Source organism: Flavobacterium facile (genome assembly GCF_036321945.1).
In the GTDB taxonomy this organism is placed as follows: domain Bacteria; phylum Bacteroidota; class Bacteroidia; order Flavobacteriales; family Flavobacteriaceae; genus Flavobacterium; species Flavobacterium facile.
Genome location: NZ_JAZAYT010000035.1, coordinates 57,672 through 288,357 on the forward strand (window position 1 = coordinate 57,672; position 230,686 = coordinate 288,357).

A 230,686-nucleotide genomic window follows, 5' to 3' on the forward strand; every position below is an offset into this window, starting at 1 on the left:
GAACCACATTCTATGTTTCTCTAAATTGTTGGCATTTCTATTATTAGCAACAGATTTATAAAATTGATTATTATTATGAGTAATATTTCTAAGAGAATTATTAAAAATTAAATTTTCAGTAGTAGCTGATGATGCGTGTAGCATCGAAACAAAAAATCCTTGTCCACCAGCAATTCTACCATTAAATGAACCTGATCCAGGACCAGTTGACGGACCTACAGCATTAAATGTTAAATAATCTGTAGGTGTATAATTATAGGCGTAGTTATTATAAAATGGGTCACCAACTGCATTTGAAGGCAAAGCACCATGTGTCCAAATATTTACAAAACCGGCAATGTTTGTATTTAAAGTTAAGAAATCAATAGCATCAATTGCTGATGGATATGGGTTTCCAACTAAATTCCAGTTATCATCATCTTTAGTTCCTGGAGTTGTTGAAACCATAGTGTTATAATTTACACCATCGTAACTTCCTCTGCTAATTGGAATTGTTACGACTCCATTATTTGGCACACCAATAAAAGTGGCTGTATAATTTGTTAGTGCAGAAAGAGAGAAAGAATCCGGACCTCTTAAACAGTAACCTTTACCTAAAACCATTGTTTCGTTGGCAAATGCCCAATTTCCAAAATTATTTAATCCTGCAGTTGTAGGCAACCATTTATATTGATATCCTAAATTGGTTCCAGGAGAAACAGCACTATTAGCAAAACCAACAACTGGAGAAGACCAGTATACATAATCTTGTCTTCTGATATTAGCCGTTCTATTGTATCTGATATTTCCTGTATTTACGCCAGCATCACTAATTTGCACCAAAGAACCATCACTTAAAACATCTAAAGTTCCATTTGTTGTAATGCTATTTTGCACTTCTACATAACCTCCAGAAGAGATGGTTAAAGTTTTTGTTGCGTTAACAGTTAAACTACAACAGCTAAAGTTACCGTTTGTAGCGGTTACATATGTTCCGTTAATTATTGCAGCTTTGGTTAAAGTTGGTGTACCACCAATCCAAGTTGTTCCGTTCCAAGTTGAAGCGTTTGTATCTGTAATTTTTATTGCGTTTGTAGCCGAATAACATGTAGCAGTATTTTCTCTAATTTGGCAATAATATTGATAATTAATAACAGTAGTTGTATTAGATATAGATAAAGAAGCAGTTGTTGCACCACTATAAATTCCACCATCTGTTACAGTTGTCCAAGTTGCACTTCCTGGCGCTGCAAAATACCATTGATAAGCTAAAGTATTTCCACCAGCAAAACCTTCGGTTCCAGCTGTGTTTAAAACTGCTGAAGTGGAACCACATGAAGGTGAATATGAAGGTTGAGTAGTAACTACAGGCGCTACTGCTGTTCCACTTGGAAGAACTAAACCAGCACTCGGATAACAAACACCAGAACCTAATGGTATAGTACTCCAGTCTGCAGCAACATAAGAAGTTCTTGCGCTTAATGCTCCTGTATTTCTTACCATGTAATAACCAGCCCCAGGAATGTAGGTATGAACATCATCAATAATTACAACACCAGCTGCATCTCTCAATTGAATACCATCATTTTGATTAAATCCACCATTTATGGTACCATTTGTTGAAGCAGGACCACAACTACCAACAGAAACTTTTAATATTCCTAAAGTTCCAGGAGCAATTGAACCCGTTAAATTCGCATAATTAATATAATTAGTATCACCGTAGTTAGATGTTCTATAAAGTGAATAATTTACCAAATTAACTGTTGCTGCAGTTCCATTGTATAGTGTGATAAATCCACCATCAAAGTCTTTTTCATCATGAATATCATAAATAATTAAATCCGTAGTAGAAGCAGCTCCTTCACATGAAGTATTATTGTTTGTGATAATTGTATAAATAGTATCAACAGTACAAGGTTGACTATCTTTTACAGACATCATTCCTGTAGTTGCGCCAGCTGGTATTACAACTACCATTTGAGTTCCTGTATTAGAAACAATTGTAGCATTAATACCTGAAAAAGTTACAGTTGTTCCAATTAAACCTGTTCCGTTAATAGTAACTTCTGTTCCTACTGGTCCAGATGTTGGTGTAAAGGTTGTAACTGTATGAGTTGGCACACAAGCATTTACAACTTGAACCGTATAATCTTCCGTTGAACCATAAGCAAAAGTTCCACAAGGATTTAACATAGCCAATGTGGCAGATTCTGTTTGAACAATTCTCATTCTATAATTTCCAATTGGTTGACCTAAAGGAACGTTAATGGTGAAGTTTTGTATCACATTTCCTGTAGAAACAGCCACTAAAGCCGTACCAATAGTTTCATTCGCATCAAGAAAATCGCCATCATTATTCCAATCAATCCAAACACCACCTGCGCCATCATATTGAGCTCCTCCATTACAGTCTCCAAATTCAACTGAAACCGTATAAGTTCCGGCAACTTGTAGATCAGCACTCAAAGCGGTATAATTGTTTACACCTGTAGTACAAGTATTTGCGGTATTATTTGAAATAGTTGTAGAATATCCTACTAACGTTACATTTTCAATTTCCGAATCAATAGCATTAGTGGCTCCAGAAGCACAATATACTAAATTTGGAATTTGACATACTGAAACACCATCACTCCATTCTGTTCCTCTTCTAACAAAAACTTTATAACAATAATTTGTTCCGTTTGTTAATCCAGTAACTGTTATTCCTGTTCCAGTACCTTTGTAAACTACTTGATTTGAAGTTGAGTATACTACATTTGCTGAATAGGCTGTTCCGTCTCCAGAAGGTGTAAACACCACTGGACCTTGATTAGCAACTATTAAATATTCATAATTACATACTGAAGGATTTGTAACATTAGCCCAAGTTAATGCTGATTGACCACTAGCAACAGAAGCCGCTAAAGCAGTAACTTCAGGCATGTCAATTGTAATATTTGTTGTAGGTGTACCCCAAGTTCCAGTTGGCGTTGCAGTAATTCCTGATGACCAAGCTGTACCTGTTGTACCTCTATAAGCAACAACTTTAAACGAATAATTAGATAAATTAGCTAAACCTGTAACTGTAAAAGATGTACCTGTTCCTTTATATAAACATTTTCCTAAAGACGGTGTAACAGTTGCTGCCAGAGAAAAATCTGAATTAGCCGTATATAAACTTGAATTTCCTGCAGCAGCTGAAGTAGAAGCAGGAGCTGTACTACCTGCTAATGCAAAAACCATATAACCATCCGGTGCTGGTGTTGCTCCGGTTGAAGATGCTGTCCAAGTCAAACCAAGGGTGTTATTTCCATAACAAGGCATTATATTTGTTGGATTATTTGGCGCCGTTAATGTCACCGTTAAACTTCCTGAATTTGAAGTAACAGGTCCACATGGAGCCGCGCCACTTACAACACATCGGTATAAATAACCATTCATTGTAATAGGAGCTGCCGTGATATTTAAAGTAGCTGTTGTAACTGTAGAATAAGGTGCGCCATTTGTTAAATCAACAAAACTTGTGCCTGTTCCTGTTGTATCTACTTGCCATTGGTAAGATGGTGTTGTTCCTGTTGCTGTTACTGTGAAAGTTGTATTACCTCCATCTGTAATGTTCTTATTTAATGGTGGTTGAGCTGTTATAGCAACAGTTGCAACTACTGTAAAAGTTACTGATATTGCTGGCGACCAACATGAACCAATTAATTCTCTAACATATACTGTATAAGTACCAGCTGTTGCTGATGAAAGATAATTTGTCGTTGTAGGACTTCCTGTTAAAACACCATTAGCAATAGTTTGCCAATAAATATTTGTACTTGGTGCTGAATAACTTAAAGTGGCTATTCCACAAGATGGATTAGCAGATACATTTATGGTTCCTGCTGGAGCACTTGGCACACTAGTTACATTAACGGCACCCGAAACATTACTTGTTACCGCTGAACCACAAGCTGCAGTAACCACACAATAATAATATAAAGTTCCTACAGCTGCAGTTGAAGGTGTATAACTCGCGCTAGTTGCACCAGATATTAGTGTTCCTCCAGAATTTGAATTTGATACATTGCTATACCATTGATAAGTTACTGTTGTACCCGTTGCAGTTACAGACAAAGCTGTAGCAGACCCGCTTTGACAAATATTTTGTACTGTTGTAGAAGGCTGAGCAGTAATTGCTGCCGAATTTTGCACTATTAAATTAATAGTGTTATCAATTCCTGTAACCACAGGATTATTTGCAACCACACGAATTCTATATCCTACTCCTGCTGCAGTTCCTGCTGGAATAGTTGCTGAAATTATATCTGTATTTAAAGTACTTGTTACGGTACCTATAGAAACAGGCGATGCAAAACTACCTGCTGCATTTGACAATTGTGCTGTATACACATTCCCAGCATTAAAAGTACCAACGCTAGTAAATGGAACAGAAACAGCTGCTCCTGTTGAAGATGTTACACAAAATGGACTACCAACTAAAGCTGTGTTTGTGGTGATAGTGTTTGTAGAGACGAATGAAATGTTTACACCATCAATACCAACATTTCCAGTGGCTTTAGTTGTATATATAAACTTAACATATCGTGTTGTAGCTAATAAAGAAGAAGTCCAAGAAGTTCCAGGAGCAGCAATTATTTGATTAGATAAACTTGTATGTGAACGAACAGTTGTATATGATACACCATCAGCAGATTCAAGCACATCAAATATATAACTGCCGCTTAGAGAATTTCCTCCCAAATAATAAGATAATGTGTTTGCTGTTCCTGTAAAGTTAATAACTAAAACATCTCCCGTATTATCCATCTTACCAGCATTACCACCAATAGCATCATAATTACTTCCATAGTCTGCGCCAAAACCTGTTTGACTCCAACCAGCAGGTAAACCAGTATTCCATAATGAACCAGAGAAAGAAGTCGGCAATGTTGCCTGCCCCCAACTTAAAACGGAGCACAATAAAGTAAAAACCAGTAAGGTTAATTTCGTAACGTAATTATTTTTCATCATTTGAGGGGTTTTTTATTACTTTTGCATAGTATTTTATGAAACACTTTAATGCAAATTATTTATATTTCTGTATTCTTGCCAATCCTTAGTTTTTTTTTAACAAAGGGGGACAAATTTAATACAAAATTATAACAATAAACATAGTTTTATAGATTATTTATATGAATAAATTGTTAACAAATTGGAAAACCCTAAAAACACTGAACTTTCTATAAATGAGGTAATTAATAAAATGGAATTTTATTGTTCCTACCAAGACCGTTGTCATAAAGAAGTGGAACAAAAATTACGTAACTTTACCTTAATACCTGAATTAAAAGAGAAAGTTATCGTTCATCTTATCGAAAATAAATATATTGATGAAGAACGTTTTGCAAAAAGTTTCGCTCGAGGCAAGCACAATTATAAAGGTTGGGGTAAAAACCGAATCGTACAAGAATTAAAATTCAGAGAAATTTCTAAAAGAAATATCGATTTAGCATTACTTGAACTTCCCAACGAAATATATCTAGAAAACTTTCATACGCTTGCCGAAAAAAACTGGAATGCTATCCAAGAACGAAAAGGCCAAAAGAAAAATAAAAAATTCGTCGATTTCTTACTTCGAAAAGGATACGAAACCAATTTGATTTTTGAAAAATTAAAAGAATTAGATAAATAAAAAAGGCTGGAAAACCCAACCTTTTCTCTAATTTTCACTTAAATTATAACGACAAACTACTAGAAACGTTTTTTTTTAAATGAAATTGGCAAGTATCCCAAATTACACAACTACTTTGACACACTTTATAAATTACACACTCAAATACTTAACAAACAAACATCAAACAAACCAATAATAAAAAGAACACCCCTAATTGTAATTGAAAAAATATCATCCACCAAAAGCATGTTTTATCTTCCCTTAATTCTATATTCATTTCTAAATGTTTTATATTTTACAGGTACAAAATTAGAGTATCAATATTATATGAAACCGGAATTAGTGTTATATAAAAGTTAACCTAAACAAAATCATATTAAGAAAATATTCGTTTTTTTGTTGCACCTAAAAGCTATAACTTTGCAAAAAAGAAAACTACATGTTAGAAAATAAAGATCAAAAAAGAACCAGCATTGCTAGTTTAGGTGAATTCGGATTAATTGAACATTTAACCAAACATTTCAAAATTAATCAAAAAAGCACGCTTAAAGGTATTGGTGACGATGCAGCTGTTTTAGATTTTGCAGATAAAAAAGTGGTTGTTTCTACGGATTTATTAGTCGAAGGCGTACATTTCGATTTAAGTTATATGCCATTGAAACATTTAGGATACAAAGCCATTGTTTCAAATATTTCTGATATTTGTGCGATGAACGCGGTGCCAACTCAGGTTACTGTTTCGGTTGCCGTTTCTAATCGTTTTCCTTTAGAAGCAATGGAAGAACTTTTTGCCGGAATCACTTTAGCCGCTAACACCTATAATGTAGATGTGATTGGTGGCGACACCACTTCTTCTCAAAAAGGATTAATCATCAGTATTACCGCAATTGGCGAAGCTAATTTAGAGGAAATCGCATACAGAAGTGGCGCACAACAAACTGATTTATTAGTGGTTTCTGGTGACTTAGGCGCAGCATATATGGGCTTACAAGTGTTAGAAAGAGAAAAACAGGTCTTTCAAGTGAACCCAAATAACCAACCTGTTTTAGACGATTATACGTATTTAATAGAACGTCAATTGAAGCCTGAAGCTAGAAATGATGTAAAAGAATTATTAGAAAAATTAGAAGTTCAACCGACTTCAATGATTGATATTTCGGATGGTTTATCGTCTGAAGTGATGCACATTTGCAAACAAAGTAAATTAGGTTGTAATTTATACGAAGAAAAAATTCCGGTTGATCCACAATTAATTAATGTGTGTGAAGAATTTAATGTAGATATTACCACAATAGCTTTAAACGGTGGTGAAGATTACGAATTGCTTTTCACCATTAAAATGGAAGATTTCGAAAAAATAAAACACAATCCAAACTTCACAATTATCGGACACATGGTTGCCGAAAGTGAAGGCATGCATTTAGTCACTCGTGCCAACACCAAAATTGAACTAAAAGCCAGAGGTTGGAATAGTTTAATGGAAGAACAAGAATAGAATTTTACAAGTGTCACACTGAGCGTAGTCGAAGTGTATATTATAAATAATTTTTTTCTTACTATATAAAAGTCTTCGACTCCGCTCAGACTGACAAACTAATACCTGATAATTTTAAAAAATCATCAGGTATTTTTTATATATACAATTAAATACTCCATAGATAAAGCATAGATAAAGCATAGATAGTGTATGAATAGTGTATGCAAGAGACATCTAAAATTATATCAACTTTTGTTCTTCCGTTTCGTAAAAAGTATCCACATTCAAGTTTTTCTGTTGCGAAGCCATAACGGCTAATTCATCGCAACGTTCATTTTGTGGATGACTGTTATGTCCTTTTACCCACATGAATTTTACGTTATGTTGTCGGTAAATTTTTAAAAATCGCATCCATAAATCGGGGTTTTTTCGGTCTTTAAAAGATTTTTTCTCCCAACCAAAAACCCAACCTTTCTCTACAGAATCCACCACATATTTAGAATCAGAAACGACTAGAACTGATGTTTTCGGTGCTTTTAATTTCTCTAAACCTACAATTACGCCTAATAATTCCATTCGGTTATTTGTGGTATGACGGAATCCTTCAAAAAACTCCTTTTTATAAGGTGAACCCACCATTTCCATCACCACACCATAACCACCTGGACCGGGATTTCCTTTGGCAGCGCCATCTGTATATATGTGAACTTGGTATGACATGAATTTAAATATATTTTTTGTCATGCTGAACTTGTTTCAGCATCTTATTTAATTAAACTTTCAATCACCTTTGGAAAATGCTCCATTTCTAATTCGTGAATTTTTTGTGCAATTTCTTCCGCAGAAGTACAATTTTCGATAGTTACGTTGGTTTGAAAAATAAATTCGCCTTCATCAAAATGTTCGTTTACATAATGAACGGTAATTCCAGTTTCTTTTTCTTTATTTTCCAGAATAGCATTGTGAACGTTCATTCCGTACATTCCTTTTCCGCCATAATTTGGCAACAAAGCTGGATGAATATTTATGACTTTATTCGGAAAGGCATTTATAATATGAACAGGGAATTTCAATAAGAAACCTGCTAAAACAATTAAATCGGGTTGTACTTCTTTTAAATGATTTAAAACGGTATCGTCTGAAAGCTCGATTTTATTGAACACATACGTTGGAACATGAAACTTTTTAGCTTTTTCAATCACTTTGGCATGTGAATTGTTTGTGAACACACCGACTACAGTTCCTTGACCCGATTTCTCGAAATGTGCCATTATGTTTTCTGCATTAGAACCATTGCCAGAAGCAAAAAGTACAATCTTTTTCATGATAAATCTCTTTTTTTTCAACTTATTACAACAATAAATCGTCTAAATTTCACACAAAAGTATAAATTCCTTTAGGTTTAGACACTAAAAACAGAAGAAATAAAAATATTTTTTAAAGTAAAAGCATAGAGAATTAGGCCATTGAAAGTTTTTTTTATAAATTCGTAGTTATATTTACTAACAAAAATGTTGTTTTAAAATAAAGTTTTTTATTTTTGCCAACAAATAAATTAAAAATTAAAAATTATGTCAGACATTGCATCAAGAGTAAAAGCGATTATCGTGGACAAATTAGGTGTTGACGAAAACGAAGTAGTAACAGAAGCAAGCTTCACTAACGATTTAGGTGCTGATTCATTGGACACTGTAGAGCTTATTATGGAATTCGAAAAAGAATTTGATATCCAAATTCCAGACGACCAAGCTGAAAACATTGCTACTGTAGGTCAAGCAATTTCTTACATCGAAGAAGCTAAGAAATAATAACCATTCATCCGTGTAAATTTATTTTTATACGGATGTTGTTATTTTTGTTTCTGTTTTTAAAAATCTTTGTTTAGATTTGTAAAAACATTGATTGTATTACAATCATTCAACATAAGACATTTATGTAATACCCAATGTTTATATTTATAATATGATACATTGGGTTTTTCTATATAACTAAAAAAAAATTTATGCAATTAAAACGTGTAGTAGTTACAGGACTTGGAGCTTTAACTCCAATTGGAAACAACATTCAAGAATATTGGGATGCCTTAATTAGCGGAAAAAGCGGTGCGGCACCAATTACTTATTATGACACTGAAAAACATAAAACAAAATTTGCTTGTGAAGTAAAAAACTTCAATATCGAAGAGTTTATCGATAGAAAAGAAGCAAGACGTATGGACAAATTTGCTCAATACGCTATTGTAGCTGGTGAGCAAGCTATTGCAGATGCTGGAATTTTAGATTCAAATGTAGATAAAAAAAGAGTAGGTGTAATTTGGGGTGCTGGAATTGGAGGTTTAGAAACCTTCCAAGAAGAAGTACTAAGTTATGCTAAAGGTGACGGAACGCCTCGTTTCAATCCTTTCTTTATCCCAAAAATGATTGCCGATATTGCTCCAGCTCATATTTCTATGAGAAATGGCTTTATGGGTCCAAACTATACAACAGTTTCTGCTTGTGCTTCTTCAGCAAACGCTATGATTGACGCTTTCAACTACATTCGTTTAGGAGTGTGTGATGTAATTGTTTCTGGTGGTTCTGAAGCTGCTGTAACCATTGCAGGAATGGGTGGATTTAACTCTATGCAAGCTTTATCAACAAGAAACGATTCACCTGAAACGGCTTCAAGACCATTTGACGCGAACAGAGATGGATTTGTTTTAGGAGAAGGTGCTGGTGCTTTAGTTTTTGAAGAATACGAACACGCCAAAGCACGTGGTGCAAAAATATATTGTGAAGTTGGTGGTGGTGGAATGTCATCTGATGCGTATCACTTAACCGCTCCACATCCAGAAGGAATTGGAGTAATTGCTGTAATGGAAAACACCTTACGCGATGCTGGTATGAAACCTGAAGATGTAGATCATATCAACACACACGGAACGTCAACACCATTAGGTGATGTTGCCGAATTAAAAGCAATCAGTCACGTTTTTGGAACTCACGCTAAAAACATTAATATCAATTCTACAAAATCAATGACAGGTCACTTGTTAGGTGCTGCTGGTGCTATTGAAGCTATTGCTTCTATCTTAGCGATGAAATACAGTATTGTTCCTCCAACAATTAACCATACAACGGTTGATGAAAATATCGATCCGTCATTAAATTTAACTTTAAATGTTCCTCAAAAAAGAGAGATTAAAGTAGCTATGAGTAACACTTTTGGATTTGGTGGACACAATGCTTGTGTACTTTTCAAAAAAATAGAAGAATAATTCATGCGCAGAATTTTAAAAAAAATATTGAAAAAATCCCCCTCTTCTAATCAAGACGGGGTTTTTTTTGGTAAAATAACCAAAATCTTAGGTTTCAAGCCAAACTCGGAAATCTTTTACAAACACGCATTTACACATCGTTCCTCTAATAAAACAGATGAAAATGGTTATCCCATTAGTTATGAGCGTTTAGAATTTTTAGGCGATGCGATGTTAGGCAGCGTAATTGCCGCACATTTATACAAAAAAGTTCCAACTGGTGATGAAGGGTATTTAACAAAAATGCGTTCAAAAATTGTGAGTCGAGAACATTTGAATGAATTGGGTCGCGATTTCAATTTGGTGCAATTCATTGAAAGTAAAGTAAATCCTTCTCATTTTGGAGATAATATTCACGGGAATTTATGCGAAGCATTCATCGGAGCGATTTATTTAGATAAAGGTTTTCCGTATTGTGAAAAATTCATTCACGAAAAAATCATCAAACCTTATGTGGATATCGCACGTTTAGAAGGCAAAGTAATCAGCTACAAAAGTTTAATCATCGAATGGTGTCAGAAAGAAAAAATCAATTTTAAATTTGAGGTTTTTGAAGATGACGGCAAAGAAGGCGTAAAACATTTTGGCGTAAAATTATTAATGGACAATGAAGTAATTAGCAAAGCTAGAGCAACTTCTAAGAAAAAAGCAGAAGAAACGGCTGCTAAAAGAGCGTTTTTTGCTTTGCAAGATAAAATCGAAAACAAATCATAATTTTTTTTATCAACTACAACGTTTGAAATAAAAATTTAACCGTTTAGAAACCTTATTTGCATCCATTTAATACTTTTTAAACCTATCTTTGCAATTATTTAAAATTTTAATGGCAAATCTGAAACTTACATTAGACGATTTTGAATCAAATGATTTTGAGTTACTTGCGATTCACACAAATTTAAAAGATTTTAAATTAAGCTTTTTAATCAATTTAAAATTGAACGTTTTGTTAGCTAAAAATGATAACGAAATAACCATTAAATCGAATGACGGAACTGGAAAATTTTCAAGGTTTAGTTATGACGATTTAAAACAAGACATCACTTGGGAACTGATAAAAAATCAAACCAATTTTAATTCGAACAAAAACAATGTAGGTTTTTTTGAAGAAGACAGCATCACTATGAATTTGATTCCCGAATTAAAAACCGCCGATTATTTATTAAAAATAGATAACGTGGAGCCCAATTTCAAAAGTGAAGAAATTATACAAAACATAAGTACCATACCAAATGTTTCTACGGTTTATAAAGTAGATACAGATAATTTAAAATCGATAAACAATTTAATTTTTTAAAAATGCTTACAAATAAAAAAACAAAAATTGTTGCCACATTAGGGCCAGCTTGTAGTACAAAGGAAGTAATTAAACAAATGATTGACGCTGGAGTTAATGTTTTCAGAATTAACTTTTCACACGCAGATTATACAGATGTCAAAGAAAAAATAGACATCATTAGAGAATTAAATAAAGAGTTTGGATACACCACTTCCATTTTAGCCGATTTACAAGGCCCGAAATTACGTGTGGGTGTGATGAAAGAAGATGTTGTGGTAAATCCTGGTGATATTATTACGTTTCAAACTTCAGAAGATGTTCCTGGAACAGCGGAAAGAGTGTACATGAACTATAAAGAATTTCCAAAAGATGTCAATCCGGGTGAAAGAATTTTATTAGACGATGGAAAACTAATGTTCGAAGCGCTTGAAACAAACAGAATTGATGAAGTAGTTTGTAAAGTCATTCAAGGTGGACCTTTAAAATCTAAAAAAGGAGTCAACTTACCAAATACAAAAGTTTCGTTACCAGCTTTAACGGTAAAAGATATTAAAGATGCGATTTTCGCTTGTGAAAACAAAGTAGATTGGATGGCACTTTCATTTGTTAGAACCAAAGAAGACATTAAAGATTTACAAGATTTAATCGCGAAACATTCCGAACATAAAATTCCAATTGTAGCCAAAATTGAAAAACCAGAAGCGGTTGAAAATATTGACGAAATTGTAATTGCATGCGATGGATTAATGGTAGCTCGTGGTGATTTAGGAGTGGAAGTTCCTGCACAAGAAGTACCGTTAATTCAGAAAAAACTAATTTTGAAAGCGAAATTAGCACGTATTCCAGTCATTGTTGCCACTCAAATGATGGAAACGATGATTACAAGTTTAACGCCAACCAGAGCGGAAGTAAATGACGTGGCCAACTCGGTTATGGATGGTGCGGATGCGGTAATGCTTTCTGGAGAAACTTCAGTAGGAAATTATCCGGTTCAGGTGATTGAAACGATGACAAGCATTATTGAAAGTGTAGAAGATTCTCCACTGATTAATGTGCCTCATATTGCACCAACCAAAAAGAACGACAGATATATTACAAAATCGATTTGTTACCATGCGGCTTCCATAGCAGATAGTATCAATGCGAAAGCAGTTACGACTTTAACAAATAGTGGTTATACGGCTTTTCAAATTTCGGCTTGGCGACCACACGCTCATATTTTAGTATTTACATCCAACGAAAGAATTTTAACGCAACTGAATTTACTTTGGGGTGTTAGAGCGTTCTTTTACGATAAATTTACGAGCACAGATGACACGATTGATGACATCAACAAAATTTGTAAAGAAAAGAAATACGTTCAAAAAGGAGATATGGTGATTAACTTAGCGTCTATGCCAATTGCCAATAAAGGAATGGTAAACACGTTGAGAATTTCTGATATAGAATAAGTTTAAAAACTATTTAAAATATAAAAACCAGTCTAATGTTTAGGCTGGTTTTTTTTGCTTTTATTTTACCACGCGAAAGGATTCGCGCGGCAGCGGAGGAACATGAATAATGTTACCATTACTTTAACTTTTTAAGGCATTTGAAATCATTGTAACCCCTAGAAATATAAATAATGTGCCTCCAACAAACCCTTTGAATCTCATTTGATAATTCCAAGCAGTATCATTCCTTTTGTATTTACCTCTAATTGAAAAATAAATAATAATCATTCCAAAAATGATAGCTAAAGCTCCTAATAATATTACTGTCATTTTATTCATTTTGTTTTTTTGTATTTCTTCTAATCCTTTTCTGAATAGTTTAATTGTAATCCGATGGCGCGGATTTGCAATCCGTGCTTACAAACAAATCTAATAAATTACTTCTAAACCATTCTCTAAACTTTCCTATTTATATTTAAAAATTCAATTAAATAAACTGTGACAAATTTTACTGCCTTAAATTATTTGTCACTAAAACGTGACAAAATAATATTTTTGTTTTAAATTGTCACAAAATAAAAACTATGAAAAAACGAGAGAACATAAGAGATGTATTTGGAATTCCGCAAGAAGACTTGGCTATATTGTTAAAAGTAACTCGAAGTCAATTAGCCATGTTTGAAACAGGTAAGCGTGAGTTACCTCCTACTGCAATGTCTCAATTATTAGAAATGTTACGCTTTGCACAAGAAGACAACTCAAAGCTAGCTAACACTATTTCTTTAATGAATACGCAAGCCTTACAAAAGAAAAAAGCATTAGAGAATTTGGTAAAAGAAAACCATTACAAACAATTTGCATTGGAGAAAAAACTATATGTGCTTGAAAAAAAATATAAGGCTAATTTAATGGCGTTTCAATTTATAAATTATTTTGAACAACAGAATACTGAAAATTATGAATTAGGAAAGGAAATGGCAAAAATTATAGAAAAAAAAGCCAGCGCTGAATTAAATAAAAACGGTTTAGCGATGATCACAAAATATAAAATTGAAAAAGAAGTCCTTCAAGCTGAAGAAAAGATTATTTTACAATTTATGAAAAAAGAAAAATAGTGTATTTCTAGATTTAGAAATTAATTGCTTTTTTAATTGTCTATTTAACTGAAATGTAGTAAATTAGAGTACTTAAAAATCCCCAGTAATATTTTTTTGAAAAATTACCATGAACAACGCGTTTAGTACAAACTAAAAATATCGGTATTTATACAGTGATTTTATATGTTTAATGATGAAAAAAAAACTTTTATCACATGCTTATGAATGAGAAAAAAACGAATACTACAAAATATCCAAGTGTATACTTTCTATTTAGTGTTATCTTTTTCTCGTGCGCTTCACTAATTTTTTTAAATTATTCTACTATACGAATTTTGTCCGCTAATAGGGCGTATGTGACTGGTGAATCCCAATATTCCAAAGCTCAAAAAGATGCTGTATACTATCTTACAACCTACTTACATACTAACAACACCAAGTATTGGGAGTACTATTTAAAAGAAATTAAAGTAATTGAAGGCGACAAATTGGCTCTAAATACACTTAATAGGAATCCCGATGATGAATTAGTTAAAGTTGGACTTAGAGCTGGTAGAAATAAAGAAGAAGATCTTGATGATATCATATGGCTGTTTAAAAAATTTAAAAACGTGTCTTTATTTTCCAATGCTTTTGAGATATGGGGAAAAGCCAACGTACTTACTGATACGTTAACACAAGTTGGAAATGAAGTTCATAAAAAAGTTGTTTCTTCTACATTAACAGAGGCAGAGAAAAATATTTTAGTACTAAAAATTGAAAGTATAAGTGAAAAATTCACCATCATTGAAAGAAATTTTACAGATGCGATAGTAAATGGTTCATGGAAAATGAAAAGTTATCTGATTTTTGCTAATGTTTTTTTTATTATGATAATCATCAGTTGTGTCGGCATATACTTTTCAATTATGATGAAAAAATTACTGCAATCAACGAAAGAAATAGAATTGAAAAACGAGAATCTTTTACACGCTAATAAAGAATTAGATAGATTTGTTTACAGTGCTTCCCATGATTTACGTTCCCCATTAACTTCTCTAAAAGGACTCGTACAAATTGCAAAAGAAGAAGAAGATTTAGAACAAATTAAATATTATTTTGAACTAATGGATCAAACCATTTCCAAACAAGATCAGTTTATTATAGATATTATCGATTACTCGCGTAATAAAAGAACAGGAAAAACTTTAGAATCGGTAAACTTAAACCAATTGATTGACGATATTGTACAGCAATATGGTTATAATGAGAACACAAAAACAATCCAAATAGAGAAAAATTTAGAAATTGACCAAATATATAGCGATGCTTTACGATTAAAAATAATTTTCAACAATCTGATTTCAAATGCTATCAAATATGGTGATCCCGAAAAGGAAAAGAAAAAAATTGAAATTAAAGTTTTTAAAGAAAATGATGTCTATAAAATTATGGTGAAAGACAATGGGATGGGCATTGAAGAAGAAGTTTTACCCCAAATTTTCGAAATGTTTTTTGGCACGAATAACAATATTGGTTCTGGTCTAGGGCTTTACATTACTAAGGAAGCCGTTCAAGTTCTTGGCGGAACTATTTCTGCAAGTTCTCAAATTAAAGAAGGAACAATTTTAACTATCACTTTACCTATTTATAATGAAAAATAATGCTGCCTTTTTGCTGATTGAAGACAATTTAATTGACCAACTTATTACTACAAAATTGCTAAAAAATATATTTGATGATTTTCAATTTAATATAGTTGGTGATGGAAAAGAAGGGATTGAATGGCTGCTTCAATTTAACTATAATAACAATCCGTTAATCATTTTACTAGATATAAAAATGCCCCAAATGGATGGTTTTGAGTTTCTTTTACATTATGATAAACTTCCTGAGGAATTAAAAAACAAAACACAAATTTTTATGCTATCCTCATCTTTAGATCCTAACGACTTAAAAAGGGCTAATGAAAATTGTTATGTAAAAAAGTTATTTAATAAACCACTGTCTTTAAACGATTTTAAGGAAATGATAAACACGTAGATTAAATTACTTATTTATAAAAAATAGTGCAGATTATACTCGAGGCTTTAGCCAAGCTGTAGAAGAAATATCAACTATCATATTACATTATTAAAATAAAAAATCCCAAATTCAATAATTGAATTTGGGATTTTCTTTGTTATCTTTTCAAGGTAAAATGCGATTTAAAAATACCTTTTTCGTTGTTCTGTTTGGTGAACTCTACAGAGAACCAATAATCAGTAGACGGTAAATCTTTTCCGTTATATTTTCCATCCCAACCTATTCCTGATGGAGAGATTTGTTTTAATAGTTTTCCGTATCTATCAAAAATAGAAATGATACTATTTGGTTGTTGTGCTAAATCTGTAATGTTCCAAGTTTCGTGAATGCCATCACCGTTTGGTGTGAAATAATTTGGATAATTTACAATGTAAATTGGGCCTACTCTAGTTGGCGAACAATTTCCTAGTGTATCATAAATATTCACAAAATATTCACCAGATTCTAAATTAGTAAACACATTACTCGATTGAAAAGCACTTGTTGAGCCGTCTGGATATTCTAATTGGAATAAATAATTTCCTAAACTTCCAGCAGAAATAGTAACCGTAATAAAAGTATTATCTGTGTCAAATTCTGAACTTACAGTAAAACTGGCTGCTGCTGGACTCGATTGAATGATAGTAACTGTTGTGTCTCTGTAATTACAATCTGTTCCGATATCTGGTGTTAATTTTATAAACTCTACATCATAAATTCCAGCTTCCAAAGCGGTATAATTTACACCTGTTCCCATTAATGTTCCATTTAAGTACCAATTCACATTAAATAATGTAGGATTTAAACCCGTTTGAATTGTATACGATTGTAGTAAAACATTCGTTATTGGATCTACACAGATAATTCCACCTTGTATCGTCAAATCTAACAAAGGATGAATTGTGAACGTAAATGCTTGTTCATCTTTACAATTTATATTATTTGTTGCTGTAGCATAGATGTAATACGTAAATGTTTGAGAAGTTGTTCCTGTATTTATGATATTCAAATTTGTAATTGGTCCCACTCCATTTGGTTGTGAAAAATAACCAATCGTATAACCAACCGTTGGTAAGGTTGGCAGCACATAAGTACCACATCTTTCAGTAGGAAAAACAATATTTGGTATCACAGGTGTATCAGAAACAGTAATGGTAATGGTATCTTCAGAAATACAATCCGAAAATCTTCCGTCATTTACTGCATAAACAAATATCGTATCAGGTGTATTAGATGAATTAAATACATGTCCATTCGGAACTTGATTTACACCATTAGCATCAAAATAATAACCTATTGTATAATTAGTAGATGGTTCTGGCGGGGTATGAGTTAGTATAGGTAACCTATAAGAATCACACTCATTTACATCTATATAATTTGGCAAATTAATACCATCGTAAGTCCATAAAAAAGGAATATCTACTACACAACCTGTTGCTGGATCTTCGTAATAACCATAAAACTGTTGATCTGAATTGAAAAGCAAACTTGGAGTTACTAAAATCCCTGTTCCATTTGGTCCATTTGGTGCCGTATATACTTGACCTAAAGACAAAACAGGTCCAGCAAAAGGCGCACATTTAGGCTGATTTGTTGGAACTATTATATTCGGTAATTGTAAAATTGTTACGTTAAATGGACTTTCAACAAAGCAAACATTTGTTGTACCATTTGGATTAATATATGTAGTTTCATTATACATATAATAAGTTGTAATTGGCAATTGATTTAAATTATATCCTATTTCCTGACCTGCTATAAGTTGTGTTTGTCCAGCTACTAATGGTCCTCCAGATAAAGTATAATACGCTCCATTAGTTAAAACTGGTAACGTAAATTTATCGCATTGCGGTGTTGTGGGAATTAAATTAATATCTACAATTGGGGCTTGATTTATAACAATATTATAATTCAAATTATCTGTACAATTAGGTAATAATGTAGTATTTGTATAATAATAAACCGTTTGCGATGTTGTTATAGGTATAGATGGGTCAATTTGAGTACCAGCACCGCTCGGAGCGGTATAATATCCACCAAAAGAAATTGGAGGTAAAGTAAATCCAACATTTGCACAACTATAAACGGTTGTAAATAATGATGTATCAACTAAATTTACCACAAATGGGTCAACTAATGAACAAGCACCTGCTAATCCATCAGAATTAGTATGAGCTATAGCATTAAAAACATAGTAGGTTCCAGGGAAATTTGGTCCATTTACACTGATAACATCTCCAGCATTTAAAGTTATTCCTGTTCCGTCAGAAGAAGTATTATAAGTACCATTCACTAAAGGTGTTAATGTATATGAGTTACAAAAAGTTACATCATCTCGTAAGTCTAATAAAGGATTTCCGTGTATGTTAATATCAAATCGTTCATCTCTACAAAATACATTGTTGACTTCAGCATAATAAAAAATAGTTTGAATAATAGTTGCTTGAGTAGTATTCGTATAAATTGTACCTTGAGGTATTAAAGTTCCTGTTCCTGTTGGGCCTCCAGCTGCTGTGTAAAATGCACCAATACCATAAGGTGTTGCTGGAACAATAAACTCACCACAATTATCTAAAACAGGTATATATTCATCAATAAAAGTTACGAGAAATGAAGACTCATTAAAACATCCATTGGCATCTGGTCCGTTATAAATATAATATGTTCCACCTAAATTAATGGTGTTTCCTGCAAATAATGGAGTTCCCGTACCATTTGGACCTGTAAAATAATTTCCATTAGTTAAAACGGGTAAAACATAACTGCTACATTCTACAACATCAGCAACTTCATCAACAAGTGGTAAAGGATTGGTAGTAATTGTTATACTTGTAATATCAAAACATGAAGAATTTGTACTGTCTTGCATTCTTATCCATACTACTTGAGTTCCAGGAGTCGCTAAAGGAGAAACACTTGTTATTACAGCGCCATTTCCTGCATTTGCATCTGCTTGAAAAGTATAATATAAAACAGTATAACCTGTTTGACCATTTAAAACTTGAGGATTTAGAGTTGTCAAATCAAAAGATGCATCATTTAAACAAAGTGATTCATTAGTAGGTTGAGTAGCATTAACCGTAGCATTAATTAATAAATCAAATTGATATACTGCATCACAAAACTGATTGGTAACTGTATTAAAAATTTTCATATAAATAGTTTGCCCAGCAGGTATAGAAAAACTTGATGGTGAACCAATTGAAATATTTGCTGTAGCATTAGCCGGTGAGGTGTAATAAAACACATTATAAATTGCATCATCAATTCCTAATTGTATTTCATTATTTCTGGTTAGATCAAAAACATAACTTGCTGCTCCAGTATTACACGTTGATAAATTGATTGGTGTTGTAACAGATAAAGTATTAAAAACCACAACATCGGTTAATGTACAACCTCCATTAGTAACTTCAACCGCATAAGTTCCTGGGCCGTTTACGGTACTTGTGGAAGTATTTCCACCAACTGGATTTCCATCTTGAAACCATTGATGCGTATAAGTTGTAGCGTCTAATAATGTGTTTAAAACGAAAGTGTCTCCTGAACAAATAGTTTGGTCTAACCCTAAATCTAATTCATTTGTAAAACTTCCACCTGAAATAAATACTGCCGAATCAAAATTCGTATCCCCCCAATCGGCAACAACTAATTTTAAACGGTATTCTGTACCAGGAGTGACTAAAGAAGAAGCGTTTAAAACAACTGTATGACCTCTCATGTTTATAGTGGATAAGGCTGAATTTCCCACATTATATACGCTAAATAAATTTGGATTAGCCGATAAACAAAAGTTGTTGTAAAGTTGATTTCTAATATTTTTTACTGTAACTGGATTGGATGTAGAAGGAATAACGCCTAAATTAGTTGTAACTCCTGTTGCAATATTTGTTAACTCAAATGCAAAAATATCATTAGAATCACATTGTTCATCTCCATATTCGTTAGATGCGAATAAAAAATCGAAACTAAATGCTGAAGACACTGGCGTAAAATCAAATTGTAAAAATGCTAAATCTTGCAATGGTACTGCTGACACACTACTAATATTACTTAAATTTTGCAAAACAGTATCTGTTCCACCACCAGTTGTAGTTGAACTAATATTTGAACCGTTATATTGACCTTGCGTGTCTAAAATATTCCCACTTCTAATTATTATACCTTGATTTACAGGAAAAGCAGAACCGTTTCTATTAAAACTCCCTACAGAAAGACTGGAAGAAACTTGTATATCATTAACATCAATACACGATCCACCAATAAGCAAATTTACTAAATCAGTCGGTGTTGGTGTATTATCTACAGTTATAGTTTGAGAAAATGATACTGCCGAAAAAAGGAGTAATAGGCGTAAAATTCTTTTCATATTGATATCATTAAGGCGAATTAGATAGTCAGTATATAAATATAACAAAAAAAGCCTTGAAACTAAAAAAACTTATTAAAAAATACAATTTCTTAATAAGTTTTTAAAGTTTATGTTAATATATTACTTAATCGTTAAGTTTTAACACCGCCATAAAGGCTTCTTGCGGAATTTCTACATTCCCTACTAATCGCATACGTTTTTTACCTTTTTTCTGTTTTTCCAAAAGTTTACGTTTACGAGAAATATCTCCTCCATAACATTTAGCCGTTACATCTTTACGAAGGGCTTTAATGGTTTCACGCGCAATGATTTTAGCACCAATGGCTGCCTGAATAGGAATATCAAATTGCTGACGTGGGATTAACTCACGTAGTTTTTCACACATTTTTTTACCAATATGAAACGCATTATCCTCATGAATTAAAGCTGAAAGCGCATCAACAGAAGCTGCATTTAACAACACATCTAATTTTACTAATTTAGATTGTCTCATTCCTATTGGATGATAATCAAAAGAAGCATATCCTTTTGAAACGGTTTTTAATCTGTCGTAAAAATCAAATACAATTTCTGCCAAAGGCATGTCGAAATTTAATTCCACACGTTCTGTAGTTAAATAAGTTTGATTGGTAATTTGTCCACGTTTTTCAATACATAAACTCATTACATTTCCAACATAATCGGCTTTTGTAATGATAGTTGCTTTAATAAACGGTTCTTCTACTCTATCTAATTTACTTGGTTCTGGCAAATCTGATGGGTTGTTGATTACGAAACTAACATCTGGTTCTTTTTTCGTGTAAGCCAAGTACGAAACGTTAGGAACAGTTGTAATAACTGTCATATCGAACTCACGCTCCAAACGTTCTTGGATAATTTCCATGTGTAACATTCCTAAGAAACCACATCGGAAACCAAAACCTAATGCCGCAGAACTCTCTGGTAAAAACACTAACGACGCATCGTTTAATTGTAATTTTTCCATTGAAGAACGCAAATCTTCATAATCATCAGTATCAACAGGATAAATTCCAGCAAATACCATTGGTTTTACGTCTTCGAAACCGGTAATCATATTTGTAGTCGGCGTTTTAGCGTCTGTAACGGTATCACCAACTTTTACTTCTTTTGCTTCTTTAATTCCAGAAATTAAATACCCAACATCACCTGTTGAAATAACGTCTTTCGGAACTTGGTTTAATTTTAACGTCCCAACCTCATCGGCAAAATATTCTTTACCAGTGGCCATAAATTTAATTTTCTGACCTTTTCTAATTTCTCCATTTTTTACACGGAAAATTACTTCAATTCCTCTGAAAGGATTGTAGTGTGAGTCGAAAATCAAAGCTTGCAAAGGTTCGTCTTTTATTCCTTTTGGTGGTGGGATTTTTTCGATAATGGCTGCTAAAATATTTTCTACACCAAAACCTGTTTTACCAGAAGCGTGAATAATATCTTCTAATTTACATCCTAATAAATCGATAATATCGTCTGAAACTTCTTCCGGATTGGCAGAAGGTAAATCTACTTTATTTAAAACGGGAATAATTTCCAAGTCGTTATCTAAAGCTAAATATAAATTGGAAATCGTTTGTGCTTGAATACTTTGCGCGGCATCCACAATTAGTAAAGCACCTTCACAAGCGGCAATACTACGAGACACTTCATAAGAAAAATCTACGTGTCCAGGAGTGTCAATTAAATTTAAGATATATTCCTGACCTTGGTACGTATATTCCATTTGAATCGCGTGACTTTTAATGGTAATTCCACGTTCACGTTCCAAATCCATATTATCCAATAGTTGTGCTTTTTCTTCTCTAGCCGTTACGGTTTGAGTAGCGCCTAAAAGTCTATCGGCTAATGTGCTTTTTCCGTGATCAATATGTGCAATAATGCAAAAATTTCTAATGTGTTTCATGTATCCTTTTTCAAAATTCAAAATTCAAAATTCAAAATTCGTTCTTCAACAAACTTAGTTTTTCAAATTTAAAATGTTCTTTTACTTACTTTATAATCTGCAAATATAGCGTAATTATGCGGTTTTGAAAAAGAATAATTTAGGAATAACCATCTAAAACTCAAACTTCAATTGATACACTACAAATTTTTTCTGATGGGTGTTTAAATTGTTTAAAGAAATCCCTAGTAATCTAACAGAATTCTTCAATTTTTCTTGATACAATAATTCTTTAGCAGTTTCAAAAATCAAGCCTTTATCGGAAATAAAATATTGCAGAGTTTTGCTTCTAGTTTGTTGTGAGAAATCGGAATATTTGATTTTTAACGTAATGGTTTTACCTGCAATTTTATATTTTTTGATGCGACGTTCAATTTCTTCTGCAATATTTTTTAAACGTTCTTCCATATAAATTTCGGAAGACAAATTTTTATTAAACGTGCGTTCTGCACCAACGGATTTCATTTCTCGATTGGGTTTGACTTGACTAAAACTAATCCCTCGAGATAAATTATAGTACGATTTTCCGCTGTTCCCAAAATGTTTTTCTAGATAGTCTAACGATTTGGTTTTTAAATCGGTTCCCGTATAAATGCCTAATTGATACATTTTTTCCGCCGTGACTTTTCCAATTCCGTAGAATTTTTTCACATCTAACACCTCAATAAACGCTTCCACTTCATCCGGATTTACTGTTTTTTGCCCATTTGGTTTGTTGAAATCACTCGCGATTTTCGCTACAAACTTATTGACAGAAATTCCTGCAGAAGCAGTTAAACCTGTCACTTCAAATATTTTTTGTCGGATTTCTTGGGCGATTAATGTCGCACTTGGATTTCCTTTTTTGTTTTCTGTCACATCTAAATACGCTTCATCTAAGGAAAGTGGTTCCACTAAATCAGTATACTCATGAAATATTTTTCTAATTTGTTGAGAAACTTCTTTATACCGTTCAAAATTGGTTTTCACAAATATTAATTCCGGACATAAGCGAGCGGCTTGCGCACCACTCATCGCACTTCGTACACCAAATTTTCTTGCTTCATAACTAGCCGCACTAACCACACCACGAATTTCATTTCCACCCACAGCAATGGGCTTTCCTTTTAAATCAGGATTGTCCAATTGCTCTACAGATGCGTAAAAGGCATCCATATCAATGTGAATTATTTTTCGTTGAAGGGTTTCCATAAGTAATACAAATTACAGAAATATTTTTATACTAAAATAATTTGATAGATAAGTATTTTATTTTGCCACGAATTCACAAATTATTATTTTTAGGTTTGTGTTAATTCGAATTTTCGACAAAGTCGAACGAATTGCTTAAGATGAATTTTAAATTCGTTAATTCGTGGCTAATCTGATTTAATTCAATCAAAACAATTATTTATCAGATTTTCAGAAATTTCAATAACATTGGCTTCGAGAACCTCAGCCAACCTGAAACTTGAAACTTGAAACAAAAAGAACGACAAAACTTATATGACTTATATGTTTAAATATTGTAATTTTGATTCTTAATATTTTGAAAATTATGCAAGAAATAGAACGCAAATTTTTAGTCCAATCGTTAGATTTTATCGCGGAAGCAAGCCAAGCTCAAAAAATTGCTCAAGGCTATTTGAATTCAGCTCCAGAACGAACGGTCAGAATTAGAATTAAAGATAACAAAGGATATATTACCATCAAAGGTAAAGGTGACGCAACCGGAACGACACGTTTTGAATGGGAAAAAGAAATTAATTTGTACGAAGCAGAAGCTTTATTAAATTTATGCGAAACTGGTGTAATTGATAAAACGAGATATTTAATCAAAAAAGGAAACCACACGTTTGAAGTCGATATTTTTGAAGGCGAAAACAAAGGTTTGATTGTAGCTGAAATTGAACTTTCAGATGCGAATGAAACATTTGAAAAACCAAATTGGTTAGCTGATGAAGTTACGGGTGATGAAAAGTATTATAATGCGTTTTTGAGTAAAAAGCCGTTTTTGAGTTGGTAATAAAAATTAAACACAAATTTACTTCGTCAGTTCGCCTAAAGGGCTCGGGTCACAGATTCACACTAATTAATTCGTGGTAATCTGTGAAAATTTGTATTAAAAATATTTGTTTTTTATTTCTTCACTACTTCGATATCTACTTCAATATGTCCGCCGAAAGATGCCGGTTTAACTTTATCAAAAGCGGCTTTTGTTAAGTCAATATGTCGGTTTTTATGAAAAGGACCACGATCTGTTACCGTAACATAAACCACTTTTTTGGTTCGTACACCTGTAACTTTTAATTTGGTTCCGAAAGGTAATTTTCGGTGTGCGCAAGTCATGTCATTATTATTAAATCTAATGCCGCTTGCGGTTCTTCTGCCGTTAAATTTATTTGCATAATAAGAAGCGTGTGCAGATTTATGATACATTTCCAATTTTTCAATTGGTTTTGCAATACTATCTTTTTTCTTGATCGTATCCGTAACTTTTGATTTTGGCTTTTCTTGCGAAGGCGTCATTTTTAAATTCTCCTTCTGAAAAAACAAAACCACCAAAAGCGGAAAAATGTATATAAATTTCTTCATCTTCATGTAATATAAGATTAAAAAAGAAGCAAATTTCCACTTACTTCTTTTTATGTTTTTATTGCTTAGACAAAAATTATGCCATCCAATTCGACCAAGGAATTCTTGATAAGATTAATAGTAAACCGAAAACGTAAAAAATTCCAATTTTCTTGAATTTTCCATTACTACTTTCTTCTTTTTTATGTTTGCTCCAACCAATTGTAATTAGTACAATGGCAATAATATTTACAAGTGGATGTTCTACTGCGGTTAATCGCATAGCCGCATTACTCATTTGACTCATAGCGTCTTTTCCTAGTGGAGAAGTTGCCCATAAAACCAAACCAACTAGTAATTGAATATGACTTAAAATTAATGCAACTAAAGACAGACTTCTGTCGTTTTTTGTGAAATTTCTTTTAGACGAAAGTCCTAAAAAAGCATTTATTACAGCAATTAATACTACTGCTAAAACAGCATAAGCTAACGTAGAATGAATAGATTGAATCATAGTTTAGATTTTTTGTTAGAATTTCAAATGTAAGAAAATATATGGAATCCTACCTTAATTTAACATTAAAAATTGTAAACTTTTGTTGGAGTAATGCATAAATCTAACTGAATATCAGTGTTTAATACATCTGAAATCACGTTTTCTGATTCGAAAAAAGACACCCCGATTTTTAAGATTTCTGGCTTACACGTGGCTAAAAATTTGTCGTAAAAACCTTTTCCGTAACCTACTCGATTTCCATTTTCATCAAAAGCTAAAAGCGGTACAAAGACCACATCGATTTTGGAAACAGGTACTTCTAAACCATCAATCGGTTCCGGAATATCGTATGCGTTTTTTTTAATTGTAGTGTTATCGGTTAATAAAAAATGTGTCATTTCTCTTGTGGGAAAATCACTTTTGGAAAGCACAATGTTTTTATCTTTTCCGGCTAAAACTTGAAGAATATATTCGGTATTGACTTCTTTCTGACTTTCAATAGGTAAAAAAAGATGATAGAAGCTATGTTGCCAAATATCTAAACGAATGAGTTGATTGGCAATTTGTAAAGACCATTCTTCAATTTCATTTTCAGATAATTGTTTACGCAATTCTTTATACTTCTGTCGTAATTCTTTTTTCAACATTTTTAGACGCTTTCATTTCGTCTATAAAGTTAGTTAAATGTTCGACTTCTACGTGATCCATCAAAACAATTTTATACCATTTGTTGTTTTCATTGTGCTGTTGTGGTACTAAACCGAATTTATTTGCGATTTTTTCAGGAACGAATTCAGCTTTAATCGTCACAATATTCATAAACGGACAATTGTAATAGGCAATTCCTAATCCGTCTAATTCTTTGGTCAGAAATTGTGTTCGCATCATTAAAATACTGATTTTTTCGTACCAAGCATATGGACCGTACGTAAATAGAATCATCCAAACTGCCACAGCATTCGCGCCAGAACGACTTCCGCATAAAGTCAAATCCATGCCTTCTACATATTCGGCTTCTTTGGTTAATACGTTTTCAATTAATCCTTTTCGACAAATAAAAACGCCGGTTCCATAAGGTGCTTGCAACATTTTATGCGCGTCAATTGTAATGGAACTAATTTTTGGATTGTTGAAATTGATGTCCGATTTTTCATTGCTAAACGGATAGACAAAACCACCGTAAGCGCCATCAATATGCAACTTATATTCTAAATTATGTTTTTCTAAAACTTCGATATAATCTGTTGGATTATCTACAGAACCAAACATGGTTGTTCCCATATTAGAAACCGCGATAAAATATTTTACGCCTTTATTTTTCGCTTCCACAATTAAAGCTTCCAATTTCTCTTTTTGAATGGCTCTCGAATTGAAATCAACTGGAATTGAAATCCAATCAATTTGTAATAAATTAGAGGCTTTTGGTATAGAATAATGCGTGTCTTCACTAGCTAAAATGGCAATTTCGTTCAGTTTTGCATTGAAATTATGAAAGAAATAATTTCGAAATACCCAAATGGCTTGAATGTTAGCTTCGGTTCCACCTGGAGAAATGTAGCCGTCATATTCATTGGGTTGACATTTAAAAACATCAACAGCTAAGACGTTTAAAACTTCTCTTTCGATTTCTTGAGTGCCATAAAATGCATTTTCTGAAGTTCCGAAAGTATGACAACCAATATTATTTGGATTGGCAACATACGCTCTAATTGTAGGTGCATCTCGTAAAAAAGGCGCTTCTTCGTAAAACACTTTACTGTCTAAACGAGAAGCGGGAAAACCTAATGAAGTATCTGTAGCAAAATTCACGTTTTGAACTAAGGCTTCATCAATTCTATCTTGTCTTTGTTGCGGAGTCAATTTCTTCCAGTACTGCATACCTAAATTTTTTTGACAAATCTAAGTGACAACTTTCAGATAAAACATGATAATTGTTAGGTTTGAGTTTTGAAGATTATGCTTCTAAATTTGTTGAAATATGAAAAACCGCATCACCTTTATAAACCACTGGTGCATCGTTAACATTTATTAAATAACCAGCATGTGGAGCTTTTAATTTATGACTTACTTTTCCAAACGGATCGGAAATTGTGGCCAGCAATTCGCCTTTTACTACATAACAACCAATTTGTTTTAATCCATGAAACATACCAGAATGATTGGCTCTAATCCAATCTGATTTTTCAATATAAATAGTTTTATTTGCGGAAGAAATTTGATGTTTAGGTTTTAGCATTTTCAAATGTTGCAAAAATCTTTTAGCGCCTTCAACACCTTCTTTGGTAACCTCGTTATTAATATCAACCGATTTTCCTCCTTCAAATAACAACAATTGAACGTTCATTTTATCGCATGAATTTCTAAAAGAACCGGCAATATTATTAGAATACAACGTAAAAGGCGCTCCAAAAACATCTGATAATACTTTTAATTCTTTATTATTAGGTACAATACGAATTTGTGGAGCGTTAAATCTTCTGGCGCCACCTGCGTGAAAATCGATAGCATAATCTATATGTGGTATAATTTCATTTACAATATGATAAGCAAACTGACTCGCTAATGAACCTGTTTTACTTCCTGGGAAAACTCTGTTTAAATCTCTTCCATCAGGAAATTCTCGAGTTTGATTTACAAAACCAAAAATATTAATTACTGGAATACAAATAATTGTACCACATTTAGGTTTGTTAATTTTCTGAACAATAATTTCTCGTACAATTTCTGTCCCATTAATTTCATCACCATGTAAACCAGCGCTAAATAAAACAACTGGTCCGTCTTTTTTACTTCTTTTTACAATTATAGGAATATGCAAATCCGTCATCGTGTGCAATTTTCCAATTTGCATGTTGATAGTTTTACTTTCGCCTGGTAAAATAGTTTCGTTAAAAATGGTAATGGACTTATGCATAACGTGTTTGACTTTTTGGCTAATGTAATAAAAAATTACTTCATGTTAAATCAATAGTTTTTTGTTATTTTTGTGATAGAATTTCCATCGCAACAAAAAATACAGCCTTCGCTCACAAAAAATGACGCCACTCGAACTACAAATCCAAACTTTACCTGATAATCCTGGTGTCTATCAGTATTACGACAAAGACAACAAGATTTTGTATGTTGGAAAAGCGAAAAATTTAAAAAAACGCGTACAATCGTATTTTACTAAAAACCACGATAATTATAAAACTTCGGTACTTGTAAAAAAAATCGTGACCATCAAACACATTGTCGTTCCAACAGAAACCGATGCGTTATTATTGGAAAACAATCTGATTAAAACCTTACAACCTAGATATAATGTTTTGCTTCGTGATGATAAAACCTATCCGTGGATTTGTATCAAAAAAGAAGCTTTCCCAAGAGTTTTCCCAACGAGAAAAATGATAAAAGACGGTTCGGAATATTTTGGTCCTTATACCAGTTTCAAAACCGTAAACACGTTATTGGAATTAATCAAAGAATTGTATCCGTTACGCACTTGTAATTTCGATTTATCGTTAACCAATATTCGTGCTGAAAAATACAAAGTGTGTTTAGAATATCATATTGGAAACTGCAAAGGCGGTTGCGAAGGCTATGAAACACAAGAACATTATCAAACTCAAATTACAGCGATTCGTGAGATTTTAAAAGGAAATTTCAAAGAAAGTTTAAAAGATTTCAAAAATCACATGCAGGTTTTAGCTTCAGAAATGAAGTTTGAAGAAGCGCAAAAAATAAAAGATAAAATTGAAGTTTTAGAAAATTATCAAGCGAAATCGACGATTCTAAATCCGAAGATTACCAATATTGATGTGTTTTCGATTATTTCTGATGAAACGATGGCGTATGTGAATTTTTTACAAATTTCTCACGGTGCGATTATTCGTTCGCATACTTTAGAATTAAAGAAAAAATTAGACGAAACTGATCAAGAATTATTAGAATTAGCCGTTGTTGAAATTCGAGAACGTTTCTTTTTAACTTCTCGAGAAATTATCGTACCTTTTGAAATAGATTTAGGTGAAACTATAAAAGTAACTGTTCCTAAATTAGGCGATAAAAAAGAAATCTTAAATTTATCGGAACGCAATGCCAAATACTATCGTTTAGACCAACTGAAACAAATAAAAATTGTAGATCCTGAACGTCATACGACCCGAATTATGGCGCAAATGCAAAAAGATTTACGACTTTCTGTAGAACCGCGACATATTGAATGTTTTGATAATTCGAACATACAAGGAACCAATCCAGTTTCGGCTTGTGTGGTTTTTAGAGATGGAAAAGCAAGTAAAAAAGACTATCGCCATTTTAATATCAAAACCGTTGAAGGTCCGAATGATTTTGCTTCGATGGAAGAAGTCGTTTACAGAAGATACAAACGCATGCTTGACGAAAACCAATCGCTACCACAGTTAATTATTATTGATGGTGGAAAAGGACAATTGTCATCAGCATTAAAAAGTTTGGAAGATTTAGGTTTACGCGGAAAAATTGCCATTATAGGAATTGCGAAACGTTTGGAAGAACTCTTTTATCCTGATGATCCAATTCCTTTATATTTAGATAAGAAAAGTGAAACACTGAAAATTATTCAGCAATTAAGAAATGAAGCCCACCGATTTGGTATCACGCATCACAGAGATAAAAGAAGTAAAGCATCGTTAGTTTCTTCAATTGATAACATACCAGGAATTGGTGAAAAAACGATGGTAAGTTTAATTTCTCACTTCAAAAGTGTTAAAAGATTAAAAGAAGCATCAGAAAAAGAAATTTCTGACATAATTGGACTTTCAAAAGCGAAAAAAATTACCGACTTTTACAAAAAAGAATAACACATGATAAAGAGCCAAGTAAAAAGTAAAAAGAACCAAGTGAATCACTTTCGTGGTAAATTTTCTTGTGTCATACTTTTTACTTGGCTCTTTTTACTTGCTTCTTTTTCTACAAACGGGCAAGAAACTTCAAAAAAACCAAAAATTGGATTGGTGCTTTCTGGTGGTGGTGCGAAAGGATTGGCACATATTGGTGTGTTGAAAGTTATCGATTCCTTAGGAATAAAAATAGATTACATCGGCGGAACCAGTATGGGTGCCATTATTGGTGGAATGTACGCTTCTGGTTATACGGGAAAACAATTGGATTCTATTTTCAAAACGTTAACTATTGATGATTTAGTTCAAGACAATATTCCAAGAAAATCAAAAATTCTTATCAATAAAAGAAATGACGATATTTATGCTTTAGTACTTCCTTTCAAAAACCTAAAACTAGAAACACCTAATGCACTTTCAAAAGGATTATATAATTTTAATTTCTTATCGAAAATCAGTTATCACGTAAGAAATACAAGAGATTTTAAAAAACTTCCTATTCCGTTTTTCTGCATGGCAACTGATATTGAAACAGGCCAAGATGTAGTTTTAGATAAAGGAATTTTTCCACAAGCTTTAGTAGCAAGTAGCTCCATTCCAACAATATTTTATCCAATAGAAATTGAAGGAAGGTTACTTGTAGATGGTGGTGTAACCAATAATTATCCTGTTGAAAAGCTAAGAGAATTAGGTGCCGATTTTATTATTGGTGTAGATGTGCAAGAAGAATTAAAAAATCGTAAAGATTTACAAGGAATTACAACTATTTTTGGACAAATTTCGAACTTCAACACACAAGGACAAATGGAAAGTAAGCGAAAACTTACCGACATTTATATTAAACCCGACATTAAAGGTTTCAATGTTTTATCTTTTGAGAATGGAAAAAAAATAATTGAAAATGGAGAAAATGAAGCTAGAAAATATTTAACAGAACTTACTGTTTTTCAAAATATCGACTATAAAAAACCAGAATTAACCACAGTAAAAGATTCTATCTTTATAGGAAATATTGGCTTTACCGAACTAAAGAATTACACTAGAGCTTATGTTTTAGGTAAATTACGATTTAAACCTAACACAAAAATTAGTTTTCAAGATTTTCAAAATGGAATTCAAAATTTAAATAATACGCAAAACTTTAGCTCAGTAAAATATCAATTTAATGAAAAAGATGTTTTTATCAGTTTAAGAGAAAACAGAATCAATACTTTTTTGAAATTTGCATTACATTATGACGAATTATACAAAAGTGGCGCTTTAGTAAACATCACTCATAAAAAATTATTATCTAAAAATGATATGGTTTCTTTCGATATCATTTTGGGAGATAATTTCAGATATGATTTTAACTACTTAATTGATAATGGATATTACTTTAGTTTTGGTATATCTTCTGTATTAAATAAGTTTAATAAAAATGTAAATAAAGCCTTTGGAATTCAAAACTATTTAAGCAACAATTTCGAAAAAATAAATTTAGATTATTCAAGTTTAAACAACAGAATTTTTCTTCAAACAGTTTTTTTAAGAAAATACAATATTGGTGGTGGATTAGAGTTTCAAAATCTGTTTTTAAAATCTGAAAATTTGCCTCAAGCTAACAAAACTATTGAAAACAGTAATTATCTATCTTTTTTCGGATATTTAAATCACGATACCTTTGACAATAAGTTTTTTCCAAAAAAAGGATGGTATTTTAAAAGTAATTTTAATTATTACTTTGATTCGTCAGATTACACCAATCAGTTTACAAAATTTTCAATAGCAAAAGCCGACATGGCCATTGCCTTTGAACCCTTAAAAAAAGTTTCCGTGGTAATCCAAAACGAAGGTGGTTTTAAAGTAGGTTATTCCTCTTTACCTTATTTCGATTTTGTTTTAGGTGGATACGGATTTAAAGACACGAACAATATTCGCTCATTTTATGGTTACGATTTTTTAAGCGTAAGTGGAAATTCGTATGTAAAAGCGAGTGGAACTATTGATTATGAATTTTATAAAAAAAATCACTTAAACTTTACTTACAACGCCTCTATTGTTGGAAGTTTTATTTTTAATTCGACTAAAACTTGGTTAAACAAACCATCTTATACAGGGTTTGGAGTAGGATATGGATTAGAAACGCTAATTGGTCCAGTTGAAATAAAATACACTTGGTCTCCAGAAACACATTTCTCTGGTTTTTGGTTTAATTTAGGCTTCGTTTTTTAATTAAATATTTTGATTTGGTTATTTAATTGAAAAAATCATATATTTGACGCAACAAAAAATTATTACTTTATGTCTATTTGGAGAGTTAAACCAGTATCTGCTTTTGAAGCGGATATGAAAAAAAGTGAATTAAAGCGCGTTTTAGGTAAATGGAGCTTAACAGCTATTGGAATTGGAGCCATTATTGGTGGAGGAATTTTTGTACTTACCGGAACTGGAGCTTACTATCACGCCGGACCAGCATTAGCTATTTCATTTATTATTGCAGGTATTGCTTGTGTATTTGCTGCTTTATGTTATTCTGAATTTGCCTCAATTTTACCTGTAGAAGGTTCTGCATACGCATATGCTTACGGAACAATTGGTGAAGTTTTCGCTTGGATTATAGGTTGGGGATTAATATTAGAATACGCGATGGGATCGATGACGGTCGCCGTTTCATGGTCTGGATATTTCAATAAAATGCTCAAAATGTTTGGCATAAAACTCCCCGAATGGCTAACAACAGATCCAGCAAGTTATACGGGAGAAGGGTTTTCAATGAACTTACCGGCGTTTTTAATTGTATTATTTGTCATTTCAATCCTAATTAAAGGAACTAAAAGTGCCGCTAATGCTAATAACTTCATCGTTATTTTAAAAGTTTCTGCCGTTATTTTCGTAATTGTTGCTGGTGCATTCTTTATTAATATGGATAACTGGACACCTTTTATTCCTGAAGTAACTCAAATCGTTGACAAAGCTGGAACACACCAAGCATATGGTGTTGGTGGTATTGTTTCTGGAGCTGCTGCAATTTTCTTCGCATATGTAGGTTTCGATGCCGTTTCAACTCAAGCAGGTGAAGCTATCAATCCTAAAAAAGATGTTCCTTTCGCAATTATTGTATCATTATTAGTTTGTACAGTACTTTATATTTTAGTTTCTTTAGTATTAACTGGAATGATGAGTTACCAAGACTTCAATCCACTTGGAAAATATCCTGAAGCTATTAAAGCTCCTGTAGCTTATGCTTTTGATATCGCTGGACAAGCTTGGGCTGGTTACATTATTACTATCGCAGCAACTATTGGTTTAATTTCTGTATTAATGGTAATGATTATGGGACAATCTAGAATTTTCTTAGGAATGTCTAAAGATGGATTAATTCCTTCAGTTTTCTCAAAAATCAATCCTTTATCTGGTACACCAAAAAATAACTTAATGATCTTAGGGGGATTTATTGCTATTGTTGCAGCCTTCACTCCTATTAACAAATTAGCAGACATGACAAGTTTTGGTACTTTATTTGCCTTTACTATGGTTTGTATTGCGGTTTGGATTTTAAGAGTAAAACAACCTGGATTAGAGCGTACTTTTAAAGTTCCTGCTTTACCAGTAATTGCCGTTTGTGGTATTTTAATTAATACGTACTTAATGATTAACTTAAGTCATGATGCACAATTACTATCTTTAGGTTGGTTAGCGATTGGAATTTTAGTGTATTTCTTATACGGTAAACGAAATTCAAAACTAAATAACAAACAAGAATAATATTAAAAACGACTTCAAATTGAAGTCGTTTTTTTTTATAATATATTTTTACGATATTTGTGTATTGAAATCGTTCAACAATAAAACTTTGCGATAGCAAAACACTTAAAATAGCGATTCCTTTTTTGACCGCTAAAAAATAAGTTTTTATAAATATGAAAAATTGGGACGGATTATTAGCCTATTTAAAATTCCTCATCAAGAGAAATCCTGAATGAGTATACTTCTTTTTTTAAAATTTATGATTTTAATCTTTTAAAATCATAAACAGTATCAATTTTTAAACAAAAAAAGAAAATGCCAATATATCATAAATTAGGAGAATTCCCTCAAAAGCGCCATATACAGTTTGAAAAACCTGATGGTGGATTATATTACGAACAACTTTTTGGTACAGAAGGATTCAATGGACATTCTTCATTATTATATCATGTTCACAGACCAACACAAGTAAAAGAAATTACCAAATCTTATTCTGTTGAACCAAAAATTGCAATCGGTAAAAACATCAAATCTTTATTACTAAAAGGTTTTGAATTAAAACCAGCTGACGATTTTTTAGAAAGTCGTAAAGACATGTTAGTCAATAGAGATTGTATTATCGGATTGGCTGCTCCAAGAAAATCATTACGTAGTTATTTTTATAAAAATGCCGATGCAGACGAAATGATATTTATCCATAAAGGTTCTGGGAAACTAAGAACAATGATGGGAAATATTGATTTCGAATATGGCGATTATCTTATTATTCCTCGTGGAATGATTTATCAAATCGATTTCAATACCGAAGAAAATCGTTTGTTTTATGTAGAATCTTATGCGCCATTTTATACGCCAAAAAGGTATAAAAACGAATCAGGTCAACATTTAGAACATTCACCATTCTGTGAAAGAGATTTTAAATTACCTACTGAAATAGAAACCTATGACGAAAAAGGTGATTTTTTAATCAAAATCAAAAAAGAAGGAATGATGCATGAAGTAGTTTACGCTACACATCCATTTGATGTTATCGGTTGGGACGGTTACAATTTCCCGTATGCGTTTTCAATTCATAATTTTGAACCAATAACGGGTCGTGTGCATTTACCGCCTCCAATTCATCAAACTTTTGAAACGTCAACTTTTGTAGTGTGTTCATTCGTACCAAGATTATACGACTATCATCCAAAATCAATTCCAGCACCATACAACCACAGTAATATCGATTCTGATGAAGTATTGTATTATGTTGATGGTGATTTCATGAGTAGAAATAACATTGAACAAGGTCATATCACTTTACATCCAAAAGGAATTCCTCACGGACCAGCACCTGGAGCCATGGAAAGAAGTATTGGTCATACCGAAACAAAAGAATTAGCGGTTATGGTTGACACGTTCCGCCCATTAATGGTAACAGAAGAAGCCATGGGATTAGATGATGGTCAGTACTATAAATCTTGGGTAGAATAATTAAACAAACACAACTTTAGGTAATTTTCAAATTACCATTAAAATATAAATTATGAGTAACGAATTAAAATCAGTCGAATACGGCTTAGAAAAAATATTTGAAGGCGCACAAGATTTCTTGCCTTTATTAGGAACAGACTACGTAGAATTTTACGTTGGAAATGCAAAACAAGCGGCTCATTTTTACAAAACAGCTTTCGGATTTCAATCATTAGCTTATGCTGGATTAGAAACAGGCGTAAAAGACAGAGCGTCTTATGTATTAAAACAAGATAAAATTCGTTTAGTCTTAACAACCGCTTTAAATAGTAATTCACCAATTGGAGAACATGTGAAAAAACATGGTGATGGTGTTAAAGTTATTGCGCTTTGGGTAGAAGACGCTCGCAAATCTTTTGAAGAAACTACAAAACGTGGTGCAAAATCTTATTTTGAACCAGTTGTTGAAAGTGATGAAAACGGTGAAGTAGTTCGCGCAGGTATCTATGGTGCTTACGGAGAAACGGTATTTGTTTTTGTGGAACGTAAAAATTACAACGGAATCTTTTTACCTGGATACAGTGAATGGAAATCGGATTATAATCCAGAACCAGTTGGATTAAAATTCATTGACCATATGGTTGGAAATACAGGATGGAACAGAATGGATGAAGCTGTAAAATGGTTTGAAGATGTGATGGGATTTGTGAATTTCCTTTCTTTTGACGACAAACAAATTACTACGGAATACTCTGCTTTAATGTCTAAAGTAATGAGTAACGGAAACGGAAGAATTAAATTCCCTATCAACGAACCAGCTAATGGAAAAAAACGTTCTCAAATTGAAGAATATTTAGATTTCTATGAAGGCGAAGGTGTACAACATATTGCAGTTGCAACTGATGATATTATTACAACTGTTGCGGATATGCGTTCTCGTGGAATCGAATTTTTAAGTACGCCACCACAAGCGTATTATGATGCTATTCCTGAAAGATTGAAAGATCATATGTCTAAATTTAAAGAAGATATTAATGAACTTCAAAAATTAGGTATCATGATTGATGCTGATGAAGAAGGTTATTTGTTACAAATTTTCACCAAACCAATTGAAGACAGACCAACTCTTTTCTTCGAAGTTATTCAAAGAATGGGTGCAAAAGGTTTTGGAGCAGGAAATTTCAAAGCACTTTTTGAATCTATTGAAAGAGAACAAGCCAAAAGAGGTACACTATAAAAAACTAAAGCAGCCGTAAAAAGCTGCTTTTTTTATAAAACACTTTTATTTTAAAGCGTTTTAGGAAGAATTCGTATAAAAAACGATAAATTTTATCATTTTTAAACAATTAAAAACCAATTAGTTAAATATCTGCATTGTCAAATAATCAATAAAAAGTTATTATTTTTTTATTTTGTTAAATTTTAACCGCTTTTTTTACATATTATTCTGTTAAAAGTGTTAAAGTTGATTTTTCTTTAAATAAAACACAAAACCTTAACATATCTTTGCAGGGCAATTGAGAGGTAGTAGACTCATATTGTATATAAGTTTTCATAATTTATAGTTTTTTGGTTGGTTAAAACATAAAAACTCAGTCATATCTTTTGACTGGGTTTTTTGTTTTTTGTAACTTTGGAACAATAATTGCATTCTTCTAAGAAAAACTTATAAAATGAAAAAGATAATTTTACTTTTTACTGTGTTTATACTATCAAACTCATTTGATACAGCTCAAGTTGATTCTTATACTGTTGGAGAATTTGTTAAACTAAGAATACATTACGGACTTATCAATGCTGGCTATGCTACTTTAGAAGTTAAAGACGCAGAACTTAACGGTAAAAAAATGCACCATGTTGTAGGCAAAGGCTATACAAGCGGTATGACTAAAATGATGTTTAAAGTGGTAGACAACTACGAAAGCTACTTTAACAAAGAAACAAACAAACCATATGTTTTTATTAGAAATATCAACGAAGGTGGTTATACCAAAAACCAACAAGGTTACTTCAATCAAAACAACAATACTGTTCTAGTAAAAGACTACAAAAACAAAACGGAAAAAACATTTAGTGTACCAGAGAACGTACAAGATATTGTTTCGTCTTTTTATTATTTGAGAAATCATCCTAAGATTGATAAACTAACGGTTGGCGAATCAATCACAATTGACATGTTTTTTGATGATGAAACTACAAAATTTAAGCTAAAATTTGTTGGTAGAGAAAATATAAACTCTAAATTTGGAAAAATAAACTGCATGATCTTTAAACCTTTAGTACAAGCAGGTCGTGTATTTAAGGAAGAAGAAAGTTTAACTGTTTGGATTTCAGACGATAGCAACAAAATTCCAATCAGAGTAAAAGCGAGTTTAGCAGTTGGATCTATCAAAGCCGACATCGATCAATATAAAGGATTAAAACATCCCATAAATTTTAAAAATTAACTGTTTTGCAAGATACTATTAAAGAAAAAATCGAACAATTAAACGAAAAGTTTGATAAGATAAATCAAAATACAGAAACTCATTTAGAAGGATTGCTTTGGGCTAAACCAATAACTTATTGGGATTACATTCAAACCGATGCGCTTTTAAACTTGCAAATTCAACGTACCACTTTACCAGACGAAATGGTGTTTATCATGTACCACCAAGTTAATGAGTTGTTGTTCAAAATGATTCTTTGGGAAATGCAGCAAGTTTGTTATAATGCAACTCCAAATACAGATTTTTTCACAGAAAGATTAAATAGAATTACAAGATACTTCGACATGCTAACCACTTCTTTCGATATTATGAAAGACGGAATGGAGCCAGAACAATATTTAAAATTTAGAAACACTTTAACGCCAGCTAGTGGTTTTCAAAGTGCACAATACCGCATGATTGAATTTGCTTCAACAGATTTAATTAATTTAATTGATATTAGATTTAGAGCAACAATTGACAGAAATACTTCTTATACTCACGCTTTAGAACATTTATATTGGCAAGCAGCAGGAAAAGATTATCATACTGGTGAAAAGTCCTACTTATTAGCAGAATTTGAACGCAAATACAAAAAAGAATTTTTATCTTTTATGGAAGAATATAACACCATAAACCTTTGGCAAAAATTCAAACAATTACCAGAAAATGATCAAAAAAATCCAGATTTAGTTGCAGCTATGCGTCATTACGACAAAACGGTGAATATCACTTGGGTTATGGGACATTTTAATGCCGCTAAAAAATATATTGAAAGCGTTCCAGGAAATCATGAAGCAACAGGTGGAAGCGATTGGAAAAAATACATGTTACCAAAATACCAAAGAAGAATTTTCTTCCCAGAACTTTGGAGTGAAGAAGAATTAAAAAATTGGGGAGAATAACACAAAAAATTACAGTTTGAAATATTTACTATACGCACTACTACTACTAACATTTTCTTGTCAAGATAAAGGAAATACCAAAAAAATTGCAGCAAATAAAATTAAAAAAGAAGCTATAATAAAAAAATACGGCTTCACTTTTAATGATTTTTCTGTGGTGGAAGACACCTTGCAATCTGGTGATACATTTAGTACCATTTTAGAAGCCTATACCTTACCTGATAGTTTAAAAACCTTTGATGTTACAGAAAAAATAAAAGATTCCTTCGATATAAAAAACATTCGAGCAGGAAAACCTTTCATCACTTTATCGGACAAAAAAAATAAAAAAAACATAAAAGCTTTAGTTTATGTTCAGGATAAAACGAGTTATTTAGTTGTCGATTTAAGAGATTCGATAAAAGTTGAAATTAAAAAACGTCCAACTGTAATTAAAAGAAGAACTATAGCTGCAGAATTAGACGGTTCACTATCTGAAACTTTATCAAGAAATGGCGTAAGCGCTTCCTTAGCAAACGAATTGGCTCAGATTTACAAATACTCTATCGACTTTTTCAAACTTAAAAAAGGCGATAAATTTGCTGTAACCATCAAAGAAAAATATTTTGAAAATGGTGAATATTTAGGTGTAGATGAAGTAGAAGCATCATATTTCGAATATAAAGGGAAAAAAATCTACGCTTTCCCTTATAAAATAAATCCCGACCAAAAAAAGGTAGAATATTACGATGAAAAAGCATCTGGAGCAAAAAGTATGTTCCTAAAAGCCCCACTATCTTTCTTTAAATTAACTTCAAAATTCACCACTCGTAGATTTCATCCGGTACAATTTACTTGGAAAGCTCATAACGGAACAGATTATGCTGCGCCACACGGCACACCAATTAAAACAACTGCTTCTGGCGTTGTGGAAGCAACAGGTTATACTTCTGGAAACGGAAATTTCGTAAAAGTAAAACACAACGGAAAATACGCCACACAATACCTTCACATGTCGAAAATTTTGGTTCGCAGAGGACAATCTGTAACACAAGGTCAAGTGATTGGAAAAGTGGGAAGCACAGGTTTAGCAACTGGTCCGCACGTATGTTATCGTTTTTGGAAGAATGGAGTTCAAGTAGATCCATTGCGAATGAAATTACCTACTTCTGAACCGATGACCAAGAAACAAAAAGAAAAATATTTAGCCACAATTGCTCCGCTAAAAAAAGAATTAGAAGACGTAACTGCCAAAACGTTTAAAGAATAAAGTATTTACAAATGAAACTACAAAATATCAATCCAACCGAAACAAATGCTTGGCAAAAATTAAGGACTCATTTTTCAGAAATTGAATTTCAATCGATTCAAGATTTATTTGAAAATGATGCAAAAAGAGCAGAAGATTTCAACATCGAATGGAATGATTTTTATGTAGATTTTTCAAAAAATAATTGGACAAAAGAAACCTTAAATTTACTAATTGAATTAGCGGATGAAGTAGGTTTACAAGAAGCAATTTTCAGCTATTTTTCTGGTGAAAAAATTAACAAAACCGAAGACAGAGCTGTTCTTCACACCGCTTTACGCGCGAATGAAAACGACACTGTTTTATTTGAAGGAAAAAATGTAATTCCTGAAATTTTCACTACTAAAAATAAAATCAAAGACTTTACAAATCATATTGTTTCAGGACAAGCGAAAGGCTATTCTGGAAAACCCTTTACGGATGTGGTAAACATTGGAATTGGTGGTTCAGATTTAGGTCCGGCCATGGTTGTAGAAGCGCTTCAGTTTTATAAAAATAATTTAACAACACATTTTATTTCTAATGTAGATGGAGATCACGTTCAAGAAATATTAAAAAAAATAAATACAGAAACCACTTTGTTCGTCATTGTTTCTAAAACATTTACCACACAAGAAACGTTGACCAATTCGGAAACCGTTAAAAAATGGTTTTTACAATCAGCAACTGAAAAAGACATTGCTAAACATTTCGTGGCGGTTTCTACCAACTTACAAAACGTAACTAATTTCGGAATTGCGCCTGAAAACATTTTCCCAATGTGGGATTGGGTTGGTGGACGCTTTTCATTATGGAGTGCTGTGGGATTAACTATCAGTTTAGCCATTGGATACAATAATTTTAATCAGTTATTAAAAGGTGCGAATAAAATGGATACGCATTTTAAAACAACACCTTTTGAAAAAAACATTCCTGTTGTTTTAGCTTTATTAAGTATTTGGCACAACAATTTCTTTGGTGCAGAAACGGAAGCCTTAATTCCATACACCCAATATTTACAAAAACTAGCTCCCTATTTACAACAAGGAATTATGGAAAGTAACGGAAAATCTATCGGTAGAAACGGCTTTCCAGTAAATTACCAAACAGGAACTATAGTTTGGGGTGAACCTGGAACCAACTCACAACATGCTTTTTTCCAATTAATTCACCAAGGAACCAAATTGATTCCAACGGATTTTATTGGTTTTATTCAACCGCTTTACGGAGAAAAAGACCATCATAATAAATTAATGTCGAACTTTTTTGCACAAACAGAAGCGTTGTTAATGGGTAAAACCAAAGAACAAGTTACTTCAGAATTTGTTACACAAGGAAAAACAGAAGAAGAAGTTTCAAATCTAATTCCATTTAAAGTTTTCGAAGGAAACAAACCAACCAACACTATATTAATTGACAAATTAACTCCTGAAAGTTTAGGTGCCTTAGTAGCCATGTACGAACACAAAATTTTTGTGCAAGGAATAATTTGGAATATTTACAGTTTCGACCAATGGGGAGTTGAATTAGGAAAAGAATTAGCCAATTCTATTTTAAGCGAAATTGAAAGTGGTACAGTCAAAAATCATGATAGCTCTACTAATCAGTTAATTAACAAATTCATTACTGGGTAAATTTAATTTAAGATAATTTTTTGTTAATATTATCTTAACGTAAGCCGCTTCTTTGTTTTCTAATTTTGTCGAAAATTTATAAATAAACAAAATGAAAAAGTGTGTTTTTTGGTTTTTTCTATTACTTTCTGGTGTCGGATTTTCACAGGTAACAAAATCAGCTATTGCTGGTACTGTAAAATCAACATCTGGAGAAGCGCTTCCAGCGGCTTTGGTAGAAATTAAACACGTTCCTACAGGAACAAAATACTTTTCGACGACAGACGAAAAGGGAAATTACTCAGCAAATTCTGTAAGACCAGGTGGTCCTTACACTATTAAAGTAAATTATACGGGTTATAATCCGTATATCATTGAAGAAGTTTTTGCTCCTTTAGGAAATTCAATTGTAATTAATTTACAGTTACAAAGTGCCATTAATGCAATTGAAGAAGTAAAAATTGTAACCGTTAACGCTAAAGACGCCTACAATAAAGGTAAAACAGGTGCGGGTCAACAGTTTTCTACAAGAGAAATAAACAGTATTCCAATTATTGGCTCAAGAAGTATTAACAGTATTACAAAATACAATGCAAATGCTGGTAGTAATGGAACTTTTGGTGGGCAAGATTCTCGTTTAAACAATTTTACAATTGATGGTTCTGTTTTTAATAACGGATTTGGATTAGGATCTGATACTCAAGCAGGAGGAAGAACAGGCTCAACAGCTATTTCTTTAGATGCAATTGAACAACTTCAAGTAAATATTGCTCCTTTTGACGTAAGACAATCAGGTTTTACAGGTTCTGGAATCAATGCAGTAACTAGAAGTGGAACAAATGAAATTGAAAGTTCTGTTTATCATTCTTTCAGAAATAATAAAAAAGAATTTTTAGGAGAAAGAGCTGGAAATGTAAAAATTACACCTTCTCAATTTCAAGAAAAAATTTGGGGAGCACGTATTGGAGCACCTATTATCAAAGATAAATTGTTTTTCTTTGGGAACTTTGAAACAATTGACAACACGAGTCCAGCAACAACTTGGACTTCTTCAGGTTCACCAATTGGAGGTGCACAAGTATCTGAAACAGCTTATACAGATTTGGTAAATTTATCTAATTTATTAAAAAACTCATTTGGCTACGAAACAGGTCCATTTGAAAATTTTGACGCAGTTAAAGAATCAAAGAAGTTTTTAGCAAGAATTGACTGGAACATTAATGACAATCATAAATTAACAGCTCGTTATGTACACCATGATTCTGGTTCAGATGAATTAATTTCAAATTCAAACTCTGCCGGTTTTGGTAACAGAAGAACGAATGTTTTCTCTATGTCATACAAAAATAGTGGGTATGTTATTGAAGACAATACAAGATCTGCTGTTTTAGAATGGGATTGGAAAATTTCAGAAAAATGGTCAAATAATTTTATTGCTGGTTACGACAAACAACTTGAAAATAGAAGTTTACAAGGTGGTGGACTTTTTCCAACTATTGATATTAAAAAAGGTGCAAATAACTATATTTCTGCTGGTTTAGATCCATTTACGCCATCAAATTTATTAGATTACTCAACCCTTCACTTTACCAATAACATTACTGGAAACTTCGGTAAACATACTTTATTATTTGGTGCTAATTATGAAAGATTTGTTTCTAACAATAATTTCTTCCCAGCATCAAATGGAGTATATGTTTTTGACGATCTTACTACTTTTAATAATGCAGTTGCAGAAACTGTTGCTAATGGTGGAGCGCCGTCATCTACTTTTTTACCATCAAGATTTCAATACAGATATTCTGCTTTACCAGGTGGTGTAGAACCAATGCAAGTTTTAAAATCTAATAAAATTGATGTTTATGCTCAAGATGAATACAAAGTTTCAAACAGTTTAAAATTAACCTATGGTCTTCGAGCTACTGCGGTTAGTTTTGAAAACACGGCAATAGAAAACACGGCAGTAACTGCAATGACATTTGCAAATGGAGAGAAACTTAATACTGGTAAAATGCCAGATACTCAATATTTATTTGAACCAAGATTAGGATTCAATTTAGATGTAAATAAAAACGCAAAAACTGTATTAAGAGGTGGAACGGGAGTTTTCACTGGAAGACCACCATTGGTTTTCTTATCTAACGCTATTGGAAATAATGGAGTTTTAACAGGGTTTATTGACGTAAGTGGTGCAGATTTAGTAAGTGGAGGGTATGGTTTTACAGCTAATCCTGGACAATATTTTACACCAAGCACACCACAATTGCCTTCAACTTTTGATTTAGCTTTTACAGATAATGATTTTAAATTCCCACAATCTTGGAAAACAAATATTGCAATAGATCAAAAATTACCATTTGGTTTTATTGGGTCTATTGAAGCTATTTATAGTAAAAATATTAACGAAGTATTTTATTATAATGCCAACTTAGCTGATCCTGTTGGAAACATAAGCAACGGTGGTGATACAAGACCTTTCTATTCTGGAACTGATGCTGGAGCAAGAGTAAACAATAATGTTTCAAATGCTATTGTTTTATCTAATTCAAATAAAGGTTATTTTTATTCTACAACATTTAAATTAGAATATCCTTACAAAAAAGGATTTTGGGGTTCTGTAGCTTACACGTATTCTAACGCACAAGATTTATTATCAGCTGGTTCTATTGCTTCTGGTTCTTGGACCGGTGCAAGATCTGTTTTAGGAAACAATAATTTAGATGTATCTAACTCTAACAACAACACACCTCACAGAATTGTTGGTTTATTAGGTTATAAATTAAATTACGGTAAAAACTATGGTGGATCAACATCATTTAATATTGGATATATTGGAGAGCAAGCTGGTTCATTTACGTACACGTATGGAAGTGATATTAATGGTGACCGTGTAAATGGTAACGATTTATTATACGTCCCAAATAATGTGTCAGAACTTAGATTTGTAGATATTACACAAAACGTTGGTGGAGTAAATCAAGTTTTATATACAGCAGCACAACAAGCTGAAGCTTTTGATAAATATATTGAACAAGATTCTTATTTAAAAGGAAAAAGAGGACAATATGTTGACAGAAACGCTAACGAGTTACCAATGTTACACCGTTTAGATCTTTCGGTTACTCAAGATTTCTTCTTGAAAATTAAAGGTAAAAAACAATCTTTTCAATTTAGAGCAGATATCTTAAACTTTACCAACTTATTAAATAACGATTGGGGAGTTTCAAAAAGAGTAACAAACTCACAAATTCTTTCTGTTAGAGAAGCACCAAGTGCTGCAAACAACTACACTCCAGGTTTACAAATGGCGGTACAAACAGACGATACAGGAAAAAGATTTTTAACAAAAGATACTTTCTCTAACAACTCATCTGCTTTTGATGTTTGGCAAGCACAATTTACATTAAGATATACTTTCGGAAAATAATATTATAAAATAAACTATTTAGATATGAAACTAATAAATAAAATATCAAAAGCCATTGCAGTAGTTACTGTAGCTTTATTATCATTCTCTTGCGAAAATGACACAGAAAACGTAATTGAAAAATATCCAACAATTGCAGAAACTTTAGAAAAAAACACAACAAATGACTATACTGTTTTGGTAAAAGCATTAAAAGCAACACAATTATATGCTTTAACAACAAATCCAGGTTCATATACTTTATTTGCTCCAAATAACGCTTCATTTGCAACTTATGCAACTACGACTATTCCTGCAGGAACATTGGTTGAAGCTACAGATTTTACAACATTAACTGCTGCACAATTAGCGGAACTAAAAAGAGTATTAATGAATCATTTTGTAGTAACTGGAACTTTAGCTTCAGATTTACCTACTGATGGATATATTAAAACATATTCTCCTTATTTAGTTTCTACATCTATTGGGTTAAGTGCGTATGTAACTAAAACTAGTGGAATTGTAATTAACGGAGGAACAACAAATGGAGGAACAAAAGTAACTACAGGTGATATTAATGCAAGTAACGGAGTTATTCATTATGTAGAGTCAGTTATGAAATTACCTACACTTGTTAGTACAGTAATTGCAAATCCAAATTTATCAACATTATTAACTGTTGTTACGGATCCTGCACAAGCTGCTGTGTTAGCTCAATTAACAACACCTGCGAGTAATACACAAATATTTGCACCAACCAATGCAGCTTTTACAACTGCACTTGCTACAGGTGGTTATTTAAATGGTAAATCTGCCGCTGATATTACAAAAATATTGCGTTATCATTTAGCTACCGCTGGCTCTTTTACACAAACTGCGGTTATTGGAACTTCTACTGGTAACATTAACAATGGCGCGTCATCTGCAACATCATTTTTACCAACTACTGCAACAACAGATGCAACAGTTACAACAAGAGTAAATTTAGGAACTTCAACTACTGTTTTTCAAACTTTTAGAATTGAAAAAAATTCAGCAAAATTATTTGAAAACCCAACTATTACAGTACCCGCATCAAACATTAAAACCGTTAACATTCATACTTCAAACGGAATAATTCATGTTATCGATAGAGTTTTACAACCTGTACTTTAATTTAAATAAAAATTTTAGAGACCGTCTTGATTAATTTCAAGGCGGTTTTTTTTTATCTTATAAAATCTTACATTTACAAAAAAAACAAGATGGTATTAAGTAGGTTTTGGTTAGCGATTTTTATTTCGTCAATTGCATTTGTAATTATTGGATTATTTGCTGGAAATAGTTATTCTATTGATTTTGTTTTAAACGGTAAAAAAGATGATCCGATTTTAATTTCGGAAAAATACTTAAAAGAAATTCCAAAGTTTATTCAAGATAGTATTCAAAAATCTGACGAAAAAACGTTTACTATAAATCGAGACACTTTAAATGCCGATACCACTTACGTTTACAAAAGTCAAACCGTAAAAATATTTAGTGGCGTTCAAAAATCAGATGGTTTATTGCCAACATGTAAATTCAGTTTGTTCGAAATCATTTTACCTTTAATTGCCTATTTAGCCTTTTTCTGTGGCTTAATGGAATTGCTAATTATTTCTGGAGCTTCGGAAAAATTAGCCAAAAAACTAAGTCCCGTTTTTGAAAAAGTATTCCCTTCGATTCCAAAAAATCACGAATCGATTTCATACATGACTTTAAATTTTGCAGCCAATTTTCTTGGATTAGATTCAGCCGCAACGCCTTTCGGATTAAAAGCCATGCAAAGTCTACAAGAATTAAATCCTGATAAAGACAAAGCCAGCGATGCACAAATTATGTTTATGTGTTTGCACGCTGCTGGTTTAACTTTAATTCCAACTTCAATTATTGGATATCGTGCAGCAGAACATGCGGCCAATCCAGCAGATGTGATGTTACCTTGTATTATCACATCATTCATCGGTACAATTGCCGCGTTTTTATTGGTCGGAATTAGACAAAAACTAAACTTCAAAAGCTTTACATTATTAGGAGCCCTTGGAATTATAGTTGGTGCAATAGCAGGTTTAATGTGGTATATCAATGGTTTAGATATAATTGGTAAAAATTATTTTACAGGAAATTTATCCGGTTTAATGTTAATTGGAATCATAGGTTTTACTTTAATATTTTCATTCATTCACGAGAAAAAATTCGTCGAAAAAGAAACTACCATTTTCGATACTTTCGTAGAAGGTGCGAAAAACGGAATGACAACTGGAGTGAAAATTTTCCCTTATGTGATGGGAATGTTGGTAGCCATTTCATTTTTTAGAAACAGTGGTTTGTTCGAAATTATTAGTAACGGACTTTCATTCGCTTTTTCAAACATAGGAGTTTCCAAACAAATAACCGATTCCTTACCAGTTGCCATGTTACGACCATTTAGTTCTGGCGGATCACGTGGCTTTATGATCGATTCGATGAAAACTTTTGGCGTAGATTCGCTAACTGGAAGATTAAGTTGTATTTTCCAATGTAGTGCTGAAACGACATTTTATGTAATTGCCGTTTATTTTGGAAGTATTAACATCAAAAATACACGCTACACTTTAGGAATGATGCTTTTAGTTGATTTAATTTGCGTAATTTCTGCAATTATTGTGGCTAGTTGGTTTTTTGTGAAGTAATGAAATTTTTATTAATCTTATTTTTTCCAGTGTTTGTTTTTTCGCAAATTAGTTTTGAAAAAATTAATGAAAAAACTAAAAAACTTGCTATAAAATATCTTGACAAAGAAGAGATTCCTGCAATGTCTATTAGTATTTCATATAACGATACAATAATTTTTTCAGAAGGTTTTGGTTATGCAGATTTAGAGAATAAAACAACCGTTATTCCGTCAAAAACAAAATTTGAAATAGCAAGTATTACTAAAATGATTACCGCTTCTGTTTTAGGTAAAATGTCTGAAGATGGTATAATTAATTTAAATAATAGTCCATATTTTTATCTTGATAGCTTGTCAAAAAAACAATACAATTTCACTATAAAACAACTTGCAGGCCACATCGCTGGATTGAAAAGAGATGTAAGTGAAGAAAATTGGGAAATAAAAAACACTTATTCAAAAAAAGATTTTTATAGCGTTTTTAAGAAAGATTCTATGCTTTGTAAACCAACAACAAAATTTTCATATAGCAATTATGGCTTTAAAGTTTTGGGATTTGTAATTGAGAAAATAAAAAATAAAAAAATATTTGAAGTTCAAAAAGAATATATTTATACTCCATTAAAAATGGGCAATACTAGAATAAATAATGGCATTTATGATGAAAACACCGTTTCTTTTTATAAACATTCAGAAGGAAAATTAAAAAAATTTACTGATTATATTTGTAACAATTCTTGTTATGCTGAAGGTTGTAATCTTTCAACTTCAGAAGATTTAATAAAACTAGGTAATAGTTTTTTATTTGTTAATAGGTTATTGAAACCTGAAACTTTAAAAGAATTAATTATATCTCAAAAATTAATTGATGGAACTAAAACTAATTATGGTATTGGTGTAATATCAGGAAAAGATATACTTGGAAATTATTATTTTGGTCATGGTGGCAATTCGATTTCAGCTAGAAGTGAATTAAAAATTTATCCTAATTCAAAATTAGTCATTGTAATGTTAGCAAATAAATCAAAAAATGAAGAAGATGATTTAGTAGAAAAAATAGCAAGTAATTACATAGAATTTTTAAAAAATTAAAAACAATCGATTATTTAAAACCTTGCAGGTTAGAAAAATAATATTTCTTAACTTTACATTTCAAAACACATACAAATGGACTTTATATATCAAGAACCGTATCCTATTTTAAAAGACGATACAACCTACAAAAAATTAACTTCAGATTTTGTAAAAGTGGAGCAATTAGGCGACAGAGAAATCTTAGTCGTTGATCCAAAAGGATTAGAATTATTAGCGCAAGAAGCAATGGACGACGTTTCATTTATGTTACGTTCGGCACATTTACAAAAATTACGAAACATTATTGAAGACCCAGAAGCCACAGACAACGACCGTTTTGTAGCGTATAATTTATTACAAAATGCTGCCGTAGCTGTTGGAGGAGAATTACCTTCTTGCCAAGATACAGGAACTGCAATTGTGGTGGCTAAGAAAGGTGAAAACGTTTACACAGGTGTGGAAGATGGGGAATGGTTGTCGAAAGGAATTTTCAATACGTACCAAAATAAAAATCTTAGATATTCGCAAATTGTACCGATTTCGATGTTTGAAGAAAAAAATTCAGGTTCTAACTTACCAGCTCAAATTGATATTTATGCGAAAAAAGGAAATTCGTATGAATTCTTGTTTTTAACAAAAGGTGGTGGTTCGGCTAACAAAACCTTCTTATATCAAAAAACAAAATCGCTATTAAACGACAAATCTTTAGAAGAATTTGTTCGTGAGCGCATTATGGATTTAGGAACTGCGGCTTGTCCACCTTACCATTTAGCTTTAGTAATCGGTGGAACTTCAGCGGAAGCGAATTTAGCCACAGTGAAAAAAGCATCAGCGGGTTATTACGACAATTTACCAACTTCTGGAAACATGTCAGGTCAAGCTTTCCGCGATTTAGAATGGGAAAAAAGAGTACAACAAATTTGTCAAGAAAGTCAAATTGGCGCACAATTTGGTGGAAAATATTTAACGCATGATGTGCGAGTAATTCGTTTACCACGTCACGCCGCTTCTTGTCCGGTTGGAATGGGAGTTTCTTGTTCTGCAGATAGAAATATCAAAGGAAAAATCAATAAAGATGGGATTTTCTTAGAGCAATTAGAAACGAATCCTGGTCAGTTTTTACCAGCAACAGCGCCACATTTAGAACCAGCTGTTGATGTGGATTTGAACAAACCAATGGCAGAAATTTTAGCGGAATTATCGAAATATCCAATCAAAACTCGTTTAAAATTAAACGGAACATTGATTGTGGCTCGAGATATCGCTCACGCAAAAATTAAAGAATTATTAGACGCTGGACAACCAATGCCAGAGTATTTCAAAAATCACCCAGTATATTATGCTGGTCCAGCTAAAACACCAGACGGCATGCCATCAGGAAGTTTCGGACCAACAACAGCAGGAAGAATGGACGTTTATGTTGATGAATTCCAAGCAGCTGGTGGAAGTATGATTATGTTAGCGAAAGGAAACAGAAGCAAAGATGTAATGAATGCTTGTCATAAATATGGTGGTTTTTATTTAGGTTCGATTGGTGGACCTGCTGCGATTTTAGCGAAAGAAAACATCTTATCTGTAGAAGTGGTAGATTTTGAAGAATTAGGAATGGAAGCTGTTCGTAAAATTACGGTGAAAGATTTCCCAGCTTTTATTATTACAGATGATAAAGGAAATGATTTCTTTGCGAATCTATAAAGAATTAAGATAAAAGAATTAAGTATAAAGAAGAAAACCTGCAAGTTAAGTACTTGCAGGTTTTTTTATTTGAAATAAGATTCTAATTTCGTTATTGATTTTTTAACTTTATTATCGAATGTAAATTTCAGAATTAAGATAAAAACAATCAAGAAAGGAAAAAATAACAATATTTGTTTCATTTGAATTTGATAATACATAAACAACACAAAAATAGGTTCAATTAAAATAATAAACCACAATATTTTTTTCATTATTGAACTTAAATCAAAAACTAAATCAATTTGATTGCCATGAATTTTTCCTGAAATCTCTGGTCGAAATTGATTTCTTGGTCCGTAATCAAATGTAGGTTTAATATTAATTTCTCCATTTGAATTTATCTTACCTTCAAAATCAAAATTAGAATTATCTCTATTGAAATTTTCTACTTTACTTTGAAGAATTTCTATTATTTCTTCTTTTGAAAGTTTGGATTTTATAATATGTGATTTTTTAAACATAATTCGCTATTCCACAAACAACACCAATCCTTTTAAATAATGTCCTTCTGGATGGTAAATGTTGGTGGGATGATCTGGACCTTGTCCTAATTTGTGTAACACTCTAATGTTTCTTCCTGATTCGATCGCAGCTGCGGCAACGGTGTTATAAAATAATACATCATCGATAACTTGCGAACAAGAAAAGGTGAATAAAATTCCGTTTGGCGCTAAGGCTTTTAAACCTGCTATATTTAAACGTTTGTAGGCTTGGGTTGCCGTATGTTTACTTTTGATGCTTTTCGCGAAAGCAGGTGGGTCTAAAACAATTACATCGTAGTGTTGCGTGTGTTCTCTCATGAAATTAAACACATCATCTGCTACGGCTGTATGATTTGCTTTTGGAAAATTTAATTCCATATTACTTGCGGCTAAATCTACTGCTTTTTGAGAAATATCTACTGAAGTTACTAATTCTGCTCCTGCGTTCATCGCATAAATAGAAAAACCACCGGTGTAACAAAACGTATTTAATACTTTTTTACCTTTTGAGAATTCACCTAATAATTTTCTGTTTTCACGTTGGTCTAAGAAGAAACCTGTTTTTTGACCTTCTACCCAATTTACTGAAAATAGAATGTTGTTTTCTTTCGCAACAGTATCGGCTTTAGTTCCGAATAAGAAATAATCGGTTCCTGTATTTGGAAGTGTTCCTGCACTTTTACAATAAATCGTATCGCAATGGTTTGAGAAATTTGATTGAATCGCTTCAGCAATTTCTTTCATTTGAAGAAAAACACCAGTTGAATGCGCTTGAATCACCCAGTTTTTATCGTAATAATCGATGATTAAACCTGAAATTCCGTCTCCTTCTCCATGAATCACACGGAAAGCATTCGTAACTTCAAAATCTAATAATTGTGTACGTAAATACCACGCCGATTGCAATTTGTCTTTCCAAAAAGTTTCAGAAAAAACTTCGGTTCCAAAAGTTAAAATTCGAACCACAATACTACCTTTATCACTAAAATATCCTGTTCCTAAATGGTTGTGATCTGAATCGACTACATCTACCATTTCCCCATCATTCAATTCTTGTGTAACGGCATAAACTGCTCCACTAAAAACCCAAGGATGGCGACGTTGAATAGATTTTTCTTTACCTTTTTTTAAAATTACTTTTGGAAAACTCATTGCTTATCTTTTTTGCAAAATTACTTTAACTTAATGGAATAAAAAAACGCCTCGAAATTCGAGACGTTTTAATTTAATATTTATTTAAAATTTATTCTTTAATGAATTTTTTAGTGATTGATTTTTGTCCGTCATTTATTTGTAAAATATAAACTCCAGCATTTAAATTAGAAACATTTATAGAATTTGAATCTATCTTTCCTGACTGTACAATTTGTCCTAAATAATTAACAACTGCATAGTCTAATTTAGTTGAACGATTGGTTTCAATGTTTAAAATATCTCTTGTTGGATTTGGATATAAAGACACTATAGTTAATGCATCATTAGAATTGTTTTCTGTAAGAGTTGAAATCGCTGCAGCAGCCACAATATTTACTGAATAATCTTCTACTTGTCCGTAAGATAAGGTTTCACAAGAAGTTGGAATTCCGTTATATTTCATAGAAACTCTCATTCTTGTTGTGCCTACTGTAGCCGTCGTAGGAATAGTAAATGAACCTGTTGCTGGAGTTGCAGTAGATGTAGCTTTTGAATATACTAATTCTCCAGCATCTGTAAACAATCCATTTTTGTTATAATCAATCCATACGGCATATCCTTCACTATAAACAGTTGAAGTCCATGATGGTGTAATTGTAATTGTATTGGCAGTTCCTTTAGTTAAGTTTGTTGATAAAGCAGTGAAGTTTTCATAACCTGCAGTTCCAGTAGAAGTGTTATTAATAGTTCCTAAAACAACTTTACCAATTTTCTCATCAGCTGTACTGCTGCTTGTTGAAGCACAATAAGTAACTGTTGTGCTTCCTGCTAAAGTAGTTACATTTACTACATTACTTGAAGCAGATAAATTGTTAGCCGCATCTTTTGCTTTTACAGAAAATGTATAAGCTGTTGAAGCTGTTAATCCTGAAGCTACATAATTTGTAGTTGTTACAGTTGCTAATAAAGTTGTTCCACTATATACGTTATAACCTGTAACTGCCACATTATCTGTAGAAGCTGTCCAAGTTAAATTTGTAGAAGATGCTGTTGTTCCTGATGCCGCTAAACTTGCTGGTGTTGACGGCGCTGTAGTATCAGTTGAACCTGCATAAGCCGCTCCCACTCCAACAGCATACCATGCGTTTGTTGTTGCAATTACTTCTGGAGTTCCAGCTCCATATAAATCTATTGCAGATTGGATAGAACCTGTTCTAGCGTTTGCAAAAGTGGAGTTAGCAGATAAATAATTGGCTTCTGTACGATAAGCGATTTTTGCCGCTTTATCAATAGTAATTCCTGTTACGTTAAATGCATTTCCAATGTCATTTGTTCCTGATTTTCCTATCGATAAAACATAAAACCAGTGGTTCATAACACCAGAATTAGTATGTACACCACAATAATCATTGGTTTGAGTTGGAGTACAATTAGGATTTATCCAATACGTTCCACCATAAGTATCAGGCTGACCTTCTGCATTTGGATTACTCATAGAACGAAGTGCTGCATGTCCAGATCTCATTTCAATATCTTCACCAATTAACCAAGGTTGTTTGGTTGGAGCTGCGAAATACTCCACACAAGCTGCCCAGATATCTGAAAAACCTTCGTTCATCGCACCTGATTCTTTTTGATAGGCTAAATTCGCTGTACTAGAACAAACAGCATGTCCGATTTCATGTGCCGCAACATCTAAAGATGTTAATGCGTTAAAACCACCTGTCCCGCTTCCATCTCCATAAGTCATTCTTGAGCCATCCCAATATGCATTATTATAATTTGTGCTATAATGTACATAACTATTAATTTTTGCTCCTGCATTGTTATAACTATTTCTTGCATGTTTAATACTAAAATAATCATACGTCATTTCCGCACCCCAATGTGCGTCTAAAGCCGCATTGTCTTTGTTGGTATTATTAAATTCTGTAGCTGTCCAATTATTATCAACATCAGTAAAATTTACCGCAGTAGAATAATTAGTTCCCTTTTTCATATTATAAGTTTGTGCACCTCCACCTCTTGTATTATCAGATAAGATATATGATGCCCCACTTAATAACGTTTGAATTTGTTGTGTTCCACTATAACGAGTAGCTGCATTTGCTGCCACAACAAGAGACGTGTTTTTAAACAAGTCAAAACTTTGAGGTTTTTCTATGTTCTTAGTAAATGCTGTTTTTGTAGTTTTTGCACCATGCGCGTGTTCCCCTAAATGTTTAATAGTTGCGTTATAAAATAAAATTTCACCTGTATTAGCATCAATATACAAATCACCTCTACTAACTGGATTAGTGGCATAAATGTCAAACTTATAAGCCAATTTTACAGTATCAAAATCTTGTTTTTTTACTCCAGCATCGATTATTGGTAAAAAAACCAATTCACCAACTGGCATTTGGTATTTAATACTTTCTGCTTCAACAGTGTTTTCCCACATGTAACTTTTAGCGCCAGTGTAATTTTTTGCCATGGTGAAAGCATCTTGAGCAGAAATTTGTGGTGCATTTGAAACATCCGGAATGTTGTAAAATTCTCCACTCATTGACGTGACTTTTCCTTGTTTAGAATGAATAGAATACGTGGCGAATTCTACTTTAACACCTTTGTGAAATAATTGAAATTTCTCGTGATTAAATCCTAATTCGTCAATTTCAGTTGAAATAGAATTTAGAGATTGTTGTGCTTTAAGACCTAATTGATCTTTGAAAATTTGAGTAGAATTAGAGTTTTTAATATTCGAATTCTCTTTAAAAGTAATTAGATTTGGAATTCCATTACTGTTTACTTCTTTTTGTTTTACATGTTTGTCTGTCTCTTGGGCAAAAGCAACAAACGAAAACAATGTTAATGTGGCCAAGCCTACATTTCTAAAATTTTGTTTCATAATTAATGTTTTTTGGTTAGTTAGTCAATTCAGTAGTAGCTGAATGTTGAATCAAAACTATTTAATATTATTATAAAAACAAATTTTTTTGTATATTTTTATTGAATTATTAGTTTTTTTATGTTTTTAATAAATTTACCTCAATTTTAAATAAATAAAAAAGCGACTAAAAAAGTCGCTTTTAAATAATAAAATTAAAAATTTCTTATTCGATATTCATTTCTGGAATTTCTCCTTCAATTATTAAATCAGCTTCTGTTGCTTTTATAATATCTTCCACTGAAACACCTGGTGCTCTTTCTAAAAGGTTGAAACCTTTTGGTGTGATTTCTAAAACCGCTAATTCTGTCACGACTTTTTTCACGCAACCCACACCTGTTAATGGAAGGGAACATTTTTTAAGAATTTTCGATTCACCAGCTTTATTAACGTGCATCATAGCGACGATAATATTTTCTGCAGAAGCTACTAAATCCATAGCGCCACCCATTCCTTTAACCATTTTTCCTGGAATTTTCCAGTTGGCGATATCTCCATTTTCAGAAACTTCCATCGCACCTAAAATAGTTAAATCTACTTTTTGTGCACGAATCATTCCGAAACTAAACGCTGAATCAAAGAAACTTGCTCCTGGTAAAGTGGTAATTGTTTGTTTTCCTGCGTTGATAATGTCAGCATCTTCTTCTCCTTCAAAAGGAAAAGGTCCCATTCCTAAAACACCGTTTTCTGATTGAAATTCTACTGAAATATCGGTACGAACATAATTCGCCACTAAAGTTGGGATACCGATTCCTAAATTTACATAGTAACCATCTTTCACTTCTTGTGCGATTCTTTTTGCGATTTGATTTTTATCTAATGCCATGATTAACTTCTTTGTCTAACAGTTCTTTGCTCTATTCTTTTTTCAAATTTCTCACCTTGGAAAATACGGTTGACCATAATTCCAGGAATGTGAATTTCGTTTGGATTTAAAGTTCCTGCTGGCACTAATTCTTCCACCTCAGCAATTGTGATTTTTGCAGCACCTGCCATACAAGCGTTAAAATTACGAGCCGTTCCTTTGAAAATTAAGTTTCCTGCTTCGTCACCTTTCCAAGCTTTTACGATTGAAAAATCTGCTTGATACGCTAATTCCATAACGTGCATTTTTCCGTTGAATTCGCGAGTTTCTTTACCTTCTGCGACTTCTGTACCGAAACCAGCTGGTGTGAAAAACGCAGGAATTCCGGCTTGAGCGGCACGACATTTTTCTGCTAAAGTTCCTTGTGGTGTTAATTCTACATCTAATTCGCCTGAAAGCATTTGACGTTCGAATTCGGCATTTTCACCTACATAAGAAGAAATCATTTTCTTAATTTGACGTTTTTGCAATAGTAATCCTAAACCAAAATCATCTACACCTGCATTGTTTGAAATGCAAGTTAAATCAGTTACATTTTTTTGCACTAATGCTGCAATACTGTTTTCTGGAATACCACAAAGTCCGAAACCTCCTAGCATAATAGTTTGTCCGTCTTGAATTCCTTCAAGCGCTTCTTGTACGTTGTTTACTTTTCTTGAAATCATAATATAATTTATAGTCCGTCTATTCCTTCTGTATCGGGTTGTGCATCAATTGGAACGGCTGTAGAATCCGTTGCTGTTGAATCAGCTACTGCTCTACTTGGTTCCGGCGCACAATCTACTTTAATAGACATGTTTGCTGGTCTTTTAAATGGTTGTTGTGAGATATTTAGAGATGTATCTGCTAAACATTTTCTCATAAATATTCCATAAATTGGCAAGGCCGTTGTAGCACCTTGTCCCATACTTGTGTTTTCAAAATGCGCGGAACGATCTTCATTTCCTACCCAAACTCCTGCAGCTAAATTGGGAACCATTCCGATAAACCATCCATCTGAATTGTTTTGAGAAGTTCCTGTTTTTCCAGCAACTGGTCCTTTAATATTATAAGGAACACCTGTTAAAAAATTCGATGGAGCCGAAGCTGCCCAACGTAAACGAGAACCCGTACCTGATTCGGTCACACCTTCCATTAATTTAATAATAGAATACGCCACATCTTTATTTACAACATCATGAGATTCTTCTACACCTTGGTAAATTACTACTCCATTTTTATCTTCAATTCTGGTAATTAATTGTGGTTTGATATAAACACCTTCATTTGCGAATGTACTAAAAGCAGCCACCATTTCTTCCACAGTAATTTCTACTGCTCCTAATGCAATTGCTGGACGATTCGGAATGTCTGAGGAAACTCCTAAATTTTTGGCCATTTCCACAACAGCAGGCGCGCCTACTTCGTCAATTAAACGAGCTGAAACGGTGTTGATGGAATTCGCTAATGCTTTTTTCATAGAAACCAAGCCACGGAATTTTCCATCCGAATTGTTTGGTGACCAATCTTTATCGTTATTATCTCCTTTTAAAATAGTAAATGGTGCATCCATTATCATATCACAAGGTGATTTTCCTAATCTGTCAATGGCTGTTGCATATACAAAAGGTTTAAAAGTAGAACCTACTTGTCGAGCGCCTTGACCTACGTGATCGTATTGGAAATATTTGTAATTAATTCCACCCACCCAAGCTTTCACATGACCGGTTTGTGGTTCCATTGCCATCATTCCAGTTTGTAAAAAATGCTTGTAATAAAGGATAGAATCTTTAGGTTTCATGATAGTATCTCTTTCCCCTTTCCAAGTGAAGATTTTCATTTTGGCAGGAACTTCAAAAGATTGTTTAATTTCTGCATCCGATTTTCCGTTGATGCTCATAATACGCCATCTCTCTGAATTTTTCATGGCTGAGTTCATGATTTTCTGAGTTTCTTCAGGTGTAATATCTAAAAACGGAGCGGTTGGATTGTCTTTTTGACGGCGATTAAATTCTGGTTGTAAATTCGACAAATGTTCTTCAACAGCTTCTTCAGCATATTGTTGCATACGAGAATCGACAGTAGTATAAATTTTCAAACCTGCTGTGTACAAATCAATTTCTTCTCCTTTTTCTTCTTCAATCGCTTTGATAATTGGTTTTAAACTTTCACGTAAGTATTCTCTGAAATACGTTGCTGTTCCTTCTGCGTGACTTTCAGGTTTGAAGTTGATTTTTAATGGAAGTTTCTTTAATTGTGCTGCTTTTGCTTCTGACAAATACTTGTTTTTCACCATTTGGTCTAAAACTGTATTTCTTCTATTGAATACTAATTCTTTTCTTTTTTCTTTTGTTGGATTGAAATAAGACGGGTTTTTTAACATTCCCACAAACAAAGCACTTTCTTCTAAAGTTAAGTCTTTAGGTTCTTTACCCATATAAATTTTTGAAGCCGAACGAATTCCGACCGCACTATTTACAAAATCAACTTTGTTTAAATATAAAGCTATAATTTCTTGTTTGGTATATTGTCTTTCTAGCTTCGTAGCGATAATCCATTCTTTACATTTTTGAATGATACGAAAAGGTAAAAAACGGGAACCTTCACCATGAAATAAGTTTTTGGCTAACTGTTGTGTAATCGTACTCGCTCCACCGCTTCTTCCTAAACTAGAAATAGCTCTTAATGTTCCTCTTGCATCTACACCAGAATGTTCGTAAAAACGTTCATCTTCAGTAGCGACTAAAGCATCCACTAAATGTTTTGGTAAATCTTGGTATTTTACAGGTGTTCTGTTTTCTTTATAAAATTTACCTAAAGTTACACCGTCAGAAGAAATAATTTCTGTAGCGATATTCGTATCTGGATTTTCTAATTCATCAAACGAAGGCATTTTTCCGAAAAATCCCCACGATGCTAAAAGAAAAAATAATAAAACGCCACCAAACGTGTAGCAAAATAATTTCCAAAATTTTCTTACGTAATCTGAATAGTTGACTTGGGTGTTGGTAGTTGCCATATTCTATTTATTTTCTTTTTTCAATTCTTAATCCTAAATCTGTAATCCCTACTAAATCTTGTACGCCTTGTACTTTTCCGGTTTGTCTTACCGCGTGTTCCACTTCTAACGTATATTTTCCGGCTTTTTCAAAACTGTAATTTTCTTTATACCACAGTTTGCTTTCTTTAATATCTGAAAAACCAGTTCCCATTAAAGTACCGTCATCATAAGCCATTTTATACTCTAAAGTATCTACTAAAACCTTTCCATCGGGTTGGTTTAAAGACACAATTAAAAATAAATTTTCATACGGATACTCGTTATTGTTTCTTACATTTAAAAACATATTATACACAGCTGTCGTGTCTTTTTGTTCGAAAGTGAAAGTGGCTTTCTTGTTCTTTTTCCAAGTGCCGTCAAACTCTTTGTATTCGTCGAAAACTTGCTTTTTATCGCAAGAAATTACGGTAAAAAGCAAGGCAAAAGTTAGTATTTTAAAAAAATTATTGTTCATTTTTCTTAAACGGTTTCTTTTTTCTTTTATTATTATTGTTCGATTTTTTCTTAGGTTGATCAAAACGAGTTAAACTATCTTGACCGACTACATTTTCGAATTTTTTCTCAATATTGACAGTAGAAACTTCTACTACATAATCTTCTAATTGTGCAATTTTTTTACCTTGTTTGTTTATGGCTACAATTTCTTTTGCTTTATCTGCTTTGATAGTATGCCAATGAGCTGGCGCATTCGCATATGAAAACCACATTAGATTTTTGAAAATATCTATTTTTTGGCAATACGCATCTCCTTTATCTGTAAGCAGTTTGGTATCCATATCTGGTAAACCTTTAAGTGCATCTAAATACGTGTCTAACTCGTAATTTAAACAACATTTTAGTTTCCCACATTGTCCTGCTAATTTTTGAGGATTTAAGGATAATTGTTGGTAACGCGCTGCTGAAGTATTAACACTTCTAAAATCGGTTAACCAAGAAGAACAACATAATTCGCGTCCGCAAGAACCAATTCCGCCTAAACGTGCAGCTTCCTGACGGAAACCAACTTGTTTCATTTCTACACGGATTTTAAATTCACCCGCATATTCTTTAATCAATTGACGAAAATCGACACGATCATTTGCTGTGTAATAAAACGTTGCTTTTGAACCATCACCTTGAAATTCGATATCAGAAATTTTCATTTCTAATTTTATGGCAATCGCAATTTCACGAGCTCGAACCTGAATAGCGTCTTCTTTATTTCTTACGCCATGCCAAATATCGATGTCTTTTTGCGTTGCTTTTCTGTAAATTTTAGGAACTTCCGCGTTGTCTTTAACGTGTTTTTTGTTCATTTGAACACGAACTAATTCACCCGTTAAAGAAACCAAACCTACATCGTGACCAGAAGAAGCTTCAGTTGCTACTACATCGCCAATGCTTAAAGTTAGTTTTTCGGTATTTCTAAAAAATTCTTTTCTTCCGTTTTTAAATCTTACTTCAACACAATCGAAAGGCGCTTGTCCTCCTGGTAAAGTCATATTTGCCAACCAATCGAAAACCGTTAATTTGTTGCAGCTATCGGTGCCGCAAGTCCCATTATTTTTACACCCCTTTGGTGCACCACCATCGGAAGTTGAACAACTTGTACATGCCATAATTATATATATTGATCGTCCCTTATGTGGAACTACTTTTCAAATGTTGATATTATTGTTTTTCAAATGTCATCCCGAATTATCGGGACAAGTTATAGTATCGCATTCTTTTATTTGAACTTGTTTACAACAAGACTTTTTGAGTTGCGATTTCAAAATTTGTTTTGAGGGTAAAGATAGCATTTTTTACCTTAATTTATAATTTTGCTTTTTGAAGTTTTTATAAACAAAAAAACCTGCTACATTATACTAACGCAACAGGTTTGGTTTTCTTGTGGAATTGGGATTAAATTTTATATGTAAGCGACAACATTGCTACTCTAGGTAAAATATACGTTTTGTTTTCTGAAATTACAAAATCTGAAATGCTAATATTATTTTTTGTTTTTGTATCAAAAATATTATTTACAAAAATTTCAAACGTTAATGGACTGTTTTTTTTGTTGTATCTTAAAGATGAATTGGCAATTTCAAAATAGGTTTTGTCATTATTGCTGTTTTTTGTTTTATAATTCTCATAATTAATTTCAAAAACAAATCCTTTTAGTAATCTAAAATTTAATGAGGTTTCAAAAGTATCATTAAAATTTTTAGAAGAAGTTAAACCGTTTAAACTTCCAAATCCTTTCGTATAGCCAACAGAAAAATCTGGCCATTTTTTATTTTGTGTTCTTGCTTTAAGGGTGAAATTTTGGTTCGTTCTTTCATATTTAGAGAGCAAATTGTTTACGTTTTGTAAATATGTATTCCAACTAACTGAAGAATTAAAACTCATATTAAATTTGTATATTTTTTTGGAAATGTTTCCATTTAATCGCCAATTGTTTTCAGGATTCTGTGTTAAAACTGGTTTAGAAAACTGATTAATTCCATCAAAAACTAATTGATTTCTTATCGAAGTCGTTTTTTTATTATAAGTAAAATTTGCAAACCAATTAAAACTAGTGAAAGAGGTTCGGTTACTATAATTTAAAGTATAATTATGAAATTTCTCGTTTTCTAAAAGAGCGTTCCCTTTAAAAACGGTATTATAACTTTGTAGTACAAAATTTTCTGCATAATTAGTAGCTTCTGCAAATGAATTGACTAATTTATACTTAAAACTTATTTTTTCTCGATCACTACACTCATAATCGGCATGAAATTGGGGTTGTAACAATACTTTAGAAATCGTGTTTTCAGACTTTTGATTGATGTTTACATGATAATTATGTAAATATAAAATAGGTTTTATTACTAGTTTTTTTATTTTGAACTTGTATTCTAAACCTATAAACATGTTGGTTAAATTATAGTTTAAATTGTTTCCAAAACCATTGGAATTAAAATTATTACTCGCTCCATTCGTTAAAATTTGATTTTCAGCAGTTGTTAGGTGGGTTTTCCAATTACTAACTCCAATATTCGTATATAAATGATTGGCGGTATTCAAAATCCAATAATGTTTGAATAAAAGATCAATCGTATTGTTTTTAATTTCTTTAGTTTGACGGATCAAATATTCGGTATCTGGCTGAATTGGAATAAAGTTGGTTAAAAATGTTTGATTGGTTTTCCAGTTTTTCTCTGGTGTACTATTTTCTAGTTGGTGATTGATTACAAAAGTAGTAGTATGTTTTTTAGTTAATTTTTTATGCCATTCTGCATATTGTTTGAACGAATGGTTTTTAGATTGAATGAGATTTTCGAAATAAATAGTTGAGTTTGTGGTAACGGTGTTTAAATCCGTATTGTTATTGTTTTTAGAAAATTGAAACTGTGCAATATACAACCATTTTTCTTTTTTATTTGGCTCGTAATCCAGTTGAATATTTGTAATATTCATTACGTTTCTTGCAAAAGACGTATCACTTTTGTCTTCAAAAAAAGTTGCTGAATTTTGTAGGTATTGGTTTTTAGTTTCAGAAAAACGGGTTATAAATGTTTTAGAAAATATATTGTAACACGTAAGGCTAATTTTGTTTATTTGTGTATCAAAATTTATGGCACTAAACTGCGATTTGTGATGAACCACATCTGTATTATCATCGGCCAAAGCATTTAAATTAGTTAACTGTTTTCTTTCGTTTAAAAAACTACTATAACCACCGCTAAAACGGATAACATCCTCGAAGGTAAAAGTACTTTTTCCAATAGTGTTAATATCTCCAATGTAACCGATATTTATTTTTGGTGCATAATAAAACAAACCGGCATGAGCTAAATTAAAATTATTGTCGTTAGCTATTTCTGCAGCGCCTTGTATGTCGCCAAAAACAAACTTCATTTTGTCTTTTTTTAGCTTCACATTCATAGCTAATTGGTCGCTATCGGAAACGTCTTTTAATACACCGTTTGTTGTAAAATTGTCGATAAATTCAATTTTATCTAAGGCATCAGCAGGAATATTTTCCACGGCTAATTTAGATCCGCCACCAAAAAAAGAACGTCCTTGCACCATGGTTTGTGTTACTTTTTTACCTTGAAAAGTAACACCACCTTTTTTGTCAACCTCAACACCAGGCATTTTTTCCAACGCTTCTTTTAGTTTGCGCTCGTTTCCGTTAGTAAAGGATTTTACATTAAAAGTAACCGTATCTTTTTTTATTTCTATGGGTTGGTATTCGTATTTTATTACAATTTCTTCAATTTTATTGTCTTTGGGGTGTAAAATAAAATTGTGAGTTTTGTTTTTGAAATTGGTTTCAATAATTAGACTTTCTTCGAAATAACCTAAATAGGAAACTGTTATTTCGTAGGTAGTATTTTCTTCTAATATTAATAAATAATCTCCATTACTATTTGCAGTAGTATATTTTAATTGTTTTTCTTTTTGAATAGGTAATGCAATTATGTTTGCTTTACTTAAAGTTTTATTATCTTGGTCGAGTGTTTTTCCAGTAATTTTAGATTGCGAAAATCCAAAATGTGTAAATAACATCCAAAATAAAAAATAATATTTCAACACTTTTTATTGTTTTTCTTTATTTTTAATTTCGTTACTTAAACCATTATGGCTTTCATTTATTTTTTCATTTAATTTTTCCGAGGTAATTTTATTTTTTGATAAAATTAATTCTCTACAATCAAAAAAATGATTTGCTTCTTTTAAAGAAGTCAATCCAATTATTGTGTTTTCATCTTGTAGTTCAATTATTAAACCAGGAAGTCCACCATAACCTTTAGGCCCAAAATTATATTGAATTTCAGGACAGTACCATGCAACAATTGTCTTGGTTATTTCTTTTGTTCTGGTTTTGTACTTGTTTTTTTGAGTTGCTTTAAAAACTTTAAAATTTTCAATAATCTTCGATTCATTTGTAGTTATCCAATTTGATTTTAATGAATCTTCAATAACATATTGATTCTCATTTATCCCGATAATATTGTAATTGGGATTATATTTTAAATTAATTCTTTTTTCGTTAAATGTGTAAATAGGTTTAGAACATTCGCAAAATACTGCAACTGCAATTTTAGAATCTATTACGTTTTCTTCTAAGAAATACTCGCTTATAGTGTCATTAAAATAAAGTGTTGGTTTTAAGTTTTCGGCTATACTATTTTCACTATAATATATTTCCTTTAAATGTTTAGGCATATCTTTTAAAGCTTCATTTTCAATTATTTTTATTGAATATGTTGCCTTCATAGTCTTCACTTGTGAAAAAGAAAAGAAAAACGAAAAGAAAAAAAAAATTAGTGATTTCATAAATGTTTGTTTTAATTGATACCGCCTTTGAATATAAAAAGGCGGTATGTTAATTAATCTTTTAATGGTATTGTATGTGCTTCAATAGTTTTACATAAATTATATGCGCTGTTAGCAATGTGCTCCGCAACTGAATTTGGAAGGTACTGACTATATTCATAATAGGTTGAATGATATTGATCAACACAATCCATTCTTTTTACTACAATAGTTTTAGTTTCTTTAGCATCTTTTTTTTCATCTTTTTTTCCTTCAGCAGCCATACTTGTTGCGGTAAAAGCAACTAGTGCAATAGCACTAAATAACATTTTTTTCATAAATTTGAATTTTTAAATTAATACTTGCAGTCGTGTTACAAGGCCAATTGTAATAAGCACGGCTGCTTTTTTTGTTGAATTTTTGTACAAAACAGCACAAACCTAAAAAAAAAAAACCGAATTTACAAAATTATTGTAAATAAATATTTACATAATAGAAAAACCTGCTACACTATACCAACATAATAGATTGGATTTTCTTCTAAAATTCTGACTTTTTAAACTTTCCAATACTCACTATAAAAGTTATTTGTTTCCATTAATTGTTCATGATTTCCATAATGGGATATTGTTTTGTTTTTATATGAAATCAAACAACTATAAATTTGGAGTTGAAAATTTTATAACTGTTTAAAAATTGAATGTTTGTTTACTTGCAGAACAAATTATTTATTCCTCTATTTGCATCAAAAAATTTAATTAAATACCCATAAAAATTTCAAAAAAATAAATTAAACCATTTAAAATTATCTTATTTTAAAACAATGAATAAATTTTTACTTTTTACTTTAATCATATTAATAGGCTGTAAATCTAATATTTATAAACCTGTTGTGTATAATCATGAATTAAAAAAAATAAAAATTAACGAATTGAAAAATTGGCAAAATTTAGACATACAAAAAGATAGTATTCCAGGTATTAGTTTGGATAGATGGTATAAGGAACAATCTACAAAAAAACGTTTAAAACCAACTGTTGTTGCTGTAATTGATAGCTATTTAGATATCAACCATGAAGATTTAAAAAACCAAATATGGGTTAACAAAAATGAAATTTCTAACAACAATATTGACGACGACAATAACGGCTATATTGATGATAGTAATGGTTGGAATTTTTTAGGCAACAACAAAGGTGAAAGCACATTTAGTTTAAATTATGACGCGACGAGAAGATTAAGAAAATTACTGCATAAAAATATTGATACCACAAATTTTAAAGGAAACAAAGCAGATTCATTAGAATACTTAAAGATAAAAGCATCTTTGGCAAATTCTAAAAAGAAAAATGTTTCCAAGCATGAAGAAGCTAAATATTATCAAGAAACCTATGTTTCATCTTTTAATAGATTGAATAAAATTTTTAATAATAAAAAATATACATTAGTTCAAGTAGATAGTGTGTTTAAGGCTAGAGAATTTGATGCCGATGATGATTTATATTATGATTTATATTTTGCAAGAGATTTTTTAAAAGCAAACAACAACAAAGCTTGGATAGATTTATTTAAAGAAAGAACAGAAGTTGAACTAACTACTTCATTGAGCCCGTTTTTTAATGAAAACAACATAATACAAGATAGAGAAACAGATATTTCGGATAGAAATTATGGTAATAATCAGATATCAAAATACGCTAATAAAACTTGGCATAATACAATGATGTCTGGTATGATTGTAGCAGACAGAGAAAATAAAATTGGAATAAAAGGTTTTGGTAACCATATTAAAGTAATGCCATTAGTTGTTTCTTCTGTTTCGGGTAATAATAGAGATAAAGATATTGCATTAGCCATTGAATATGCTGTTAATAATGGCGCAAAAGTGATAAATATGAGTTTTGGTAAATCTGATCCTATTTATCAAGAATGGATTCAAAATGCTTTAAAATATGCTGAAGAAAAAGATGTTTTAGTTGTTGTTTCTGCCGGAAATAGTAATGAAAATTTAGATACCGTATTTTCATATCCAAATGATTATTATAATGTTGGAGATGATAATGAGTATGTTGAAAATTTAATAATTGTAGGGGGTATTGATCATATCGTAAATGAAAAATTTATGTGTCAATATTCAAGTTTTGGTAAAAAAAATGTTGATATTATGGCTCCTGCTACAGATATTTGGTGTTTAGATCCTCTGCGTAAATATACTATGAATGATGGAACTTCTTTTTCTGCTGCTCTAACATCTGGTGCCGCAACTTTAATTAGATCACGTTACCCTAAACTAACTGCCAAACAAGTAAAAGATATTATTTTAGAATCTAGTATAAAATACGATATTGAAGTTATTGTACCTGGAACTACTGATAAAAAAGTAAAATTTTCAGAATTATCTAAGTCTGGTGGCGTATTAAATGTATATAATGCCATGTTATTAGCTGAAAAAGTAAGCCAACAAAAACAATAATAAAATTAAAACATATGAGTAAATTATTTGTTTTTCTGTTGAAAACTAAATATTTATAAAAAAACCTGCTGCATAATACTAACGCAACAGGTTTCATTTTCTTGTGGAATTGGGTTTATATTGAAAACTTTAAAAAAGTATTTTACATAATCGTTACTTAAACTAATTAGCTCATGACAAAAATGAAATAATGGAAGTTGATTTGTAATTAACGGATTCTATTCTCATCTTCATTTATGTTTTTTTCACTAAATTCTGAATTTTTTATTTTTCCAAAAGAATATCTAATTCCAAAAGAAATTTCATGTGTATCTGCTAAATAATTTGACTTCGAGCTAATGTTATTTATGGTGAAATTTTCTTTGTAAACGAAATTTTTAAAAATATCATTGAAACCAAAAGTACAATCCCATTTTTTAAAAAATGTTTTAGAAATGGCTAAATCCATAATAAACTCGGGTTGTCTTCTTTCGAAAACGCCTTCATATTGTGTTGTTAATCCCCAAACTGTGGTAGAAACCGTATACTCTTTAGGCAATTTAAACAAATGATTTGAATAGTAATACAGATAAGGTTTAGATTTGTTTTGTATAGCTAATTGGTCTTCAATTTTATTTAATATAAAACTCAAACTGTTATTTACTGTCCAAAATTTATAAGTAAAAGGAATAGTAAAATCAATCACAAAACCACTTTCTTTATCAAAATTCTTCTGACTAAAAGTTAAAATATTTTGAGAATTATCATACATAAAATCCCCATAAACAGGGTTTGAATTTTTATAATAACTCAAACGGATTGATTTATCCTTGTATTGAAAATTAGTGGCCACTTCATCTTTAATAGTTGGATCCAAATTGATATTACTTCCATAAATAAAATAGGGATTGATATAAGTAGCACCTTGATTTGTAGCTGAATAATTAGGTCTAGTTATAGTTTTCGAATAATTTATAGTTATAGTTTTCGAACTATCTATAGGAATATCAAGTTGTGCTTTTGGAAAAAAATTAGTGTATTCTTTTTTAATTAAAGGCAAACTTTCTTTTGTGTATTTTCCAATAATATTGGTGTTTTCAATTCTAAAACCTGCCGAGTATTGAAGTTTTTTGACTTTACCAGAAACTTGAGAGTAACCTGAAATGTTTTGTTCTTTAAAATTATATTTCGATAGTGTTGAAGCCATATTATTAAAGCTTAAAACATCTAAATCTGTTTTGGCATCAGCAGAAAGAAATAGTCCACCAAGTTCTAATTTCATCTCATTTTTAAATGTTTTTTCTAAATCTGTTCTGCCTGAAATAACTGAAACATCAAATTTCTGATTTCTATTTTGCGTTCGTTCAAACTCATTATTATCATATCTGTTTTTAACTAAAGTAACCGTTTCTTGATTGAAATTAGAAAACTGAAAACCTGAAAACCATTGGGTATTTATTGATTTTATTTTCTTAGAATAATTTGCAAAGGAATTCAAATACACTCGATTGTTATCGTTGTTACTTCGTGTTAAAATAGTGTTTTCTATATTGTTTTGTTTGTTGAAAGTTTTTGTATTTATACCAAAAACATCTTTTTGAATTCTTGCATTTCCACTGATAGAAAAATAATCATCTTCATTTATTTTGTAAAACAATCCACTTCCAAAAATAAACTGAGGTCTTTTAGTATACGCTTCAACATCATAATTTGAAATAATATTTGCCTCTGGAATCTCATATTTTATATCATGCCTTTCCCAAATATTTAACTGATTGTAATTAAAATTACCTTTGATTTCTAATTTCTTTTTTTTGATACTTGCATTAATTCCTAAATAATTATTAAATCTTTTTTTGATTGAAGTTGTTTCTGTAATATCGATTTTAAATCCTTCTTTTTTACTTAATTTCCTTGTAATTAAAATCACAACTCTACCTTCTGCTTCATATTTAGCTGATGGATTATTTATAATTTCGATACTCTTAATTTCATCTACAGACAAAGTGTTTAAATCGTTTATACTCACTTTTTGATTGTCTATATAAAGTAATGGATTTCCTTTTCCAACAACACTTATAGTTTCTTTATTCGTACCAATAATTACGTTGGGTAATTTTGATAGTAAATCAATAGCATTAGTAACCGATTTTAATATTGAATTGGCTACATCAATTTTTAAATTTCCATTTTTATTGGTGATGCTTTTTTTATCATTTTTTATGACTATTTCTTCTATTTTTTTAGAAATTGTATCTTGTTGTATTTCATTTTGTGCCAATGCTAAACTTGGAAGTATCAAACTAAACATTACTTTTAGTACATTTTTCATTATCTTTTATTTTATCTGTGCAAATATGTTTTGAAAATTTAAATCTGAAAGTTAATACTAGGTTAATGCTGAGTTAATGTCTTATTTATTCTATAAAATCACTTATTTTTGAAGCCATGAAGAAGAAGATCAACTTATTAATTCAGTTTTCTGTTGTAGTACTTATTGCACTTTCCGTCATGCAATATTATTTGGTTAAAACTACTTATGAGTACAAAGTAGCCCAATTAAGAGGAGAAGTAAAAGCCAAAATTGCTGACATTACAAACGATTATAGTGATATTGATTCTACCATTTTCAACAAGAAAGACTTGTTATATCGCGAATTAGCTACGAATTATATTATTGATCCTAAAACCCGAAACAGAATTAAGAATTCTATCCTTCAAAATAAATTTAAAAAAGAATTAACGCATAAATTACAACTTAAATTTGAAAAAGAAATTCCCGATTTAAAACTTGATTTCGCCATTGTTCTCAATAAATTTGTGTTTTATAATAACACTAAAATAGCAGATACCATTTTTGCGGAAAAGCCCATAATTGGAAATAAATTATATGGTGATTTAGAATCTTTAGACAATGCTTTTCTGGTACGAAATTATGTTGGCACAACAAGTGGAAAAGCCATGAGTTCAGATTTTAAATTACTTACCGAAGACGCTTTATATGTATCGGTAACCAACTGGGAAGCTAGTATTTTAAAAAGAATGGCTGTGTTATTCTGCTTTTCAATTCTCTCCATTTTAACGTTAATTACCCTTTTTATTATTGCCCTTAAAGCATTAATAAAACAAAAAAAAGTAAGCGATATTAAAACCGATTTTATCAATAATATTACACACGAGCTAAAAACACCTTTAGCCACTTTATCCATTTCTACCAAAATATTAGAAAGAAAAGACATTCGAGAAAACGAAAAACATTTTAATAATTTAGTAGCAACAATTTCTCGCCAAAACAACCGCTTGCAAAAATTAATCGATCAAGTTTTAAACAATTCTCTTGAAGACAGCGAAATCCAATTGCAAAAAGAAAAGATTAATTCTGAAGTGTTTTTAAATTCAATTAGTAATGATTTCAAAATTTCTAATCCATCCATTTCAATTACAACTGAATTTTGTACCATAGAAACATTCTTATTTCTTGACAAGTTTCATCTAACAACTGCCATTCAAAATGTTTTAGAAAATGCTGTTAAATATGGATGCGATTCTATTATTATTCGAACTTCATTAAGTAACAATCAATTCAATATTAGTATTCAAGATGATGGAATTGGAATTTCTAAAAGCAACCATTCTCTACTTTTTGAAAAATTTTATCGGGTAGAAGAAGGAAATTTACACAACACAAAAGGCTTAGGTTTGGGTTTATATTATGTAAATCAGATCATAAAAGCACATAAAGGAACCGTTGCTGTAATTAGTGATTTAGGTAAAGGAGCTGTTTTTAATATTAGTCTTCCATCTGTTTAAACATATGAAAAAAGTACTACTTGCCGAAGACGATTTAGATTTTGCTGATGTTCTTAAACAATATTTAGAACTTTATAATTATCATATAACTTGGGCAAAAGACGGAGAAGAAGCCTTTTCCCTATTTCAAAAAGAAACTTTTGATATTTGTGTTTTTGATGTTATGATGCCAAAAATGGACGGATTTACACTAGCAGAAAAAATAATTAATAGCAATCCCGAAACACCATTTATATTTCTTACTGCTAGAAAACTAAAAGAAGACAAATTAAAAGGATTACAATTAGGTGCCGACGATTATATCGTAAAACCATTTGAAGCCGATGAATTAGTATTGCGACTAAACAATATTTTAAAAAGAGGAGCGCAAAAAAATCAAGTTACCAACTCGGTCAATGAAATTACGATTGGTAATTATATTTTTGAACCAAATAGATTGGAATTAAAATTAAATAACCATACTCAAAGACTTACAGAAAAAGAAGTTGCTTTAATTTTATTTTTTTTGAAAAACAAAAATCAACTCATCAAACGTAATGATATTTTACAAAGTGTTTGGGGAAATGACGATTTTTTTTCAGGAAGAAGTATGGATGTTTTTATAAGTCGAATTAGAAAATATTTTTCTAGCGACAACCGAATTACTATCGAAAGTATTCGTAATGTAGGATTGGAATTTAAAATACAAAACTAAAAAAAACCTGCTACATAATACTAACGCAACAGGTTTTTTTAATATATTTTTATCCTTTTTTAGGTTTCTTTCACCGTAATAATATTTACTGGGCAGGCTTTTTCAGCTAATTCACACGTTTCTAAAATGGCATAATCTGGCGATTTTAATGTATGAAAACCTTTTGTATTTGTGGATTTTAGCAATACTGATTTTCCATCTTTTTTAGACATTTGAAATTGTGCTGGAGCCATTTCTACACAATAATTACAACCAATACATTTGTCTCGTTGAAGTGTAATAATGATCATTAGTTTTCTACAATTTTGTACATTTTGTCCGATAAACGAATTCTGAAAGGCACTTTTAAAGTACAACTATCGCCTTTTGTTGCTTTTTCTGAGTTGACATCATTAACAAACATTTCTTCCAAAACCAATTCTTGAGCACCAGTGCTTGGTCCGGTAATTAAAATTTTATCACCAATTTTGATATCGTAAGCTTCAATTTTAAATTCGGCAATATTTGATTTTTGGAAATAATGCATTCCTTTTCCAACATACACTTTCTTTTGTGTAGCGCTTGAACCAGGATTATCAGACCACTCGCCTAATTTTTGTCCCAAATAATAACCACTCCAAAATCCACGATTGTAAACCGTAGCCAAAGTTCCCATCCAAGTGTTGATCTTTTCTTTTGTAAAAGTTCCTTCGTAATAAGAATCAATGGCTTCACGATACGTTTTGATAACCGTTGCTACATAATCTGCAGCTCTTCCACGGCCTTCAATTTTTAGCACTTTAATTCCAGAATCGATAACTTGGTCTAAGAAATCTAACGTGCACAAATCTTTTGGTGACATTAAATATTCGTTATCCACTTCAATTTCAAAACCAGATTCTTGGTCGATTACCGTATATTTTTTTCTGCAATTTTGTTTACAAGCTCCACGATTGGCTGAGGAATTATGTGAATGTAAACTCAAATAACATTTTCCTGAAACGGCCATACACAAAGCACCGTGACCGAAAATTTCAATTTCTACTAAATTACCACTTGGTCCTTTAACTTGTTCTTTTTCGATGTCATCCGTGATTTTTTTTACTTGACGTAAACTTAATTCACGAGACAAAACAATCGTATCGGCAAACATGGCATAGAATTTTACCGTTTCAATGTTGGTAACATTCAATTGGGTGGAAATATGTACTTCCATTCCAATAGTTCTTGCCGACATAATAACTGCTTGGTCGGAAGCAATTACTGCTGTAATTCCTGCTTCTTTAGCTTTTGTTAAAAGTGTTTTTACGATAGATAAATCGTGATCGTAAATAATAGTATTTAAAGTTAGATACGTTCTAACATTTTTTTCATTACATCTTCGTGCGATTTCTGGCAAATCATCTAAAACGAAATTTACCGTTGCTCTGGCACGCATATTTAATTGTTCAACACCAAAATAAATGGAATCACAACCATTATCAAGAGCCGCTTGCATGGATTCAAAATTTCCTGCTGGCGCCATTAATTCAATTCTTCCAGAAGTAGTCATTAACTAATAATTTTAAATAATTTATCAGATAATCTCACTCTAAAAGGCACTTCGAAAGTGATTTTATCGCCAACTTTAGCGGAAGAACTTTCGATTCCATTTACCAACATTTTTTCCAAAATTAGTTCTTGGTTTCCTGTTGTTGGTCCGGAAATTAAAATTTTATCGCCAATATTTATTTCTTGATTTTCTATACTGAAAAGTCCAACTTGTGCTTTTGAAAAATAATGTTCTCCTTTTCCAATATATAACTTTCTTTCGGCAGCAATTTTTCTTTTTCTGATTTGTGTAACGGCTGAAACTTTTACAGGTTTTTGAGCAATTTCTTCAAAAATATTTCTTTCTGAAGATTGTTTGAATTTTAAATCTGGTGATTTTCCTTTTTGAAAAATCATGTTGCCGTTTTTAACGCCTTTTCTTAGTTTTTCTTGTTCTTCTAAAGGCAAATAAATTGTTTCTACACAAGTGGTAGAGCAACAACTTTCCATTTTTTCAGCACAAGAATCGCACTGAATAAATAATAAATGACAAGCTTCATTCGCGCAATTTACGTGTGTATCACATGGTTCTCCACATTGATGACATTGCGAAATAATATCATCCGTAATTCTTTCTCCTAAACGATGATCGAAAACGAAATTCTTACCAATAAATTTACTTTCTAAACCTTCTTCTTTTATTTGTTTGGCATAATTAATAATTCCACCTTCTAATTGAAAAACGTTTTTAAAACCTTGATGTTTGTAATACGCAGAAGCTTTTTCACAACGAATTCCGCCCGTACAATACATCACTAAATTTTTATCTTCTTTAAAGTCTTTTAATTGTTCGTTGATAATTGGCAAACTTTCACGGAACGTTTCTACATCTGGCGTAATCGCACCTGTAAAATGCCCAACTTCACTTTCATAATGATTTCTAAAATCCACTACAATTGTATTCGGATCATCTAAAATCGCATTGAATTCTCTAGCATTTAAGTGAACTCCTTTATTCGTTACATCGAATGTGGCGTCGTTTAAACCATCGGCCACAATTTTATTTCTAACTTTTATCGTTAATTTTAAAAACGAATGATCGTCATGTTCTACCGCAATATTCAAACGAATACCTTTCATGAAATCGTACTTTTCTAACGTTTCTCTAAACGCATCGATATTTTCTGCTGGTACAGACATTTGCGCATTAATTCCTTCGGTAGCGACATAAATTCGGCCTAAGGCATCTAATTTATTCCACTTCAGAAATAAGTCGTTTCTAAATTGTGTTGGGTTTTCAATTTTGGCGTACGCATAAAAAGAAAGCGTTAATCTTTGACCAGCTTGATCAATTAACTTAGCTCTTTCTTCTGCGCTTAAGGTGTTATACAGTTGCATGCTATAAACATTTTAAGGTTAGAGACGCGATTTAATACGTCTGATACAGAAATAAATATAAGGAACTCTAATTGGAAGAATTCTGCTGCAAAGTTATAATTTTTTAGAAAATCACAAAACATATTAACAATGTTTGTTCCGATTAAAAAATTCTGTATTTTTACGAAAAATTTATTATTATGAGCACGGAAAAAGAAGCAAAATTAAAAGCCTTACAATTAACATTAGACAAATTAGACAAGACTTACGGTAAAGGAACTGTAATGAAAATGGGAGATTCTGCCGTAGAAGAAGTAGAAACCATTTCATCAGGATCTTTAGGTGTAGACATTGCATTAGGTGTAAATGGATATCCGAAAGGAAGAATTATTGAAATTTACGGACCAGAATCTTCTGGTAAAACAACCTTAACTTTACACGCCATAGCAGAAGCTCAAAAAGCAGGTGGAATTGCCGCTTTTATTGATGCGGAACATGCTTTTGACCGTTTTTATGCCGAAAAATTAGGTATTGATATTGATAATTTAATTATTTCTCAACCAGATAACGGAGAACAAGCATTAGAAATTGCTGAAAGTTTAATTCGTTCTGGAGCGGTTGATATTGTAGTTATTGACTCGGTTGCTGCATTAACACCAAAAAGTGAAATTGAAGGTGATATGGGTGATAGCAAAATGGGATTACACGCTCGTTTGATGTCGCAAGCGTTAAGAAAATTAACAGGTACGATTCATAAAACAAAATGTACCGTATTTTTTATCAATCAGTTGAGAGATAAAATTGGCGTTATGTTTGGTAGTCCAGAAACTACAACTGGAGGAAATGCCTTAAAGTTTTATGCTTCAATTAGAATTGATATCAGACGTTCTTCGCAAATTAAAGACGGTGACAATGTTATCGGAAACAGAACCAAAGTAAAAATTGTAAAAAATAAAGTAGCGCCACCTTTTAGAACTTGTGAATTTGACATTATGTATGGTGAAGGTGTTTCTAAAGTTGGTGAAGTTTTAGATTTAGCGGTTGACTTTGAAATTATAAAGAAAAGTGGTTCTTGGTTTAGTTATGGGGAAACCAAATTAGGACAAGGACGAGATTCTGTAAAACAATTAATAAAGGATAATCCAGAATTAATGGACGAATTAGAAGCAAAAATTAAAGCTTTATTAAAAGAGCAAAACGCTTAATAAATTAAAAATCATCCTTTTGGATGATTTTTTTTTGATAATGACGCAACCTTTTTGTAATTTTTGCATCTATAAAATAAAACATCTTATAAAATGAAAAAAATAGTAGCACTTATTGGGATTTTTTTATTGTCAATTTCATGTTCTGTTGATGATAACAGTCCAAAACTGCATTATGAGTTATTAAAAATAGACTCTGTTGAATTACCGACAGATTTTATTATAAATGAAGAAAATGATATTCAAATAAATTTTATCAGACCTTCAAACTGTTATGGTTTTGATGGTTTTTATTATGAAAAAAATGAATTTACCAGAACAGTAGCTGTACAAGGAATTGTTTTCGATAGAGATAATTGCACGCCGTTATCAAATCCTATTTCTAGTCAAACTTTACATTTTACTCCTACAGTATCTGGAACTTATACTTTCAAATTTTGGAAAGGTAAAGACGCTAATAATGTTGATATTTTTGAAGAAATCTCTATTGTTGTACCATAATTAATGATTGATAAGCTTCTACATCTATGTAAGAATAACAATACTCAAGCACAAGAACAATTGTATAAGCTTTTAGCTCCAAAATTGTTTGCCGTTAGTTTAAAGTATTCGAGAAGTTATGAAGAAGCGCAAGATAATTTACAAGAAAGTTTTTTAATCATTTTTGAAAAATTAAAACAATTTAAAAACGAAGGTTCTTTTGAAGGTTGGGCAAAAAGATTAGTTGTTAATTATGTTTTACAACAGTATAGAAAACAAGGTTTATTTTTAGAATTAGTTTCAGATAATATTCCAAATGTGGAAGATGTTGAAATTGACGATGAATCTGTAACAATGGATTTTTTGTTAAAAATTATTCAAGAATTACCAGATAGGTACCGATTGGTTTTTAACTTATATGTGGTTGATGGTTTCTCACACAAACAAATTGCCGAAATGTTAGAAATAACAGATGGTACTTCTAAATCTAACTTAGCAAGAGCTAAAATGATTTTGAAAGAAAAAATACAAAATTATAATACCGCATTCTCAAAGACAAAATGAAGAAAGAAAACAAAAATATAGAACGTCTTTTTCAGGAAAAATTTAAGGACTTTGAGGTTTCCCCACCAGATATTGTGTGGGAAAACATTCAAGAGAAATTACATCCTAAAGAGAAAAAAAGAAGAGTGATTCCATTTTGGTTTAAAACCGCTGGAATTGCAGCTTCATTTGTAGCCATTATGTCTGTCCTTTTTTTTAACAGAAATACGGATTTTAATAACTCAAATACGAACAATAGTAACGCTGTAGTCACTTCTGAAAACAACAACAACAACAATCAGAAAACTGATTCGAATTTATCTAATTCTTCTGAATCCCACTTAAATAAAAATAAATCCAATTCAACTTTTATAAATGAATCGGGAAACAATTCTGATTCTAATTCACTTGTAAATAATGTAAGCGCTACTAGTTCTTCAAAAAATGGTAGTTCTAATTCGAAAACAGATTCAAAATTAAATAAAAGTTCATTAGACAATTCCAAGACTTACAAATCTAATGGTGGTTTCGTTTCGAATCAAAAAAACAAAATCGAACAAAATATTTATAAAGAGAACAAAAAATATTATACTAGTTCAGCTTCAGGAATTGCTGCTACAAAAAATTATAAAAACAATACTAACACAAAATCAAATTCCTCTAAGAGTAAAAAACCTAGTTTTAATGATTTCAATTCCTCAAAAACCAACAATTCAAATTCTGGTTTAACTGATATAAATACAATTAAAACATTCAATAGATCAAAAAACAACAATTCGAGTACCGAAATTATTGATGTAAATACTTTTAACAAATTTAATACATCTAAAAATAACGATTCAAATTCTGGTTTAACAGATATTAATAATTTTAATTCTACTCCTACAACGTTAAACAAAAACACAAATTCGAATGGTATTCTTATAGAAAATGGATTAGAAAATTCTATTACAAATTCAATAGCTATTACCGCTATTGAAGATATAAAAATTGACACCATAACATTGGCAACTGTTACAATTGAGGAAAACCCAATGGAAAAATTGCTTCGTGAAAAAGAGACAAAAAAAGTTGCTGATGAAAAAGAGAAATGGAGTAAATGGGCTGTAAACAGTTTTGTTTCGCCTATTTTCTTCAATTCTTTTGAAAATGGTTCTCCAATATCTGATGAATTTGCTACTAACGAAAAAACGTATAATAATTCTACCAGTTATGGTGTGGGAATTGCTTATAATGTAAACAAACGTTTGTCTGTAAAAACAGGAGTTAGCAATTTAAATTTAGATTATGATACCCAAAATATTGCTTTCTATTCTAGCTTTGAAGATCAATCCAAAATTGCCAATACGAATATTGAAAGAAATACAAATGGTAAATATTTAGTTTTAAAACACGAAAAAGATATTTCAAAAAACGTGTCTGAAAATCAAATTATACAATCAAGTCAAAATTTAGGAAATTTAAATCAAAGAACCCAATATATTGAAGTTCCTTTAGAAGTATCATACGCTATACTAAACAAAAAAATTGGAGTAGCTATTAAAGGTGGAATGAGTACTTTATTTTTAACCGAAAATGCAATTTCTATAAGTGGAAACGATGGAAATGTACAAATTGGAAAAGCTTCAAACCTAAATAACGTTCACTTTAGTAGTAATGTTGGATTAGGGTTAAGCTATAATTTTATGAAAAATTTCCAATTGAATGTGGAACCGACATTAAAATACCAAATTAACACTTTTAATAAAAATGCTGAAGATTTTTCACCTTATGTTATTGGTGTAAATACAGGAATTAGTTATAAATTTTAAAGTTAGTTACATAATTTAGTTAAGTTGTTTCACAACTTTGTATAGTAAAGTTTGAAACTAGGAAAGCGCCACGCCAATGGCGCTTTTTTATTTTTGATCGTTTTCTAAATCCGCTAAAATAATTTTTCTGACTTCTTCTTTTATATGATGTCTTTCTTCCATCAACTTTCCTTTAGTTTCAATAGGCTTATGAATTATAGCTCTCATTTTACCCGGAGTTCCGCTAAAAAAAGTATACGAAAATCGTTTTTTATTGTCGAAAAAAGTCATCGGAACAATTGGTAGTTGGTGTTCAATCGCAATACGAAAAGCGCCATCTTTAAATTCATCTAGTAAAACACTTTCATCTGGCACACCGCCTTCTGGAAAAATACAAATACTCAAACCTTGTTGAATTCTTTTTTGGGCACGTTCAAAAACTTCATATCGACTTTTGCTGCTTTTTCTATCCACCAAAATACAAACGCGTTTATAAATAAATCCGAAAATCGGAATTTTAACCAATTCTTTTTTTCCCACAAACACAAACGGATGATTTTTCACCGCAATTAGCATTAGCATGATATCTGTCATTGAAGTGTGATTAGCGACTAACATATAACTTTTTCCATCTTCAAAAATTTCGTCACCTTCTATGGAATATCTAAAACCCATTCCAATTAAAATTATTTTTGCCCAAATACGCGCAATTTTAAAAAATAATGGATAGGTTTTTTCGCTTAAAATCGAAACAAAAATAAATGGAAACAAGACAATTATTGGAACTAATAGTAACATGTAAAACCAAATTCTATAAAGTAGCCACAACGGATATAGTAAAACCTTCATTTTTATTTTTTTTATGAAACACAAATATAGCACTTCAAAACAAAACCACACCCGCTTTCCTTTATATCTGTTACAAATTGCTTTTTAAGTAGCAATTTGTAAAAGGATGCCACTGCAATCGGGGTTATTAATCACGTAATATTGTTTTAACTAACTTTTTAATCCCTTTTTAACTCAAAATTATCATCATATTCATCATATAAATTTTACACAATCAAAATCTCCCCAAATCACCCTTTCACTAAGTCGCAAAGTCATAAAATCACTTGGCTCTTTTTACATAAAAACTTACATTTGCAAAAACAAGTAACCAAATGGCAAAAATATTAACGGGCGTACAAAGTACAGGAACGCCACATTTAGGAAATTTATTAGGTGCAATTATTCCTGCTATCGAAATGGCAAATAATCCTGCAAATGAATCGTTTTTATTTATTGCCGATTTGCATTCGATTACGCAAATTAAAAACGGAACAGAACTTAAAGAAAACACCTATAGCACAGCTGCAGCTTGGTTAGCATGCGGTTTAGATACTGAAAAAGTGGTGTTTTACAGACAATCAGATGTGCCACAAACCGCAGAATTGTCTTGGTATTTAAGTTGCTTTTTCCCTTTTCAACGTTTGACTTTAGCGCATTCTTTTAAAGACAAAGCCGACAGATTAGACGATGTAAATGCTGGTTTGTTTACCTATCCGATGTTAATGGCTGCTGATATTTTATTGTACGATGCAGAAATCGTCCCTGTTGGAAAAGATCAAATGCAACATTTAGAAATCACTCGTGATGTCGCTTCTCGTTTTAACCATCAAATGGGTGAAACTTTCGTATTACCAGAAGGAAAAACGAGCGAAGACACCATGTTGATTCCAGGAACAGACGGACAAAAAATGAGTAAATCTCGTAATAACTTTATCAATATTTTCTTAGATGATAAAGCCTTATTAAAGCAAATCAAAAGCATAGAAACAGACAGCACACCTTTAGAAGAACCAAAAAATCCAGAAACATGTAATGTTTTTGGGTTGTATAAATTATTAGGTTCAGAAGAAGAAATTGCACAATTAAAAGCTAAATATTTAGCTGGAAATTTTGGTTTCGGACACGCGAAGCAAGCGTTATATGATTTAATTGCTGAGAAATTTAAAACAGAAAGAGAAAAATACAATTACTACATTAACAACTTAGAAGAAGTAGATAAATTACTTTTCGAAGGTGCAGCAAAAGCAGGTAAAGTAGCAGATGGTGTTTTAAAAAGAGTAAGAGAGAAATTAGGGTTTATGTAATCGTTTTTTTGTCATTCCGAACTAAACCTCATTTCTGTCATCCTGAACTTGTTAGTGTATTTTGTCATCCTGAACTTGTTTCAGGATCTATATTATTCTAAATTAAATGAAGCGAGACTAAAACAAGTTCAGGATGACAAGATTGCGTGCTTTGTCATTCCGAACTTGTTTCGGAATCTATATTTTTCCATAAATTTATCCAAGAAGGATTTTCTTTTTCAATTAAGTTTATTTTCCATTGTCTGTGCCAATTCTTTAATTGCTTTTCTCTAGCAATTGCATCGCCTATATATTGAAACTCTTCAAAATAAACCAAAAGATTCAACTTATATTTGGATGTAAATTTCGATCCTTCACCATTTAAATGTCTTTCCATTCTATCATCAATTCCACCTGTAACACCAATATATAAAGTACCATTAGGTTTATTAGTTAAAATATAAACCCAATAATTATGATATGTTCTATAAGCCATTTTTTAAAAAAATTTTATCTTCCTAAACCTGTTAGTGTATTTTGTCATCCTGAACTTGTTTCAGGATCTATATTATTTAAAAGAGAAGCTGAAACAAGTTCAGCTTGACAAGATTGTGTGTTATGTCATTCCGAACTCGTTTCGGTATCTACACCGCTTCAAACAACTTTCCTGGTAACGGTCTAATAACGCCTTTCAATTCCATATTTAATAATAAAGAAGAAATTTTAAAAATGGGAAAATCGCAATCTAAAGCAATAATGTCCATTAGTTCTGGCTCTTTGTTTTGAAGGTAATCATAAATTTTTTGTTCATCTTCTGTTAAGGAAACAAATAATTGTTTTTGGATTGGTTTCACTTTTTTATCTGCCAAATCCCAATTTAAAATATAAATCAAATCTGCAGCGCTATTGAGCAAATGTGCGCGTTGTGTTTTTATCAAATTATTACAACCTTGACTAAATTTATCTGTAATTCTTCCTGGCACAGCAAAAACATCTCGGTTATAATCGTTAGCTATATTTGCTGTAATTAAAGAACCGCCTTTTTCAGCGCTTTCAATTACGATAGTCGCTTCGCACATTCCGGCAACAATACGATTTCGCTTGATAAAATTTTCTCTATCAGGATTAGAGGTGCTCCAAAATTCGGTCATAAAGCCGCCATTTTGTTCCATTTTTGCCATGTATTTTTTATGCATTTTCGGATAAATTTGATTTAATCCATGTGCTAAAACACCAATGGTTTGCAAATTATTTTCCATAGCAGTTTGATGGGCGACAATATCTACACCATAAGCAAATCCGCTCACAATAATGGGATTTAATGGCGCCAAATCAGTAATCAGTTTTTTGGTAAATTCTGTTCCGTAAGGTGTAATTTGTCGGGTTCCAACAATGTTTATCAGCCTTCTATTTTCAAAATTAATATTTCCAGATTGGAACAAAATAACTGGACCATCGATACAATGTTTCAATCGTTCCGGATAGTTTTCATCTAAATAATAGGAAAGAGAAATGTTTTCTTTTTCAACAAATCGAAGTTCGTTTTCCGCTAATTGAAAAACTGATTTTTCCTGTAATTTTTTGTAGAGAATTTCGCCTACACCATCAATAGCTAACAGTGCTTTTTTCTTAGATTGAAAAACATCTTGGGCAGAACCACAATGGTTAATTAGTTTTTTGGCAACAACATCACCAATTCCGTCCACTTTTAAAAGTGCGAGTGCGTGTAATAATTCAGTATGTAACATGGCGTATAATATATCCTGCAAATATATTTATTTTTTAGTAATATGAAAATCAAACCTTAATAAACATAAAGCGTAGATTGTTAATAAAAATTGTTGATAAAATTTTGTTTTTGTCTTTGAATACTTAATTTTGTGACTATGAAAATAGAGAAATACATTTCTGGATTATTGTACCGATACCAATGTGTAAGCATTCCTGGTTTTGGTGCTTTTTTAAGTGAATGGCAATCGGCTCAAATAGCGGAAGGTCATAATTCGTTTGTACCGCCAAGAAAAGTTATTTCTTTCAATTCAAACATCAAAACAAATGATGGTTTGTTGGCGAATCATATTGCCTTACAAGAAAAAATTAGCTACGAAACTGCTTTAGCTAAAATTCAAACGCAAGTTGTTTTTTGGTTAGAAAAACTTCAAAATAAAGAAGTTTTAACATTAGAGAATATTGGTGAAATTTCTTCAAATTCTGAAAATAATTTCGTTTTTAAACCAAATACTTCTGTCAATTATTTAATGGATTCTTTTGGTTTGTCTGGTTTTAATTCTCCAGAAATTATCAGAGAAAATCAAACGAAAAATGTAGCTAAAACCATTTCTATCGCTCAAGAGATTGTAGAAAATGAAATTTTAGAAGAAGAAGAAGAAGAAGAAGTTATTGAAGATGAAACTCCAGTAATTCCATTAGTTCAAAACAAACCAAATACCAATTGGTTGAAATATGCAGCAGCAATTGCGCTTTTTTCTTCAGCTGGAACCTATGGTTATAAAATGTATTACGATTATACGATTGATCAGAAAACCATTTTAGTAGAAAAATCAGTTCAAGAAAAAATAAATCAAAAATTACAAGAAGCCACTTTCGTTTTACCCAATCCGATGGCAGCTGTCGATTTAACTTTAGAAGAAAAACCAAACGCAAAATACCACGTTGTGGCTGGCGCATATAGAAGTGAACAAAATGCAGAAAAAGCTAGGAAACAATTAGTTTCTCAAGGTTTTGAGGCGCATTTACTAACCAAAAACAAATATGGATTAATTCCTGTAGCTTTTGGAAGCTATTCCAATTTAAAAGAAGCGCAGAATTTAAAACTCCAAATTAAAGCAAAAGATAGCATCGATGCTTGGTTGCTAATAGACTAATCCCTATTTTGGGATTTTTTTATGCCTTGTTTTTAAATCAGAGTTATTATCTTTGTAAAAAAACAATGCAAAACAAATATCCTTCAGACTCAATTACTGTTCTTACAGATTTAGTTTTACCTGGTGAAACTAATCCTTTAAATAATCTTTTTGGTGGTGAATTATTAGCTCGTATGGATAGAGCTGCAAGTATTACTGCGCGTCGTCATTCACGTAGAATTTGTGTAACCGCATCTGTAAATCACGTAGCTTTTAACAAAGCGATTCCATTAGGAAGTGTGGTAACCGTGGAAGCAAAAGTATCTAGAACTTTTTCTACATCTATGGAAATTTTTATTGATGTTTGGACCGAAGACAGAGAATCTGGTATCAAAAACAAAGCGAACGAAGCTATTTATACTTTTGTAGCTGTGGATGAAATGGGAAGTCCAGTACCGGTTCCACCAATTGAACCACAAACGGAATTAGAAATTCAACGCTTTGATGCTGCATTAAGAAGAAAACAATTAAGTTTAGTATTAGCTGGAAAAATGAAACCTAGTGATGCAACAGAATTAAGAGCGTTATTTACGAAATAAAAATTTTCTGAACCTACTCCAAAAAAGAGTAGGTTTTTTTATACATATTTACAAATACTTTTATCAAAAGTTTCATTGAAATAAATATTGGTTTCTCTTTTTAAAGCTCTTCATTTCAGAATAATAAAAATTTAAAAAAGCAATAAAAACAAATAGTATAATGCTGTTGAAAATAATCGATGATGTGAAACTTTCTTTTGCACTTTTATAAAACAAATTACCTATTTGATGTAAAATAAATAAAATAGAAAAATTTTTATCGATGTAGTAAAATTTTTTGCTTCTATTTATTAATAAATGACCAACACCAAACAGTATATATGAAATTAAAACACTAAAAAGGAAATAATTGCTACTGTTTTTTATACCAAACTTGATTGTAAATATATAAACAGCAAAAGAAACGATTAATGCCAAAAGAATCTGAATAGGCTGAATAATAAAACGACCAAATTTTTTCAATGTTCTATGAAATGTAATCCTTCTTCTTTGTTTAGTTTTAATAATTCCGTTTTATTTATAACCATATAGTTTTTGAAAGCGTCGTAAAAATCTAAATTTTCGACTTCCATTTTTTGTTCAACTGCTGTAGCTACATGATCTAACATTTCCATTCGAATGTCATAATAAATGACTTGGCTGTTTTTTAAATAATTGTCTATGAATTGAATATTCTCTTTAGTTAACTTCATCTTAATAACTTAATTTTGGATTTACAATTGTTTGCATGTTTTTTATAAATTCTTCTAATTCGGCTAAACGATTTACTGTTTCAGAAGTTCCTTTCTGTGTCAATTTATAATACTTTCTTAATCGATTATCTACTTTTTCAACTTCCACATCTAACAATCCTTCCGATTCAAGTTTGTGCAAAGCTGGGTACAAAGCACCTTCAGTAATATTTAATTCGCCTTTGGTAATTTCTTTTACTTTTTGCGTAATTTCATAACCATACATTCTGCCTTTCTCTTCTAAAAGCTTCATAATAATAGTATTTAAACTTCCTTTGTATAATTGTGAATTTTTCATTGTTTAGTATTATTAGATTACAAATATACATAATTTTCTTATGCATAATAAACTTATGTATAATTTTTTCTTAGACAGGGCGGGTAATTTTATATAATAGTAGTATTTTTGTGAAAAATAATTATACTATGGATTTTTATAAATTAGCCATAAAGGAAATCAAACGAGAAACTAAAAATGCCGTTTCTATCGTTTTTAATATTCCTGAAGAACTAAAAGCAGTATATCAATTTATTGCAGGACAATATGTTACTTTAAAACTAACTTTAGACGGAAAAGAAATTCGTAGAGCGTATTCTATTTGTTCTTCTCCGAAAAGTGGCGAGATGAGAATTGCTGTTAAAGAAGTTAAAAGCGGAACGTTTTCGAAATTTGCAAATAACAATTTAGCTATTGGTGATTTACTAGAAGTAAGTGTTCCAGAAGGGAAATTTGTTTTTGAAGCGAAACACGATCATCAAAAAAGTTATGCGGCTTTTGCTGCAGGAAGTGGAATTACACCCGTTTTATCTATTGCGAAAAGTATTCTAGAAGAAGAACCGAATAGTACTTTTGTTTTGGTTTATGGAAATAAAACAGAAGCAGAAACTATTTTTCACGACGAATTACATGCGCTACAATTAAAAAATTTAGGTCGATTTTTCGTGCATTTCGTTTATAGTCAAGCTAATGTTGCTGGCGAATTGTTTGGAAGAATTGATAAATCTGTAGTGAATACAGTGCTTAAAAACAAACATGCAGATAAAACGTTTTCTAAGTTTTATTTATGTGGACCAGAGGAAATGATCAAAGTCGTTTCGGCAACTTTAACTGAAAATAATGTAGCTGAAAAAGATGTCAAATTTGAATTATTTGGTACTTCTCCTGCTCCAGAAAACAAAGCTGCAGCCGGACAAAACGGACACACTAACATTTCAATTTTAGTAGATTCTGATGAAGTGACTTTTGAAATGAGTCAGAAACAAACCATTTTAGAAGCGGCATTAAAACAAGGTTTAGATGTGCCTTATTCTTGTCAGGGTGGAATTTGTAGCAGTTGTATTTGTCGTGTTACAGAAGGAAGCGCAGTAATGAATAAAAACCAAATTTTAACAGACAACGAAGTAGCAGAAGGTTTAGTTTTAGCTTGTCAGGCTGTACCAACAACAGCAGAAATTAAAGTTGATTTTGATAATATTTAAAACTATCAAAAAAGTAATAAAAAACCCTAAATCGAATTTTTGATTTAGGGTTTTTCTTTTTTTTATAAAACTGAATTGATTTTACTCACAATCGTTTCTGGTAAAATACTTCGCATTGCATTTTCATAACCTTCCACTTTTTTATTTCCATAAACCGAAGTCGGTAAAAACGGAAATTGTTCTCTGTTAGAAGTCATACAAAAATCATCCGGTTGGTTAAACGGTTTGAATCCTGCAAAAGGATGTGTGGCACCCCAAAGTGTAATGACATTCACGCCCAACATGGCTGCAATATGTGCGTTTCCAGAATCCATAGAAAGCATTACTTTTAAATTAGAAATTAAATCTAATTCTTGTTGAAACTTAATTTTTCCAGCAACAACAATCACATTTTTATGATGGTTTTTTAATTGATTTAGTTTCTTAATTTCTTCATCGCCACCACCAAATAAAAAGATTTTATTAGACGTATTTTTCGCTAATTCATCAATAACTTCTTGCATTAAATCTATCGGATACACTTTGCTTTCATATTGTGCGAAAGGTGCGATTCCTATCCAATTTCCTTCTTTTTTTCCAGTAATGGCAAATATTTCTTCTGATAAAATGGCTTTTTCAGAAAATGTTGGTAGGTTTAAATCTAAAGGAAAACCTAATTTTTCAAACGTTTCGCAATGTCTGTCAAACATTGATTTTGTTGGAGAAATGGTTTTAATGGCTAACTTGGTGAGTTCTTTTTTGTCTTTTCGTCCTTTATCAGTAGCGGCTACTTTCTTACCTGATAGAGTGAATAATGTTCTAACAACTTTCGAACGTAACACATTATGTAAATCGGCAACGGCATCAATATTCAATTTTCGTAAATCGGAAAACAAGCGTAGCAATCCTAAAAAACCTTTATGTCTTTCTTTTAAATCTATGGCAAAGAAAGTTACGTTTTCAATGTCATCAAAAAAAGGTTTGAAAAAAGGTCGAGAAACCACTGTGAGTTGCACATCAGGATATTGCAAAGAAAAAGCTTTCAGCACAGGAACTGTCATAGCGACATCGCCCATAGCTGAAAGCCTGATAACTAAAATGTGTTGCGGCATTTATTTTTTATTTTGATACAAAACCGGATTCAAATCTTCGTCGTTGTACATTTTCATTTGTTTGTAAACTTTCATGAATTTGTCGCCGTTTTCAATATCTTCTACTAATTGACTAATGGAAATAAACATATCGTTTTTTTGATCTAACAATACGTTCAATTTTTCTTGACATTTCGCTCTGTGTTCCGCAGTTGCTTCTTCACGAGTTGCCTCTTCGTTCATATGGTAAATTTTCAAAGCTAAAATCGATAATCTATCAATTGCCCAAGCAGGACTTTCTGTATTAATTCTAGCATTTGGTTTCACTTGAACGTGCGCATATTTCTGTAAAAAATACCCGTCAATATATTCAACCATATCCGTTCTTACTTGGTTAGAGGCATCAATTTTACGTTTTAAATCTAACGCGGCAACTGGATCAATATTTGGATCACGTACAATATCTTCATAATGCCATTGTACGGTATCTACCCAGTTTTTTGCAAATAACAAGTGTTCTACTGAACCTTTTTCAAATGGATTTAATACAGGTTGGTACACATCATCAATAATATGATACGCTTTTATAGATTGTTCAAAAATGGGAAAGGCAAATTCTGCAAACATAGTTTCTATTTTAATTTACAAAAATAAGGATTTTTTGTACTTTTAACCTCAATTTTCAAATTATCTCACATGAATGTACATTATATCTCCGAACAAAATAGTATTTTAAATCATTTTCTTACGCAACTTAGAGATGTAAACATTCAGAAAGACAGCATGCGATTCAGAAAAAACATTGAACGTATTGGTGAGATTATGGCTTATGAATTAAGTAAAAATTTAGAATATAAAGATATTGCTGTTCAAACTCCGTTAGGTGTAAAACATACTACAACTATTGCTGAAAATATTGTTTTATGTTCGATTTTAAGAGCTGGTTTAGCACTTCATCAAGGTTTTATGAACTTTTTTGACGATGCAGAAAACGGTTTTGTTTCAGCCTACAGACATCATTATAATAACGATGATGAATTTGATATTTTGGTAGAATACAAAGCTACGCCAACTTTAACAAACAAAAGTTTAATTTTAATTGATCCGATGTTAGCCACTGGAAAATCTTTAGTAGCGGTTTTAAATAAACTGTTAGTAGACCACAATCCAAAACACATTCATATTGCAGTCGTTATTGCAGTTCCAGAAGGTATTCAATATTTACAAGAAAACTTACCCGACAATTGTCATTTATGGGTGGCTTCGTTAGACGAAAAATTAAATGAGAAAGACTATATCATTCCTGGATTAGGCGATGCTGGCGATTTAGCGTATGGAAATAAGTTATAATTGCGCAAAAAAGAAAAACAATCCAACTGCAAATAACAGATATAAAGAAACTTCTTTATAAACGGAATCTTCAAATTTTTCGAACATATTCGCACCTAAAATAGATAACGGCGCAAAAGAATAAATTAACAAATCATTAGATTTATTTGGCGAAAAAATATAAATTCCAATAGCTAAAATAAACGAAAAGTAAATTTGTTTATACGACGATTGCATGTTTAAGGGTTTGTTCTGATAATCGAAAGTTTGTGAAGCAAAAAACAAGGCTGAAATAGAAACAAACAAAGCCAATGCCATATTTTGATACACATTATCAAACGCAAAAAAGTTAAAACTTACATCGTTAATACTATCATCAATAGTATAATTATCAAACAAAACCAAACTGGCGAAAATATACAAAATCCAAACACAAAGAAAAGAAACAAAAGGCAACAACCAGTTTTTAAAATCTTTTCCTGAGTGAAATATTATCGAAATAAATACTAAAACAATATACAGAATACTCCAAAAATGGAATATTGCGGAAAGAAAAATCCAAAAAGACGCATCGAAAATTTTCTCTTTAGGAGAAACTAAAGTTTTTAACGAAACTAATCGTCGTAAAGCCAATAATAAAAACACATTTGACAATACAATTTTAGTATTGTTTAATATGGTTGGAAATAAAAGTATAAATACAAAAAAGATAAGAATCGCATAATTATCGTTCTTAGTTAGTGAGTTTTTTAAAGAAATAAAGTTGACTAAAAAAAACGAAAATACAATTAAAACAAAAACCGCTGCCTTTTCAATTATAATATTAGTGGTAAAAACGGTGTTTGAAACTTGAAATTGATATAAAAAAAAGCAAGAAAGTAGCATTAAAAAGATTAATGCGTAATTAATTGGTCGAGTTTTACTAAAAAGGCTTGCAATCATAAAGATATTTTATATTTTTGTAGTGTAAATATAATAATAAAAAAATGAAAGCATTTTTCGAAGCAATACAATTTTTATTTGTTGAAGTACTTTTTGTACCAATGGACTTATTAAGAGGTTGGGAATTAACAAACTGGTGGGGTGCAAATATCATCAACTGGGTATTTATTTGTATCTGTTGTTATTGGACTGTTTATTGGACAAAACAATTACAGATTTTCAAAAAATCTGGAGAAGACGAGCAAGATACAACGGCTCACTCTTTCTTAACAAAATAATAAAAAAGCCGAATTTTGAAATGAATTGGTTTCAAAATTCGACTTCTATAAATTGATGTAAGATTTGACTATAAATCGAATCCTATATCTTTTCTATAATTCATCTTATCAAATTTTAGATTTTCTATAGTTTGATAAGATTTTTTTGTGGCATCTGTGAACGTAGCTCCAAAAGATGTTACCGCTAAAACACGACCTCCATTAGATACAATTTTTCCGTTTTCTTCTTTTGTTCCTGCATGGAAAACTAAAGATTCCGTGTTATGATCTAATCCAGAAATTTCTTTTCCTTTTTCAAATTCTTCAGGATAACCGCCAGAAACGACTACAATTGTAGCTGCCGTTCTTTCGTCTAATTCGAATTCAAAATCTGATAATTTTTCTGTCGCAACGGCTTGAAACAAAGCGACTAAATCACTTTTAATTCTTGGAATAACCACTTCTGTTTCCGGATCACCCATTCTCACATTATATTCAATCACAAACGGATTATCTCCCACTTTTATCAAACCAATAAACACAAAGCCTTTGTATTCAATGTTGTCGTTTTTTAAACCGTTGATCGTTGGAATTACAATTTGCTCTTCAATTTTTTGCATCAAAGTCGCATCTGCAAATGGAACTGGAGAAATAGCGCCCATTCCACCGGTGTTTAAACCAGTATCGCCTTCACCAATTCTTTTGTAATCTTTTGCCGTTGGTAAAATTTTATAATTTTTTCCGTCTGTTAACACGAAACAACTTAATTCAATTCCGTCTAAAAACTCTTCAATAACGACTTTGGCACTAGCAGAACCAAATTTAGCATCCACTAACATCGCTTTCAATTCGTCCTTAGCTTCTTGTAATTCGTTTAAAATTACCACACCTTTTCCGGCTGCTAAACCATCCGCTTTTAAAACATAGGGTGGAGAAAGTGTTTCTAAAAAAGCATACCCTTTTTCAACAGTTTCCGAAGTAAAACTTTCATATTTGGCTGTTGGAATATTATTTTTTACTAAAAATTCTTTGGCGAATTCTTTACTTCCTTCTAATTGTGCGCCTAATTTTGATGGTCCAATTACTGGAATAGCATTTAAAGCTGCGTCATTTTTAAAGAAATCGTAAATTCCGTTTACTAAAGGATCTTCAGGTCCGACAACAACCATTTCAATTGCATTGGCTAAAACAAATTGTTTAACAGTTTCAAAATCGTTTGGATTCATGGCAACATTTGTTGCTATTTGTGCTGTTCCTGCGTTTCCTGGCGCTACAAAAAGTTGTGAGCAAAGTGCGCTTTGAGTCATTTTCCAAGCAAATGCATGTTCTCTTCCTCCAGAACCTAAAAGTAAAATATTCATATCGTGTGTGTTGTTTGTTGCTGCAAAAATAGTTTGTTTTAATTGGAAAAAAAAGTAAGTCTTTGTTAGATTATAAAATTAGGTTTGTTATTTTTGAATAAATTCAGAAAACGTGTTCCACTTATTTCATTTATCGTTAAAAATTAATGGTTTCCCCATGAAGGAAGCCCAACTTGAATTTGAAAAAAATCTACAAATTTCTGAATTCGATTATCAAAAACATATTGAAGATAAAAGAAATGAAATCGTCCAATTTCATTTAGAAAACAACCCTTTCTATAAAAATTTAGTTGGAAATACTGCTATTACAGATTGGAAGAATTTACCGATTCTAACCAAAAAAAATTTGCAAGTTCCTTTAAAAGATAGACTTTCGAAAGGTTTTGAAAAGAATATTTACATCAATAAAACTTCCGGTTCTAGTGGCGATCCGTTTATTTTTGCGAAAGATAAATTTTCGCACGCGCTAACTTGGTATTCCAATATTTATAGATTTGGTTGGTTTGGAATTGATTTTAATACGTCGTTTCAAGCGCGATTTTATGGAATTCCGTTGGATAAACTCGGCTTTTATAAAGAGCGTTTCAAAGATTTTTTAGCGAAAAGATATCGTTTTCCAATTTTCGATTTATCGGATGTGGTTTTGGAAGAAATTCTGAAAAAATTCCAACAGAAAAAATTCGATTATATCAACGGATATACGAGTTCTGTGGTTCTTTTTGCTAAATTTTTACAAGCGAAAAACATCGTTTTAAAAGACGTTTGTCCGACTTTAAAAGTATGCATGGTCACTTCAGAAATGCTTTTTGATGCTGATAAAATACTACTTGAAAAGTATTTAGGAATTCCAATTGTCAATGAATATGGCGCTTCTGAATTGGATTTATTAGCTTTTCAAAATCCTAAAGGCGAATGGCAAGTTAATTCTGAAACCTTATTTATTGAAATTTTAGATGAGAATAATCAACCCGTTCCAAAAGGCACTTCTGGAAAAGTAGTGGTGACTTCTTTATACAACAAAGCGCATCCTTTTATCCGATATGAGATTGGCGATATGGGTGTTTTAGACGAAAATAGCACATGGAAAAAACCAATTTTGAAGCAATTAATTGGTCGAACTAACGATGTGGCTATTTTGCCAAGCGGGAAAAAATCGCCTGGATTGACGTTTTATTATGTGACAAAAAGTATTATTGAAGATGATGGAAACGTGAAAGAATTCGTTATTAAACAAACAAAATTGGACTGTTTTGAAATTGATTATGTAAGTGAGGCAGCACTTTCTTCCGCACAAATTGACGAAATTCAGAAAGCGGTTGATTTGTATTTGGAACCGAATTTGAAGTTTACTTATACTCGAAAAGAATTCTTAACTCGAAGTAATCGTGGGAAATTGAAGCAATTTACTTCTTTGTTGTAAATTTATTTTCTTTAGCCACGAATTCACGAATATTAAATTTGTTTGCGATAAAAATTAGTTCGTCGTTGACGAAAATTCGAATTTAATCAAATTAAAAAAAATAATTCGAAAATTCGTGGCAAAAATCTATTTACTTTTTATTATACTTAGGTTTGATGACCAATTGAACATACAAAAATCGCAACGTATCTAAACAAGCTGAAAAGAAATTTCGTTGGTGAAAATCTCTATACACTTTGAAATTATATTTTATTAATTTCCATTTAGAAGCCGAAATAGAATCTTCTCTAACTCTGTAATACGCCAGACTTTCTGGCACTGGAATTGCGGTTTCTATTTGCTTTACAATTTGCAACCAAAGCATCCAATCTTGTCTTTTTTTGATGGACGAAATCGGAATTTTTCCAAAAAAATCTACGGAATAAATTCCAGTTAAATTGCCAATCCAATTGCAATAATATAATTGTTTATAGGTGATTTTTGAAGGAGTTGTGATCATTTCATTACGCAAATTTCCAGCTTCATCGATAGTTTCATAAAATGAAAAAGTGAATGGAATATTTTGAGTTTCCATGAATTGGAGTTGTTTCTCTAGCTTTTCGGTTTTCCATAAATCGTCTGCATCTAAAAAAGCGATAAAATTTCCGGAAGCTTGTTGAATAGCATAATTTCTTGCCACTCCAGCACCAGCGTTTTTTTCTAATTTAAAAGCTTTTATACGAGTATCTTGAGAAGCAAATTTCGAAATTATAGCGTAGGTTTCATCTGAAGAACAATCATCCATAAGAAGCAATTCCCAATTTTGGTGCGTTTGAGAAATAACGGATTGAATGGCTAGAGAAATATACTTTTCAGAATTGAAACATGGCGTAATTATGGAAATTAACGAGTTCATTAGTACGCTTTTTCTTCTCCTTTAATGGCGTTGAAAACGGTTTTATAAATGATTCTTAAGTCTAACAAAATAGACCAATTTTCTAAATAAAAAATATCAAATTTCACTCTGTTAATAATGTCTTTTTCTGTCTCCACTTCACCTCTACAACCATTTATTTGGGCTAAACCTGTAATTCCGGGTTTAATAAAATGTCTTACCATAAATTTATCAATGCTCTTTGCATACATTTCGGTATGGCTAACCATGTGAGGTCTTGGTCCAACCACAGACATATCTCCTAAAACCACATTGAAAAACTGAGGCAGTTCATCAATACTAAATTTTCTGATTATTTTTCCTAGTTTGGTAACTCGAGGATCATTTTTTTGTACTTGTTCTAAATCTGCTTTCGAGTTTAATCGCATGGATCTAAATTTATAGCAATAAAACTCTTTATAGTTAAGTCCGTTTCTTTTTTGTGTAAAGAAAACCGGTCCTTTTGATTCTAATTTTATAAATAAAGCAATTAAAGGTGTTAACCAAGATAGTAAAAATATGATTACTAAAAAAGAGAAAACAACATCAAAAAAACGTTTAAATCTTTTGTTTATTTCTTTATCTAAAGGAATTGTTCTAAGTGAAATAATTGGAATATATCCGTAATATTCAACAGCTAAGTTTCTTAATAATCTGTTTTTACTATCTGGTAATAATTTTATAGTTTTAAGATTATTATCTGCGAAATTGATTAAACTATTTAAATCTGAATTACTTAATGTGTTTAAAGAACCATAAATTTCATCCACATTATTTATTGAAACAAATTCATAACATTCATTAATTTCATTTTTTTTATTTGTTTTTAAATCAAATGTTCTTAATAAATTATAACCATAATCAAGATTAGTATTAAAAAATGTTTTTAGTTCTTCAACATCTTTACCATTACCTAAGATAATTACATTTCTTAAATTACCTCCATAAAATAATCGGTATTTTCGAAGTAGAAAAAATATAGAGAATTTTATAAATCCGACTCCAATAAAAGAAGAAATAATATAATACCAAATTTCATCTGGTGTTACATATTTATATTTATAACCAACATAAGCAAATGTGATCAAACTTACAAAAACAAACTGTTTTACAAGTTTTCCGAAAATTGCCGTTTCTTTAGTAAAACGATACACTTCATAAAAGCCCGAATAATAAGAAACAATAATCCAAAACACAGATAAAATAGTGTGATAACCAAAATTACTCATAGCCGAACGTAGACACACTAATATTAATAGATTTACAATTAATAAATCTAAGAAAGTAATTAGTGGTCTTATAAAACCCGAATATCTACCTGCCTTTGGCTTCAAACTAATAAATAAATTTTGAGAAATCTTTGTGTTCTTCTTTAGCTAATTCTTCAGGAGAAAGTGATTTGAAATATTCATACGTAATTTTCATTCCTTCTTCTCTATTTACCTTTGCGCTCCAGCCTAAGATTTCTCTAGCTTTTGTAGTGTCTGGTTGACGTTGCATTGGGTCATTTACAGGTAAATCTTTATAAATTACTTTCTGATTGGTACCTGTTAATTTCATAATTTCTTCTGCAAAGTCAGAAATTGTTATTTCATCTGGATTACCAATGTTTACTGGTAAATGATAATCTGAAAGTAATAATCTATAAATTCCTTCTACTTGATCGGTTACATAACAAAAAGAACGTGTTTGACTTCCATCTCCAAAAACAGTTAAGTCTTCACCACGAAGTGCTTGTCCAATAAATGCGGGGATAACACGACCATCATTTAATCGCATTCTTGGTCCATACGTATTAAAAATACGAACAATTCTCGTTTCTACACCATGAAAAGTGTGGTAAGCCATTGTAATGGATTCTTGAAAACGTTTGGCTTCATCGTATACACCACGTGGACCAATTGTGTTTACGTTTCCGTAATATTCTTCTGTTTGAGGATGCACTAATGGATCTCCATAAATTTCAGAAGTGGATGCTATAAGAATTCTTGCTTTTTTAACTCGAGCTAACCCTAATAAATTATGTGTTCCTAACGAACCTACTTTTAAAGTTTGGATTGGAATTTTTAAATAATCAATAGGACTTGCTGGTGAAGCAAAATGTAAAATATAATCTAATTCACCAGGAACGTGAACAAATTTTGTAATATCGTGGTGATAAAACTCAAAGTTTTTTTCTTTAAATAAATGTTCGATATTTTTTAAGTCACCTGTTATTAAATTATCCATTCCGATAACGAAATAGCCTTCTGCTAAAAATCTATCGCATAAATGAGAACCTAAAAATCCTGCCGCTCCTGTTATTAATATTCTTTTCATTAGTTTTTAAGTTTTTTATATTCATTTGTATTAAACAAGCAATAGAATATTATAAAATATAAAACTCCAGTTTGTCTCCATAAAAATGATTCGGTCAAAAATAAGCTTATCATTAGAATTGCAAAAGAAATATGCATAAAATCTTTGTTTTGAATTGCTTTTTTTATGTTTAGAAATAAAATTACAATTAAAAGCAGGAACCCAATAAAGCCAAGTTCGGCAAAATTCTGCACATATTGGTTGTGAAAATTAAATGAGCCATAAACTGGATATAAATTATATTTTAATTCTTTCTCTTTTAATTTATGTAAAGATGCATTTAATCCTAATCCTTCCCAAAAAATCGGTTCTTCTTTAAAAATTTCAAGAAACATTCGGAATTGATACACTCTAAAAGCTGTTCCTGGGAAGTAATCACTTTGTGTGAATTTTTCATTATTCCAAGCTTCATAAATACTTATATAATTTACACCTTCATTTGCTTCGTTATACACATTATGACTTATACTTGTATTGGTGTTCGATTGAAATTCAACTAAAAATCTATTTTTTATTTTACTAAAACTTAAAATACTTCCTACGACTAAAATAAAAATAGTTAAGTTTCTCAATCGCATTTTGTTTGACGATTTTGAAAAATAAAAGAAATGAATGCCAATTAAAACTAAGAATACAACGATTATATTTTTAGAAGATAATAAAAAAATGAAAATAAAAAGAACAGAAGCACATAGAACATCTAATTTGCTTTTTATTTCTTTACTTAAGAAATAGAAAAACGCTACAGCAACATATACAGAAACGTGAATGGCGTTTAATAGTTTTGGAACCAGTCCGAAATCGTCATCATATTCGCCATGATAGAAAAATGCTCTTTGATCACCATAAATTATATATCTAACTGCAGCTCTTACTAGAAAAAAGACGGCATAAAACACCATAGCATGACCATAATATTTTAGTAATTTCAGTATCTGATCTTTAGTAAAAGGTCGCATTAAAAGAAATGTAACCGGAATTAATAATAAAGTAATTTCTTTGGAAATTGCTGTAGTGGTTCTGGAAACATCAGCAGTCCAAAAATAGGAAGCAGCCATCCAAAAAAACAATAAAATTGGAACTAAAAAGGTGACTTGAGTTGATACTTTAGAGTTTCTGTTAAATAGTAAAACAGATAAAATAAAAATTGCCGTACTAACATTATTAATTGCCATTAAAGTTGGCAAAGTAATTAAGATAAGTAAAAAAGGTAAAAAAGATTTATTTAACTTTTGCTCCTGTAGGATTTCTTGCCAAGCATTTGCTAAAAAACTGTAAATATTCTTCATTTATTTTGTTCCAATTAAACTTATTCGCAATGGCTTCAAAGTTGTTTTTTACAAACTGCAAGTTATCATTTTTTTTAATTGTTTCAAGTATTTTTTTCACCTCTTCTGCTGTTTCAAAATAATAGGCATTTTCATTTAAAACTCCTTTATTAAAATGGTTATTGTGCGCTACAACTAAAGCTTGCGAGGCCATGGCTTCTAATAAAGAAGGATTTGTGCCACCAACGGTGTGTCCGTGAAAATATAAATTAGAGAAATATCTTAAATTGTCTAGATGATTAAGGTTATAAAGCGCGCCTAAAAACTGTATTTTTTTGCAAGTAGCAAATTTGTTTTTTAAGTATTCGCCATATTTTGTATTGTGGTTTCCTATGACTAAAATTGGTTTTTCATCCGTGCTTTGCATCACGCCTTCTAAAACCATGTCTAAATTATTTTCTGGTTCGAAACGTGCCATAATCATATTGAAATGATACTTTTCAACGTTATAAACATCTAAAATTTCTTCATTTGGTGCATCAAAATTATGAGCACCGTAAGCAATATATTCGCTTTCTTTATGGTGCGTTTTCAATAAATAATCTTGAATGCCTAATGAATCAGAAATTAAATAATCACTTTTTTTAGCTGCTAATTTTTCGGCAATTTTTAAAACTTTTTGAACCGATTTGCTGTATTTGGTTCGTTTCCATTCTAAACCATCCATATTCGTAATAACAATACTTTTTTTTGGATGTAAATCGTACCAAAAAGCGCTACTGGTGTAACCTAATTGTAGAATAATATCAAAATTTCTCTTGCGAGAATCTAATATACAGTTTAAATCATAGATAAATTGTCCGGCTGTTCCAATTTTATGTTCTGGATCGTTACATTTAATTAAATTTACCTTTTCAAATGTGGTTTCTTTATATGTATGATTATGTGGAGAATACACAAACACATCATGACCTTCTTGTGCGGCATAAGTGGCGAAAAATTCAGCAAATTGTTCAAATCCACCATAATTATTGGGAATACCTCGGGTTCCTAAAATTCCTATTTTCATTCAAGCAATAAATTTGAGGACAAATATAGTTTTTTGAAAAAAATATGTTTGTATAAATTGGGTAAAATTTAGTTTAATAGATCTTCAAAAATTTTCTCAAAATGATTGACATGATTTTCTAATGAAAAGGTAGTGTTAACTCTGTTAAAACCATTTACACCGTATAATTTTCGTAACTGTTCGACTTTAATAAGTTTTTCTAAAGCATCAGACAAACTGTTGTGATTATTTGGTTCAAACAACAATCCTGTTTCATTATCTAAAACTATTTCAGTTGGTCCGCCATGATTGGAAGCAACAACAGGTTTTTTGGCTAACATTGCTTCAATAACAACCATACCAAAAGGTTCTGGTTCTGTAGAAGGAACAACAGCAACATCAATTGCATTCCAAAATTTTTCAATTTCTTTCTGGAATGGAATTAAAACAACTTTGTCTTGTAAGCCAAACTCTGAAATTTGTTTTTTCAATTCAATTTCGAAAATTTCTTGATTTGGTGGAGCAGATCCTAAATAAACTAATTTGATATTATTGTATTTGCCTACTAACTGATTAAAAGATTTTAATAATAATTGTTGTCCTTTCCAGCTATTAATTCTCCCTACAAGTGAAATTACAATCTCCTCTTTAGATGAAAAAAAGAAATTTTCACGAACTTCTTGTAATTCAACATCTGTAAAAGTTTTAATGTTTTTTGTTTCAACACCATTCCAAACAGCCTCTGATTTTTTCGCTAATTTTTGGTTGTTTTCAATCCAAAAATTCATAGTTGCAATAGAATCGTAGGCAACTTTATGATTACAATCTAAAGAAAGGATTTTCTTAAATAGAAAATTTAAAATTTTAGGTTTAGCAATAATTTCTTGTACGTGCCATAAATGTTTTATCTTTCTTTTTTTAGCAAATAGTATTCCAATTAAAGCAGCTAAAGTATGAGTATAAACAAGGTCAAATTTATATTCTTTATTTAAAGTATCAAGTGCTTTTATTCCTTGATAGTACTCTTTTATAAACTTAAAAATGTTTTTTGGCGTAAACATTTTTCTATATATTTTTAAAACTGGAGCAATAACAACTTTGATGTTGTTTTTTTCCAATTCATTTTTTAATGGGCCATCAAAAGGTAAAACTATAATTGGTAAATATATTGTTTTATCTAATTCGGACAAAAAGTAAAGCATCGTTTTATCAGAACCGTATAATTCAGCCGATTGGTGTATAATTAATATTGTTTTCATTCCGTTTTGTTAAATTGTGGGTATACTAATTTAGCTTTTCTTATACATTTTAGGTATTGATGCTATTTATTTAGAGTTGAGCGATTGATTATTTAAATACTCTCTATAACCTAATAACAATCCAATTAAAATAGATTTACTATCTAATTTTAAGTAGAACCCCATAAATACCCAACTAGACATTATTAGGAATATTCCAGACCCTAAAAGCAGTTTGTTTATATTATTAACTTGTATATTGTTTGAAATTGTTTTTTTAGCGATGAGATAAATGGACAATAAATAAATTATAATTCCGAGCAAACCAGATTTTAACAAAACAGTAGAAAAGGCATTATGCAAAAATGGATAATAACGTACATTGGTATTGTCATTATTTACCATCACTCTTCCGATATCTACAGTAGAACCGATACCTTTACCAGAAATTATAGCTTGTGTTCCTCCATAAAATATTTGATTCACTGTTTTAATATTTTCAAATGATCTGAAATTGTCATTAAAATCTTTCCAATCTTCTTGGTTTATTTTTGTCTTAAAGGCTTCAATCGGTATTATTTTTACTTTATATAAAAATTCATCCGTAAAAGTTCCTTTTCTTTTTGGATTGGAATTATAGATTAATGCATAACCAACGAGAGTAAATACAATAGTAAAACCAATAACTTTAATAGATTTTGCATTTAAGTTGAAAAAACCTTTAACTGCTAAAATCAAAATTATTAATTGAATGAAATTTGTTCTCGAAAAATAAGATAAAATTGATGTTGCAATAATTATTAAGTAGATAAATCGCTTTTGCTTTGAAATAACTATATTAAATTTAGTAGAAAATAAAAGTAAAACAAACACATAAGGTTCGAAATCATTAAAATATCCTCCAATGTGTCTAATTTCTGATACGGATAATGTTTTATAGGCTAAGATGGAATATAAAATTATTATTAAGTGAATAATCGAAAGGAAAACACCACAATTAATAATATAAATTAACGCATTACCTGCGTATTTTTTTGCAAAATTATATCCAACAACTAAACCAATAATAGGTTTTAATAAATAAGTAATGTCTCTAACTTTATTGAAGATTGCATGATCGTAAAAAAACAAATCGCTTAAAAAACTAATTACCAGTATTGCTATATAACAACTAATGATGTAAATAAAATGTTTAGAAAAATTTGTTCTTAAAGTTATTAAAGCTGTTAAAGACCAAACGGCAAAAGTAAGCTCGTAAATATTAAACAGTAATATTACTAAACACAGTATATATAATAAATAATTTGTTTTAAACTTCATGACTGTTGTTTTTAGATAAAATTCTGTTCTTTGATGTTAGAGTTATTAATATTATTAATGTCAAGAATTCTACAAAAATAAACGAATAAAAAACACCAAACAAACTATACTTTTCATAAACTATTGAAATAATAATTAAGTTTAAAACAGACATTACTATAATAATTCTTGAAAATATTTTCTCATAGTGTAAGGCTAATAACAATTGTTTAAAGGCATAAACTATAAAAAAAAGTATTGGATAAATTAATGCCGTTTGTAGCAAATTGCTCATGTATGCTTTATTATTGATGTTATAATAATCTACAATTTCATAACTAAGTGTAAACAGTAAAATTATTAATGTGAATAAAAAAACAAAATTAGCAATGTTAAATAATTTCCAGCTTTTAATGGCTTGATTTGCGTTTTTATCAAATTCAAAGCAGATTTTTGGATAGATAAAATTAAAGCTTAAAAGAATGTAGGTTTTAAATATTGAAATAATTTGATCTACAATTCTAAATTGGCCAACTTGAATGGTAGTTCCAAAATAATTTATTAAAAGAATTGGAGAGTATAATTGCATCCAAATAAAAGTTTGCGACAAAACGTAGGTTTTATTTGCGTACATATATTTATACAATTCAGAAGGTTGAATTGGAACAAAAACAAATTCATATCGTTTGTTTAAAACAAAAAAGAAAACTATTCCTGCAATAAAAACACTTAAACCAAAAGCCAAGTTTATATATACATAATCTGATTTTTGATCTAAAAAATAAAATATAAGAAGTATATAAATACTTTTAGATAGAATGCTGAAGTAAGAAAAGAGATTGAACTTTTCTAAACCTTGAAAAATCCATAATGGATTAACTATTTGCGCTATAAAAACAGGAAAACTAAAATAAAATAGTTCTTTGTCTTTATGAAAAAATTCTATTTGATTTATGGCAATAAAAAATAGAATGCTTAACAATATGGTGAAAAAGCACTTAATATAAACTACTCTAGAAATAATATGATTTCTTTTATCAATATTATCTCTATTTATGGAGATGTCTTTTACGCCTAAAATATCGCAACCAAAATCGATAAAAACAACAATAAAAAAAGCAACAGACAATCCTATTGCTGATTTACCGAAGTTTTCCTCTCCACATTTTAATATGATAAACGGAATTACAATAAATGGCGCTATCACATTAAAACCCTGTCCAATACCGTATTGAATAAGTTTTTTAATTTGAGCATTTGCCAGTAATTTTTTTAAAATATTCACCTATTTATTTTGGGGTTTTAATATGTGTGTTTTACAAACTTATTTTAAATAAAAAAAGCTATAATTTTCTAAATTATAGCTTTTTTTATTTTAGAAAGTAAATTATTTTACAATTTTCTGAATTTCATCAAATAATCTTTTTTCAGAAGTTCCTAGAGGATCGTGAACATCACCAATAGTTATAGGTTTAATTATTCCATTTTCAACATCAACAGTAGCTGTTTTTGGCTCAATTAATATAAGTTTAAAGAACTCACTAGCATTATTAGTTTGAAATTGTTTTCCGAAATAACTCATTTTAAAACTATTTACTTTAACCTCTGTTTGTTCTTTATTAACACCAAAATCCATTCTTATGTAATCTGGAATTACACCATCAGGTAATCTAAAAACAATATCTTGAGGCTTATCACTTCCTTTAAATTCAGTAAAAAATGAGCTAGTTTCTACATAAGAAGTTTCACCAGCTTTTCTATAGTAAATTTGAAAACTATCGTCTTTTTTAACGGTTACATTTAATGTTACTGTAAAAACTGTATCCATAACTTTTTCTGCAACACCTTCTTTTGATTCATCAAGCTTCTTGTCTTCATTTTTACAAGAAACAAATAGTATTAATGAGAACGTAAATAAAATTATTTTTTTCATAGTTAAGTCGTTTTTTAATTTAATTTGCAAAAATATACATTTTTAATTAATAATTATTGTTTTTTCACTTAAATACAATCCTTTTTTGTGCTCTATTTTATTCTCGATTAAAACACCAATTTTATAACCCCCTTTTTGGAGGGCACCTAATTGAATCTTTGTAATAAATCCTGAGTTATCAAAATTAATATTTTTATTTTCCGCCTTAGTTATATCAGGTCTTGAAAATTGCTGACATTTTATAACTTTTGAATTAAGGTCATTAATTAATACAATGCTAATCTTATTGTTTTTACTATCAATATTTTCAAGAATACCCCATCCAGAAATTTTATAACTTGATTCTTCTTTCTCAAAAACTTCAATCCAAACTTTAGTTAAATCTCCGTTTAGAGTTTTTAGTGGTTGATACGGTTTTATATCAAATTTTGAAACCATATTTTTTTCTAGAGTGAAATGTCGAGTCCAAGCGTCTAAACCATCAAAGCTTTCGTTAATATAAAATTTACTATCAACAAATTGTTGCGCTTTATCTGATAATTTAAAAGGTTTCCCGTGAGCATCTGTATACCAAAACGGTTTTATCTTTGTAGAATCTATCATCATTTCATTAATAACTGATTCTAAATCTGGCTTTTCAATCGTATTGAATTTGTTTTTTAAATAAAAATCAAACCAATATTTAAAACTTGTATAAACTGGTTCATTGTTTTTATTGTTCTCAATAACCAAATTTGCGGCTTCTCTAAACTGTGTTTTACTAGCATTATGATAATATTTTTTAACCACTGTTGTATTTGTAAACATAAATAGTATTAAGCAAAAAAGAATTGTATACTTAATTATTTGATTTTTTATTTGAAAAAAACCTATGCTTAAAACTATAAAAAATACAGGTAGGATACTTACAAAGTACCTTGAAATAATTAATGGAGTATCTAAATAAGATTTTAAAAATATTGTTAATATAAATAAAAATATCCACGGAAAAATTATTGTAAAAGTAAACAGGTTTTTATTTTCAATTATTTCATCAACTTTAATAGTTTGTTTTTCTTTAAATAAATTAACTACATAAAATATAAAAAGTGGAGTGATAAAAAACATTGTCATTTCTGAATTTCCTAAAAACTCATTAAAAAGCAAAGAAAATGATTCATTCGTTGGCGCTGGTATCCATAAAGATTTAAAACCAAAAACATTTAAAAATAGTCCAATATTTGGTAAAAATAATAGAATAGCTATACCAGCAGAAATTAATGAGTTTTTAATAAAAGAAATTCTATTTTCTTTCGCACATAAAATAAAATAAAAACAAATAATTACGAATTGTGCAAACAAATTTATAAAGCTAAAATAATTTGTGTTTAATACAAATCCTGCCGCCAAACCATATATTATTGCGTTTTTTAAATTTGTTCTTTTTATAAATTTTATCATAAAATAAAAAGATAAAATAACAGCACACAAATAAAATGTATAAGTTCTTGCGTCTTGAGAAATATATAACGAATATTCACTAAAAGTAAATAAAATTGCCAAATAACATCCCACCTTTTTGTTATATAATTCTTTACCTAATTTGTAGGAAAAAAAAACAATAAGTACTCCGAAAAAAGCAGAAAATAATCTTGCAACGATTGATGACCATCCGAATATTGAAAATAAAATTTTTAATAAAATAAAATATAAATAAGGAAATCCTCCATTTAATTTTACTTCATTTAGAGTTGTACTAAAATCTAAATCTGGGTTTGAGACATTCATTGTGTAAATTTCATCTAACCACAAACTTTGATAATCTAAATGATACAACCTTAATATTGTAGCAGTTATTAAAATTAATGTAAGTAAATAATTTTCTTTAATTAAATTTAAAAATTTCATGTTTATTGTTTTAATATTTCATTAATAACCAAATTACTTTCCAATTCAAAATATAACGGCAGTCTAATTAAACAATCGGTAAATTTATCAGTGTTTTCTAGTTTTCTACCATCGTGTTTTTCGGTATAAAATGGACTCGAATGTAAACTTATGTAATGAAAAACGGCAAAAATATTGTTTTGTATTAAAGCTTCTAATATTTCTGTTCTTTGTTGTATGTTTTGACAAGTTAGGTAAAACATATGCCCGTTATTGGTCGCGAAATCAGGTACAATTGGCAATTGGATTGAGTTTTTTATCGTCCAATCTTTCAGTTTATTGTAATAATTATTCCAAATTTCTTTGCGTTTTGTTTGAATATCTTCTAAGTTTTCTAATTGCGCCCATAAAAAGGCTGCAATTATTTCTGACGGTAAAAAAGAACTTCCGATATCTACCCAACCATATTTATCCACTTCACCTCTAAAAAAAGCAGAACGATTGGTTCCTTTTTCCCAAATAATTTCTGCACGTTCAATAAATTGTTCGTCGTTTATAGCTAACATTCCACCTTCTCCAGAAATAATATTCTTCGTTTCATGGAAAGAAAATGCCGCTAAATGTCCAATTGAACCTAAAGCTTTTTTAATTCCATCTTTTCCAGTATAATAACTATCAATGGCTTGTGCAGCATCTTCAACTACAAATAAATTGTGTTTTTTTGCTAATTCCATAATCACATCCATATCGCAAGCAACTCCAGCATAATGAACTGGAACAATTGCTTTTGTTTTAGGTGTAATTAAGGATTCCAACGTATTACAATCCATATTTGGATGATTGGGCAAACTATCTGCAAAAACAATTTTTGCACCACGTAAAACAAATGCATTTGAAGTTGACACAAAAGTATAAGACGGCATAATTACTTCGTCATCTGGTTGAATATTAATTAATATTGCAGCCATTTCCAACGCATCTGTACATGATGTTGTTAGCAAACATTTTTTGAAACCATAATTTTTTTCGAAAAAACTTTGGCACTTTTTTGTGAAGATTCCATTACCAGATAATTTATGAGAATTTACAGCTTCGTAAATATAATGTGTTTCTTTACCTGTAAGATAGGGTTTGTTAAATGGAATATTCATGTTTTTATTCATATCAATAATACTTATTTTAAAATAAGTGGTTGTTTTAAAAATTTCATTGGATTACCAATTACCGAACAATTATCAGGAACATCTTTTGTTACTACTGTACCAACACCAATAACTACATTCTTACCTATTTTTATTCCGTTTGATATAACTACACCAGAACCAATAAAAGTGAAATTGCCAATATTAACATTGCCAGAAACAATTACACCTGGCGAAATATAACAACATTTACCCACTTTTGAATCATGAGAAATGGTTACACTATTGTTAATTAAACTTCCTTTTTCAATTAAAACGTTCTTATCTATATTACACATTGGATAAATAAAAACTGCATTTTCAACAACTGCTGTTTTATTTATAAATGACGTTTTATGTATAAAATTTGGTGTTTTTTTATTTAATTCTTCTAATTTATTTAAAATATCATCTTTGATTTTCAGATGTTTATACCCTAAAGCAACATAAAAATTATTTGAATTGGTTTCTGAATATTGATTAAACAAATTAGCTTTTATGTTTTCTTGATTCGATTGATATGTATCATCAAAAACATTCAGAACAAGGTTTTCTTCTTTTAAAAAAGAATAAAATTGTTCGCCTAAATCGCCAAAACCAATTATAGAAATTTCTTTCATTATTTTGTTGCTATAAAACCAATGTATTTAAACATGTTTCTAGAAACAGGCAATGCTTTTGTTAAGTAATCATGCATAATTTCAGCTTGCTCAAATCTTTTGGTTTTCTCGGTATTTTCGTCATTAATTAATTGAGCTTGACCAATAAACCAATGGTAAATAAATTCTACTTTTTTAAAACCTGCTTCTATAAGCAAATCTCTTAATTCTTCTTCTACTAAACCGCCTTTAATGTGTTTCTGGTGTTCTGCAGTTTGAAAAATATTTTTATCAATACCAAATTGTGCTTCAATTTCTGCATCTTTAGATAAAACTGCATTTATTTCTCTTTGAAGAATTGGGTCATATTGTTTTGTGGCGTCAACTTTTTTAACATCGTTCCAAAAATAATAATTCGGACTTAAATCGGCATAAAATATTCCACCATCTTTTAATGCATTGAAAGCATTTGAAAAAGTAGGTTTCATATCGTATAAATGATCTAAAAACGTGTAAGCTGTAGCTAAATCAAAATGTTTTTGAGGTAATTCTACGGTTCCTGTATCAGAATTAATTAGGGTAATTGAGGCATTTCCAGATTTATCTACTTTATCCATCATGGCTTGTGTAACGTCTACACCAACAATTTCTGAAGCATATTTTTTTACGATATTAATCATAAAACCAGTACCACAACCTAAATCTAATACTTTTGAAAAAGCGCTTTCTTTATGTAATTTTTGAATAATATCATCTACTCTTTTAATGCTTTCTGGTCTAAAATGAGGTTCAATAGTATTGTAATCATTAGCCATTGCAGAGTGAACAGCTATATTTGCTGAAATTGCGTCTTTTATGTTGTCTTCCATTTTCATATTTTTTTATTCTTGATTTGCTTTGTAAAGTCTTTTGTCTTCTGGTTGAAAAAATTCTTCAAGATTAGTTGATAATCGGGTATCGAAACCTATTATTCGTCTAGCTTGACTGTTTAATTGATCTGTTATTTCTGTAGGAATGAATCTTACCCAATCCATTCTTTGTTTCATGTATGGTCTGCAAACATTCATAGTAAGTGCGTGTCTGAATTCATTTGAACTATTTTCTCCTGCTCTATGCCATAATCTTGCATTGAAAATCACTATACTTCCTTTTTTACAAGTTAATCTGGTATGGTTTTTTTCAAAAAGTTCTGCAGTAGGTGTTTTTTCTGTGTTGTGTGAACCTGGTAAAACATATGTTGCTCCATTTTCTAAAGTGAAATCATTTAATGCCCAAATTATGCCTAAATTGGTTGGGTAATTTGGTATCCAACGTGGACTATCAACATGTATTCTACTTCCAAAATTATTGCCGTTTGGTGGCAATGATGATGAAGTATAAGCATACATAATCCAATTTTCTCCTAATATCGAAGCTATTATTTGTTGTATTCTTGGATCTTCTAATGTTTTCGCGAAGGTAATATCTCTATTTAAAAGATCGTGCATTAAATATTTATCTAGGACACTTCTTTCAGAATTATTATAAGGAACAAATTCATCAATTGTTTTTTCTAATTTTTCTTTTAAATAATCACAGGCTTCTTCATTTAAAAAATCCTCAAAAACATCATATCCTCTAGATTCCATATGAAAAACATGTTCTTCAATTCTCAAATCATCGTAAATTTTATTTTTATTAAATTCCATAGATTATTTAAAATTATATGTTTCATTTATTATATACAAAGGTCTGTTTTGAACTTCTTTTAAAATTCTTCCTATATATATTGACGCAAACCCTATTACCATTATTTGAATTCCACCTAAAAAAGTTATTAGTGAAACTGTTGAAGTGTAACCTGGTTGATAATCTGTTATAAAGGTTTTAGAAATTAATAAAAAAAATGTCAATCCAAAGCCTATTAAAGCTACAAATATACCAATTCCAACAATCAGTTTTAATGGAAAATCTGAAAAAGAAACAATAGTATCTAATGCCATTAAAATTCTTTTCTTAAAATTGTAAGAAGATTTGCCTATTTTTCTTTCGGTATGAATAATTGGTGTAAAACCGTGTTTAAAACCTAACCATGTTTCTAAACCTGGTAAATATCTCGATTTTTCGGTTAATTGGTTATAAGCATTAACAAACTTCCTATTCATTACTCTTGATGTGGTAACATTACTTGGCGTATTGTTTTGAGTAAGATAATTTAGTATTATTGAAAATAGTTTTGATGTTGTTTTGTTTAAAAAACTTGTTTTTCTTTCTTCAAACGTTCCAAATACGATATCAAAATTATTTTTAATTAAGTAATCTATTAAAATTGGTAATTGAGATGGTGGTTCTTGTTGATCTACATTTAACATTCCAACAAAATTTCCAGTTGCTTTTTCATAACCACAACTTAAGGCTATATGTTGGCCAAAATTTCTACTTAAATCTATTACTTTAACAAACTTAAATGTTTTCGAGTTTTCTATTAAAAGATGAATCGAATTATCTTTACTACCATCATTAACAAAAATTAGTTCTACATCATTTTCAATTTCTTCTTTTTCAATATAATTTTGGAAAGTTTTTTTAAACTCTTCGCAAAAAGATTGAACTAAATATCCATCATTATATATTGGAACTATAAAAGAAAACTGCATACTTAATAATTGTTTTTACAAATATAAATAAATTTAAATGCAAACTTTATTTTTGGCCTGATAAATTAAATAACCTGACCTGTCGTTACTATTTGTACTATTTTTCAATGTTTTGTTTTGAATTTCTTTTTGAATATCAAAACTATTTTCTTGATTAAAATAAGGTAAAATTTCTTCTGTTTCTTTACATAAGAAATAAACTCCAGAAAAATTACTACTTTCTAAAACTGGAGGCTCATATTTTCCTACGGCAATATCGATAACTCCTTTTAAAAAATCATAACCAGTAGACAATTCCACTAAATGAGAACCAATAAAATCGCCGCCCATTCTAGCTCCAACTTCAATAATATAAACTTCACCAGTTGATGTAATTTTAAATTCAGAATGTCCTGCTCCAAAATTAACCTCTAATGCATTCAAACATTTAATGGTTTCTGTTTTTATTTTATCTTGAATTTCTTCTGGTAATCCCGATGGTTGATGATGTGCTAATTCTACAAAATGTGGTGCACCCGTTGTTATTTTATCTGTAATTGCTATAATGGTATGATTTCCATTCCAAGAAATAGATTCTACACTCACTTCAACTCCTTCAATATATTCTTCAACAATCGCTTTCTTACAAAACGATTCGTTTATGGCATAATTTATGGCGCTTGGCAATTCGTTTGCAACCATCACTTTTGTTACACCTCTACTACCAGATCTGTCTTCTGGTTTGACGATAAGAGGAAATTTGAAACCTTCAATATTTACATTACTATCTTCTGCTTCCATAAACTTAGGAATGGAACAATTACCTTTTTTAAAAGCTGTTCTCATCTCCCATTTATTTGTAGCCGCTAATGAAGAACTGAAGCTATTTGAAATTAAATTCATTTTTTCCGCAACATAACAAATAGTTGGCACTGCCATATCTGTAGCAATTGTGGTAATTCCATCAATATTAATTTCTATACATTTTTTTAAAATAGCTTCTTTTTCTAAAATTGAAATCGGATAAAAATAATCGGCAATATCTTTACAAACTGCTCCGTCAGGCCAAGCAAAACAATGTGTTTCTATACCTATTTCTTTTGCTTTTTCTACTAAAGGAAGTTGTAAATAGCTAGCGCCAATGATTGCTAATTTTTTCAAAATTTTTTCAAACTCTCTTTCCAATCCTTTGTCTCAATACCAAAAACCTTTTTTATCTTAGTTTTATCCAAAACACTATAAACTGGTCGTTTAGCTGGAGTTGGATAAGCTGATGAAGGAATTGGATTTAGATTTATGGAAATATTATTCACTCTGAATATTTCTGCGGCAAAATCGTACCAAGAACATTGACCTTCATTACTGAAATTGTAGATGCCAAAGTTAGATGCTGAAACAAGTTGAGCATCACAAGATTGAATTATTTTTAATAAGGCTTCTGCTAAATCTACTGCGTTGGTTGGTGTGCCAATTTGGTCGGAAACTACTGATAAACTGTCTCTTTCCGATGCCAATCGCAACATGGTTTTCATGAAATTATTGGCAAATTGCGAATACACCCAAGAGGTTCTGATGATAAAATGCTTTTCCCAAGTACTTTCTATGGCTTGTTCGCCTTGCAATTTGGTTAAACCATATATTCCAGCCGGAAAAGGCACATCGGTTTCTGTTAATCCTTTTTCGCTTTTAAGCGGTAAACGTAATTCTCTGTCGTAATAAGCAATTCCGTCTACGAATTTCGCATCAAAAACGAAATCAGTTGAAACGTGTAATAAAACAGTGTTGTTGTTTTTACAAACCTCAGCTAAATTTTGCGCGCCAGTTACATTAATGGCAAAGGCTTTTTCTGGTTCTGATTCTGCTTTATCAACTGCTGTGTAAGCCGCTGCATTGATGCAAAAATTAGGTTTATATTTTTCGAAAACCGTCTCACAATTACTTTTATCTGTGATATTTAACTCGGAAGAAGTACAAAATACAAAATCGATTGAAGGATACTTTCCTACAATCGATTGAATAGCTTGACCTAATTGTCCGTTTGCGCCAGTTACTAAAACTACCATGCTTTTTTTGCGTTTTCTAAAGTGGGTAAAATGGTGTCTTTTTCCGAAATAATCAGTTGTTCCGTTGGGAAATTCCAATCGATATTTACGGTTGCATCGTTAAATAACAAACCACCTTCTGATTCTTTGTTATAGAAATTATCGCATTTATAAAAGAAAGTTGCCGTTTCACTCAACACTAAAAAACCATGAGCAAAACCCCTTGGAACAAAAAATTGTGTTTGATTTTCTGCTGTTAAAAGTACGGATTCATATTGTCCGAAAGTTGGAGAATTCGGTCTTAAATCGACCGCCACATCTAACACTTCGCCATGTAAAACGCGTACTAATTTTGCTTGTGCATGTTCACCTGTTTGATAATGTAAACCACGCAACACGCCTTTTGTAGAAAACGACTGATTGTCTTGTACAAAAATTACTTTTTGGCCAACGCCTTCCGCAAAAGTTTTCTCATTGAAACTTTCCATGAAATAGCCGCGTTCGTCTTTTATTATTTTTGGTTCAAGGATGAAACACCCTTTTAATTTGGTTTCTGTAAATTTCAAAACAATTTTATATATCCATTTCAAACCTCAACTTTAAAAAAATTGAAACTTGAAACATTAAACAAATTTTATATAATACTCATTAAATGCGTTCCATAACCACTTTTCAATAGAGGTTGTGCTAATTTTTTCAATTGTTCTGCATCGATGAATCCCATTTTATAGGCTGCTTCTTCAATGGCTCCAATTTTTAAACCTTGACGTTCTTCAATCACTTGAACAAATTGTCCGGCTTGCATTAACGATTGAAATGTTCCGGTATCTAACCAAGCTGTTCCTCTGTCTAAAATACTCACTTTCAGTTTTCCTTGTTCTAAATAGGCTTTGTTGATATCTGTAATTTCCAATTCGCCACGGTGACTTGGTTGAATATTTGCAGCGATTTCTAACACAGAATTATCGTAAAAATAAATTCCTGGAACCGCATAGTTTGATTTAGGTTCTGCTGGTTTTTCTTCAATTGAAAGAACTTTTCCGCTATTATCAAATTCAACTACACCATAACGTTCTGGATCATGCACGTGATACGCGTACACAATTCCACCATCTGGATTATTATTCGCTTGTAATAATTCTGCTAAACCTGTTCCGTAGAAAATATTATCTCCTAAAACTAAAGCTACTTTGTCATTACCCACAAATTCTTTTCCAATAATAAATGCTTCTGCTAATCCGTTTGGATGTTCTTGAACGGCATATTCAAATCGACAACCTAAACTACTTCCGTCGCCCAACAAATGTTGAAATAATGGTAAATCGTGAGGTGTTGAAATGATTAATATTTCGTTGATTCCTGCCCACATTAAAGTTGATAAAGGATAGTAAATCATGGGTTTGTCGTAAATTGGCATCAATTGTTTACTAACTGCTAAAGTTAAGGGATGTAAACGTGTTCCTGAGCCACCGGCTAATATAATTCCTTTCATAAACTTAATTTGTCAATTAGGCAATTTTCAATGTGCCAATTATTGGTTTACTTATTGTTTTTAGATGTTGCAATTATTTTATTTGTAATTTTTAAAATGTCAAAAATTTCATTTAATAATTCATCCGAATTTGGATAATTTTCTAATTCATTGCATAAAAATAACCAAAATTCAGTTTCATCTGCTTCTTTCATTGCAATTTTAATTTTATGAATAAAATCTGCCTTGCTTTCTGCGCTTTGAGCTTCTTTTATATTAGCTCCAATAGATGTTCCTGATTTTAATAATTGATTTGCAATTACAAATCTTTTTTGATCTTCTAATTTTTCTGTGAATTGAACAACTTTTTTAGCAAAATCGAAAGTTTTCAATAAAATTAAATTGTTGTGGTACTTTTCTCTAAATGTTATCATGGCTTATATATTTAATTTTCAATGTTCAATATGACAGTGTGCCAATTTTAATTATCAATTTGTCAATTAACAAACTGCTTTTAAAAATTGGCACATTGATAAATCGGCTAATTGGCATATTTACCAAGGTACCACTGAATTGTTTTCTTGATGCCTGATTCGAAATTTTCATCGGCTTTCCATCCTAATTCATTTTCAATTTTAGTCGCATCTATTGCGTAACGTAAATCGTGACCTGGTCGATCTTTTACAAATGTAATTTGATCTTTATAACTTCCAGAAGCTTTGGGTTTCAATTCGTCTAAAATAACACAAACTCTATCTACAATTTGAAGATTGTTACGTTCGTTTCTTCCGCCAATATTGTAAGTTTCACCAGATTTTCCAGTTTTGAAAGCCAATTCAATTCCTTTACAGTGATCTAAAACATATAACCAATCGCGTACATTTTTTCCATCACCATAAATTGGAATGTTTTCACCCGTTATTGCTTTACGAATAATGGTTGGAATTAATTTTTCGTTATGTTGTTTTGGTCCGTAATTGTTAGAACAATTTGTAGTAACTACATTCATTCCATACGTGTGAAAATAACTTCTTACAATCATATCAGAACCCGCTTTTGAAGCAGAATACGGACTATTTGGTGCATATGGAGTTGTTTCTTCAAATAAACCTGTTTCGCCTAATGTTCCGTAAACTTCATCAGTAGAAACGTGGTGAAAACGGGCATTTTTAAAGGTTTCGTTATACTGATTTGGAGCCGACATCCATAATTTTCTAGCGGTATCTAACAAATTAAACGTTCCCAAAACATTGGTTTTGATAAAAGCTTCTGGGCCAGAAATAGAATTATCCACATGACTTTCCGCTGCGAAATGAATCACATCATGAAATTGATATTTATCGAACAAATTTCTAATAAATTCTCCATCAACAATATCACCTTTTACAAAAGTGTAACGTTCATGATTTTCCACTTCAGAAACATTTTCTAAATTTCCAGCATAAGTTAAAGCATCTAAATTCACTAAATGATACTCTGGATTATTTTCTATAAAATAAGGAACGAAGTTAGCTCCAATAAAGCCTGCTCCACCTGTTACTAAAATATTTTTCATTAGGATTGAATGCGTTTTTTTTGTTGTTGGTAAATTGTATTAAATTTTACACCGAATAAGTAGATAAAAATTAATAGTAGTGGTAATAAAACTTTCAAGTTTAAAAAAAGAGGTGCTTTTTCCCAATTATTTAAATTTGTACTTTCTTCTTTTATTATTTTATCATAAATAATATTGTTTGAATTTAAATACTGATTTTCTTGAATCAAGTGGTCTTTTTTTTCAATTAAATCTGAAATACTACTTTTTTCAGATATTGTAATACTTGACGCCCCTTTGTTGGTTTGTAAATTTGATAAAATAGAATCAATTTGTTTTATTAATAATTCGTTAAAAACTATTTTTTCTTTTACGTTTTTCTGATTTACATTTTTTTGTTTTAGAAAATATTCAGATTTTTCAAGATAATTAAGTAATGGTTTTACCAATTTACTTTCTTCTGTTTGTCCTTTTGTAACAATTGAAATAGTATGTAAATAATAATTTCTACTAGTTAATTTGTCTTTTAAAATTTTATCTATATCGCCATCTTCGGCCATTAACTTTATTAGCTCTAAATTTTGAACTCCTCTTTCCCTATCTGATATAAAACTATAAACAACTTGATTGGCTTCAATTTTAAAACTTAAAATATCTCTAGAATCATTGATTCCTATTTTTTTAAAAAAAGCGTCATCTTTTTCATCTAATTTTTTTTGTAATAAATCAATTTGATTGTAAAGATAATCACTGCTTCCAAAATTTGGAATTACACTTATTTTGTGTTCGTACTTTCTTCCCTTGTCTATAAGATAACCTGCAATTACACCAATTACAAACAAACTTGCAATAATAATTATTCTTTTTTGAATGAAAAATAAAAAATCGAAACACATATTAATTGCGTTTTGAAATACTTTCGAAATACTTTTTCCAATTTGGCTTAAATCAATTTCTTGCTCTTGAGAATTTGTGCTCATTTTTTAGTTGTAGTTAAAAATTTGTTCTAATATTTTAATGGTAATCAAATAAGTTGGTTTTACACCCGTTGTTCCTAAACCTCCAGAAGCTAAAGTACTTCCAGTTTCTAAAGGATTATCCGAAGCATAATAGGCATATCTTACTTTTACATTCGGGTTGATACTTCTTCTAATTCTTGAAGCCGATTGAATGGCTTTTTGATAATACGAACCTTCCATTTCTAAACCAATAGCTTCCCAAGTAGATTCGTGGAAAAATTTCAACAAATCTCTATTTTGTAAAGACGTTCCTAAAACCGTAATCATTGGTCCAGCAAAAACTGGAATTCCGTTTCCGTCAAACATTTCTTTGGTAAGTTCATTTTCGAAAGGATAATTATCTGCTGTTCCTTCATTCACGTGGGCGTTTGGAATCATAATATCTCCTTTTCCACCTTCTAAAATTCCAGCTTTACCCATGATAGAAACCGATTCTACATTTAATAAAGTTTTCGTTTTTCCTACTTTATATGGTTTTAATAACTCGTCAATCGTTTCATACGCTTGTTCACCGAAAGCATAATCCATTACAATAAGAACAGGTTTGTCTTTTATTGTTGCCGATGGAAAAGCGGTTTTTTTCCAATCAAATTTAGCAGTGTCGAAAATTTGCACATCAATGTTTGTCCCTGAAGTATCTGGTAACGAAATCATTCCATGTTGTAAGGCAACATCTTCAACTTTTTTACGTAAATCTTTGTGTTGAGAAGAACTTAAATCTTCATAAATTTGAAACGCTTCTTTTCCTTTGTATTTAGCAGCTAAAACAGCTGGAGCAAAAACCGAATTCATTACACTATGCATGTTCGCACTAATAATATGAATAGGTCTTTCTAATAAATCGTTGGCACTAAGTGTTTCTTTAATGTTGTTAGCCCAAATTTCACCGTAAATATGGTGTCCTAATCTTTCTCTTAAAATTGGACTGAAAGTAATGGTTCTTTTGTTGTTATCTACAATTTCTTCAATGGCAATTTTTCCTAACCAATATACAATTTGTAAAAAACGCTCTGGTGATTCTGTTGTAGCAAATCCTTCATAAATATCTTGAACTTCAGCAAAAGATCTTCCTAACACATTTGACATGTGTGACATAGCAATTTCTCTTTCTACTTGCGTCAGTTTTTTAGTTTGCAAAGCAAATTGTTCTAGTTTTTGCCAATCGCGAGAAACAGAACCTTCATCATCAATTAAAACTCTATTTTTAATTTTGTGTGATTCGATAAAAATGAACGTTAAGTGCGTTAAAATATCATAGATATCCGAACGGCCACGTGTAATTTCAATGTTCATTTGTTCTTCGTCAATACGATAACAATTTCTTCTTCTTTTTGGAGGAACAATCGCTTTAAAGTGCGAATTAGCATACCCTTCATCCGAAGTTAAATTAATATAACGACATTGCTCAATACCCACTGGTAAACGCTCAATCACGTATAATAATCCGTTTAATTCTACTTTTTCTTCGGCAATAGAACCATAAATTTCTGGTCGAAGTGATAATAATGCCTCTCGAAGTGTTTCACCTGAAATTCCCATTGGTTTATAAAAACCACGGTTAAATAAGTGACGCATGGTAATGTACAATCGTTCGATAGCTGCCGACGATTCTTGCGCTCTTGAGCGCGAAATGTTTTTAATGTCTTTCATTAATTTCTATTTTATAACCAACAAAGGTAATAAATTTATTTTTTAGTTGGTGAGTGTAAGTTTTATACCTAATTCTATAGGTTTTGAATCTTTTTTAAATTTATGATTAAACAAAAAACTTTTATCATTTTTTATATTCCAAATATTATATTCATTAGCTTCATAACCTTTTATTACAGGTTCATAGCAAATACCTTTAAATTTACCTTTTTTACCTTCCTGAGTGAAAGTGTATTCGTATTTATTTTCTTCGATAATTAAATTTTCAAAACCAATAAAAATTCCTTTTTCTGGTATCTGAATATTATACTGTTCTAATGAAATGGTGTTTATATTTGTTCCTTTTCTAACAGTAATAATTATTTCATCAAAAATTACATCATCGTTAGGTTTTCCTTCGTTATCAGTATAAAAAAAGCGAAGTTTTAATTTGGCGTTTTTAACTCTTGAATTCGTTGTAAATTGAATAGTTTTTATAAACGAGTGCTTTTTAATTTCATCTGTGGATTTTATAAATTTTGCCCAAATTTGACTAGCTCCACCATTTGCAAAACCCATTTTTGAATTTTTATAATTACCAATAATTATTTCACTTGAGTTTTTTCTATTTGTAATAACAACTTCTTCAATAATTTCTTCTTTTGGAGATAAATAAATTTCGTTTATGTTAGTTAATTGAAGTGTTTTCGATTTGTAGCCTAAACAAGAAACAATTATTTTAATATTACTTTCGTGTTTTGTAAGTTCAAATTCTCCATTTAAGTTTGCATTTGTACCAATTACTGTGCTTTCATAAACTAAAGCTGCATAAGCAATCGGTTCTTTTGTAATACTGTCTTTTACTACGCCTTTTATTTGAGCTGCTGCAGAAAGGGTAAAAAGAAATAATAAAATAAGCTTCTTCATTAAATTAATTATTAGAAAACTTGTCAAGCTGAACTCGTTTCAGCTTCTCCTTTAAGATCCTGAAATAAATTCAGGATGACAAATTGGTTCTTTTACGATTCAAAAAAATCAGCAATTTTTCTATCGTTGCTTAAGCGTGGTAATTTGTTTTGTCCGCCTAATTTTCCAATAGATTTCATATAGTCTTGAAAACCGTTTTTTACGACTTTCGTAATTACTAAAGTGCGCAAAACATTTCCTTTGATCAAATCGTCATAATACACATTTTGTTGGCGCATTTCTGTATCTATTTTCTGTGCGAAAACTTCCAAATCTTCTGGTTCTGATCCAAATTCTATCAACCATTCGTGATAAGGCAAACCGTTTTTTGGATTAATTTGAGGCGCAACCGTAAACTCGTTTACACTAATATTTGTCCCAGAAATGGCGTTTTGCAAAGCGGTTTCCACTTCTTTTCCAATGACATGTTCACCAAAAGCGGAAATATAATGTTTGATTCTTCCAGTAACGATAATTCGATACGGTTTTGTAGAGGTAAACGCAATTGTGTCACCAATATTGTATGCCCAAAGTCCGGCGTTGGTAGAAATAATCAAAACATAATTTACGCCGATTTCTACCTCACTAATTGTTAGTCTTTTAGGGTTTTCCGTGAAAAATTCATCTGCTTTTATAAATTCGTAAAAAATACCTGAATTTAACAATAACAACATGCCTTTTTCTTTCTGAGAATCTTGATACGCAAAAAAGCCTTCAGAAGCAGGAAACAATTCAATCGAATCGACTTTTCTTCCTATTAATTGTTCAAATTTAGCGCGATACGGTTCGTAATTCACACCGCCGTAAATGAATAAATTGAAATTTTTAAATAATTCTCCAACAGGTTTATTCGCTTTCGTTTTTAATTTTTCGAAGTACATTTGCACCCAACTTGGAATGCCAGAAATCACCGACATGTTCTGATGAAACGTTTCTTCTACAATCGCGTCGACTTTAGTTTCCCAATCATCAATACAATTCGTTTCCCAACTTGGTAAGCGGTTTTTTTGTAAATATTTAGGAACATAATGGGCTACAATTCCAGAAAGTCGCCCTAATTGGATTCCGTTTTTTTCTTCCATTTCCGGACTTCCTTGTAAGAAAATCATTTTTCCATCTACAAAATCGGCTTTTCCTGTTTCGTGGATGTAACTCAAAATAGCGTTTTTTGCGGCTTGAATATGAAACGGCATGGATTCTTTGGTAAGCGGAATATATTTCGCACCTGAAGTAGTTCCTGAAGTTTTAGCAAAATATAAAGGTTTTCCTTTCCATAAAATATCTGATTCTCCAGCTACGACTTTATCCACATACGATTTTAATTGTTCATAATCTCTCACTGGGACTTGCTTGGCAAAATCTTCAAAAGATTTAATAGTTGAAAAATGATGGTCTTTTCCAAACTGCGTACTTTCCGCTTGACGGATTAAAGTCTTGAAAACTTTTTGCTGTGTTTCCAATGGATTATTGGCCCATTTTTGAGTTTGAGCATACACTTTTTTGGCTAATATTTTGGCGGCGAAGGCTTTTATTGACATGTTAATCGAAATTGATAAATTGAATTGGATTTATAGGAATTCCGTTTTTCCATAATTGAAAATGGATGCTGTTTTGCGAAGCATTATCACCAGAAATAGCAATCACTTCACTAGATTTTACTGTGTTTCCAGTCGATTTTGTTACTGAAGAAAGATTTTTATACACCGATAAAATTTCATCTTGATGGCGAATAATAACCACAAATCCGCTTGACGGCGTCCATTCAGAAAAAATAATAGTTCCAGACGCGATTGACTTAACTGGCGTTCCTTTTGCCACGGCAATATTTACCCCTAAGTTTTTAGTCGCGAGGTTATAACCTTTGGTAATTTTTCCAGAAACAGGTGCGAACAACACGTAAGAAACTTTTGATTCTGCTTTAGCGAAAACATTATATTTATCATCATTTGCGACTTCATTTCTAAGTTCTTTTTCTTTTTCTGAAATGGAAATATCTGCTGTTTCACTTACGTTTTCGGCAACTTGAATCGAATCTTTATTTAGTTTCGCATATTCTAAATCGCCATTTAAAACTGCTTTTACAGAATTGATATACGCGTTGTTTTCTTTGGTAACTTTTAATAACGAATCTGATTTTATGGTTAATAAAGTCGCTTGTTCTTTCAATTTTGTAGAAGCATAACCAGGAATATATTCCCGTAATGGCGTAAAGGCAATAATAAAAGTGGTGATAAAAATGATTAAAATCGCACCTAAAGTCGCTACCACAAAAACATTCATTAAAGTAAGTTTTAGTGAAAAAGATTCTGCTAACGTATCTTCATTAAAAATAATGAAACGTCTTTTACTTAATAACTTTTGCTTGAGTGCTTGAAATTTTAGTCTTTTTTGAGACATAGAACCTGATTTTATACAAATATAGCAATTTTGTTAGGTTTAGGTATCAATAGAAAATTAAGTTAATTTAATTTAAAATTTATTTTTTTGTAGTACATTTGCAGTATTAATTTATTAAAAATCAAAAAATGAATTCTTTATATATAAATTTAGGTACAATAGGTGGTACAGAATGGATTGTAATTATTGCAGTAGTTCTATTACTTTTTGGTGGTAAAAAAATTCCAGAATTAATGAAAGGACTTGGTGGCGGAATTAAAGAGTTTAAAAAAGCTGCTAAAGGTGAAGATGAAGCACCAGTAACTAAAAAAGAAGAAGAAACGAAAGAGTAATTCTATTATTCTTATATTAAAAATCCCAAATTCTAAATTAGAATTTGGGATTTTTTGTTTTTACAAAATCATCGTTAATTGAATGCGTTTTCTAGCTTCATCTACCTCAACGACTTTTACTTGCACGTGTTGGTGTAGTTTTACGACTTCGTTGACATCCGAAACGAAACCAGCTTTTAGTTGTGAAATATGAACCAAACCACTTTCTTTTGTTCCGATATCAACAAAACAACCAAAAGCTGTAATGTTATTGACAATTCCTGGTAAAATCATTCCGGTTTTTAAATCTTTTATCGTGCGTACATTCGGGTCGAATTCGAAAACTTTTGCGGCTTTTCTTGGATCTAATCCCGGTTTTTCTAATTCTTTAAGAATGTCTTTTAAGGTTAAAATTCCGATTTCTGAAGTAATATAGTTTTCAGGTGAAATTTGCGAGATTTTTTCCTTATTTGCGACTAATTCATGTGTTTTAATCCCTAAATCTTTCGCCATTTTTTCTACGATAGCATACGCTTCTGGATGAACTGCCGAATTATCTAACGGATTTTTTCCGTCTTTAATTCGGATAAAAGCTGCGGCTTGTTGATAAGCTTTTTCGCCTAAACGAGGCACTTTTTTTAGTTGTTTTCTATCTTCAAACGGACCATTTTCTGAACGGTAAGCCACAATGTTTTCTGCCATTTTTTCACCAATTCCGGACACATAACTCAACAACGATTTACTTGCCGTATTTACGTTTATGCCGACCGAGTTTACGCAACTCATTACGACTGAATCTAATTGGTCTTTTAATTTGTTTTGATCGACATCGTGTTGGTATTGTCCGACTCCAATTGATTTTGGATCAATTTTTACCAATTCCGCTAATGGATCAGAAAGTCTTCTTCCAATAGAAACAGAACCACGAACCGTTACATCATAATTTGGAAATTCGTCACGAGCAATTTTACTTGCCGAATATACTGATGCACCTGCTTCGGAAACTACAAATACTTGAAGTGGTTTATCGAAAGCAATTTTCTTAATAAAAAATTCAGTTTCACGAGATGCAGTTCCATTACCAATAGAAATCGCTTCAATATTATACGCATTAACCATCGAACGAATTTTTTTAATCGCCATTGCGCTGTCGTTTTGTGGCGCGTGTGGATAAACGGTTTCGTTGTTTAATAAATCACCTTTTTCATCTAAACAAACCAATTTACAACCGCTTCTATAACCAGGATCGATTGCTAAAATGCGTTTTTCACCCAAAGGTGGCGCCAATAATAACTGACGTAAATTTTCTGCAAAAACATCAATTGCTTTAATGTCAGCTTTAGTTTTAGCTTCTTGTAACGTTTCGTTTGAAATGGCTGGTTCTAACAATCTTTTGTAACTGTCTTTTATCGCTTTTATAATTTGTTCGGCACAATCATTATTCGTTTTAATTAAATTGTCTTCCATAAAACGAATCACTTCAGTTTTATCTTCGTCATTTAAACCGACATTTAGTTTGATAAAACCTTCAGCTTCGGCACGTAACATCGCTAATAATCGGTGCGATGGCGCTTTAGCTGCGTTTTCCGACCAATCGAAATATTGATTGAATTTCTGTGCGGCTTCGTCGTCTTTTTTAGTTTTTACAACTTTTGTTGTGATTTCTGCTTTACGCTGAAAGGTTCTTCGTAACGATTTTCTAATGAAAATGTTTTCGTTAATCCATTCGGCAATAATGTCGCGAGCGCCTTGTAACGCTTCGTCTTCATTCGCCACTTTTTCGTTTAAATATTTCGAAGCTAAAAATTCCACATCATCCGATTTTTGACTCATGATGATTTTCGCCAAGGGTTCCAATCCGTTTTCACGAGCGGCGTCAGCTTTGGTTTTTTTCTTCTTTTTATAAGGTAAATAGAAATCTTCCAATTCTTGTAAATCGAAAGAAGTTTCAATTTTTTGTTTTAATTCTGGCGTAAGCGCATTTTGTTCTTCAATAGATTTTAAAATGCTTTCTTTTCGTTTTGTAATTTCGATAAATTGCTTGTTTAACTTGGCAATTTGTTCAATTTGAACCTCATCTAAATTCCCAGTTTGGTCTTTTCGATACCGAGAAATAAAAGGAATGGTGCAATCTTCTGAAAGAAGTTTTAAAGTACTTTCAATGCTTTTTACAGCAATGTTGGTTTGATTTTGTATGTATTGAATTGTGGTCATATCTATAAATAAAGATGCTAAAATACTATCTTTGCGCGAATAATTAAATCATAAATGAAACTCTTTTTACTATATCTTTTATCTATCAATGCGGTAAGTTTTATACTTTTCGGCTACGATAAATTTTTAGCAATAAAAAACAAGAGAAGAATTCCTGAAAAAGAACTTTTTACGGTTGCAACCATTGGAGGCGCTTTTGGTGGACTGTTTGCGATTTTAGTTTTTAATCATAAAATCTCCAAAGCTTTTTTTATGTGGCGCTTTATGTTTATTTTTATAGTAAACGTTGTGGGCGTTTATTTTTTGTTGCGATAATAGTAATCCTTTAGGTTATAAAATCTAAATAATTTTGTTTGTTAATCACTGTGAAAATGGCTTCTGGATAAGCTTTAGCAAAAGCGGTTGGAATTTTTGATTTTCTGTTTTCGTTCCATTTAAATTCGTAGCCTTCCATGGTTTCTGCTTCTGTTTCTAGCCAATCTAATTCTTGTTGGTCATAGGTTCTCCAAAAATAATTTTGCTTAACTATTTTTTGATAGTGTTGTTTTTTTATGCGTTCAGATGCTAGATAATTTTCCCATAAATCACCAATATCTGTTCGGTTATTTAAAGTATTGAAATTATTGATTATTGCATTTCTTATTCCGTTATCGTAAAAATACCAACGTGATGATTTTGTAATTTCTTTTCGTAAATTTCTGCTAAAACCTTCTATTTTAAAAATGACAAATACTTTTGAAAGTAAATCTAAATATTTTTCAACGGTGTTTTTAGATAAATTTAATTGGTTACCTAATTCTTGTAACGACACTTCTTTTCCTACTTGAAAAGCAATTAATCGTAATAAATCGTAAATTTTATCTGCGTTTTTAATTCCGTCAAAAATTAATATGTCTTTTAATAAATAAGAGTTCACAATTTCTCGTAAATATTCTTGTTTTTCCTTCCAAGATTCATAATGTGTTACTTCTGGATAACAACCATAAAGCAATCTTTCTTCTAAATTTTCGGTAGTTTGTTTATAATTTTCAAATTGTGAAAACTCTATTTGCGACAAAGGAAATAAATACAATGTGTTTTTTCTACCTACCAAAGGTTCGCCCAATTTATTAGCCAAATCAAACATAGATGAACCTGTTGCTATCACTTTTATACTTTCAATTGTGTCTACAATTAATTTTAAAATTACGCCAATATCCTTTATATTTTGTGCTTCATCAATTACTAATATGGAAATATTTTGCAATAATTTAGTGTAATTTGAAACACTTCTTTCTTCCAATAGTCTTGCGTCGTTTATATCTTCTCCATTTAATTGTAAAACATTTTCGTTTGTTGACTCTAAATATTTTTTAATTAATTGCGTTTTCCCAACTCGTCTTGCTCCTAATAAAATTAATACTTTATTAGGTTTTAGTTTAGATTGGAATTCTTCTAATACAGCTCTTTTGTAATAATTCATGATACTTTTACCTTAGAATTTATAGTACAAATATAATAAAAAAATGTAAATTTAGTCATTTAACTGACTGAATTAATGTTAATTTAGTTATTTGACTGACTGAATTAACATAAGGTACGATATAAATTATAATATAAAATCCCTATTTTTGTGTACTTATTAACCGCTTTTATTTTTTGCTTTGGATATTTTACAAACACTATCATATTTAGGAATTTTTGTTTTTGCTGTAACAGGCGTTTTGAAAGCAAGAACCAAACGTTTCGATTTAATTGGTGCAGTAATTTTATCCTTTGTTATGGCGTATGGTGGCGGAACTACGCGCGATTTATTAATTGGCATTCGACCTGTAAGTTGGATCAATGATAATTTTGCTATTATTATTGTATTGGTTGCCACTATTATCACTTTTTTCTTCAAGTTAAATTTTAAAGTGATTAAAAAATTACTTTTTTGGACCGATGCGTTTGGGATTGGTTTTTTTACAATTGTAGGTTTACAAATTGCCCTTCAAGCTGGAATTGGTGAAGGTTATGCGTTAATAATGGGCGTAATTACAGCAACTTTTGGTGGACTATTAGCCGATATTTTATGTAATTCTGTACCGAATTTACTAAAACCTGGAGAACTTTACGCAACAGCTTGTTTAATTGGTGGTGCTTTATATTTAGCTATGAAATTTTTTAAATTCAATGCCGAAATCAGTATGATTGTTTGTGTGTTGGTTACGGCTGCCATTCGAATTTACTCTATTCGAAAAAAATTGCAATTGCCTGTGATTTAAATTTCGCTCATATATTATTATGAGCGAAATCTTATTTGATGTTATTTACAAGCAATTTTATTGACTCTATTCGCGTGTCTTCCTCCTTCAAATTCAGTATTTAAAAAAGTATCAACCATTTCTACAGCTTGTGGAATGGAAGTATAACGTGCAGGAATCGAAATGATATTCGCATCATTATGTTGACGCGCTAATTCTGCAATTTCTTTCGTCCAACATAAAGCGGCACGAATATCTTGGTGTTTGTTGGCCGACATCGCAATTCCATTTCCAGAACCACAAATCACAATTCCGAAATGCGCTTTTTTACTTTCCACATCATACGCAACTGCGTGTCCGAAATCAGGATAATCTACACTTTCAAAAGTGTCAGTTCCATGGTTAATAACTTCGTGACCATTGTTTTTTAAATAGTCAACAATAGCGCTTTTGTAGTCTGGACCCGCGTGGTCGTTACCGATTGAGATAGTCATAAGTGTGTGTTGTGTTGTTAATAATGTTTGACAAAAATAATCAATATCCTCTGTATCAAGAAGTAAATTTGTAATTATTATTAAGGTAGAAGTAAAGTAAGAATTCTAAAAAAATTAACAGAAAAAGTGAATTGTTAATAGAAAATCGCAATTGCTTGATAATCAGTTAATCTTAATTTAACAAAACATGTTGATAACTAAAGATAGAAAATAAGAAGTTTTTTTTGGATGTCGGAATAAAAATTGTAATCCAAATCTCAAACTACAAATCCTAATTAAGTTATTACATCTTATTGTTTTTTTATCAATAGTTTTTACATGGTTATTAACAAAATTTGAAAACTTAGTTTTTTACAAAGCAGAACTACTTTTAGATTTTAACAGTTGTTAATAAGATTTTAATTTAAAATTCAATCAAATTGAAAACGAACACTTTACATTAAATTAACATTGTTTATTACTTTGTATAACTTACAATAAGTTTAAAAAACAACATTTGAAAATAAATTTATCGTACATATTAACACGCTATAATAACCATCAATAATTTAAATTTAATTAAAAAATATTTTTGTTGTTTTTAATATATGTTGACAACTTTCAAATTTTAGAAAAATTAATATTTTATTAAATCTTACTACTTAATTCCGTTTTATAAATACTTCTTTGTACTTTTAATCCATATTAAGAATGAATTATGAAAAAGAATTTTAGAAAAATGTCAAAAAAAGCCAAAGATTTTTCGGCTCACGTATATAAAATACTATCGAAAGAACCAAATAAAGATTTCAATTACAAGCAAATTGCTGCTATAATTGAAGTGAATGATACACAAAGTAGAAACGAAATTATTAAAGAACTTTTAGTTTTAAAGAAAGCTGGAAAAATTGAAGAAACCGAACGTGGTAAATTCAGAATCATTTCCAAAGCTGAATATTACGAAGGAACTGTTGATATGACAACTCGTAAATCCGGTTACTTTGTTTGTAAGGAATTAGAAGATGATGTGTATATTCCGTTTATCAATTTAAACCACGCTTTAGATGGTGATAAAGTCAAATGTTATATCTATAACAGAAGAAGTTCTCGTAAACCTGAAGCAGAAGTTTTAGAAATTTTAGAAAGAGCGAAAACAGAGTTTGTTGGTGTAATTGATATTCAAAAAAACTTTGCTTTCGTAACTACTACAAATGCTAAAATGTATACTGATATTTTCATTCCAAAAAATGAAATATTTGAGGCGCAACATGGCGATGTCGTTTTAGTTTCTATGGTCGATTGGCCGAAAAAAGCCGATTCTCCTTTCGGAAAAGTGATTAAAGTTTTAGGAAAACCAGGAGAACACGATACAGAAATTCACGCGATTTTAGCCGAATATGGTTTACCATACGATTTTCCTATTGAAGTCGAAGCTTATGCGAATCAAATTGATACGTCTATAACTGAAGAAGAAATTGCCAAACGAAAAGATATGCGAAAAGTCTTAACGTTTACCATCGATCCAAAAGATGCGAAAGATTTTGATGATGCGTTATCGTTTCAAGTCTTACCAAATGGAAATTATGAAATTGGTGTGCATATTGCCGATGTTTCTCATTACCTTCAAGAAGGAACCATTTTAGATGATGAAGCTTATGATAGAGCGACTTCTGTATATTTAGTTGACCGAGTTGTACCTATGTTACCTGAAGTGTTATCTAATTTCGCTTGTTCCTTACGACCAAATGAAGAAAAATATACCTTCTCCGCTATTTTCCAATTAAATGAAAAAGCAGAAGTCATTGATTCTTGGTTTGGAAGAACGGTTATTTATTCGGACCAACGATTTGCGTATGAAGAAGCTCAAGAAATTATCGAAACTAAATCAGATATTATTCCAGCCCATATTTCCTTAACTGGAAAAGAATACCACGCGCCAAAACCAATTGTAGAAGCGACTTTAAAAATGGATGATTTAGCTAAAATTCTTCGTAGAAAAAGAATGAATGCGGGTGCGATTTCTTTCGATAAAGTAGAAGTGAAATTCAATTTAAATGAAAATGCTGAACCTGTTGGTGTGTATTTCAAACAAAGTAAAGATGCCAATCATTTGATTGAAGAATTTATGTTGTTGGCTAACAGAAAAGTGGCTGAATTTATCGGAAAACAAAAGAAAACATTTGTTTATAGAATTCACGATGAACCGAATGAAGATAAATTATTTGGCTTACAAAATGTGATTTCTAAATTCGGTTATAATTTAAATTTAAAATCGAAACAAGATATTTCTACTTCTTTGAATAAATTACTGACGGATGTTCAAGGAAAAAAAGAACAAAATATGGTCGATACTCTTACGATTCGTTGTATGAGTAAAGCCGCATATTCGACACATAATATTGGTCATTACGGATTAGCGTTTGATTATTATTCGCATTTTACTTCACCAATTCGTCGTTATCCAGATGTTATGGCACACCGTTTGTTACAGTTTTATTTAGATGGTGGCAAAAGTGTAAGTGAAGAATTGTACGAAGAAAAATGTATGCATTCTTCAGATAGAGAAGGTTTGGCTGCAAAAGCAGAAAGAGATTCTATCAAATACATGCAAGTCAAATACATGCAAGACCATAAAGATCAAGAGTTTTTAGGTGTAGTTTCTGGAGTTACCGAATGGGGAATTTACGTAGAAATTATCGAAAACAAATGTGAAGGAATGGTTCGTATTAGAGAAATTAAAGACGATTATTACACGTTTGACGACAAACAATATGCTTTAGTTGGCGAAGTTTCTAAAAATTTAATACAATTAGGAGACGAAGTTTGGGTTAAAGTAAAGAATGCCGATTTAGTGAAGAAACAATTGGATTTTCATTTTGTTAGAGAAAATAAATAAAGTGTTCCCTTAAAAAATAAAACATGAAAAAAATCATTTATTCGATATTATTCTTAAGTTCAATTTCTTTCGCCCAAACCGAAAAATCTGTTGGTGATTTTAATAAAGTTACGTCTTTTGATAAAATTGATGTGTTACTTTTACCAGGAACGGAAAACAAAGTTATTTTAAAAGGCGCTAATTCTGAAGAAGTAGAGTTAGTTAATAATAATGGCGAATTAAAATTGCGTTTGCCTTTAGGAAAATTATTAAAAGGTGATGATATTTCGGCAACGGTATATTTTAAAAAATTAGATGCTGTGGAAGCCAACGAAGGAAGTAGAATATCGTCTGAAAAGGAAATTAAAGCCATTGGTTTTGATATTATTACAAAAGAAGGCTCAGAGGTGGTTTTAAAAAATTTAGTCGCTGACAAGCTAACTGTTCGTTGTGGTGCTGGAAGTATTGTTACCGTAAAAGGAACAGTAAAAATTCAGGATGTTTTATCTAATTCTGGAGCCAAATATGATGGTGAATATTGTATCACACAACAAACTACAGTTACAGTAAATGCTGGTGGTTTAGCTAATATTTATGCTACAGATTTAGTAGAAGCTAAAACAAGAGCTGGTGGAACGATTACAATTTACGGTAAACCAAAACAAATCAATCAGAAAACAGTTGCTGGTGGAAAAATTATTCAAGCGAAGTAATCACGTTATAAAATTGTTATTTCGATTATAAAAAATAATCTTAAAATCTCAATAATTTTAATAACCTATAAGTAAATTTACTTGTAGGTTTTTTTATAACTTTTAAAATTACTAATTTTACATTTCAAGTTAATTTGTTTACAAAACCTTTTAAACTCATAAACTTTAAACTTTTAAACTTTTTTAATGATTCACGATATTTTATTAGCCATTCCTTGGGCATTTTTATTAGCCATTTCAATCGGACCAGGTTTTTTCATGTTATTAGAAACTAGTATCACGAAAGGATTTAAAGCGGCGCTTACATTCGATTTAGGAATTGTATTTAGTGATTTAATTTTTATATTAATAGCTTATTTTGCAACCAATCAGATACTTGCTCAATTAAAAGATAATCCAATTATTTACATTATTGGGGGTTTAATTATGTCTTCTTATGGTATTGTTTCTTATGTAGCTTTAAAGAAAAAATTCAATGAAAAAATGGAAGAAGATGACGAGGAAGATATTAAGAAAAACAACTATTTAGGCTTGTTTTTTAAAGGCTTTTTCTTAAACATTATCAATATTGGAATTCTTGGTTTTTGGATGATGGTGATCATTACACAAGGGCCACAATTAGAAATGAAACCATTTAGAATTTTCACTTTTTTTACATCTACATTACTTTTTTATTTAGCTATTGATGTATTTAAAATAGTAGTAGCCAAACAATTAAAACACAAATTAACACCAACCAATATTTATAAAATTAAAAGAATTATCAGTATCGTAATTTTAATTTTCGGAGCTTTTTTAATTCTTCAAGGCTTTTTCCCTAAAGGAAAAGATATTGTAGAAGACAAATTAGGAATTGAACATGTTGGTGAGTAAAATTACAATATTATTTATTAAACCCTTCAAAAGTTTTAAACTCTTGAAGGGTTTTTTATTAATTTAATTTTGAGTTAATAAAGTTCCTTTCAGGATGACAAATTTTACTTTTAATAATCCATGAAAATCTGTGAAATCTGTGTTTATAACTTTGTGAATCTCTGCGAAAATTTGTGTAACATCAAAAAAAAGAGCTACTATTTCTTGTAACTCTTTCTAAATCATTGCCCGGATTCGAACGATATCTTTACTTAATTTTTTCTAAAAATTTACCACAAAAAAAAACCCTCAATTTTCATTGAAGGTTTTCTGAGGCATCGTCCGGATTCGAACCGGAGTAGACGGTTTTGCAGACCGGTGCCTAGCCGCTCGGCCACGACGCCATAATTGGATTGCAAATATACTAAAAAAGTAAAAAGTAAAAAGTAAAAAGTAAAAAGTTTTTAATTTATTTTGATTTTCTCCGTGTTATTTTCAGCTATTCACTATTTACTTATCACTTTTCACTATATAAAAAACTATCTTTTCTGTTTCATTTTAATCGTAACTCCTTCAACATCACCACCAATTGGAGGATTCAATTTCGTAACTTCTACTTCAATTTTTGTCACCATTTTTAGTTCTTCCAACACTCTATCTATAATTCTTTTGGCTACATGTTCTAAAAGCTTGGCTCTAATTGCCATTTCTTCTACTACAATTCGGTTTAAATCTACATAATCTACCGTATCAGTCAATTCATCTGTTTTAGATGAAGGTTCTAAATTCGTTTTTATAGTCAAATTCACACTATAATTACTTCCAATTTTTGCTTCTTCTTCCAAACAGCCATGAAATGAAAATGTTCGAATGTTGGTTAATTTTATAATTCCCATATAGTTTTTGTTTCAAGTTTCAAGTTCAAAGTTAGTTAGTTTTTTCAACTTTTTAAACAACTTTAAACCTTAAACTTGAAACATTTTCTATCTTTGTCAAAAGAGAGAAAATTATTATGTCTACAGAAGAAAAATCTTTAAATTTTATAGAACAAATTATAGAAGACGATTTAAAAAATGGTTTATCAGCTGATAAATTACGTTTTCGTTTTCCACCAGAACCAAATGGCTATTTACACGTAGGTCATGCCAGTGCCATTTGCCTTAATTTTGGTTTAGGAATAGATTATAAAACACCGGTAAATTTACGTTTCGACGATACAAATCCTTCGAAAGAAGAACAAGAATTTGTAGATGCGATTAAAAAAGACGTAGAATGGCTAGGTTTTAGCTGGGATAAAGAATGTTATGCTTCCGATTATTTCCAACAATTATACGATTGGGCAGTGGAATTAATCAAAAAAGATAAAGCGTATGTTGACAGTCAATCTTCGGAAGATATGGCGATTCAAAAAGGAACACCAACTACTCCAGGTACTGATTCTCCTTTTAGAAGTCGTTCTATCGAAGAGAATTTAGACTTATTTACACGTATGAAAAACGGAGAATTCGAAAAAGGAACTCATGTTTTACGCGCTAAAATTTCTATGGGTGCGAACAATATGTTAATGCGTGATCCTATTATTTATCGTATTATGCACGCACATCATCACCGTACAGGTAACGATTGGTGTATTTATCCAATGTACGATTGGGCACACGGTGAAAGTGATTATTTAGAACAAATTTCTCACTCATTTTGTACGTTAGAATTTTTACCACATAGAGAATTATACGATTGGTTTTTGAATCAAATTTATGATGAAACTAAAGTGCGACCAAAACAAAGAGAATTTGCACGTAGAAATTTATCACACACTGTAGTTTCAAAACGTAAATTGTTACAATTAGTTGAAGAAAAGCATGTTACAGGTTGGGATGATCCTCGTATGAGTACGATTTCTGGTATGAGAAGAAGAGGAATTACAGCAACTGCGATTCGTAATTTTGCTAACACAATTGGTATTGCTAAACGTTCGAATTTAATTGATGTTTCGCTTTTAGATTTCTGTATTCGTGAAGATTTAAACAAAATTGCACCTCGTGTGATGGCAGTTTTAAATCCGATTAAATTGGTAATTACGAATTATCCAGAAGGAAAAGAAGAATGGTTAACAGCTGAAAACAATCCAGAAGAAGAAGTCATGACGTATAGAGAAGTGCCTTTTTCTAAAGAATTATATATAGAACAAGAAGATTTTGAAGAAGAAGCTCACAAGAAATTTTTCCGTTTGACTTTAGGAACTGAAGTACGTTTGAAAAATGCGTATATCATTAAAGGTGAATCAGTTGTAAAAGATGCTGACGGAAATATTACAGAAATTCATTGTACATATGATGTGGATTCTAAATCAGGAAGCGGAACAGAAGCAAGTAATAGAAAAGTAAAAGGTGTAATTCATTGGGTTTCTATCGCACACGCTAAAGAAGCTGAAGTTAGAATTTATGATCGTTTATTTACTCATGAAAATCCAGATGGAAACAAAGAAGTTGACTTCAAAGAATACATAAATCCAGAATCGTTAAAAGTGATTACAGGTTTTGTAGAACCAAGTTTACAAACGTCAAAAGAGTTAGATCATTTCCAATTTCAACGTTTAGGGTATTTCTGTGTCGATAGAGATTCAACAGCTGAAAAATTAGTTTTCAACAAAACAGTTGGATTAAGAGATACTTGGGCAAAAGTTTCAGAACAGTAAGAAAAGACGTTTGTCATTCTGAACTTGTTTCAGAATCTAAATTATATTTCAAACCTACAAGAATTTTACTTGTAGGTTTTTTTTTGTCATTTCGAACAATGAGAGAAATCACATAATTAAAACTAATAATAATATTGTTTTTAATCTGTTTTTACTATTATCTACAAAATCTATTAAAAAATAAAAATTTATAGTTAAAAACTTAAAAAAGTGACATTCATAAATTAATTCTAAGAAAAAAATAAATTTACTTAAAGTGTTTTTACATCTATAGTTAAAAAATTTTCTTAAATCGCTTTATTTTAGTTTTTGATACATTTTGCCTCAAAAATCATGAATTTATGTTTAACGACGATTTAACACTACTTCAAAATGAATTTTGTAACTTTATAATTATTAAAAAAAAATAGTATGGCAAACAATAATGGAAATAATGCAATCGCACTTTTACTTGGTGCTGCAATTGGAGTTGGAGTAGGAATTTTATTTGCTCCAGATAAAGGTTCAAAAACTAGAGAAAAATTAAAAGGTAATTTTGACGATTGGAAAATTGATGTCAATAATAAGTTGGCAGATTATGAAGAAGATATCAGAGCCAAACTTTCTAATTCTAAAGAAGATTTAAAAGAAACGGTAGAAAATTTACTTTCAAATTCTAGTTATAAAGCCGAAGAAGCGATTTCTTTTTTAGAAGAGAAATTAGCCGAATTAAAACAACAAAACGCTAAACTTCAAAAATAATGGCATTTGAAGAGTTAAAAGAAAACACAGAAGCCATTCAAGAAAACACGAAAGCGTATCTTGAAAGTAGCATCGCGTACTATAAACTTTGGGGTTTTAAAGTAGCGATGAAATCTACTACTTTAATGCTAAAGTTTTTTTTAATCACCATTTGTCTTTCTATCGTATTGCTTTTTGTGTCGGTTGCTGGCGCCTTTGCTTTGGGTAATTTATTAGAAAGTTATCCGTTAGGTTTTTTATGTGTAGCTGGAGTTTATTTAGTTTTAGCGTTACTTTTATTTTTAGTAAAAGATAAAATTGTAGAAGGAACCATTTTAGAAAAATTCTCAGAAATATTTTTTAACGACTAAGTTATGGAGAACAAAAAATATTCCTCATACGCTGAGATTGAACGCGATTTAGAAATTCTTAAATTAGAAAAAGAAATTTCTTATCAAAAAATGTTACTAAGTATTGACAAAACGAAGGAAAGTATTTTGCCTTCTAAGTCAGCAACATTAATTGGAAATATATATCAAAAGGTATTTTCTGGAACGTATGGAACCATTTTAAAAATGCTTATTCCGTATGTTTTCAACTGGTATTTAAATAAAAAAAGAGGCAATTAAGCCTCTTTTTTGTTGTAAAAATATTTTATAATTATTCACCAGCATTACTTGTATCCGATGGATTATAATCTGTTGAAGTATGATCTTGTTTTTTCTTTGGACGTTTTGGTTGGTTTTTCATGGTTTCACCAATTTGGTTACTTGCAGTAAAACTCGCTACCATATTATTCAACATATCACTTCCAGCTTGTGGCGAGTTAGGTAATAAAATTAAATTAGAATTAGTATCTGCACCAATGGCTTGTAACGTATCATAATGTTGTGTTACTACAATTAAAGCCGAAGCTTCTTGTGAATTAATTCCCACATTGTTTAAAACTTCAACACTTTCTACCAATCCACGAGCAATTTCACGTCTTTGATCCGCAATACCTTGACCTTGTAATTTTTTACTTTCTGCTTCTGCTTTGGCTTTAGCTACAATTCTAATACGTTGTGCTTCAGATTCAAATTCAGCAGCTGTTTTTTCACGGTCTGCAGCATTAATTCTGTTCATCGCATTTTTTACTTGAATGTCTGGATCAATATCAGTTACCAAAGTATTGATAATATCGTATCCATAAGTAGTCATCGCTTCATTTAATTCACGTTTTACTGCAATGGCAATATCATCTTTTCTTAAAAACACATCATCCAAAATCAATTTAGGAACTTCTGCTCTAACTACATCAAAAACATAAGCGGTAATTTGATCATGCGGATATTCTAATTTATAAAAAGCTTCGTAAACTTTAGTTTGAATAACATTAAACTGAACCGAAACTTTCATTTTGATAAACACGTTATCTTTAGTTTTGGTTTCAATTAATACATCAAGCTGTTGAATTCTTAAATTTACTCTTCCAGCAACTCTATCAATTACAGGAATTTTTAATTGTAAACCTGAACTTCTAATGCTTGTAAATTTTCCAAAACGCTCAATTACTACAGCGGTTTGTTGTTTTACAGTAAAAAAAGAACTTAATAAAATAAATAATCCTAAGACTAGGACAATAATTAAAATTGGTGACATAGTGAATAATTTTTTAGTTACAGTTGTTATACGTTTGTTTCTGATAAAAGTTACATTTTTTACATTTTAATAAAATTGTAAATAAATTTTAGTCACGAATTATCGAATTTTTTTGTTTACGCTTATTCGAATTATTATCGACATAGTCAATTTAATTTTTAAACATAAATGTGCGACTTCAGGCTAAAACAAATTTTCACCTTATTAACTAAATAATTAAACTACTTTTGCACCCTTAATATATAGAAATGAAAAAGATTTTAATTGTAGTATGTGCCTTATTTTCATTTGTTGGAGTGGCTCAAAGAGGTCATAAAGACAGTAACCGAATTGGTATTAGTGGTGGTTTAACACAAATGAATATTTTTACAAATAATTTTAATGTGACCCCACAACAAGGTTGGACAGGTGGCTTACACGTTCGTGGAAATTTTTATAACAACTGGCAAATGAGTTTTGGTATGTTTTTTACAGATAGTAATTTCTCTGTTAAAACCAGAAAAGTAGTTTCAATTGTAGAAACGAACTATAAATTATCTGCTGTTCAAATTTATATTATGCCTGGTTATGTGGTAAGTAAAAACCATTTAAATATAGAGTTTGGACCAGTACTTCAAATTAATGATAAATTAGTGATTGATAAAGAAGCGGAAACTAACTTTTTAGTGGACCAACCTTTGTTAACCGCAAAAGATATAACAGATGTATCTAAAATCAACGCTAATATTTATGCAGGAATCAACGTTGGTGTGAAAAACTTCAGATTGCGTTTAGGGTACCAATATGGAGTTAATAACTTTTTTAATAGTTTAAATAGCAATGAAAAAATTCCAAATATTGGCGAAAAATTTAAAGGAAACATTGGAATGGCCAGCGGACATTTGACAATTTATTTGTAAAATACTTACAAAAAACGATAAACGAAAGGGTAAATATTTATATTTGCCCTTTCTTATTTAAAAACCTAACCCTAATTATTTATTATGAAGAAAATTTTATTACTAGTATTATGTTTTATTTCCTTTTATTCAAACGGGCAAGTAAGTTCACATTTTCATGGAGACGCTAAAATATTTGCTAATTTAAAAACAAGAAATTTAATAGTAGAATTATTAGAAGCAGATGAAAAAATTGTAAAAAAACTTTCTAAACCAAAATACGCTACTGATCTTAAATTATACAATGAAATGATTAGCAATTATAATGCTGAAATTCAATTATATGCTAAAAAGTACTGGAATTTGAATTCAAACATCGAATTTAAAACTAAAACAGAAGTAGAAGAATTAAGAAATCAAAAGAACAAATAATACGCTATTTTAAGAAATTTAAGACTAAAAGATATTGATATCGATTTTGGTTCTAAAAGTAGTTTGTTTGTAACAACTTTAGTTTTCACAAGAATTGAATCTAATTATGACAAAGCTGATTCTCAAGTTTACTTAACAACTGCATCAAAGGCAACAGGTAAATTTTTATTAGAATCTGATTATAAGTTTTGTTTAGATGTTTTACAATCAAATGTTGATTACATCATTACAAATAAAAAAACAATCAATTCTGAAAAGTATGTTCAACTAATTAGTAAAGGTAATTGTAAGCAAATACCAGCTAAAACTTTATTGGTTAAAGAAAGTGTTTTATATGAAAAAACTACAAAAGCAAAATGTATTGCTGCATACGGTTCAAATATAAAATTTGTTTCAGATGAAGAGTTTGATAAAGCTTTTATTGAAAAAGCAGCGGATAAAGTTTGTCTTTTTTCTGTGCCTTGGGAAATAGGTAAAGGTGGAGCTGGTCCAGTTTCTCAATCTTTTATTATGTCTTATAAAGTTGTGGTAGATTGCCAAACAGGCAAATTATTGTATCAGTTTTTACCAACTGGTTTTGCGGCTTTTGGTCAAAACATTAGTCATTATGTAATGGAGAAAGACTTAGAAAACATTAAAAACTGTAAGTAATTTTAATTACGTATATTTTAGTATAAAAAAAAGCCCTGAAATTTTCAGGGCTTTTTTTTTATAAAGTATGTATCGCTTTTTCTATTCTGCTGCTAGTTTCAGCTTTACCGATCATTTCAATGATATCAAACAAATGCGGACCTTTTAAAGCGCCTACTAAGCTCAATCGTAGCGGTTGCATTACTTTACCCATTCCGATTTCGTTTGTGGTCATCCATTCTTTTAATAGTGTTTCAATGTTTAGAGAAGTGAAATCTTCTATATTTTGTAATTGTTCTATTACTTGTTTCATTAATTCTGGCGTTTCTTCCTTCCAGTTTTTAGCCGCTTTTTCATCATATGATGTTGGCGCCACAAAAAAGTAATCTGATAAATCCCAAAGTTCAGTTACAAAATTAGCACGTTCTTTAATGGAAGCAACTACTCTTGTAATATCTAATGATGTTGAAATTCCTTTTTCTTCTAAAATAACTTTAAACGCTTCTGCTAAACTAGCATCCGTTTGTTTTTGTAAATACTGATGATTGAACCATTTGTTTTTCTCCGGATCAAACTTCGCACCAGATTTATGAATACGTTTTAAATCGAACTTATCTACTAATTCTTCTAAACTAAAAATTTCTTGTTCTGTTCCGTCATTCCAACCTAATAAAGCTAAAAAGTTAATCACTGCTTCTGGGAAAAATCCAGCTTCTTTGTAACCTTTCGAAGTTCCTTCCGCTGTTTTCCATTCTAAAGGAAACACTGGAAATCCTAATTTATCACCATCACGTTTGCTTAATTTTCCATTTCCTACTGGTTTTAAAATCAAAGGTAAATGTGCAAATTCTGGCGCTTCCCAACCAAATGCTCTGTATAACATAACGTGTAAAGGCATAGAAGGTAACCATTCTTCACCACGAATAACATGTGAAGTTTCCATTAAATGATCATCAACAATATTTGCTAAATGATACGTTGGCATTCCGTCCGATTTAAACAAAACTTTATCGTCCAATAAATTCGTTTCAAAATTGACTTCACCACGAATGATGTCTTGTAAATGCAACGTTTCATTAACTGGTGTTTTAAAACGAATGACATAATGTTCTCCATTTGCAATTCTAGCTTCCACAATTTCACGTGAAACATTTAAAGAAGTATCTAAAGTTTCTCTAACTGTATGATTATAAATAAATGTTTTACCATCTGTTTCTGCTTGTTTACGTAATTCGTCTAACTTTTCAGAAGAATCAAATGCATAATATGCAGAACCAGAATTGATTAATTCATCTGCATATTGTTTGTACATTTCTTTTCTATCCGATTGACGGTAAGGTCCAAATTTTTCATTCTTTCCAATGGTTTCATCAGGTGAAATTCCTAACCATTCTAAAGCTTCAAAAATATAAGCTTCTGCTTCCGCTACAAAACGTGTTTGGTCGGTATCTTCTATTCTAATATAGAAAGTTCCACCGTGTTTTTTAGCGAATAAATAATTAAAAAGTGCGGTTCTAACACCACCAATATGTAAAGGTCCTGTAGGACTAGGAGCAAATCGTACTCTAACTGGTTTTGACATTGTTGTAATTTTTTTGGCAAAGATAAAAGGAAGTTGGAAGTTAGGAGTTAGAAGTTGGAAGTTTTTTTTCTGTTTCATCACATTATTAACATTTTATATAACTATTAACTTTTTACTCTTGACTAATTGCTTAAAATTTTTGTAATTTTATCAGTTATAAACAATTGATTAACAATTTTGGAGAAGAAAGCACTAATTTACGATAAGCTGGAAGGTTTTATCAAGAAGTTTTACACCAATGAGTTGATAAAAGGAGTAATTCTTTTTATTGCTATTGGTTTGTTGTATTTTATTTTCACTTTTTTGATTGAATATTTTCTTTGGTTTTCTACGCAAGGAAGAACCATTTTGTTTTGGTTGTTTATTGCCGTGCAAGTTTTTTTGTTGTCTAAATTCATTTTACTTCCGCTTTTCAAATTATTTAAAATTCAGAAAGGTTTAGATTATACAGAAGCTTCCAAAATTATCGGAACGCATTTCGATGAAGTTAAAGACAAATTGCTAAATTTTTTACAATTAGCAAACACGGCAACACCAACAGAATTGGTTTTAGCATCTATCGAACAAAAAGCAAATAACTTACAACCGATACCGTTTTCTAATGCGATCAACTTCAATAAAAACAAAAAGTTTTTGCCTTTTGCTTTAATTCCGTTGTTGTTTATTTTGTTCTTTTATATTTCTGGAAATTCGGATGTGATTTCTAATAGTTTTGCTCGTGTAGTTCAGTACGATAAGAATTTTGAAAAACCAGCCGCTTTTAAATTTGAGATTATTTCAGACAATTTAAATGTGGAACAAAATAAATCGTTTAAACTAGTTGTGAAAACAGTTGGAACTGTGATTCCTGAAAACGCTTCGATAATTATCAATAACGAAGAATATTTTTTAGAAAACACAACTCCAGGAAATTTTACGTACCAATTTGATAATGTACAAAAAGATATTTCTTTTCATTTTAAATCGAATGAAATTACTTCTGCCGATTATGTTTTGAATGTAGTCAATGTCCCAACGATTTCTTCGTTCACGATGCAATTGAATTTCCCAAAATATTTAGGGAAGAAACCAGAAGTAATTCAAGGAACAGGAAATGCTGTCATTCATGAAGGAACTATCGTAACTTGGAAATTAAACACATTGGCAACCACTGAAGTTAAATTCAAGAAAGATTCTTTAGCAACTCCATTTTCTAAAATCGAAAATCAGTTTTCTCTTTCTAAAAGAATTGTGAATAACACCGATTATCAAATTTCGATTTCAAACAAACAATTAAAAAACCACGAAAACTTACAATATAAACTAACGATTTTAAAAGATCAATTTCCAAGTATTTCTGCTTCTGAAACTCCAGACAGTTTAAGATTAAAACAAAAAGTGATTATTGGACAAGTTTCTGATGATTATGGTTTGTCTAAATTACAAGTCGTTTATTACGATAAAAACAAACCAAATATTGTGTATAGAAAAGGTTTGATTTTAAAAAGTAAGGTTGTTGATCAATTTGTGTATTCGTTTCCTGATGGAATTTCGTTACAACAAGGTATAAATTACGATTATTTCTTTGAAGTGTTTGATAATGATGTAGTTAATGGTTTAAAATCATCAAAATCTTCTGTTTTTTCTCATTCTGAGTTAACTCAAGAACAAAAAGAGCAAAAATCGTTACAAGAACAGCAATCGAACATCAACAGTTTACAAAAAGCATTGGATAACCAAAACAAGCAATTTGATGAATTAGAGAAATTAAAAAAGTTAGACAAGCAAAAAGACAACTTAGATTATAAAGACCAAAAGAAGATTCAAGATTTTATCAATCGTCAAAAACAACAAGACGAAATGATGAAAGAATTCTCTGAAAAGATGAAGGAAAATCTGGAGCAATTTAAACCAGAACAAAAAGACGAAATGAAACAAGAGCTTCTAAATCGTTTAGAGAAGAACGAAAAAGAAGCGGCTAAAAACGAAAAGCTTTTAAAGGAATTACAAGAGCTGACTAAGAAATTAGAGAAAGATGAATTGTTTGACAAAGCAGATAAGTTAAAACAACAAGCAAAGACGCAACAAAAATCTTTAGAGCAATTGGTAGAATTAACCAAGCGTTATTATGTGGAACAAAAAGCAGAACAGTTATCTGATAAGTTAGATAAGCTTGCAGATAAACAAGACAAACTTGCTGACAAAGAAAATCCAACTAAAGAAGAGCAAGAAAAATTATCTAAAGAGTTTGATGATTTGAAAAAAGAATTAGATGATTTAGAAAAAGAAAATAAGGAATTAAAAGATCCAATGGATATCCCAAATGATAAAGAGGATCAAAAAGATGTCGACAAAGAACAAGAAAAAGCTGAAGATAATTTAGAAAAAAAAGATAGTAAATCTGCAAAAAAGAATCAGAAATCTGCAGCTCAGAAGATGAAAGAAATGAGTAAAAAAATGTCGGAATCGATGTCCTCTGGAGAAATGGAAGACAATCAAGAAGACGCTAAAGTGTTACGTCAAATTTTAGATAATTTATTATCATTTTCTTTTGATCAAGAAAAATTGATGAAGCAATTTAAGATGGTTGCCAATTCAAAATCTAATGTAAGTGTATTGTTGAAGAATCAGCAAGATTTGAAAACACAATTCAAACATGTGGATGATAGTTTGTTTGCGTTGTCTTTACGTCAACCAAAATTATCTGATTTAGTATTAAAAGAGATCGAAGAAATCCATTATAACTTGGATAAATCTATTGAGAATTTAGTTTCTACGAATCGTGGAAAAGGTATTTCACACCAACAATTTACATTATCTTCTGCTAACAAATTAGCTGATTTTTTAAGTAATGTTCAAAACGATATGAACATGAGTTCGTCTTCTTCAAGTGGTACCGGAAAGCCTAAACCAGGAAAAGGAAAAGGAAGTCAATTATCAGATATTATTTCTAAACAAAAAGGTTTAGGAGAAAAAATGAAAGATGGTAAACCAAAACCAGGAGAAGGCGATAAACCCGGAGAAGGAAAAAAACCTGGACAAGGTAAGAAGCCTGGAGAACAAGGTGAAGGTGGTTCACAAGGTAATGAAGGAAAAGATGGTGAAGGTGATGCTGGTAAATTATTAGAGATTATAAAAGAACAACAAGAGTTGCGAGAATCGTTACAAAACGAATTAGAGAAAAATGGTATGGGCGGTAACGGTCAAAATGTCGTTAAACAAATGAAGGATTTAGAAAAGCAATTAATCAACAAAGGTTTGACTCAGGACAATATCAATCGTGCTTTACAAATCAACCACGAATTATTGAAACTAGAAACCGCTTTAAAGCAACAAGGACAAGACACCAAAAGAGAATCAAATACGAACAAAAAAGATTTCCTTGGTTCAAACAAACCCTTGCCTCCTGCTCTATTAAATTATTTAAAAAGTGTTGAAATATTAAACAGACAAAGCCTACCTTTGCAACCCAATTTTAATAACAAAGTGCAACAATATTTTAAAGGCAATGATTAGTTTTAATTACGAATCGGATTTTAGTTTAGAGCAAGAAGAAGTTTACGCTTCTTGGATAGAAACTATTGTTGAATCTGAGAATAAAATTTTAGGTGAAATTTCATATATCTTTTGCGATGATGAATACCTTCATAGTATTAATATGCAGTATTTAAATCATGATACATTAACAGATATTATTAGTTTTGATTACACCGAAGGTGATGTTATTAGTGGTGATATTTTTGTTTCAATCGAAAGAGTTGAAGATAATGCTAAAGATTTTAATGTATCTTTTGATGAAGAATTAAAACGTGTTTTAGCTCATGGGGTTTTGCATTATTGTGGATATAAAGACAAGTCGGATGACGATGCTTTGTTAATGCGCACTAAAGAAGAAGAAAAAATAAAATTGTTCCACGTGGAACTTTAATATAATAACTTAAGTTTTTTGTTCCACGTGGAACAAAAAATTTTTAAAATTTATCCATGTGTTTCACGTGGAACAAAATATATGTTTCAAGAAAAATATGATGTAATTGTAGTTGGTGCGGGTCATGCTGGTTGTGAAGCCGCTGCTGCTGCTGCAAACATGGGGTGCTCTACTTTATTGGTAACAATGAACCTTCAAAACATTGCACAAATGTCTTGTAACCCTGCTATGGGAGGAATTGCAAAAGGACAAATTGTGCGTGAAATTGACGCATTAGGTGGTTATTCTGGAATTGTTTCCGATTTGACCGCAATTCAATTCAAGATGTTGAATCTTTCAAAAGGTCCTGCGATGTGGTCGCCAAGATGTCAATCAGACAGAATGCGTTTCGCTGAAGAATGGAGAATGATGTTAGAAGGAACTCCTAATTTAGATTTTTACCAAGAAATGGTTTCTGGAATTTTATCAGAAGGAAACGAAATTGTCGGAATCAAAACTTCGCTTGGTTTGGAGATTAAAGCCAAAACAGTTGTGTTAACGAATGGAACTTTCTTGAATGGATTAATTCATATTGGTGACAAACAATTTGGCGGTGGTCGTGCTGGTGAAAGTGCTTCTTTCGGAATTACAGAAGATTTATTGAAAATGGGTTTCGAATCAGGAAGAATGAAAACTGGAACTCCACCTCGAGTAGATGGTCGTTCTTTAGATTATTCTAAAATGATTGAACAACCTGGTGATGTCAATCCTTCAAAATTTTCGTATTCTGATATCACAAAACCATTAACAGAACAACGCTCTTGTTATATGACCTACACTTCTGAAAAAGTTCACGATTTATTACGTGAAGGTTTTGATAGAAGTCCAATGTTCAACGGTAGAATAAAATCTATCGGTCCAAGATATTGTCCGTCTATTGAAGATAAAATTAATCGTTTTGCAGATAAAGATCGTCATCAACTTTTCGTAGAACCTGAAGGTTGGAAAACATGTGAGGTTTATGTAAACGGATTTTCAACTTCGCTTCCAGAAGAAGTACAATTTAAAGCGTTGCGTTCGGTAGAAGGTTTTGAAAAAGTAAAATTCTTCCGTCCAGGTTATGCGATTGAATACGACTACTTCCCTCCTACGCAATTGAAGCATACTTTAGAAACAAAATTAATTAACGGTTTATATTTCGCTGGACAAATTAATGGAACTACTGGTTATGAAGAAGCAGCTTCTCAAGGTTTAATGGCGGGAATAAATGCTGCATTAAAAGTGCAAGATAAAGAACCTTTAATTTTAAAACGTGATGAAGCGTATATTGGTGTGTTGATTGACGATTTAATTACGAAAGGAACAGAAGAACCTTATCGTATGTTTACTTCTCGTGCAGAGTACAGAACTTTATTACGTCAAGATAATGCCGATTTACGTTTAACGCCAAAAGGTTTTGCTATTGGTTTAGCTAAACCAGAACGTTTGAAAAGAATGGAATATAAATTAGACGCTTCAGATAAGTTTGTCACTTTCTTTAAAGAAACAAGTGTGAAAGCCGCTGTGGCGAATCCGATTTTAGAAGCGAAAGGTTCTAGTCCGATGACACAAGGTGATAAAATGTTTAAAGTGTTTTCTCGTCCGCAAATTGATTTAGAAGATATTTTAAAATTCGAAGCCGTTACTGATTATATCGCTGAACATGATTTAGATCAAGAAGTTATTGAGCAAGCAGAAATTCAAGTGAAATATTCGGGTTATATCGAAAAGGAAAAAGTACATGCTGATAAAGTGAATCGTTTAGAAGATGTTCGTATTCCAGATAATTACGATTTCGATAAAATTAAAGCGCTTTCTATTGAAGCACGTCAGAAACTTACAAAAATACGTCCAACAACTATTGCACAAGCCTCAAGAATTAGCGGAGTTTCTCCAAGTGATATTTCTGTGTTGTTAATTCATATGGGAAGATAAAAGTTGCGATTTGAGATTTTGGTTGTACGACTTAAACGTTTCGTAATTCCCAAATCTAAAATCGTAAATCTTACGTTCCACGTGAAACAACTTTGTCAAAGCCTATAAATAAAGACCAAAATAGAAAATGAATTTTTTAGAAGAAAACCAGTTTATTATAGTTAAAGATCATTCGGTTTCAAAAGAAACCTTTTCTTTGTTACATAACAAGGAATATGATTTATTAAAAACAACTCCTACTCCATCGTTAGATGTTTTACCAAAGTATTACGAAAGCGAAGATTATATTTCTCACACAGACGGAAAACGTACGTTGTTTGAAAAAATTTATCATTTAGTTAAACGAAATGCAATTAAAGGAAAAGTCTCTTTAATTACCTCTGAACAAAATCAAAAAGGAAAACTGTTAGATATTGGATCTGGAACTGGAGATTTTTTAGTGGAAGCCAAAAACCAAGGTTGGGATATATTAGGTTACGAACCGAATGCTGAAGCAAAAAATTTAGCAATTAATAAAGGCGTAACTTTTACAGATGATATTTTTACCTTACCAGAAAATTCTTTTGACGTAGTTACGATGTGGCACGTTTTAGAACACGTTCCAAATTTGCAAGAATACATTGCTAATTTAAAACGAATTGTAAAACCAACAGGAACTATAATTATTGCAGTTCCAAATTTCAAATCGTATGATGCGAATTATTATAAACAATTTTGGGCTGCTTATGATGTGCCTCGACATTTATGGCATTTCTCTAAAACCAGTATCAAAAGATTATTTTTAGATGTGGATATGGAATTGAAAAAAGTAAAACCGATGTGGTTTGATAGTTTTTATGTATCGCTTTTGTCTGAAAAATACAAAAACGGAAAAATGAGTTTCGTAAAAGGATTTTTCATCGGATTCGTTTCAAACGTGTCTGGATTGTTTAAAAAGGAGTTTTCTTCCCACATTTACATCATTAAAAACAAGTAAAACGCAAAATAAAGCGATTTTAAAGCTGATTTACCCTAAAAACATCGAAACATATTACCAAAAAAAGATGTTCCATATAAGTAAGGTTTAAATAAACGACTTTTAATAGTAATTATTTATCGTAATTTTAAAAATACATAAGGTTTTATTATAATGGGTTTTTCTTCTGTTTTTTTATTATTTAAAGAAAATTTCAAAAAAGAATAATAATTTAAAAGAAACCTATTATTTTTACCAAAATTAAAAAACCCGATTTCCTTTTTGGATTTCATTTCAATAAAAATTAATATAAGAAAAATGAAAAAATTATTAGTATTAGTTGCATTAGGTGTAGCTATGATTTCTTGCCAAGAAACTGCAACTGCAAAAAAAGAAGATTTTAAAACAGGTTATATCGATACCTCTGTTTTATTAGAAAAATATGAAAAGTTTACTGATGAAAACGAGAAATTTAAAGTAAAAACAGAAGAATTAGGTCGTCCATTAGAAGCAAAAGGAAAACAATTAGAAGCTGAAATGAAAAGTTTCCAAAAAGCAGCACAAGCAAACGGTCAAGCTTGGGCGCAACAAAAAGCTGGTGAATTACAACAAAGAGAGCAAGCTTTAATGCAAGAAAGAAATCAAATTATGGCTCAAATTGAAACGGAAGGTGGAGCTTTAAAAGATTCATTAGTAAGTGATGTAAAAAAATACATTCAAGCTTACGGTAAAAAAGAAGGTTTCGATTATATTTTTACTACTTCTGATGCTGCTCCAAACGTAATATATGCAAAGGATTCATATAATTTAACAGACAAGTTGCTGAAAAAATTAAATGAAGAATACAAAATAACAAAAGAAAAAAAATAATAAGAAAGCCTTGAGAAATCAAGGCTTTTTTTATATTTGTCATCTAAACTATACGCCACGTGGAACATTTATCTAAAGCTGCTCATTACACACTTCAATTTATCAACCAGACAAATAAATCTGTTTTCTTAACAGGTAAAGCTGGTACAGGTAAAACAACTCTTCTTAAAGAAATTATTGCTACATCGCACAAAAACACAGTTGTGGTCGCTCCTACTGGAATTGCTGCACTAAACGCTGGTGGAGTTACAATTCACTCCATGTTTCAATTGCCTTTTGCTGCATTTATTCCTGATTATAAAGTTGTTAACTCAGGTTCAAATCAACATAAATTCGAAACCAAAAGTACGATTAGTAAACATTTCCGAATGAACGCTACCAAAAAGCAAGTGCTTTTAAATTTAGAATTGCTAATCATCGACGAAGTTTCTATGCTTCGCCCTGATGTTTTGGATGCGATTGATTTTATGCTGCAAAAAGTTCGTAGAGTTGATGCACCCTTTGGTGGTGTACAAGTTTTATTTATAGGAGATTTACTACAATTACCACCCGTTATCAAACAAGAAGATTGGTACGAATTGAAGCACTATTATCAAGGCATGTTCTTTTTTCATTCGCAAGTCATTCGTCAGAATCCGCCGTTATATATAGAATTAGATAAAATTTATCGTCAAAATGATGAAACCTTTATTTCCATTTTAAACAATCTTCGAAATAACAGAATTACGAAGGAAAATATAGAGGTCTTAAACCATTACGTTCAAACCGATTTCAATATAAAAAACCATAACGGTTGTATTATTGTAACGACTCATAACGCCAAAGCTGATGAAATCAACAAAGAAGCTTTAGCGGAATTAAAAGCTAAAACTTTTTCGTATTTTCCAGAATTGGTAGAAGATTTCCCAGATAAAATTTATCCGATTGAACCCAAAATGGATTTAAAAGTCGGAGCACAAGTCATGTTTATTAAAAACGATACGTCTTTTGAGAAAAATTATTTCAACGGAAAAATCGGAACGATTACTTCGTTAGCTGATAAAGAAATTTTAGTCCATTTTCCTGAAGAAAATAAAACCGTTGAAGTCGATTTATACACTTGGGAAAATATAAAATACACCGTAAACCCTGATACCAAAGAGATTGAAGAAACCGTTGTAGGAACTTTTAGTCATTATCCCTTAAAATTAGCTTGGGCGATTACCGTTCATAAGAGTCAAGGTTTAACTTTCGACAACGCTGCGTTAGATGTTTCGCGTGTTTTTGCGCCCGGACAAGCATATGTGGCTTTATCCCGACTTCGTTCGTTAAATGGCTTAATTTTACTTTCTCCGATTCAATTAAACGGCATTTCTTCGGATACGGAAGTGCTGAATTACGCCAATAACAAAGCCGATGAAACCATTTTAGAGAAATCATTAGAACTAGAAACCAAACATTTTTTACGATTAGAATTATGTAAAAGTTTTGATTTCAGACAATTGGCACAAGAATGGCGCAATCATTTGTTTTCCTATAACGATGAAGTTTCGAATTCTCAGAAGTCTAAATACCGAATTTGGGCACAACAGAATGAAAGTATTGTCGCTGCCTTGTTTGATACTTCGCAGAAATTCATCAATCAAATTCAGAAAATTTGTTACCAAGAAACCATTGATATTCCGTTTTTAGCAGAAAGATGCGAAGCAGCCTATCACTATTATTTCAAAACGTTAGATTATCAAGTTACCGATTTGTTGTTGAAAATCGCAGAAGTGAGTAATTTGAAAAAAGTCAAAACGTTCCACGACGAACTTTTAGAATTGGAAGAAATCCAAGTGAAAACGGTGTTACAATTAAAAAAATCAATGTTGTTGATTAAGAATTTAGTCAACGGAATTGAATTCAATAAAAAAACCATGTCTTCGGACGAAATGAAGTTTTATAAAATCAATAAAATTGGTTCGTTGTCCGAAAAATTCAAGCAAATTGATGGTTTTGTAGAGAAAGATCATTCGGAAACCTTCAGTAAAAAAACCAAAGCCAAAAAAGCAAAATCGACGGAACCTAAAAAAAATACGATAGAAATTACTTTAGATCTTTGGAAAGAAAATTTATCACTTGAAGAAATCGCAGCCAAACGTAAATTAACAGTAAGCTCTATTTATTCGCACTTTACCAAGTTAATTCAAATGGAAGCCTTAACCATTTCTGATATTATGTCCGATGAAAAAATTGCCGCTTTACAAGAAGTTTTCAAGGATTATAACGGCGAAGGTTTAGGAATATTAAAAGAAAAACACGGCGACGCTTTCTCTTGGGAAGAGTTGCGTTTATTTAAAGTGGGATTGGAGAATTAAGCATACATTTTCACCACACAGTTTGTCACCCTGAAAGGGTCTCAAGTCATCCACATCCACAATACATATAACTATATCCGCCAAAATCAATGATCGAATTCACAGAAGGAATTTACAATTTCTACGTTTATATTATTACAAATAAAGCCAAAACTGTTCTTTATACAGGAATGACTAATAATCTTAAAAGAAGATTACAAGAACATAAAGAAAAACTAAATCCTAATAGTTATACAGCAAAATATAATGTTGAATTTTTACTTTACTATGAACATTATGGTTGGGTTCAACAAGCAATTGCTCGAGAAAAAGAAATCAAACTAATGAAACGAGATAATAAATTTGAACTAATTAAAAGTTTAAATTCAAATTTAGATTTTCTAAACGATAAATTTTGATTCGGCTTGTGTGAGATGCTTTCAGCATGACAAACTGTGTGGATAGTCTTTGTGTTTTGGTTAGTTATCCTATAAGGATCTTACAACCAATACACACCAATCAAAGCTGGAATTAAGTAAATCACAATAGTTCTTGAGCCATCGTAATCTTTCGCTACACGTTGTCCGAAAAGCAACATCAACAACGTTACACATGAAACTACACAAGCATAATTTCCCATAATGGTTGCGCCGCTCATTATATTTTCCGCAATTCCAACAATAGAAAGTACTCCGGCAACAATTTCTAAAGCTAAAACAGTTAGTAAAGCAAAAGGCACTTGGTTTTTTAAGAACGTTTGAGAAAAATGACCTTTTAACCAACTCACATTTCCGTTCCAATCCGCAATTTTATCGTATCCAGATTGTAAAAATGTAATGGCTAAAAAAGCTAGTAAAATAAGGGCAAATTCATTCATAGTTTATTGTTTTTTTGGTTGTTTAATTTTATTTTGATAATTAATTTTTGCCACGAATTCACGAATTAAAAAAATCTTTACTATTAACTTAAAATCGACTTTGTCGATAATTAATTCGAATTAAATTTTTAAAGTTCTCAAAATAAAAAATTCGTGAATTCGTGGTCAATCTATTTTTCGTAAATCGTAAATCTCAATTCGTAAATTTAGACTTCTTTTTTATGCAACAATCGCGTTAACTTAATCGATAAATCGGTTAAAATCACATTACTGTTTCCGTTTCTTTCAATATGATAAATCGCATCTTCTAATTCTTTGAAAATATCTACAATGTTATTTCCATGAATAAAAGGCGCAAATTTTTCTAGTTTAAAATTCTCAAAATTCGGTTCTAAATACACCAAATCTTTGGTTTGATAATTCAACAACAACGCTTGACGGAAAAACTGAATACAAAATTGTAAAAAATTCTTTTGCGTTTCTCTTCCTTCCTTCGCAATTGTGGTGCTCCAAACAATTAAATCGGAAATAACACTCGCATTTCCTCTCGCTTTAAATGCGGCACGAACCCAGTTGATAAACCATTCTTCAAAAACACTATCATCATCATCTTTGTGTAATAAATGCAAGGCTTTGTTATAATTTCCTTCACTTTGATGGGCGATTTTTTTAGCTAAATTCGCATCGACTTGATGTTTCGAAATTAATTTTTCAGTAATCACTTGTTCCGGCAACGCCAAAAAATCAACAACCTGACAACGAGAAATAATCGTTTGTAATAAATCGTCAATACTTTCAGAAATTAAAATGAAAACCGTTTTTTCTGGCGGTTCTTCCAATAATTTCAGTAATTTATTGGCTGCGTCAGTTCTCATTTTATCGGCCATCCAAATGATCATGACTTTATAACCACCTTCGTAAGCTTTTAAGGACAAATTTTTATTGATGGCCGCCGATTCTTTAACGCTAATAATCCCTTGTTTTTTCGGAATTTCTAATTTTTTATACCAGTCGAATAAACTGGCATACGGATTTTCCTTTAAGAAACTTCTCCAATGTTCTAAGAAATTCGCACTGACTACATTATCACCTTTGACATCATCTGTCGTGGTAATTGGATACACAAAATGCATATCGGGATGCGAATAATTGTCGAATTTTAAATTACATGCCGATTTTCCTGTATTGTTTTCGCCATCAGTATTGCTACACAAAATATATTGTGCATACGCAATCGCCATTGGCAACGTTCCAGAACCTTCTGGACCAATAAACAATTGGGCGTGTGGAATTCTTCCTACGTTGGCAGTAGTAATTAAAAAGTTTTTAATGTGGTCTTGACCAAGTATGTCGTTAAAAAGCATCGAGCAAATATAAGAGATTTTTATCTTGGTTTAAAATCAAACTTTTATATTTGCAATTCTCTTTAAGTGAAAAAACAAACAACAACAATAAAAAATAAATTTATGAAAACTATTTTCGACATCAATTTTAACAACAAAAAAGCTTTAATCCGTGTAGATTTTAATGTGCCTTTAGATGAAAATTTTAAAGTGACAGATGCGAATCGAATTGAAGCTGCAAAACCAACAATCGATAAAATTTTAAACGATGGTGGTTCGGTAATTTTAATGTCGCATTTAGGAAGACCAAAAGGTAAAGAAGACAAATATTCGTTAAGTCATATCGTATACAAAATTGAAGAAGTTTTAGGAAAAAAAGTAAAATTTGCGTCAGATTGTAGAGGTGAAATCGCCAAAGAAGCGGCTGCCAATTTACAAAACGGAGAGATTTTATTGTTAGAAAATTTACGTTTTTATCCGGAAGAAGAAGCTGGAGATGTTGGTTTTTCTAAAGAATTAGCGAGTTTAGGCGATGTGTATGTAAACGATGCTTTCGGAACGGCGCACAGAGCACACGCTTCCACAACAATTATTGCTAACGAATTTCCAAATGATAAATGTTTCGGAGCTTTATTAGCGAAAGAAATTGAAAGCATCAATAAAGTATTAAAAAACTCTGAAAAACCAGTTACAGCAATACTTGGAGGAAGTAAAGTTTCTTCTAAAATTACGATTATTGAAAACATTTTAGATAAAGTCGACCACATGATTATTGGTGGCGGAATGACATTTACATTTATCAAAGCGATGGGTGGAAACATTGGAAATTCTATTTGTGAAGATGACAAAATGGAATTGGCTTTAGACATCATGAAACAAGCGACAGCAAAAGGCGTGAAAATTCACTTGCCAATTGATGTGGTAATTGCAGATTCGTTTTCAAATGATGCGAATACGCAAATTGTAAATGTAGCTGAAATTCCTGCTGGATGGCAAGGTTTAGATGCTGGTCCGAAAACATTAGAACAATTAAAAGAAGTGGTTTTAAGTTCGAAAACTATCCTTTGGAATGGACCAATTGGTGTGTTTGAATTACCAGCTTTTGCTAACGGAACGATTACTTTAGGAGATTTTATTGCAGAATCAACTAAAAACGGATGTTTCTCTTTAGTGGGCGGTGGTGATAGTGTTGCAGCTGTAAAACAATTTGGCTTAGAAGACAAAATGAGCTACGTTTCTACGGGCGGTGGCGCGATGTTGGAAATGTTAGAAGGAAAGACGTTACCTGGAATTGCGGCTATTTTGAAGTAGAAATTAATTCTATTAATAACATTACCCTCCAAGAGTTCAAAACTCTCGGAGGGTTTTTAAATATATCGCCAAAAATCTAAAAAAACGTTAAATTCCGATTTTAAACGTTAAAAATTGGGCGTTTAACAATAAATAAAATATATTTGCGTTCATACAAGTAATTGTATACTAATGATTTAGATAAAATGCTCCGGTAGTTATGGAGAAAAAACATATAAATAAATGAAGAATTTAATTGTACTTGCAGCTGGTTTTCTGTTTTCAAACGGAGTGTTAGCACAGGAAAATATTGAAACAAAACCCACCTTTTTTGAACCTAAAGTATCGTATTTAGATTCTCTTAAAAAGACGTTCAACAACCACGAAACTAGTGCTTGTATCGACCAAAGATGGACGAAAGAATTGTCAGATGCCACGCTATCAAACGAAATGTTTTTCGATATTGAAAACCTAAACATCGATGAAAAAGTATCGTATGATTTAGATACCGAATTACTTAAAAAACGTTTACACAAATTAGACGTGCAATCGCCTTTCGTAATTGAATACAATCCAGCTTTAGAAAACGTAATCAAATCGTTTTTAAAAAACAGATCTAAAAGTTTTGAAAGACAAATGGCTATTGCGGAATATTATTTCCCACTTTTCGAAGAAAAATTATCAAAATACAATTTACCTTTAGAAATCAAATATTTAGCGATTGTTGAATCGGCGTTACAACCGAAAGCAAAATCTAAAGTAGGTGCCGGTGGTTTATGGCAATTTATGCCAGCTACTGGTAAACAATATAAATTAGACATCACAACGTATGTGGATGAGCGTCACGATCCAATAAAATCAACAGAAGCAGCTTGTCATTACATGATGAACATGTATGAAATTTTTGGCGATTGGAGTTTGGTTTTGGCGTCGTACAATTGCGGACCAGGAAATGTTTCCAAAGCGATTAGACGTTCTGGCGGAAAAACAGATTATTGGGAAATTAGAAAATATTTACCACAAGAAACGGCTAATTATTTACCTGCGTTTTTAGCTACGATGTACATTTACGAGTTCAAAAAAGAACACGGTTTAGTGCCTCATAAAGCAGAAATGAAATATGCAGAAACAGATACTGTAATGGTAAAACACGCCATGACTTTCAAACAATTATCTGATTTATTAGATATTTCTGAAGAACAATTAGAATATTTAAATCCGATATACAAGTCGAAATACATTCCTTCTTTTGGTGATGAGCATTTTTACTTGCGTTTACCGAAAAATAAAATTGGAATTTTTGTTTCAAATGAAGAAAAAATTTATGGGTATTTAGCATATTTAGAACAAGAAAAAATCAATAACATTCAATTGGCTCAACTAAGAAAACGAGACAGTATTGCCAAAAAAGATTCTATAGCGGTGGCTTCTAATTTCAAAATGAAAAGCAATGAGCCTACGGAATACGAAGAAGTCATAAAAAAGCGCACGAAAGAAGTCGTTAGTAAAAATTATCATAAAGTAAAATCAGGTGAATCACTTGGTGTCATTGCAGATAAAAACAATGTGTCTATTTCCGATTTAAGAAAATGGAACAACATCAAAGGAAGTACTATCAATGCTGGACAAAGTTTGGTGATTCAAACTACCAAGAAAGTCACGGTTAATGAAGTGATTAAAAAGCCTAAGAAAAAATCAGAAGTTATTGTGCCGGAAGTTGAAAATGCCGTTACTGAAAACACAGAAATTTCAAACACAGAACAAGTTAAAGCTAAATCTGAAAACAAATACGCTTCTGCGAAAAGCAAAATTGAAATTAAAGAAGATTATTATATCGTTCAAAAAGGAGATTCTATTTTTTCAATTACAAGAAAGTTTCCAAATTTAACAGCAGACGATTTAAAAAAGAAAAACGATTTAAAAACAGACAACATTCAACCAGGAATGAAATTAAAAATTCAAGGTTAAAAATTTTACGTCAATTCGAGTGTTTTGATGAGATTACGAATCAAAATGTATCGACAATAGTAAAAGTATTGAGTTGTTCTCGATACAATCCAATTCATCCTTCATAGTATCCTTGAACTGAAGAAATAAAAGTTCTTAAAAACCACAATATTCACATCAATATTGTGGTTTTTTATTTTAAATTAGCCTCATTAAAAAACACCCTTTGAAAAAAATAATTCTTTTACTTATCTCCTTTTGCTTACTTTCTTGTTTTGAAAACGAAAAGGAGAAAAAAGAGCTTGTGGCTAAAAATCCGTATTTGAATCAGAATTCGGTTACCGTTTTAATTCCACAATCCCTTTGGAATGGAAAAGTAGGAGAAAAAATTAGAGAAACATTTGCGGCTCCAATTACAGGTTTGCACGATTGTGAATCGGTTTTTACATTAATGCCTATTCATACCAATTATTTTCCTTCAGATGCGAAGGTTTCAAGAAACATTTTGATAATCTCTTCGAGTTTTAAAACACAAACTACACATGTGAAAAATAAATATGCTGAAAACCAGAATATTTATACGATTCAAGGGAAAAACCAAGAAATTTTATTGAACCAACTGCAACTTGCATCTAAAGAAATTATGAACACGTTTTATAATTCGGAGATTAATTTGATTTTATCTAAAAACAAAATCAATACGAAGTTGCAAAAACAAATCAAAAAGCAGTTTTCGGTAGACATTCAAATTCCAATAGAATATAAAAAAGGCTTACAAGGTGAAAACTTTTTGTGGTTGCGAAAAGAAGTCGGTTCCGGTTATAATAACATGCTAATTTATACCGCAAGTTTTTCAGCTTTATACAATAAAAACGCTATGGTAACAAATAGTTTATTTATTCGAAATCAAGTAGCCAAAAAATATGTTTTAGGAAAAACGGATGGAAGTTATATGATTACAGAGCAAGCATATTATCCTAGTTTTCATACGACTGAAATTCAAAACAATGTAGCTTATGAAATGCGTGGCAATTGGGAATTTCATAAAGATTTCATGAATGGACCTTATGTGAATTTCGCTATTAGAGACAACAAACGCAAAAGATTTATTATTATAGATGGTTTTGCCTACAATCCAGTTCATTCCAAAAAAGAATTACTATTTGAAATGGAAGCAATTATTAAATCTACGAAAATTTTGTAGTTTAGTCATTGCGAGGCACGAAGCAATCTCATAATCTTAATAAATATGAAACCCGGATTCATTTACATTGTTACAAATAAATATAATACTACTTACTACATTGGAGTTACCTCAGATTTACCAAAGCGAATTTTAGAACATATTGAAAAACGTTATGAAAATTCATTTTCAGCAAGGTATAATTTGAATAAATTAGTTTATTATGAACAATTTCAAATGATTGGTGATGCAATTGCCAGAGAAAAACAACTAAAAGGTGGTTCTAGACAAAATAAAGTTTCCTTGATAGAAAATATGAATCCTCAATGGTTAGATTTGTATGAAGAAATTAAAGATATAATGATAATTTAAAAATGAAGCGTGAAGTTGATTATGAGATTGCTTCGTGCCTCGCAATGACAATATGATACAATTCAAAATAAAGCCGTTTAAAGAACTTTCTATAACAGAACTATACAAAATACTACAATTGCGTTCAGAAGTGTTTGTAGTGGAGCAAAATTGCGTGTATCAAGACATTGATGGCAAAGACGAGAAAGCCATTCACGTTTTAGGTTATTACGAAGGTGTTTTAGCCGCGTATTCCCGACTTTTTAAACCCAATGACTATTTTGCAGATAGTTCGATTGGACGTGTAATTGTAAAAGAAACGCATCGTGATAAAAAATTAGGTCACGATTTAATGCGAGCTTCTATTGCCGCAATAAAAGATTTGTTTGATGAAACGAACATTACCATTTCTGCACAATTGTATTTGCTGAAATTTTATGAAAGTCATGGTTTTGTTACCGTTGGCGAAAGTTATTTAGAAGACGATATTCCGCATATTGAAATGAGGAAAGTGTAAAATAAAAAATCCTGTTCAACTCAACTTGACAGGATTTTTTATGTTTTGGAATCTAAACTTGGTTCAGATTAAATTTTTGTAATCACCAACTCAACTCTTCGGTCATATTCTGATCCTTTACCTAGTGGTTGTGTGTTTCCGTAGCCTTTGAAAGTTAATCGGGCTTTCCCAATTCCGCGAGTTTGTAAATATTTGTAAACTCTTTCAGCACGGTTTTTAGAAAGTTCTCGTTTTCGAGTATCTCTATCAATCGCTTCTTTATGGAATGTTGGTGTACAACAAACATGTCCTTGAATTTCGATGTTTAAGTTTGGAAATCTTTTTAAAAGAATGGTAATTTTATCTAATTCTTTTTTAGCGCTTTCTTTTAGTTTACTGCTTCCGGCATCAAAAAGTAATTTATCTAAATATACTCTGTCGCCCACCAAAGCATTTTTTCTAATCGTAGAATATAATCCAGGAATATGTAAATCTTCCACCACAAAAGGTTTGAAGTTTAATACTACATCTACACGACGGTTTTTAGAACGCGCATCTGGAACATTTTCTTCCAAATCTTCGTCGATCATTACTTTTCCTTTTCCTTCAATTTTAACGATGATTTTATACTTCACCCCTTTTTTTACCAACATAGTTTTCACGCTATTGGCTCTGTCTTGTGATAATTTGTAGTTGTAATCTACTTTTCCCACATCGTCACAATAACCATATATTGAAACGCTTTCTAAACGTGTGGTATCAATTAAACTTAAAAAATGTACAACGGCTTCTGATTGCAATTGTTTAATTTCACGAACATCCGTATCGAAATAAATGGAGTGAACGGTTTGTTCTTGAGAAAAACCAATAAATGTGGAAAGTAATACTAGGGCAAATACAAACTTCTTCATTTTAGTATCTTATTTTTTTAAAATTTTATTATATTCAGTTGGATTATTTACAATTTCTTGTGCTTTTAAAACGTCAGAATACTTGGTAGAAACATAATCGTAAAATGCAGTTCGGTAACCGTATCTCAATAATAATTCTTGCAAAAGCAAACGTTTGATTTCGTCTTTATTTTTATCTAATTCTTTGTCTTTAGATTTTTCAATTGCAGTTTCTAGTTGTTTAATTTCAACCGTTAAATCTCCATCAATTTTATCTTTTTTAGCAGCTTCTAACAGGTTTTTTAATGATTTATCGATATTTGTGCTTATTTCTACTTTTTCTTTCTTTAAATACGCTTTAAACTCGTTGTATTCCGCATCTGAAATACTTGTTACACTTTTAGCCGACGGATTTCGGTAAAATAAGATATTCGCAAATTCAAAAACCGCATCAGAATTGGCAATACTTAAACTGATGTTGCTTTTTTTCATGTCGGCAATTTCTACATCAGGTAAAACGCCGCCACCATCATAAACGATTCTTCCACCTTTAGTTTTGAAGGCGTTAAATTCTTTTTCTGAAGTTTTTATTGCTTTTCCATTAGCATCTTTTTTACTGTAATCTGTCGCTTGAATACATCTTCCAGAAGGCGTGTAATATTTGGAAATTGTAACTTTTACTTGAGTGCCGTAAGTCAAATTAAACGGACGTTGTACCAATCCTTTTCCGAAACTTCTGTTTCCAACAATCACCGCTCGATCTAAATCTTGCAACGCACCAGAAACAATTTCTGAAGCAGAAGCACTTCTATCGTTGACAATAATCGCTAAAGGAATTTCCGTATCAACTGGAGCATTTTTTGTTTTGTAGGTATGATTATGAGCTGTGTTTTTAGATTTTGTAGTGGTAATTACCTCGTCTTTAGCAACGAATAAATTACAAATATTTACAGCTTCGTGCAACAAACCTCCTGGATTGTCTCTTAAATCTAATATAATTTTAGTAGCACCTTGTTCTTTTAAAGTTAATAAAGCTGCTTTAGTTTCTGCAGAAGCTTTTTCGTTAAATTTTTGAAGTACAATATAGCCCGTTTTATCACTTAACAATTTAAAATACGGAACGGCTTTTATTTCTACTTCGTCTAAAACAATTTGTCCTTTTTTTTCTATTCCTTGTCGGAAATAAACAATATCAATTTTGGTGTTTTTGACACCTTTTAGCAATTGAGAGGCATCGTCTTTAAAGTCTTTTAAAACCACATCGCCAATTTGAGTGATGATATCTCCTGCTCTAAAACCAGCTTTGTCGGCGGGCATGTTTTGATAAACTTCTTTTAGAATTATTTTATCGTCTTTTCTAGTGATTAAAGCACCAATTCCGGTATATTCTCCCGTATTATTGATTTTAAATTTTAACACATCTTGTTCGTCAAAGTAAACCGTGTACGGATCTAATTCGGCTAACATGCTTTTTATCGCCACATCCATTAAGTTACCAGCATTGGTTTCATCTACATAATTCTGATTGACAGTTTTATATAGGCTAGTGAAGATTTCAATTTGTTTCGCTAAGGCAAAAAAATCATTTTGAAAACTTACGGCAATAAATAAAAAACCAGCCGCAAGTGTTGGAATAATTACCTTTTTTTTATTTAGAAAACCCATGAGTTGTAGTTTAATTTTTTACGAATTTAATTAAAATCTTCAAAAACCAATCCAAAGTTGTGATTTACTTCACAGTTTCCTTAAATTTTTGGAACAATTGAATGGTTTTTTCTTCAATTTCTTGGTACGAAAGTTTTTCTTTGGTTTGATAAAAAAACATGAAAGCATAAGGTTTGCTTAGGTTTTCTTTCAATAAATTTTGATTCAAACGGTAGCACTCTCTCAAAACTCTTTTAAAGTAATTTCGGTCAACAGCTTTTTTGAAATATTTTTTAGAAACCGAAACACCCATTAAAACTTTTTCTGAATTTTGTTCCTCCGTATTTTCCACATAGACTAATCGTAGCGGATATTTCGACACGGATTTTCCTTCAGAAAACAAACGGTCAATTGTTTTATGGCTTTTAAGTTTTTCGTTTTTTGGGTAAGAAAATTGCATGCCGCAAATGTATAAAAAAAAAGCCATCTTGTTTTTAGCAAGACGGCTTTAGATTTTTTACCAAATTTTCACTCTTTTTTCAGGAGCGATATACATTTTGTCTCCTTCTTTAATACCAAAAGCTTTGTAGAAAGATTCAATATTTTGAAGTGGCACATACGCACGGTATTGTCCTGGCGAATGAGTATCTGTTTTCACTTGATTTTTAATGGCTTCATCGCGCATTTTACTTCTCCAAATGGTTGCCCAAGAAAGGAAGAAACGTTGTTCAGGAGAAAAACCATCAATCAAACCTGGGTTTCCTTTTTCTTTCAAATAAATTTGTAAACCGTCATACGCTGCATTTACACCACCTAAATCACCAATATTTTCTCCTAAAGTGAATTTTCCATCCACATAAATTCCTGGTAAAGGCTGTAAAGCAGAATATTGATCTGCTAAAGCTGTTCCTAACGAAGTGAATTGTTTTAAATCATCTTCACTCCACCAGTTGATTAAGTTTCCTTCAGCGTTATATCTTGAACCTGAATCGTCAAAACCATGAGAAATTTCATGACCGATAACACCACCAATTCCACCATAATTCACTGCTTCATCTGCTCTATAATCGTAAAATGGAGGTTGTAAAATCGCTGCAGGAAATACAATTTCATTATTGGTTGGACTGTAATATGCATTTACGGTTTGTGGCGACATGCCCCATTCTTCTTTGTTTACAGGTTTTCCTAGTTTTGAAACGTTTTCTTTATTGCTCCATCGACTAATCGCTAAAGAGTTTTCATATAAAGTTCCTCCTTGTTCAAGACTTTTAATTTGTAAGCCGCTATAATCTTTCCATGTATCAGGATAGCCAATTTTTACTCTGAATTTTTTTAATTTTACGATGGCATTGGCTCTTGTAGCTGGTGTCATCCAAGGTAAATTATTAATTCTGTTTTCATACGCTTTAAAAACGTTGGCAATCATCGCTTCTGCTTTTGCTTTCGCTTCTGCTGGGAATTTTTTCTCAATATAAAGTTTTCCTAAAGCTTCACCTAAAACCCCATTTACAGTCGCTAATGCTCTTTCTGTTGCAGGTCTTGGTTTTACGGCTCCAGATAAAGTTTTACTATAAAAATCCCAATCTGTTTTTTCAATTTCTGTAGTTAATTCGTCAGCATTCGAACGTAAAAGTGTCCATGTCATGTAAGCTTTCCAATCTTCAACTTTATTTTCTTTAAGAATTTCATCTAATTTCGTCATGTATTTTGGTTGAGAAACCACAACAGAATCTAAACTAGTAAAACCAGATTTTTCAAAATACGTTTTCCAATTGTTTGATGGCGCCATTTTTTGTAAATCTGCTACAGACATTGGATTGTAGGTTTTTCTTCTATCACGTCTTTCAACTCTGTCTAAAGTTGGTTCAGATAAAGATGTTTCGAAAGCTAACACTCTGGTTGCTTTTTCAGAAGCTGTTTTAGCATCCATACCTAAATATCCGAACATTTTAGCAACATGTAACACGTATTTTTCTCTTTTTTCTTTGGTGTCTGGTTTGTCAGACATGTAGTAATCTTTATCTGGTAAACCTAAGCTTCCAGTTCCAACATATACCACGTTTTTATTGCTATTTTTAGCATCAGCACTAACAAATGCACTGAAGAAACCTAAATTAGCATCAGCTTTTGTGTCTACTAAAAGATTCATTAAATCACCACTGTTTTTAATAGCATTAATTTTTGTTAAATAAGGTTGGATAGGCGTAATTCCTAATTTATTTCTAGAAATGGTATCTAAAATTGCTTTGTATAAGTTTACAGCTTTGGCTTGATCTGATTTTGGATCTAAATTTTTATTAGCAACTGCTTCGTTCAAAATAGCCATTACATCGTCATCCGTGTTTTTTCTTAACTCATCAAAACTTCCCCAACGTGTTCTGTCGGCTGGAATTTCAGTGTTGTCTAACCAAGTTCCGTTTACATATCTAAAAAAATCTTCATTTGGTTTTACGGAAGTATCCATATATTCGGTATGAATTCCGTATTTTTTTGAATTAGCTGCTTCTCCTGGTAGTCCATCTTTTCCTGGTAGTCCATCTTTTCCTGATCCAATTGAAATGGAACAACTTTGAAAAAGTACAATTAGCTGTAGAGTACTCAATATTAAAATTTTGTTTTTCATAAGGTTTAGTAACTTGTCTGTTAGTTTTAGTTTTTTTGAAATGAAAAATCGTTTTATCTTAATAAGACATTTAGAAAATATGCCATAAGATAAAACGATTTTATATGTTTTAATTTTTAATTATTCTTTTTGTAATAGTATTATTTTCAGTTGAAATTTTTACAAAATAAATTCCGTTTGAAGCATTACTTAGATCAATTTGAGTCAATTGAGAAATTGATTTAGCAGCCATTTTTTCAATTAATTTTCCTGAAACATCATAAACTTCAATAGTATTCGCTTCAATGTTTTTTAAATTTAAATTAAAAATTCCATTTGATGGATTAGGATAAATCTCAATTTGATTCATTTCGAAACTATCTGCTGATAAAACACCATTAATAACGAAGTCATCCACTTTAGCACCCAAATCTACAGTTCCTTCATCAGAATGAAATACAATTCTAAAAATAACATTTGATTGTGCGTTAAGCGCAGAAAGCGGATAAGTATAGGTTGTTAATGTAGTATTAGCGCCAGTCCATTGTCCACCAGGACAGTTATTACAATCTGAACCAGAGGTTTGTGGCGTTCTATTGCTATTGTACCATCCAGAACCAGAAGTTCCTAGTAAATTCCAATTCGCACCAAAATCAGTTGAATATTGAACATAAACAATATCCCAATTTAATTCTAATGAATACGCTAATTTGAAACTAATTTGAGGGTTTGAAACGTTATTTAAATTATAGCATTGCGAAACTAAATAAATTTTAGTCCCGTTAGGATAATTTCCACTTAAGTTGGTTAAATAAGCAGTGTTTCCAGCAGTTGCTAATGCGTCGTTTGTTCTGTTTCCTCTTGTCCAATTTCCAGTACATCCACCACCTAATACAATTAATTCATCAGAAACATTTGTAAAACTATTTACAGAGCCAACAATTCCACTATTATTTGTATAGAACGTTGTTTTTCCTTTATTGTTGTCGGAAAAGGCATCTCCTGTTGTTGTAACATTAAACTCTAAATCATGTGAACCACTAGCTGTTGTAACCGAAGGTAAATCAATCGTTTGGTTTTGCGAAACGGCAATGTTTCCTACCCAATTATAGGTATAAGGAGTACTGTCAACAGTATAATTTACGGTTACATTTGAAATAGCATTTGTACCACTATTTTTAACTACTATTTGAGGTATAACTGATGCTCCACAATTAATATTTCCACTAAGATTGTTAACAGATTCAAACTTTAAATCTATTGATGGAACTTGAACAGGAATATCTGATTGCCAAATTCCACGACCATAAGTTGCGGCAATAATTTTACTATCCTCTAAATTAATTTCTAAATCTCTAACAGAAACATTTGGTAAATTAGTATCAAATGGTTGCCAAGTTGTCATAGAATCATCTTTATAATAAACGCCTAATGAAGTTCCTACATACAAAGGATTGTTAGTATTTCTTCCTTGATGTATAATACAGTTTTTACCAATTGAAGGTAATCCAGAAGCTATATTTGTAAAAGATGTTCCACCAGTTGTTGAAATCATGGCTTGTCCAAAATTTCCACTAGTTGTGATATAAACAATATTACTATTTGAAGAGTGAACTGCAACACTAGTTATTGTAGCGCCTGAATAAACAGCTGCAAAAGTTATACCGGCATCTATGCTTTTGTATAAAGAAGTTCCGTTTGCAACGTAAATGATATTATCATTTGAAGGATCAATAGAAATGATTTCTAAATTTCCGGAACCTATTGAATTTGTGTTTTGTTGCACCCAAGAATTACATATTAATTTATATAGTCCATCAAAACCAGCATACATATTTCCTTGACTATCACCTCTTAAAGGAGTTATCCAGTTTCCATCAATACCGCCCGGTGAACCAACCCCGCCAGTGTTAGTATTTCCACCATCATTTGAAATATACATAGAAGATCCATTTTGGATAAAACCATAGAACAAATTACTATTAGCTTGACTTACAGCAGCATCCATACCATCTGCACCATAGTAGTTTTTCCATGAAGATGAACTATATGCATAACCACCATTGTCTTGCAAACCTCCAACCATTTTTCCAGCAGAAGTTTTAGAAACAGATACCCTGTAAAATTGACTAATTTGTAAACCAGCAGTTAGATCTGTAAAATTAGTTCCGTTATTTGTACTTACATATATTCCACCATCACTTAAGCAGTATAATTTTCCATTGATATATTGTAAATGATGAATATCAGCATGTGTGTATGCTGCACTTGTAGGACTACTCCAGTTATTAACTTTTGTTACTGCTGTTCCACCATTTGAAGATTTCCAAACATTTAAACAACCGGTAAAAACCAAATCTTTGTTGGTGTTGGATACAGCCAAAGCTAAATCGTACCCTCCTTGAGTCGATTCTAAAATATCAGTTGTTCCAGAAGTTTTTGTAAAATTAGTACCACTATTAGTTGAACGATAAATACCGTTTAACGCATAACCTGTATTTACACTTAAAACATACACATAATTATTGTCAGCAGGTGTAACATCTAAAATTAATCTTCCATTTGTATCTGCTGTTGATAATCCAGAAGTTATGTTTGAAAAAGTATCTCCTGTATTTGTTGATTTATAAAATTTAAAACCTGAAGTTCCAGTCTCATTATAACCAGTTGCATAAACAACAGTTGGATCATTTGGTTTAAAACGAATTGAGCCTTGTGAAAAATCACCATCTTGTTCAACATTCCATGTTGTTCCTCCATCTATAGTTCTATATAAACCAGCAGAAGTAGCACATAATAATATTTGATTATTGGTTGGGTGAAGAATTAAATCTCCAGCCTGATTTCCGGTTCCTGTAAAAGTTAAACCAGCACTAATCCAAGGTCCGCCATTCACAGATTTTAATACTCCAATTGAATAGGTGTCAGAACCATCTTTATCTCCAGTGGCAATATAAACAGTTAAATTGCCTACACTTGGGTGATCAATTGCAATTCCAGAAATTCCTATTTGCGGTAAATCGTCAGATAAAGGTATCCATGTAGTTCCAGAATCAGTAGATTTCCAAATTCCACCTGCTGGAGAACCAACATAAATAGTGTTAGTATTTAATGGATCAATGGCTACTGCACTAGTTCTTCCTTGACCAGAAGACCAAGAACCAGTATTCGTATGAGAAAAAGGACCAACAGGTTGCCAGTTACTTGGCGGTAATGCCATAGCATGGTTACTTCTATTTTTTTTTATGTTGTTTTTTTCTTCCCATGCTGCCCAAAGTTGTTGAGGTGTAACAATTGTTCCATCAGGGTTTAATTGATTTTCGTAAAAACTTTCCCATCTTTTGAAAGGCTTGTAACCGCTTCCTTTAATGTTTTTGTTATGGGTTTTCCAATATTGGTTAAAGGCATCAACTTCATTTTGAAAGTTGGTGTTTTTCGAATTTGAAGTTGAATTTTTCCATGGTGCAGTTGGATTGTATTGGGAAAATCCAACAGCCGAAAAAAGAAATAATAAGGTTAAGTAGGTGTTTTTCATTGTGTTAGTAGTTTTTTAGGTTACGCAAACTTACTAATTTATTTTTTAAGAATTGTTAAAAAACTAAGTTGTAACGCCAAGTTTTTATACTTTTGCAACTAAATTTTTCATGATGTTTAAAAACAAAATTTTTACAATTTTCTTCATAAGTTTATTAGCAGCAATTTTTTTTTCTATTTATAGTTTAATCAATAGAAAAAATTTACCCATAATTATGCCTAGAGATGTAAATCCTGAGTTAGTGGATTCTTTAGTACAACATATCGGTTACAATCATAAAATTGCACCTTTTGCCTTCACGAATCAAAACGGAAAAACAATAACTAATAAAGAGTATGAAGGGAAAATTTATGTAGCCGATTTCTTTTTTACAACTTGTCAAACCATTTGTCCAAAAATGACCAATAACATGGCTTGGTTGCAAGATAAAATTAAAGACAATCCGAAGGTAAAATTGCTTTCTCATTCTGTTTTTCCAGACGAAGACACCGTTGAGGTATTAAAAAAATACGCGAAAGAAAAGGGCGTTATCGATTCAAAATGGAATTTAGTTACCGGAAATCAAAACGAAATTTATAAAATTGCTCGTCAATCATATTTAGTGGTAAAAACAGGAAAACCAGAAGAAATGTACGACATGGTCCACACCGAAAATTTTGTATTAGTCGATCAAAAAGGTAGAATTAGAGGTTTTTACAATGGTTTAAATATCGACAAAAACGTAAAAGACGAAAAAAATCTAACTCAGTTATTGGAAGATATTGAGTTTTTGAGTGAGAAAGATTAGTTGTATTTTACTTATTTGTCACACTGAGTGGAGTCGAAGACCTTTTTTATAAAACAGCACTTCGACTCCGCTCAGTGTGACAATTCAATGTATTAGATTTATTAAAATCTCTAATCAATTATACTTCATCTTCCTCAAAATCCGTAAACTTTCTTTAAAATAAACATAAACCAAAGGATTTTTATAGGCTTTTAAAACACTTTTGGCTTCAATCAATTTGTGTTTGGCATCTTTAAAATCGTTTAAATAACAAATCATTAAAGTATGTGGAATTCTCAAGACTTCCATTTGGGAAACTTCTTTGTTTTTTTGCAATTTCTGAATCGTAATTAAAACAGAATTGTAAATATGATGCAGTAATTTCTTGTTGTATTGTGGCGGTTCAAACAACATTTCGGTTTCCATTTTATAATACCCATTATCGTAAAAATAAAAGGTTAATTTTTCTAACGGATAATAACTGGTTTTGTCATTTAAGCCCAATTTTACATATTCGGTAATTGTAAAACTATCTTTGTCGTAACTAATTATTACTTCATCTTGATTGGAATAAAACAACTTTATTTGTTCGTTTACCAATTCAATATCTACTCGAGAATAATAAATTTCGTTTCTATTTTGTTTAGGAATTCCTGCCCAACACACCACAAAGTTTTCTTTAAAAACCTGGTATTGATTACTAAAATCTTTATGTCTGACTGTAATAAAATCCAACACACCATCTAACGTATGTTGAATGCTATTTCTCGAATTGTTTTCAATACTAATTACGGTTTCTACATTGGATTTTGAAGCAACAATCTTTTCTTCCGTAGGTTGTGTGTTACTTCCAATTCTAATGAAAGTATTTCCAGTATAAATAGTATATATGTTTTTCTTAAAATAGGAAACCTTGTTTTTGGGTTTTATCGTAACCAAACCCACTACTTTTTCCTTAGGTAAATTCGGAAACGGAATGTTGTCGTAGGTTATTTTTGGTGGATTTTCTAAATAAGCGTTGACTAAATTCTGAATGCGACTGTCATCAAAAAAATCATCACCCACAATCTCATTATCATCATCTTCCACTCCCACTACAATGTACGAATTGTTAAACGGATTGGAATTTGAAAGCGCACAAATATGTTTTAAAAACTTCCCTTTTCCTTCTTTGGAATGCAGATTCAATTGGCGCTTTTTATCATAAAAACTGTTTTCGTTATTATGAGCCAATAAATTTTTAATAAGAAGTCGTTTATTAATCATAAAGATTTAATTTTCATTAAAAATAACAACATTTTCTTAATTATTCACTAAAATTTCACCTTTCACCTATAATTTAACGGACAATTAACAACAAAAAATATTTTTATATTCCAACTTGCATTGTTAAAGTATTTTTTTTAAAATTTACACCCAAATTAAACCAAATCAAATGCAAGAAAATAATACAAGCATCGACATAAGTGCCATTAATGAAAAAATTGAAAGAGAAAGCGCTTTTATTGATTTACTGACTTCCGAATTAAGCAAAGTCATTGTGGGACAGAAATCCATGATTGAACGATTATTGATTGGTTTGTTAGGTCAAGGTCACGTTTTGTTAGAAGGAATGCCTGGTTTAGCCAAAACGTTAGTGATTAACACACTTTCAAAAGCCGTTCACGGAAGTTTCCATAGAATTCAATTTACACCAGATTTGTTACCAGCAGATGTTGTGGGAACCATGGTTTATAATTTCAAAGAAAACGAATTCACCGTAAAAAAAGGTCCAATTTTCGCCAATTTTGTTTTAGCAGATGAGATCAACAGAGCGCCAGCCAAAGTGCAATCAGCGTTGTTAGAAGCGATGCAAGAAAAACAAGTTACCATTGGTGAAACGACATACAAATTAGACAATCCCTTTTTAGTTTTAGCAACTCAAAATCCAGTCGAGCAGGAGGGAACCTATCCGTTACCAGAAGCGCAAGTCGACAGATTTATGCTAAAAACCATCGTCGATTATCCGAAAATGGAAGAAGAGCAACTAATTATTCGTAACAGTTTAAAAGGAAGCGCGGAAACCATAAATCCTGTAGTGAGTATTGCTCAAATTATCAAAGCGCAAGAAACTGTTAAAGAAGTTTACATGGATGAGAAAATCGAAAAATATATTTTAGATATTGTTTTCGCCACGCGTTATCCAGAAAAATACCGTTTAGATAGTTTAAAACCGTTAATTAGTTTTGGAGCTTCACCTCGTGGAAGTATCAATTTAGCGTTAGCCGCGAAATGTTATGCCTTCATCAAACGAAGAGGTTATGTGATTCCAGAAGATGTTCGCGCCGTAGTTCACGATGTCTTACGTCACAGAATTGGAATTACCTATGAAGCAGAAGCCGAAAACATTACTTCAGAAGATATTATCAACAAAGTTTTAAATCAGGTTCAAGTACCGTAGTTTTTGTTTTAGGTTTAAAGTTTCAGGTTCAAAATAACTTGAAACAAAAATAACTTGAAACTTGAAACAAATTAAACAATGGAAACCAAAGAGTTACTTAAGAAAGTTAAGAAAATTGAAATCAAAACCCGAAGATTGAGCAATCATATTTTCTCGGGGCAATACCACACGTCGTTTAAAGGACGCGGTATGACATTTTCTGAAGTACGACAATATCAATACGGCGACGATTTTAGAGCGATTGATTGGAATGTTTCCGCAAGAAATAACGATGCTTTCGTAAAAATATTTGAAGAAGAAAGAGAACTTACCATGATGTTAATGGTGGATTGTTCTGGTTCTCAAAATTTCGGAACATCGGAACAAAATAAAAAAGATATTGTGACTGAAATTGCCGCAACTTTAGCCTTTTCAGCCACACAAAACAATGATAAAATTGGTTTGATTTTATTTACCGATGAAATCGAATTGTTTATTCCACCCAAAAAAGGAAAATCACATGTTTTAAGAATCATTCGTGAACTAATTGAATTTCAACCGAAAAGTCAAAAAACAAATGTTTCTGGTGCTTTAGAGTTTTTATCAAGTGTGATTAAAAAACGCGCTATCGTGTTTGTAATTTCCGATTTTATGACTTCCGATTTCCAAAAACCGTTACAAATCGCATCCAAAAAACACGATGTAACCGGAATTAGAATTTACGATACTCGTGAAAAAAGTTTACCAAATGTGGGAATTATTCAAATGCAAGATGCCGAAACAGGCGAATTGGTTTGGATTGATACACAAACACAAGCTACAAGAATGGCTTACGAAAGAAATTATATTTCGAAAGTCGAAAACTGCCAAAATATGTTTAGCAAATGTGCTGCCGGTTTGGTAGAAACCGAAACGAACGAAAGTTACGTAACGAAATTATTAACCTATTTTAAAAGTAGAACGTAATGAGTGGGTTTGTAATTTTAAAATCGTCAGTTCGATTGTTTTTTGTGAAGAGAAACGAAGCAAAAAATGTATCGAGAACCTTTTCTTTTGTTTTATTCTTGTTCAGTTCTTTCGTCGGATTCTCTCAAACAGTTGGCACGACGGTTTCTAAAACCGAAATCAAAATTGGCGAACAAATTCTGTTGTCTTTAAAAACAAAAGTAAACGAAAAGGATTTGGTCGTTTTTCCCGATTTAGATTCTATTGGAAAGTTAGAAGTTGTCGAATCTTTCCCGCCAGTAAAAACAAAAAAAGCCAATCAAATTGAATGGATAAAAAAATATACTCTAACACAATTTGATTCGGGAAAATATAAAATTCCCTCGTTAGAAGTTGTCGTAAATAAAAAGAAAATTAATTCGGAAAGCATTGAAATTTCAGTAATTGATGTAGCTGTTGATACGACGAAACAAAAAATGCACGACATCAAAGAAGATGTAAGTATAAATTTAGAAAAAACCAAACAAAAACCGGAATTATCAGATAAAGAAGTACTTTTAGGTTTGCTATTTGCCTTGGTTTTAGGTGCGATATTTTATTTTATTCTTAGATTAAAACATCGTAATAAAAAGAAAGCGGAACTATACATTTCGCCTTATAACAAAGCTTTTTTACGTTTTTCGGAAGTCAATAAGCAATCGAATTCTAAAGAATATTATTCGAATTTAACGGAAATTATTAAATCGTATTTTGAAAAAACTTTAGAATTTTCTGCTTTAGAAAGTACAACGGAACAATTTATTTTCAAGTTGAAAAATGCAGTTGCCGAAAAGAAATTTGAAATTTCAGAAACAACCATTTCTCAAATAGAAAAACTTTTCACCAAAGCCGATTTGGTAAAATTTGCGAAGATTTCTGTTTCGGAAGAAGAGCAAAATTCAGACAAATCTGTTTCAGAAAACATCATCAGCGTATTTCATAAAACGTTGCCAACATCTGCCGAAGAACAACGTTTCGCTTTAGCTAAATTAGTAGAAGAACAAAAGCAACACAAATATAAAAACATCAGACAAACGGCATTTATTGTCACGTTTTTGGTGTCGATTGTTTCTGTAGTTTTCTTTTTCGGATGGGAAAATGTAACGAATTATTGCAATGCCAAAATCAACGGAAAAGACGCCGATTATTACTTGAAAAAAGAATGGATGGTTTCCGAATACGGTTTGCCCATTTTACAAATCGAGACACCTGAAGTTTTAGTTAGTGATTCGGTAACATCGAAAAATCCAAACGTTAAAAATATTTCGCAATTTTCTTGGCAAAAAGCTTCCGATAAATTGTCGGTTTCCATACAAACCGTTGCTTATAAAGATTCTATCAAACCCGATTTAAAAGCAGTTTTTAATGATGAATTAGGAAATTTAATGCAATTGCAAGCAAAAAACATCAAAACAACCGCCAGAAAATTCAAGAATGTAAAAGAGCTTTCTGGAGATCTTTTGGAAGGAACTTACGAAATTAACGAAGGTTCTGAAACCAAGCAAATGCGCTTCTTAACCATTTTTATTTCGGATAGTTACGGTTTGCAAACAATAAGAATTACACACGATGCCAAAGATAAATTTGCTAAAAATTTCATAGAACGCATTACCAATAGCCTCGAACAAATAAACCAAGAAGATGATGAATAGTAGTTTTATGCATCCGCACTTTTTATGGTTGTTGTTGGTGCTTCCGGTAGTATTGTATTGGCATTATTTTATCAAAAATCAACAAGAAGTCGCTTTAAAAATGAGCACAATTGAAGGTTTGTCAACAAAAAAATCGCTTTTGATTAAGTTGCGACCGTTTTTGTACATATTGAAATTATTGGCTTTAGGTTTTATTATTATCGCTTTGGCGCGACCAAGAAATACACAAAAATCGAGTTACACAGATAACACCAGCGGAATTGATATCGTAATTGCGACCGATGTTTCGGGAAGTATGTTAGCCACAGATTTTAAACCAAATAGATTAGAAGCTATTAAAGAAGTAGCTTACAACTTTATTCAAAAAAGAACGAATGACAGAATGGGCTTGGTAGTTTATGCTGGGGAAAGTTATACTAGAACGCCTGTTACTTCAGATAAAGCAATGTTATTAAATTCACTGAAAGAAGTGCAATATAACGGAATGGTTTTGCAAGACGGAACTGCAATTGGTATCGGTTTAGCCACATCAATTAACCGATTAAAAGACAGCAAAACGAAATCTAAAATTATTATTTTATTAACCGATGGTGTGAATAATTTAGGAAGTTTAGATCCGATTTCAGCTGCTGAAATTGCTAAAACGTACGGAATTAAAGTCTATACAGTTGGCGTAGGAACGAATGGAATGGCAAATTTTCCAGTAGCAAAAGACGCGAATGGAAATATCGTTTTTCAACCACAAAAAGTAGAAATTGACGAAAAACTAATGCAAGAGATTGCAACAATTACCAAAGGAAAATACTTTAGAGCAACAGATAATAAAAAGCTTGAAGCGATTTACGATGAAATTGACAGATTAGAAAAATCTAAAATTACAGAAAACCGATTTATGATGTTTGATGAACAATTTCGACCTTGGTTGTTAATCGGTTTGTTTTTATTGGCTTTGGAAATGATTTTAAGTCGCACCCTTTTTAAAAGTTTTATTTAATGTTTGAATTTGAAAACCCATATTATTTTATTTTGCTGCTGCTGATTCCAATTGGATTAGTAGCACAAAATAAGTATGTCAAATGGCAAACGGAAAAACAAGCGGAATTTGGTACTGAAAAAGCCATTCAAAAATTACTTGTTAATGCTTCCAACCAAAAACAACGATTAAAATTCACACTGCAATTAATGGCTGTGTTTTTTATTGTTTTAGCTTTAGTGAATCCGAAATTAGGTTCGAAAGTCGAAACGGTTAACGCCAAAGGTGTGGAAATTGTTTTCGCTATCGATGTCTCGAAAAGTATGTTGTGTAAAGATGTTGCACCAGATCGATTAGAAAAAACCAAACAAATTATCACGCAAATTATTAATTCTATTGGAAGTGATAGAATCGGAATTGTAGCTTACGCTGGAAGTGCTTATCCGGTTTTACCGATGACAACCGATTACGAATTAGCAAAAATGTTCACGCAAAGTGTCAATACGGATTTGATTTCTTCACAAGGAACAGCCATTGAAAGCGCGGTGCAAACAAGTGTAGATTTCTTCGATAATCCTACTTCTGGTAAAGCAATTATTTTGTTTTCAGATGGTGAAGATCATGAAAACGCCAATTTTGATGTGTCGAAATTAACCAAAGATAAAAACGTAAAAATTATTACAGTCGGAATCGGAACAACAAACGGTGGAAATATTGAATATGTGGACGAATTCGGATTTCAACAAGTTAAAAAAGACCAAAACGGACAAGTTGTAATCACAAAATTAAACGAAGAAGTGTTACAAAAAATTGCGTCCGAATCTAAAGGAACTTATGTGTACGAAAACCAAATTTCAAAAGCGGTTTCAAGCATAAAAAGTGCTTTATCTAACATTGAACAACAAGAATTTAAAGCCCAACAATTAGCGCAACAACAATCGCAATTTCAGTGGTTTTTAGGCATTGCTTTTTTATTGTTGTTGATAGATTTCTTTATGGTGAATCAGGATTTCAAAGGATTCCACGCTAAAAAATGGTTGACTTCTAAAAAGTTTAACTTGGTTTTAGTATTTCTTTTTGTTTCGGCCACTACTTTTGCACAAGAGAAAACGATGAATTCGCAGCAAAAAGAAAAGCAACTGCGAATTGTAAAATCTAAGGAAAAAGCACAAAAAGAAAAAGCGGAATACAATTTAGGAAACACGATTTACAAAAACAAAAAATATAGCGAAGCGATTTCAAATTATAAAAATGCTTCCCAATTAGCTAAAACTGATGCAGAAAAACACAAAGCCTTTCACAATTTAGGAAATGCGTACATGCAAGATAAGAATTATAAATCGGCAGTTGAATCCTATAAAAATGCATTAAAAGCAAATTCTAAAGATGAAAAAACGAGATATAATCTAGCTTTAGCTAAGAAAATGTTAGAAAAAAATCCGCCAAAACCGAAGCCTAAAAACAAGAACAAAGACAAAAAAGAAGATAAGAACAAAGACAACAAAGAAGGCAAGGATAAAGACAAAGAGAATAAAGATAAAAACGGCGACAAGGATAAAAAAGACGGCAAAGACAAAGAAAAAAATAAAGAAGAACAAAAGAAACCAAGCGCCAACAAACAACGCATGGACAATGTGTTAAAAGCGATTGGGAATGATGAAAAGAAAGTGCAAGAAAAAATAAACGCAAATAAAACAAAGACGAATACAAAAGTTTCAGAAAAAGATTGGTAAAATGAATTCATTAATTAAAATAGTAGTAACGATTATTCTGCTTCCTTTTTTGGCCTTAAGTCAGGTTAAATTAGAAGTCAAAATAGAGAAAACGAACCTAAAACTAGGCGAAGTGACTCAGGTTAATTATGTTTTTAATGAAGAAGGAAGAAACTTTGTGCCGCCAAGTTTTGCAGGTTTTAACAAAGGCGGTTCGTATGTTTCCTCTAACGAAGTGTATGACAATGGTGTGTATTCGATTCAGCAGGTTTATACTTATGTCATTCAAGCGGCTAAAGCTGGAAAAGTCACTATTTCACCAGCAAATATTAGGTTTGATGGGAAAGTGTATGCTTCAAAACCGGTTTTGGTTTCTGTTTCAAACGAGAAAGCTTCGAATGCTATTCCTAGACAAAATCCACCAGCTTCTCCAAAACCAAATTCTAATAATAAAACAATTACTGGCGCGAATAATTTACTGTTTGTAGATGTTGAAGTGAACAAAACTTCTGCATTTGTAAACGAACCTGTTGAAGTGTATTATCGCATTTATTTAGCGCCAAATTTAGATGTGGAACTGAATAAAAAAATTGCGACAAAATTCAATAACTTTTGGAGTCAAACCGAAGACATTCAAGGTGGCTGGGAACGTTCTGTGGTGAATAATCGTGTGTATAAATCTAAGGTTTTCAAAAAAGCAATTCTGTATCCACAAAAAACAGGTAAACTTGAAATTACTCCTATTACTTTAGATTTAAACATCAATTATCCAACTGGAGATTTCGATTTTTTTGGTGAACCAGAATATAATATGGCCAGAAGAGAAGTTGTTTCCAATATCAAATACATTCAAGTAAATCCGTTACCTGAAAAAGGAAAACCTGAGAATTTTACCGGAGCTGTAGGTAAATTTGAATTTGATGTTAACGTTCAAAAAAGCGAATTAAAATCAGGTGAATCCTTGCAATTAGATTTGATTGTTTCCGGAACTGGAAATTTAAAATTATTCGAAATTCCAAAACCTAGTTTACCTTCTAATTTTGAAATTTTCGAACCAAAACACCAAGAATTTATTAGTGAAAACATGAAAGGAATTTCTGGAAAAATTATGGATAGTTATACTGTAATTCCTCAAGAAAAAGGTAGTTTTAAGCTCAAACCTCAACAGTTTTCTTTCTTCGATGTGCAATCTAAAGCGTATAAAACGATTTCTTCTGATGCGATTGATTTGAATGTTTTACAAGGCGAAAATCAAGCCAATGTGACTTCCGTTTCAAAAACAAAATCTGAAGTAAAAGAGCAAAAAGAAGAATCAAAGTCGGGTTTCGAATTTACGTTTGTGCATTTCATCGGAGCGGTTTCAGTTACCGGATTAGCGTTGTTGTTTTTTACTTTAAAAAGAAATAAAAAACCGCTTGAAGAAGAAGTTGTAAGTGTAGAAAAGCCAATAAAAAAAGAGTTTTCTGTGAACGAAATTCAGGATTTTATAAACAGTAAAGAATTGTTTTATCAGAAAATGGAAGGGAAAATTGCGGAATTTTTAGAACATAAATTTTCATTAGAAAAAGCTGATTTCAACAAAGAAAACATCATTCAAAAATTTCAAGAACATAACGTTTCTCAAGAAAACACGATTGATTTCATAGGATTATTGCAAAACTGCGAAAAAGCCAGATACATGCCAACTTCTGATGCCAACATGCAATTAGATTTTGAAAAATTACAGCATTTAGTAAAAGTTATTGGTGCGTAAACTCAATAAAATTCAGATATTTACGTTTATTGTATATTTGTAGTTCAAAATGATTTCATATTTATGAGAAAAATACTTTCCTATTTGTTTTTATGCTTCACGCTATTTTCTTTTTCACAACAGAAATTATGGAAAGGCTATTTCTCGTATAATGAAATCACAGATTTATGTATTTCACCTAGTAAAGTATATTCTAGTACTAAAAATTCTGTTTTTAATAAAGATGTTACGTCTAATATTTTAACCACCTTTACTTCTGTAAATGATGTAAAACCAGATGAAATTACAGCCGTTTTTCAAACATCAAACAATCATACTTTAGTTGGAAATAAAAACGGTTTAATTATTTTGATCAAACCCGATGGAAGTACGTTAAACAAAGTGGATGTTATTACAGATGTACCTGTTCCAGCAAATAGAAAAAAAATCAATGATTTCTATGAATTTAACGGAAAAGTTTATGTTTCCACCCAGTACGGTATTAGTGTTATTAAACTGTCTAATTTCGAAATTGAAAGCAACTTTTATATTGGAAGTGCTGGAGAATTTATTGATGTTTTACAAACTACTGTTCATAACGGTGAAATTTTTGCTGTAACTAGAACTCAAGGAATAAAAAAAGCAACGTTAAACAATCCGTTTCTTTATGATTTTTCACAATGGTCTGTTTTTAATGCTGGAAATTGGTTAAGTATTTTAACCTTTAATAATCAATTAGTTGCCATGAATACTGATGGTTATAGCTATAGGTTTTTGGGAAATTTACCGCAACAATTTTCTCAACAGATTGGTAATGGATTAAAATTAAGAACGGATAATACTTACTTAACAATTAGTAATTTATTTCAAATTTCAGTGTACAATCAGAGTTTTTCTTTAGTAAGTAATGTGTTTCAAATTCCTAATTTTTCTGATTTGTTTACATGTGCTATAACTAAAAATGATAAATTATTTATTGGAACTTCTAAAAACGGTTTATTCGAAACTTCAGTTGTTAATCCAATTGTTTTTACTAATATTTCTCCAAACGGACCAATTGAAGATTTGGCTTTTAAAGTAACAAAAACAACAAATGATTTATGGTTAACACACGGAAAATACGACAGAACTTATACACCAGATTATAAATTACAAGGTATTAGTATCTTTAATAAAAACAATGGTTGGAATAAAATTCCAACTTCCGAAGTTCAAGGTGCGGTTTCTTTGGCTGCTATTGCTGAAAACCCTAGAAATTTATCTGAAGTTTTTGTGGCTTCAGGTCATAGCGGTATGTTGAAATTTACTAATAAAACAAATGCTTTTTTGTTCAATCAAACTAATTTTTTAGAATCAGTTGGTTGGATTCCTGGTTTTATTTCTGTTCGAATAAACGGAATGAAATACGATAAAGATGGGAATTTATGGATTACCAATGCATTAGTTAATAGAGGACTTAGGGTGTTAAAAAATAACAATACTTGGCAATCTTTTGATTTAAGTACGGTTGTACAAAGTCCAGAATTTATTCATTATGGTAACATAGATGTTGATAAAAACAACACTAAATGGGTAGCATCTTATGGAAGAGGTGTAATTGCGTTTAATGAAAAATACAACAATAAGTTTATTGTAATAAATGAAGAAAACGGAAATTTGCCTAATAATGATGTGCGTTGTGTAGCCGTTGATAACAAAAACCAATTATGGATAGGTACTTTTAAAGGATTAAGAATATTAAATAGTGTAGATAGATTTATTTCAGAAAACGAACTTACAACTACAAATATTGTTATTCAAGAAGGTGATTTAGCTCAAGAATTGTTTTATCAACAAGTAATACAAGATATAAAAGTAGATGGTTCTAATAATAAATGGGTTTCAATTGCTGATGCTGGTGTTTTTCAAGTGAGTCCAAATGGACAAACAACTTTAAGAAGATTTACGAAAGAAAATTCCCCATTACCAAGCAATAATGTATTAGACATTGAAATTGATGAGGTTTCAGGCGAAGTATTTTTCGCTACAGATAAAGGTTTAGTTTCCTTTTTAGGTTCTTCAACTAAAGGAGATGATAATTTAGAAAACGTTTATGCTTATCCAAATCCAGTTCGACCAGGTTATACAGGAACAGTAAAAATTTCAGGATTGATGGATAAAGTAAATCTTAAAATTACCGATATTGAAGGGAATTTAGTTTTTGAAACCACTTCTTCTGGCGGAACTGTAGAATGGGACACTACCGCTTTTGGAAAGTATAAAGTAGCTTCTGGTGTATATATGGTTTTTGTCACATCAAATGATGCTGCAGAAACAACTGTGAAAAAAATAATGGTGGTTAGATAATGCAAATTAAAACCCAAGCGATTGTTTTAAGCGCAATTAAGTATCAAGAAAAAAGTTTAATTGTAAAATGCTTTACTTTATCAGATGGGTTAAAATCATATTTTATTCCAAGCGCCTTTTCTTCTAAAAAATCGAATCAAAAGATTGCTTATTTTCAACCGCTGAATATTCTAGAAATAGAAGCCAATCATAAAAACAAAGGCACCTTAGAGCATTTTAAAGAAGTTAAACTTGCCTATACTTATCAAAATATAAATACAGATATTGTAAAAAGTTCGATGGTTCTTTTCTTGTCGGAAGTGTTACACAACAGTATTTTTGAAGAAGAAAAAAACGAAGATCTGTTCGCATTCATAGAAACTTCTTTAATGTGGTTAGACACACATGATACCATTTCCAATTTTCACCTCATTTTTCTATTGCAACTCACGAAGTTTTTAGGCTTCTATCCTCAACTTCAAGAGTCAGATGCTTCTTATTTTGAAATGATTGACGGTGTTTTTTCTCCATTACAAGGCACAAGTTGTTTAAACGAACACGAAACCAATTTACTAAAAAAAGCATTACTTTTAAAGTTTGACAACAACCATAAAATTTTTAATGGTGTAGAACGTCAAACGTTGTTAAACATTCTTTTAGATTATTATGCTATTCATTTAGATGGCTTCAGAAAACCAAAATCGTTAGAAGTTTTAAAAGAGGTTTTTAGTAACATTGCTATATAAACAGTAGTTTTTTAAGATTTTTGCAAATTAAATATTACAAAAAGTTAAAAATAAATTTTATATTAACATTTAATTTGTAATTTTAATAAATTTTAACAAACAAAATTATGGTAAACAAGCTACTAATCTCAACAACGAACAACGAACAACGAACAACGAACAACGAACAACGAACAACGAACAACGAACAACGAACAACGAACAACGAACAACTTAACACTTAATCTCTTGTTAGGTTTTATGTGTTTCCTATTTCTTAATTTCGGATTTTCTCAAAGTACAGTTACTAATTTATCTTGGGATATTAATGCAGGTTGTCAATTATATGACTTTCCCAAAGAAAGAGAAATTTCGCTTGAAGAAATTGAAAATTTACCGTGCATTACAGTTTGTGAAAACACTATTGTGCATTACACGCTTTCAGGAACGTTTAGCCCAAACGCCACAGTAACTTGGAATGTTATTGGTGGCTTGTCTTCAATTACAGCAACCACAGCAACAACTTCAACGGCTACGGTTACTTGGGGTATAGCTACAACAACAGCAAATATTTCTATTGCAGTTACAGACGGAAACAATACAATTACAAAAACGTTATGCTTCAATGTTGTAAAAAAACCAACTGCAGGTTTTTTAGTTTATCCTAATGAAATAAACGAACCACAAAATGGAATAAACGCGTGTTTAAATCAAAACATAGTGTTTCACAATAATTCCTCAACTAATGGTGGTAGTAATTTGTATTCCTATTATTGGGAATTTGGCGACGGTACAACTTCTCAAGAACAAAACCCAACACATATTTATGACACTCCAAATACTTATACCGTACAACTCACAGTTACTAATGCTTGCGGTTGTAAAGATTATTTTAAACGAGAAATTAAAGTAATTGAATCGAGAGGTTTCGAAATTAGTTGCCCAAGTGCAGTTTGCGAAAATAAAATTCAAACATATAGTATTCCTGTAGGAGAAGTAAATTGTAACACTTACAATTTTACAGTTCAAGGAGGTACCATATTAAATAACCCAAATGACGGAACAGTATCAGTAGCTTGGAACAATGTAGATGCAACAGGTTTTGGATATCTAACTTTTAATCCAAGCGAGTGTAATGCAAAATGTGCTATACCTACTACCATTAAAATTCCTGTAATACAAACCATAGGTACTATTACGGGTAATGCTAGTATGTGTGCTAACACGCAAGGAATTTACACTTTGCCACAATGGCCTGCAACCATCTTTAATTGGTCAGTAACAGGTTCGGGTGCCACAGTATTTAACCCTCAAAACAACAACCAAATAGTGCTAAATGCTACGCAAAGTGGTGTGGTTACTATCACTTGTAATTATACAAACACCTTGCTTAATTGCTCAGGCACTGCAACAATACAAGTAACTATTAAAAACCCAGAGCCTATAAACGGAGCAACTACACTTTGTGTTAATAATGTTGGATCATATAGTACAGCAACAGGGCATTTAGTAAATTGGCAACTAACAAGAAATAATGTAGTAGTCCTAAATACTACTAATTCGGCAAGTTTTAGTTATAATTTTACAATTGCAGGCAATTATATCCTTACTGCCAATGGCGCTAATGTTTGCAATGACCAACAAGTTGGTATAAATGTATTACCTGTACCAACAGTTTTAACGCTTGCAAACATTAACGAACCCGCAACGGCTATATGTCCTTTGCAACAAACAAGTTTTAGTATAGAAACAGCAAACCCTAATATGGATTATGAATGGCAGGTAACTGGCGGTAGTATTGCGGGTGCAACTATTGGGCAAAGTGTAGCTATTACCTTTAACCAAACAGGACCTTATTTAGTAAAAGTGCGTCAAAAGGCTAAAAATACGTCTAATTGTGCGTCACCTTGGTTGTCTATTACGCCAACTATTTTTACTATTCAAGCGGGTATTACAGATACTTTTGCCCTTCCTGTATTTACACCTAACCCAGCAATGGGTTCCTGTGGTAACACAAGCAGAACCTATGTAGCCATAACAAACACGGCGCCAAATACGGTTTACGCTGCCGATTCATACGAATGGAGTATTACACCTGCCTATCTTGGGAGTATTACCTCTAATGGCTTTTCTTCTGTAGGCGTGCAATGGAACAATGTAACCGCACCACAAACAGCCACAATTTCGGTAACTATAAAAAAATGTACGGTTACGCAAACCATTTCTCGTCAAGTAGTTATTTCCCCACCTATTACATTAACTTTTAACGCAACTAATGTGTGTTCGGGTAATACAGTAACTGCTTCATTATCTAGTACAAATGTAGCAATACCTGCTGGGGCAACTATTACTTGGAACGATGGAAACGGAAATACAGCTACACAAAATATTACCACTTCCATTCCGGCTGGTACTGTAGTAAACTGGACTACACCTATATATTATACTAACTCAGCAACTTTTAATACCGATTATAACATTACGGCAACATTAAACATACCACAAGGGTTAGCCACTTGTGCAGGGCAGTATGTTAGTACCAAAACAATTAGTGTTACGCCAGGCCCAGGTGCAAGTATTTCTAGTAACAACGGTTATGGTTTTTGTACTTCGCAAACCTACACTACCACGCTTTCAGTAGCAACTAATTCATCAGTCCCAAATCTCTCAAAAAAATGGTATAAAAATGGTGTTCAGGTAGGTACAGGCAGTACGTATGTTGTAAATAATATAAACACACCTACAACTGCTAATTATTATGTTACAACTCAATTAGGTAGTTGCACATCTCGTTCAACAAACACTACTATTAATATATCGGGTTGCATACCACCTCCTGTTTGCACTATAAATCCAAACCCTAATATTACAATTGATAAATTATCGTGTGCCTACCCAGCACCAGATGCTAATGTGTGTAGCAATTGTGCCACACTTTCCATTAAAGCAACTATTACAAACCCTGCACTACAACCCCTTTCAGAAAACTGGCAAATTAACGGGCCAGATGCCACTACAACAGGGCAAATTGTAAGCTCAACGTCACTAAACACGTATGACAAACCTATAACAGTACCCGGTATTTATAATGTGTTTTACAATGCTTTTTATACCTGTACTGACGGACAAATTGGTAAAAAAGTAACACAGCAAAACATTACCATACCTTATATTGCTAAATTTACAAAAAGTGTAAACTGTACCAACAATACCATTACACTTACCGATGCTTCTAATTTTATACCAACCGTGCCTGCAAGCAGCCGAACCTTTAGCTATGACTATAAAATAAACAGCGGCGCCTGGACAACTATAGCCGGCAACAGCCCAACGGTTACTTTTAACTTACCCGCCGTAACCGGTACCTTATACTTGCGCCAACGCATAGGCGGCACTTTAGGCGGCGTAGCACAGCAACGTTGCGAAAAAATTGAAAGCATGCCCATTAGCAGCACAACCCCACAAAGTATTGTTGCAACAAATAATTCATGCTATAACTATGCTATAGAGTTTACAGTTACTCAACCTAATCCTTTAGATATTTCCTATTTCTGGACGTTTGATACCCCTCCAGGTACTTCGCCACCCATACCCGCACAGTTGGTAACAGGTGATTATTTTGCAATAAGAACCTTCGATGCCAGTTTTGCAGGCACCACACAAGTGGTTTCTGTAAAAATAAAAAACATAAACGGCTGCGAGCGTACCATTACAGGTACGGTTACCATTCCTAACCGATGTTTTTTTGGCACCATTACCAGTAGCGCAATGCCTATTTGCAATAACGGCAGCCTAACATTAAACTATACCCCAAACCCAACAACTCCTGATAATTGCACAACAGGCAACACCTATACTTGGATGGACGGCAACCAACAGCTAGGCACAACTACTGTACCTACCAAAACCCTACCAAACGTAACAGGCAACCACGCCTATTGGGTAATTGTAAAATCTAATAGTTTGTGCGAATTTTCAGTACCCAACCGCATTTCACCTACCTACAAACCAGAAGTAAAACTAGTACTAAGTTTGCCAGCCACCGTGTGCCAAGGCAACACCTCGGCTACAGCAACTATAGATACCGATGGTACCAATATAGTTTGGACGGTTGATACTATTCCACAACCAGCATACAACAACGCCACTAGTTTGCCTATACATAATTTTGCTTTAGGCACTCATTTGGTTTCGGTTACTGCCTCTGGTACAAACGGATGTAGCAAAACAGTTACTGGTATGTTCAGTATAAAACCAGTACCAGGGTTACCTACAGTAAGTTATGAAGTAATAAATTGCGATACGTATGAAATTAAATTAACGGCAAACCCACCAGCAGGCGGCACAGGCACATTAACCTGGAGCACCAACACCCCTGGTAGTTCCGTAATCGTAAACACAGGCGGCCCATATATGGTTACCTATAATGATGGTTCGGGCTGCAACACCACAGCACAACTGTTTGTGCCACACAGTGCCGATAAGTTATTTTGGGTGGTGCCTAGCGGGTGTTATGTAACTTGTCAGGAAAACAACGGTTACCTTATGGGACCAATTGGCACCTATGCCAACTGGGAATGGTTGCAAAACAACGACATCGTACTTTCAGGCAGCAACAGCCCAATAGAAAATTTAAATATAACACAAAGCGGCACCTATGCCTTGCAAATAGAAACCATTTGCCCGCAAACTACACCGCCTTTAACTATTGATGTTTTAGAATGTAGCGAATGTCCGTTTTATATAGAAGAACCTAAAATTGGGTGCAAACGCATAGCCGATACATTATTGGCTTACGAAATGTATTTGCAGTTTGAAAATCCTAGCAATTTTACAACTTGTATAGCCACTTGTAATACCACACAAATTGCAATTAGCAATACAGCCAACACCTTAGTGCCAGGGTATAATTTTTTACAGTTTACACTCATTCCATTAAACGGATACAGCGGTGGCGATGTTGAAATTACACTTACTTGCACCAATAGCGATGGCAAAGTATGTCAATTTAAATTTAATATTAAATTGCCAGATTGTCGTAAAGATGGTAATACAAACAAAACAGCGGAAGCAACAAATGCAAATCGTTTGCAACTGTGGCCAAACCCTACTACTAATAAAGTAACGGTTAGTTATGTTACCCAACAGCCTACTAACACAAATGTATTTTTGTTTGATGTTACAGGCAAATTAGTAAGTACTTTTGAGGTAAAAAATAATACCGGCACTTTTGATATTAACACCAGCAACCTAGCCAAAGGGGTGTATATTTTAGTGTTAAAAGACCAAGACAATAGTAGCATTCAGAAAAAATTAATAATAGAATAACCATAATCCACAAAAAAAAAAAAACAACCAATCCACTTCCACAACGTCCCCCCTCTCCAAAGGAGAGGGGCTGGGGGTGAGGCTTAAAACTTCAATACTCATGAAATCAAATAAACTAATACTAGCACTCTTGTTTTTGTGTGCCACACACAAAAACCTAGCCCAGTGTTTTACACAAATAGCGGCATCCGATTACTTTAACATTGCCCTAAAGCCCGATGGCACCCTTTGGGGGCAAGGTAGAGCACTGCCTACCTTTACATGCTATGCCGAACCAGACAGTCCTAATGTACTCTTGCAAATAGACCCCGCTACCGATTGGGCAAAAATTAATACAGGAAATCATTATATGTTAGCCATAAAAACCAATGGTACCTTGTGGGGTGCAGGTAGAAACTCTACAGGGTTTATGGCAAATGGTGAGTATGGTGCAACAGGCGTAATAAATAGCAATTGGAATTTATTGCAAATTGGCACCGCTACCGATTGGAAGAAAGCTTGTGGGGAAGCTAGTATATCCAAAGTTGCATTTGGCCTCAAAAACAACGGCACCCTTTGGTCATGGGGTACCAATTATGATAATGGGTGTTTGTGCAAAAACAACTTTCTAGACAATTATACCATTACCCAAACAGGCACCGATTCCGATTGGGCAGATGTAGAAACTGCTGGGAGTATAACCCTTGCCCTAAAAACCAATGGTACCATTTGGGCATGTGGTACAAACAGTCAACTCTCTAACCCTAACATACCTAATAATAATAACAAAACCCCCTATTTTGTGCAATTATATTCCATGCCTACCAATGGCGACTGGATGCCCGAACTAAAAAACGATTGGCGTTTTATTGCAGGAAACACTCAAGGCACCGTAGTTGCCATAAACAACAGTAACAAATTGTTTACTTCGGGTTATTTTGCTACAGGGCGTGGGTCTATTGGTAACTCTAGAATGTTTGAACAAGTAAATACCGATACCGATTGGAAAACCGCCGCTTGTGGTAGCCAAACCGTATATGCTATAAAAAACAACAACGCCCTTTGGGCATGGGGGAAAAACGATTTTGGTCAGTTGGGCGATGGCACTACTATTGATAGGCTATTTCCCGTACAAATAGGTACCGATACCAATTGGGAAAAAATTAGCCCAGGCTTTCAGCATGTAATTGCTACCAAAACCGATGGCTCGGTGTGGGCTTGGGGCAATGCTAAAAACCATCAGATACCCAACAATGTAACACCAGATTATTCTGGCCCCGACTTTTATAGTAATTATTATACCACACCACAGCAAATTGCTGTAGCAGGGTGCACCCTAAGCAGCGAAAGTTTTTCATTAAAAACAAACCAGTTACGCCTGGCACCCAACCCTGCCACTACCGAAACCGAATTGTTTTACTCCCTAGAAGCTAATGCTACCGATGTAGCCGTGTATAATATGGAAGGCAAATTAGTAGCAAAAATTAATATTTTAGAAAAAGGAAATCATTGCACCATCGATACCCGTCGTTTTTCAGCCGGAACATATATTGTAATACTAGAATGCAACAACAAAAAAATGGCAGAACAAAAATTAATAATTAAATAGCCAAAACCCACACTGTCTACTCATTACGAGTTTACAAAGCAACCCAAAGAAGGGCAGATTCGAGGATTTTTAAAATTATACAGATAAAAAATCAGTGATAATCCGTGAAATCCGTGGCTTTAAAAAATAATAACAAAATAATTAAACAATCCACTTCCGCATTGTCCCCCCTCTCCTTTGGAGAAGGGCAGATTCGAGGATTTTTAAAATTATACAGATAAAAAATCAGTGATAATCCGTGAAATCCGTGGCTTTAAAAAATAATAACAAAATAATTAAACAATCCACTTCCGCATTGTCCCCCCTCTCCTTTGGAGAAGGGCAGATTCGAGGATTTTTAAAATTATACAGATAAAAAATCAGTGATAATCCGTGAAATCCGTGGCTTTAAAAAATAATAACAAAATAATTAAACAATCCACTTCCGCATTGTCCCCCCTCTGTCATTGCGATTTTACGAAGCAACCTAGAGGGGCTGTGGTTGAGGTTCAAAATTCAAAATCAATTTAAAATTCAAATACTATGACAAATAAAGTAAACAGAAAATACAAAACAAAGGATATTGAAATGCTAACCGCATCGGCAACAATTATTGAAAACGCAATTGCCAATAAAACACTTCTACAAGCTAAAAGAAGCACTTGGGCAGACCCGTTTTTTGAAAACCTAAAAACACAAATTCAAACCACAACCGATACCTTTTTAGGTAAAGATGCCGCACAACAAATGCGTCAAGCTACTCAAACAGTCCTTTCCATTCAAGCACAAGCACTTAATGACCTTGCCGAATTTAAAGTACAAATTGAACAAGACTTTAAAAACACACCCGTTCAAAAAACTGAAATTCTTACCCAATTAGGTTTTACATCCTATCACAAAGCGGCTCAAAAAGGCGACCAAGAAGGATTAGTAAATTTGTTATTCCAATTTAAAAACAACATAAACACAACACTAAACACCGAAATAGTTGCTAAAGGAATGGCACAAGTAACAATAGACCAAATTAGTAACTATGCCAATACCTTAAAAGACGCAAATATTTCACAAGAAACCTACAAAGGCACTCGCAAAGAAATAACAGACGAAGCAATTACTGCATTTAATCTTATCTACGACCAAGTAATAAGCATTGCAAAAATCGCCAGCAATTTCTACAAAACCGACAAAACAAAACAACAACAATTTAGTTTTGCCAAAGTATCCGCAACCCTAAATAGTAAATCAACATAAACCCCTCCCCTTTGGGGAGCAATGTCATTAAGTTAAGAGAAAAAGTCTCAGTTTTGTCATTCCGACGTAGGAGGGCACGAGCGAAAGCAAACTGGCGAAGCAATCTCATATATTACTCTCATTATGTGATTTCTCCCGTTGGTCGAAATGACAAATGAACCTTAACTTAATAACATTGCTTCGAGGAGGGCTGGAGTGGGGCTAACAACAAATCCATAAAACCATACGGAAGCGCAACATAGGCACACGGAAACCAAATAGTAAACTACGGAAACTTTACATCGGCAGGCGGAAGAATTAAAGTAAACGGCGGAAGCAAAAAAATAACAAGCGGAAATTCAATAGTATCTGAGAGAAGTTTCACTCTAATACACGGAAGCATTATTTTAATACACGGAAACCAAATAGCAACACACGGAAGCTTTACCTAAACACACGGAAGAAAAAGTAATACACGGAAAATTGCAAAAAAAAAGCTAAAATCTTTTGGTATTTAAGGCACGTCAATATAACGATAAACACAAACGACTTAATCTCTTGACACAAAGTAGATAATTCTATTATCTTTTATCTATTTTCTTTCGTCTTTTTATAATTGGTATTAAACCGTTTAAGTTTTAAAATTACAGCTTCAATTTTACCATTTATGAAATTAAGTTTGTATAGTCATCTCTTAATTTTCTTAATTTTAATGGTTAAAAACATATTTTTGTTTTTGGTAATTTCAAAGCAAAAAAGGTAAAGTAATAACTTTTGCCTTTTTACTTTTGCCTTTTTACTTATTATCATTACTTTCGCAAATTGATTTTAGAAAGCGACAAAATGAGTACAAAATTTAGGGATTACAAAGGACTTGACTTACCAACAGTAGCGTCAGAAGTTCTTGATTTTTGGAAAGAAAATAACATCTTTGAAAAAAGTGTAACCACTCGTGAAGGAAACCAACCGTATGTGTTTTTTGAAGGACCACCTTCAGCTAACGGATTACCTGGAATTCACCACGTAATGGCGCGTGCGATTAAAGATATTTTTTGTCGTTATAAAACTCAAAAAGGGTTCCAAGTAAAGCGTAAAGCAGGTTGGGATACGCACGGTTTACCTGTAGAATTAGGTACCGAAAAAGAATTAGGTATCACCAAAGAAGATATCGGAAAAACCATTTCCATTACAGAATACAACGAAGCGTGTAAAAAAACCGTTATGCGTTATACTGACGTGTGGAACGACTTAACCGAAAAAATGGGATATTGGGTTGATATGGAAGATCCATATGTGACTTATAAATCTAAATATATGGAATCGGTTTGGTGGTTGCTAAAACAAATTTATAACAAAGATTTGTTGTACAAAGGCTACACCATTCAACCATATTCGCCAAAAGCGGGAACAGGTTTATCTTCACATGAAGTGAATCAACCTGGTTCGTATCGTGATGTTACGGATACAACGGTTGTAGCACAATTCAAAACCAAAAATGAAACGCTTCCAAGCTTCTTACAAGGTTTTGGAGATGTTCATGTTTTAGCTTGGACAACAACTCCTTGGACATTACCAAGTAACACAGCTTTAACGGTTGGTCCAAAAATCGATTATGTTTTAGTTGAAACGTTCAATCAATATACTTTCCGACCAGTAAAAGTAATTTTAGCTAAGAATTTAGTTGGGAAACAATTCGGAAAAGGATTTTTTGCAAGTACTGAAGCTTCAGATTTCGAAAACTTTAAAGAAGGAGATAAAAACATTCCATATCAAATCGTAGCTGAAGGAAAAGGTGCTGATTTAGTTGGAATTCGTTACGAACAATTAATGCCATTAGCTTTACCATACCAAAATCCGGAAAATGCTTTTAGAGTAATTTCTGGAGATTTTGTTACTACTGAAGACGGAACTGGAATTGTTCACACTGCCCCAACTTTCGGAGCAGATGATGCGAAAGTAGCTAAAGAAGCTACACCAGAAGTCCCACCAATGTTAGTTTTAGATGAAAACGGAAACGCAGTTCCTTTAGTGGATTTACAAGGGAAATTCATCCAAAATTTAGGAGAATATTCTGGAAAATATGTTAAGAACGAATATTATAACGATGGCGAAGCACCAGAACGTTCTGCAGATGTAGAAATCGCTATTCAATTAAAAGAAGAAAACAAAGCCTTTAAGGTAGAAAAATATGTGCACAGTTATCCACATTGTTGGAGAACAGACAAGCCTATTTTATATTATCCTTTAGATTCTTGGTTCATTAAAGTAACTGAGGTTAAAGATAGAATGTTCGATTTAAACGAAACCATCAACTGGAAGCCAAAAGCAACTGGTGAAGGTCGTTTCGGAAATTGGTTGAAAAACGCCAACGATTGGAACTTATCTCGTTCAAGATATTGGGGAATTCCTTTACCATTATGGAGAAATGAAGAAGGTACCGAAACTATCTGTGTAGGTTCTGTAGAAGAATTATATAACGAAATTGAAAAGTCAATTGCCGCTGGTTTCATGACTGAAAATCCATTCAAAGGATTCGAAATCGGAAACATGGCAGAAACCAATTATGATTTAGTTGATTTACATAAAAATGTGGTGGATGAAATCGTATTAGTTTCCGCTTCGGGCAAACCAATGAACCGTGAAAGTGATTTAATTGATGTTTGGTTCGATTCAGGTTCTATGCCATATGCACAATGGCATTATCCTTTCGAAAACAAAGATAAAATTGACGAAAATAAAGATTTCCCTGCCGATTTTATTGCAGAAGGAGTAGACCAAACTCGTGGTTGGTTTTATACTTTACATGCTATATCGACATTAGTTTTCGATAAAGTAGCGTATAAAAACGTAGTATCTAATGGTTTAGTATTAGATAAAAACGGACAAAAGATGTCGAAACGTTTAGGTAATGCTGCCGATCCGTTTGAGACTTTGTCTGAATATGGTCCGGATGCAACGCGTTGGTACATGATTTCAAATGCCAATCCGTGGGATAACTTAAAATTCGATTTAGAAGGAATTGCTGAGGTACGTAGAAAATTTTTCGGAACCTTATATAACACGTATTCTTTCTTTGGTTTATATGCGAATATTGACGGGTTTACCTATAGTGAAGCGGAAGTTCCATTAGCAGAAAGACCAGAAATTGACCGTTGGATTTTATCAGAATTACATAGTTTAATTCAATTAGTTGATGAAGCGTATGCGGATTACGAACCGACTCGTGCTACAAGAGCAATTTCCGATTTCGTACAAGAAAATTTAAGTAACTGGTACGTGCGTTTATGTCGTCGTAGATTCTGGAAAGGTGAGTACGCGCAAGACAAAATTGCGGCTTATCAGACGCTTTATACCTGTTTAGAAACTGTTGCTAAATTATCAGCACCAGTAGCGCCATTCTTTATGGATAGGTTATATAAAGACCTGAATGCCACGACTAACAAGGAAAGTTTTGAAAGTATTCACTTGGCAAACTTCCCTGTTTCGGTTGAAAACTTTGTTGATAAATCACTAGAAAGTAGAATGCAGAAAGCACAAACCATTTCTTCTTTGGTTTTATCACTACGTAAGAAGGAAATGATTAAAGTACGTCAACCGTTACAAAGAGTAATGATTCCAGTACTTGACGAAGCTTTCAAAGCAGAAATTTTAGCTATTGAAGACTTAATTAAAGCGGAAGTAAACGTTAAAGAAATTGAGTTGTTAGAAGACGCTTCAGGTGTTTTAGTGAAGCAAATTAAGCCAAATTTTAAAGCTTTAGGACCACGTTTTGGTAAAGATATGGGCTTGATTGCCAAAGAGATACAAGCTTTTTCGCAAGATCAGATAAATGAATTAGATAAAACAGGCGAAATAACAATTGTTAGTTCAGAAAAAAGTATTACTTTAACATTCGAAGATGTAGAGATTTCGTCTCAAGATATCCCGGGTTGGTTAGTAGCCAATTCAAACGGAATTACAGTTGCATTAGACATTACAATTTCTGATGAATTACGTAAAGAAGGGATAGCGAGAGAGTTAGTCAACAGAATTCAAAATATCCGTAAGGATTCTGGTTTTGAAGTTACCGATAAAATTAAAGTTCAAATTCAAAATAATGAAATTATTGAACAAGCGGTTGCCGCAAATGAATCGTACATAAAATCAGAAACACTTACAAATGAACTAATTTTTGTATCAGAAATCAATAATGGTACGGAAATTGAGTTTGATGAGCTAAAAACAATAATATTAATTTCAAAATAAGAAATTATGGTAGATGAAAAAATAAGATTCTCAGATGCAGAATTAGCAGAATTTAGAGAGTTAATCAATTCGAAATTAGATAAAGCTAAAAACGATTTAGATTTAATTAAGAGTGCTTATTTAAATGATTCTAATAACGGAACTGACGATACTTCGCCAACATTTAAAGCTTTCGAAGAAGGAAGTGAAACAATGAGTAAAGAAGCGAATTCGCAATTAGCTATTCGTCAGGAAAAATTTATTCGTGATTTAAAAAACGCGTTAATACGTATTGAAAACAAAACGTATGGCTTGTGTAAAGTAACAGGGAAATTAATCAATAAAGAAAGATTAAAAATTGTTCCTCACGCCACTATGAGCATTGAAGCTAAAAATTTACAGCGTTAAAAAACGTTAATAAATATACAAACGCTCCTTTTGGAGCGTTTTTTATTACTTTAAATTCCTATTTTTGCACAAATTATAAAAAAATGAATCTTAAAAAAGCCTATTTATTTGTATTTCTTATCTTACTAATTGATCAAGTAAGTAAAATATACATCAAAACCAATTTCTACATTAACGAACAAGTAAAAGTGTTCGATTGGTTTAGAATTTATTTTGTAGAAAACGAAGGTATGGCTTGGGGTGCAGAAATTCCTGGTGCTTACGGGAAATTGTTTTTAACTGTTTTTAGAATCTTTGCCGTTGGTGGAATTTCTTGGTGGTTGTATGATTCCATTAAAAAAGGGTTGTCTAATTATTTAACTTTCGCAATTACATTAATTTTAGCAGGAGCGATTGGAAATATTATAGATTCTGTTTTTTATGGCGTAATTTTTAATGACAGCTATAGTCAAGTTGCTACAATGTTTTCAAACGAACCTTATGGAACTTGGTTTCACGGTGAAGTGGTAGATATGTTATATTTCCCAATAATTAAAGATATTCCTATGCCAGAATGGGTGCCAGTTATTGGCGGAAAACCTTTTACTTTTTTCAATGCCATTTTTAATGTAGCCGATGTAGCGATTTCAACGGGATTTGGAATTTTAATTGTGTTTAATAAAAGATGTTTTAAAGAAGCATAAAGTTATATATAAGATTTAACAAAACCGCTTTATAGGCGGTTTTGTTGTTTTATAAAGCCATGCTAAGTTTTAACATTTTTTACGGCATAGCCGTATCTTTTTTTTTTTTTAGTAATTAACTTTGTACTCTCAAATTTCTCTAGAAAATTTTGATTAAACAATTTATTAATTAATTTTACAAAACAATAAAATGAAAAAAGTATTATTTGGCTTAGTTGCCACAATTATTTTAAGTGTTACAGGAAATGCGCAAACGAGTGAGGAAATAAATTCACTTTCAGTTACAAATTCAGAGAAAGTTAATAGTGAAAATTCTTTAGTTTTAGAATTTTATAAAATTTCAAATTTTAAAACACTAAACAAAGATGTTACTTTAGACGAGCAAAATATAGAATTATTATCTCTTAAAAACAATACAAAAGCTTTAAGGTTTAAAACATCTAACTCATCGTTTAACAATGTTTACGCAATATATAATCAACCAACAAAAGAATTTTTCTGGTTTTTTATTAATGTTTCTGATTTAAAAATTGAACTATTTTCAAGTGATAAAATTTTATTGTCATCTTATTCAAACATAAACGGTAATGTTAATTTAAATAACATTATTGTTGGAAAGAGAAGCCCTTTTGGCGCCTGTATGGATGCTGTTGAAGAAGACTTTACAAATGACTTTATTGGTTGGGCAGCTTGGAATGCTAATCCGCTTTATGCTGCAACAGCTGCTGTTCACTGCCAGGGTTGTATAAAAAAATGGTGGGCTTGTCCAAAAGCCTATGTAGAATTTTTAGGAGGTAATTAATATAAATATATAAATATGAATAATTTAAAAATTTCTGGATTAGTTTTAGTAGTAACTACATTAATTGGATATTTTCTTAGTGAAAATAAGGCAAATCCACTTATAACAAATACTTTATTAGTAATCAGTACGGTTTCTTCAATTTTTTTTATTTTTCTATTAGTTAAAGGTTTTTTTTCTAAAAAAAATAATTAATTATTAGTGAAGATATTATTATTCCTATTCCTTCTATCCAACTTCATTCAAGCGCAAAACTTGGAAACTATTATAAAAGGCTGAGAATTATTGGTTACAGGATTTTCAATTTTTAAAACAACAAAACTTACAGAGTCAAAAGATAAAGCAGTTGATAGTAAATTTGTTGCCACAGTATGTGTAAAAAACAAATTAGCTGAAAAAATTACTGTTAAATTTGACGGAAAAGATTCTGAAGGAACTAAAGTTACAAAAGAATTGGTGGTTCAAAACGACGGAAAAGAATGTGTTTTCGAAATACCGAAAGGCATTTATACTTACGAAATTATACTCACTAATAAAGAAGTATTTAAAAAAGGTGAATATAAATTTGAAGAAGAAATAACTATTACAGTTAATAAAGAGTAAAAAAATAGCGATTGAGTTTTCAGTCGCTATTTTTTATTTTAAGTAGATTTTAATTCTTGTTTATAACAATTTTAAATAATCATATCGTAAATTTGCCACAAATAGTTTTGATATGTTCGATGTTCAGAAAATAAGAGCTCAGTTTCCAATATTGTCCCAAACCGTAAACGGAAAACCTTTAGTGTATTTTGATAACGGTGCGACTTCGCAAAAACCTCAAGTAGTAATTGATAGTATTGTCGAGTATTATTCCAAATACAACGCTAATATTCATCGTGGAGTTCATACGTTGAGTCAATTAGCAACGGATGCTTATGAAGAAGCGCGATTTAAAATTCAAAGACATTTTAATGCGAAACAAGCTTACGAAATCATCTTTACTTCAGGAACTACAGAAAGTGTCAATTTAGTAGCCAATGGTTTTGCTTCTTTATTACAAAAAGGAGATGAAATTATCGTTTCTGCATTAGAACATCATAGTAATATTGTGCCTTGGCAAATGTTATGTGAACATACAGGCGCGATTTTAAAAGTAATTCCAATGAATCTTCATGGCGAATTAATCATGGATGAATATGACAAATTACTTTCTAATAAAACAAAATTAGTTTGTTGTAATCACATTTCAAATGCATTAGGTGTTTTAAATCCTATTGAAGAAATTATTCAAAAAGCGCATGCAGTTGGTGCAGCAGTTTTAATTGACGGTGCCCAATCTTGTCCGCATATCAAACCAGATGTGCAAGCATTGGATGTTGATTTTTATGTGACTTCTGCTCATAAAATGTGTGGTCCAACCGGTGTTGGAATGTTATACGGAAAAGAAGAATGGTTACGTAAATTACCACCTTACAAAGGCGGTGGAGAAATGATTGCGGCAGTAACTTTCGAAAAAACTACGTATGCTGATTTACCTCATAAATTCGAAGCCGGAACACCAAATATTTGTGGTGGAATTGCTTTCGGAGCGGCAATTGACTACATGAATGAAGTTGGGTTTGATAACATCGCCAAACACGAACATGAATTATTAGTGTATGGAACACAAAGATTACAAGAAATTGAAGGCGTAACCATTTACGGTCCAACGGATTTGAATAAAAAAGCTTCTGTGATTTCTTTCAATATTGAAAATATTCATCCATACGATATTGGCACGATTATAGATAAACTTGGTATAGCGGTGCGAACAGGTCATCATTGCGCGCAACCGATAATGGACTTTTTCAAAATTCCAGGTACGATAAGAGCCAGTTTTGCTTTTTATAATACTAAAGAAGAAATTGATATATTTGTAGAAGCCGTTAAAAAAGCAAAAATGATGTTATCTTAAAAAATTAATAATTATGAAAGTTATTACAATATTAGCAACCCTAGTAATTACTATTACGAGTTGCAACTGTCAAAAAAAAGCAACGGAATCTAATGTTGTAGCAAATAACGCAATTTCCAAAGATGCTGTTTTAAATAATGAAACTATAAGTACTGTGCCAACAATCTATTACGAAGCTACTTCAAGAGGTGTTTTCTTGTCTATTAAAGTCGAAAATCAAACACTTTATGTTTCTAGAACTAGAGATTTTAAAGAATATGAAACTAAAATTGCTGTTTCTGATGCAGATTGGAAGGAAATTTCAGCTCTAGCTAATGCAGTAGATTTAGACAAAGTAAAAGACCTGAAATGGCCAACAGAAAAAAGATATTATGACGGTGCCGCTCATGCCAATATTATCTTCGAATCGAAAGGTGTGAAATACCCAGCAAATGGTTTTGATCATGGTTTTCCTCCAGCAGAGGTAGAGAAATTAGTGAATACAATTACAAAATTAGCAGAAACTAAATAATGAATATCAAAGAAATACAAAACGAAATTGTTGACGAATTTGCTATGTTCGACGATTGGATGGAACGCTATGAATACATCATCGAATTAGGAAAAGGCTTACCCATTATTGAAGAGCAATACAAAACAGAAGATAATATCATTAAAGGATGTCAATCTAAAGTTTGGGTGCATGCCGAAGAAAAGGATGGAAAAGTGGTTTTTTCAGCAGATAGTGATGCGATATTAACTAAAGGAATAATTGCGATATTAATTCGTTCTTTTTCTAATCAAACGCCAGCCGCAATCTTAGAAGCAAATACCGATTTTGTGGACGAAATTGGCCTAAAAGAACATCTTTCTGCCACGCGTGCCAACGGTTTGGTTTCGATGATTAAAAAGATAAAAATGTATGCCTTGGCATTCGAAGCAAGAAATTAAATAAATTAAAACAACAAACCACTTTGTGCCTTCGCGCCCTTGTGGCAAAATAAAATAAAAATGGAAGAATATAAAGACGAAGTAAACTTAGGCGAAAGCGTTGTAAAAGCACTAAAAGGAATCTATGATCCAGAAATTCCAGTTGATATTTACGAATTAGGTTTAATTTATGATGTGATGATTAACGAAGACAATGAAGTTAAAATTTTAATGACATTAACTTCGCCAAATTGTCCTGTTGCCGAATCGTTACCAAAAGAAGTAGAAGAAAAGGTTCAAAAAATTGATACGATTAAATCTTGTGAAGTAGAAATTACTTTTGATCCGCCTTGGAGCAAAGATTTAATGAGTGAAGAAGCCAAATTAGAATTAGGAATGCTGTAATTAAGTTCCAATTTATGAGTGAAATAGTAAATAAAGTTGCCAATAGTAAGTTACTAGTTTTCGATTTAGAAGATTATTATCCAGATGATCATGTGATAGCATTAGATATTTCACAATGGTTGTTTGGTGGTTTTATTTTAAAAGAAGCAGAATTTAGAGAACAATTAAAAAACACAGATTGGTCTTTGTATGAAGATAAATACGTGGCTTTATATTGTTCGGAAGATGCGATTTTACCAGCTTGGACTTACACGTTAGTCGCGGTTCAATTAGCGCCATTTGCTTTAAAAGTCATTCATGGCGAAAAAAAATTAGCGGTTATCGATTGGTATCAAGACATTTTAAACAAATTAGATTACACAGAATTTTTCGATAAACCTTTAATTTTAAAAGGTTGTTCGAAGAAAGAAGTTCCGAACGAAGTCTATACTTTAGCGATTCAAAAACTAATGAAAGTTTCCAAAAGCATTATGTTTGGCGAAGCATGTTCAGCAGTTCCGTTGTTTAAGAAGAAATAATTCGGATTTATAAAACATAAAAAAAACCAGTCAAGTTTACTATTTGACTGGTTTTTTATTTTGTCATACTGAACTTTTTTCAGTATCTAATCTTCAGTATCTAATCTTCAGTATCATCTTCATCGTCTTCTTTCTCAATCACATCTTTATAATCTGGATATAAAAATTTATTATAAGGAAAACGACTGATGTGAATTTCTCTTACAGCATTATATACAATTTCTCGGAAAGCTTCAAAGTTTTCTTTTTCTGTTGCAGAAATAAATAATGTTTTGTTTTCTCCTAAATTATTCATCCAAGTTTTTTCCCAATCTTGAAGCGAGAAGTTTTTGGTGGTTTTTTCAACTGTTTCGTCGTTTTCATCAATCTTTACATACTTGTACGCGTCAATCTTATTGAAAACCATTATCGTTGGTTTATCGGCACTTTTTATGTCTAATAGAATCTTGTTTACAGCCGCAATATGATCTTCAAATTCAGGATGAGAAATATCAACTACGTGCAACAATAAATCGGCTTCTCTAACTTCGTCCAACGTACTTTTGAACGAATCGACTAATTGAGTAGGTAATTTTCTAATGAAACCAACCGTATCAGAAAGTAAGAAAGGTAAATTTTTAATCACCGTTTTTCTAACTGTAGTATCTAAAGTTGCGAATAATTTATTTTCGACAAACACTTCACTTTTTCCAACCGCATTCATTAAAGTCGATTTTCCAACATTCGTATAACCGACTAAAGCCACACGAACCATCGCGCCACGATTGCCGCGTTGCGTCGACATTTGTTTATCGATAATTTTAATTTTTTCTTTCAATAACGAAATTCGATCGCGTACAATACGTCTGTCCGTTTCAATTTCCGTTTCTCCAGGTCCACGCATTCCAATTCCACCTCGTTGACGTTCTAAGTGTGTCCACATTCCCGTTAATCGTGGTAATAAATAAATACATTGCGCCAATTCGACTTGTGTTCTAGCATAAGACGTTTCGGCACGTTGTGCAAAAATATCTAAGATTAAATTAGTTCGATCTAAAACCTTACAATCTAATTCTCTAGTAATGTTTTTCTGTTGTGAAGGCGTTAATTCGTCATCAAAAATCACCGAATTGATATCGTGTTCTTTGATGTATAGTTTAATTTCTTCTAATTTTCCTGTTCCAACGAACGTTTTTGGATGTGGTTTATCTGTTTTCTGTGAAAATCGTTTCACCACTTCACCACCAGCCGTAAAGGTCAAAAATTCCAACTCGTCTAAATACTCGTTTAGTTTTTCTTCACTTTGGTTTTGTGTAATTAAGCCCACAATGGCGGTTTTTTCGAAATTATGTTTTTCTACTTCTAGCATATCTACAAAGCTATGTATTAATATTCAATATGTGACAAATAGAAAGTTTAATTCTCGTTTTTATGATAATCAGACGTGTAAAATAATTTCACACTCGGATATTTTTGTTGTGTCATTTGAATCGAAAATTCGCTATCTGCTAAAAACACTAATTGATTGTGTTTGTCGTGTGCCATAAATTTCTGTTTCACACGTTTGAATTCTTTAAACTCTTCGTTTTTTGGATCGTCTGGAAGTACCCAACATGCTTTGTAAGCAGGAAAGTTCTCATACGTACATTTCGCGCCGTATTCGTGCTCTAAACGGTATTGAATTACTTCGTATTGAAGCGCGCCAACGGTTCCAATTACTTTTCTTCCATTCATTTCAATGGTAAACAACTGCGCTACACCTTCGTCCATTAATTGGTCGACTCCTTTTTCAAGCTGTTTTGCTTTTAATGGATCGGCATTATTGATATATCTAAAATGCTCTGGAGAGAAACTCGGAATTCCTCTAAAATTCATGGCTTCACCTTCTGTAAGTGTGTCACCAATTTTAAAATTCCCTGTATCGTGTAAACCTACAATATCACCAGGATACGAAATGTCTACAATTTCTTTTTTCTCCGCGAAGAATGCATTCGGACTACTGAATTTCATGTTTTTCCCTTGACGAACATGTAAATACGGTTTGTTTCTTTCGAAAGTTCCCGAAACAATTTTTACGAAAGCCAAACGGTCACGGTGTTTTGGATCCATATTCGCGTGGATTTTAAATACAAAACCACTGAATTTTTTCTCATTAGAATCTACTAAACGGGTATCAGAAGCTTTTGGTTGTGGCGTCGGAGCGATTTCAATAAAACAATCTAACAACTCACGAACTCCAAAATTATTTAAAGCTGAACCAAAAAATACCGGTTGTAATTTTCCTGACAAATATTGTTCTCTATCGAATTCTGGATATACTTCAGAAATTAATTCGATTTCTTCACGTAGTTTATTTGCTGGTTTTTCACCGATAATTTTTTCTAATTCTGGGTTTTGAAGGTCAGAAAAAGCAATCGTTTCTTCAATATTTTTTCGACTATCACCTTCAAATAAGTTGATGTTCTTTTCCCAAATATTATAAATTCCTTGGAAATCGTATCCCATACCAATTGGGAAACTCAACGGTGTAACTTGTAAACCTAATTTTTGTTCCACTTCGTCCATTAAGTCGAAAGCATCTTTACCTTCACGGTCCATTTTGTTGATGAAAACAATCATAGGAATGTTTCGCATTCTACAAACAGCAACCAGTTTTTCGGTTTGTTCTTCCACACCTTTTGCTACGTCAACCACAACAATAACACTGTCTACAGCAGTTAATGTACGGAAAGTATCTTCAGCAAAATCCTTGTGTCCAGGTGTATCTAAAATATTTATTTTTTTATCTTTATAATTGAAAGCTAACACCGACGTTGAAACCGAAATTCCACGCTGACGTTCAATTTCCATGAAATCGGAAGTTGCGCCTTTTTTAATTTTATTACTTTTTACTGCACCCGCTTCATTAATGGCACCTCCAAACAATAACAGTTTTTCTGTTAAAGTCGTTTTTCCAGCATCTGGATGCGAGATAATTCCAAAAGTTCTTCTCCTTGCAATTTCTTTTTCGAAACTCATTAGTGTAATTTTTTTGCAAAAATACTATTTATAAATAATATTTTCTGTGTCGATATAGTTTTATTAACGATTTGAGGTTGAATGTGAATTTAGTTTAGTCCGAAATTATAAGAAAACGATTATATTTGGGATAAAAATACTTTTATGATTTTATTAGTGACATATAATTCAGAATTCTATTTTGAGAGATTTTATATGAGTTTACTGTTTTCCACACTATCTTTTGTTTTGTGGTTTTTATTAAAGAATAGTATAGTAAAACCTATTAGAAAGGAAAAATATGAAAACGCTAATGAATATTTAAGTTGGTATCTTAATTATAAATTTTACTTAATATTGGTTTTTTTGAAATTTCTTTTTATTGCTTGTTTCATAATTTCAATTGTATCTATAATACAATTTTGGTTTTATTAAGATGCATTCGGGCCAACAAATACAAACAAAAAACCCAACTAATCAGCTGGGTTTCTATATTCTATATCAATTGAATTATTGAAAAGCTTGTTCTAAATCGGCAAGTAAGTCTGAAATATCTTCTACACCAACACTTAAACGCACTAAATCGTCCGTAATTCCAATTTCCTTACGTTTCTCTTCTGGGATTGAAGCGTGTGTCATTAACGCAGGATGATTTGCTAAAGATTCAACTCCTCCTAAAGATTCTGCTAAAGTGAATACTTTTACTTTTTCTAACATTTTAATCGCATCGGCTTTCGCACCTGATTTGAATGTGAAAGAAACCATTCCACCAAAACCACCAATCATTTGTTTTTTAGCGATGTCGTGATTTGGGCTGTTTTCTAATCCTGGATAATACACTTTCTCCACTTTTGGATGATTTACCAAATATTCCGCCACTTTTGCACCGTTTTCACAATGTCTTTGTACACGTAAATGTAAGGTTTTGATTCCTCTTAAAACTAAATAACTATCCATTGGTCCTAACGTTCCACCAGTTGCAAATTGAGCAAAGTGTAATTTTTCGCCTAAAGCTTCGTCTTTCACAATTAACGCACCAGCAATTACATCACTGTGTCCGCCTAAATATTTAGTTGCCGAATGCATTACAATATCTGCACCTAAATCTAAAGGTTTTTGTAAATAAGGCGTCGCAAACGTATTGTCAACTGCAAAAAGTAAGTTATGTTTTTTAGTGATTTTCGCAATTTCTGCAATATCCGCTAATTTCATTAATGGATTTGTTGGTGTTTCTACCCAAACCAATTTTGTGTTTTCATTAATTAACGACTGAAATTTCTCGTAATTCGTCATGTCCACAAAATGGAATTTAATCCCATATTCTTGATAAATACGTGCAAACATTCTGTAGGTTCCACCATATAAATCGTCCATAGCAATTACTTCATCGCCAGGTTTTAATAGTTTCATAACTGAATCTGTAGCCGCTAAACCTGAAGCAAATGCTAAACCGCGAACTCCATTTTCAATACTGGCTAAAGCTTGTTCTAAAGCGGTACGAGTTGGATTGGCAGCTCTACTGTATTCGTATTCTGCTAAAGGCACACCTGGACTTGTTTGTACAAATGTTGACGTTTGATATACTGGTGGCATTACCGCTCCAGTACTTGGATCGTGATGCTGATTTCCGTGAATTACTTTGGTATTGAATTTCATTGTTATATTTATTTAATCTTTTATATTCCCTGTTGTTTGTCGCCTCGCAATTGGCGGTATTGTTTTCTAGCTTCGGTAAAATAAATACTATCCGGATGTTCTAAAACCACTTTTTCGTATAAGCTTTTGGCCTTTTCCGGATCATTGAGTTGCTTATTAAAAATTTCTGCTGAATAAAATAAGGCTTCATCAATATAAATTCCGTCTTTATGGTTTTCTAAAATCGTTTGATAGTAGCTAATTGCTTTGGCAAAATTACCTAATTTTTCATAATTTCTACCTACTTTATACAAAGTTCCTGCTTCTATGCTTTGTCCTTTGTGTTTGACTAAAATTTGCAAAAAGGCATCTAAAGCTTCTTTTGGTTTGTTTTGATATTCTAATAAATCAGCTTTAGAAAAATCTTGTAACGCCACTTTTAGGGAATCTTCCGCTTCATTATCGCTAATTAATAAAAACAATTCCACCGCATCATTCGCAATTAATTGGGTTGACGCTTGTTTCAATTCTTTAGCTTGTTTTTTCGCCCAATCGAAATCTTTTTTAAAGAAACTCGTTTTCGCCATTCGCATACTGGCTTCGTGAGAATATTCATCGTTAGGTAAATCGTTTTGAATTTGCGCGTAATAAATAATCGCTTGATTGAACTTTTCGTTAAATACAAAAACATCTGCCAGTTCCATTTTTATTTTCGCTTTCTGACGAATATTCAACGGCATTTCCATCAATTTGTCTAAAAGTGCTTTTGCATTTTCGAAATCATTTTGATAAAACGCTTTAAAATGTGCCGCTAAGATTTGTAAATCCACCGAAAAAGGCGATTCGCTAAATTGATTCAATAAAGTATCAAATTTCGATTGAATTAAAGGGTAATTATCTGGTTTTGAATTGGCAATTTCATTCTTCAATAAAAAATATTGTGCGTTTAAAATCGTGGATTCGTCCGTTGTGTTTTGTAAAATGAATTGAAAAATAGCTTGAGCTGTTTCATTATCTTTTTCGTTGACACAAATTTGTGCGAGTTGAATGATGTCGTCAAATGATTCTGGATTTCTTTTATAGATAGATTTTTCCTGAATAAATGCTTTGTTGTATTCTTTCTGATTCACATATAACCAACTCAAAAACTGGTTCCAATAAATGTCTTGTGTTTTTTGAGTTCGGATTAAAAGTTCTTTTTTTAAGGAATTGACAAATACATTTTCCCCATCATCTTGCATGAAAAGTACAAGTTGATTTTGAACATTTAAGGTTGCGTTCACATTAGAATACGAATAATCTAACAATTTCACCACCATCACATCTAAATTCCCCATTTGACCTTGAAGTAATGCCATTTGGTAATCGAAATTCATCCCAGAATTATTTTTCTGTCCGATTTCATACGTGTTGTACGCTTGTTGTAATAAAGATTTTTGTTCGAAAGCTTGCCCAATTTGATAGGCATAATTCGGCTGGTTTGTCACTGCATCAATTGCTTTTTTATAATACGAATCGGCTTTAGATTGGTCTTTTTGCAATTGTGCATTGTAACCCAATTCTACAAAAAAGGTTGGCTGATTGGAGTTGCCTTTTTTGTTTAAAAGTAACTTTTCGGCTTTGTCAAATTGTTTTAAACTTTGGTAACAACTCACTAATTTTTGTGTGAAATAGAAATTCCCAGGTTGTTTTTTATCCAATTCTTCATACAACGAAGTGGCTTTGTCAAATTCGCCTTTGTCAAAGTAATTTTGCGCCAATAGTTCGTTTTGAGAAAAACCAACTAGCGAGCAAAAGAAAAATAGATATGTATAAATTTTTGTCATATAATATTAAGCCACTAAATTAACAAAATTTAGCCAACTCGTGGCAAGGTTAGTAAATATTTAAGATTTGTGAGGGTTTATGAGTTGGTTTTGTATATTTGAACATGATAAATAAATGGATTTCAATAAACGCAGTGGTTTCAATAAGCATGTTTGCGTATATATTTTATAGTAATTTAGGCGTTTCCGGTGGCGATATGGCCATAATGGCTTTCAATATCATTTTTGGTATACTTCAAATAATTATGATTGCTATATTTACAAGTAGAATGAATGATAAAAAACACTTAATAATTATAACTGTTATCATTTTACAAATAATTGAAATGCTTGTTTTTTTAAAATGGGGATTTTCTATCAGTAAATATTTAAGTCAGTAAGTGTTCTACAATAAAACTAAAAAAGCAACTCCTAAAAGTTGCTTTTTGTATTATAACCAATGTTTGTTTGGGTTTTTGTGAGTGGAAAGTACAGCATAAATATGTACTTCTTTTGTTTGTTCGTCAACTTTAAAATGAATCATGTATTTAAACGTTTTCATTGGTAAACAATGTACGTCTTTATATCGTATTTGAAACATTGGGTTGGTTTGCAAATTTTTTAAAAAGTCTCGATATTCTTGTAGAAATTTTGCGCCAAAACCTTTTCTTTTGGCGTTTAAAAAATCACGAGCTGCTTTTAAATCCTCTTTTACTTGTGGATCGGCAACAATGGTAAACTTTTCCATTATTACTTTTATAAATCGTCTAACATATCAAAAGCATCAATAGGAGTTTGTTTGTCTTTCATTCGTTTTGAGACAATCTCTTTATGCCATTCTGGTACGCTTGAAGTTTCTTGAGAATGTTTAAAAGTTAAAAAATCAATGTATTTTTCAACTTCTTCTACAAGAGCATCAGGTAAATTTTTAAGTTTACTATTTACGTGTTTTAAAGCTGTTGCTGTCATGATGAAATCAAATTACTTTATACAAATATAACAAAAATTAAACCAAGATTTATATTTTAGCACTTTATAGTTTCTCTTGAAATACTTCTGAAAAACCAAAAAAGCAACTCCTAAAAGTTGCTTTTTTTATATTTATATGATTAAATCTTAGTTTAGTCAATAATATCAAATCCAGTATATCTTCTTAATACTTCTGGAATTACGATTCCTTCTGGAGTTTGATAGTTTTCTAAAATTCCAGCTAAAACTCTAGGTAATGCTAATGAACTTCCGTTTAACGTGTGTGCCAATTGGTTTTTACCATTCGCATCTTTATATCTTAATTTTAATCTGTTTGCTTGGAACGTTTCGAAATTAGACACAGAAGAAATTTCTAACCAACGGTCTTGTGCTGTTGAAAATACTTCGAAATCATACGTTAACGCTGAAGCAAATCCCATATCACCACCACAAAGTCTTAAAACTCTGTAAGGTAATTTCAATTCTTTTAAAATTTCTTTCACGTGTTCTACCATTCCATCTAACGCTGCATAAGAGTTTTCTGGTTTTTCGATACGTACAATTTCCACTTTATCGAATTGGTGTAAACGATTCAATCCACGAACGTGTGCGCCATACGAACCTGCTTCTCTACGGAAACATGGCGTATAACCTGTACATAAAATAGGTAAATCGTTTTCTGCAACTAAATCGTCTCTGAAAATGTTAGTTACTGGCACTTCCGCAGTTGGAATTAAATATAAATTATCAGTAGCGTCGTGGTACATTTGTCCGTCTTTGTCTGGCAATTGCCCAGTTCCATAAGCCGAAGCTTCGTTAACTAAATGCGGCACTTGGTATTCTTTGTAACCCGCATCTGTGTTTTTATCTAAGAAATAAGAAATTAAGGCACGTTGTAATTTGGCACCTTTTCCTTTGTAAACCGGAAATCCTGCACCAGCGATTTTTACACCTAATTCAAAATCAATGATATCGTATTTTTTAGCTAATTCCCAGTGAGGTAAAGCATCTTCATGTAATTTAGGAATGTTTCCTTCTTCAAAAACGTTTAAATTTTCCTCAGGAGTTTTTCCGAAAGGCACAATTTCAGCTGGTAAATTCGGTAATTTATATAACTCGTCTTGCAATTGGTTCGCAATCGCATTCAAGGTTTCGTTTATTGTTTTAGAATTTTCTCTAATTTGAATTGTTTTTTCCTTTAAGATTTCGGCTTTGGCTTTTTCGCCATTTTTCATCATTTCGCCAATGTCTTTGGATAATTTATTAGATTCCGCTAAAAGATTGTCTAATTCTACTTGTGTGTTTCTACGTTTTTCGTCTAATTCCACAACAAGCTCTACAATAGCAGTAGCTTCGAAGTTCTTTTTCGCTAAGCGCGTAATGACTTCTTCTTTGTTTTCTCTAATAAAATGTACTTGTAACATGTTTGTTTATTTTTGGAAAGCAAATGTAAGGAATTGTTGTAAAATAGTAATGAAATTATATAAACAATTGCTAATTTGACAATAATTGCTTATAATATATTAATAATATTTAATATTTTTTGTTATTTTTGCTTAACCTATTAAAAAAACCTAACAAATAATAAAGAAATAATGAAAAAAATTGCCCAAATCTTTTTCGTTTTACTGACTTCTTTCTGTTTTTCGCAATCTGAATATGCTGAATTTAACAAAATGGTGGAGTCTGAGATGAAATCTGCTTCCAGAACTATGAATGTTCAAGTGAATCCGAACACGCAAAATTATGATGTAACCTATCATGAATTAAGATTTACAGTTGATCCAAATGTGTTTTTAACTGATGGTTCTGGAGAAGAACGATCGAGTGTTGTAGCACAAGTAAAAACCGATTTTACAGTAACACAAGCTACTAACACAATTGTTTTTGATTTTAAGTACAGTGCCGATCCCACATTTAAATACACAATTAGTAGTGTGGTTTCTGGTGTTACTTCATTACTATTTGTACATCAAAATACGGATGAACTTGTAATCACCTTTCCAACAACTTTAGCTGTTGGGTCTACTCAATCAGTAACAATAAATTATTCTGGTTATCCCAATAATGATGCTGGAGCTTTTACTAGAGATACACACAGCGGAACTCCGATAATATTTACACTTTCTGAGCCTTTTGGAGCAAAAGATTGGTGGCCTTGTAAGCAAGATTTGAATGACAAAATCAATAGTTTTGATATGTACATTACAGCACCATCAACCTTTAATAGTGTGTCTAATGGATTACAGCAAAGCAGAATTATTGCTGGAGCAAATGCCACAACACATTTTAAACATTTGTATCCAATTCCGGCGTATTTAATCGTTTTAAATGTAACCAATTATCAAATTTATAACCAACAAGGAGGTTTAGGAACTTTAGCAAGCCCTTATTTTCCAATTATAAATTATTTATATCCTGAAACCAATACTGCTGCTACACAAACTGCATTAGCGGTTACACCAACCATAATAAATTTATATGAGAGTTTGTTAGAACCTTATCCGTTTAGAAATGAAAAATACGGTCATGCACAATTTGGTTGGGGTGGAGGAATGGAACATTCTACAGTTTCCTCAATGGGAAGTTTTGGAAGAGATTTAATTGCTCACGAAATGGCACACCAATGGTTTGGAGATAAAATTACTTGTGGAACTTGGAAAGACATTTGGTTGAATGAAGGAATTACGGAATATATGTCTGGATTAGTTAGAGAAAATTTAGATGGTGCTGCTGCTTTTGTTAGTTGGAAAGAAGGAAAAATTATTAGTATTACTTCATTTCCAACAGGTGCAACTTATTTAACAGATGCTGAAGCATTAAATTCAAATAGAATTTTTTCAAATAGATTAACTTACAATAAAGGTTCTATGATAACCCATATGTTGCGTTGGAAAATGGGTGATGCAGCTTTTTTTCAAGCATTGAAAAGTTATTTAGCGGATCCAGCATTAGCTTATGGTTATGCGGTTACAGCTAATTTCAAATCACATTTAGAAACGGCTTACGGCAGCAGTTTATCAGAATTTATGAACGATTGGTTATACAATCAAGGATATCCAACGTATGATATTGTGGCACAAAATTGGGGAGCAGGACAAGCTAAAATTACTGTAAACCAAACGCAATCTCACGCAAGTGTTTCGTTTTTTGAGATGCCATTAGAAATTAGACTTACTGGTAGTGGTGGTTTAACTCATGATGTAGTGGTAAATAACACTTCTAATGGTGAAGAATTTATTGTTTCAGTTCCTTTTACTGTAACAGGATTAGTTTTCGATCCGAATAAACACATTATATCTATAGACAATATAGAAACTTTAGGTAATGAAATATTTGACATCAATAAAGCTGTTTCTTTATATCCAGTTCCTGTAGAAAACGAATTAAATATTCAATTTCCAAGTAATTTTACTTTGTATAAAGTTGAAGTTTTTAATAATTTAGGGCAACTTTTGGCTACAGATTATAAGAATACAATTAATACTAGTCAACTATCTAGCGGCGTTCATTTTTTAAAAATTGAGACTTCAGAAGGAGTCTTTCATAAAAATTTCATAAAAAAATAGGCTAACCATAAAATAATATTAAAAAGTAAGGTGAAAACCTTACTTTTGCTTTTTAAATACAAATCAAAATACAATGATTCAAGTAGCACAAATACTTTTTATATTATCAGTTTTAGTAATTCTTCACGAATTCGGACATTATATAACAGCTAAAATGTTTAAAATGCGAGTAGAAAAATTCTACTTGTTCATGGATGTTGGTTTTTCTTTAATCAAAAAGAAAATTGGGGAAACAGAATGGGGAATTGGATGGTTACCATTAGGTGGTTATGTGAAAATTTCTGGTATGATAGACGAAAGTATGGATGCCGATCAAATGAAACAAGAACCACAACCTTGGGAATTTCGTTCAAAACCAGCTTGGCAACGTTTAATTGTGATGTTAGGTGGAATTATTGTGAATATATTATTGGCATGGTTTATTTATGCTGTGATGTTTTCAACAGTGGGTCAAAAATACATTTCAATGGAAAAACTTCAGAAAAATGGATTGTCATTTGGTGAAGTGGGTCAAAGTGTAGGTTTCAAAAACGGAGATAAAATTGTTTCTATCGATGGAAAATTACAACCAAAATTTAATTGGGCAGTAATTGATGTTTTATTGAGCGATGAAGTTATTGTTGATAGAGATGGGAAAGAAGTTAAGTTAAATTTAACTGACGAACAAAAAGGTGAAATTCTTGGAAAAGAAGGAAAAGGATTTGTAAAAGCACGTTTTGAATTAAAAGGTATATATGTTGATAGTATCAATTCTAAAAAAGCACAACTTCAATTTAAAGATGAAATTTTAGGGGTTCAAAATCAGAAATTAACTTATTTTGATCAATTTAAAGATTATTTACTTGCGAATAAAAACAAACAAGTTGGTGTCTTAGTTAAAAGAGATAATAATGACACGATTGTTAATGTTTTAGTTGACAAAAACGGTTCTATTGGTTTAGAGAAAGACTTTTTTGTGAACACACAACTTTTAATGAATGAAATTAAAGTTGCGGAAATAACAGAAGGTTCGAATGCAGAAATAGGTAAATTAAATGCTAATGACATTATTCAAAAAGTGAATGGAGTTGATGTTATGTTTTATAGCGAGTTTAGAAATATCTTAAAAAAGAACACAAACAAAGAAGTTGTTATAACAGTTAACAGAAATAATGCTCCTCAAGATTTAAAAGTTTTAGTAAATGAAGAAGGAAAGCTTGGTTTTTCAATAAAGCCAGTTACTGAAATAAAAAATGATTTTCTAATCACCAACAAGCTTTCTTTTGGAGAAGCGGTTTCAGCGGCTGTAAAGGAATCTTATCAATTGTTAGTTTATAATGTGAAGCAATTCAAATTAATCTTAAAACCAGCAACTGGAGCATACAAACAAGTGAAAAGCCCTATTGGTATTGCACGTCAATTACCAGATTCTTGGGATTGGGAATTTATTTGGAATTTTACAGCGCTGTTTTCAATTGGTTTAGCCTTTATGAATTTATTGCCAATTCCTGGTTTAGATGGTGGACATGCCTTATTTACAATCGTTGAAATGGTTACAGGTAAGAAATTATCAGATAAAGCAGCAGGTTATGTACAAACTGGAGGTATGATTTTCCTACTTTCATTAATGGTATTAACCTTTGGGAAAGACATTTACCAACTGATTTTAGATAAATTGATAAATTAAATTAAAAAAGTGCTAAAATATTTTTGCTAAAATAAAAATTCAATTATATTTGCACTCGCTAAAAGAAACAAGCAACTTCCTTCTTAGCTCAGTTGGTTAGAGCATCTGACTGTTAATCAGAGGGTCCTTGGTTCGAGCCCAAGAGAGGGAGCAAAACTTTTAGCGAAAACATACTTAACCTATACGGTTATTCCTTCTTAGCTCAGTTGGTTAGAGCATCTGACTGTTAATCAGAGGGTCCTTGGTTCGAGCCCAAGAGAGGGAGCAAAAAGTTCAACAGCAATGTTGGACTTTTTTCGTTTCAAATAGTTTTATTTAACCTTAAAATTGTTTCAAGCCTAAAACCTGTCCCGACTTTCTCGGGAAGAGGGAGTAAAAAGTTCAATAGTAATGTTGGACTTTTTTCGTTTAAAATTGTTTCAAGCCTAAAACCTGTCCCGACTTTCTTGGGAAGAGGGAGCAAAAAGTGCAACAGCAATGTTGGACTTTTTTCGTTTCTAATGGTTTTATTTAACGATAGAATTGTTTCAAGCCTAAAACCTGTCCCGACTTTCTTGGGAAGAGGGAGCAAAAAGTGCAACAGCAATGTTGGGTTTTTTTCGTTTCTAATGGTTTTATTTAACGATAGAATTGTTTCAAGCCTAAAACCTGTCCCGACTTTTTCGGAAAGAGGGAGCAAAAAGTGCAACAGCCATATTGGACTTTTTTCGTTTATCTACTTTCTGGAATAAATCACAGTTGTGTTTATAAGCTCATTCGGATTGTTTTAAGAAGAGATAAATTCAAAAAACACTTCTTTTCTGTTTCACGTAGTTTTTTTAAGTATAGGCGATAAAATCTGTGTTTTGATATTTCAAAAGCAAATTTGTTCCTTAAGGTAATGTCAAAAAAAAATCCCGAGCACTGCTCGGGATTTTGATATAGAAGAAAATTGAATTATTTTTTCTTTTTTGCTCCTTTTTCTGCTTTTGCAGCTTCTTGAGCAGCTTTCATAGCAGCACGAGAAATTCTTACTTGACAAACAACAGTGTTGTCTGGGTGTAAAATTTTGTAATTTTCAGCAGCTAATTTAGTAACATATAATTTGTTACCCATCGCTAATTCAGAGATGTCAGCTTCGATAGAATCTGGTAAGTTTGCAGGTAAAGCTCTCACTTTTAATTTACGTTGGTTTAAACGTAAAACCCCTCCTAATAAAACTCCTGGAGATGTTCCAGTAACTTTAACAGGTACTTCCATTGTAATTTCTTTTGTAGCTTCTAATTGATAGAAATCTACGTGTAAAATTTTGTCAGAAACTGGGTGAAATTGAATATCTTGTAAGATACCGTCAAATTTCTTTCCACCTTCTAATTCAATTACTACAGTGTGCGCTTCTGGAGTGTAAACTAAACCTTTAAATGCTCTTTCTTCAGCACTAAAATGTACTGGATTTTCCCCTCCGTAAATAACGCATGGTACCATTCCAGCATTACGTAAGGCTTTAGTAGCTACTTTACCCACGCTTTCTCTTTCTGATCCTTTGATCGTAATTGATTTCATTTGAAATAAATTAAAATTAATAAAAAATAAATAGGTTAGTAGTTTAAAGGAATGAACATCTTCAAACCGACTAACTTTACATTAAAAACTTCCCACTAATGGAAGTATTATTCTGAACCATGTGCATTACTTCTGCAAATAATGGCGCGCAGCTCACAACTCTTATTTTCTTAGATTCTCTCTTTAACGGAATAGAATCTGTAACAATTAACTCTTCTAATTTTGAGTTTTCAATTTTTTCATACGCATCACCAGATAAAATGGCATGTGTACAAATCGCTCTTACACTCAAAGCGCCTTTTTCAATCATTACATCAGCGGCTTTTGCTAATGTACCTCCAGTATCAATCATGTCATCAACTAAAATTACATGACGACCTTTTACTTCTCCAATCAATTCCATTGTGTCAATTACATTGGCGACTTTTCTTTGTTTGTAGCAAATTACTACATCTGATTCTAAAAATTTAGAATACGCATATGCTCTTTTAGAACCACCCATGTCAGGTGAAGCAATCGTCAAGTTTTCTAAACCTAAACTTCTTACATATGGTAAAAAGATAGTGGAAGCAAACAAGTGATCTACTGGTTTTTCAAAGAATCCCTGAATTTGATCTGCATGTAAATCCATGGTCATAATTCGGGTAGCTCCTGCTGTTTCTAATAATTTTGCTACCAATTTTGCACCAATCGGTACTCTTGGTTTGTCTTTTCTGTCTTGTCTTGCCCATCCAAAATAAGGGATGACCGCTGTTATGTGTCTGGCTGATGCTCTTTTCGCAGCATCAATCATTAGTAACAATTCCATTAAATTATCTGCGCTTGGAAAAGTGGAACAGACTAAAAATACGCGAAGACCTCTGATAGATTCTTCAAATGAAGGCTGAAATTCGCCATCACTGTATTTAGAGAAGGTTACTTTACCTAGCGGCACACCATATTTACTGGCAATTTCTTCCGCTAGATACACACTTTGAGAACAGGCAAATATTTTTGCTTCAGGCTCGTTGTATGACATTTTAATTAGTTGTTATGTAGTTAGTTAGTTGTGCGAATGCTTAATCGGGTGCAAAGGTAGAAATAAAATTGAACTCTGAAAGTAAATTTTTAAGTATTTTTCGGTTGAAATTCGAAACTTTACTTATATTTGCACACGAAATAATTGCACTGATGGCGGAATTGGTAGACGCGCACGACTCAAACTCGTGTTCCTCGGAGTGTGGGTTCGATTCCCACTCGGTGTACAAAACAAAAAAGCTCAGCATTTGCTGAGCTTTTTTTGTTATAAACTAGATTTAAATTGTTCTAAGAAACGCACATCGTTTTCATAAAACATTCTAATGTCGCCAATTTGGTATAATAGCATCGCAATTCTTTCAATTCCCATACCAAAAGCGTAACCTGTATATTCATTTGGATCAATTCCACAGTTTTTCAAAACATTTGGATCTACCATTCCGCAGCCCATAATTTCTAACCAACCTGTTCCTTTTGTAATTCGGTAATCGGTTTCTGTTTTTAATCCCCAATAAATATCTACTTCTGCACTTGGTTCTGTAAAAGGGAAATAAGACGGACGCAATCTGATTTTAGATTTCCCGAACATTTCTTTCGTAAAATATAATAACGTTTGTTTTAAATCGGCAAACGAAACATTTTTGTCAATATATAAACCTTCTACTTGGTGGAAAATACAGTGCGAACGAGACGAAATCGCTTCGTTACGGAAAACTCTACCTGGAGAAATCGTTCTAATAGGCGGTTTGTTGTTTTCCATATATCTCACTTGAACAGAAGAAGTATGAGTTCTTAATAATACATCTGGATTCGTTTGAATAAAAAACGTATCCTGCATATCACGCGCTGGATGATATTCTGGTAAGTTTAAAGCCGTAAAGTTATGCCAATCGTCTTCAATTTCCGGACCTTCAGATACATTGAAACCAATCGTAGAAAATACATCTAAAATTTGATTTTTCACTAAAGAAATCGGATGACGAGAACCAATATTGATTGGATTTCCTGGACGAGACAAATCGCCAAACAAGTTAATAGACTCTGTTTTAGATTCTAAAAGTTCCTGAATGCTTTTTACTTTTTCTTCCGCCGTGTTTTTCAATTCGTTTACCACTTGACCAAATTCTTTCTTTTGTTCGTTCGGTACGTTTTTAAATTCGGCAAAGAAATCTTTCAATAAACCTTTACTTCCTAAGTATTTAATACGAAATTCTTCTAAAGTCGTTTTGTCTTCAGTTGTAAAAGCTTTAGCTTCTTCAATATGTTGTTTAATCTTGTTTATCATCGTAATTGGGTAATAGTCTGCAAATTTATGTATTTTTTAGAGATTAGTGAATAATTTCTTTTTCTAAAAAATAATTCACAATGGCTTCTTTCATTAAAACCGATTGTTCTCCAGCTTTTAGTGTCGGTAATTCTTTCACGACTTTATAATGCGGCCAACCGTCTTTATCGAAAAATTCAAATTCGTAATATCCGTAAGGTTCTAAAAGCTTACAAATGGCAATGTGCATTAAGTTTACTTTTTCGTCTTTTTTAAATTCGATATTTATTTTGCCTAACTCCTGAACGCCAATTAAATAAATAATCGCATCTAAATCCAATACGTCACCATCGGCGAATTTCTCAGATAAAAATGTCACGACTTTATCCCAACGTTCTTTTAATTGTATATCTCTAGACATTTCTGTTTTGTTTTTTGGCAAAGATAGTATTTGAGGTTTGCATTTTGTAGTTTTGTTTTTAGAAAATTAAAATTATGAGTTTTATCGATATTGTTTTTACCGCTTTGTTAGGTTATGCTTTATATAACGGCTTGAAAAATGGTCTTTTTGTAGAAATTGCTTCTTTTGGTTCGTTGATTATTGGAATTTTTGTAGCGATTAAATTTTCGCACATTGTTCGATTGACGTTAGAAGATATCATAAAAGTAAATCCAAAATATATTGAAATTATTGCTTTCGCGATTACGTTTTTACTAGTCGTTGTTGGAATTCATTTATTAGCAAAATTTTTCACAAGTATTCTAAGCTTAGCGTATTTAGGTTGGCTGAATAAATTGGGCGGCGCTGTTTTCAGTTTGTTAAAAACCATTTTAATGTTGAGTGTGGTGATCAGTTTGTTTCAGAAAATTAACATCAATCATATGTTAGTAAAAGAAGAAACGTTGAATAATTCTGTTTTTTATAATCCGATACAAGAAGTTTCTAAATTTATGTATCCGAGTTTAGAAAAATGGTATGATGAATTTAAGGAGAAAGCGAAAGAAAAACCGGAAAATGAAGAGGTTTTGGATTCTACAGATGTTAATTAATTATTGTTATGAAAAAATATTTATTATTATTAAGTCTATCATTGTTTTCTTGTCAAGTTGACTACCATGAGCTGACCGAAAGTGAAATAATTTCATGTAAACAAAATGTATACGAAAATGGTGATGAAGAATGTTATAAAGATTTGATTTTGAGTTATGGGGTTAATTATGAAAGTGCTGAATTATTTCCATTAACATATTTAATGGCAAGTAAATACAATAATGGTTATGCATGTAGGCATTTATATGAAAGTATTATTAAAATAAATAATAGCTATAAAGTTGAAAATGATAAAGGAGAATTTCAGAATAATTTGATATTAAAATTAAATAAAGCAGATAAAGAATTTGCTTTATACTATTTAATGAAAGGTTCTAGATTAAATGATTTTAACTGTATTAGCAATTTGTCTAAATTATATGAAAATGGTTGGGTTGTTTTAAAAGATCAAAAAAAGGCTGATAGCTTGAATAATTTAAATAGTATAAATTTGGGTGTGGCTCAGTAGTTTATAAACCTACTCACTCACCCATTTAAACCCTACTCGAGGAATGTTTTCAATAGATAAACTCGGTGTTTCTTTAATGATTTTTCGCAAACGAGAGATGAAAACATCTAAACTTCTTCCTAAAAAATAATCATCCGAACCCCAAAGTTCCATTAGAATTTTTTCGCGTTTTAAAACGGTATTTGGGTTGTCTAAAAACAGCTTTAACAATTGTGCTTCGCGTTCGGTAAGTGTAGTTTTTGCCGTTTCGTTCTTAATTAAAAAGTTTTCGGGTTCAAAAACAAAACCAGCAAATTCATATTTTTTTATAGTTTTTTCCGTGTTTTTCTGACTTCTGTGTAAGAAGACTTCAATTTTTAAAATCAGTTCTTCAATAGAATAGGGCTTTACTAAATAATCATCAGCACCTAATTTCAAACCTTTAATGCGGTCTTCTTTCATCGTTTTCGCCGACAAAAAAATAATTGGAATTTCTTGATTGCGTTTTCTAATTTCGGTCGCCAATTCAAATCCGTCCATTTCTGGCATCATAATATCGGTCACCACAATGTCAAATTGGTTTTTACAAAACGTGTCTAAACCTATTTTCCCATTGGCGCAATGCACCACATCAAAATGTTGTTCTAAATTATCGGAAGTTAAAAACGCAAGTGTTTCTTCATCTTCAATATATAATACTTTTTTCTTACTCATAATCCTTTCGGTTAATTAAAATGGTCACCACAATTCCTTTGTCTATATTGTTTGAGATAGCAATTTTCCAATGGTGTAATTCGCAAATCTTTTTTACGTACGATAATCCAATTCCAAAACCTTCAATGTTTGAAATGTCTATTCTTGAAACGCGGTAGAATTTATCGAAAACGAAAGGTAAATCTTTTGCTGGAATTCCACAACCATTATCTTTAACTTGAATTGAAAGTTGTTGGTTGATTTCCTTTACATCGATTTCAATTTTCGGAGAAACATCAGAATATTTCACGGCATTATCTACCAAATTGAACAAAATGTTGTAGATATGAAACTCGTCTGCTTTTATTTTATAGGGTTTGGCAAGGTTTATTTGAATATCGATTTCCTTGTCGTATTTTAAAATGATATTGTCTTTTACTAAATCTAAAACAGGTTTTAATACAAATTGTGTTTTGTCAATTAACATTTGTTTGCTTTCAGTTTTGGCAACGTATAAGATTTTTTCGATATGTTCATTCAATTTATTAGTCTGATTGACAATAATTTGATTGTATTTCAACAATTTCGGATTTTGTTTGATTTCATTTTGTTGTTTCACATAATTCGACGCGATAAGTATAGAAGCTAATGGCGTTTTAAATTCGTGCGACATATTATTAATGAAATCTCTTTGCAATTCGGTGTATTTTTTCTGTTTTAACATCAATAAAACGGAATAGACATAGATAATTAAGACCAAAAACAAAACGGAAGTAAAAATCCAATATTGATTTAAGTTTTTAAAATAATTTTGTTCAATATCTGGAAATCGTATCGCGAAATAATAGGTGTATTCTGGATTTTTAGTAAAGCAAGTTGGGCATTTAATCGGTTCTTTTTTTCCGTTACTATTAATGTGATTGCTAAATGCCATTTGATCGGAAGTACAATTGTAAACGGCGTATTCAAAATCGACATCCAAATTGTTTTTCTGAAATTCTGAAATTAAATAGTGTTCTAAAACCGTGTTTTCAAATTCGTAATTTACGTTAACTGTAAAATAATCGTCAGATACTTTTTCTACTTGATTGGCAACTAGTAATCCTGTTTGATTGTCTTTGTATAGTTTTTCCAACACATCTTGAAGCGCAAAAAATATTTTGTCTTCGGTATCTTTTTTGGCTAATTTGTGTGCGTTATTAATTAAAAACAATTGCATAATAATAACTCCAACTATCGCTAGGAAGCCAATTATTATGACAATATTAAATCTTGAAAACTTCATTTTCTATTTAAATTTTAAACGATATTACTACAAATATTCAAGCGAAATTAATCATTAACAAGTCATTAACACAATAAATATAACTGATTAACAGCATTATTTAAAAAATTAAATACATTTGCTATATCAAAAAATTAAAAACTTAAAATAAAATAATTATGAAAACAGTAAAATTACTTGCATTTGCATTATTAGTATCATCAGTATCATTTGCACAAACTAAAGCTAAGCGTTCTGCAAAGTCAAAAGCAGTAACTGTAGCTCCAGCGGTTGTAGCTCCAGCAGCTCCAGCGGTTGTTGCAACTCCAGCAGCACAAGTTCCACAAACACCATCTCAATTAAAATGGGAAAAAGAAACACATGAGTTTGGAACAATTGAACAAGGGAAACCAGTTTCTTATGAATTCATATTCACTAACACTACAAACAAAGACGTTACCTTAACAAATGTAAAAGCTTCTTGTGGATGTACAGCTACAAACTATACTAAAACAGCTATTAAGCCAGGTGAAAAAGGTACAGTTACTGCTACTTACAATGCTGCTGCAGGTGGTACTTTCCACAAAACGGTAACAGTTATGACAAGTGAAGAAAATTCTGCTCCAAAAATCATTACAATTAAGGGTACTGTTAAAGTTAACGAAGTTCCTGCAGCAGGTGCTCCGGTTTCAAAATAATATAAAAATTATTTATATATTTAGTCCCGATAAGATTTACTTATCGGGATTTTTTTATGGAAAAAGTTGTAATTAATAGTCCGCTTGGATTTGTACTCATTGAAGGTGATGCAAACGGAATTTCTAAAATTTCTGTGACTTCAGACGAAATGGTTTTGTCTGAATGTATTCCAAAAGTATTTACTGATGTTGTAACCCAGTTGAATGAGTATTTTGAAGGAAATAGAACTGATTTTCAGTTTGAAATGAATCCGACTGGTACTGATTTTCAAAAGAAAGTTTGGGAAGAATTATTAAAAATTCCTTTCGGTAAAACGGTATCTTATCAGGAAATTACCAATAAATTTGGTGATCCAAAAGCCATTCGTGCTGTAGCAAATGCCAATGGTAAAAACCCACTTTGGATTGTAGTTCCTTGTCACAGAGTAATTGGTTCGGATGGTTCGTTAACGGGATATGCTGGTGGTTTGTGGCGAAAAAAATGGTTATTGGATCACGAAAATCCTGTAAAACAACAAAGTTTATTTTAAAAATTTTCATACATTGCTATTAAATTCTTCAACTATGCAATTTCTTAAAAAATTCTTCAAATGGTTTATCATTATCTTCAGTAGCATCATTATTTTGATGTATATTTTTGATGTGGATTATTTGCTTCGTGCTGTAAGAACCATTTATCTAAAAGGGTATACGACAGCTTTTTTAGAAGATTATAAAGAATTCCCAAATCGTACTATTAAAACTGGCGTGGCGCAACCTTGGGCTATTTCTAAAGATTACAATAAAGTTCCCTCAACAGAAGTTTTAAATAAAACACATAAGGATTTACAAACGATTGCTTTTTTGATCATAAAAAAGGATAGCATTTGGCATGAAAGTTATTTTGATGGATTTGGTAAAGATTCTAAATCAAATTCATTTTCTGTTGCGAAAAGTGTGGTTTCGGCAGCTTTAGGTAAAGCGATTATGGATGGAAAAATTAAAAGTTTAGATCAAAAAGTAAGCGATTTTTTCCCAGAATTAAAAGGAAAATATGCTAAAGAAGTTACTGTTGGTGATTTGTCTTCAATGGCTTCAGGTTTAAGTTGGGACGAAAAATATTATAGTCCGTTATCCATTGTCACAAGAGCGTATTTTGATGATAATTTAAGAGGCATTATGTTAGGTTTAGAAATCAAAAACAAACCAGGTCAAAGTTTCGAATATTTAAGTGGCGCTACGCAATTATTAGCTATGTGTATTGAAAAAGCAACTGGAAAATATTTGTCGGATTATGTTTCAGATAGTTTTTGGAAACCCATGGGTGCAGAAAATGATGCGCTATGGCAATTGGATGAAGCGGATACCGGAATTGAAAAAGCCTATTGTTGTATAGCTAGTAATGCTAGAGACTTTGCACGTTTTGGGAAGTTATACAAACAAAACGGAAAATGGAATGGCCAACAAATTTTAGATAGTACTTTTATTGCAAAATCTTTACAACCGAGATTTGCTGATAGTCCAGAATACGGTTACGGTTGGTGGTTACACACGATAAAAGGGAAAAAAATATTTTACATGCGAGGTCATTTAGGTCAATTCGTAATTGTGATTCCGGAAGATGATATTATTATTGTGAGATTAGGCCATTTAAAAGGCTTACAAACTACAAAAGATGTTCATAGTAACGATTTATACACATATATAGAAGAAGCTTACAAAATGATAGATAAGAAGAAATAAATTTTAAAACCCTACTTTATGTTACACGCCATTCCATTAGAAAATATCTTGTTTTTAGATATTGAGACCGTTCCAGAATTAGAAAATTTTAGTGATTTAGATCAAGATTTTCAAGATTTATTCGCACACAAAACACAATACCAAAGAAAAGAAGAAATTACGCCAGAAGAATTTTACGAAAGAGCCGGAATTTGGGCTGAATTTGGAAAAATTGTTTGTATTTCTGTGGGTTATTTTACTCAGAAGCAAGGTGAAAGGCAGTTTAGAGTCACCACTTTTCAAGGAGACGAAGAACGTTTGTTAATTGAGTTTTCGAATTTAATCAATAACCATTTTAGTTTGCCTCAGCATTTAATGTGCGGACATAATGTTAAAGAATTTGATTTTCCTTTTATAGCCAGAAGAATGTTAATTCATGGGATCAAAATCCCTGCTAAATTGAACTTAATGGGTAAAAAACCATGGGAAGTTCCTCATTTAGATACTTTAGAGTTATGGAAATTTGGAGATTATAAACATTTCACCTCTTTAAAATTATTAACAAAAGTGTTAGGCGTGCCTTCACCAAAAGATGATATCGATGGAAGTGAAGTCGCTAAAGTTTTTTATAAAGACAAAGACATCGATCGAATTGCCACGTATTGCGAAAAAGACGTAATTGCTGTTGCACAGATTATTTTAAAATTGCGTTTTCAAAAATTATTAACTGATGAGGAGATTTTGAAAGTTTAATCCAAAAAAAAACCACGTGAAAACGTGGTTTTTTTGTATATATAACTTTTAGTTTTTATTTCCCTGCTAAAGCGTCTGTGTTGAATTTTTTCACATCTGCAACAGCATTGTCATTATAAACTACAGCGCTTAATGCTTTTGTAGTATAAAAGTTCCAAAGACCAATTTTTTTACCTTGTTCGAAAGAACCTTCAGCAATTAAGTTTCCAGCTTCGTCAAATGATTTCCATAAACCGTCTGATTTACCATCAACATAATTCCCTTGGTGCATTACTTGACCGTTTGAATGATAATATGTAACTTTTACTGTGTTTTCTGAAATTTGTTCACCTACAGGTTGTGTTTCTTGTGCAAAACCGAAAGCTGAAAATATAAATAAACCGAAGATTAGGGCTAAATTTTTCATAATATGTATGTGTTAGAATTAATAATAAAGTAAATGTATAAATTATTTTTACAATTACCAAACAAAAACTTAACAATTTCGTAACATTGAATTTTTTAGCATAAAAAAAGAGGTAGAAAAACTACCTCTTTAAATGTTTTATGAAGTTAATTACATTTGTAATAAATTTACTGAATTAACTACAGTCCAAGCTCCTGGAGTTAAAACAGCACCAGTAGCACTTGCGTTAGTTACTGCTTTACCAGAAGGGAAAGAAACTGTAATTGCAGCTGTAGCTCCAACTAATTCTCGTCCGTTGTTTGTAGATTTATAACCGTTTAAAATAATTTTTCCGGCATTAACTTGATCAGTATTTGTAGAAGCATCTTGAATTTTAACTACAGCTCCTTGATACGTTGTTGAACCTTCAGTATAAGAACCATATCCATTAACAACTACATTGATGAATTCACCATTACCTTGTTTTTTAAATTGGAATGCATCAATTTCAACTGCTCCAACTACTTCTGGTACACAACCAGCTTGTCTGTTTAAAGTAACATTAGTAACTTTTGGCCAAAATGCATTATTGTTAGATGAAGTTTCAATTTCCATTCCAAAATTACCTTTATCTACTTGGTTACCAAACCAATTAGAATTGTTTTGACCTTGCCATCCATCTTGCCAATCGAAAGCATCATCATAATTTCCGTAAGAAATACAGTTAGACATACTAGCTGTTCCACCAAAAAATTCATATCCGTCATCAGCACCTTTATAAGCTACTAAATGGTTTAATTGCGTTCCTGTACCAACAGAATAGAAAGTAAAACTATTCGTTTCTTTTGTTCCATCAGCAATTTTTTTACCAGCATATTCCACTCTTACATAAGATAAAATTCCTCCATCATGTGCGCTGTTTGAACCACCATATGGTAATGATAAACCATCTTCTGATGTACCAGTAGTTCCACCACCTAATACTTTAATTGGAGCGTCACCATAAATTGTAATTCCTCCCCATGAACCTGGTGTATTAGAAATTTCTGTAAATACAATTGGCGCAGATGCAGAACCAACAATATTAACTTTTCCACCTAATTCTACTACTAAAGCATTATCTCCATTCGCTTTATCACAAGAAATTTTAGAACCTTCTCCAATAGTTAACGTAGCTCCAGATTTAACTCTAACAATTCCTTTTAAAGTGTAAATTCCATTAGCCGCAAAACTAACATTTGAAGTTATGTTTCCTGAAATTTCTCCAGTTGGAGTTACCACTCCTGCTTCTGTTTCATCATCTTTTGTACAACCTGTAAAAATTGTTGCTAATAAGCCTAGACTAAAAATTAATTTTTTCATTTTTTTAATATTGATTAGTTGTTGTTTTAATTATTTATGCAAATATCTAACAGAAGGATTTACCTTAAGTTAGTTAAAAGTTATTAATAAATTAAGAAAATCTATGAATGTTAATATAATGTTAGTAAAGCAGTTAAATAAAAAAGGCTATCTCTACAGATAGCCTTTTTGTAATATGTAATATATGATTAGAATGTATAACCTAATGTAAATGAAAATCCAACTCCTTTTTTGAAATCTTTCATTAATGAAGAGGTTTCAATGTAAGTTTTAGTGTGATTGTTACCTAACATAAATTTACTATACGGATTTAATACATTATCTGCAGACAATTTTAAATCAAAATGCTTGTTAATTTTACTTGACATAACAATATCTAATTTGCTTACTGGCATTTCATATAAATGATCTACACCAGCTGTACCTACACTATATATTCTTTTTCCAAATACAGAATAAACAGCAGTTATTGTGTTTGACCAATTTTTATTTACATTGAATTGGTATTTTAAATCAGAATTAATCAACCAATTTGAGGCACCTTGTAAGTTTCTACTTTTATGTGTTTCTATACTTTCAATAGTATTTCCAGAAGGCCCTTTTACAAAATTAGGAACAGTTACTTTTGTTTGCATAACTGAAGTATTAAATCCTAATGAAAAATCTTTTAGTTGATTAGAAATTCTTGCAAAGTCAAAAATAAATTCAGCTTCAACTCCGTATAAATTAGCAGATGTTGAGTTTAAAAAAGTAGTAATTGTTACACCAGAATTTGGCATAAAAGTTCTTTCAATTGGATTTTGTATGTTTTTTCCAAATACACCTACAGCAAACATTTCTTTGGCAGTTGGGAAAATTTCATATTTTAAATCCACATTATTGTTTTTACTGTTTTCTAAATAAGCATTTCCTTGATAAACAGTATTGTCTGGATTTACAATTCCTAAAGGATATGCTTCCATAGAAACTGGTTTAGTGTACGTTTGTGAAGCAGCTAACCTTAAGTTACTATTGTCGTTTACTGCATATTTTAAGTTTACAGAAGGTAAAAGATAAAATAAATTTTTATCTACTTTAGTATATTTAGTAGCTCCGTATTCTTTATATTTAGTGATACTAACATAATTTTCAGCTCTCACACCTGCATTAACATCAAATTTATCTGTTACTTTAATTAATAAATTAGTGTAACCCGCTTGAACTGATTCTTCAATTTTAGTTTTCCAAGTATTATTACTTGATTCTTGGAATGAAATTTTATAATCTAATAAATCCTGATTAATTTGTGCATCTACATTATATGGATCTAAAACAAAAGCCGAATTAAATGAATAATTTTGAACCGCATTTACAAATCTATATTTTGTTTCATTATAATTTCTGTTTCCATTATAACCAAAAGTTAATTTATTGTCTTTAGCACCAAACGTATAATTATATTCTAAAAATCCAGAAACGAAAACATCATTTTTTACATCAAAATATTGTCTTAAAAAATTATTCCCACCATAACTTGCATTAATTTGATTATCACTTTCTTTTGTTCCAGTAAATGATTTTCTATCTGGTTGGTTAAATTTAGTTTTAGCTGCACTTACCCCACCTTTTAATTGGTGTTTTTTATCACTTGTTAAATCATAGTCTCCAAACAACTGACCTAATAAATAATCAGTTTGTTCAAATTGATTCGTTTGAATGTAATAATTAGTTGTGTTTGTTAATCCACTTTGAGTACCTAATTGACTTTGAATTTGTGATTCAGTAGATTTTAAATACAACATGTTAGATGATAAATTCAATCTTCCTACCGAATAATTTAAACCTAAAATAGATGAAGCGTTTGTTTTATAAGTATAAGTTGTTTTTATAAAATTGTTATAATATTCAATTTGTTGATTTGGATTTAGAGTTCTATCTACTCCTTTTCTGTATACATAACTGTTATCAAAATTTAAAGATAATAAATAACTAAATTTGCCAATACTTGTATTAAATTTTTCAGCATGTGTTAATCCGAAACTCGTATTTAATGGTGTTTTTGTTTTTTCAACATCAAACCCATCTTTAAAAGCATCAATGGCAACTTGACCATCTAATTTTTTCAAAGGAAATGGATTAGATGCGTTAAAATTACCTGGTAAATTTCTATCTTTTCCATCTAAACCAAAAAATCCTTTTGTAGTATTCGTGTTTTTGGCAAATAAGAATTCAGAAATATTATTATTTGTAACAAAACTTGTTCCTAAACTAATTTTAGTAAAACTATTAATTGGTTTAGTTGTAGTTTCAACGTTAAAAGTACCTCCAGCAAAATCACCATATAAGTTTGGATTAAACGTTTTATATGTTTCAATAATACCTACAACATCAGTTGGAATTAAATCTAAGGGCAATATTTTTTTAAACGGACTATTTGATGGAACAGACATGTTGTTAATTAACAAACTATTATACCTGTCTTCTAAACCTCTAACAAAAATTCCACGTGAATCTACTTTTGTAATTCCAGATACTTTTGTTAATCCTTCTTCAACATCTGAAATTCCTTTTCTTGATAACTCTTGAGAACCAATACTTTGTTTGATTTCTACTGCTTTTTGTTGTTCTTTTAATAAAGCTGTTTCTTTCGTTTTGTTAGTAGAACCTTTAATTACAATTCCTTCAATACTATTTGAATTTTCTTGTAAAGAAATATTTAACACTAAATTTTCATCAGCAGAAACAGTTACTTGCTTTTCAAATGTTTTGTAACCAATAAAAGCATAAACAATTGTGTAAGTTCCAGGTTTCATAGTAATTTCATAATTACCATTAATGTCAGATTCAGCGTTTGCCATTAAACCTTTTAAAGATATTGAAACAAAACTTACGGGTTGTTTGCTATCTTTATCTGTAATAATTCCACTAACTTTAGCAGAATTTTGAGCGAAAGAGATCATTGATAACAATAATCCAAAAAATAGAAATTTTAACTTCATTGTGGTTGTGTTTATTTTTACGCAAAAGTAGTATCATCTTAATTATGTGAATGTTACCTAGATGTTATTTATTAGTTTATATATTGTTAAGTTAGTGTTAACACATTAAATAATGGTAAACTGATTTTATTTGTCATTTTTATCTATAATTTTGACACAAATTAAATTTTTTAATTACTTTTATAGTTGATATGAAAAAGAAGGATATAAAGATATTATTGGTAGATGACGAGCCAGACATTTTAGAAATTGTTGGGTACAATTTGGAGCAAGCCGGATATCAGGTTTTCAAAGCCGAAAACGGCAAAGATGCCGTAAAACAAGCACAAAAAACGAAACCTCATTTAATCATTATGGATGTAATGATGCCAGAAATGGATGGTATGGAAGCTTGTGAAAAAATTAGAGAAATTCCAGAATTAAAAGATACGATCATTACTTTTTTAACCGCTAGAAGTGAAGACTATTCACAAGTTGCCGGTTTTGAAGTAGGTGCAGACGATTATATTGCTAAACCAATTAAACCAAAATTATTGGTAAGTAAAGTAAAAGGTTTATTACGCAGATTAAAAGACGAAGAACTAGAAAATTCTGAAACGTTAACGGTTGGTAATTTACAAATTAACCGTGAAGAATATAAAATAATTAAAGACGGAATTACTATCGTTTTACCAAGAAAAGAGTTTGAATTACTTTATTTATTAGCTTCAAAACCAGGAAAAGTATTCACAAGAACCGAAATTTTAGATAAAGTTTGGGGTAACGAAGTGATTGTTGGCGGTAGAACTATCGATGTACATATTAGAAAACTTCGTGAAAAAATTGATGAAGATGTCTTTAAAACCATAAAAGGTGTTGGTTACAAAATCGAATTAAATGGCGATTAATTTCAAAAAATCATACAAGTTTGCCTTTAAATCATCCTTTTATATTTCATTATTTGTAATATTTAGTTTGTTGATTTACAATCACTTTGTTCAACCAATTAACATATTTATATTACTTGTTTTTCCCATCACCTTATTTGTTTTTAGTTTTTTCTTAATTCAATACAGAGTTGAAGTTTTCATCTACAAACGAATCAAGAAATTATATGATGAGGTGTCTATTTTAGACGCGACTTCCTTAAAAAACAAAATCGTAACTACTGATATTTCTTCTTTAACGAACGATATTAGAAATTTCGCCAAAGAGAAAAAAATTGAAATTGAATCGTTAAATATTCGGGAAGAATACAGACGAGAATTTTTGGGAAACATTTCTCATGAGTTGAAAACACCCTTGTTTACTGTTCAAGGTTATTTAGAAACACTTATAGAAGGTGGCGCCATAAAAGACAAAACCTTACGTGTAAAATATATCGAACGCGCTTCCAAAGGAGTAGAAAGATTAATAAGTATTGTGCAAGATTTAGATATGATTTCTAAATTTGAAGTCGGCGATTTAAACTTAGAAATCACTAAATTCGATATAATCAGTGAAATTCAGAATGTATTTGATTTGCTAGAAATGAAAGCAGATGCTAAAAATATCATTTTAATGTTCGATGAAAAATACATTTCTCCCATTCATGTGTATGCCGATAAAGATAAAATTCAACAAGTTTTAACCAACTTAGTCATGAATTCCATCAAATACGGAAAAGAAAACGGAACCACAGAAATTTCTATTGAAAGAATTAATAAAAATAAAGTGTTAGTTCGTATTCAAGATAATGGCGAAGGAATTGAACAACAGCATTTATCTCGAATTTTTGAACGTTTTTTCAGAATTAGCAAAAGCGGTTCAAGGGAAGAAGGCGGTTCTGGTTTAGGATTGGCCATTGTTAAACACATTATTGAAGCACACAACGAGAAAATATTCGTACAAAGTACACCTCAAAAAGGTTCAGAGTTTTCATTTACTTTGAAAACAAGCAAATAAATCGGTCCAATTTTGGTTGAAATTATACGTTCTAAATCCGGTATAAATATCAATTTTTTGCAATTTATCTAAAGTAAATTTATGTTGTGGACAACTTGGAACACTTCCTTCTTTTTTCAATTTCTTGGCTAAGTATTCTTGTTCAAATTGCCCTGGTGTAGGAATTAAAAAGGCTTTTGCACTTAAAAAAGCCAAATCCATTATAGAGGAATATCCCGAACGACAAATTATATATTCACTCTCCTGAATGGCAATTTCCAATTCATCCGCTTCCATGTAATTATAAAACGTAAAATTGTTTTGTGTGGCCGTTTTTTGTTCCTCTTCAACTAATCCTTTTACAAAAAGAATTGAGCCTTTAAATTCAGATAATTCAACACGCAATTTCTCTTCTAATAAAGTGCGTTGCGGTTCTGGACCAGATAAAATCACAAGTAAATCGTGTTTTTTTGATAAGTTTCTTTTCTTAAATCTGGTTAATGGACCAATGAATTTCATGTTATTTAATTCCGAGTTTTCGTGACTTAATTTTCCACTTAAATTAATACCTTCAGATACGTCTGGAACCCAACATTCAATAAATTTTTTTATAAAATACTGATGAAATTTACTCGAAATCCAACTCGTGTTACCTGACAAAACATTTACTTGATGAGTTATATAAACAGAAGGTATCTTCGATGAAAAAATTCCAGGTCTATTATCAGAAATTATTCCAGAAATTTCATGTTTTGTTATAATTTTTTCAAGTATTTTTTTTTCTTTTCGTATAGCAAAAAATAATTTAGGCAATTGCTTAAAAATTTTCAATCTAAAATCTTTCCCTTTTTCAGAATATTCAATATTATAATCTGGTAAGGTTTCAAAAATATCATTTGGAAATTCTTTTTTTAATAAATGTAATGAAGCGCCATCACTTGCAATAATAGGGGTAAATTTGTTTTTTTTTAGCGCATAAATAACTGGAATACAACGAGATGCGTGTCCTAGTCCCCAATTCAAAGGAGCCACAAGTATTTTTTTAGAGGTATTCATAAATGAAATGTTTATTTTCGATTTGGGATAAGAAAATAATTGAGTTTATTTTTTTACAAAGATAGATACTTTAATTTTATACTTTTGCATTATAAAATTAATTGTTGTGGGAAGTAAAAATAAATTAAAAAGATTTAACGAAAACCTGACGTTCTCTAATGTGTTTCAACCAACTAGAGAAGAAGTGGTAACGGATAGTGTGGCATTAAAAGGGAAATGGAATAGCGATTTCTTTAAAAATAACAATCCAATTGTACTAGAACTAGGTTGTGGAAAAGGAGAATATTCTGTCGGTTTAGCCGAAAAATTTCCAGATAAAAACTTCATTGGTGTAGATATTAAAGGTGCTCGTTTTTGGCGTGGTGCTAAAACTGCTTTGGAAAATGGTTTGAATAATGTAGGATTTCTTCGTACGCAAATTGAATTAATCAAACATTGTTTTGCAGAAAATGAAGTAGACGAAATTTGGATTACTTTCCCAGATCCGCAAATCAAATACAAACGTACGAAACACCGTATGACGAATTCTGAGTTTTTGCAGAATTATAAAAAAATACTAAAACCAAATGGTTTAATGCACCTAAAAACCGACAGTGAGTTCATGCACGGTTACACTTTAGGACTTTTACATGGTGAAGGACACGAAGTTTTATATTCGAATCATAACGTATATAACAACGCTGGAGCACCAGAAGAAGTAACAAGTATTCAAACTTTTTACGAAAGTCAGTATTTAGAAATAAATAAAAGTATAACTTACATCCAGTTTAAAATTAAATAGTGTCGGTACTTTTTGCTTTTGCTTTTGCAATTTTGTTTTCTTTTGTTGGTGTATTGCCACCCGGAATTGTGAACATGACTGTGGCGAATTATAGCGTAAAAAAATCTTTAAAAAGAGCTAGAAAGTTCATTAATGGTGCTATTTTAGTGGTTTTTCTACAAGCTGTTTTGGCGTATTATTTTGCTACTTTTTTAGAAAGTCACCCGCAAGTGATGCAAAATTTAAAATTAGTAGGAAGTGTAGTTTTTATTCTACTAACCATCTTTTTTTTAGGAAAAGGGATTCAAAACTTTATTGATTCTAAAGAAGAAATCAAAAAAAAATCGACTAAAAGTAATCTGAAACCTTTTTTACATGGTGTTTTTATTTCAGGATTAAATGTATTCCCAATTCCGTATTACGCTTTTGTGAGTTTATATTTATCCGCATTTATTGATGATTTTTTTACCAATTTAGTAGGTTTTGCTTTTGTAATTGGAACAACTTTAGGAACTTTTATTGTTTTTATGGGTTACGCCTATTTGTTTAGAAAAATAAAACATAAAGTGACATTCTTCATCAAAAATATTAATTTTATAATCGCCATAATTACGGGTTTAATTGCTGTTTTTACGATTTATAACTTGAATAAATAAACTGTTTTTTTGCCACGAATTCACGAATTTTTTTTTCAGCAGTTTGTGAAATTAGTTCATCTAAAGATGAATTCGAATACAACGAATTGATAATTAATTCGAAAATTCGTGGTAAAACATTTAAATCAAATTTATTAGACCCATTATCTTGAAATCGCAATAAAGGCAAGTTTGTGATTACAAACATCAAATAAGAAAAGCGATACCATATGACAAATAAAAAACAATAATTATCTGCATATGAAAGTAAAAGAAGACAATTTTTTTGAACGAGTGTACGAAGTTGCTCGACAAATTCCTTACGGTAAAGTCACTTCTTATGGTGCTATTGCTAAAGCTTTAGGTGCAGGTCGTTCTGCAAGAATGGTCGGTTGGGCAATGAAAGCTTGTCATGGCAGAACTGATATTCCTGCTCACAGAGTAGTAAATCGTTTAGGACTTTTAACTGGCAAACATCATTTTGAAGGCACCAACTTAATGCAACAATTATTAGAAAGTGAAGGCATTCAAGTCGTCGACAATCAAATTATAGATTTCAAAATGCACTTTTGGGAACCGGATTTTTAAAATACTAAAATCCAATAAACAAACCTTATACTATCATTAAAACTTTTTTAATCGATAAACTACAAACTTTTAAACTTCTTACTATCTTTGCAATCTAAAATTAGTTTAAATAAGCATAGTCTTTAATTGAACTTTTTATAATTAAGTTTTATATAATACGATGAAATTAGATAGAAAAGAAATTCTTACCGCATTAGAAAGCATTTCAATTGCAGGTGAAGGAAAAAATATGGTAGAAAGTGGTGCGGTTCAAAACGTAGTAACTTTTGGTGATGAAATAGTGGTAGATGTTGTTTTAACGACTCCGGCTTTACATATAAAAAATCGCGCTGAAGCAGACATTAAAAAGGTAATTGCCGAAAAAATAAATGCAGATGCGAAAGTTAAAGTCAATATCAAGGTAGAAACTCCAACAAAAGAAGAAGCGAATACGATCAAAGGAAAACAAATTCCTGGAATTAGTAATATTATTGCTGTTTCTTCAGGAAAAGGTGGTGTGGGTAAATCTACCATTACAGCAAATTTAGCTGTTGCTTTATCTAAAATGGGTTTCAAAGTTGGAATTTTAGATGCCGATATTTACGGACCATCAATGCCAATTATGTTCGATGTAGAATCAGCAAAACCTATTTCAGTTGAAATTGACGGAAAATCTAAAATGCAACCTGTTCAAAGTTATGGTGTGGAGATTTTATCTATAGGATTTTTCACTAAACCAGACCAAGCCGTTATTTGGCGTGGACCAATGGCTTCAAAAGCGTTAAACCAAATGATTTTTGATGCGAATTGGGGAGAATTAGATTTCATGTTAATCGATTTACCTCCAGGAACTGGTGATATTCACTTGTCAATTATGCAATCGTTACCAATTACTGGTGCTGTTGTAGTAAGTACGCCGCAAGCTGTAGCTTTAGCAGATGCGAAAAAAGGAGTTTCAATGTTTATGTCAGATTCAATTCAAGTTCCAGTATTGGGAATTATAGAAAATATGGCGTATTTCACTCCAGAAGAACTTCCTGATAATAAATATTATATCTTTGGTAAAGAAGGTGCGAAAAATTTAGCAGAAGATTTAGAAGTGCTGTTTTTAGGTGAAGTTCCTTTAGTACAAAGTATTAGAGAAGCAGGTGATTACGGAAGACCAGCTGCTATGCAAACAGGTTCTATTTTAGAAACTATTTTTGAAGAATTAGCCAGAAGCGTTGTCGCTGAAACGGTAAAAAGAAATGAAAATTTACCAGCAACGGAAGCTATAAAAATCACAACAATGGCAGGATGTTCTGCTGTAAAAAAATAAATCAATTTACATAACTTGTTTCGAATTTCGGGATGCGTATTGACTAATTGAAAATAATAAAATTATGACAGAAATTGAAATAAACGAAAATATCGAGAAAGCCTTAGCAGAAATTAGACCTTTCTTAAATTCAGATGGTGGCGATATTGAATTGGTTGAAGTATTGGATGGAAAACACGTAAAAGTGCGTTTGCAAGGTGCTTGTACAAGTTGCAGTTTAAGTATCAGTACAATGAAAGCTGGTGTGGAAACTACGATTAAAAAATATGTTCCTCAAATTGAAACTGTAGAAAATGTAGCTTAATTTTTCTACCTGATAAATGTCATAAAAAAACACATTGCAAATTAATTTCTTTGTACTGTAGAATTAGAATAAATTCTCGTTTTATTACCTAATATAAACAAGAAACTTTGTGCCTTCGAGCCTTAGTAGCAAAAACAAAAAAAATGATTGAAACAGATATATTAATAATTGGAGCAGGTCCAACTGGGCTTTTTGCTGTTTTCGAAGCAGGATTATTACAATTAAAATGTCATATTATTGATGCACTTCCTCAACCAGGTGGGCAATTAGCAGAATTATATCCTAAAAAACCTATTTTTGATATTCCAGGTTATCCTGAAGTATTAGCAGGTGATTTAGTGACGAATTTAATGGAACAAATTAAGCAGTTTCAACCCGGTTTTACTTTAGCTGAAACGGCTGAAACCATTGAAAAACTTGAAGATGGTTCTTTTATTGTAACTACAAATAAAGGTACGAAACATAAAGCTAAAGCGATTGCTATTGCAGGTGGTTTAGGAACTTTCGAACCAAGAAAACCCATTTTAAAAGACATTGAATTTTATGAAAAAGAAGACAGAGGTGTCGATTATTTTGTAAAAGATCCAGAAAAATATCGCAACAAAAATATTGTAATTGCTGGTGGTGGTGATTCTGCATTAGATTGGAGTGTTTTCCTTTCGAATGTAGCTTCTTCAGTGACTTTAATTCATAGAAG

The 230,686-nt window shown here is 31.6% G+C and carries 196 protein-coding genes and 4 tRNA genes (2 of these 200 only partly in view); 106 read left to right on the plus strand and 94 right to left on the minus strand.

Features of this window, described 5'->3' with window-relative positions; all coding sequences use genetic code 11:
• Positions 1 to 4,980 carry the 5' portion of a GEVED domain-containing protein gene (locus tag UEQ13_RS12830; RefSeq protein WP_329806731.1) on the minus strand. 651 nt of this gene lie to the left of the window's left edge, so only the first 4,980 of its 5,631 coding nucleotides appear in the window; the start codon lies at positions 4,978 to 4,980; its stop codon lies beyond the left edge, outside the window.
• A 232-nt stretch (positions 4,981 to 5,212) separates the two neighbouring features.
• Between UEQ13_RS12830 and UEQ13_RS12835 the strand changes: the two genes are divergently transcribed.
• Entirely contained in the window at positions 5,213 to 5,641 is a 429-nt protein-coding gene (locus UEQ13_RS12835) for a regulatory protein RecX (RefSeq protein WP_329806732.1), read from the plus strand.
• A 421-nt stretch (positions 5,642 to 6,062) separates the two neighbouring features.
• Complete coding sequence (gene thiL / locus UEQ13_RS12840) at positions 6,063 to 7,118, plus strand: thiamine-phosphate kinase (RefSeq protein ID WP_329806733.1); 1,056 nt, start codon at positions 6,063 to 6,065, stop codon at positions 7,116 to 7,118.
• A gap of 222 nt (positions 7,119 to 7,340) precedes the next feature.
• Here the strand turns inward: thiL and rnhA are convergent, their stop codons facing one another.
• Together rnhA and purN are read right to left on the minus strand one after the other, a co-directional pair.
• Entirely contained in the window at positions 7,341 to 7,820 is a 480-nt protein-coding gene (gene rnhA, locus UEQ13_RS12845) for a ribonuclease HI (protein ID WP_329807239.1), read from the minus strand.
• A gap of 44 nt (positions 7,821 to 7,864) precedes the next feature.
• Complete coding sequence (gene purN / locus UEQ13_RS12850; protein ID WP_329806734.1) at positions 7,865 to 8,425, minus strand: phosphoribosylglycinamide formyltransferase; 561 nt, start codon at positions 8,423 to 8,425, stop codon at positions 7,865 to 7,867.
• Between the two features lie 246 nt (positions 8,426 to 8,671).
• Here purN and UEQ13_RS12855 point away from each other — a divergent pair, with 246 nt between their 5' ends.
• The 5 genes from UEQ13_RS12855 (at position 8,672) to pyk (ending at position 13,122) form a co-directional block, all read left to right on the plus strand.
• On the plus strand, positions 8,672 to 8,908 hold the full coding sequence (locus UEQ13_RS12855) for an acyl carrier protein (RefSeq protein ID WP_007137004.1): 237 nt from the start codon (positions 8,672 to 8,674) through the stop codon (positions 8,906 to 8,908).
• Positions 8,909 to 9,102: 194 nt separating this feature from the next.
• Entirely contained in the window at positions 9,103 to 10,356 is a 1,254-nt protein-coding gene (gene fabF / locus UEQ13_RS12860) for a beta-ketoacyl-ACP synthase II (RefSeq protein WP_329806735.1), read from the plus strand.
• Between the two features lie 3 nt (positions 10,357 to 10,359).
• A complete protein-coding gene (gene rnc / locus UEQ13_RS12865; RefSeq protein WP_329806736.1) occupies positions 10,360 to 11,109 on the plus strand; it encodes a ribonuclease III in 750 nt (249 codons plus the stop codon).
• 109 nt (positions 11,110 to 11,218) lie between these two features.
• The gene (locus UEQ13_RS12870; protein WP_329806737.1) at positions 11,219 to 11,689 is read left to right on the plus strand and encodes an IPExxxVDY family protein; all 471 of its coding nucleotides are present in this window, start codon (positions 11,219 to 11,221) and stop codon (positions 11,687 to 11,689) included.
• A 2-nt stretch (positions 11,690 to 11,691) separates the two neighbouring features.
• Positions 11,692 to 13,122 (plus strand): pyruvate kinase, encoded by a 1,431-nt coding sequence (gene pyk / locus UEQ13_RS12875; RefSeq protein ID WP_329806738.1) that lies wholly within the window; start codon positions 11,692 to 11,694, stop codon positions 13,120 to 13,122.
• A gap of 123 nt (positions 13,123 to 13,245) precedes the next feature.
• Here the strand turns inward: pyk and UEQ13_RS12880 are convergent, their stop codons facing one another.
• A complete protein-coding gene (locus tag UEQ13_RS12880) occupies positions 13,246 to 13,434 on the minus strand; it encodes a hypothetical protein (RefSeq protein ID WP_329806739.1) in 189 nt (62 codons plus the stop codon).
• Between the two features lie 254 nt (positions 13,435 to 13,688).
• On the opposite strand from UEQ13_RS12880, the gene UEQ13_RS12885 reads away from it, so the two are divergent.
• The 3 genes from UEQ13_RS12885 to UEQ13_RS12895 all read left to right on the plus strand — a co-directional run bounded on the left by UEQ13_RS12885 (position 13,689) and on the right by UEQ13_RS12895 (position 16,223).
• On the plus strand, positions 13,689 to 14,219 hold the full coding sequence (locus UEQ13_RS12885) for a hypothetical protein (RefSeq protein ID WP_329806740.1): 531 nt from the start codon (positions 13,689 to 13,691) through the stop codon (positions 14,217 to 14,219).
• Positions 14,220 to 14,557: 338 nt separating this feature from the next.
• Positions 14,558 to 15,844: a sensor histidine kinase gene (locus tag UEQ13_RS12890; RefSeq protein WP_329806741.1), complete on the plus strand. Its 1,287-nt coding sequence runs from the start codon at positions 14,558 to 14,560 to the stop codon at positions 15,842 to 15,844.
• Positions 15,834 to 16,223, plus strand: a complete 390-nt coding sequence (locus tag UEQ13_RS12895) for a response regulator (protein WP_329806742.1) — start codon at positions 15,834 to 15,836, stop codon at positions 16,221 to 16,223. Before UEQ13_RS12890 ends, UEQ13_RS12895 begins: the two co-directional genes overlap by 11 nt.
• A 139-nt stretch (positions 16,224 to 16,362) precedes the next feature.
• Here UEQ13_RS12895 and UEQ13_RS12900 read toward each other — a convergent pair whose 3' ends face one another.
• The 3 genes from UEQ13_RS12900 to dinB all read right to left on the minus strand — a co-directional run bounded on the left by UEQ13_RS12900 (position 16,363) and on the right by dinB (position 23,770).
• Positions 16,363 to 20,616, minus strand: coding sequence for a choice-of-anchor L domain-containing protein (locus tag UEQ13_RS12900; RefSeq protein WP_329806743.1), 4,254 nt, complete (start codon positions 20,614 to 20,616; stop codon positions 16,363 to 16,365).
• A gap of 127 nt (positions 20,617 to 20,743) precedes the next feature.
• Positions 20,744 to 22,540 (minus strand): translation elongation factor 4, encoded by a 1,797-nt coding sequence (lepA, locus tag UEQ13_RS12905; protein ID WP_329806744.1) that lies wholly within the window; start codon positions 22,538 to 22,540, stop codon positions 20,744 to 20,746.
• Between the two features lie 153 nt (positions 22,541 to 22,693).
• Positions 22,694 to 23,770, minus strand: a complete 1,077-nt coding sequence (gene dinB, locus UEQ13_RS12910) for a DNA polymerase IV (protein ID WP_329806745.1) — start codon at positions 23,768 to 23,770, stop codon at positions 22,694 to 22,696.
• A 346-nt stretch (positions 23,771 to 24,116) separates the two neighbouring features.
• On the opposite strand from dinB, the gene UEQ13_RS12915 reads away from it, so the two are divergent.
• The gene (locus UEQ13_RS12915; protein WP_329806746.1) at positions 24,117 to 24,584 is read left to right on the plus strand and encodes a CYTH domain-containing protein; all 468 of its coding nucleotides are present in this window, start codon (positions 24,117 to 24,119) and stop codon (positions 24,582 to 24,584) included.
• Between the two features lie 113 nt (positions 24,585 to 24,697).
• On the opposite strand, the gene UEQ13_RS12920 is transcribed toward UEQ13_RS12915, so the two are convergent.
• The 5 genes from UEQ13_RS12920 to UEQ13_RS12940 all read right to left on the minus strand — a co-directional run bounded on the left by UEQ13_RS12920 (position 24,698) and on the right by UEQ13_RS12940 (position 28,542).
• Positions 24,698 to 25,153, minus strand: a complete 456-nt coding sequence (locus UEQ13_RS12920; RefSeq protein ID WP_329806747.1) for a septal ring lytic transglycosylase RlpA family protein — start codon at positions 25,151 to 25,153, stop codon at positions 24,698 to 24,700.
• A gap of 76 nt (positions 25,154 to 25,229) precedes the next feature.
• On the minus strand, positions 25,230 to 25,646 hold the full coding sequence (locus tag UEQ13_RS12925) for a hypothetical protein (RefSeq protein WP_329806748.1): 417 nt from the start codon (positions 25,644 to 25,646) through the stop codon (positions 25,230 to 25,232).
• Positions 25,647 to 25,711: 65 nt separating this feature from the next.
• The gene (locus UEQ13_RS12930; RefSeq protein WP_329806749.1) at positions 25,712 to 26,275 is read right to left on the minus strand and encodes a 5-formyltetrahydrofolate cyclo-ligase; all 564 of its coding nucleotides are present in this window, start codon (positions 26,273 to 26,275) and stop codon (positions 25,712 to 25,714) included.
• Positions 26,244 to 27,506 carry a pyridoxal phosphate-dependent decarboxylase family protein gene (locus tag UEQ13_RS12935; RefSeq protein ID WP_329806750.1) on the minus strand — a complete coding sequence of 421 codons (1,263 nt, stop codon included), beginning with the start codon at positions 27,504 to 27,506 and terminating at the stop codon, positions 26,244 to 26,246. The genes UEQ13_RS12930 and UEQ13_RS12935 overlap by 32 nt, the downstream gene beginning before the upstream one ends.
• Before the next feature lie 76 nt (positions 27,507 to 27,582).
• Positions 27,583 to 28,542, minus strand: coding sequence for a succinylglutamate desuccinylase/aspartoacylase family protein (locus tag UEQ13_RS12940; protein ID WP_329806751.1), 960 nt, complete (start codon positions 28,540 to 28,542; stop codon positions 27,583 to 27,585).
• A gap of 121 nt (positions 28,543 to 28,663) precedes the next feature.
• On the opposite strand from UEQ13_RS12940, the gene uvrC reads away from it, so the two are divergent.
• The 14 genes from uvrC to UEQ13_RS13010 all read left to right on the plus strand — a co-directional run bounded on the left by uvrC (position 28,664) and on the right by UEQ13_RS13010 (position 50,770).
• Positions 28,664 to 30,451, plus strand: a complete 1,788-nt coding sequence (uvrC, locus tag UEQ13_RS12945; RefSeq protein ID WP_329806752.1) for an excinuclease ABC subunit UvrC — start codon at positions 28,664 to 28,666, stop codon at positions 30,449 to 30,451.
• Positions 30,452 to 30,454: 3 nt separating this feature from the next.
• Positions 30,455 to 32,704: a patatin-like phospholipase family protein gene (locus UEQ13_RS12950; RefSeq protein ID WP_329806753.1), complete on the plus strand. Its 2,250-nt coding sequence runs from the start codon at positions 30,455 to 30,457 to the stop codon at positions 32,702 to 32,704.
• A 69-nt stretch (positions 32,705 to 32,773) separates the two neighbouring features.
• Positions 32,774 to 34,237, plus strand: a complete 1,464-nt coding sequence (locus UEQ13_RS12955; protein ID WP_329806754.1) for an APC family permease — start codon at positions 32,774 to 32,776, stop codon at positions 34,235 to 34,237.
• A 297-nt stretch (positions 34,238 to 34,534) separates the two neighbouring features.
• Positions 34,535 to 35,692: a homogentisate 1,2-dioxygenase gene (locus tag UEQ13_RS12960; protein WP_329806755.1), complete on the plus strand. Its 1,158-nt coding sequence runs from the start codon at positions 34,535 to 34,537 to the stop codon at positions 35,690 to 35,692.
• A 52-nt stretch (positions 35,693 to 35,744) separates the two neighbouring features.
• Positions 35,745 to 36,908 carry a 4-hydroxyphenylpyruvate dioxygenase gene (hppD, locus tag UEQ13_RS12965; RefSeq protein WP_329806756.1) on the plus strand — a complete coding sequence of 388 codons (1,164 nt, stop codon included), beginning with the start codon at positions 35,745 to 35,747 and terminating at the stop codon, positions 36,906 to 36,908.
• 436 nt (positions 36,909 to 37,344) lie between these two features.
• Positions 37,345 to 38,118: a DUF3108 domain-containing protein gene (locus UEQ13_RS12970; RefSeq protein WP_329806757.1), complete on the plus strand. Its 774-nt coding sequence runs from the start codon at positions 37,345 to 37,347 to the stop codon at positions 38,116 to 38,118.
• Positions 38,119 to 38,123: 5 nt separating this feature from the next.
• Positions 38,124 to 39,044, plus strand: a complete 921-nt coding sequence (locus UEQ13_RS12975) for a tryptophan 2,3-dioxygenase family protein (RefSeq protein ID WP_329806758.1) — start codon at positions 38,124 to 38,126, stop codon at positions 39,042 to 39,044.
• 16 nt (positions 39,045 to 39,060) lie between these two features.
• Entirely contained in the window at positions 39,061 to 40,293 is a 1,233-nt protein-coding gene (locus UEQ13_RS12980) for a M23 family metallopeptidase (protein WP_329806759.1), read from the plus strand.
• Positions 40,294 to 40,304: 11 nt separating this feature from the next.
• Positions 40,305 to 41,945: a glucose-6-phosphate isomerase gene (gene pgi, locus UEQ13_RS12985; RefSeq protein ID WP_329806760.1), complete on the plus strand. Its 1,641-nt coding sequence runs from the start codon at positions 40,305 to 40,307 to the stop codon at positions 41,943 to 41,945.
• Between the two features lie 91 nt (positions 41,946 to 42,036).
• Complete coding sequence (locus tag UEQ13_RS12990; protein ID WP_329806761.1) at positions 42,037 to 45,351, plus strand: TonB-dependent receptor; 3,315 nt, start codon at positions 42,037 to 42,039, stop codon at positions 45,349 to 45,351.
• Positions 45,352 to 45,375: 24 nt separating this feature from the next.
• On the plus strand, positions 45,376 to 46,485 hold the full coding sequence (locus tag UEQ13_RS12995; protein ID WP_329806762.1) for a fasciclin domain-containing protein: 1,110 nt from the start codon (positions 45,376 to 45,378) through the stop codon (positions 46,483 to 46,485).
• Positions 46,486 to 46,574: 89 nt separating this feature from the next.
• On the plus strand, positions 46,575 to 48,020 hold the full coding sequence (locus UEQ13_RS13000; protein ID WP_329806763.1) for a nucleoside recognition domain-containing protein: 1,446 nt from the start codon (positions 46,575 to 46,577) through the stop codon (positions 48,018 to 48,020).
• The gene (locus UEQ13_RS13005) at positions 48,020 to 49,093 is read left to right on the plus strand and encodes a serine hydrolase domain-containing protein (protein ID WP_329806764.1); all 1,074 of its coding nucleotides are present in this window, start codon (positions 48,020 to 48,022) and stop codon (positions 49,091 to 49,093) included. Before UEQ13_RS13000 ends, UEQ13_RS13005 begins: the two co-directional genes overlap by 1 nt.
• Before the next feature lie 75 nt (positions 49,094 to 49,168).
• Positions 49,169 to 50,770, plus strand: a complete 1,602-nt coding sequence (locus UEQ13_RS13010; RefSeq protein ID WP_329806765.1) for a fumarate hydratase — start codon at positions 49,169 to 49,171, stop codon at positions 50,768 to 50,770.
• A 65-nt stretch (positions 50,771 to 50,835) separates the two neighbouring features.
• Here UEQ13_RS13010 and UEQ13_RS13015 read toward each other — a convergent pair whose 3' ends face one another.
• The 11 genes from UEQ13_RS13015 to UEQ13_RS13065 form a co-directional block, all read right to left on the minus strand.
• A complete protein-coding gene (locus UEQ13_RS13015; protein ID WP_329806766.1) occupies positions 50,836 to 51,273 on the minus strand; it encodes a hypothetical protein in 438 nt (145 codons plus the stop codon).
• 6 nt (positions 51,274 to 51,279) lie between these two features.
• Positions 51,280 to 52,446 (minus strand): class I SAM-dependent rRNA methyltransferase, encoded by a 1,167-nt coding sequence (locus tag UEQ13_RS13020; protein ID WP_329806767.1) that lies wholly within the window; start codon positions 52,444 to 52,446, stop codon positions 51,280 to 51,282.
• 91 nt (positions 52,447 to 52,537) lie between these two features.
• Positions 52,538 to 55,318 carry a M4 family metallopeptidase gene (locus UEQ13_RS13025; protein ID WP_329806768.1) on the minus strand — a complete coding sequence of 927 codons (2,781 nt, stop codon included), beginning with the start codon at positions 55,316 to 55,318 and terminating at the stop codon, positions 52,538 to 52,540.
• A 205-nt stretch (positions 55,319 to 55,523) separates the two neighbouring features.
• A complete protein-coding gene (locus tag UEQ13_RS13030; protein WP_329806769.1) occupies positions 55,524 to 56,183 on the minus strand; it encodes a CoA transferase subunit B in 660 nt (219 codons plus the stop codon).
• A 2-nt stretch (positions 56,184 to 56,185) separates the two neighbouring features.
• The gene (locus tag UEQ13_RS13035) at positions 56,186 to 56,887 is read right to left on the minus strand and encodes a CoA transferase subunit A (protein ID WP_329806770.1); all 702 of its coding nucleotides are present in this window, start codon (positions 56,885 to 56,887) and stop codon (positions 56,186 to 56,188) included.
• An 8-nt stretch (positions 56,888 to 56,895) separates the two neighbouring features.
• Positions 56,896 to 59,220 (minus strand): penicillin-binding protein 1A, encoded by a 2,325-nt coding sequence (locus UEQ13_RS13040; protein WP_329806771.1) that lies wholly within the window; start codon positions 59,218 to 59,220, stop codon positions 56,896 to 56,898.
• Between the two features lie 7 nt (positions 59,221 to 59,227).
• A complete protein-coding gene (locus tag UEQ13_RS13045; RefSeq protein WP_329806772.1) occupies positions 59,228 to 59,716 on the minus strand; it encodes a gliding motility lipoprotein GldH in 489 nt (162 codons plus the stop codon).
• Positions 59,706 to 60,860 (minus strand): PSP1 domain-containing protein, encoded by a 1,155-nt coding sequence (locus UEQ13_RS13050; protein WP_329806773.1) that lies wholly within the window; start codon positions 60,858 to 60,860, stop codon positions 59,706 to 59,708. Before UEQ13_RS13050 ends, UEQ13_RS13045 begins: the two co-directional genes overlap by 11 nt.
• 286 nt (positions 60,861 to 61,146) lie before the next feature.
• Positions 61,147 to 63,807 (minus strand): carboxypeptidase-like regulatory domain-containing protein, encoded by a 2,661-nt coding sequence (locus tag UEQ13_RS13055; protein ID WP_329806774.1) that lies wholly within the window; start codon positions 63,805 to 63,807, stop codon positions 61,147 to 61,149.
• Between the two features lie 3 nt (positions 63,808 to 63,810).
• Positions 63,811 to 64,551 carry a GLPGLI family protein gene (locus UEQ13_RS13060; RefSeq protein ID WP_329806775.1) on the minus strand — a complete coding sequence of 247 codons (741 nt, stop codon included), beginning with the start codon at positions 64,549 to 64,551 and terminating at the stop codon, positions 63,811 to 63,813.
• 53 nt (positions 64,552 to 64,604) lie between these two features.
• On the minus strand, positions 64,605 to 64,868 hold the full coding sequence (locus UEQ13_RS13065) for a hypothetical protein (protein ID WP_329806776.1): 264 nt from the start codon (positions 64,866 to 64,868) through the stop codon (positions 64,605 to 64,607).
• A 485-nt stretch (positions 64,869 to 65,353) separates the two neighbouring features.
• On the opposite strand from UEQ13_RS13065, the gene UEQ13_RS13070 reads away from it, so the two are divergent.
• A complete protein-coding gene (locus UEQ13_RS13070; protein WP_329806777.1) occupies positions 65,354 to 67,003 on the plus strand; it encodes a S8 family serine peptidase in 1,650 nt (549 codons plus the stop codon).
• Between the two features lie 208 nt (positions 67,004 to 67,211).
• Here UEQ13_RS13070 and UEQ13_RS13075 read toward each other — a convergent pair whose 3' ends face one another.
• The gene (locus UEQ13_RS13075) at positions 67,212 to 69,314 is read right to left on the minus strand and encodes an outer membrane beta-barrel protein (protein WP_329806778.1); all 2,103 of its coding nucleotides are present in this window, start codon (positions 69,312 to 69,314) and stop codon (positions 67,212 to 67,214) included.
• Positions 69,315 to 69,430: 116 nt separating this feature from the next.
• Between UEQ13_RS13075 and UEQ13_RS13080 the strand changes: the two genes are divergently transcribed.
• Together UEQ13_RS13080 and UEQ13_RS13085 are read left to right on the plus strand one after the other, a co-directional pair.
• Positions 69,431 to 70,792: a sensor histidine kinase gene (locus UEQ13_RS13080; protein ID WP_329806779.1), complete on the plus strand. Its 1,362-nt coding sequence runs from the start codon at positions 69,431 to 69,433 to the stop codon at positions 70,790 to 70,792.
• Between the two features lie 4 nt (positions 70,793 to 70,796).
• On the plus strand, positions 70,797 to 71,486 hold the full coding sequence (locus tag UEQ13_RS13085) for a response regulator transcription factor (RefSeq protein ID WP_329806780.1): 690 nt from the start codon (positions 70,797 to 70,799) through the stop codon (positions 71,484 to 71,486).
• A 59-nt stretch (positions 71,487 to 71,545) separates the two neighbouring features.
• Here the strand turns inward: UEQ13_RS13085 and UEQ13_RS13090 are convergent, their stop codons facing one another.
• The 3 genes from UEQ13_RS13090 to trhO are packed head-to-tail and all read right to left on the minus strand — an operon-like array spanning position 71,546 to position 74,393.
• Positions 71,546 to 71,776 carry a ferredoxin gene (locus tag UEQ13_RS13090; RefSeq protein WP_329806781.1) on the minus strand — a complete coding sequence of 77 codons (231 nt, stop codon included), beginning with the start codon at positions 71,774 to 71,776 and terminating at the stop codon, positions 71,546 to 71,548.
• Positions 71,776 to 73,017, minus strand: a complete 1,242-nt coding sequence (locus UEQ13_RS13095) for a peptidase U32 family protein (protein WP_329806782.1) — start codon at positions 73,015 to 73,017, stop codon at positions 71,776 to 71,778. The genes UEQ13_RS13090 and UEQ13_RS13095 overlap by 1 nt, the downstream gene beginning before the upstream one ends.
• Complete coding sequence (gene trhO / locus UEQ13_RS13100; protein WP_329806783.1) at positions 73,017 to 74,393, minus strand: oxygen-dependent tRNA uridine(34) hydroxylase TrhO; 1,377 nt, start codon at positions 74,391 to 74,393, stop codon at positions 73,017 to 73,019. The genes UEQ13_RS13095 and trhO overlap by 1 nt, the downstream gene beginning before the upstream one ends.
• A gap of 179 nt (positions 74,394 to 74,572) precedes the next feature.
• Here trhO and recA point away from each other — a divergent pair, with 179 nt between their 5' ends.
• The 4 genes from recA (at position 74,573) to UEQ13_RS13120 (ending at position 78,411) form a co-directional block, all read left to right on the plus strand.
• Complete coding sequence (gene recA / locus UEQ13_RS13105) at positions 74,573 to 75,577, plus strand: recombinase RecA (RefSeq protein WP_166128428.1); 1,005 nt, start codon at positions 74,573 to 74,575, stop codon at positions 75,575 to 75,577.
• A gap of 93 nt (positions 75,578 to 75,670) precedes the next feature.
• A complete protein-coding gene (locus UEQ13_RS13110) occupies positions 75,671 to 76,078 on the plus strand; it encodes a hypothetical protein (protein ID WP_329806784.1) in 408 nt (135 codons plus the stop codon).
• Positions 76,079 to 76,081: 3 nt separating this feature from the next.
• Positions 76,082 to 76,621, plus strand: coding sequence for an RNA polymerase sigma factor (locus tag UEQ13_RS13115; RefSeq protein WP_329806785.1), 540 nt, complete (start codon positions 76,082 to 76,084; stop codon positions 76,619 to 76,621).
• Positions 76,618 to 78,411, plus strand: a complete 1,794-nt coding sequence (locus tag UEQ13_RS13120) for a hypothetical protein (RefSeq protein WP_329806786.1) — start codon at positions 76,618 to 76,620, stop codon at positions 78,409 to 78,411. Before UEQ13_RS13115 ends, UEQ13_RS13120 begins: the two co-directional genes overlap by 4 nt.
• A gap of 87 nt (positions 78,412 to 78,498) precedes the next feature.
• On the opposite strand, the gene UEQ13_RS13125 is transcribed toward UEQ13_RS13120, so the two are convergent.
• The gene (locus UEQ13_RS13125) at positions 78,499 to 79,239 is read right to left on the minus strand and encodes a lysophospholipid acyltransferase family protein (protein ID WP_329806787.1); all 741 of its coding nucleotides are present in this window, start codon (positions 79,237 to 79,239) and stop codon (positions 78,499 to 78,501) included.
• Between the two features lie 314 nt (positions 79,240 to 79,553).
• On the opposite strand from UEQ13_RS13125, the gene trpS reads away from it, so the two are divergent.
• The gene (trpS, locus tag UEQ13_RS13130) at positions 79,554 to 80,525 is read left to right on the plus strand and encodes a tryptophan--tRNA ligase (RefSeq protein ID WP_329806788.1); all 972 of its coding nucleotides are present in this window, start codon (positions 79,554 to 79,556) and stop codon (positions 80,523 to 80,525) included.
• A 154-nt stretch (positions 80,526 to 80,679) separates the two neighbouring features.
• Here the strand turns inward: trpS and UEQ13_RS13135 are convergent, their stop codons facing one another.
• Both UEQ13_RS13135 and dprA read right to left on the minus strand, forming a co-directional pair.
• Positions 80,680 to 81,000, minus strand: coding sequence for a GIY-YIG nuclease family protein (locus UEQ13_RS13135; RefSeq protein WP_329806789.1), 321 nt, complete (start codon positions 80,998 to 81,000; stop codon positions 80,680 to 80,682).
• Between the two features lie 148 nt (positions 81,001 to 81,148).
• Positions 81,149 to 82,252 (minus strand): DNA-processing protein DprA, encoded by a 1,104-nt coding sequence (gene dprA, locus UEQ13_RS13140; protein ID WP_329807241.1) that lies wholly within the window; start codon positions 82,250 to 82,252, stop codon positions 81,149 to 81,151.
• A gap of 138 nt (positions 82,253 to 82,390) precedes the next feature.
• On the opposite strand from dprA, the gene UEQ13_RS13145 reads away from it, so the two are divergent.
• Together UEQ13_RS13145 and UEQ13_RS13150 are read left to right on the plus strand one after the other, a co-directional pair.
• Entirely contained in the window at positions 82,391 to 83,389 is a 999-nt protein-coding gene (locus UEQ13_RS13145; protein ID WP_329806790.1) for an HU domain-containing protein, read from the plus strand.
• A gap of 65 nt (positions 83,390 to 83,454) precedes the next feature.
• Positions 83,455 to 83,967, plus strand: a complete 513-nt coding sequence (locus UEQ13_RS13150) for an acyl-CoA thioesterase (RefSeq protein ID WP_329806791.1) — start codon at positions 83,455 to 83,457, stop codon at positions 83,965 to 83,967.
• 458 nt (positions 83,968 to 84,425) lie between these two features.
• Here UEQ13_RS13150 and UEQ13_RS13155 read toward each other — a convergent pair whose 3' ends face one another.
• Both UEQ13_RS13155 and UEQ13_RS13160 read right to left on the minus strand, forming a co-directional pair.
• Positions 84,426 to 84,659 (minus strand): hypothetical protein, encoded by a 234-nt coding sequence (locus UEQ13_RS13155; protein ID WP_329806792.1) that lies wholly within the window; start codon positions 84,657 to 84,659, stop codon positions 84,426 to 84,428.
• Between the two features lies 1 nt (position 84,660).
• Positions 84,661 to 84,996, minus strand: coding sequence for a PadR family transcriptional regulator (locus UEQ13_RS13160; RefSeq protein WP_329806793.1), 336 nt, complete (start codon positions 84,994 to 84,996; stop codon positions 84,661 to 84,663).
• 128 nt (positions 84,997 to 85,124) lie between these two features.
• Here UEQ13_RS13160 and UEQ13_RS13165 point away from each other — a divergent pair, with 128 nt between their 5' ends.
• Positions 85,125 to 86,177, plus strand: a complete 1,053-nt coding sequence (locus UEQ13_RS13165) for a ferredoxin--NADP reductase (RefSeq protein ID WP_329806794.1) — start codon at positions 85,125 to 85,127, stop codon at positions 86,175 to 86,177.
• A 62-nt stretch (positions 86,178 to 86,239) separates the two neighbouring features.
• Here UEQ13_RS13165 and UEQ13_RS13170 read toward each other — a convergent pair whose 3' ends face one another.
• The gene (locus UEQ13_RS13170) at positions 86,240 to 87,268 is read right to left on the minus strand and encodes a glycosyltransferase family 9 protein (protein WP_329806795.1); all 1,029 of its coding nucleotides are present in this window, start codon (positions 87,266 to 87,268) and stop codon (positions 86,240 to 86,242) included.
• A complete protein-coding gene (locus tag UEQ13_RS13175) occupies positions 87,269 to 87,874 on the minus strand; it encodes a DUF4254 domain-containing protein (RefSeq protein WP_329806796.1) in 606 nt (201 codons plus the stop codon).
• Positions 87,875 to 87,943: 69 nt separating this feature from the next.
• Between UEQ13_RS13175 and upp the strand changes: the two genes are divergently transcribed.
• On the plus strand, positions 87,944 to 88,597 hold the full coding sequence (upp, locus tag UEQ13_RS13180; RefSeq protein ID WP_329806797.1) for a uracil phosphoribosyltransferase: 654 nt from the start codon (positions 87,944 to 87,946) through the stop codon (positions 88,595 to 88,597).
• Here upp and UEQ13_RS13185 read toward each other — a convergent pair.
• Complete coding sequence (locus tag UEQ13_RS13185; protein ID WP_329806798.1) at positions 88,592 to 89,518, minus strand: DUF6427 family protein; 927 nt, start codon at positions 89,516 to 89,518, stop codon at positions 88,592 to 88,594. The two genes, upp and UEQ13_RS13185, sit on opposite strands and share 6 nt — an antisense overlap.
• 44 nt (positions 89,519 to 89,562) lie before the next feature.
• Here UEQ13_RS13185 and UEQ13_RS13190 point away from each other — a divergent pair, with 44 nt between their 5' ends.
• Positions 89,563 to 89,796: a DUF6341 family protein gene (locus UEQ13_RS13190; protein ID WP_329806799.1), complete on the plus strand. Its 234-nt coding sequence runs from the start codon at positions 89,563 to 89,565 to the stop codon at positions 89,794 to 89,796.
• A gap of 68 nt (positions 89,797 to 89,864) precedes the next feature.
• On the opposite strand, the gene purD is transcribed toward UEQ13_RS13190, so the two are convergent.
• Entirely contained in the window at positions 89,865 to 91,136 is a 1,272-nt protein-coding gene (gene purD / locus UEQ13_RS13195; protein ID WP_329806800.1) for a phosphoribosylamine--glycine ligase, read from the minus strand.
• A 112-nt stretch (positions 91,137 to 91,248) separates the two neighbouring features.
• Here purD and UEQ13_RS13200 point away from each other — a divergent pair, with 112 nt between their 5' ends.
• Positions 91,249 to 92,556, plus strand: a complete 1,308-nt coding sequence (locus UEQ13_RS13200; protein WP_329806801.1) for a phenylacetate--CoA ligase family protein — start codon at positions 91,249 to 91,251, stop codon at positions 92,554 to 92,556.
• A gap of 130 nt (positions 92,557 to 92,686) precedes the next feature.
• Here the strand turns inward: UEQ13_RS13200 and UEQ13_RS13205 are convergent, their stop codons facing one another.
• The 26 genes from UEQ13_RS13205 to UEQ13_RS13330 form a co-directional block, all read right to left on the minus strand.
• A complete protein-coding gene (locus UEQ13_RS13205; protein ID WP_329806802.1) occupies positions 92,687 to 93,451 on the minus strand; it encodes a glycosyltransferase family 2 protein in 765 nt (254 codons plus the stop codon).
• Complete coding sequence (locus UEQ13_RS13210) at positions 93,451 to 94,803, minus strand: undecaprenyl-phosphate glucose phosphotransferase (protein ID WP_329806803.1); 1,353 nt, start codon at positions 94,801 to 94,803, stop codon at positions 93,451 to 93,453. Before UEQ13_RS13210 ends, UEQ13_RS13205 begins: the two co-directional genes overlap by 1 nt.
• Before the next feature lies 1 nt (position 94,804).
• Complete coding sequence (locus tag UEQ13_RS13215; RefSeq protein ID WP_329806804.1) at positions 94,805 to 95,788, minus strand: UDP-glucuronic acid decarboxylase family protein; 984 nt, start codon at positions 95,786 to 95,788, stop codon at positions 94,805 to 94,807.
• A complete protein-coding gene (locus tag UEQ13_RS13220) occupies positions 95,788 to 97,116 on the minus strand; it encodes an O-antigen ligase family protein (RefSeq protein ID WP_329806805.1) in 1,329 nt (442 codons plus the stop codon). The genes UEQ13_RS13215 and UEQ13_RS13220 overlap by 1 nt, the downstream gene beginning before the upstream one ends.
• Entirely contained in the window at positions 97,049 to 98,164 is a 1,116-nt protein-coding gene (locus UEQ13_RS13225) for a DUF1972 domain-containing protein (protein WP_329806806.1), read from the minus strand. The genes UEQ13_RS13220 and UEQ13_RS13225 overlap by 68 nt, the downstream gene beginning before the upstream one ends.
• Before the next feature lie 68 nt (positions 98,165 to 98,232).
• Positions 98,233 to 99,402, minus strand: a complete 1,170-nt coding sequence (locus UEQ13_RS13230; protein ID WP_329806807.1) for a glycosyltransferase family 4 protein — start codon at positions 99,400 to 99,402, stop codon at positions 98,233 to 98,235.
• 66 nt (positions 99,403 to 99,468) lie between these two features.
• Positions 99,469 to 100,701 (minus strand): hypothetical protein, encoded by a 1,233-nt coding sequence (locus UEQ13_RS13235; RefSeq protein WP_329806808.1) that lies wholly within the window; start codon positions 100,699 to 100,701, stop codon positions 99,469 to 99,471.
• Positions 100,691 to 101,965: an oligosaccharide flippase family protein gene (locus tag UEQ13_RS13240; RefSeq protein WP_329806809.1), complete on the minus strand. Its 1,275-nt coding sequence runs from the start codon at positions 101,963 to 101,965 to the stop codon at positions 100,691 to 100,693. Before UEQ13_RS13240 ends, UEQ13_RS13235 begins: the two co-directional genes overlap by 11 nt.
• Positions 101,966 to 102,067: 102 nt before the next feature.
• Positions 102,068 to 102,613 (minus strand): hypothetical protein, encoded by a 546-nt coding sequence (locus UEQ13_RS13245; RefSeq protein WP_329806810.1) that lies wholly within the window; start codon positions 102,611 to 102,613, stop codon positions 102,068 to 102,070.
• A gap of 42 nt (positions 102,614 to 102,655) precedes the next feature.
• Positions 102,656 to 104,500 (minus strand): glycosyltransferase family 39 protein, encoded by a 1,845-nt coding sequence (locus UEQ13_RS13250; protein ID WP_329806811.1) that lies wholly within the window; start codon positions 104,498 to 104,500, stop codon positions 102,656 to 102,658.
• 2 nt (positions 104,501 to 104,502) lie between these two features.
• Positions 104,503 to 105,642, minus strand: coding sequence for a dTDP-4-amino-4,6-dideoxygalactose transaminase (gene rffA, locus UEQ13_RS13255; protein WP_329806812.1), 1,140 nt, complete (start codon positions 105,640 to 105,642; stop codon positions 104,503 to 104,505).
• A gap of 11 nt (positions 105,643 to 105,653) precedes the next feature.
• Entirely contained in the window at positions 105,654 to 106,280 is a 627-nt protein-coding gene (locus UEQ13_RS13260) for an LbetaH domain-containing protein (RefSeq protein WP_329806813.1), read from the minus strand.
• A complete protein-coding gene (locus UEQ13_RS13265) occupies positions 106,280 to 107,128 on the minus strand; it encodes a class I SAM-dependent DNA methyltransferase (protein WP_329806814.1) in 849 nt (282 codons plus the stop codon). The genes UEQ13_RS13260 and UEQ13_RS13265 overlap by 1 nt, the downstream gene beginning before the upstream one ends.
• Before the next feature lie 12 nt (positions 107,129 to 107,140).
• Entirely contained in the window at positions 107,141 to 107,947 is an 807-nt protein-coding gene (locus UEQ13_RS13270; protein WP_329806815.1) for a phytanoyl-CoA dioxygenase family protein, read from the minus strand.
• A gap of 3 nt (positions 107,948 to 107,950) precedes the next feature.
• Positions 107,951 to 108,895: a glycosyltransferase family 2 protein gene (locus UEQ13_RS13275; RefSeq protein WP_329806816.1), complete on the minus strand. Its 945-nt coding sequence runs from the start codon at positions 108,893 to 108,895 to the stop codon at positions 107,951 to 107,953.
• A gap of 33 nt (positions 108,896 to 108,928) precedes the next feature.
• Positions 108,929 to 110,035, minus strand: coding sequence for an ATP-grasp domain-containing protein (locus UEQ13_RS13280; RefSeq protein WP_329806817.1), 1,107 nt, complete (start codon positions 110,033 to 110,035; stop codon positions 108,929 to 108,931).
• The gene (rfbD, locus tag UEQ13_RS13285) at positions 110,032 to 110,937 is read right to left on the minus strand and encodes a dTDP-4-dehydrorhamnose reductase (protein ID WP_329806818.1); all 906 of its coding nucleotides are present in this window, start codon (positions 110,935 to 110,937) and stop codon (positions 110,032 to 110,034) included. The genes UEQ13_RS13280 and rfbD overlap by 4 nt, the downstream gene beginning before the upstream one ends.
• Positions 110,931 to 111,482 carry a dTDP-4-dehydrorhamnose 3,5-epimerase gene (gene rfbC, locus UEQ13_RS13290; RefSeq protein WP_329807242.1) on the minus strand — a complete coding sequence of 184 codons (552 nt, stop codon included), beginning with the start codon at positions 111,480 to 111,482 and terminating at the stop codon, positions 110,931 to 110,933. Before rfbC ends, rfbD begins: the two co-directional genes overlap by 7 nt.
• Positions 111,483 to 111,550: 68 nt before the next feature.
• On the minus strand, positions 111,551 to 112,408 hold the full coding sequence (rfbA, locus tag UEQ13_RS13295; protein WP_329806819.1) for a glucose-1-phosphate thymidylyltransferase RfbA: 858 nt from the start codon (positions 112,406 to 112,408) through the stop codon (positions 111,551 to 111,553).
• 47 nt (positions 112,409 to 112,455) lie between these two features.
• Positions 112,456 to 112,821, minus strand: a complete 366-nt coding sequence (locus UEQ13_RS13300) for a four helix bundle protein (protein WP_329806820.1) — start codon at positions 112,819 to 112,821, stop codon at positions 112,456 to 112,458.
• A 107-nt stretch (positions 112,822 to 112,928) separates the two neighbouring features.
• Positions 112,929 to 113,942: a dTDP-glucose 4,6-dehydratase gene (gene rfbB, locus UEQ13_RS13305; RefSeq protein WP_329806821.1), complete on the minus strand. Its 1,014-nt coding sequence runs from the start codon at positions 113,940 to 113,942 to the stop codon at positions 112,929 to 112,931.
• Positions 113,942 to 114,901 (minus strand): hypothetical protein, encoded by a 960-nt coding sequence (locus UEQ13_RS13310; RefSeq protein ID WP_329806822.1) that lies wholly within the window; start codon positions 114,899 to 114,901, stop codon positions 113,942 to 113,944. Before UEQ13_RS13310 ends, rfbB begins: the two co-directional genes overlap by 1 nt.
• A gap of 3 nt (positions 114,902 to 114,904) precedes the next feature.
• Positions 114,905 to 116,590 (minus strand): DUF6909 family protein, encoded by a 1,686-nt coding sequence (locus UEQ13_RS13315; protein WP_329806823.1) that lies wholly within the window; start codon positions 116,588 to 116,590, stop codon positions 114,905 to 114,907.
• A 42-nt stretch (positions 116,591 to 116,632) separates the two neighbouring features.
• A complete protein-coding gene (locus UEQ13_RS13320) occupies positions 116,633 to 117,496 on the minus strand; it encodes a carboxypeptidase-like regulatory domain-containing protein (protein ID WP_329806824.1) in 864 nt (287 codons plus the stop codon).
• Positions 117,497 to 117,588: 92 nt separating this feature from the next.
• Positions 117,589 to 119,073, minus strand: coding sequence for a GH3 auxin-responsive promoter family protein (locus tag UEQ13_RS13325; RefSeq protein ID WP_329806825.1), 1,485 nt, complete (start codon positions 119,071 to 119,073; stop codon positions 117,589 to 117,591).
• A gap of 1 nt (position 119,074) precedes the next feature.
• On the minus strand, positions 119,075 to 119,932 hold the full coding sequence (locus tag UEQ13_RS13330) for a murein hydrolase activator EnvC family protein (protein WP_329806826.1): 858 nt from the start codon (positions 119,930 to 119,932) through the stop codon (positions 119,075 to 119,077).
• 128 nt (positions 119,933 to 120,060) lie between these two features.
• Between UEQ13_RS13330 and UEQ13_RS13335 the strand changes: the two genes are divergently transcribed.
• The gene (locus UEQ13_RS13335; RefSeq protein ID WP_329806827.1) at positions 120,061 to 120,264 is read left to right on the plus strand and encodes a Sec-independent protein translocase subunit TatA/TatB; all 204 of its coding nucleotides are present in this window, start codon (positions 120,061 to 120,063) and stop codon (positions 120,262 to 120,264) included.
• Positions 120,265 to 120,324: 60 nt separating this feature from the next.
• On the opposite strand, the gene UEQ13_RS13340 is transcribed toward UEQ13_RS13335, so the two are convergent.
• Positions 120,325 to 122,457: a Tex family protein gene (locus UEQ13_RS13340; protein WP_329806828.1), complete on the minus strand. Its 2,133-nt coding sequence runs from the start codon at positions 122,455 to 122,457 to the stop codon at positions 120,325 to 120,327.
• Positions 122,458 to 122,511: 54 nt separating this feature from the next.
• Here UEQ13_RS13340 and UEQ13_RS13345 point away from each other — a divergent pair, with 54 nt between their 5' ends.
• A complete protein-coding gene (locus tag UEQ13_RS13345) occupies positions 122,512 to 122,772 on the plus strand; it encodes a DUF1294 domain-containing protein (RefSeq protein ID WP_329806829.1) in 261 nt (86 codons plus the stop codon).
• A gap of 10 nt (positions 122,773 to 122,782) precedes the next feature.
• On the opposite strand, the gene UEQ13_RS13350 is transcribed toward UEQ13_RS13345, so the two are convergent.
• Positions 122,783 to 123,919, minus strand: coding sequence for an ATP-binding protein (locus UEQ13_RS13350; protein WP_329806830.1), 1,137 nt, complete (start codon positions 123,917 to 123,919; stop codon positions 122,783 to 122,785).
• Between the two features lie 181 nt (positions 123,920 to 124,100).
• Between UEQ13_RS13350 and UEQ13_RS13355 the strand changes: the two genes are divergently transcribed.
• Positions 124,101 to 124,703, plus strand: a complete 603-nt coding sequence (locus tag UEQ13_RS13355; protein ID WP_329806831.1) for a trimeric intracellular cation channel family protein — start codon at positions 124,101 to 124,103, stop codon at positions 124,701 to 124,703.
• Between the two features lie 41 nt (positions 124,704 to 124,744).
• Here the strand turns inward: UEQ13_RS13355 and rpiB are convergent, their stop codons facing one another.
• Complete coding sequence (gene rpiB, locus UEQ13_RS13360) at positions 124,745 to 125,176, minus strand: ribose 5-phosphate isomerase B (RefSeq protein WP_329806832.1); 432 nt, start codon at positions 125,174 to 125,176, stop codon at positions 124,745 to 124,747.
• A 697-nt stretch (positions 125,177 to 125,873) separates the two neighbouring features.
• On the opposite strand from rpiB, the gene rnr reads away from it, so the two are divergent.
• The 3 genes from rnr (at position 125,874) to UEQ13_RS13375 (ending at position 129,616) form a co-directional block, all read left to right on the plus strand.
• Positions 125,874 to 128,051 (plus strand): ribonuclease R, encoded by a 2,178-nt coding sequence (gene rnr / locus UEQ13_RS13365; RefSeq protein WP_329806833.1) that lies wholly within the window; start codon positions 125,874 to 125,876, stop codon positions 128,049 to 128,051.
• Between the two features lie 23 nt (positions 128,052 to 128,074).
• Positions 128,075 to 128,743 (plus strand): head GIN domain-containing protein, encoded by a 669-nt coding sequence (locus UEQ13_RS13370; protein ID WP_329806834.1) that lies wholly within the window; start codon positions 128,075 to 128,077, stop codon positions 128,741 to 128,743.
• 186 nt (positions 128,744 to 128,929) lie between these two features.
• On the plus strand, positions 128,930 to 129,616 hold the full coding sequence (locus UEQ13_RS13375) for a LysE family translocator (RefSeq protein ID WP_329806835.1): 687 nt from the start codon (positions 128,930 to 128,932) through the stop codon (positions 129,614 to 129,616).
• A 312-nt stretch (positions 129,617 to 129,928) separates the two neighbouring features.
• On the opposite strand, the gene UEQ13_RS13380 is transcribed toward UEQ13_RS13375, so the two are convergent.
• A tRNA-Cys gene (locus UEQ13_RS13380) sits at positions 129,929 to 129,999 on the minus strand.
• Positions 130,000 to 130,134: 135 nt separating this feature from the next.
• Positions 130,135 to 130,491 (minus strand): dihydroneopterin aldolase, encoded by a 357-nt coding sequence (folB, locus tag UEQ13_RS13385; protein ID WP_329806836.1) that lies wholly within the window; start codon positions 130,489 to 130,491, stop codon positions 130,135 to 130,137.
• Positions 130,492 to 130,607: 116 nt separating this feature from the next.
• Here folB and UEQ13_RS13390 point away from each other — a divergent pair, with 116 nt between their 5' ends.
• The 4 genes from UEQ13_RS13390 (at position 130,608) to UEQ13_RS13405 (ending at position 133,639) form a co-directional block, all read left to right on the plus strand.
• A complete protein-coding gene (locus UEQ13_RS13390) occupies positions 130,608 to 132,290 on the plus strand; it encodes a glutamine--tRNA ligase/YqeY domain fusion protein (protein WP_329806837.1) in 1,683 nt (560 codons plus the stop codon).
• A gap of 411 nt (positions 132,291 to 132,701) precedes the next feature.
• On the plus strand, positions 132,702 to 133,031 hold the full coding sequence (locus tag UEQ13_RS13395) for a YtxH domain-containing protein (protein WP_329806838.1): 330 nt from the start codon (positions 132,702 to 132,704) through the stop codon (positions 133,029 to 133,031).
• Positions 133,031 to 133,381: a competence protein gene (locus UEQ13_RS13400; RefSeq protein ID WP_329806839.1), complete on the plus strand. Its 351-nt coding sequence runs from the start codon at positions 133,031 to 133,033 to the stop codon at positions 133,379 to 133,381. Before UEQ13_RS13395 ends, UEQ13_RS13400 begins: the two co-directional genes overlap by 1 nt.
• A gap of 3 nt (positions 133,382 to 133,384) precedes the next feature.
• Positions 133,385 to 133,639, plus strand: a complete 255-nt coding sequence (locus UEQ13_RS13405; protein ID WP_329806840.1) for a DUF6327 family protein — start codon at positions 133,385 to 133,387, stop codon at positions 133,637 to 133,639.
• A 31-nt stretch (positions 133,640 to 133,670) separates the two neighbouring features.
• On the opposite strand, the gene UEQ13_RS13410 is transcribed toward UEQ13_RS13405, so the two are convergent.
• Complete coding sequence (locus tag UEQ13_RS13410) at positions 133,671 to 134,651, minus strand: SPFH domain-containing protein (protein ID WP_329806841.1); 981 nt, start codon at positions 134,649 to 134,651, stop codon at positions 133,671 to 133,673.
• 248 nt (positions 134,652 to 134,899) lie between these two features.
• Between UEQ13_RS13410 and UEQ13_RS13415 the strand changes: the two genes are divergently transcribed.
• From UEQ13_RS13415 to UEQ13_RS13425, 3 genes are all read left to right on the plus strand, one after another.
• Positions 134,900 to 135,550 carry a PorT family protein gene (locus UEQ13_RS13415; protein WP_329806842.1) on the plus strand — a complete coding sequence of 217 codons (651 nt, stop codon included), beginning with the start codon at positions 134,900 to 134,902 and terminating at the stop codon, positions 135,548 to 135,550.
• Between the two features lie 84 nt (positions 135,551 to 135,634).
• Positions 135,635 to 135,961, plus strand: coding sequence for a hypothetical protein (locus UEQ13_RS13420; protein ID WP_329806843.1), 327 nt, complete (start codon positions 135,635 to 135,637; stop codon positions 135,959 to 135,961).
• Between the two features lie 63 nt (positions 135,962 to 136,024).
• Entirely contained in the window at positions 136,025 to 136,612 is a 588-nt protein-coding gene (locus tag UEQ13_RS13425) for a hypothetical protein (RefSeq protein ID WP_329806844.1), read from the plus strand.
• Positions 136,613 to 136,670: 58 nt separating this feature from the next.
• Here the strand turns inward: UEQ13_RS13425 and gltX are convergent, their stop codons facing one another.
• Positions 136,671 to 138,173, minus strand: a complete 1,503-nt coding sequence (gene gltX / locus UEQ13_RS13430) for a glutamate--tRNA ligase (protein WP_329807244.1) — start codon at positions 138,171 to 138,173, stop codon at positions 136,671 to 136,673.
• Between the two features lie 177 nt (positions 138,174 to 138,350).
• On the opposite strand from gltX, the gene UEQ13_RS13435 reads away from it, so the two are divergent.
• The 7 genes from UEQ13_RS13435 (at position 138,351) to UEQ13_RS13465 (ending at position 148,595) form a co-directional block, all read left to right on the plus strand.
• The gene (locus tag UEQ13_RS13435; protein ID WP_329806845.1) at positions 138,351 to 141,668 is read left to right on the plus strand and encodes a hypothetical protein; all 3,318 of its coding nucleotides are present in this window, start codon (positions 138,351 to 138,353) and stop codon (positions 141,666 to 141,668) included.
• Complete coding sequence (gene ybeY / locus UEQ13_RS13440; RefSeq protein ID WP_329806846.1) at positions 141,661 to 142,080, plus strand: rRNA maturation RNase YbeY; 420 nt, start codon at positions 141,661 to 141,663, stop codon at positions 142,078 to 142,080. Before UEQ13_RS13435 ends, ybeY begins: the two co-directional genes overlap by 8 nt.
• An 81-nt stretch (positions 142,081 to 142,161) precedes the next feature.
• Positions 142,162 to 144,033, plus strand: a complete 1,872-nt coding sequence (gene mnmG, locus UEQ13_RS13445; protein WP_329806847.1) for a tRNA uridine-5-carboxymethylaminomethyl(34) synthesis enzyme MnmG — start codon at positions 142,162 to 142,164, stop codon at positions 144,031 to 144,033.
• A 127-nt stretch (positions 144,034 to 144,160) separates the two neighbouring features.
• On the plus strand, positions 144,161 to 145,009 hold the full coding sequence (locus UEQ13_RS13450; protein ID WP_329806848.1) for a class I SAM-dependent methyltransferase: 849 nt from the start codon (positions 144,161 to 144,163) through the stop codon (positions 145,007 to 145,009).
• 297 nt (positions 145,010 to 145,306) lie between these two features.
• Entirely contained in the window at positions 145,307 to 145,858 is a 552-nt protein-coding gene (locus UEQ13_RS13455) for an OmpH family outer membrane protein (RefSeq protein ID WP_329806849.1), read from the plus strand.
• 59 nt (positions 145,859 to 145,917) lie between these two features.
• Positions 145,918 to 148,197 carry a helix-turn-helix domain-containing protein gene (locus tag UEQ13_RS13460; RefSeq protein WP_329806850.1) on the plus strand — a complete coding sequence of 760 codons (2,280 nt, stop codon included), beginning with the start codon at positions 145,918 to 145,920 and terminating at the stop codon, positions 148,195 to 148,197.
• Positions 148,198 to 148,286: 89 nt separating this feature from the next.
• Positions 148,287 to 148,595, plus strand: coding sequence for a GIY-YIG nuclease family protein (locus UEQ13_RS13465; protein WP_329806851.1), 309 nt, complete (start codon positions 148,287 to 148,289; stop codon positions 148,593 to 148,595).
• 80 nt (positions 148,596 to 148,675) lie between these two features.
• Here the strand turns inward: UEQ13_RS13465 and UEQ13_RS13470 are convergent, their stop codons facing one another.
• Both UEQ13_RS13470 and UEQ13_RS13475 read right to left on the minus strand, forming a co-directional pair.
• Complete coding sequence (locus UEQ13_RS13470) at positions 148,676 to 149,053, minus strand: DoxX family membrane protein (protein ID WP_329806852.1); 378 nt, start codon at positions 149,051 to 149,053, stop codon at positions 148,676 to 148,678.
• 206 nt (positions 149,054 to 149,259) lie between these two features.
• Complete coding sequence (locus UEQ13_RS13475; protein ID WP_329806853.1) at positions 149,260 to 150,417, minus strand: DNA polymerase III subunit; 1,158 nt, start codon at positions 150,415 to 150,417, stop codon at positions 149,260 to 149,262.
• 102 nt (positions 150,418 to 150,519) lie between these two features.
• Here UEQ13_RS13475 and UEQ13_RS13480 point away from each other — a divergent pair, with 102 nt between their 5' ends.
• From UEQ13_RS13480 to UEQ13_RS13500, 5 genes are all read left to right on the plus strand, one after another.
• Positions 150,520 to 151,707: a phosphoglycerate kinase gene (locus UEQ13_RS13480; RefSeq protein ID WP_329806854.1), complete on the plus strand. Its 1,188-nt coding sequence runs from the start codon at positions 150,520 to 150,522 to the stop codon at positions 151,705 to 151,707.
• A 222-nt stretch (positions 151,708 to 151,929) separates the two neighbouring features.
• The gene (locus UEQ13_RS13485) at positions 151,930 to 153,654 is read left to right on the plus strand and encodes a lytic transglycosylase domain-containing protein (RefSeq protein WP_329806855.1); all 1,725 of its coding nucleotides are present in this window, start codon (positions 151,930 to 151,932) and stop codon (positions 153,652 to 153,654) included.
• Positions 153,655 to 153,859: 205 nt separating this feature from the next.
• On the plus strand, positions 153,860 to 154,837 hold the full coding sequence (locus UEQ13_RS13490) for a DUF4837 family protein (RefSeq protein ID WP_329806856.1): 978 nt from the start codon (positions 153,860 to 153,862) through the stop codon (positions 154,835 to 154,837).
• A gap of 45 nt (positions 154,838 to 154,882) precedes the next feature.
• On the plus strand, positions 154,883 to 155,188 hold the full coding sequence (locus tag UEQ13_RS13495; RefSeq protein ID WP_329806857.1) for a GIY-YIG nuclease family protein: 306 nt from the start codon (positions 154,883 to 154,885) through the stop codon (positions 155,186 to 155,188).
• Positions 155,189 to 155,240: 52 nt separating this feature from the next.
• Complete coding sequence (locus UEQ13_RS13500; protein ID WP_329806858.1) at positions 155,241 to 155,684, plus strand: GNAT family N-acetyltransferase; 444 nt, start codon at positions 155,241 to 155,243, stop codon at positions 155,682 to 155,684.
• Between the two features lie 68 nt (positions 155,685 to 155,752).
• On the opposite strand, the gene UEQ13_RS13505 is transcribed toward UEQ13_RS13500, so the two are convergent.
• The 5 genes from UEQ13_RS13505 to UEQ13_RS13525 form a co-directional block, all read right to left on the minus strand.
• A complete protein-coding gene (locus UEQ13_RS13505; RefSeq protein WP_329806859.1) occupies positions 155,753 to 156,574 on the minus strand; it encodes an OmpA family protein in 822 nt (273 codons plus the stop codon).
• Positions 156,575 to 156,583: 9 nt separating this feature from the next.
• Positions 156,584 to 158,218: a S41 family peptidase gene (locus tag UEQ13_RS13510; RefSeq protein WP_329806860.1), complete on the minus strand. Its 1,635-nt coding sequence runs from the start codon at positions 158,216 to 158,218 to the stop codon at positions 156,584 to 156,586.
• A gap of 64 nt (positions 158,219 to 158,282) precedes the next feature.
• Positions 158,283 to 158,657: a ribonuclease P protein component gene (rnpA, locus tag UEQ13_RS13515; protein WP_329806861.1), complete on the minus strand. Its 375-nt coding sequence runs from the start codon at positions 158,655 to 158,657 to the stop codon at positions 158,283 to 158,285.
• 57 nt (positions 158,658 to 158,714) lie between these two features.
• Entirely contained in the window at positions 158,715 to 160,820 is a 2,106-nt protein-coding gene (locus tag UEQ13_RS13520) for a M13 family metallopeptidase (RefSeq protein WP_329806862.1), read from the minus strand.
• Positions 160,821 to 160,929: 109 nt separating this feature from the next.
• On the minus strand, positions 160,930 to 164,334 hold the full coding sequence (locus UEQ13_RS13525; RefSeq protein ID WP_329806863.1) for a T9SS type A sorting domain-containing protein: 3,405 nt from the start codon (positions 164,332 to 164,334) through the stop codon (positions 160,930 to 160,932).
• 109 nt (positions 164,335 to 164,443) lie between these two features.
• On the opposite strand from UEQ13_RS13525, the gene UEQ13_RS13530 reads away from it, so the two are divergent.
• Positions 164,444 to 165,121 carry an SCO family protein gene (locus tag UEQ13_RS13530; RefSeq protein WP_329806864.1) on the plus strand — a complete coding sequence of 226 codons (678 nt, stop codon included), beginning with the start codon at positions 164,444 to 164,446 and terminating at the stop codon, positions 165,119 to 165,121.
• 114 nt (positions 165,122 to 165,235) lie between these two features.
• Here UEQ13_RS13530 and UEQ13_RS13535 read toward each other — a convergent pair whose 3' ends face one another.
• Positions 165,236 to 166,366, minus strand: a complete 1,131-nt coding sequence (locus tag UEQ13_RS13535) for an ATP-binding protein (protein ID WP_329806865.1) — start codon at positions 166,364 to 166,366, stop codon at positions 165,236 to 165,238.
• Positions 166,367 to 166,535: 169 nt separating this feature from the next.
• On the opposite strand from UEQ13_RS13535, the gene UEQ13_RS13540 reads away from it, so the two are divergent.
• The 21 genes from UEQ13_RS13540 to UEQ13_RS13640 all read left to right on the plus strand — a co-directional run bounded on the left by UEQ13_RS13540 (position 166,536) and on the right by UEQ13_RS13640 (position 195,632).
• The gene (locus UEQ13_RS13540) at positions 166,536 to 167,540 is read left to right on the plus strand and encodes an AAA family ATPase (protein ID WP_091311011.1); all 1,005 of its coding nucleotides are present in this window, start codon (positions 166,536 to 166,538) and stop codon (positions 167,538 to 167,540) included.
• A gap of 78 nt (positions 167,541 to 167,618) precedes the next feature.
• A complete protein-coding gene (locus tag UEQ13_RS13545; protein WP_329806866.1) occupies positions 167,619 to 168,485 on the plus strand; it encodes a DUF58 domain-containing protein in 867 nt (288 codons plus the stop codon).
• Entirely contained in the window at positions 168,485 to 170,155 is a 1,671-nt protein-coding gene (locus UEQ13_RS13550) for a BatD family protein (RefSeq protein WP_329806867.1), read from the plus strand. The genes UEQ13_RS13545 and UEQ13_RS13550 overlap by 1 nt, the downstream gene beginning before the upstream one ends.
• Before the next feature lie 7 nt (positions 170,156 to 170,162).
• Entirely contained in the window at positions 170,163 to 171,149 is a 987-nt protein-coding gene (locus UEQ13_RS13555) for a vWA domain-containing protein (protein WP_329806868.1), read from the plus strand.
• A complete protein-coding gene (locus UEQ13_RS13560; RefSeq protein WP_329806869.1) occupies positions 171,149 to 172,861 on the plus strand; it encodes a VWA domain-containing protein in 1,713 nt (570 codons plus the stop codon). Before UEQ13_RS13555 ends, UEQ13_RS13560 begins: the two co-directional genes overlap by 1 nt.
• Position 172,862: 1 nt before the next feature.
• On the plus strand, positions 172,863 to 174,593 hold the full coding sequence (locus UEQ13_RS13565) for a BatD family protein (RefSeq protein ID WP_329806870.1): 1,731 nt from the start codon (positions 172,863 to 172,865) through the stop codon (positions 174,591 to 174,593).
• A 63-nt stretch (positions 174,594 to 174,656) separates the two neighbouring features.
• Positions 174,657 to 176,918, plus strand: a complete 2,262-nt coding sequence (gene porZ / locus UEQ13_RS13570; RefSeq protein ID WP_329806871.1) for a type IX secretion system anionic LPS delivery protein PorZ — start codon at positions 174,657 to 174,659, stop codon at positions 176,916 to 176,918.
• Positions 176,918 to 177,643, plus strand: coding sequence for a DNA repair protein RecO (gene recO / locus UEQ13_RS13575; protein WP_329806872.1), 726 nt, complete (start codon positions 176,918 to 176,920; stop codon positions 177,641 to 177,643). The genes porZ and recO overlap by 1 nt, the downstream gene beginning before the upstream one ends.
• A 240-nt stretch (positions 177,644 to 177,883) precedes the next feature.
• On the plus strand, positions 177,884 to 182,950 hold the full coding sequence (locus tag UEQ13_RS13580) for a PKD domain-containing protein (RefSeq protein WP_329806873.1): 5,067 nt from the start codon (positions 177,884 to 177,886) through the stop codon (positions 182,948 to 182,950).
• A 100-nt stretch (positions 182,951 to 183,050) separates the two neighbouring features.
• Positions 183,051 to 184,538: a T9SS type A sorting domain-containing protein gene (locus UEQ13_RS13585; RefSeq protein WP_329806874.1), complete on the plus strand. Its 1,488-nt coding sequence runs from the start codon at positions 183,051 to 183,053 to the stop codon at positions 184,536 to 184,538.
• 522 nt (positions 184,539 to 185,060) lie between these two features.
• Positions 185,061 to 185,768, plus strand: coding sequence for a hypothetical protein (locus UEQ13_RS13590; protein WP_329806875.1), 708 nt, complete (start codon positions 185,061 to 185,063; stop codon positions 185,766 to 185,768).
• Between the two features lie 822 nt (positions 185,769 to 186,590).
• Entirely contained in the window at positions 186,591 to 189,992 is a 3,402-nt protein-coding gene (gene ileS / locus UEQ13_RS13595) for an isoleucine--tRNA ligase (protein WP_329806876.1), read from the plus strand.
• 6 nt (positions 189,993 to 189,998) lie between these two features.
• Positions 189,999 to 190,379, plus strand: a complete 381-nt coding sequence (locus tag UEQ13_RS13600) for a TraR/DksA family transcriptional regulator (protein WP_166128796.1) — start codon at positions 189,999 to 190,001, stop codon at positions 190,377 to 190,379.
• An 83-nt stretch (positions 190,380 to 190,462) separates the two neighbouring features.
• On the plus strand, positions 190,463 to 191,062 hold the full coding sequence (locus tag UEQ13_RS13605) for a lipoprotein signal peptidase (RefSeq protein ID WP_329806877.1): 600 nt from the start codon (positions 190,463 to 190,465) through the stop codon (positions 191,060 to 191,062).
• Between the two features lie 190 nt (positions 191,063 to 191,252).
• Positions 191,253 to 191,864, plus strand: a complete 612-nt coding sequence (locus UEQ13_RS13610; protein WP_329806878.1) for a ubiquitin family protein — start codon at positions 191,253 to 191,255, stop codon at positions 191,862 to 191,864.
• Between the two features lie 285 nt (positions 191,865 to 192,149).
• On the plus strand, positions 192,150 to 192,467 hold the full coding sequence (locus UEQ13_RS13615) for a hypothetical protein (protein ID WP_329806879.1): 318 nt from the start codon (positions 192,150 to 192,152) through the stop codon (positions 192,465 to 192,467).
• Between the two features lie 112 nt (positions 192,468 to 192,579).
• Positions 192,580 to 193,800: an aminotransferase class V-fold PLP-dependent enzyme gene (locus tag UEQ13_RS13620; protein WP_329806880.1), complete on the plus strand. Its 1,221-nt coding sequence runs from the start codon at positions 192,580 to 192,582 to the stop codon at positions 193,798 to 193,800.
• A 13-nt stretch (positions 193,801 to 193,813) separates the two neighbouring features.
• A complete protein-coding gene (locus tag UEQ13_RS13625; protein ID WP_329806881.1) occupies positions 193,814 to 194,311 on the plus strand; it encodes a hypothetical protein in 498 nt (165 codons plus the stop codon).
• Positions 194,311 to 194,730 carry a SufE family protein gene (locus UEQ13_RS13630; RefSeq protein ID WP_329806882.1) on the plus strand — a complete coding sequence of 140 codons (420 nt, stop codon included), beginning with the start codon at positions 194,311 to 194,313 and terminating at the stop codon, positions 194,728 to 194,730. Before UEQ13_RS13625 ends, UEQ13_RS13630 begins: the two co-directional genes overlap by 1 nt.
• A 60-nt stretch (positions 194,731 to 194,790) precedes the next feature.
• On the plus strand, positions 194,791 to 195,114 hold the full coding sequence (locus tag UEQ13_RS13635) for an SUF system Fe-S cluster assembly protein (protein WP_329806883.1): 324 nt from the start codon (positions 194,791 to 194,793) through the stop codon (positions 195,112 to 195,114).
• 14 nt (positions 195,115 to 195,128) lie between these two features.
• The gene (locus UEQ13_RS13640; RefSeq protein ID WP_329806884.1) at positions 195,129 to 195,632 is read left to right on the plus strand and encodes a DUF2480 family protein; all 504 of its coding nucleotides are present in this window, start codon (positions 195,129 to 195,131) and stop codon (positions 195,630 to 195,632) included.
• 100 nt (positions 195,633 to 195,732) lie between these two features.
• Here the strand turns inward: UEQ13_RS13640 and hflX are convergent, their stop codons facing one another.
• The 4 genes from hflX to UEQ13_RS13660 all read right to left on the minus strand — a co-directional run bounded on the left by hflX (position 195,733) and on the right by UEQ13_RS13660 (position 202,069).
• Positions 195,733 to 196,980 (minus strand): GTPase HflX, encoded by a 1,248-nt coding sequence (gene hflX, locus UEQ13_RS13645; protein WP_329806885.1) that lies wholly within the window; start codon positions 196,978 to 196,980, stop codon positions 195,733 to 195,735.
• A 47-nt stretch (positions 196,981 to 197,027) separates the two neighbouring features.
• Positions 197,028 to 198,629 carry a peptide chain release factor 3 gene (locus UEQ13_RS13650; RefSeq protein ID WP_329806886.1) on the minus strand — a complete coding sequence of 534 codons (1,602 nt, stop codon included), beginning with the start codon at positions 198,627 to 198,629 and terminating at the stop codon, positions 197,028 to 197,030.
• Between the two features lie 489 nt (positions 198,630 to 199,118).
• The gene (locus tag UEQ13_RS13655; protein WP_329806887.1) at positions 199,119 to 200,264 is read right to left on the minus strand and encodes a cystathionine gamma-synthase; all 1,146 of its coding nucleotides are present in this window, start codon (positions 200,262 to 200,264) and stop codon (positions 199,119 to 199,121) included.
• Positions 200,265 to 200,284: 20 nt separating this feature from the next.
• Entirely contained in the window at positions 200,285 to 202,069 is a 1,785-nt protein-coding gene (locus UEQ13_RS13660) for a tetratricopeptide repeat protein (protein WP_329806888.1), read from the minus strand.
• Between the two features lie 104 nt (positions 202,070 to 202,173).
• Between UEQ13_RS13660 and UEQ13_RS13665 the strand changes: the two genes are divergently transcribed.
• Entirely contained in the window at positions 202,174 to 202,449 is a 276-nt protein-coding gene (locus tag UEQ13_RS13665; protein ID WP_329806889.1) for a hypothetical protein, read from the plus strand.
• A gap of 50 nt (positions 202,450 to 202,499) precedes the next feature.
• Here UEQ13_RS13665 and UEQ13_RS13670 read toward each other — a convergent pair whose 3' ends face one another.
• From UEQ13_RS13670 to serS, 3 genes are all read right to left on the minus strand, one after another.
• The gene (locus UEQ13_RS13670; RefSeq protein ID WP_329806890.1) at positions 202,500 to 202,796 is read right to left on the minus strand and encodes a type II toxin-antitoxin system RelE/ParE family toxin; all 297 of its coding nucleotides are present in this window, start codon (positions 202,794 to 202,796) and stop codon (positions 202,500 to 202,502) included.
• Between the two features lie 8 nt (positions 202,797 to 202,804).
• Positions 202,805 to 203,017: a hypothetical protein gene (locus UEQ13_RS13675; RefSeq protein WP_329806891.1), complete on the minus strand. Its 213-nt coding sequence runs from the start codon at positions 203,015 to 203,017 to the stop codon at positions 202,805 to 202,807.
• Between the two features lie 152 nt (positions 203,018 to 203,169).
• Positions 203,170 to 204,441 (minus strand): serine--tRNA ligase, encoded by a 1,272-nt coding sequence (gene serS / locus UEQ13_RS13680; RefSeq protein WP_329806892.1) that lies wholly within the window; start codon positions 204,439 to 204,441, stop codon positions 203,170 to 203,172.
• A gap of 171 nt (positions 204,442 to 204,612) precedes the next feature.
• Here serS and UEQ13_RS13685 point away from each other — a divergent pair, with 171 nt between their 5' ends.
• The 4 genes from UEQ13_RS13685 to UEQ13_RS13700 all read left to right on the plus strand — a co-directional run bounded on the left by UEQ13_RS13685 (position 204,613) and on the right by UEQ13_RS13700 (position 208,517).
• Positions 204,613 to 206,586 carry a M1 family aminopeptidase gene (locus UEQ13_RS13685; protein ID WP_329806893.1) on the plus strand — a complete coding sequence of 658 codons (1,974 nt, stop codon included), beginning with the start codon at positions 204,613 to 204,615 and terminating at the stop codon, positions 206,584 to 206,586.
• Positions 206,587 to 206,659: 73 nt separating this feature from the next.
• Positions 206,660 to 208,252 (plus strand): M50 family metallopeptidase, encoded by a 1,593-nt coding sequence (locus UEQ13_RS13690; protein WP_329806894.1) that lies wholly within the window; start codon positions 206,660 to 206,662, stop codon positions 208,250 to 208,252.
• Between the two features lie 77 nt (positions 208,253 to 208,329).
• Positions 208,330 to 208,403, plus strand: a tRNA-Asn gene (locus UEQ13_RS13695).
• Positions 208,404 to 208,443: 40 nt separating this feature from the next.
• Positions 208,444 to 208,517 (plus strand) — tRNA-Asn (locus UEQ13_RS13700).
• Positions 208,518 to 209,188: 671 nt separating this feature from the next.
• On the opposite strand, the gene UEQ13_RS13705 is transcribed toward UEQ13_RS13700, so the two are convergent.
• Positions 209,189 to 209,794 carry a 50S ribosomal protein L25/general stress protein Ctc gene (locus UEQ13_RS13705; RefSeq protein ID WP_329806895.1) on the minus strand — a complete coding sequence of 202 codons (606 nt, stop codon included), beginning with the start codon at positions 209,792 to 209,794 and terminating at the stop codon, positions 209,189 to 209,191.
• 76 nt (positions 209,795 to 209,870) lie between these two features.
• On the minus strand, positions 209,871 to 210,812 hold the full coding sequence (locus tag UEQ13_RS13710) for a ribose-phosphate pyrophosphokinase (protein ID WP_329806896.1): 942 nt from the start codon (positions 210,810 to 210,812) through the stop codon (positions 209,871 to 209,873).
• Positions 210,813 to 210,958: 146 nt separating this feature from the next.
• Between UEQ13_RS13710 and UEQ13_RS13715 the strand changes: the two genes are divergently transcribed.
• Positions 210,959 to 211,038, plus strand: a tRNA-Leu gene (locus UEQ13_RS13715).
• Positions 211,039 to 211,076: 38 nt separating this feature from the next.
• Here the strand turns inward: UEQ13_RS13715 and pheS are convergent.
• Together pheS and UEQ13_RS13725 are read right to left on the minus strand one after the other, a co-directional pair.
• Positions 211,077 to 212,096 carry a phenylalanine--tRNA ligase subunit alpha gene (pheS, locus tag UEQ13_RS13720; protein WP_329806897.1) on the minus strand — a complete coding sequence of 340 codons (1,020 nt, stop codon included), beginning with the start codon at positions 212,094 to 212,096 and terminating at the stop codon, positions 211,077 to 211,079.
• A 43-nt stretch (positions 212,097 to 212,139) separates the two neighbouring features.
• The gene (locus UEQ13_RS13725; protein WP_329806898.1) at positions 212,140 to 212,496 is read right to left on the minus strand and encodes a hypothetical protein; all 357 of its coding nucleotides are present in this window, start codon (positions 212,494 to 212,496) and stop codon (positions 212,140 to 212,142) included.
• Positions 212,497 to 212,570: 74 nt separating this feature from the next.
• Here UEQ13_RS13725 and UEQ13_RS13730 point away from each other — a divergent pair, with 74 nt between their 5' ends.
• Both UEQ13_RS13730 and UEQ13_RS13735 read left to right on the plus strand, forming a co-directional pair.
• A complete protein-coding gene (locus tag UEQ13_RS13730; RefSeq protein WP_329806899.1) occupies positions 212,571 to 213,125 on the plus strand; it encodes a CvpA family protein in 555 nt (184 codons plus the stop codon).
• An 8-nt stretch (positions 213,126 to 213,133) separates the two neighbouring features.
• Positions 213,134 to 213,634, plus strand: a complete 501-nt coding sequence (locus UEQ13_RS13735) for a hypothetical protein (RefSeq protein ID WP_329806900.1) — start codon at positions 213,134 to 213,136, stop codon at positions 213,632 to 213,634.
• 9 nt (positions 213,635 to 213,643) lie between these two features.
• Here UEQ13_RS13735 and UEQ13_RS13740 read toward each other — a convergent pair whose 3' ends face one another.
• Together UEQ13_RS13740 and UEQ13_RS13745 are read right to left on the minus strand one after the other, a co-directional pair.
• On the minus strand, positions 213,644 to 214,327 hold the full coding sequence (locus tag UEQ13_RS13740; RefSeq protein ID WP_329806901.1) for a response regulator transcription factor: 684 nt from the start codon (positions 214,325 to 214,327) through the stop codon (positions 213,644 to 213,646).
• Positions 214,320 to 215,591, minus strand: a complete 1,272-nt coding sequence (locus tag UEQ13_RS13745; protein WP_329806902.1) for a sensor histidine kinase — start codon at positions 215,589 to 215,591, stop codon at positions 214,320 to 214,322. Before UEQ13_RS13745 ends, UEQ13_RS13740 begins: the two co-directional genes overlap by 8 nt.
• A 158-nt stretch (positions 215,592 to 215,749) precedes the next feature.
• On the opposite strand from UEQ13_RS13745, the gene UEQ13_RS13750 reads away from it, so the two are divergent.
• From UEQ13_RS13750 to UEQ13_RS13765, 4 genes are read left to right on the plus strand one after another with little or no spacing between them, the layout of a single operon-like run.
• On the plus strand, positions 215,750 to 216,268 hold the full coding sequence (locus tag UEQ13_RS13750) for a DUF1573 domain-containing protein (RefSeq protein ID WP_329806903.1): 519 nt from the start codon (positions 215,750 to 215,752) through the stop codon (positions 216,266 to 216,268).
• A gap of 56 nt (positions 216,269 to 216,324) precedes the next feature.
• Complete coding sequence (locus UEQ13_RS13755; RefSeq protein WP_329806904.1) at positions 216,325 to 216,798, plus strand: methylated-DNA--[protein]-cysteine S-methyltransferase; 474 nt, start codon at positions 216,325 to 216,327, stop codon at positions 216,796 to 216,798.
• 34 nt (positions 216,799 to 216,832) lie between these two features.
• Positions 216,833 to 217,990 (plus strand): serine hydrolase domain-containing protein, encoded by a 1,158-nt coding sequence (locus tag UEQ13_RS13760; RefSeq protein ID WP_329806905.1) that lies wholly within the window; start codon positions 216,833 to 216,835, stop codon positions 217,988 to 217,990.
• 18 nt (positions 217,991 to 218,008) lie between these two features.
• On the plus strand, positions 218,009 to 218,722 hold the full coding sequence (locus UEQ13_RS13765) for a 3'-5' exonuclease (protein ID WP_329806906.1): 714 nt from the start codon (positions 218,009 to 218,011) through the stop codon (positions 218,720 to 218,722).
• 55 nt (positions 218,723 to 218,777) lie between these two features.
• Here UEQ13_RS13765 and UEQ13_RS13770 read toward each other — a convergent pair whose 3' ends face one another.
• The 3 genes from UEQ13_RS13770 to UEQ13_RS13780 all read right to left on the minus strand — a co-directional run bounded on the left by UEQ13_RS13770 (position 218,778) and on the right by UEQ13_RS13780 (position 223,447).
• Positions 218,778 to 219,128: a toxin-antitoxin system YwqK family antitoxin gene (locus UEQ13_RS13770; RefSeq protein WP_329806907.1), complete on the minus strand. Its 351-nt coding sequence runs from the start codon at positions 219,126 to 219,128 to the stop codon at positions 218,778 to 218,780.
• Positions 219,129 to 219,278: 150 nt separating this feature from the next.
• Positions 219,279 to 220,469, minus strand: coding sequence for a hypothetical protein (locus UEQ13_RS13775; RefSeq protein ID WP_329806908.1), 1,191 nt, complete (start codon positions 220,467 to 220,469; stop codon positions 219,279 to 219,281).
• A 188-nt stretch (positions 220,470 to 220,657) separates the two neighbouring features.
• Complete coding sequence (locus tag UEQ13_RS13780; protein ID WP_329806909.1) at positions 220,658 to 223,447, minus strand: TonB-dependent receptor; 2,790 nt, start codon at positions 223,445 to 223,447, stop codon at positions 220,658 to 220,660.
• A gap of 191 nt (positions 223,448 to 223,638) precedes the next feature.
• On the opposite strand from UEQ13_RS13780, the gene UEQ13_RS13785 reads away from it, so the two are divergent.
• Positions 223,639 to 224,334, plus strand: a complete 696-nt coding sequence (locus UEQ13_RS13785; protein WP_329806910.1) for a response regulator transcription factor — start codon at positions 223,639 to 223,641, stop codon at positions 224,332 to 224,334.
• Entirely contained in the window at positions 224,324 to 225,370 is a 1,047-nt protein-coding gene (locus UEQ13_RS13790) for a sensor histidine kinase (protein ID WP_329806911.1), read from the plus strand. Before UEQ13_RS13785 ends, UEQ13_RS13790 begins: the two co-directional genes overlap by 11 nt.
• Here UEQ13_RS13790 and UEQ13_RS13795 read toward each other — a convergent pair.
• Entirely contained in the window at positions 225,344 to 226,405 is a 1,062-nt protein-coding gene (locus tag UEQ13_RS13795; protein ID WP_329806912.1) for a glycosyltransferase, read from the minus strand. The genes UEQ13_RS13790 and UEQ13_RS13795 overlap by 27 nt on opposite strands.
• 106 nt (positions 226,406 to 226,511) lie before the next feature.
• Here UEQ13_RS13795 and trmB point away from each other — a divergent pair, with 106 nt between their 5' ends.
• From trmB to UEQ13_RS13825, 6 genes are all read left to right on the plus strand, one after another.
• Complete coding sequence (trmB, locus tag UEQ13_RS13800; protein WP_329806913.1) at positions 226,512 to 227,186, plus strand: tRNA (guanosine(46)-N7)-methyltransferase TrmB; 675 nt, start codon at positions 226,512 to 226,514, stop codon at positions 227,184 to 227,186.
• Complete coding sequence (locus UEQ13_RS13805; RefSeq protein WP_329806914.1) at positions 227,186 to 227,821, plus strand: LysE family translocator; 636 nt, start codon at positions 227,186 to 227,188, stop codon at positions 227,819 to 227,821. Before trmB ends, UEQ13_RS13805 begins: the two co-directional genes overlap by 1 nt.
• Before the next feature lie 240 nt (positions 227,822 to 228,061).
• Positions 228,062 to 228,388, plus strand: coding sequence for an MGMT family protein (locus UEQ13_RS13810; RefSeq protein WP_329806915.1), 327 nt, complete (start codon positions 228,062 to 228,064; stop codon positions 228,386 to 228,388).
• 160 nt (positions 228,389 to 228,548) lie between these two features.
• Complete coding sequence (locus UEQ13_RS13815) at positions 228,549 to 229,685, plus strand: Mrp/NBP35 family ATP-binding protein (protein WP_329806916.1); 1,137 nt, start codon at positions 228,549 to 228,551, stop codon at positions 229,683 to 229,685.
• A 64-nt stretch (positions 229,686 to 229,749) separates the two neighbouring features.
• Positions 229,750 to 229,989 carry a NifU family protein gene (locus tag UEQ13_RS13820; RefSeq protein WP_329806917.1) on the plus strand — a complete coding sequence of 80 codons (240 nt, stop codon included), beginning with the start codon at positions 229,750 to 229,752 and terminating at the stop codon, positions 229,987 to 229,989.
• A 143-nt stretch (positions 229,990 to 230,132) separates the two neighbouring features.
• A protein-coding gene (locus UEQ13_RS13825) for an NAD(P)/FAD-dependent oxidoreductase (protein ID WP_166129629.1) crosses the window boundary here: on the plus strand, positions 230,133 to 230,686 show its 5' portion. Its footprint extends 505 nt past the window's final position; the window shows 554 of its 1,059 coding nt (coding positions 1–554); its start codon is at positions 230,133 to 230,135; the stop codon falls past the right edge of the window.

Bases quoted from the DNA above. Each gene is read 5' to 3' on its own strand.
- UEQ13_RS13235 (WP_329806808.1), bottom strand. From the start codon at position 100,701: ATGAAGTTTAAAACAAATTATTTATTATATATACTGTGTTTAGTAATA.
- UEQ13_RS13750 (WP_329806903.1), top strand. From the start codon at position 215,750: ATGAAAACAGTAAAATTACTTGCATTTGCATTATTAGTATCATCAGTA.
- UEQ13_RS13565 (WP_329806870.1), top strand. From the start codon at position 172,863: ATGAATTCATTAATTAAAATAGTAGTAACGATTATTCTGCTTCCTTTT.
- UEQ13_RS13660 (WP_329806888.1), bottom strand. From the start codon at position 202,069: ATGACAAAAATTTATACATATCTATTTTTCTTTTGCTCGCTAGTTGGT.
- UEQ13_RS13620 (WP_329806880.1), top strand. From the start codon at position 192,580: ATGTTCGATGTTCAGAAAATAAGAGCTCAGTTTCCAATATTGTCCCAA.
- UEQ13_RS13735 (WP_329806900.1), top strand. From the start codon at position 213,134: ATGAAAAAATATTTATTATTATTAAGTCTATCATTGTTTTCTTGTCAA.
- UEQ13_RS13540 (WP_091311011.1), top strand. From the start codon at position 166,536: ATGCAAGAAAATAATACAAGCATCGACATAAGTGCCATTAATGAAAAA.
- UEQ13_RS13350 (WP_329806830.1), bottom strand. From the start codon at position 123,919: ATGAATTATTACAAAAGAGCTGTATTAGAAGAATTCCAATCTAAACTA.
- UEQ13_RS13415 (WP_329806842.1), top strand. From the start codon at position 134,900: ATGAAAAAGATTTTAATTGTAGTATGTGCCTTATTTTCATTTGTTGGA.
- rpiB (WP_329806832.1), bottom strand. From the start codon at position 125,176: ATGACTATCTCAATCGGTAACGACCACGCGGGTCCAGACTACAAAAGC.
- UEQ13_RS13315 (WP_329806823.1), bottom strand. From the start codon at position 116,590: ATGAAAGACATTAAAAACATTTCGCGCTCAAGAGCGCAAGAATCGTCG.
- UEQ13_RS13345 (WP_329806829.1), top strand. From the start codon at position 122,512: ATGAAACTCTTTTTACTATATCTTTTATCTATCAATGCGGTAAGTTTT.
- UEQ13_RS13225 (WP_329806806.1), bottom strand. From the start codon at position 98,164: ATGAAAATAGGAATTTTAGGAACCCGAGGTATTCCCAATAATTATGGT.
- UEQ13_RS13815 (WP_329806916.1), top strand. From the start codon at position 228,549: ATGAAATTAGATAGAAAAGAAATTCTTACCGCATTAGAAAGCATTTCA.
- UEQ13_RS13555 (WP_329806868.1), top strand. From the start codon at position 170,163: ATGCATCCGCACTTTTTATGGTTGTTGTTGGTGCTTCCGGTAGTATTG.
- UEQ13_RS13465 (WP_329806851.1), top strand. From the start codon at position 148,287: ATGATCGAATTCACAGAAGGAATTTACAATTTCTACGTTTATATTATT.
- UEQ13_RS13505 (WP_329806859.1), bottom strand. From the start codon at position 156,574: ATGAAGAAGTTTGTATTTGCCCTAGTATTACTTTCCACATTTATTGGT.
- UEQ13_RS13030 (WP_329806769.1), bottom strand. From the start codon at position 56,183: ATGGCATTAGATAAAAATCAAATCGCAAAAAGAATCGCACAAGAAGTG.
- UEQ13_RS13690 (WP_329806894.1), top strand. From the start codon at position 206,660: ATGATTCAAGTAGCACAAATACTTTTTATATTATCAGTTTTAGTAATT.
- UEQ13_RS13340 (WP_329806828.1), bottom strand. From the start codon at position 122,457: ATGACCACAATTCAATACATACAAAATCAAACCAACATTGCTGTAAAA.
- UEQ13_RS13635 (WP_329806883.1), top strand. From the start codon at position 194,791: ATGGAAGAATATAAAGACGAAGTAAACTTAGGCGAAAGCGTTGTAAAA.
- UEQ13_RS13640 (WP_329806884.1), top strand. From the start codon at position 195,129: ATGAGTGAAATAGTAAATAAAGTTGCCAATAGTAAGTTACTAGTTTTC.
- UEQ13_RS13420 (WP_329806843.1), top strand. From the start codon at position 135,635: ATGAAGAAAATTTTATTACTAGTATTATGTTTTATTTCCTTTTATTCA.
- rfbA (WP_329806819.1), bottom strand. From the start codon at position 112,408: ATGAAAGGAATTATATTAGCCGGTGGCTCAGGAACACGTTTACATCCC.
- mnmG (WP_329806847.1), top strand. From the start codon at position 142,162: ATGTTTCAAGAAAAATATGATGTAATTGTAGTTGGTGCGGGTCATGCT.
- UEQ13_RS13710 (WP_329806896.1), bottom strand. From the start codon at position 210,812: ATGTCATACAACGAGCCTGAAGCAAAAATATTTGCCTGTTCTCAAAGT.
- UEQ13_RS13095 (WP_329806782.1), bottom strand. From the start codon at position 73,017: ATGACTACTTCTGGAAGAATTGAATTAATGGCGCCAGCAGGAAATTTT.
- UEQ13_RS13075 (WP_329806778.1), bottom strand. From the start codon at position 69,314: ATGAAAAATGTACTAAAAGTAATGTTTAGTTTGATACTTCCAAGTTTA.
- purN (WP_329806734.1), bottom strand. From the start codon at position 8,425: ATGAAAAAGATTGTACTTTTTGCTTCTGGCAATGGTTCTAATGCAGAA.
- recA (WP_166128428.1), top strand. From the start codon at position 74,573: ATGAGCACGGAAAAAGAAGCAAAATTAAAAGCCTTACAATTAACATTA.
- pgi (WP_329806760.1), top strand. From the start codon at position 40,305: ATGAAACTACAAAATATCAATCCAACCGAAACAAATGCTTGGCAAAAA.
- UEQ13_RS13310 (WP_329806822.1), bottom strand. From the start codon at position 114,901: ATGAGCACAAATTCTCAAGAGCAAGAAATTGATTTAAGCCAAATTGGA.
- UEQ13_RS13005 (WP_329806764.1), top strand. From the start codon at position 48,020: ATGAAATTTTTATTAATCTTATTTTTTCCAGTGTTTGTTTTTTCGCAA.
- UEQ13_RS13525 (WP_329806863.1), bottom strand. From the start codon at position 164,334: ATGAAAAACACCTACTTAACCTTATTATTTCTTTTTTCGGCTGTTGGA.
- rffA (WP_329806812.1), bottom strand. From the start codon at position 105,642: ATGAATAAAAACATGAATATTCCATTTAACAAACCCTATCTTACAGGT.
- UEQ13_RS13015 (WP_329806766.1), bottom strand. From the start codon at position 51,273: ATGTTTAAAAAATCACATATTATAAAATCCAAACTTTCAAAAGAAGAA.
- rnr (WP_329806833.1), top strand. From the start codon at position 125,874: ATGAAAAAGAATTTTAGAAAAATGTCAAAAAAAGCCAAAGATTTTTCG.
- UEQ13_RS13470 (WP_329806852.1), bottom strand. From the start codon at position 149,053: ATGAATGAATTTGCCCTTATTTTACTAGCTTTTTTAGCCATTACATTT.
- UEQ13_RS13175 (WP_329806796.1), bottom strand. From the start codon at position 87,874: ATGTTTGCAGAATTTGCCTTTCCCATTTTTGAACAATCTATAAAAGCG.
- UEQ13_RS13790 (WP_329806911.1), top strand. From the start codon at position 224,324: ATGGCGATTAATTTCAAAAAATCATACAAGTTTGCCTTTAAATCATCC.
- UEQ13_RS13655 (WP_329806887.1), bottom strand. From the start codon at position 200,264: ATGAAATTCAATACCAAAGTAATTCACGGAAATCAGCATCACGATCCA.
- UEQ13_RS13755 (WP_329806904.1), top strand. From the start codon at position 216,325: ATGGAAAAAGTTGTAATTAATAGTCCGCTTGGATTTGTACTCATTGAA.
- UEQ13_RS13730 (WP_329806899.1), top strand. From the start codon at position 212,571: ATGAGTTTTATCGATATTGTTTTTACCGCTTTGTTAGGTTATGCTTTA.
- folB (WP_329806836.1), bottom strand. From the start codon at position 130,491: ATGGGAATTATAAAATTAACCAACATTCGAACATTTTCATTTCATGGC.
- UEQ13_RS13770 (WP_329806907.1), bottom strand. From the start codon at position 219,128: ATGAAAAATTTAGCCCTAATCTTCGGTTTATTTATATTTTCAGCTTTC.
- UEQ13_RS13765 (WP_329806906.1), top strand. From the start codon at position 218,009: ATGTTACACGCCATTCCATTAGAAAATATCTTGTTTTTAGATATTGAG.
- thiL (WP_329806733.1), top strand. From the start codon at position 6,063: ATGTTAGAAAATAAAGATCAAAAAAGAACCAGCATTGCTAGTTTAGGT.
- UEQ13_RS13495 (WP_329806857.1), top strand. From the start codon at position 154,883: ATGAAACCCGGATTCATTTACATTGTTACAAATAAATATAATACTACT.
- UEQ13_RS13025 (WP_329806768.1), bottom strand. From the start codon at position 55,318: ATGAAACAAAATTTTAGAAATGTAGGCTTGGCCACATTAACATTGTTT.
- UEQ13_RS12935 (WP_329806750.1), bottom strand. From the start codon at position 27,506: ATGCAGTACTGGAAGAAATTGACTCCGCAACAAAGACAAGATAGAATT.
- UEQ13_RS13520 (WP_329806862.1), bottom strand. From the start codon at position 160,820: ATGAAAAACAAAATTTTAATATTGAGTACTCTACAGCTAATTGTACTT.
- UEQ13_RS13205 (WP_329806802.1), bottom strand. From the start codon at position 93,451: ATGAACTCGTTAATTTCCATAATTACGCCATGTTTCAATTCTGAAAAG.
- UEQ13_RS13000 (WP_329806763.1), top strand. From the start codon at position 46,575: ATGGTATTAAGTAGGTTTTGGTTAGCGATTTTTATTTCGTCAATTGCA.
- UEQ13_RS13450 (WP_329806848.1), top strand. From the start codon at position 144,161: ATGAATTTTTTAGAAGAAAACCAGTTTATTATAGTTAAAGATCATTCG.
- fabF (WP_329806735.1), top strand. From the start codon at position 9,103: ATGCAATTAAAACGTGTAGTAGTTACAGGACTTGGAGCTTTAACTCCA.
- UEQ13_RS13625 (WP_329806881.1), top strand. From the start codon at position 193,814: ATGAAAGTTATTACAATATTAGCAACCCTAGTAATTACTATTACGAGT.
- UEQ13_RS13630 (WP_329806882.1), top strand. From the start codon at position 194,311: ATGAATATCAAAGAAATACAAAACGAAATTGTTGACGAATTTGCTATG.
- UEQ13_RS13150 (WP_329806791.1), top strand. From the start codon at position 83,455: ATGCAAAACAAATATCCTTCAGACTCAATTACTGTTCTTACAGATTTA.
- UEQ13_RS13035 (WP_329806770.1), bottom strand. From the start codon at position 56,887: ATGATTTCAAGAAAAGTAAACAACGTACAAGAAGCGCTTGAAGGAATT.
- UEQ13_RS13395 (WP_329806838.1), top strand. From the start codon at position 132,702: ATGGCAAACAATAATGGAAATAATGCAATCGCACTTTTACTTGGTGCT.
- UEQ13_RS13820 (WP_329806917.1), top strand. From the start codon at position 229,750: ATGACAGAAATTGAAATAAACGAAAATATCGAGAAAGCCTTAGCAGAA.
- UEQ13_RS13230 (WP_329806807.1), bottom strand. From the start codon at position 99,402: ATGAAAACAATATTAATTATACACCAATCGGCTGAATTATACGGTTCT.
- UEQ13_RS13065 (WP_329806776.1), bottom strand. From the start codon at position 64,868: ATGAAAAAAATGTTATTTAGTGCTATTGCACTAGTTGCTTTTACCGCA.
- UEQ13_RS13455 (WP_329806849.1), top strand. From the start codon at position 145,307: ATGAAAAAATTATTAGTATTAGTTGCATTAGGTGTAGCTATGATTTCT.
- UEQ13_RS13115 (WP_329806785.1), top strand. From the start codon at position 76,082: ATGATTGATAAGCTTCTACATCTATGTAAGAATAACAATACTCAAGCA.
- UEQ13_RS13500 (WP_329806858.1), top strand. From the start codon at position 155,241: ATGATACAATTCAAAATAAAGCCGTTTAAAGAACTTTCTATAACAGAA.
- hflX (WP_329806885.1), bottom strand. From the start codon at position 196,980: ATGCTAGAAGTAGAAAAACATAATTTCGAAAAAACCGCCATTGTGGGC.
- UEQ13_RS13545 (WP_329806866.1), top strand. From the start codon at position 167,619: ATGGAAACCAAAGAGTTACTTAAGAAAGTTAAGAAAATTGAAATCAAA.
- uvrC (WP_329806752.1), top strand. From the start codon at position 28,664: ATGACGCCACTCGAACTACAAATCCAAACTTTACCTGATAATCCTGGT.
- UEQ13_RS12920 (WP_329806747.1), bottom strand. From the start codon at position 25,153: ATGAAGAAATTTATATACATTTTTCCGCTTTTGGTGGTTTTGTTTTTT.
- UEQ13_RS13135 (WP_329806789.1), bottom strand. From the start codon at position 81,000: ATGGCTTATAGAACATATCATAATTATTGGGTTTATATTTTAACTAAT.
- UEQ13_RS13110 (WP_329806784.1), top strand. From the start codon at position 75,671: ATGAAAAAAATAGTAGCACTTATTGGGATTTTTTTATTGTCAATTTCA.
- UEQ13_RS13785 (WP_329806910.1), top strand. From the start codon at position 223,639: ATGAAAAAGAAGGATATAAAGATATTATTGGTAGATGACGAGCCAGAC.
- UEQ13_RS13485 (WP_329806855.1), top strand. From the start codon at position 151,930: ATGAAGAATTTAATTGTACTTGCAGCTGGTTTTCTGTTTTCAAACGGA.
- lepA (WP_329806744.1), bottom strand. From the start codon at position 22,540: ATGAAACACATTAGAAATTTTTGCATTATTGCACATATTGATCACGGA.
- UEQ13_RS13760 (WP_329806905.1), top strand. From the start codon at position 216,833: ATGCAATTTCTTAAAAAATTCTTCAAATGGTTTATCATTATCTTCAGT.
- UEQ13_RS13745 (WP_329806902.1), bottom strand. From the start codon at position 215,591: ATGAAGTTTTCAAGATTTAATATTGTCATAATAATTGGCTTCCTAGCG.
- upp (WP_329806797.1), top strand. From the start codon at position 87,944: ATGAATGTACATTATATCTCCGAACAAAATAGTATTTTAAATCATTTT.
- UEQ13_RS13725 (WP_329806898.1), bottom strand. From the start codon at position 212,496: ATGTCTAGAGATATACAATTAAAAGAACGTTGGGATAAAGTCGTGACA.
- UEQ13_RS13270 (WP_329806815.1), bottom strand. From the start codon at position 107,947: ATGGAATTTAATAAAAATAAAATTTACGATGATTTGAGAATTGAAGAA.
- UEQ13_RS13245 (WP_329806810.1), bottom strand. From the start codon at position 102,613: ATGAAAAAAATAATTTTATTTACGTTCTCATTAATACTATTTGTTTCT.
- UEQ13_RS13045 (WP_329806772.1), bottom strand. From the start codon at position 59,716: ATGAACAATAATTTTTTTAAAATACTAACTTTTGCCTTGCTTTTTACC.
- UEQ13_RS12895 (WP_329806742.1), top strand. From the start codon at position 15,834: ATGAAAAATAATGCTGCCTTTTTGCTGATTGAAGACAATTTAATTGAC.
- UEQ13_RS13060 (WP_329806775.1), bottom strand. From the start codon at position 64,551: ATGAAATCACTAATTTTTTTTTTCTTTTCGTTTTTCTTTTCTTTTTCA.
- UEQ13_RS13560 (WP_329806869.1), top strand. From the start codon at position 171,149: ATGTTTGAATTTGAAAACCCATATTATTTTATTTTGCTGCTGCTGATT.
- UEQ13_RS13220 (WP_329806805.1), bottom strand. From the start codon at position 97,116: ATGAAGAATATTTACAGTTTTTTAGCAAATGCTTGGCAAGAAATCCTA.
- UEQ13_RS13665 (WP_329806889.1), top strand. From the start codon at position 202,174: ATGATAAATAAATGGATTTCAATAAACGCAGTGGTTTCAATAAGCATG.
- trpS (WP_329806788.1), top strand. From the start codon at position 79,554: ATGGCAAAAATATTAACGGGCGTACAAAGTACAGGAACGCCACATTTA.
- UEQ13_RS13185 (WP_329806798.1), bottom strand. From the start codon at position 89,518: ATGATTGCAAGCCTTTTTAGTAAAACTCGACCAATTAATTACGCATTA.
- ileS (WP_329806876.1), top strand. From the start codon at position 186,591: ATGAGTACAAAATTTAGGGATTACAAAGGACTTGACTTACCAACAGTA.
- UEQ13_RS13775 (WP_329806908.1), bottom strand. From the start codon at position 220,469: ATGAAAAAATTAATTTTTAGTCTAGGCTTATTAGCAACAATTTTTACA.
- dprA (WP_329807241.1), bottom strand. From the start codon at position 82,252: ATGTTACATACTGAATTATTACACGCACTCGCACTTTTAAAAGTGGAC.
- UEQ13_RS12915 (WP_329806746.1), top strand. From the start codon at position 24,117: ATGCAAGAAATAGAACGCAAATTTTTAGTCCAATCGTTAGATTTTATC.
- UEQ13_RS13480 (WP_329806854.1), top strand. From the start codon at position 150,520: ATGAAAACTATTTTCGACATCAATTTTAACAACAAAAAAGCTTTAATC.
- UEQ13_RS13160 (WP_329806793.1), bottom strand. From the start codon at position 84,996: ATGAAAAATTCACAATTATACAAAGGAAGTTTAAATACTATTATTATG.
- UEQ13_RS13120 (WP_329806786.1), top strand. From the start codon at position 76,618: ATGAAGAAAGAAAACAAAAATATAGAACGTCTTTTTCAGGAAAAATTT.
- UEQ13_RS13605 (WP_329806877.1), top strand. From the start codon at position 190,463: ATGAATCTTAAAAAAGCCTATTTATTTGTATTTCTTATCTTACTAATT.
- UEQ13_RS13390 (WP_329806837.1), top strand. From the start codon at position 130,608: ATGTCTACAGAAGAAAAATCTTTAAATTTTATAGAACAAATTATAGAA.
- UEQ13_RS13260 (WP_329806813.1), bottom strand. From the start codon at position 106,280: ATGAAAGAAATTTCTATAATTGGTTTTGGCGATTTAGGCGAACAATTT.
- UEQ13_RS13410 (WP_329806841.1), bottom strand. From the start codon at position 134,651: ATGTCACCAATTTTAATTATTGTCCTAGTCTTAGGATTATTTATTTTA.
- UEQ13_RS13550 (WP_329806867.1), top strand. From the start codon at position 168,485: ATGAGTGGGTTTGTAATTTTAAAATCGTCAGTTCGATTGTTTTTTGTG.
- UEQ13_RS13685 (WP_329806893.1), top strand. From the start codon at position 204,613: ATGAAAAAAATTGCCCAAATCTTTTTCGTTTTACTGACTTCTTTCTGT.
- UEQ13_RS13265 (WP_329806814.1), bottom strand. From the start codon at position 107,128: ATGGAAGACAACATAAAAGACGCAATTTCAGCAAATATAGCTGTTCAC.
- UEQ13_RS13070 (WP_329806777.1), top strand. From the start codon at position 65,354: ATGAATAAATTTTTACTTTTTACTTTAATCATATTAATAGGCTGTAAA.
- UEQ13_RS13250 (WP_329806811.1), bottom strand. From the start codon at position 104,500: ATGAAATTTTTAAATTTAATTAAAGAAAATTATTTACTTACATTAATT.
- UEQ13_RS13325 (WP_329806825.1), bottom strand. From the start codon at position 119,073: ATGTCAATAAAAGCCTTCGCCGCCAAAATATTAGCCAAAAAAGTGTAT.
- UEQ13_RS13320 (WP_329806824.1), bottom strand. From the start codon at position 117,496: ATGAAGAAGCTTATTTTATTATTTCTTTTTACCCTTTCTGCAGCAGCT.
- UEQ13_RS12835 (WP_329806732.1), top strand. From the start codon at position 5,213: ATGGAATTTTATTGTTCCTACCAAGACCGTTGTCATAAAGAAGTGGAA.
- hppD (WP_329806756.1), top strand. From the start codon at position 35,745: ATGAGTAACGAATTAAAATCAGTCGAATACGGCTTAGAAAAAATATTT.
- UEQ13_RS13610 (WP_329806878.1), top strand. From the start codon at position 191,253: ATGAAAAAAGTATTATTTGGCTTAGTTGCCACAATTATTTTAAGTGTT.
- recO (WP_329806872.1), top strand. From the start codon at position 176,918: ATGCAAATTAAAACCCAAGCGATTGTTTTAAGCGCAATTAAGTATCAA.
- UEQ13_RS13375 (WP_329806835.1), top strand. From the start codon at position 128,930: ATGATTCACGATATTTTATTAGCCATTCCTTGGGCATTTTTATTAGCC.
- UEQ13_RS13670 (WP_329806890.1), bottom strand. From the start codon at position 202,796: ATGGAAAAGTTTACCATTGTTGCCGATCCACAAGTAAAAGAGGATTTA.
- UEQ13_RS13810 (WP_329806915.1), top strand. From the start codon at position 228,062: ATGAAAGTAAAAGAAGACAATTTTTTTGAACGAGTGTACGAAGTTGCT.
- UEQ13_RS13330 (WP_329806826.1), bottom strand. From the start codon at position 119,932: ATGTCTCAAAAAAGACTAAAATTTCAAGCACTCAAGCAAAAGTTATTA.
- UEQ13_RS13050 (WP_329806773.1), bottom strand. From the start codon at position 60,860: ATGGCATGTACAAGTTGTTCAACTTCCGATGGTGGTGCACCAAAGGGG.
- UEQ13_RS13740 (WP_329806901.1), bottom strand. From the start codon at position 214,327: ATGAGTAAGAAAAAAGTATTATATATTGAAGATGAAGAAACACTTGCG.
- UEQ13_RS13580 (WP_329806873.1), top strand. From the start codon at position 177,884: ATGTGTTTCCTATTTCTTAATTTCGGATTTTCTCAAAGTACAGTTACT.
- UEQ13_RS13370 (WP_329806834.1), top strand. From the start codon at position 128,075: ATGAAAAAAATCATTTATTCGATATTATTCTTAAGTTCAATTTCTTTC.
- UEQ13_RS13585 (WP_329806874.1), top strand. From the start codon at position 183,051: ATGAAATCAAATAAACTAATACTAGCACTCTTGTTTTTGTGTGCCACA.
- gltX (WP_329807244.1), bottom strand. From the start codon at position 138,173: ATGTCAAAACCAGTTAGAGTACGATTTGCTCCTAGTCCTACAGGACCT.
- rfbB (WP_329806821.1), bottom strand. From the start codon at position 113,942: ATGAAAAATATTTTAGTAACAGGTGGAGCAGGCTTTATTGGAGCTAAC.
- UEQ13_RS12955 (WP_329806754.1), top strand. From the start codon at position 32,774: ATGTCTATTTGGAGAGTTAAACCAGTATCTGCTTTTGAAGCGGATATG.
- UEQ13_RS13335 (WP_329806827.1), top strand. From the start codon at position 120,061: ATGAATTCTTTATATATAAATTTAGGTACAATAGGTGGTACAGAATGG.
- ybeY (WP_329806846.1), top strand. From the start codon at position 141,661: ATGATTAGTTTTAATTACGAATCGGATTTTAGTTTAGAGCAAGAAGAA.
- UEQ13_RS12990 (WP_329806761.1), top strand. From the start codon at position 42,037: ATGAAAAAGTGTGTTTTTTGGTTTTTTCTATTACTTTCTGGTGTCGGA.
- UEQ13_RS13600 (WP_166128796.1), top strand. From the start codon at position 189,999: ATGGTAGATGAAAAAATAAGATTCTCAGATGCAGAATTAGCAGAATTT.
- pheS (WP_329806897.1), bottom strand. From the start codon at position 212,096: ATGATAAACAAGATTAAACAACATATTGAAGAAGCTAAAGCTTTTACA.
- rnhA (WP_329807239.1), bottom strand. From the start codon at position 7,820: ATGTCATACCAAGTTCACATATATACAGATGGCGCTGCCAAAGGAAAT.
- UEQ13_RS13165 (WP_329806794.1), top strand. From the start codon at position 85,125: ATGGATTTTTATAAATTAGCCATAAAGGAAATCAAACGAGAAACTAAA.
- UEQ13_RS13705 (WP_329806895.1), bottom strand. From the start codon at position 209,794: ATGAAATCAATTACGATCAAAGGATCAGAAAGAGAAAGCGTGGGTAAA.
- UEQ13_RS12885 (WP_329806740.1), top strand. From the start codon at position 13,689: ATGAAAAAACGAGAGAACATAAGAGATGTATTTGGAATTCCGCAAGAA.
- UEQ13_RS13300 (WP_329806820.1), bottom strand. From the start codon at position 112,821: ATGATAACATTTAGAGAAAAGTACCACAACAATTTAATTTTATTGAAA.
- UEQ13_RS13590 (WP_329806875.1), top strand. From the start codon at position 185,061: ATGACAAATAAAGTAAACAGAAAATACAAAACAAAGGATATTGAAATG.
- UEQ13_RS13780 (WP_329806909.1), bottom strand. From the start codon at position 223,447: ATGAAGTTAAAATTTCTATTTTTTGGATTATTGTTATCAATGATCTCT.
- UEQ13_RS13530 (WP_329806864.1), top strand. From the start codon at position 164,444: ATGATGTTTAAAAACAAAATTTTTACAATTTTCTTCATAAGTTTATTA.
- UEQ13_RS13155 (WP_329806792.1), bottom strand. From the start codon at position 84,659: ATGAAGTTAACTAAAGAGAATATTCAATTCATAGACAATTATTTAAAA.
- UEQ13_RS13085 (WP_329806780.1), top strand. From the start codon at position 70,797: ATGAAAAAAGTACTACTTGCCGAAGACGATTTAGATTTTGCTGATGTT.
- trhO (WP_329806783.1), bottom strand. From the start codon at position 74,393: ATGCAACTGTATAACACCTTAAGCGCAGAAGAAAGAGCTAAGTTAATT.
- UEQ13_RS13170 (WP_329806795.1), bottom strand. From the start codon at position 87,268: ATGCCGCAACACATTTTAGTTATCAGGCTTTCAGCTATGGGCGATGTC.
- dinB (WP_329806745.1), bottom strand. From the start codon at position 23,770: ATGGAAACCCTTCAACGAAAAATAATTCACATTGATATGGATGCCTTT.
- UEQ13_RS13215 (WP_329806804.1), bottom strand. From the start codon at position 95,788: ATGAAAAGAATATTAATAACAGGAGCGGCAGGATTTTTAGGTTCTCAT.
- UEQ13_RS13040 (WP_329806771.1), bottom strand. From the start codon at position 59,220: ATGGCAACTACCAACACCCAAGTCAACTATTCAGATTACGTAAGAAAA.
- UEQ13_RS13405 (WP_329806840.1), top strand. From the start codon at position 133,385: ATGGAGAACAAAAAATATTCCTCATACGCTGAGATTGAACGCGATTTA.
- UEQ13_RS13650 (WP_329806886.1), bottom strand. From the start codon at position 198,629: ATGAGTTTCGAAAAAGAAATTGCAAGGAGAAGAACTTTTGGAATTATC.
- UEQ13_RS13020 (WP_329806767.1), bottom strand. From the start codon at position 52,446: ATGAGTTTTCCAAAAGTAATTTTAAAAAAAGGTAAAGAAAAATCTATT.
- UEQ13_RS12855 (WP_007137004.1), top strand. From the start codon at position 8,672: ATGTCAGACATTGCATCAAGAGTAAAAGCGATTATCGTGGACAAATTA.
- UEQ13_RS13795 (WP_329806912.1), bottom strand. From the start codon at position 226,405: ATGAATACCTCTAAAAAAATACTTGTGGCTCCTTTGAATTGGGGACTA.
- UEQ13_RS13510 (WP_329806860.1), bottom strand. From the start codon at position 158,218: ATGGGTTTTCTAAATAAAAAAAAGGTAATTATTCCAACACTTGCGGCT.
- rfbD (WP_329806818.1), bottom strand. From the start codon at position 110,937: ATGGTAGTTTTAGTAACTGGCGCAAACGGACAATTAGGTCAAGCTATT.
- UEQ13_RS12880 (WP_329806739.1), bottom strand. From the start codon at position 13,434: ATGACAGTAATATTATTAGGAGCTTTAGCTATCATTTTTGGAATGATT.
- UEQ13_RS12995 (WP_329806762.1), top strand. From the start codon at position 45,376: ATGAAACTAATAAATAAAATATCAAAAGCCATTGCAGTAGTTACTGTA.
- purD (WP_329806800.1), bottom strand. From the start codon at position 91,136: ATGAATATTTTACTTTTAGGTTCTGGAGGAAGAGAACATGCATTTGCT.
- UEQ13_RS13400 (WP_329806839.1), top strand. From the start codon at position 133,031: ATGGCATTTGAAGAGTTAAAAGAAAACACAGAAGCCATTCAAGAAAAC.
- UEQ13_RS13010 (WP_329806765.1), top strand. From the start codon at position 49,169: ATGGACTTTATATATCAAGAACCGTATCCTATTTTAAAAGACGATACA.
- UEQ13_RS12930 (WP_329806749.1), bottom strand. From the start codon at position 26,275: ATGTTGAAAAAAGAATTACGACAGAAGTATAAAGAATTGCGTAAACAA.
- UEQ13_RS12970 (WP_329806757.1), top strand. From the start codon at position 37,345: ATGAAAAAGATAATTTTACTTTTTACTGTGTTTATACTATCAAACTCA.
- UEQ13_RS13145 (WP_329806790.1), top strand. From the start codon at position 82,391: ATGAAAATAGAGAAATACATTTCTGGATTATTGTACCGATACCAATGT.
- UEQ13_RS12940 (WP_329806751.1), bottom strand. From the start codon at position 28,542: ATGCATAAGTCCATTACCATTTTTAACGAAACTATTTTACCAGGCGAA.
- serS (WP_329806892.1), bottom strand. From the start codon at position 204,441: ATGTTACAAGTACATTTTATTAGAGAAAACAAAGAAGAAGTCATTACG.
- UEQ13_RS13190 (WP_329806799.1), top strand. From the start codon at position 89,563: ATGAAAGCATTTTTCGAAGCAATACAATTTTTATTTGTTGAAGTACTT.
- UEQ13_RS12960 (WP_329806755.1), top strand. From the start codon at position 34,535: ATGCCAATATATCATAAATTAGGAGAATTCCCTCAAAAGCGCCATATA.
- UEQ13_RS13535 (WP_329806865.1), bottom strand. From the start codon at position 166,366: ATGATTAATAAACGACTTCTTATTAAAAATTTATTGGCTCATAATAAC.
- UEQ13_RS13080 (WP_329806779.1), top strand. From the start codon at position 69,431: ATGAAGAAGAAGATCAACTTATTAATTCAGTTTTCTGTTGTAGTACTT.
- porZ (WP_329806871.1), top strand. From the start codon at position 174,657: ATGAGAAAAATACTTTCCTATTTGTTTTTATGCTTCACGCTATTTTCT.
- pyk (WP_329806738.1), top strand. From the start codon at position 11,692: ATGCTTACAAATAAAAAAACAAAAATTGTTGCCACATTAGGGCCAGCT.
- UEQ13_RS13090 (WP_329806781.1), bottom strand. From the start codon at position 71,776: ATGATCATTATTACACTTCAACGAGACAAATGTATTGGTTGTAATTAT.
- UEQ13_RS13475 (WP_329806853.1), bottom strand. From the start codon at position 150,417: ATGCTTTTTAACGACATACTTGGTCAAGACCACATTAAAAACTTTTTA.
- UEQ13_RS12925 (WP_329806748.1), bottom strand. From the start codon at position 25,646: ATGATTCAATCTATTCATTCTACGTTAGCTTATGCTGTTTTAGCAGTA.
- UEQ13_RS12950 (WP_329806753.1), top strand. From the start codon at position 30,455: ATGATAAAGAGCCAAGTAAAAAGTAAAAAGAACCAAGTGAATCACTTT.
- UEQ13_RS13275 (WP_329806816.1), bottom strand. From the start codon at position 108,895: ATGCAGTTTTCTTTTATAGTTCCAATATATAATGATGGATATTTAGTT.
- UEQ13_RS13675 (WP_329806891.1), bottom strand. From the start codon at position 203,017: ATGACAGCAACAGCTTTAAAACACGTAAATAGTAAACTTAAAAATTTA.
- rnpA (WP_329806861.1), bottom strand. From the start codon at position 158,657: ATGCAATTTTCTTACCCAAAAAACGAAAAACTTAAAAGCCATAAAACA.
- UEQ13_RS13125 (WP_329806787.1), bottom strand. From the start codon at position 79,239: ATGAAGGTTTTACTATATCCGTTGTGGCTACTTTATAGAATTTGGTTT.
- rnc (WP_329806736.1), top strand. From the start codon at position 10,360: ATGCGCAGAATTTTAAAAAAAATATTGAAAAAATCCCCCTCTTCTAAT.
- UEQ13_RS12900 (WP_329806743.1), bottom strand. From the start codon at position 20,616: ATGAAAAGAATTTTACGCCTATTACTCCTTTTTTCGGCAGTATCATTT.
- UEQ13_RS12870 (WP_329806737.1), top strand. From the start codon at position 11,219: ATGGCAAATCTGAAACTTACATTAGACGATTTTGAATCAAATGATTTT.